Source organism: Pseudomonas alkylphenolica (assembly GCF_000746525.1).
GTDB lineage: Bacteria > Pseudomonadota > Gammaproteobacteria > Pseudomonadales > Pseudomonadaceae > Aquipseudomonas > Aquipseudomonas alkylphenolica.
Genome location: NZ_CP009048.1, coordinates 2,036,490 through 2,267,175, shown reverse-complemented (window position 1 = coordinate 2,267,175; position 230,686 = coordinate 2,036,490). Strand labels below are relative to the sequence as shown.

The window sequence follows — 230,686 nt, the reverse complement described above, 5'->3', positions numbered from 1 at the left end:
CGCGGGCACAATAATCCTCCAGCGCCCTGCCCCGATTGCCGTCCAGGCGCTCGATCACCTGGCCCGGCACCCAGCCGTCCTGCTGACCGGGGGTACTGCACAAATACCAGTTATCCCAGCCCTCCTCGCCAGCATAACATTCGCCAACGACCAACTCGGCGCCCTTGGCAAAGGTAATGGGCTCTGGGTACTCGCTTCTATGCTGAGCAACAACCACGAATTTCATGGGTTCACCTCCATTTGAACACTGGTCCGCTGCCACGAACTTCCGTAGCATCCTAGCCTTTTTCGCCGGCAGCCTTCCCCTCCATGAGAACAACTTCTATCCGCGCCGACATTCTGGCCGGACTCACCACCTCCTTTGCCCTGGTGCCCGAGTGCATCGCCTTCGCGCTGGTGGCGCATCTGAATCCATTGATGGGGCTTTACGGCGCCTTCATCATCTGCACCCTCACCGCCCTGCTCGGTGGCCGCCCCGGGATGATTTCCGGCGCGGCCGGGTCAATGGCCGTGGTCATCGTCGCCCTGGTGGTGCAGCACGGTGTGCAGTACCTGCTGGCCACGGTACTGCTCGGCGGGCTGATCATGATTGCCTTCGGTTTGCTGCGCCTGGGCAAGCTGGTGCGCATGGTGCCGTATTCGGTGATGCTCGGTTTCGTCAACGGTCTGGCAATCATCATCGCCCTGGCCCAGCTTGAGCATTTCAAGCATGACGGTGCCTGGCTCAGCGGCTCGCCGCTGTACCTGATGGCCGGCCTGGTGGCGCTGACCATGGCCATCGTCTACGTGCTACCGCGCCTGACCCGCAGCGTACCTCCAGCGCTGATCGCAATCCTCGGCGTCGGCGCCGGGGTCTACCTGCTCGATTTGCCGACCCGCACATTGGGCGATCTGGCCCACATCGCCGGCGGCCTGCCGGTGCCGAGCTGGCCCGACATTCCATGGAACCTTGAGACGCTGAAGATCATCGCGCCCTACGCGATCCTGATGGCGCTGGTGGGTTTGCTGGAAACCCTGCTGACCCTCAACCTCACCGACGAGATCACCGAAAGCCGCGGCTACCCCAACCGCGAATGCGTGGCCCTGGGTGTGGCCAACATGACCTCCGGTGTGTTCGGTGGCATGGGTGGTTGCGCGATGATCGGCCAGACTGCGATCAACCTCAGCTCCGGCGGTCGCGGACGCTTGTCCGGGGTGGTCGCCGGGGTGATGATCCTGATGTTCGTGCTGTTCCTCTCGCCGCTGATCGAGCGTATTCCGCTGGCGGCGCTGGTCGGGGTGATGTTCGTGGTGGCGCAGCAGACCTTCTCCTGGGCTTCGCTGCGGGTCCTGCACAAAGTGCCGGCAAACGACATGCTGGCGATCATCGCCGTGACCGTGGTCACCGTGGTCACCGACCTCGCCACCGCGGTGCTGTTCGGCATCGTTATCGCCGCGCTCAACTTCGCCTGGCAGCAAGCGCGCGAGCTGTACGCCGACAGCCACCTGGAAAGTGACGGCAGCAAACTCTACCGGGTGCACGGCACCTTGTTCTTCGCCTCGACCACGCCGTTTCTCAACCAGTTCGACCCGGCCAACGACCCGGCGCAGGTGACCCTCGATTGCCAGCACCTGAACTTTGTCGACTACTCGGCGATTGCCGCGCTCAAGACCCTGCGCGAGCGCTACAGCAACAACGGCAAGCACCTGCGCGTGGTGCATCTGTCCGAGCGCTGCAAGCAACTGCTCAAGCGCACGGACCTGCACTACAGCTGAAGAGCGCGCTTATGGCGCGCCGAACATCGCCGTCCAGTAGATCCCGGCATCGCTCTTCGGATCGACCGCATAGGCGGCGCCCAGCTCGCTGAACTGCGGGTTCATCAGGTTGGCGCAATGGCCGGGGCTGGCCAGCCAGCCATCGACCACCTTGCGCGGAGTGTCCTGGCCAGCGGCGATGATCTCGCCGTTCACCTGACCGGCATAGCCGGCCAGTTCCGCCCGGTCACCCGGGGTACGGCCATCGCGATCGACATGATCGAGAAAGTTCTGGTTGGCCATGGCCCGTGTATGACTTTCAGCCACCCCGGCCAGGACTGCGTTCCAGGCCAGCGGCGTGGTGGCTGCAAAGGTCTGGCCGCCGCACTGGCGCTGTTGGCTGCGGGCACTGTTGATCATCGTCAGCAGCTTCTGGCCTTCGGCCTGCCAGTCGCCCAGCTTCCCGGCCAGCAGCGGCCGCGCCAGGACGATACGCCAATCGCGGCCCTGCTGGCTGACGCCGATATCGATGAACTGCGGGGCCAGCACGACCTGGCAGAAGCTTTCCTGTACCGCTTTCATCGCGGCCTGGGCATCCTGGGGACCATTGAGGGTAATGGCCTGGACACTGACCATCGGGTAGTTGGCCTGTGCCAGCGCCGAGCGCAAATCCACGCTGCCGGTAGCCGGCAGCACCAGACGGGGATCGCTGGCCAGTGGCGGCAGCTCAAGGGATACCTGTTTATCGCACTTCTGCGGCTGACTGCGGTAGCTGTTGATCGAATCAATCAGCTGCGCCGACTCATCGGCCTGGGCTACGGTAGCGAGCGCCAGGGCCAGCGGCAGGCTGGCCAGGCGCAGAACGGATGACAGGACGCGCATGCAATTCTCCCTTGGAACGGACTGCGCCCATGATGCGCGAAGTTACCCGTCGTCGAACAGCTGGAATGTTTTGAGCACCGTGCGGTCGACCCTGTAACGGGAAGTTTTGCTTCCCTCACCTGCCAAAGGTCCCCTATGCGCCTGCCAACGATTGTAGTCTGCCTGCTGCTGGCCTTCTCAGCCCCGCTGACCCTGGCCGCAGAACCCAAAGCCCAGGTGGCCGAAGAAAAGGCCCAGGTACTGGAACACAAAGCTGCCGTGCAACCCGATGCGCCGCCAGCGCCCAAGAGCAAAGCCATTACCCAGAGCGAAGTCCAGGCGGTCGACCCGGCTGGCGCAGCAGCCCTGGACGACGCCATCACCTGCATGGCGCGCAGCATCTACTGGGAATCGAAAGGTGGCAAGCCGGCGGACATGGAAGCGGTGGCCAGCGTGGTGATGAACCGCCTCGGTCACAACGGCTTTCCCGATACGGTCTGTGGTGTGGTCAAGCAGGGCTCGGAGACCGGTAACTGCCAGTTTTCCTGGTGGTGTGACGGGCGCTCGGACTCGGTGCAGGAAGAAAACCGCTATGCCATCGCCAAGGAAATCGCGCGCAAAGCCTTGAACCGGCAACTGGATGACCGCACCCGCGGTGCGCTGTACTTTCATGACCGGCATGTGTCGCCAGACTGGGCGCGGACCTATGTGAAGACCACCGAGACCGGGAATTTTCTCTTCTACAAACCGCGCAACGGCACGGCGCGGTAGAGACAATTGCCAGTGGGAGCGGGCTTGCCCCGCGATGCGATTTGCCTGAAAAGCCTCAATCGCGGGGCAAGCCCGCTCCCACCGGTCCTGGCCTGGCTCAATCAAGACAGTTGCTCCCACCGGGGGTTACTCGGAAACATCCACCAGCGGGATATCCCCGGCCGCCTTGCCTGCACGGCGATCATTCATCCAGTCGACCACCTGGGCTGAAAATTCCGGCGGCGCCTTGCGCCCCACGCGCCGGGCGATGTCGAGGATGGTCTGCTGGGCCAGCGCTTCTTCCATACGCTTTTGTGCAGTGAGCATCACCGCATGAATGGAACAGGTGCCCTCCTGCGCCCAGCTCGGCGGCGAACCGTCAAACAGCGCACAGCGATCGCGCACATCCCGGCACTCGAAGATCATCTTGCGCCCGTCGATGGCCATGACGATATCCAGCACGCTGATCTCGTCTGCCGGCCGGGCCAGCCTGAAGCCGCCGCGCACGCCTTCGGTGGCGACCACCAGCTTGGCCTTGGCCAGCTTGGTAAAGACCTTGGCCAGGTACTCCTGGGGCACACCTTGCAGGTCGGCCAGATCCCGCACGCTGGCTTCACGGCTATCACCCAGCTCATCGACCAGGAAGGCCAGGCAATGGATGCCGTACTCCACCCCGGCGCTATACAGTGACATGACAATCTCCGACTAACTTTGTCGCAATATTAACAGCCTTTACAGGCTTTCCACGCTCCAGCCGTCCCCAGACGCTACCGCACGTCGGTTTTCAGCCACCCGCCACACGCCCATATTCTATGAAGAAAGGCTGAATTAGAGCAGTGAAAGCACAAGGTTACCCGGATCGCTGCACGGATCGACAGGAAAAAATACTTGCGCCGAACAACTACGACCAATACAGTCGTAGCTGTTCGGCGCAGCCAAGGCTGCCTTCAACGCCCCCGTTCACACAACAATCTCTTTCTGTGGAGCAACAAATGAAACAGCACATTCTGATTGTCGGCGCAGGTTTTGGTGGTGTCTGGAGCGCGCTCAGCGCAGCCCGCCTGCTGGACCAGCACGGCCGTAGCGATGTCGCCATCAGCGTCCTCGCGCCACAAGCCGAATTGCGCATTCGTCCGCGCTTCTACGAGCCGGACGTGCATCAGATGAAAGCGCCGCTGGGCGACCTGTTCAATGCCGTGGGTGTGAACTTCATCCAGGGTGCTGCCGAGCAGATCGACGTGGCCGGCAAGCGTGTCAGCTACACCGACGCCCAGGGCCAGCGCAGCGACATCAGCTACGACCGCCTGGTGATGGCTGCCGGCAGCGGCGTATGGCGCCCCGACATCGACGGGCTCAACGAGCACGCCTTCGATGTCGACCAGATCGAATCGGCAGCGCGCCTTGAGCAGCACCTCAAGTCGCTGGCCACGCTGCCGGAATCGGCTGCACGCAACACCGTGGTGGTGGCCGGTGGCGGCTTCACCGGGATCGAAACCGCGACCGAAATGCCAGAACGCCTGCGCGCCATTCTCGGTGCCGACGCCAAGGTGCGGGTAATCATCGTCGACCGTGGTGCCAGGATCGGTGCGGCCCTGGGTGAAGGCATCAGCCCGACCATCATCGAAGCGTCCGAAGCCCTGGGCGTCGAGTGGCGGGTCAACGCCTCGGTAGCGGCTGTGGATGCCGACGGCGTGACCCTCGCCGATGGCGAGCGGATCAAGGCGAACACCGTGATCTGGACTGTCGGTGTGCGCGCCAGCGCGCTGACCGCACAAGTGCCAGGCGAACGAGATGCGCAAGGCCGCCTGCACGTCGACCGCCACCTCAAGGTCAAAGGCCAGGAGCACGTCTACGCCACCGGCGACGTGGCCTACGCCGCCACCGACGAACTGGGCAATTTCGCCGTGATGTCCTGCCAGCACGCCATCGTCCTCGGCCGTCACAGCGGCAACAACGTCGCCGCCGACCTGCTCGGCGTCGAACCTACGCCCTACAGCCAGCCCAAGTACGTTACCTGCCTGGACCTGGGTGCCTGGGGTGCGGTGTACACCGAGGGTTGGGATCGCCAGGTCAAATTGCTGCGCAAAGAGGCCAAAGACCTCAAGACCCAGATCAACACCACCTGGATCTACCCGCCAGCAGCTGACCGCGCCACCGCATTGGCCGCCGCCGACCCGCTGATCCCGATTGCCTGATGCACCACCCGAGGGGCCGCCGCTGCGGCCCCTTTGCCGTTGTGTGAAGCGAACAATTGCACTGTCAGACAAGAGACAGGTAGCATTGAGAACGATTTTCACTAACGTCTGGACAGCCACCGGTGCAAAACCCGTCGACCCGCAAACTGGGCTTCTTTTTCAGCGACCATCACCGCTGGCTGCTGCAGCATATCCACAAGCGCCTGCGCAACCGCGCCGACGCCGAAGACACCGCCGCCGAAACCTTCTGCCAGATGCTCGCGGCCCGGGTCGATCCGGAAAGCATCCAGCAACCGCGCGCCTACCTCTCGACCATCGCCCGTCGCCTGATCTTCGATCGCCACCGTCGCCGCCAACTGGAGCAGGCCTACCTTGAGCGCCTGTCGGCGCTGCCCGAACCGCTGGCGCCCTCCCCGGAAGAACAACTGCTGCTGATCGAAGCGCTGGTGACCATCGACCAGGTGCTCGACGGCTTGCCGATGGTCGTCAAGGCCACCTTCCTCTACAGCCAGCTGGACGGGCTGAGCTATGTGGACATCGCGCGCAAGCTCGAGCTGTCCGAGCGCACAGTAAGTCGCTACATGAAACAGGCCTTGCAGCAGTGCTACCTGAGCGAGCTGGCACCATGAAGCAGCCGCGCCTGGACCCTGCCGCCGAAGGCGCCATCGACTGGATGGTGCGCTTGAGCGCCGGTAATACCGACGCCGTGCTGCAGGCGCAGTTCGACCTCTGGCTGGCCAGTGACCCCGCTCACGCGCAGGCCTGGAAGCGCTTGCAAGAGCGCCTCAGCGGCGCCTGCCAGACGGTGCGCAGCCTCGACCGCCGGGCGCCGGGCCAGGCCGGGGAAGCGCGCCGGGTGTTGCTGCAACCGACCACTTCGCGCCGCGATCTGCTGCGCAGCATTGCCGCCCTCGGTGTGCTTGGCGGCGGCCTGTGGCTGGGCTCGCGCAGCCAAATGGGCGAAGCGCTGCTGGCCGATATGCGCACCGGTCGCGGCGAGCGGCGCAGCTTCACTCTGGCCGACGGTAGCCGTCTGAGCCTCAATGCCGACAGCGCGGTCGACCTGCAGTTCGACGCGCAGCAACGCCTGCTGATCCTGCGTCAGGGCAGCTTGCTGATTCAGGTCGCCGCCGATCCCGCGCGCCCACTGCACGTGCGCAGTGCCCAGGGCGACGTGCGCGCGTTGGGCACACGTTTTCTGGTCAGCCAGGAAGCGCACGCCACCCGTGTGGTGGTGCTTGAGCATTCGGTCCGGGCACGACTGCCCGATGGCGCCGAGCTGGATATCCACGAAGGCCGTGCCGCCCTGCTCCACTCGCAGCGCATCGAAGCCCTGAGCGACGACCAGCGCCACCGCGCCGACTGGCTCAACGGGCGCCTGAATGTGCTGGATGATTCTCTGCAAGCCGTGGTCGAGGCGCTGCGCCCCTACTACCGCGGTTTTGTCCGGATCGAACCTGAGGTCCGCGGACTACGGGTGCAGGGGGTATTCCCCCTCGACGAACCGCAACGCGCCTTCGCCGCCCTGGCCGAAACCCTGCCGGTACGGGTCGAACACTACAGCCCGTGGCTGACCCTGATCCGCGCGAAAAATCCGTCTTGAAAAATTATTTATGAAAATCAATCGTATTTGTGTCCGGTTTTCATTTCTCGTCGCACCTATCTCCTGACAACACCTTTTCATCAGGAGTATTCCGTGCTCAACCCTTGGTCCCACGCCCTTCCTGTGGCCGTTGCCATGGCCAGCCTTGCCACTGGCGCAGCGGCCCAGGAACAGCTGCTGTCGTTCAACCTGCCCGCCGCCAGCCTGGCCAGCAGCCTCAATGCCATCGCCAGCCAGAGCGGGCGCATCGTCTCCCTCGACCCTGCGCTGGTGCAGGGCAAGCAGGCACCGGCAATCGCCGGTCGCATGAGCGCCGTGCAGGCCATGCAAACGGCCTTGGCCGGCAGTGGCCTGCAGTTGCTGGTGACTGATCAGGGCAATTTCAGCGTACTCCCGACCATCGATGCCGGCGATGCCCTGGAGCTGGGCGCCACCAGCATCAATGACAGCGGCCTGGGCGCCACCACCGAGGGTTCGGGCTCCTACGCCGCACGGGCAATCACCATCGGCAAGGGCACTCACACGCTCAAGGAAATCCCCCAGTCGGTGTCGATCATGACCCGCAAGCAGATGGACGATCAGGACATCGTCGATCTCAAGGATGCCGTCAACAGGACCACCGGCCTGGTCGGCCTGCAGGGCGTGGGCCCGGGCTTGATCATCTATTCGCGCGGTTTTCAGATCGATGACTGGCAGTACGACGGCGTGCCGATCCCGCGCAACACCTACTCGCTGGGCAACTGGGCAACCCAGGACCTGATTTTCTTCGACCGTATGGAAGTCCTGCGCGGCGCCTCGGGCCTGCTGCAAGGCACCGGCAGCCCGGGTGGCGCGGTCAACCTGGTACGCAAACGCGGCCAGAGCGCGCCGACCGTGACCGTTACCGGCAAGGCCGGCAGCTGGGATCACTACGGCCTGCAACTGGATGCCGGCGGCCCGCTGAACGACGCCGGGACCGTGCGCGGACGCTTTGTCGCCGATGAAGACCAGAGCGATTCGTTCATCGACTACAAATGGAGCAAGACCCACTCGCTGTACGGCGCCCTCGACTTCGACCTGCGCGAGGACACCACCCTGGGCCTGGCGGTCAGCCGTTCCGATGCCGAGTCGCGGCCCATGTTGCGCGGCCTGCCGCGTTACGCCGACGGCAGCCCCCTGGACGTCCCCCGCTCGACCTTCACCGGCTCGCGCTGGAACCACTCGGAAATCGACGTCACCACCCTGTACGCCGACCTCGAACACCGCTTCAACGACGACTGGAAGTTTCGCGTCGCCGCCGTGCGCATGAGCGAAACCAACACTTCTGCCCACCAGCGCGTGCAATCCACCGGCGACGGCCTGGAGCCCGATGGCAGCGGTCTGACCTATGCCGACTGGGTGACGGATTTCGACTCCACCAAAGTGGGTGTAGACATGAACGTAGTCGGTCGCTTCGAGGGGTTCGGCCTGGAACAAGAGGTCACACTGGGCGGCAACTACTCCAGGCTGACCACCGATGACCTCTTCGCCCGCACGTTCAATGCAAGCGGCGACAGCGTGTTCGATATCGACCACCACCGCCCTGACATCGACTACGACAGCCTGCTGGCCAAACCCAATGGCCGTGGTACCGGGAGCGAATATGATGTACGCCAGAAAGGCCTGTACGGCAGCTGGCGGGTCAAGCTCGCCGAGCCGTTGACCCTGGTGCTCGGTTCGCGGGTCAGCTGGTTCGACCAAACCTACGATTCGACTGACTATGCCGCGATCACCCACGCCGCCACCGTCAATGCCACCAGCACCATGACCGAATCCGGTGAAGTCACGCCGTACGCCGGTATCATCTACGACCTGAGCCGCGAGTGGGCCGTGTACGCCAGCTACGCCGACGTCTTTGTCCCGCAGTCTGAGCGCGACGTCAGTGGCTCGGTGCTCAAACCGATCATCGGCAGCAACTACGAAATGGGTATCAAGGGCGAGCTGTTCGACGGCCGCGTCAATACCTCCCTGGCGGTGTTCCGTTTCGACCAGGAAAACCGCGCGACCCAGGACCTGGCCTCAGGCTTTGCCTGCGACGACTGGTACTGCTCCACCGCTTCCGGCAAGGTGCGCAGCCAGGGCATCGAGGCCGAGATCAGCGGCGAGGTACTCAGCGGCCTGCAACTGTTTGCCGGCTACACCTACAACACCACCAAATACCTGGACGACCCGGAGAACGAAGGCAAGACCTTCAGCACCTGGACGCCCAAACACATGCTGCGGGTATGGAGCGACTACCAGTTGCCGGGGGACTGGAGCAAGGTCAGCGCTGGACTGGGCTTTACCGCGCAAAGCCATACCCTGGGTTACGAGTCTACCTACGACGTAGCGGGTTATGCCGTGTGGGATGCGCGCCTGGCCTATCAGCTGACGCCTGAGGTGAGCCTGGCGGTGAACGGCAAAAACCTGTTCGACAAACGCTACTACGTGGCGGCTTACAACCAGCTCAGTGGCAACAACAACTTTGGCGAGCCGCGCAACTTCATGTTTTCCGTGAAGTACACGCCGCAGTTCTAGACCGCATCGCGGGGCAAGCCCGCTCCTACCCGGTGGGAGCGGGCTTGCCCCGCGATCATGCGCAACCCGCTAATCCCTGTGCAACGGCCAATGCGCCAGCGGCCAGTACCGCCCTCTGCGCGATTCAAACAAGGTAAAGTGACGTGCTCGCAGGCTGAACTGCGCCGCCTCCAACGCTTCCGGTACCGGGCCGTGAAAGTCGCGAAACAGGGTCAGGTGCGGACGATACTCTCTCGGCGCCTCGGCAAAACCCAGGGGTAACAGGGCCTGCTGCAAGGCATAGACCAACTGCCGCAAGGCCACCGGCGTCTGGCTCGGAGCCAGCACCAGGGCCTTGGCCCGGCGCCAGACCTCCAGACGGTCAAGCTCCACGGTCAGTGGCTCGCCGGGCACCTTCACCCCCGCAGCCGCCGCGAGGATGGCCGGCAATTGTGCCGTGCCCGCTGTGCCTAGAAACATCAGGGTCAAGTGGAAATTCGCCGATGGCACCGGTCGGCCATTGTCCATACCGAGTTCGCTACGCCACTGGGCAATGGCCCGGCGCTGCGTCGGTGTGCAGTCCACGGCGAAAAACAGCCGCTTGAAGGGCTCGCCGGTTTCGCGATCGCCTTGGCTCATGCCCTTGCCTCCCTTTTCTTTCGTCGTCCCACCCAGTCTAACGCTCCGCGCCAGCAGCCGTCAGTCGCCTCGCTGATATTTTTATTTTCACGCATTTGATTTCTGAAATAAAACATGTCATTTCTATCTACACCTGAGCCCCACCACCGGAGTCAACAATATGAACAAGACCGGACTTCTAGGCGCCTTGGCACTCTGTGCCTGCAGCGCATTGACCCAGGCCGACGAAGACAGCCTGCGCATTGGCATCGAAGCCGCCTACCCGCCCTTCTCCTACCGCACCCCGCAAGGCGAGCTTGCCGGCTTCGACTACGACATCGGCAATGCCTTGTGCGCGCAGATGCAGGTCAAGTGTCAGTGGGTGATCCAGGAGTTCGACGGGATGATTCCGTCATTGAAGGTGCGCAAGATCGACGCCGTGCTGTCGTCGATGTCGATCACTGAGGACCGGCTGAAATCGGTCGATTTCACCGCCAGGTACTACCACACGCCCGGCAAGTTCGCGATGAAGGCCGGCAGCCAGATCAACGATCCGCTGGTCGATCTCAAGGGCAGGAAAGTCGGGGTACAACGCGCCTCCACCTATGACCGTTTCGCCACCGAGCAGCTGGAAGTCGCCGGTGTCGAAGTGGTGCGCTATGCCTCGCAGAACGAAGCCTTCCTCGACCTGGCCTCCGGGCGCCTGGACGCCACCCTCGCCGACATCGTCAATACCGAAGAGAGCTTTATCAAGACGCCCGCCGGTCAAGGCTTTGCCCTGGTCGGCCCGGACATCAGCGACCCGAAGTACTTTGGCCGCGGCGCCGGGATTGCCGTGCGCAAGGGTGACAACGCCAACCTTACCCGCCTCAACGCCGCCATCGCCGCGATCCGCGCCAACGGCACCTACCAACAGGTGCAGAGCAAATACTTCCCGTTCGATATCTACGGCCAGTAAGCCCGGCTGGGAGGACTTTCATCATGCTTTACGGCTATGGATCGAGCATTCTCGATGGCGCCTGGCTGACCATTAACCTGGCGCTGCTGGCGATGGCCCTGGCCATCAGCCTGGGCCTGATCGGCGCAGCCTGCCGGTTATCGCCGCTGAAATGGCTGGCGACACTGGGCGAGGTCTACACCACGGTGGTGCGCGGCATTCCTGACCTGGTACTGATTCTGCTGATTTTTTATGGCGGTCAGGACCTGGTCAATCGCCTGGCACTGGCGCTGGGTTACGAGCAGTACATCGACATCAACCCCTTTATCGCCGGGGTCTGCACCATGGGTTTCATCTTTGGTGCGTACCTGTCGGAAACGTTCCGCGGAGCCTTCCTGGCCATTCCCAAAGGCCAGGCCGAAGCCGGCGCGGCTTATGGCATGAGCGCTGTGCAGGTGTTCTGGCGGATCAGCGTGCCGCAGATGGTGCGCCTGGCGATTCCGGGGTTCACCAACAACTGGCTGGTGCTGACCAAATCCACCGCGCTGATCTCGGTGATCGGCCTGCAGGACATGATGTTCAAGGCCAAGAACGCCGCCGACGCCACCCATCAGCCATTCACTTTCTTCCTCGCCGTGGCGGCGCTGTACCTGCTGCTGAGCAGCCTGTCGCTGCTGCTGTTGCGCGGTGTGGAAAAACGTTACTCGGTCGGCTTCAAAGCCGCCGAGCTGTGAGGGGATCAATTCGATGATGCTCGACTATCACCTGATCTGGCAGAACCTGCCGCTGTACCTGAACGGCATTCTGCTGACGCTCAAAGTGCTGCTGATATCCCTGGGCTGCGGCCTGGCATTGGCGGTCCCGCTGGCGCTGATGCGGGTCTCGCGTGCGTGCCTGCTGCGCTACCCGGCCTGGCTCTACACCTATGTGATCCGTGGCACGCCGATGCTGGTGCAGCTGTTCTTGATTTACTACGGCCTGGCCCAGTTCGAAGCCGTGCGTCACAGCCCGCTGTGGCCGTACCTGTCCAGCGCGACCTTCTGCACCTGCCTGGCATTCGCCATCAACACCAGTGCCTACAGCGCCGAGTTGCTGGCCGGCAGCCTGCGCGCCACCCCACGGGGCGAGATCGAAGCCGCGCGCGCCATGGGCATGTCACGCCTGACCCTGTACCGCCGCATCCTCTTGCCGTCAGCCCTGCGCCGGGCGCTGCCGCAGTACAGCAACGAGGTGCTGATGATGCTGCAGACCACCAGCCTCGCCTCGATCGTCACCCTGGTCGACATCACTGGCGCGGCGAAAACCTTCAATGCGCGCTACTACCTGCCGTTCGAGGCGTTCATTACCGCCGGGCTGATCTACCTGGTCCTGACTTTCATGCTGGTGCGCCTGTTCAAACTGGCCGAGCGTCGCTGGCTGGCCTACCTGGCCCCGCGCAAGCACTAAGGAGCTTCCATGCAGCACATTGAACATATTCTGCCGTGGAGTGCCTGCGGCACCCGGCGCACCCTGAGCCTGTTCCGCTTCGGCAGCGGCCCGCGCAAGGCCTACATCCAGGCATCGCTGCACGCCGATGAACTGCCGGGCATGCGCGTGGCCGTCGAGCTCAAGGCACGCCTGCGCGAGCTGGAAGCCCAGGGCCGGCTGACCGGAGTGATCGAGCTGGTGCCGCTGGCCAACCCGATCGGTATCGGCCAGATGTTCCAGGCCACCCATCAGGGCCGTTTCGAATTCAACAGTGGCAAGAACTTCAACCGCGATTTTCCGGCACTGACCGAGGCGCTGGTCGAGCGCCTGGAAGGTCAGTTGGGTAGCGATGGCGAAGCCAACGTAGCAACGATCCGCCGCGCCATGCTCGCCATCCTTGCCGCGCTGCCACCTGCGCAATCGGAACTCGACGGTCTGCGTCGCCTGCTCCTGCAACAGGCGTGCGACGCGGACCTGGTGCTCGACCTGCATTGCGATTTCGAATCGGTGATGCTGCTTTACGCCCTGCCGCAGAACTGGCCACGCCTGCGCTCGCTGGCGGCGCGCCTGGGTGCCGAGGCGGCGCTGCTGGCCGAAGACGCTGGCGGCAATGCCTTCGATGAAGCCTGCGCGGTGCCCTGGGTGAAACTGCCCGACTGCTTCCCCGAAGCCGAGATCCCGCTGGCCTGCGTCGCCACCACCATTGAACTGCGCGGCATGGCCGACACCGAACGCGAACCGTGCCAGGCCAGCGCCGAGCAGATCCTTGCTTACCTCGCCGACCAGGGTTTGATCAGCGGCGCATGGCCGGATGCGCCAGGCCACTGCTGCCAGGCCACGCCGTTTGCCGGTGCGCAGTACGCCTATGCCGAACACCCCGGGGTGGTCAGCTATCTGCAGCCACTGGGCGCCCAGGTTAGGGTCGGTGATCCGCTGTTCGAGGTCATCGATCCGCTCAGCGATCGCCACAGCATCGTCAGGGCTACCACCGACGGCATCCTCTACGCCCGCGAACGCCTGCGTTTTGCCCAGCCCGGCCTGTGGCTGGCCAAGGTCGCCGGCAGCACGCCCATTCGCCAGGGTCGCTTGCTCAGCGACTGACACCACCGAGTACCGACTGATGAACAAACTGGAAATTCACGACCTGCACAAAAGCTACGGCACCCACCAGGTGCTCAAGGGTGTCTCGCTGCATGCCAAAGCCGGCGATGTGATCAGCATCATCGGCTCGAGCGGCTCGGGCAAGAGTACCTTCCTGCGCTGCATCAACCTGCTCGAGCAGCCCAACGCCGGGCAGATCCTGGTCAACGGCGAACAGCTGAAACTGCGCAGCTGCCCGCGTGGCGGGTTGCGCGCCGCCGACCCGCGCCAACTGCAACGCCTACGCGCACGGCTGAGCATGGTTTTTCAGCATTTCAACCTGTGGTCGCACATGAGCGCCCTGGACAACGTCATGGAAGCGCCGGTGCATGTCCTCGGCATGAGCCGCAAGGAAGCCCGCGACAAGGCCGAGCATTACCTCGACAAGGTCGGCGTCAGCCATCGCCGTGACGCTTACCCGGCGCACATGTCCGGTGGCGAACAGCAACGGGTGGCGATCGCCCGTGCCCTGGCCATGGAGCCGGAGGTGATGCTGTTCGATGAGCCGACCTCGGCGCTCGACCCGGAGCTGGTCGGCGAGGTGCTCAAGGTCATGCAGGACCTGGCCCAGGAGGGGCGGACCATGGTGGTGGTGACCCACGAGATGGGCTTTGCCCGCGAGGTGTCCAACCAGTTACTGTTCCTCCATCAAGGGATTGCCGAAGAGCGCGGCGACCCGCGTGAAGTGCTGGCACGGCCGCAGTCCGAGCGCTTGCAGCAGTTTCTCGCCGGCAGCCTCAAGTAACTGCCCGCAGCACGCCCCGGCCGCGCGCCGGGGAGTGCCTTGGGATACACTAGCGCCAATCTTTCAGGGAGCTGTGCGCCGGATGCCGAGCACTACGAAGAACACTACCGTCTACGCCTCGCCGGTCATGCGCAAACTGTCGGAGAGCCTGAGCGAACTGCAACCCTCGTTGCGCAAAGTGGCCGACTACATCCTGCGCCACCCGCTCAAGGCTGCGACCCTGACCATCGAAGAAATGGCCCAGGCCACCGCGACCTCGCCGGCGGCGGTCAATCGTCTGGCCAAGGCGCTGGACCTGGGTGGCTACAGCGGCATGAAAACCGAGCTGGTGGCGACCCTGCAGCAGATGGTCTCGCCGGTAGACAAGCTGCGCAACGAGCTGGCCCAGCGCCCCGGTGGTGATTTCGGCCTGCATGAACAGATCCAGAGCGCCAGCAGCAACCTGGCCACCACCAGCAGCAACAACCAGGCCGAGACCTTCGAAGCCTTCGTCAGCAGCCTGATCAACGCGCGCAAGGTCTATGTGCTGGGCTTCGGCAACAGCGTCTATCTGGCCGGGCTGGCGGCCTCGACCCTGGTGCCGTTCTGCGCCGACGCTTGCGCGATCAGCATGGAAGGCGGCAACGAGAATGCTGCCTACCGGCTGGCCGCGATCACCGACCAGGACGTGCTGCTGGCCATCGCCCTGCCGCGCTATTCTCAAGACACCCTGCAACTGTCGCGCTTTGCCCAGGAGCGCGGTGCCACAGTGCTGGCGATCACCGACTCGCCCGCCTCGCCGCTTGCCCCGATCGCCCGCCACGTGTTGTTCGCCCCCGCCGATCATCCGGTACTGACCAGCTCCAATATTGCCGTGCTGGCGCTGATCGAAGGCCTGGTGGCCGGGGTCATGGCGCGCAACAAGGAAGCGGTGAAACTGGCGACCGAGTTGACGGAAAGTGTGATGTCTTACCTGCATGTGCCGGGGGGCAAGGTGGCGCGGAAATAGTACCGGCCTTATCGCGGGGCAAGCCCGCTCCCACAGCAATTGCCTCCCCCTGTGGGAGCGGGCTTGCCCCGCGAAAAAGCTCACATAATCCCCAAGCAAACCTTTGCGCCTATGACTAATGTCGGGCACCGACCCGGTAACATTTAGTACAAACCCCGGTTGTGATTGTTTATGCTGGCTGGCTCATGCCATGGCGCATCGCCACATCGACAAGTATCCGCCCATGAAAATCTTCCTTGTTCTGCTGTTTGCTTTTTCAATTACCTACGTCCATTTTCGCGGACGCGTCAGGCACAAAATCAGCCGCCAGCTGGGTGACCACTCAAGCTTCCTCGCTCCGGTGAACGTGTTCCTCTACCTGTTCTCCAAGCTCCCGGCCAAGCCCTACCTGCCGGTCGAATCCTTCCCCGAACTCAAGCCGCTGCAGGACAACTGGCAGGAAATCCGCGCCGAAGCCCAGCAACTGCTGCATGTCGGTGAAATCAAAAGCTCGCAAAACTACGACGACGTCGGTTTCAACTCCTTCTTCAAGAGCGGCTGGAAGCGTTTCTACCTGAAGTGGTACGGCGAAAGTCACCCCTCGGCGATGAAACTCTGCCCGCGCACCACCGAATTGCTGCAAGGCATCGGCAGCGTCAAAGCGGCGATGTTCGCCACCCTGCCACCGGGCTCGAAACTGGTCCGCCATCGCGACCCGTATGCCGGCTCCTACCGCTACCACCTGGGCCTGGACACGCCGAACGACGACGCCTGCTACATCTGCGTAGACGGCGAAAACTACGCCTGGCGCGACGGCGAAGGGGTGATTTTCGACGAGACCTACATCCACTACGCCTCCAACCAGACCGACCACAACCGCATCATCCTGTTCTGCGACGTCGAGCGCCCGCTCAAATACCGCTGGGCCAGCGCCTTCAACCGCTGGTTCAGCCGCAGCGTCATGGCCGCAGCCGCCGCGCCCAACGATGCCGGTGACAAGACTGGCGGCATCAACCGCCTGTTCACCCGTATCTACAAAATCCGCGCACGCGGCAAGGCGCTGAAGAAGCGTAACCGCACCCGTTACTACCTGGAGAAGTGGGCAGTGGTGGCGGCGTTGGTATTGCTGTTCATCTATATCTGAAGCGCACCCGGTGGGAACGGCGGTGTGGCGCCGGGGCCATGACCAACCACCTGGACGCCAAGACCCGCGAGCTGATCTCGCTGGGCAAGGCCGGCAGCTAGGCTGCAGACGTGCCGGCATGCACAAACAGTTGCATGCCGGCACCAACGCTTTCAGACTCGCGGTTCACCTTGCCAGGAACCGCCATGATCAACATCCGCCCCATGACCGTCGCCGACTTCGACCGCTTCTGGCCGACCTTCCAGGCCATTGTCGCTGCCCGCGAAACCTATGCCTTCGACCCGGCCCTGAGCCAGGAGCAGGCGCGTCAGCTGTGGCTGGAAGCACCGCTGCACACCCTGGTGGCCGAAGAGGATGGCGAGCTGCTCGGTTCCTACTTCCTCAAGGCCAATGCCGCCGGCCCGGGCAATCATGTGAGCAATTGCGGCTACATGGTTTGCGACGCCGCACGTGGGCGTGGTGTCGCCCGGTTGATGTGCGAGCACTCGCAACGCCTGGCCCGCGAACAGGGTTTTCTGGCCATGCAGTTCAACTTGGTGGTGTCGAGCAATGAGGTGGCGGTGGCCTTGTGGCAGAAGCTCGGTTTCGAGGTGGTCGGACGCTTGCCGCGGGCTTATCGGCATGCGCGCCTGGGGCTGGTCGATTGCCTGGTGATGTACAAATGGCTGGAGCAACCACAGCAACAGCAACCCATGCTGATCGGGCGCAAGAACATCGAGGCGGTAGTTTCGCGTAAGCGCGGGCGTTGATTATCGCGGGGCAAGCCCGCTCCCACCGAGGCTGCAAGAGTCCAGGTGGGAGCGGGCTTGCCCCGCGAAGCTTTTACAACGCATTGACGGCAAAGACTTTCAATGTTCAGATGCGCGCCAGTTTCAGGTGTCCTGCGCCGCCGTGCGCAGGGTGAAACGGGAAGCCGGTGCGTCACTCAAGGTGACTAGTCCGGCGCTGCCCCCGCAACGGTAAGCGAGCGAAGCCTTCGAAACACCACTGTGCCCTGGCATGGGAAGGTGAAGGCCTTCATGACCCTCGCAAGCCCGGAGACCGGCCTGAAGCTTCGTTTGGCAACCCCGCGGTGGGCGGGCGCAGGCCGGTTTGCGGGCGCCTGCGCGCGCAATTCCTCCATGCGTTGTTCCCTCCGGGATTCATTCTTCCAGCAGATTGTGGAACGACATGTCCCGTTACTCCAAGCTTCAAACCCTGGCGGCCAATGCCCTGGCGCCTTGCCTGGCATTCTCCTTGCCAACCTACGCCGCTGAAACCGGCACCCTGGCCCTGCCCTCAACGGCCATCACCAGCAGCAGCGACAACGACCCCATCAGCCTGGCCACGCCATTGCCGGCCGGTTCGCGCTTGAACCTCAGCGCCATGGACACCCCGGCGAGCACCAGCAGCATCAGTGCCGAGGTAATCGAAGGGCGCAACAACCGCACGGTTCAAGATGCCGTCAGCCGTTCACCGGGCATCACCTCGGTGGCCACCCCGGGCAACGGCAACACCGCCCTCTCGGCCCGTGGCTTTGAAGGCCACGGCTCGGTGATGACTCTGTTCGACGGCTCGCGGATGTACACCGGTGCCGGCACCCAGACCTTTCCGGTCGACCCGTGGATGGTCGAGCGCATCGACATCATCCGCGGCCCGGCTTCGGTGCTCTATGGCGAAGGCGCGACCGGCGCGGTGATCAACGTGATCCCGAAGAAGCCCTTCGCCGGTGAGATTCACAACCAGCTGCGCCTGGGCTACGGCTCTTATGACCGTCAGCAACTGGGCCTGGACAGCGGCGGTTCGCTGAGCGAGCGCCTGAGCTACCGGGTGACCCTCAACCGCCAGCAAAGCAACGGCTGGGTGGATCGCGGCGACTCGAAAAACCTGGCCATGAGCGCCGCCCTGCGTTTTGACGCCAGCGACGAGCTGAGCTTCACCCTGGCCCACGAACGTGGCGACGCCGAGCCGATGAACTACTTCGGCACACCGCTGATTGACGGCCACTACCGCGACAGTCTGCGCAAGAAGAACTACAACGTGCGTGATGACGTGCAGCGCTACCACGACGAGTGGACCCGCCTGAACACCGACTGGACCCTCAGCGACTCGATCAGCGCCAGCAACCAGCTGTACTACATCAAGAGCCGCCGGCACTGGCGCAATGCCGAAGACTACACCTGGGACAGCGCGCAGGGGCAGCTGCAGCGCGGCAGCTACCTGGAGATCAAACACGACCAGGAGCAGGTCGGCGATCGCCAGAGCTTTACCTTCGATCACACGCTGTTCGGCCTGGCCAGCAAGACCGTGGTCGGCGCCGAGTACAACCGCATCCGCTTCGGCATCAACAGCAACTCACCGTACAACGATATCGGCGGCGACTTCATCGATCCGTGGAACCCGGCGCCAGGCTACTTTCACAGCAACAGCCCGACCCGCCCGCAATCCCAGAGCACCACTCGCACCTTTGCCCTGTTCGCCGAAAACCGCACCCAGCTGTCTGAACGCTGGTCGCTGGTGACCGGCGTTCGCCGCGACCAGAACCACATCGACCGTGACAACCTGGTCGACAACAGCCGCACCGACCGCAGCCTCAACGGTGGCAACTGGCGTGCCGGGCTGGTGTTTGCGGTGACCGATGAACTGTCGCTGTATGGCCAGTACTCCACCAGTGAAGATGGTGTCAGCGACCTGGTCACCCTCAGCCCCAGCCAGCAGAACTTCGACCTGAGCGAAGCGAGGCAGACCGAGTTCGGCCTCAAGCAACTGTTCTGGGACGGCCGTGGCGAATGGACCCTGGCGGCCTATCACATCGTCAAGAAGAAGCTGCTGGTCGACGACCCGGTCACCCACCAGAAACAGCAGGCCGGGCAGCAGACTTCCGACGGCCTGGAAGCGACCCTGGAACTGGCCCTGGCCAACCAGTGGCAGGTCTCGGCCAACGCCTCGGTGGTGCGTGCCAAGTACGACGATTTCGAGCAGACCGTGGGCGGCCAGTCGCTGTCGCGCGCAGGCAACCGCCCGAGCAATGTGCCGCGGCGCACTGCCAACCTGTGGGTGAACAAAGGCCTGGGGTATGGCGTGGATGCCGGCATGGGCCTGCGCTATGTCGATGAGCGCTACGCCAACACCGCCAACACCCAGACGGTGCCCGGTTTTACCGTGGTCGATGCCAACCTTGGCTGGCAGGTACTGCCGGATATACGCCTGGGCCTGCAGTTGAACAACCTGCTGGACCGCCGCTACGCCGCCACCGCCCACAGTGGCGAACAGTGGTTGATGGGTGAGCCGCGCTCGTACTTCGCGACGCTGGATTACAGCTTCTGACATTGCCCGGTGGGAGCGGGCTTGTTGTGGGAGCGGGTTTGCCCCGCGATTGCGGTTGTTCAGTCACATTGCATCGCGGGGCAAGCCCGCTCCCACCGCAGCAAGCCAAGTGGATAACCGGGAAAACATGATTATGCTTCAAGAAGCCTTGCAGCAGTGCCAGACCGCCACCCCCAGGGCCAGGGCCAGGGTGCGGTAGCGCGCGTGGGTACTCCGGCCTACAAGAACGACACGGAGAACACCCATGGCGGCCATCGACACCACCTCCAGCGGCAGTACACCCAACCGCGGGATCACCAAGGAGGAGCGCAAGGTTATCTTCGCATCGTCCCTGGGTACCGTTTTCGAATGGTACGACTTCTACCTCTACGGCTCGCTCGCGGCGATCATCGCCAAGCACTTCTTCGCCGGTGTCAACGAAACCACCTCGTTCATCTTCGCCCTCCTCGCCTTTGCCGTACGCCCCTTCGGCGCCATTGTGTTCGGGCGTCTGGGCGACATGATCGGGCGCAAGTACACCTTCCTGATCACCATTGTGATCATGGGCGTGTCCACCGCGATCGTCGGTTTGCTACCCAGTTACAGCACCATCGGTGTGGCCGCGCCGATCATCCTGATCAGCCTGCGCCTGTTGCAAGGCCTGGCGCTTGGAGGTGAGTACGGCGGCGCTGCCACCTACGTGGCCGAACACGCGCCGAAAGGCAAACGTGGCTACTTCACCTCGTGGATCCAGACCACCGCGACCCTGGGCCTGTTCCTGTCGTTGCTGGTGATCCTCGCCTGCCGCACGATCCTCGGTACCGAAGCCTTCGAAGCCTGGGGCTGGCGGATTCCGTTCCTGCTGTCGATCCTGCTGCTGATCATTTCGGTGTACATCCGTCTGCAGCTGAGTGAATCGCCGGTGTTCGTCAAGATGAAGGCCGAAGGCAAAGCCTCCAAAGCGCCACTGACCGAATCCTTCGCCCGCTGGGACAACCTCAAGGTGGTGATCATGGCCCTGCTGGGCGGCACCGCCGGCCAGGCGGTGGTCTGGTACACCGGCCAGTTCTATGCGCTGTTCTTCCTGTTGCAGACCCTCAAGATCGACCCGCAAACCGCCAACCTGCTGATAGCCGGCTCGCTGCTGATCGGCACGCCGTTCTTCATCCTGTTCGGCAGCCTGCCGGACCGCATCGGACGCAAAGGCATCATCATGGCCGGCTGCATCATCGCGGCGCTGACCTACTTCCCGATCTTCAAAGCGTTGACCGAGTACGGCAACCCCGACGTGTTCATCGCCCAGGAGAAAAACCCGGTGACGGTGATCGCCGATCCCAACCAGTGCTCATTCCAGTTCGACCCGGTGGGCAAAGCCAAATTCACCAGCTCCTGCGACCTGGCCAAAAGCGTGCTGGCCAAACGGGCCATTCCCTACGAGAACGAAAAGGCCGAGCCTGGCGTCGTTGCGCAGATCCGGATCGGTGACAAAGTGCTGCAGAGCTTCGAGGGCACCGGCATGCCGGCTGCCGACTTCAAGGTCCAGAACGATGCCTTCGTCGCGATGCTCACCACCGCGCTCAAGGATGCGGGATACCCTGAAAAAGCCGACCCGGCCAAGACCAACTACCCGATGGTATTGCTCCTGCTGACCATCCTGGTGATCTACGTGACCATGGTCTACGGCCCGATTGCCGCCTGGCTGGTGGAGTTGTTCCCGGCGCGCATCCGCTACACCTCGATGTCGCTGCCCTACCACATCGGCAACGGCTGGTTCGGCGGCTTCCTGCCCACGGTGGCATTCGCCATGGTGGCGGCGACCGGGGATATCTACTACGGGCTGTGGTACCCGATCGTGATCGCGGTGATGACCGCCATCCTCGGCATATGCTTCCTGCCGGAAACCAAGGACCGGGAAATTCATCACACCTGAAGCCGATGCTGTACGTAGCACTGCGGGTTGGGCGATGATCGCGCCCCACCCGCTGTCAATGGAATGAACATGCACGATGTTATGAGCGTCTTTGCTTTGTGTGTCGTCGTACTCTTTGTGAAGATGCTGGCGATTTCCTGCTACCAGGGTTTCTATCGCATCAGCCGTATGACCTTCAAGAATGCCGAAGACGCCAGCTTTGTCGGACGCCAGGCCAGCCCGGAGGAATTGCCCCAAGTCAGCCGCGCGGCGCAGGCCTGGGCCAATGACCTTGAGAACATTCCGTTGTTCTTTGTCCTCGGCGCCCTGTGCCTGGTGTTCAATCCTCCCGCTGCGCTGACCATTGGGCTGATGGTCGTGTTCACGGCCGCACGGGTGGCGCACACCCTGTGCTTCCTGGCACGCTGGCAGCCGTGGCGCACGATTGCCTACGCGGTGGCGATCGTCTGTCTGTTGGGGCTGGCCGCTATGGTGACGATGGGTGCCGTGCGCCACCTTTGAGCGTTCCGCGAAAAAAGGTTCTTCACGGAATCCCGGGGGCTATGATCCTTGGGCTGGGATTGCTGTGGTTGTGAGCTTATCCATTTTGTGTGGCGATGCTGCCGGCCCCTTCCGCCCTTACGGCGGCCCTACGCTGCGCTCCGGGTCCCCTCGCTACGGTGTCCTCCTGAAGTCGCAAAGTTACGGGCGGCGCCTGTGCTGACGTATCTTCGAAATCTGATTCTGGCGGAGCCAGGATGTCATCGCGGGGCAAGCCCGCTCCCACCGGGTTAATTGGTCTCCCGGTGGGAGCGGGCTTGCCCCGCGATATCGACCTGCCAGTTACCTCGCATCGCGGGAAAATCCCGCTTCAAAGCCTTGCTCTTGCTCTTCATGCACGCAAGTGCAGGCGCCGCGGACTGCGACTTCAGAAGGCTGAGTGGAGGTGCCTGTAGGGGCCAGTGCGTAGCACCTTCGGCGTAGCCGAAGAACGCGAGCCGTAGACTTGGCGAAGCAAGTCGTAGGCCGCGTGGCCCCGGAAGGTGCCGGAGCGAAGGGACCCGGAGCGCAGCGTAGGGCCGTATGCAGGAGCGAGCGGTTTTGCCTACTTTTTCCAAGAAAAAAGTAGGCCGCCGAAAAGGCGGAAGGGGCCGGCAGCATCGCCACACAAAATGGATAAGCTCACAACCACAGCCAACCCAACCCAACCCAACCCAACCCAACCCAAGGATCATAACCCCCGGAATTTCGTGAAGAGCCCAAAAAAAACGGGATTGGCACTGTGCCAATCCCGCTCGGTTGCAACCTGTGAGCTAAAGGTCAATCAGCTCCAGGGACGGTCACCGTTCTCGTCTTTGATACGAGTCGGCAGACCCATCACGTCCAGCGCCTTGAGGAACGGCTCAGCCGGCAGCTCCTCGACGTTGGCCATGCGCTGCACATCCCACTCGCCACGGGCGACCAGCAGGGCTGCCGCCACTGGCGGCACGCCTGCGGTGTAGGAAATACCCTGGCTGTCGGTCTCGGCGTAGGCCTCTTCATGGTCGGCCACGTTGTAGATGAAGATCTCACGTGGCTGGCCATCCTTGGTGCCCTTGACCAGGTCACCAATGCAGGTCTTGCCGGTGTAGCCCGGCGCCAGCGAGGACGGATCAGGCAGTACGGCCTTGACCACTTTCAGCGGCACCACTTCCAGGCCTTCAGCGGTCTTGACCGGCTGCTCGGAGAGCAGGCCAAGGTTCTTCAGCACGGTGAACACGTTGATGTAGTGCTCGCCAAAGCTCATCCAGAAGCGCACGTTCGGCACGTCGAGGTTCTTCGACAGCGAGTGCACTTCATCGTGGCCGGTCAGGTACAGGTTTTGCGAACCTACCACCGGCAGGTCGTCGGTACGCTTGACTTCGAACATGGTGTTGCTAGTCCACTGGCTGTTCTGCCAGCTCCACACCTGCCCGGTGAACTCGCGGAAGTTGATTTCCGGGTCGAAGTTGGTGGCGAAGTACTTGCCATGTGAGCCGGCATTGACGTCGAGAATGTCGATCGAATCAATGCGGTCGAAATACTGTTGTTGCGCCAGCGCCGCATAAGCGTTGACCACACCCGGGTCGAAGCCTACGCCGAGAATGGCGGTAATGTTCTTCTGCTGGCACTCTTCGAGGTGTTTCCACTCGTAGTTGCCATACCAGGGCGGGGTTTCGCAGATTTTGCCCGGTTCTTCGTGGATGGCGGTGTCCAGGTAGGCCACGCCGGTATCGATGCAGGCACGCAGCACCGACATGTTGAGGAAGGCGGAGCCGACGTTGATGACGATCTGCGATTCGGTTTCGCGGATCAGCGCTTTGGTCGCTTCGACATCCAGGGCATTGAGTGCAAATGCCTTGATTTCAGCAGGCTGTTTGAGGCTGCCCTTGGCCTTGACGCTGTCGATGATGGCCTGGCATTTGGAGATGTTGCGCGACGCGATAGCAATACGACCGAGTTCGTCGTTGTGCTGCGCGCACTTGTGGGCCACCACCTTGGCGACACCTCCTGCACCAATGATAAGAACGTTCTTCTTCAATTTCTCTTTCTCTCCTTTACTGCCAGCTTACGACAGGCTGGACAAGTAGTCTTCGAACCCGAATTCACGAACCACCTCGACTGTACCGTCGAGTTGTTTCACTACGATGGACGGCATTTTCAGGCCGTTGAACCAGTTTTTCTTGACCATGGTGTAACCCGCTGCGTCAACAAACGACAGCCGATCGCCGATGGCCAGCGGACGATCAAATTGGTACTCGCCGAAGATGTCGCCAGCCAGGCAGGACTTGCCGCACACCATGTAGGTGTGATCGCCGGTGCTTGGCGCCAGTTTGGCGTTGAGGCGGTAAATCAGCAGGTCGAGCATGTGCGCTTCGATCGAGCTGTCGACCACGGCCAGGTGCTTGCCGTTGTACAGGGTGTCGAGCACGGTCACTTCCAGCGAGGCGCTCTGGGTGATCGCCGCTTCGCCCGGTTCCAGGTAGACCTGTACGCCGTACTTCTCGGAGAAGGCCTTCAGGCGCGCGCAGAAAGCGTCCAGCGCATAGTCTTCACCGGTGAAGTGGATACCGCCGCCCAGGCTTACCCACTCGACCTTGTGCAGCAGGTGGCCGAAGCGTTCTTCGATGGTGCTGAGCATCTGGTCGAACAGGCCGAAGTCGTCGTTCTCGCAGTTGTTGTGGAACATGAAGCCGGAGATCTGCTCGATGACCGCTTCGACTTTCACCGGGTCCCATTCGCCCAGGCGGCTGAACGGACGCGCCGGGTCGGCCAGCAGGTAGTCGGAGCTGCTCACCTGTGGGTTGACGCGCAGGCCACGCACGGTGCCTTCAGTCTGTTCGGCAAAGCGTTGCAGCTGGCCGATGGAGTTGAAGATGATCTTGTCGCAGTTCTCGACCATCTCGCCGATCTCGTCGTCGGCCCAGGCCACGCTGTAGGCGTGCGCTTCGCCGGCGAACTTCTGACGGCCCAGTTTGAGCTCGTAGAGCGACGACGAAGTGGTGCCGTCCATGTATTGCTGCATCAGGTCGAACACCGACCAGGTGGCGAAGCACTTGAGTGCCAGCAGGGCCTTGGCGCCGGAGTTTTCACGCACGTAGGCGATCTTCTCCATGTTGCGCAGCAGCTTGGTTTTGTCGATGAGGTAATACGGCGTTTTGATCATTTCGAGGCCCCCGGCCAGGCCGGCCAAAAAAAGGACACGCATTGTGCCCTCCCTTGACGGAACTCGAAAGGGAGAAAAGCGATTTTCGCCAAGTCAGTGGTCGTGTGGGCCGTGTTTCGGGCCTATATACCTGATTACCTGCAAGGTGGCAGCGGGCTTCTGTGGGAGCGGGCTTGCCCCGCGATTGCGGTTGTTCAGTCACATTGCATCGCGGGGCAAGCCCGCTCCCACAGGATTGCCAACTCCGCGATTGCTTCAATCAGCTGAAAGCGTTGATGAACCAGGTAATCAACGGCAAGGCGACGATGTCGATCAATACCGCGCCACACAGCGGCACGATGATGAAGGCCTTGTAGGAGAACACTTTGTAGTGGTCACAGATGGCGCCCATGTTGGCCACCGCATTCGGTGTAGCGCCCAGACCATGGCCCATGTAACCGGCACACAGCACTGCGGCGTCATAGTTGCCGCCAAACAGGCGGAACAGCACGAAAACGCACAGCAACACCATGATCAGCACCTGCACCACCAGGATCACTAGCAACGGCAGGCCCAGCTGTTCCAGCTCCCAGAACTTCAGGCTCATCATCGCCATGGTCAGGAACATGCCCAGGCTGATGTCGCCCACCGTGCTGACCGCGTTGTCCGGCATCTCGATGACACGTGCGCGGTCGTTGAGGTTACGCAGGATGATGGCAACGAACATCGCACCGACATACACCGGCAGGACGATGCCCAGGTGCTCTTTCAAGGCATCGCCGATCCAGAAGCCGAGCACCATGATCACCAGCATGCAGGTCAGCAGACGCAGCAGCACGGCGGCATCCAGGGGCACGCTCGGGGCTTCGTTGGCTTTTTCCAGGGCTTGCAGGGTGTCAACCTGGTCGGCTTTGACCGCCAGCTTTTTACGGTCGATCAGGTAACGGGCCACCGGGCTGCCAAGCAAGCCACCGGCGACCATACCGAAGGTCGCCGAGGCCAGCGCTGCGGTAGTCGCACCACTGGTACCGAGGCTCTCGGCAATTGGTCCGAAAGCCGCCGCGGCACCAAAGCCGCCCTCCAGCGACACCGCACCGGCCATGATCCCCAGCAACGGATCGATGCCCAGCAGTTCGGCCATACCGACACCCACTACGTTCTGCAGCAAGGCCAGGCCCCAGCAGGCGCCGAGGTAGACGAAGAGGATTTTGCCGCCCTGGCGCAGCAGGCCAAGGCTGCCGCCCAGACCGACGGTGGTGAAGAACGCCACCATCAGCGGGGTTTGCATCGCGGTGTCGAGCTTGATGTCCAGCCATTGCTGGTTACGCAGCAGCCACACCACCAGGGCAAAGCCGAAGCCGCCGATCACCGGGGCCGGTACACAGAGTTGGCGCAGCCAGTAGCTGTGCTTTTTCAGTTGTGCCCCCAGCCCCAGCAGCACAAGGGCCAGGGCGACGGTGGTCAATGCATCAAGTTGCAGGGTCAGCATGGGTGAATACTCTTGTTTTTATACTTGGATTAATGGGGAGAAAGGCTTAGTCGACCAGGCTGGCCAGCAGCCGCGCGCCGATGCGGGCGGTGCGCTGGTCCTGGTCGAGGCCCGGATTGAGTTCGGCAACGTCGGCCATGCGCAGCTTGCCGCTGGCCTTGGCCCGGCGGACCAGGTGCTCGACCACCATCAGGTCGACGCCATGGGCCGACGGCGCACTCACGCCGGGCGCCTGACTGGCGGGCAGCACGTCCAGGCAGACGGTCATGTACAAGTGGTCGATACCGCTCAAGAACTCATCGACAAAGGCTTCGATGGCCGGGACATTCCACGGCTGCATCTGCCGGTCGAGGCGATAGCGCACGTTCAGGCGCCGGGCCTGATCGAACAGCGCCTGGGTGTTGTTCAGCTCACTCACGCCCAGGCAGCAGTAGTCGAAGTCCAGGCCGGCCTGCTGGCAGTACTCGGCGATCTGCCGGAACGGCGTGCCGGAGCTGCTTTGCGCGGCGTGGCGCAGGTCGAAGTGGGCGTCGAAGTTGAGGACGCCGATACGCGGGCGCGCCTCGCGCTGGCGCAGGTGTTCGGCCAGGCCCAGAAAGCTGGCGTAGGCGATCTCGTGGCCGCCGCCCAGCCCCAGAGGCAGATGGCCCTGGTCGAGCAGTTGGCTGACACGCTCGGCGTAGGCCTGCTGCGCGCCCTCAAGGTCAGAGCCGACACAGGCGATGTCGCCGCTGTCGTACAGTGCCCGCTGGCCACGCCAAGCCAGGTTGGCCAGGGCTTTGCGCAAGGCCTCTGGCCCCTGGCGGGCGCCGCTGCGGCCCTGGTTGCGGCTGACACCTTCGTCGCACGCCAGGCCCACCAGGGCGCTGCCGGGCGCTTGCGCGCTGCTGCAGGGCTGCACCCACTGGTGCCAGCGAAGTGCCGACGAGCCTTCGTCAGCGTCAATACGGCCTTGCCACACGGGCATGGCGAGATGTGCGGTCATGCGGGGTACTCCAGGTTGATTCAGTCCAGCCGCGCGCCCACGCGCAGGGCGACCTCGCGGGTCCAGCGGGTCAGGCGTTCGCTGTTTTGCTGGGCACGAATGGCCGGGGCCATCAGGCTGATTGCACCGTGCAAACGGTTGCGGCTGTCGAGCACCGGGGCGCTGACGCCCCAGATACCGTCGTCGATTTCGCCAAGGCTGACGGCATAGCCCTGGTCGCGAATAGCAATGAAGCTCTGCAGATAGACCGCGATGCCGTCAGCATCGACGCCCTGCTCATGGAGGATCGCCTCGCTGCGTTCCGGCGCCATATGCGCCAGCAGCACCCGCGCCGAAGCCCCCACCAGCAGCGGCTGGGCCAGGCCTTTCTGATAGCAGCAACGCAGCGGCTGCGGGCTGTCGATCAGCTCGATGCAAATCGCCTGGCCATTACTCGGTACCATCAGCGCAACGCTTTCCCGGCTCAACTCGGCCAGGCGTTTGAGCTCAGGCAATGCCTGCGACACCAGCAGCGCTTCACGGTCGAACTTGTTCGCCAGCTGCAGACAGGCCGGCCCCGGCAGGTAGCGGCCATGGCCGTTGTCTTCCGCCAGGCCCCAGCGCAGCAGGGTTTTCAGGTGCCGATAGGTGCTGCTCAGGGGCTGTGCCAGTTGCAGGCTCAGTTCCTTGGCCGACAGCGCCTCATCGGCCTGGCCAAGGGCAACGAGGATCTGCAGCAGGCGATCGGTGGGCGTGTTGTAGTTCATATGTGCTCCTTGCGAACATGGTGCACAGGCTTTTCCCAAAGGGTGAAACAGGATTCCCACTAAGTGGGAAATTTCGCAATTAAAAGCGATGAGGGGTGTGTAAACGGCAGGCAGGATCAGGCCGACAAGGACTTGCCGCAGCGCCCGTAGACCACTATCTCTCCCGCGGTGGCAATCACCAGGCTCAAGCCGGTGTAGGAAAACCCGAACGCCCTCACCTCCAGTTCGACCCCCAGCTTGTGGAACAGCGCTGGCCGGTTGTAGCGCGCGCCGTGCAGCCACGACCCCGGTTCAACCAGCAGCAGGTGCTGCTCGGGCCAGGCCAGAACGATGTCCTCGACCATCCAGCCATCGGCGGTGGCCAGCGGCAGACCGCCGCCATTGATACCGGCCATGCGGATCACCCGCTCGTGCAACGGGCCGATGCCGCGGGTTTCCAGGTGGCGGTCGCTGCCGAGGTTGTCGGTGCGGTCGCGGGCGACTTTCTCGCCGGTCTGGCAATCGATCACACTGCGTCCGGAACTGGAGGCGACCAGCAGCAGTTCGCTGTCACGGTCAAAGCCGATTTCCAGCAGACCGGCAATGGTCAATCGCGTCTTCAACTGCCACGGTTCAGGCGCGGCTGCGACCTGAAGCTGTTCGATCACCCGGCGCAGCGGGTCAAGATGGGATGAGGGCATGTCGCGACTCTGCTTTGTGGGTCAGGCGTCGAGGTCAGGAGCTGTTAGATGAAGCCTCGCCGAAATGGTTCATGGATCCTACGATTGCAAGCCGATACAGACAGCACTCTCCCTATCCTGCATCCATTCATAACTATACGGTTACACCGATGAACAAATCCAAGTCCGCTGGTAAAGGTTCACCAACAATGCTCGCAATCTGTTGTACCTGCACAGCATTAAGTAGCCAGTCGCCATCAGGGCTGCTCTCTAAATCAGACCACCCAAGAATATCCAATACTCGTTGTTCAAACTCATGAGCTACATCTAGCTCGTACTTCAGCGAGTCGTCTTCGTTATCGCCTGGCAAAAAACCGCTAATCCATAAAAACATGATGATATTTCTCTTATTTCGGGGTTGTTCTTCCCGGTTTGGCAGGTTTGGTTTGTTCACCTGTTTCAGGGTCAAATTCGCCAAGGTGTGTGGTTCCTTGCGGACTATAAATTTCGATTTTTCCGTGCTGGCTGTCCCATTCGTAGATGCGCCCTTTGCTGTCTTTCCAGCGTCGCCGCTTACCGCCACCTCCTTGGATGGGGCTTTTATCTTTTGCCGGTTTAGCGTCTGGAAAAGCAGCAAGCTCTTTGGGGGCTTGTGGTACTTAATATCCCCGCCACCCCTGACGTTGATCGACAGGTAGATCGGCGCAACCTGAGGCAGGCTCGGGAACCAGATAATGGCGTCCTGGTAATCCGGCGGATACGCCGGATTAATCAGGATCTGCTCTGTCTTCGGGCCGGGTGGATACACCCAAACGGCAGGCTTCAGTGTGACGCCCTCGAGCGCCGGAATCCCCAGCACCGTATGGGGATCGGCGGCCGGCGTCCAAATGATTTCAATGCCTAAGCGTCACCCGTGCGCGAGTGTTGCCTTTGGTCAGGTCGGCATATTGCGCGGAGGAATAGAACGCGCTGTCCGGTGAAGTCGTGTTCGGCATCAGTGCTGCCACCGTGATCGCCAGCCCTCTAGGCAATACCGCCGCAAGCGTTCCACCCAGTCGGGCAGTCAAGGCCGACGCACTGACAGATCCACCTACCCACTCAAGCGCCGCAGCACCAGCGGCCATCCTTATGCCCGAACCCAGCACTGCATAGGTGCCGTACTGCTTTAACGACTCGACCGGCACAAAGCCCCTGTGATCCGTCACCCCATCCGGCAACGTGCAGGACTTGGCGAAAATGTATCCCTCCTGCTTTCTCTCCTCCCGTTTCTGAATCTTCTCCCAACGCTCGTCGGCTTCCCGATCATTGCGCTCGTTCGCCGCCTCTGCTCGGTCCCAAGCCGCCTGTGCTGCCCGTGTCGCCTCAGCATGCAGCTTGCTGTCATCTCGCCGAGTTGCCCCAAGCAAATTCAAACCAAGTTTTTTGGTTGGCATAACGCTCCCTGTCAAAATTGTCTCGATCCCGAGCAAGAGACGGCAAAGCCAAGCCCCCCTCGGCCAGCCTAATCACAACAACACCGAAGGGGTGCGTGCATCATGGCTAAGGAACATACTACAGAGTGGATTTCGCATCCCGCACGATGTCAGGCATGATCAACCGCGCATGCTTTACGAATCAATGCCCCGCGGAGCCGAAATTGCCCACCCCTCGCCACTTCAGCCAGAAATCCAGTACAACAAACATGCTGAACCTCAAGCACCCGCAGGGGCCCTCCTTGCCCGCCTACCGCGTCGGCTTCCTGCTGCTGGAGAATTTCTCCATGGCCAGTTTCACCGTGGCCATGGATGTGCTGGTCACCGCCAACCTGTTGCAAAACGAGCTGTTTGTCATCACACCGCTGTCACTGGGGGCCGAACGGGTGATCAGCGACCTGGGGCTGGAGATCTATGCCACAGGCCTTGAGCGTAACACCCTGGATAACCTGGACATGCTGGTGGTCTGTGGCGGCTTGCGCACACCGCTCAAATACCCGCAGCTGGACCGTCTGCTGAGCGAGGCGGCAAGCCATGGTCTGGCTTTGGGCGGGCTGTGGAACGGTGCCTACTTTCTCGGGCGTGCCGGGGTACTGACAGGCTACAACTGCACCATCCACCCCGAACAGCGAGCGAGCCTGGCCGAGCTCACGCAAAGCACGATTACCCCGGCCAGTTTTGTCCTCGACCGCGACCGCTTGACCGCCGCCAGCCCCAACGGCGCGCTGGAGATGATGCTGGCGCTGCTCAAGCTGCAACAGGGCGAAGCACTGGCGGCCGGGGTCGAGGAGATTCTGGCGTTCTCCGGGGCACGCTTTCGGCGGGTCGACAGCAGTTCGAAAAAATCCATGAGCGCACCGCTGCGGACCATCGTCGAACTGATGGAAAACAACCTGGAAGAAACCCTGAGCCTGGATCAGCTGGCCACCTACAGCGGTCGCTCGCGCCGCCAGATCGACCGGCTATTCCAGGCACAACTGGGCACCTCGCCCAGCCGCTACTACATGGAACTGCGCATCACCAAAAGTCGGCGCCTGCTGCAGTATTCCGACCTGCCGTTGATGGATGTGGCGATTGCCTGTGGCTTTGTCTCGGTGTCGCATTTCAGCAAGTGCTACAGCGCCTACTTCGGCTACCCGCCTTCGCGTGAACAGCGGCTGGGCGAGTAACCACGGCGGCTGCTGTTCAGGCTCAAGCCGCCCTCCACCACCAGCACCAGCACCGCCAGCCAGATGGCGATGTAAGTGGGCCATTGCGCCGCGGCGATGCTTTCCCCCAGGAGGATCGCGGCCAGCACCAACAGGATCGGCTCGACGTAGATCAGCAGGCCGAACAGGGTCAGGTTCAAGCGTGGCCCTGACAGCGCTTGCAAGGCCAGCGCAGATGCACTGATCGCCCCCAGCCCGGCGACCAGCCACGGCAAGCTTGAGCCACTGGCGGCAACGCTCAGCACTACGCCGCCCTTGAGCACGAAAAACAGGCTGACCGGCAGGCTCAGGCTCATGTCGAACCACAGGCCGCCCATGTTGTTGCTGTCGCTGACCCGGCGCAGCCAGAAGTACAGCGGATACCCCAACCCCACCGCCAGCACCGGCCAGGTGATGGCCTTGGCAATGGCGATCTGGTTGATGATGCCCAGCGCCGCCAGCGCACAGGCCAGCAGTTGCAGGCGACTGATGTTGTCGTTGAAGGCCAGACGGCCGACGATCACCATGGTCAGTGGCATGAGGAAATAGCCAAGCGAAACATCCAGGCCGTAGCCATTGATCGGTGCCCACATGAACAACCACAACTGCACCCCGAGCAACGCCGCCGACACCAGGCGCACCGCCCAGAACCAGCGCTCTTCAAACACCCGCCGAACAAGCCGGCGCACTTCGTGCCAGTGGCCGCTGGCGAGCACCATCAGGGTCAGGCAGGGCACAGTCAGGAGAATTCGCCAGCCGTAGATTTCGTCGCCGGCCAAGGGTTCGAGCAAATGGGTATAGGCGTACATCACGGCAAACAGCACCGACGCCAGTACGTTGAGCAGCACGCCCAGGGCGGCATTGGGGGTAGCGGGCGAGTGCATGGCGGTGTCCTTCACGTAGCGGTTCGGTTGGTGATAATTTATTGCGTAGCGCCCGATAAGTGCCCTCGTTTTTCACCCTGAAGATGAGAAATTATTGCACATGAAACCTGCACTGGATGATTTCGACCTTGCCCTGCTCAACGTCCTGCAGCAGGACAACAGCCTGCCGCTGCGAGAACTGGCCGAGCGGGTACACCTGTCGTCAGCCTCCGTGCAGCGGCGCATCCAGCGGCTGAAGACAGCCGGCTTTATCCAGGCCAACGCGGCAGTGATCGATCCGGAAAAAGTCGGTCAGGTAATTACCTTGATGGTCGAGGTACATGCCGACCGCACCCAGTCGGCAGACCTTGAGCTGATGAAACAGGCCTTCTCCGGGCCCGAGATCCAGCAGTGCTACTACGTCACCGGCGATGCCGACTTCATGCTGGTGCTGACGGTGGCGAGCATGAGCGAGTTTCAGGCGCTCGCTCAACGGCTGTTTCATGACAACCCGAACGTGAAGTGGTTTCGCACCATTGTCGTGCTGGAGCGGGTGAAATCGACCTTGCATGTGCCGATTGTGGGTAATCGCGGGGCAAGCCCGCTCCCACCGGATAAGTGATCAACCTGTGGGAGCGGCGGTGCGACGACTCGACTTGCCCCGCGATGAAGTCAGTTCTGCTCTAGCGCCTGGCGCAACTCTTCGGCCGTGGCGAACTCCCGCTGACTGACCACCTGCCCCTTGTCCAACTGCAACCACAGCACCTTGTCTTCGGCACCGGCATAGCGTGTAGCCACACTGCCCTCACGGTCCAGCAGCACCCGGTAGCTGTAGTCGCGCATTGCCGGGATGGCGAAGAGCTTGGAAATCAGCGCCGGCATGCGCTGGATGTCCGCGACGAACACGATCTGGCGGGCTTCCAGGTAGCCCTTGGGACGGTCGGCCAGGGCCGCCTTGACCAGCTTGGCGCCATCCATGTTGCGCGCCACCAGCAAGGTGCGGGTCTGGTCGTTGAGGCTGTAGGCCTGGTCGTACTGGTCAAGCAGGGTCCAGGGCGCCAGGCGCTCGCCGACTTCGACCGCCTGGGCCAGCAGCGGGGACAGGCTCAACAGTAGTGCTATGGCGTATTTCACAAGTGACCTCAATGGCTGGTAAGAGAATGCAGCGTGCATGGTAGGCCGTTGCCGCCGAGCCAGTCCATGCATGAGAAAAACCTGAAACAAATAAAACAAAAGGATATAAAAATAACAAAACAATCTAACTAAACAGAATAAACAAATTGAAGCACTTAACCGGGCTGCTTATATTTTTGGACACCAACCGTCCTTGAGTCTCTGGAGTCCGCCCATGCCGCAACAGCCCCATTCTCCCCTGCGCCGCTTGCTCACTGGCGGCTTGATTGCCGCCTTCGCCGCATTGCTGCTACCCGGCCAAAGCGCCGTGGCCGAGCCCAGCAAAACCCTGCGCATCGGCTACCAGAAATTCAACAGCATCAACATCCTCAAAGGCAGCGGCGCCCTGGAAAAAGCCCTGGCGCCACAAGGCGTGAGCGTCAGCTGGTACGAGTTTTCCGCCGGCCCGCAACTGCTGGAAGCATTGAGCACCGGCGCTATCGACCTGGGCCACGCTGCCGATGCGCCGTCGGTGTTCGCCCAGGCGGCGGGCAAGCCGGTGGTGTATCTGGCCGCCGAGCAACCTTACCCGCGCGGCATCGGCCTGGTGGTCCGTGAGCAGGACAAGATTGCCAACGTCCAGGCCCTCAAGGGTCAGCGCGTGGCCACCGGCCGCGGCTGGAACGCCCAGTACCTGCTGGCCGTGGCCCTGCAGGATGCCGGCCTGAGCTACAAGGACATCACTCCGGCCTACGTCAACAACGCCGCCGACGCGGTGGCGGCGCTGCAGTCGGGCAGTGTCCAGGCCGTGACCCTGTGGGACCCGTTCCTGGCCGCCGCAGAAAAACAACCGGGGCTGAAAAACCTGCGTGACGGCAGCGGACTGTCCAACAACCGCACCTTCTACCTGTCGTCCGCGGCCTTTGCCGACAACAACCGTGCCCTGCTCAAGACCTTCTTCAGCGAACTGGCCAAGGTCAGCGCCTGGGCCAACCACAAACCCGATGAAGTGGCCGCCCTGCTCGCCCCGCAACTGGGCATCGGCGCCGATGTACTGCAGGTGGCCAGTGAACGGCGCAATTACAATGCCGTGCCGATCGACAGCAAAATCACCGCCGAACAACAGAAACTGGCCGACACTTTCCAGGGCCTGGGCCTGATTCCCAAAGCCCTGCGGGTGGCCGATGCGGTGTACCCGGTCTCGGTGTTGCCCTGAGCTGACTGACCGGTAATGCCGACTCGCGGATCAGCCCGGTCGGCATTCACTAATCAAATACCGGGTATTTCAACATTTAATTTGTGGATAGCACGAGCTTGTCTATATCGTGTCAATGCATCCCCACGCAGCGCCGGCCGGCGCTGCCAGGCACGGGGACACAACAACAAGTCGAGACTGTCCATGTCGAAATCTTCTTACTACGCCCCTCACGGTGGGCACCCGGCTCAAACCGAGCTGCTGACAGACCGTGCCATGTTTACCGAAGCCTATGCCGTGATCCCCAAGGGCGTGATGCGTGACATCGTCACCAGCCACCTGCCGTTCTGGGACAAGATGCGCATGTGGGTCATCGCCCGTCCGCTGACCGGTTTCTCGGAAACCTTCTCGCAATACATCGTGGAGCTGGCGCCAGAAGGCGGCAGCGAGCGCCCTGAGCTGGACAAGAACGCCGAAGCGGTGCTGTTCGTCGTCGAAGGCGAAGTCGACATCACCCTGCAGGGCAAGCCTTACACCCTGAAAGAAGGCGGCTACGCCTTCATTCCGCCGGCGGCCGACTGGAGCCTGCGCAACACCAGCGGCAAGAACGTCACCTTCCACTGGATCCGCAAGCACTACCAGGTGGTAGAAGGTCTGGCGCTGCCGGAAGCCTTCGTCACCAACGAAAAGGACATCGAGCCGATCCCGATGCCGGGCACCGACGGCGCCTGGGTCACCACGCGCTTCGTCGACATGGCCGACATGCGCCACGACATGCACGTCAACATCGTGACCTTCCAGCCGGGCGGCGTGATTCCGTTCGCTGAAACCCACGTCATGGAACACGGCCTGTACGTGCTGGAAGGTAAAGCGGTGTACCGCCTGAACCAGGACTGGGTCGAGGTCGAGGCCGGTGACTTCATGTGGCTGCGCGCCTTCTGCCCGCAAGCCTGCTACTCCGGCGGCCCAGGTCCGTTCCGCTACCTGCTGTACAAAGATGTAAACCGTCATATGAACCTGGTGCTGAACCCTCAGCGCTAAGATGTACAAAGAGCCCGCCGTCACTGGCGGGCTTTTTTTTGCTGTGGGAGCGGGCTTGCCCCGCGATTGCTATCTGTCAGCCACATCGCATCGCGGGGCAAGCCCGCTCCCACCGCAAGCCCACCCCCCTCCTGCATGGCCTATGCTCTTTTTTGACCTGACGTCGGCCATGGAGCCCGTCTTATGAAGCCCGGATACCTCTGCGGCGCGCTGCTGCTCATGTTGCTAAGCAACATCGCACACGCCGATGCCTGGCAGCTGGCCAAGGACGAAGACGGCATTCAGGTGTATCTGGATGATGTGGCCGGTTCGAAGTACCAGCGCTTTCGCGGCGTGACCCTGATCAAGGCCGATGTGCGCACCCTGAGTGACCTGCAAGAGAATCTGCGGGTGGCGTGCAAATGGTTATACGGCTGCGCCAGCATGCGCCTGCTGGACGTCGAAGGCGACAGTACCTGGGTGTACCTGACCACCGAACTGCCCTGGCCGGCCAGCCCGCGCGACATCGTGATCAAGGTGCAGACTGAGCGCAGCGACGATGGCGGGCTGATCCGCCACCTCAGCGCCGTTGCCGGCAAGGTTGAACGGCAACCGGGACTGATCCGCGTCCGCCAGCTCAAGGGCCTCTGGACCCTGATCCCCAAAGGTGAGCAGCTCACCGAAGTGACCTATCAACTGGAGGCCGAGCCGGCCGGGGACATTCCCTCGTGGCTGGCCAACGAGTTCGTCATCGATGCGCCCATGGTTTCACTGCGCACCTTGCGGGCGGTGGCGGAGCGTCAAGGCCTGCGCCCCGAGCAGGAAACACCCGAAGAATGACTACACCTCATGGGCTTGCAGCAGACTCGCCAACACCCCCGCCAACTCCTTGACCATCGGATCGGCGGTCGGTCGATGAACGATGACGATTTCGTAGCTGTCGATCACCGGCAGGCCGTTCTGCTCACCCAGCACCGCATGTTCGCGGGTTGCCGCGCGCGGCGGCAGCAGGCTGATGCCCATGCCATCGGCCACCGCGGCCTGGATACCACTGAGGCTCGAGCTGGTGAAGCTGATGCGCCAGCGCCGGCCCATGCTTTCGATGGCGTTGATCATGTCGTCGCGGTACAGCCCCCGCGGCGGAAAGGTCACCAGTGGAATCGGGTCGAGGTCGATCGAGGGCGTGCTGGCGCTGTCGATCCATTGCAACTCTTCCGGCCAGCAGGCCACCCCTTCGCGGCTGTTGCGCCGCTGCTTGAGCAGTACCAGGTCGAGTTCACCGTTGTCGTAGCTCTGGCTCAAGTCACGGCACAGGCCGCTGGTGACCTCCAGTTTGACCTGCTGGTACTTGCGATTGAACGCCGACAAGGCATTGGTGGTGCGCCCACCGACAAAATCCTCCGGTACCCCCAGGCGCACGGTCACGCCTACGGTGGCGCCGGCCAGGGCTTCGAGCATCTGGTCATTGAGGGCCAGCATGTGGCGGGCGTAGCCGAGTAATGTCTGGCCAGCATCCGTGGGCAATACATCGCGATTGCCACGCACCAGCAGGCGGTGGCCGACCATGTCTTCCAGGCGCCGTACTTTCTGGCTGACGGTCGACTGGGTGGAATGCAGACGTGCGGCAGCGGTGGTAAAGCTGCCGCAGTCGGCCACCACGACAATGGCCCGAAGCAGGTCCAGATCGAACAACGACCTATTCGGTTTTACACTGATGTCCATGTAAATATTTAACTTCTAAATGGTGAGCACGATTTCTATCATGCCCCCATTCACGGGACAACCCACGGAGACCAGCGGATGCGCCTGGAACACCTCAACGTTTTTTTCGCATTCCTATTGGCCATGATGACCTCAATCACCGCCAGTGCCGAAGGCGGCGTGCTGGAAAGCCAGTTGCGTGACGCCGCCGACAATGGCGACGCCGCGCGCGTACGCAGCCTGCTTGAACAAGGCGCCAACCGCGAAGCCCGCGACAAGCTGGGGCGCACGCCGCTGTTGCTGGCGACCCATCGCAACCAGGTCGAAGCGGCACGGGTGCTGATCGAGGCCGGGGCCGATGTCAACGCCAAGGACAACATCGACGACAGCCCATACCTGTATGCCGGTGCGCGTGGCTTCAACCAGATCCTGCGCCTGACCCTGGAGCACGGCGCCGACCTCAAGAGCACCAACCGCTATGGCGGTACGGCGCTGATTCCGGCGGCCGAGCGTGGTCATGTCGACAACGTGCGCACCCTGATTGACGCCGGTGTCGACGTGAATCACCTCAATCGCCTGCACTGGACGGCCTTGATGGAAGCCATCGTGCTCAGCGACGGCGGACCGCGTCATGTGGAGATTGTCGAGATGCTGGTCAAGGCCGGGGCCGATGTGAACATTGCCGACAAGGATGGTGTGACACCGTTGGCGCATGCACGCAAGCGTGGCTATACGGCGATGGTGAAGATTCTGGAGGCAGCATCGCGGGGCAAGCCCGCTCCCACCGGTGGGAGCGGGCTTGCCCCGCGATGAACTTCATACCTTATCGATCTTGGCAGGAGGCGTTGGCTCTTCGTCCTGGTTCACCGAACGACGAAAGCCCTTGATCGACTCCCCCAGATCACTGCCCAGCGTCTTGAGCCGCTTGCTGCCGAACACCAGTACCACCACAACCAGCAGTACTCCCCAGTGTTTCCAGTCGAACACACCCATGCTCCACCCTCCTTCGCTTATTCGATGTCTTCGAACGGCAGGCCCACGTAGTTCTCGGCAATGTTGACCAGGCCGGCGTGCGAGTTGAAGAAGTACTCACGGTCAGCCTGCTGCATCTTCTGATCCCAGGCGTCCTTGTGCTCGCCGAAATCGTGCAGCAGGTTGGTCATGAACCAGCTGAAGCGCTCACCTTTCCAGACCCGGCGCAAGGCCAGTTCAGAGTAGCTATCAAGCAGGTCGGTACGGCCTTCGCGATAGACCTTGACCAGGATCCGATACAGATAGCAGACATCCGAAGCCGCCAGGTTCAAGCCCTTGGCGCCGGTAGGCGGAACGATGTGGGCGGCATCGCCGACCAGGAACAGCTTGCCGTACTGCATCGGTTCGACCACGTAGCTGCGCAGCGGCGCGATGCTTTTTTCCAGTGCGGGTCCGGTGACCAGGCGTTCACCAACTTCCTCGGGCAAGCGCGCCTTGAGCTCGTTCCAGAAGCGTTCGTCCGACCAGTCATCAACGTGATCGGTCAGCGGCACTTGCAGGTAATAACGACTGCGGGTCAACGAGCGCTGGCTGCACAGCACAAAGCCGCGGTCGTGATGGGCGTAGATCAGTTCATGGTTGACTGGCGGGGTGTCGGACAACAGTCCCAGCCAGCCGAAAGGATAGACGCGCTCATAGTGAGTCAGCACGGCTTCGGGAATGCTCTTGCGCGCCACCCCGTGGAAGCCGTCGCAACCGGCGATGTAATCGCAATCGATGCGATGGGTCTGGCCGTCTTTCTCGTAGGTGACGTAGGGTTGCTCGCCTTTCATCTCGTGCGGTTGCACATTGTCGGCCGCATAGATGATCGGCGCGCCGCTGAGCGTGCGCGCATGCATCAGGTCGCGGGTGACTTCGGTCTGGCCGTAGACCATCACCGTCTTGCCACCGGTCAGCTTCTTGAGGTCGACGCGAATGCGTTTGCCGCCCACCAACAGTTCGACGCCATCGTGCACCAGGCCTTCAGCGTCCATGCGCTCGGACACACCGGCTTCGCGCAGCAGGTCGACGGTGCCTTGCTCGAGCACGCCGGCACGAATGCGCCCGAGTACGTACTCCGGGGTCTGGCGTTCGACGATCACCGTGTCGATGCCAGCCTTGTGCAGCAGTTGGCCCAGCAGAAGGCCCGAAGGGCCGGCACCGATAATGGCTACCTGAGTTCTCATTATTCTTGTCTCGCTTTGGGGCTCCAGGCTTGGGGACGCGAGCGCCTGGAAGCTATTGTTGTTGTGTGCCCCTGCATTTTTGCTGACAAAAACCGGATAAAAAGGTGATATTCCTCCTGCGAATTGCACTTTTACAAATACAGTTCGATTATCGGACAGGCCCACAATGACAAGATCCAGCCTCCCCAGAATCCCCGTGTTCAAGCTGTATGGCGAAAGCCAGGCCTGGCCGACGCCCGACCTGCTGCACTGCGAATCGATCCCCAAACGCAGCAGCCTGCACCACTGGGAGATCAAAGCGCATCGCCATGCCGACCTGTTTCAGCTGTTGTATGTGCGCCGCGGCCAGGCCGTGATCGAGCTTGAAGGGCGGCGCAACACAGTGCGCGAAGCGGCGATACAGGTGATCCCGCCGATGACCGTCCACGGCTTTCAGTTTTCCGAAGACATCGATGGCTACGTGCTGACCCTCGGCGCACCACTGGTGGCGCAACTGGAAGCGCAGCTAGGTGCACCGCTCACGGTGCTGGCCTCGACGGGCTGTTATCGGCTGGGCGCAGACCGCCGCGCCTTGCACACCCTGATCAGGGTGTTGCACCAGGAATACGAAGGCAGCGCCCCGGCACGCGAGCTGCTGCTGCATTCGCTGGTTACTTCACTGATGGTCTGGATCAGCCGCCGCAGCCAGCAGAACACCCTGTCGAGCAACCGTGACGAGCGTAACCAGCAATTGCTTGCGCGCTTTATCAAGCTGGTCGAACAGCACTACCGCGAACACCTGTCGGTCGAGTTGTTCGCGCATCGCCTGGGTGTTTCCAGCGTGCACCTGAACAACCTCTGCCGCGAACTCGCCGGACAGACCGCACTGCAGATCATTCACCAGCGCTTGCTGCTCGAAGCCCGGCGCAACCTGATCTACACCAACATGAGCATCAGCCAGCTGTCGGACAGTCTGGGCTTCAGTGACCCGACCTACTTTTCGCGCTTTTTCCGTCGTCTCTGCGGGCAGACGCCGAATGCCTTTCGCCAGGCCGGGGTGTCGTGATTGCTGTGGGAGCGGGCTTGCCCCGCGATTGCGATCTGTCAGCCACATCGCTTCGCGGGGCAAGCCCGCTCCCACCGAGGAGGGGCCAAAGCGCTCCCAACTTTTCTACAACCTGCTGAAATTTCTTAACAAACACTAACAACACAGCACGTACACAGCCGGACAAAATCAGTAAGTAATTGATATATAAAGAATATAAATCTGGCACAAAACTTGAGAGGGCCCGTGCAGGCGCTGCACGGCGCCGCACCCATAACAATAAGGTTGACCCTCTCATGTTCAAACGCGCCCCGCTGCACCTCGCCGCCAGCCTGCTGCTGGCCACCTCCACCTGGCAGGCCCAGGCCACCGAAGGCGGCATCTCCTCCTGGCCCATGGGCATCGAGCTCTATGGCATGGGTATCCTGCCGCCACCGGGCACCTACGGCCAGTTGTTCGTCGGCAACTACCTGGCCGACAGCCTGCGCGACAATAGCGGTGACAAGGCCGCCGATATCGACCTGCGTGTTACCACGCTGGTACCGCGTTTCGTCTGGGTTACGGAACAGAAAGTGTTTGGCGGCGACCTGGGCTTTCACGCCCTGCTGCCGCTCAATGACATGCGCCTGAACGTCAAGGGCGGCCCGCACGACCACAAGCGCGGCATCGGTGACGCCCATCTGGGGCCGGTGATCGGCTTTCACCCCAGTGACAAGCTGCACATCGCCACCGGCGTCGACTTCGTCCTGCCCACGGCCAGCGAGTACGACAAGGATGATCTGATCAACCTCGGCAACAACTACTACACGGTGCAAGGCGTGCTGGCGATGACCTACCTCGACCCCGCCGGACTGAATGCCGATGTGCGCCTGATGTACGACTACAACTTCGAGAACAAGGCCACCGACTATCAGTCGGGCCGCGAGCTGCACGCCGATTACACCCTCGGCTGGGGCCTGGGCAACGGTTGGGTACTGGGGGTTGGCGGGCATGCCTACCAGCAGGTCAGCGACGACAAGTGCAGCGCCGGCGATTGCGCAGCCGCCGCCCTGGTCGAGGCCAGTGACGGCAACCGCGGGCGCTCGTTCTCGATCGGCCCCGCCGTGCAATACAGCAGCAAGCAAGGCTGGATGTTCAGCGCCAAATGGCAGGACGAATCCGGCGTACGCAACCGCGCCGAGGGCCAGACTTACTGGTTCAAGTTCACCACGCCGCTTTAACCCTCAGCCATCCGGGTCAGCTGCCCTTGAGCCGGTAGCTGACCTGGGCCCGGCTCATACCGAGCATCTGTGCCGCCGCTGTCACGTTGCCGCCCGAGCGGTCCAGCGCCAGACGCACCAGGCGTCGCTCGATTTCCTCCAGCGAGGTGCCCAGCACCCGCTCCTGGCCGGCGAAGAAGGCCTGCAGGCTGGCGAGTTCCGGGGCTTCAGTTGCGCTCTGGCCTTGCTCTGTTTCAGTGTCCCTGACGGTGGCCCGAGGTGCAGCGCTATCCAGGGCCAGGCGCCCCTCGGCGGTCAGGCCGATGGCCGAGTCAATCAACGGCGCGCCGGCCTCGGCCAGGTGCACCACATCAATTACCTCACCATCGCTGGCGGCAATCACCCCGCGCTCCACCAGGTTCTGCAGCTCGCGAATATTGCCGGGGAAACGATAGGTCAACAGCGCATTGACCAGACGCATGCTGAAGCCCGCCAACTGCCGGCCGTGGCGTTGGCTGAAGCGCCGCAGGAAATAGCTCATCAGCAACGGAATGTCTTCGCGCCGCTCGCGCAGCGGGGGCAAGTGAATGGGGAAGACGTTCAAGCGATAGAACAGGTCCTCACGAAAACGCCCCGCTTCAACCTCCTTGCGCAGGTCGAGATTGGTCGCGGCAATCACCCGCACATCGACCTGGATCGACGATGTGCCGCCAACCCGCTCGATCTCGCCCTCCTGCAAGGCGCGCAGAATCTTGCTCTGGGCATGCAGGCTCAAGGTGCCGATCTCGTCGAGGAACAGCGTGCCACCATTGGCTCGCTCGAAACGCCCGGGCCTCGAACGTTCGGCACCGGTGAAGGCGCCGCGTTCGACACCGAAGAGCTCGGCCTCGACCAGGTTTTCCGGCAGGGTTGCGCAATTCAGCGCCACCATCGGTGTGTGCTGACGTCGGCTGGCCTGGTGCAGGGTATGGGCGAACAGTTCCTTGCCCACCCCGGATTCACCGGTCAACAGCACCGTGGCCTGGGTCGGCGCCACGCGCTGCAACAACTGGCTGGCGGCGACGAAGCTGGCGGAGATACCCACCAGTTGCTTGCCGTCGGCTGGCACGTCGAGCTCGGCGACCCGGGTGTCGACTGCCGAGGTATAAGTGCTGCGGCTGAGAAAGTCGCCAGGGTCCAGATAAGCCAGGTCGACATCGATGTCTTCCCACTGCTCAGCCGGTTTGCCGACGATGCGGCACGCCGGATGGCCCATGGCCCGGCACTGCAGCTCGCGAAACACCACCAGGCGCCCGAGCAGTGACGAGGCGTAGCCGCTGGCATAGCCGATCTCCATCCAGCACGCCGGCTCTCCGCCCAGGCCGTAGGCGGCGATGTGCTCATCGACCTCCAGGGAGTTGTGCCAGAGAAACTCGGAATAGAAGTGGCCGATGCCCGAATCGATTTCAAAGCGCACGACTTCGACATTAACCATGCCTTCGAGCATGTGCAGGCGCGGGCCGGCACTGTAGAGGCTGGCGTGATCGCCTTCGGGCCACTGCTCGCTGACCTGGGCGGCATCGCGCGCCCCCGCCTGCCAGCCAATACGGGTGAGCAGGCCGCGGGCCTTGTCCAGGCCCAGGGCCTCGATCAGTTCACGGCGAATGGCGCCGAAGGCCGAGCCTTGCAGCAGCATCATGCGCTGGCCACACAGCCAGATACTGCCGTCCTGCGGCGCGAACGCCACAGACTGCGCCAGCTGTTCGGCCGAAGGCAGGCCACTGGCGCCGAACTGGTTGGTGCGGTCGACGATCAGGCTTTTGTGGCGGCCCAGTACCTGTCGGAAAAACGCTTCATCGACGGTACGGCCAGGCTTGCCAGGTGTTGTAGTAGTCATAGGCAATACCAAAGGCAGAAGGTAAGGCTTGCAGTATGCCCCCCACTTCGTCCCGGTCAATCAGCCAACAGGCCAAGGGTAACGTCCAGGCGCGCAAATGACCGATTACCGCCCGGATTTTTCCTTGGCGGCACGCGCGTCGAGCTTTCTGCATTCGGCGACTTCTCTGCATAAATTTTCGCACCTGCTGCTGCCAGCGCTTTCCAAGCCCTCACACACAAACATAATAACTATTTGTTTTATATGGATTTTTATCCATTAAAACGACATGGCACGATAGTAGCTATGGGCTGTTCATCGAAACCTTTTCGACACAATAAGAGAGAAACCGATGACCCCTACCCGCCCTGCCTACCAGAACCTTCACCTGCAGCCGCTGGCCGGACACTGGCGTGCTGGCAGCGCCGAGCGCGCGCTGACGGTAGTCGACCCGTTCAACCAGCAGACCCTGCTGCAGATTCCCATGGCCAACCGCGACGACCTCGATGCGGCGTACCGCAGCGCCCGCCAGGTCCAGCCTGACTGGGCCGCACAGTCCCCCGCCGCGCGCAGCCAGGTGATGCTCCAGGCCGTGCGCATCTTCGATGAGCGTCGTGAGGAAATCATCGACTGGATCATCCGCGAGTCCGGCAGCACCCGGATCAAGGCCCAGATCGAATGGGGCGCCGCCCGCGCCATTACCCTGGAGTCGGCAAGCCTGCCCAGCCGCGTCCACGGGCGCATTGTCAGCTCCAACATTCCCGGCAAGGAAAGCCGGGTGTACCGCAAACCACTGGGGGTGATCGGAGTGATCAGCCCGTGGAACTTCCCCCTGCACCTGACCGCCCGTTCCCTGGCACCGGCCTTGGCCCTGGGCAATACCGTGGTGGTCAAGCCGGCCAGCGACACCCCGGTCAGCGGCGGCCTGCTGCTGGCGCGCATCTTCGAAGAAGCCGGCTTGCCAGCCGGGGCGCTGAGCGTGGTGGTGGGTGCCGGTGCCGAGATCGGTGACGCCTTTGTCGAGCACCCGGTGCCCGCGTTCATCTCGTTTACCGGCTCGACCCAGGTCGGGCGCAACATCGGCCGTATCGCCAGCGGTGGCGAGCACCTCAAGCACCTGGCACTGGAACTGGGTGGCAACAGCCCGTTCGTGGTCCTCGCCGATGCCGACCTGGAACAGGCCGTCCACGCTGCGGTGGTGGGCAAGTTCCTGCACCAGGGCCAGATCTGCATGGCGGTCAACCGCATCATCGTCGAGCAGCCACTGCTCGAGGCGTTCACCCAACGCTTTGTCGAGCGGGTCAAGGCCCTGCCCTGCGGCGACCCGAACCTGCCCGGCACGGTGATCGGCCCGGTGATCAACGCCCGGCAGCTGGAAGGCCTGCAAGACAAGATTGCCACCGCCCAGGCCGAAGGTGCCCGGCTGCTGCTCGGTGGCCAGGCCCAGGGCAATGTGCTGCCGCCGCATGTGTTCGGCAACGTCAGTGCCGAGATGAACATCGCCCACGACGAGATCTTCGGCCCGCTGGTGGGTATCCAGGCTGCACGCGATGCCGAACATGCCCTGGAGCTGGCCAACCGCAGCGAATACGGGCTGTCCAGCGCGGTGTTCAGCGCCAGCCTGGAACGTGCGGTGCAGTTCGCCCAACGCCTGCACGCCGGCATGAGCCACATCAACGACATCCCGGTCAACGACGAGCCCAACGCCCCCTTCGGCGGCGAGAAAAACTCCGGGCTGGGGCGTTTCAACGGTGACTGGGCGATCGAAGAGTTCACCACCGACCACTGGATCACCGTGCAGCACCAGCCGCGCCAATACCCGTTCTGATTGCCTGACCTACCCCCATAACAATAAGGAGTCCGCAATGTCCCTACTGCCCAACCGCCAGGCTGTGCGACGGACCGTCACCACCTGCCTTGCCCTGCCCTTGATCCTGCTCGCCGGCACTGCCTCCGCCGATGGCGACGGGGTGTGGAAAGGCGGCGAGAATGTTTATGCGAAAGTCTGCGGCCACTGCCATGAAGGCCAGGTCGGCCCGCAGCTCAAAGGCCGGCAGCTGCCCGCAGCCTACATCAGCGCCATCGTGCGCAACGGGTTTCGTGCCATGCCTGCCTTCCCCGCTTCGTTCATCGACGACAACGCCCTGCAACAGGTCGGCGACTACCTCTCCAAATCCCCCGCGCCAGCGGCCAAGCCTTGAGGGTGCTGTGATGATGAATGTCGAACGTCGTTCGCTGCTCAAGGGCATGGCCATTGGCGGCCTGGCCGGTGTTGCCCTGAGCAGTTCCAGCCTGAGCCTGGCCAACAGCGTGCTGGGCCGTCCTGCTCACGCCCAGGCCGCGAGCCTGGCGCTGGTCAGTGCCGAGGTCGCCCGCTCGGCCTTTGTCCAGGGCCTGCAGGCAAGCCCGGCCGCCCCGCAGCTGCAGGTGATACCCGCAGGCCTGGAGCTGGCGCTCATGCTTGAGCTGCAGCAGCACCTTGCCAGCGGCCAAGCGCAGCGCCTGATCGGCCTGCTCGACGATGCCAGCGCCACGTTGATCGTCGACCTGGCGCGTAGCGCAGGCGCACGCGTGCAGTGGCTGGGCCAGCACAGCACCCATGCCGGGCAATCACGCCACCGCCTGCTCAGCGCCCAGGCCGCCCACGGTTGCGCCTTGCAGCTGGGCCAGCAACTGCACGCCTGCGGCCAGGGTTTCAGCCTGCACGAGCAGCGCCTGCACAGCCCGGCGCCGACCTTGCAACTGGCCAGCACCAAGCGCGGCGTGGCCGGCGACCAATGGGCGGCCACCCTCGGTTATGCCCTGGCCGTACTCGGCAGCACCGACACCGGCCAGGCGCCGCTGCTTGCCAGCCGCCCCTCGGCACTGACCGGCACCTATGTGTCGTTCTCGATCGCAGTCTGAAGGATTCCCACATGAGCCAAGCAACCGCCAATACCCTGCTGCCCCGCGGCGTCGATGCCGCCCGTTTCGAGCAAGCCCTGGCGCAGTTCCGCGCCCTGCTGGGCGACGACAACGTCCTGGTCAAGGACGATCAGCTGATCCCCTACAACAAGATCATGATGGCCGTGGACAACGCCGAACACGCGCCCGCCGCTGCCGTCACCGCCACCACGGTGGAACAGGTGCAGGGCGTGGTGAAGATCTGCAACCAGTTCAAGATTCCGGTCTGGACCATCTCCACCGGCCGTAACTTCGGTTATGGCTCGGCGGCTCCCGGCCAGCGCGGCCAGGTGATCCTCGACCTGAAGAAAATGAACAAGATCCTTCACGTCGACCCTGAGCTGTGTACCGCCCTGGTCGAACCCGGGGTGACCTACCAGCAGCTCTACGACTACATCCAGGAGCACAAGCTGCCGCTGATGCTGTCGTTTTCCGCGCCTTCGGCAATTGCCGGGCCGTTGGGCAACACCATGGACCGCGGCGTCGGCTACACCCCCTATGGCGAACACTTCCTGATGCAATGCGGCATGGAAGTGGTACTGGCCAATGGCGACGTCTATCGCACCGGCATGGGCGGGGTCAAAGGCGACAACGCCTGGCAGGTGTTCAAGTGGGGTTACGGCCCTACCCTCGATGGCATGTTCACCCAGGCCAACTACGGCATCTGCACCAAGATGGGTTTCTGGCTGATGCCCAAGCCACCAGTGTTCAAGCCGTTTGAAATCAAGTTCGAGAATGAATCGGACATCGCCGAGATCGTCGAATTCATCCGCCCGTTGCGCATCGCCCAGGTCATCCCCAACTCGGTAGTGATCGCTGGCGTGCTGTGGGAAGCCTCGACCTGCAACACCCGGCGCAGCGACTACACCACCGAGCCCGGCGCCACTTCCGACGCCATTCTCAAGCAGATCCAGAAAGACAAGAACCTCGGCGCCTGGAACGTCTACGCCGCCCTCTACGGCACCCAGGAACAGGTCGATGTGAACTGGAAGATCGTCACCGGCGCCCTCAAGCAACTGGGCAAGGGCCGTATCGTCACCGAGGACGAGGCCGGCGACACACAGCCGTTCAAGTACCGCGCGCAGCTGATGTCCGGGGTGCCCAACCTGCAGGAGTTCGGCCTGTACAACTGGCGTGGCGGTGGCGGCTCGATGTGGTTCGCGCCGGTCAGTCAGGCACGCGGCAGCGAGTGCGACAAACAGCAGGCACTGGCGAAAAAGATCCTCAACAAACACGGCCTGGACTATGTCGGTGAATTCATCGTCGGCTGGCGCGACATGCACCATGTCATCGACGTGCTGTACGACCGCACCAACCCCGAGGAAACCCAGCGCGCCAACGCCTGCTTCGCCGAACTGCTGGATGTCTTCGAACAGCACGGTTACGCCGTTTACCGGGTCAATACCGCGTTCCAGGAACGTGTTGCGCAAAGCTACGGGCCGGTCAAACGCAAACTCGAGCACGCGCTCAAACGCGCCCTCGACCCGAACAACATCCTCGCCCCGGGCAAGTCCGGCATCGACCTGAACAATCCGTTCTAAACCATCGAGCAAGCCCCCGCCAGGACGCACCTGGCGGGCCGCTTTGGTTTACCGGCAACTGCGACGCTGTTGGCAACATCTATAATCACGGCTCAATTTCCAGTGGAAAGCCTTGATGCCGCAACCCCGACGATTTCTGCCTTTGGCTTGCGCACACCCGCGACGCACGGTGATCCTGTGTTTTCTCGCCGCTTTCGCCATCAGCCTGGTACTCGCCGGTCGTCAGTATTACCAGCTGCTGCAACGCGAACTGCAAGAGCGCGAGCACAATCTGCACCTGCAGGCGCTGGCCATCGAGGCCGTGGTGAGCAACGGCAAGAGCCAGCTGCAGTTCATGCGCAATATCGCCGAACGGCTGCTGATCGAAGCCCACATTCAACCCGCCATGCGCCGTAACGAGGCCATTGCCGCAGCGATGCGCAACAGCCAGCAGCCGCTCTGGGAGCTGCCAGTGCCAAAGTCCGATGCACCGGTTCGGGCCATAGGCGATGCCCAGCTAGCGAACATTCCGGGCTTGAGCCGCGAGCCCCAGCAATTGATAGAAGACCTGCACCTGGCACACGCGATGAGCCAGGTGTTGCCCGCGCAGTTTCGAGGTGAGAGCAATCTGTCACGCATCCTGTTCCTGACCACCTCCGGCATCGTCATCGCCTACCCGGCAGTCAGGGACGAGCAGCTGGAGCCGATCCTGCGCAAATTCACCAGCTCGCTTTTGATGCACTTGAACCGCGCCAATGCCGAAGACCTCGACATCGCCTTCTATCCGCCGCCCGGCAGCAATCTGGGCAGCATGCCGCACGTACTGCTGAGCACCCCGGTGTACCTCAATGCGGTGATGCGCGGTGCGCTGATCTACGACGTGCCGCAGACCAAGCTGCAGAACTACCTCTACCAGACCACCGCAAGCGATGAGCAGCATGCGCTGATCGATGACGAGGGCAGCCTGGTCGCCTCCAGTGAGCAGATGTTCAAATCGCTGCCGGGCAACTGGCTGCGCAGCTTGCCGGCCTCGAGCATACGCCTGTCGATCCCGATGCTGTTCCAGCGTGACCACGGCACGCTGAAACTTGACGATGGTTACCTGCAATTCCGTGAGCTGCAAAGCATCGACCTGATGCTGACCAATTACATCAGCGCCGCCGACCTGCGGGCGGCGGTCCACGCGCAGATCGATATTCTGTTCCTTGGCGTCTGGGCATTGCTGGGCTTGTTGATGGCCCTGACCCTGTACATCGTCGATCGCCTGTTCAAAGGCCAGTTGCGCCTGAACCGGCAACTGCGCGAGATGGGCCTGGTCGACGGTCTGACCCAACTGGCCAACCGCCGACGCCTGCAATCGGACTTCGGCGGCTTGCTCCAGCGCCTGCGCGAGAATCAGCCGCTGGCCTTGTGGATGCTCGACATCGACCGCTTCAAACACATCAACGACAACTGGGGCCACAGCGCCGGTGATGAGGTGATCAAACACCTGGCCACCCTGTGCCGGGCGCTGGTGCGGCCGCAGGATCTGGTGGTGCGTTATGGCGGTGAAGAGTTCTGCGTGCTGCTGCCTGATACTTCACTGGCCCAGGCCACCCAGATGGCCGAACAGCTGCGCGCCGCCAGCGTGCAGTCGGTGTGCGTACCCGAAGCCGGCACCCTGCTGGCCGGCGCACCGTCGCTGGAAATTCGCCTGACCGTATCGATCGGCGTGGCGGAACTGCGCGTCGATGGCTGCCAGGGCCTGGAAGACCTGGTGGCCACTGCTGACCGGCGCTTGTATGCAGCGAAAAAGGCTGGCCGCAATCAGGTGGTCAGTAGCGATTGAACCGGTGGGAGCGGGCTTGCCCCGCGATTGCGGTGTGTCAGTCATATCGCATCGCGGGGCAAGCCCGCTCCCACAGACAGTAATGTCCTACAGACACCAATCCTGCTTGTCGGCAAAGAACGCCCGCGCATTGTCCTCAAGGCTTTCCAGGTGATAACCGCCTTCCTGGACAATCAGGCACGGCACACCCAGGCTGCGGATACGTTCACCCAAGGCAGCAAAACCTTCGCGAGTGACCGCCACCTTGCTCTGCGGGTCGAGTTCGTAGATGTCAAAGCCCAACGACAACACCAGCACCTCGGCAGCAAAGTCCTTCACCGCTGCCAGGGCGACCTCCAGCTGGCCGAGGAAGTCCGCCTCGCTGGCGCCATGGGCCATCGGCAGGTTGAGGTTGTAGCCCTGCCCCGCACCGCTGCCGCACTCGTCGGCAAAACCGGCGACCGCCGGGTAGAAGTTGGTCGGGTCACCGTGCACCGAGACGTACAACACATCGTCACGCTCGTAGAAGATCTCCTGGATGCCCTGGCCGTGGTGCATGTCGGTGTCGAGCACCGCCACGCGGCTGAAGCGCTCGCGCAACACCTGGGCGGCAATCGCGGCATTGTTCAAGTAGCAGAAGCCACCCGCCGCTTCGGCGCGGGCGTGGTGCCCCGGTGGACGGCACAAGGCGTAAGCCGCAGGCTCGCCGTCGAGTAACGCTCTGGCCCCGGCCACTGCGCTTTGCGCCGACCAGTAGGCCGAACGCCAGGTCAGCTCACCCACCGGGCAACTGCCGTCCGCCAGGTAACAGGCCGCCTGGGCGAGAATGCCGCGCATGGCATTGGACTCACGCACGAAGATGTTCGACATCACCTCATCGCCCCAGTCTTCGGGGATGTCCTGCCAGCGCGGGTGAGCTTCCTGGAGAAAGTTCACATAGCCCTCACCGTGAACCGCCAGCAACGGTTGCAAGCCGGCATCGTCCGGCTGTGCGATGTCGAAACCGAGATTCTGCGCCGCCTGCAACAGATTGCGGGCACGTTCGGGCACTTCCTGCGGCGTGCGCAGCTGCCCACGGGAGTAGTAACTGCGCGGATGGTGCAGAAGCTGTTCGGGGTGAAAGTAGCAACGCATGAGCTTCTCCTTATTCGGCCCAGCCAGCACGGGCCAGCACGGCATTGAGCAACACATCGGCGCCCCGGCGCACATCCTCGGGCAGTACGTCTTCCGCCTCGTTGTGGCTCAGGCCGCCGACACAGGGAATGAATACCATAGCGGTCGGACAATAGCGCGCCAGCAGGATCGCATCGTGACCGGCGCCGCTGACAATCGACTGCTGGGCATAGCCCAGACCGTCCACGGCAGCCTGCACGGCGGCCACGCAGTCAGCGTCAAACGGCGTTGCCGGGCTGACCCAGTGGCGGCTGATGCTGACTTTCAGGCCACGTTGCGCGGCGATGGCTTGCAGGCGTTTACCGACCTGTTGCTCCATGTCGTCAATCGCGCTGTCGAGGTGATGACGCAGGTCGACGGTGAACTGCACCAATCCCGGAATGGTGTTGCGCGAGGACTTGCTGATGCTCAGCTCGCCGACCGTGGTCAGGCCTTGCGGGGCGAAGTCGCAGGCCAGCTGTTCAATCGCCTGGATCATCGGCGCGGCGGCATAGAGGGCATCCTTGCGCAACGGCATCGGCGTGGTACCGGCGTGTGCGGCCATGCCTTCGACCCGCACGTCGAGCCAGCGAATGGCCTGACCGCCACTGACCACACCGATGCTCTTGGCGTTGTCCTCAAGGATCGGGCCCTGTTCGATATGCGCTTCGAAATAGGCATCCACCGCGCCGCCCAACGGGCGTTTACCGGCAAACCCGCTGCGCTGCAGCGCCTCGGCGACGCTAACACCCTCGGCATCGCGCACCGCCAGGGCATCCTCAAGCGGCATGCTGCCGGTGAACACCGCCGAGCCGAACATGGCTGGGGTAAAACGTGCGCCCTCTTCGTTGGTCCACACTGCCACTTCCAGCGGCTTGCGGGTCTGGATTTTCAGGTCATTGAGACAGCGCACCACCTCAAGCCCGGCCAGCACGCCATACACACCATCGAAACGCCCGCCTTCCGGCTGGGTATCGAGATGGCTGCCAATCATCACCGGGGCCGCCTCGGGGTCGGTGCCGGGACGACGGGCAAACAGGTTGCCGATCGGGTCAACGCTCAGGGCCATGCCCGCTTCGCGGCACCAGTGGGCGAACAGTTCGCGGCCGGCCTTGTCTTCTTCGCTCAGGGCCAGACGGCAACTGCCACCACGGGTTGTCGCACCGATTTCAGCCATGGCCATCAGGCTCGCCCACAGGCGTTCGCCGTTGCTTTTCAACATCGCAACCACTCCAGTATTCGTTAACAAATCAGGCCATTTCCAGACGATGGGCAGCGGCATGGCGGCGTGCCAGGGCCAGTACGCAGAGCAGCGAGATCGCCGCAATCACGCTGTAGAACAACGCCATCGGCCACCACTGACCCACAAATTCATGCGCAAGCCAGGTGCCCACCAGCGGCGTCAGGCCACCGGCGATTGCGCCGCACACCTGGTAGGCCATGGAAATCGCCGTGTAGCGCACGCGGGTGTCGAACATGCCGCTGACGTAACCGGCGATCACCGCGTAGAACGACGCCATGCACACCACTGCCAGGGCGATACCGACAATGATCAGCGGCGCCTGGCCGGAGCTGACCAGCACGAACATCGGGTACGGCGAGGCCATGGCCAACAGCGACACCAGGCAAAGGAAACGCGTGGCGCCGATCTTCTCGGCGACCCAGGCGGCGATGGGCTGGATGCAGAACTGGATGATCGCCACCACGAACAGGCATTCGAGGATCAGCGAGCGCGGCAGCGCCAGTTGCTGGGTGCTGTAGGCGATCATGAAGGTGTTGGTGAAATACACCCCGGCGATGCCCAGGGTATTGGCACCAATGCACAACAGCAGCGGGCGCCAGGCCGTGCGCAGCACCTCCATCACCGGCGCCTGCTCCTTGCGCTTGGCCTTGCTGGCCTGCTCGCGGCTGGCGAGAAATTCCGGCGACTCGTTGACCCCTAGGCGAATCGCCAGGCCGACCAGCAGCAACAGGGCACTGGCCAGGAACGGCAGGCGCCAGCCCCAGCTCATCAGGTCTTCTTCCGGCAAACGGGTGACGGCGCTGAAGGCCAGCAGCGACAGGATCAAACCGGCCGGGCTGCCCAGTTGGGCAAACGAGGCAAAGAAGTTGCGCCGCCCCTTGGGCGCATGCTCGCCAGCCATCAGTACCGCGCCACCCCACTCCCCGCCGACGGCAATGCCCTGGACGATGCGCAGCAGAATCAGCAACACCGGCGCCATGGCGCCGATCTGCGCATAGGTGGGCAACAAGCCGATGCACACCGTCACCACCCCCATCATCACCAGCGTGATCACCAGCGATTTCTTGCGCCCGATACGGTCGCCAATATGGCCAAAGACAATGCCGCCCAGCGGCCGGGCGAAAAAGCCCACGGCAAAGGTGCCGAAGGCGGCCATGGTGCTGAACAGCTTGTCGTCTGAGGGAAAGAACAAGGCCCCGAACACCAGTGCCGCAGCCGTGGCGTAGATGTAAAAGTCGTACCACTCGATCATCGTGCCGATAAAGGCGGCGGCCGCAGCCCGGCGTGGCTGGGGCGAAGCGGAAGGCTTCATGGATCAGGCTCCTTTGATTATTTTTCTGGCAGGAGGGAACGGTACGTTCGCGGCGCTCTGGTGTCGCCTGGGTGACAACGATTTTTCGCCCCGGGGCTATGATTAGTCAATTTTCTATTTATTATTCGGATTATTAGCCACTCTTATATTGTTACCAGAGGGCCCTGCCATGCCTGATCGCCTGCTCAACGACCGCCTGGACTGGAACCTGCTGCGCACCTTCCGGGTGATCGGCCAGGAGCTCAGCATCAGCCGCGCCGCCGCGCGCCTGCACCTGACCCAGCCAGCGGTGAGCCAGGCCCTCAAGCGTCTGGAAGAACAGCTCGGGCGCCAGCTCATCGCCCGCCGCGGCCCGCGCTTTGCCCTCACCGAGGTGGGCGAACAGATCTTCCACCTGGCCGGTGAAATCTACGGGCAGATGTCCCAGGTCAGCAGCGTGCTCGAGCAACCGGCCGACGAGGTGATTGGCAAGGTGCGCCTGCTGATGATCAGCCGCATCGTCTGCGAGCGCTTCGACAGCTTCCTCGCTGACTTTCATCGCCAGCACCCGCGGGTCGACCTGGAAATCGACGTGATGCGCAGTTCCGACATCGTCAGCGCCCTGCAGGAAAAGACCGCGACCCTGGGCCTGAGCCTCAACCGCCGGCCGCAGCCACGCCTGGAGCAGCGCCTGTTCCTGAGCCAGCGTTATGGGTTTTTCTGTGGCAAGCACCATGGGCTCTACGGCAAAAAAGACGTTGCCGAGGGCGACCTGCAACGTGAGAACTTCGTCAGCTTCGCCAGCGACCAGATCGGCGGCATGCTCTCGCCGTTGACCATCTTTCGCGATCAGCAAGGCTTCAGCGGGCGCATCGTCGCCTCGTCACCGAGCCTGGAGGAAGTACGGCGCTTGGTGATTGCCGGGTTTGGTGTCGGCTGTCTGCCGGCGCATGTGGTGGCTGCAGATGTTGAAGCGGGGTTGCTCTGGCCGTTACCGCCGCTTGAGGGGATCGCCGATGTCGATATTCATCTGCTGTGGAACCGGGAACAGCGCATGAGCCGGGCGGAGTCGGTGTTCCTTGAGGCGCTGCAAGCGACCCTGTTGGTAGGAGCGGGCTTGCCCCGCGATTGCGGTGTGTCAGCTAAGTAGCATCGCGGGGCAAGCCCGCTCCCACCGTCATCGATAAAAGTCGACAATCGTGTCTATTTTTATAGACACCCGATTTAATCGAAAAAACGCTACAGGCCTCGTAATAGAGCGATAAATCAGCAACGCTCGGTGAGAAGAAGACACATAACGGTAACAATTTGTCAGAATTTAATTGACACACCACTCCAACTCTTCTTATTTTCCCCCTGCCTCACCACACCCAAAAGAATAATTCCAAACAAATACGGGCAAGTGCCATCCATGATGCCAGTCTCTTCACGCGCACCTGAAAAGCAGAACAAAGGACCCGTTCTCACCGCTTCACCCCGCCGCCGCTCCTCACTGATTCAGGAGCGCACCGCGCATGCACAGTAACAGCCCCGCAGCCTCCAGCCCGCAATTCAAGAAGACCCTGAAACTCTGGCAGGTGGTCATCATCGGCCTGGCCTACATCGCGCCGATGACCGTCTTCGACACCTTCGGCATCGTCTCCGGCATTACCGACGGGCATGTGCCCAGCGCCTACGTGCTGGCATTGCTCGGCATCCTCTTCACCGCCGTCAGCTACGGCACGCTGGTACGGCGCTTCCCCGAGTCCGGCTCGGCCTACACTTACACGCGCCGGGCGATCAACCCGCATGTCGGCTTTCTGGTCGGCTGGTCGTCGCTGCTCGATTACCTGCTGCTGCCGATGGTCAACGCCCTGCTGGCCAAGCTTTATCTGTCGGTGATGTTCCCGGAAGTCCCGGCCTGGGCCTGGGTGGTCGGCTTTGTCACCATCATGAGCCTGATCAACATCCGCAGCATCAACCTGGTGGCCAACTTCAACACCCTGTTCGTGGCCATTCAGGCGGTCATCATCGGCGTGTTCATCTATCTGACCATCCGCGGCCTGCACAGCGGCGAAGGCCTGGGCACGACCTGGAGCCTGCTGCCGTTTGCCGGTGAGGACACCCACCTCAACGCCCTGGTCGCCGGCGCCACCATCCTGTGCTTCTCGTTCCTCGGCTTCGATGCGGTGACCACCCTGTCGGAGGAAACCGAGAACGCCGAAAAGGTCATCCCGCGGGCGATCTTCCTGATTGCACTGATCGGCGGCCTGGTGTTCATCGTCGTGTCGTTCTACATCCAGTCGTTCTTCCCGACCATGGACCGCTTCCAGGATCACGAAGCCGCCCTGCCGGAAATCGCCCTGTATGTCGGCGGCAAGCTGTTCCAGTCGATCTTCATCTGCTGCACCTTCATCAACACCCTGGCCTCGGGCCTGGCTTCGCAAGCCAGCGTGTCGCGCCTGCTGTACGTGATGGGCCGCGACAATGTGATCCCGAAACGCTACTTCGGCCGCCTGCATGACAAGTGGAAAACCCCGGCCATCAACATCGTCATCGTCGGTTTCATTTCGTTGTCGGCAATCTTCTTCGACCTGGTGACGGCCACCTCGGTAATCAACTTCGGCGCCCTGGTCGCCTTCAGCTTCGTCAACCTCTCGGTAATCGTGCACTGCTACCTGCGTGAAGGGCGCAGCAAGACCCTGGCCGACAAGCTCAAGTATCTGGTGGTGCCGACGATAGGCTTTTGTATCATCGCCATTTTGTGGCTGGACCTTGATGAGCACTCGCTGCTGTTCGGCGGTGTCTGGGCGGCGCTGGGTGTGCTGTACCTGGCGTACCTGACCAAGGCCTTCAAGGTTGCACCACCCAGTTTCATTGCCGAGTAAAGCGCTATAGAAAAAATCGCCCGTCGCTATCGACGGGCTTTTGCTGTTCACATCCCTGAACCTACAAGGACGTCACCATGCTGCTGCGCCGCCTGCTCATCCAATGGAAGATCACCCTGCTCGCCGGCCTCTGCCTGCTGGTCATCGTGGTGCTACTGATGACCGCGGCGCTGTTTCAATCGAGCCGCAGCGCGACACTGGTCAACACTGCCAACACCCAGATGCTCGACCAGAACGCCCGCCTGCGCCTGCAGACTTATGCCCAGTTGCAGGCGGTGCGCATTCAACGCTATTTCAAGGACGCCTACCTGTACGGCAATGGCGTCTCGCAGCTGATGATGGTGCTCCGCGCCCAGGGCGTCGACAACCTGCGCCAGACACTCACCCAACAAGCCAAGACGGCACTGGGCGACAACCCTGAGCTGCTTGGCCTGTACCTGGTGTTCCTGCCCGATGCCCTCGATGGCAAGGACGCCGCGTTCATCGATCAGGCCGAGGTGGGCAGCAATGAAAGCGGACGCTACTCGCTCTATTGGTCACAACCGCAGCCCGGCCAGCTGGAGTCCGAGGCGATGCCCGAATCGATGCTCGCCGACACCAGCCTCGGCGCCAACGGCTTTGCCTACAACCGCTGGTTGACCTGCCCGCTGGAAACCGGCGAAACCTGCGTGATCGATCCCTACTTCGACACTGTCGGCGACCGCACGCCACTGATGACCAGTATTGCCATCCCGCTCAAGCAGGACGGCAAGGTCATCGGCGTAATGGGCCTGGACATCAGCCTCGACAACCTGCAGCAACTGAGCCTCGACGGGCGTCAGGAACTGTTCGACGGCAACGGCCAGGTCAGCATCGTCAGCCCCTCCGGCCTGCTGGCCGGGCACAGCCGCGACGGCAGCCAGCTAAGCAAGAAAATCGAAGACGTGCTCGGCCAGCAGGCCAGTGCCCTGGCGGCACAGATGCGTGCAGGCAAGGCGGCCGACGTCACCACCAACGGCATACTCCAGGTCAGCCAGTCGTTCGCCCCGGTGCCCGGCGCGCAGCCGTGGAGCGTGTTGCTGGAGGTACCCGAGCAAGTCTTGCAGGCGCCGGCCATCGAGCTCAATGCCCGCCTGGACGCCCACAACAACAACGCCAACCTCACCAGCCTGCTGATGGCCCTTGGCGCCGTCGTGCTGGGCCTGCTGGTGATCTGGATGACCGCCCGCGGCGTGACCCGGCCGATCCTCAAGGTCGCGGCAATGCTCAAAGACATCGCCAGCGGCGAAGGCGACCTGACCCGCCGCCTGGACTATGCCCGCAAGGACGAACTGGGTGAACTGGTGGGCTGGTTCAACCGCTTTCTCGACAAGCTGCAACCGGTGATCGCCAACGTCAAAGCCTCGGTCCAGGATGCCCGCAGCACCGCCGATCAATCGGCGGCGATTGCCAGCCAGACCAGCGCCGGCATGCAGCAGCAATACCGCGAAGTCGACCAGGTCGCCACCGCCTCGCAGGAAATGAGCGCCACCGCCCAGGACGTTGCGCGTAACGCCGCGCAAGCCGCCGAAGCGGCACGCGGTGCCGACCTTGCCACCCGCGAGGGCCTGGAGCTGATCCGCACCACTACCCGCGCGATCGAACAACTGGCGTGCGAAATGACCGCCGGCATGGAGGAAGTGCAACAGCTCGCCAGCCGTAGCGAACAGATCGGCTCGGTGCTTGAGGTGATCCGCTCGATTGCCGAGCAGACCAACCTGCTGGCCCTGAACGCCGCCATCGAAGCGGCGCGTGCCGGGGAAGCCGGACGCGGTTTTGCCGTGGTCGCCGATGAAGTGCGCAACCTGGCCCGGCGTACCCAGGACTCGGTCGATGAGATCCGCGTGGTCATCGAAGGCCTGCAGCAAGGCACGCGCGAAGTGGTCGGTTCGATGCACAGTAGCCATCGTCAGGCTCAGGGCAGCGTCGCCCAGGCCGAACAGGCGGTGCCGGCCCTGCAACGGATCGGCGATGCGGTGGCGGTGATCACCGACATGAACCTGCAGATCGCCTCGGCGGCCGAAGAGCAGAGCGCCGTGGCTGAAGAAGTGAACCGCAACGTCGCCAGCATTCGTGACGTAACTGAGTCGCTGTCCGGGCAGGCTGAGGAGTCGGCACAGATCAGCCAGGCGCTGAACCGCCTGGCCAATCATCAGCAGGGGCTGATGGCGACGTTCAAGGTGTAGCCGGTACTCGCTCGCACAGGTTAGCCGCGGCGCTGCAGAATCTCGGCAATCTTGCCGGGCACTGTGGCGTCGCCAGTGCTTTGTGACCACTGCATCCAGCTTGAGATCAGCTGCAACTGGCGCACCACCGAGTCGAACTGGCGCGCCGAAATGCGCTGGCCTGCCAGCGCATCATCGTAGCTATCAATGAGTTCGCGTTCAGGACAGGCCACCTGTCCTAAGACCCTGCCGGTGACAATTATCAACCAGCGGGTCAGCTGCACATCGGCCTTCATCAGCGCATCAAACACACCGAAGTAGCGTTTGTAGCGGGCCTGCGCCTCAGCCAGGCAGCGTTCGAGGTCAGCAAACGACAGAGGCCCGGGGCGGCTCATCACCTCGAATTGAATCCGGTTCAGCATGGCGTATGGGTTCCAGTCGGGCGCTGTTGCGTCTTCCCCCTCGGCATAGGCCAATCTGGCATCCTCAAAAGACTTAGCGATGAGCTCATCCAGCTCCGTTGCCCTGGTCGCGGATGTGCGCGTGTCGCTGCGTTCCAGCAGCGCGATATGGACCTGATACTTGAGCGCCCGCCCACGCATTACCTGACGACGCGCAAGCAATCCATCCGGCTGATCCACACACAGATTTCTCAAGCCATCTGCCCGCGCGATGGCCATCTCAATCCATTCTTTGGCGCGCGTGAAATTGGCAGAGCCCGCACCAAAGCCCGGGGCTGCGGCCAGATAGGCCTGGCGAATCTCTACATCGATCAGCTTTTCCACCGCAGTCATCGGTACACAGCCCCGGCCATTGAAGCGGGCTACCGCCTTGAGCAATGCCTCTCGGGCACACTCCAACGCATCAGCTTCACGCCACTCGCTATACAGCAGCCCCAACCCATACTGGACTTCGGCCTGGTTGATCCAGCTCTCCGGCAACCCCTTCAGCCGCTTGTCCACCAGCTCCCGTAGTTGTTTAAAGCCCATCCCCGTCGCTGCGGGATTCGGGTTGGCCGCGATCAGCCTCTGCCCTTCAAGCCAGTCGAGCAGTTCTGGAGATCCACGCAGATCGGCGTTGCTACCATCACCAGAAGGTAACAGCCTGAGCTGGAACAGCGGGTCACCATATGCCTGGTAAGCACCCCAGGTATTGCAAGCGGGAAACTGCTCGAGGGTCTCCCGGCGCGCGCAGGTAATAGCTTCGGCAAAAGGATCACCGTGAATGGCCAGGCGATTGAAAAAACTCTCGGAGAAACAGCAGGCCGCGTTGTCATCGACCTCCCACCCCGCCGCCACTACGCAACGCACGCCCATGTTGATCAGCTCTTGCGCCAGGCTCGCCGCCAGCCGGTTACCGCCAGGCTCGAAGCCAGTCACTTTGCCGAGGTGGCAACAACTGAGGAACACCAGGTCCGGCACGGTCTCCATCCGGTCAATTTCGGCGGCAGTCAGGAGCAAGCCGTCGGATAACACCACCCCGCTGCGCAACTGCCCATTGCTGTCTTTGCTTTGAAACACACCATGGGCACAGATCACCAGGACCCGATACGGCCTGGCAAACAGTTGATCGAAGACCTCAACGGCACTGGCCCCCTCGAACAGACTCCAGGTAGCGTAGCCAGCCCCCTCCAGCACCCGACTGACCGCCTGGCTTTCACGCGTGGCCCCCGGCAGGACCGCCAGACAATCCGACAGCGGTTCCTGTCCCTTTTCCCCGAACTGCTTGAAGTAGCCCCGAGTATCCGGGTTGCCGACCACACAGGCATTCATGATGTCAGTGCGCACCACTTCCCGACGGTACTGCTGAGTGATGAACTGACGCACCAGGCGGGACCGTTTGATTAATGGAACGCCATCACTTTCAAGCATTTCCCAGGGCAGGTTGGCGCTGCTGTCATCCAGCACCAGGATCAGGTTGTCGGATTTGCGCACGGCACTTTTGAAGCTGAGCGGGAGCATCAGCTGGAACAGGCTGTTACCGAAGAACGCGGTGGGGTCGTAACGCGTGCTGTGCCCGCGCAAGGCACTGTCGACCATTTTTTCCAGCAGCCCGGGCTGACGTTGATCGACCAGCGCCTCTACCCTCGCGCGCTGCCCCATGTACAGGTAATTGAAGCGTTGCGCGGGTTTGCTGGCAGCGTCGTCAAGGCGAGTTTCAGGAGCACTGTAACGTTGTACGCCGTCGGCGTTGCTGACCTGCAAACGCGGCCAGTAATCACCTGGGGGGGTGACACTCAGGCGTGGCCTCGCGCCTTCACCGAACTGCACCGCCTGCGCCAGCTCCAGCCGACTGTTGAGGCGCTGAAGTTCGCCAGCCAGCTCCTGGTCGAGGGTGGCCACCGCATAGCCGGCACAGATCGCCGCATCGACAAACATCTCGACAATATCCAGGCGCGTCACCGCCGCCGCACGCCCCTTGGGCCCTGCGCACACGGCGTCATATTCACGGTTGGCCTGCAATACGCCCAGCGTAATGGCACGAATCGATTCATCCACCGTCAACTGAGCACTGGAGTTGGTCCCCAGCAGCAAGCTGGCGATATGCAGCGCCAGCGGCGAGTCAGGCTTGTCGGGGTCGTCCAGACGTTTTACCTGAGCGTACTGATCCACCGCGTTCAACAAGTAGCGCAACACGCCGCTGCGTACCGCCTGGGTCACCACTTCGGCCGTCAGTTCGCCCATGTCCCCAAGGCCTATCATCACCGCGCCACGACCTGTTTCACGGCTCACTTCCTCGGCCGTGCGTGGGACCAGCACCACCGTCGCGTTACCGAGTTCACCTGAGTACAAACCCAGGCGCTGGCGCTGGGACAACGCACCGTTGACCAGGGTCTGGTCTATAGCGGCTTCGGCACCGGAAATCGGGTCGCCCCGGTAGTGCCCGCAGATCAGCGGAACCTGGATGCAGCTCAGGTTCATCGCCAGCACATTGATCTGCAGGGTGATCAGTTCAGGTTTCGGCTCCAGACTGTTGCTGCAACCGAGCACCTGGCTGAGAAGCTGGGCATCGGCCGGATAGGCCGGTGGCCCGCCGCGGAAACTGACCAGAGCAGTCGCACGCTCAGCCGTGCGACTGCTGGGCAGACGCTCCAGGCGCTTGGGCGTGCGATTGAACAACAAGCATTCGATCTCGGAAAAATAGCGCTCGGTGGATGCCAGTTCACCGTGCACCACCGGCATGTACCAATAACGATCTTCAGGCAGTTTTGCCAGGTGCCCTGAGCGCCAGGTCACAGTGCCGTCGCCCTGCGCAGTGCCGCGCAACATCAGTTGCTCGCCACTGATATCCAGCCCGCAGGGCGTGTTCTTGCCTTGCCCGTAGACATAGCTGACCCGCTCGGGCTTCACGTCGAGCCATTTGTTGGCTTCAAGTTTCTGCCAGAACTGCTTCACCTGCTCCAGTGCTGCGGCATCGGGGCGTGCTCCCAGTTCGTCACCAAACCAGAAGTCATTGTTCTGCATGGCCAACTGACTCCAGCTGGCAGCCCCAAAGAAGTCCACCGGGCTACGCCCGCCGACATCCTCGAAGCCGGGTGCGGGCAATAAGTGCAAAGCACCAGGAAATTTGCCCACGATCTGCAGAATTTCCCGCAACGGATTGCGCATATCTACACGAGCCAGCATGCGCACGGTGTCGGACTGCCCGAGCAAGGTCTCGACCATGGAATAGGCGCCGTGGTTCGGTGTGCCCAACATTACCACCAGGCCATCGGCACTCTTTACCAGCTCTGGCCATAACAACTCTTTTTCCGCGAACGCCGCACGAACGACCAGGCCACCCATACTGTGAGCCAATATGCGGATGTTTTTCTTCGGCTGGCTATCAATTTGCTCCTGCAACGCCTGAGCGAGTTCGCTGCCAAGTTGTTGAAGTGGCTTGCGCCAGTCATAGTGATAGTCAATGACCTTATAGTGGGTGGCTTCGAGGTAGGTATGCAGTTTCCCGTAAGCCAACTCAATCAGGCCCTTGCTCGTTACGTTCGGCACCTCTATCGCAATAGACCCCAAACCTTTCAAGGCAAGCTCCAGCGGGTCAAGCCAGAGCGTATTGCTGTCGATGCCCAAGCTGCTGCCCATAATCCCGGGCACTATGAACACAACCGCATCAACCTCTTGCTGACGCTTGACCAGCAACGCTTCGCCCACATCGCGTGAGGTTTCAGCCTTGCTGTCCCTGGACACGATGACCCTGTCCAGCAGCCAGTCGCTCAGGCTGCTGGGTAAAGGCCGATTGCGGTACCTGACCGCATCGCGGAAATAATTGAAGTGGTTGACCTGCGGTCCTTCGACCGCCATGGCATGGGTTTCTTTGGCGTGGCCGTAGACTCCGCCGTACATGGACTCGGTGTTGACCACCAGGTCGTTGCGGGCACGGTCGAATAGCGCCCAGTCGACGAACATATAGCCAATACGCTGAAGAATCCCGCTGGCTGACTCTTCGGAATCGCCAGCAATAACGGCCATTTTCAGATTCGGTAGCGGTGCGGCCCGCGCCAGCAGCATGCCCATGGGGGCTTCCGGCAGCATCGCTTCGATGCCGGGAACCACCTGCGGCTGCAGACGCTTGTCGGCGATCTCCAGGACCACCCGCTCAAGCAGTTTCAGACTGCGGTCTGCAACGTTGGCAGTCGCACTTCCGGCGACCGGTGTAGCAACGGCACTCACCGCTGCGCCGATACCCCAGGTGGCAAACTTGCGCACCAGATTCAGCAAACAGGACAGGAACACATCGAGGTTATCGGACAGCAGCGCTGTACCGCGGGCCGGAGCGGCCACGCGCACATAGTGGGTAACTTTAATGTTTTCACTTTTGAGAAGGCCTACAAGCTTAACGAGTTTGCGCTGCTCTTCCTTGGCAAAATCCTCGCGCTGCTTGACCAACGCCGGATCATGTTTTTCCCGCTCGACTTCATCGGGCCTGGGATCACGGCGATAGTTCTCGATCCATGTCGACAAGTGCGGGCCATCGGGGTCTATACAGAGCAAATCGGCAACCAGCCCGCCGCGCGAATGGCTCACCAACTGCAATACGGTATCTCGGGGCAGCTGTGTGACAATCTCCAGCGCATTGTCGATCGGGCTTTGCGAGAAGGTGCGATGTTCAAAAGCGGCAATCTGCTTGCCGAATTTCAATTGCAAGTCTTTCCAGGCAGCGGTGCTGGGCAATTCACCGAAACTGCCAAGCGTGTGCGAACCCGTCCCATGGATGAACAACAACATGGGTTTATCGGCGTCCAGTATTGTGTTGCTTGAAATCATATCTTGAGGGCTTAACGCACCACCGTTCCAGCGATACAGCCCGGACGGGCCAGCCAGCTGATTCTCGATGGCCTTCATCAGTGCTGTGGCGCCCTTTTGCGCAGCCCAGTTGACAGCCACACCGGTGACTTTGTCGGTAATCAGTGCCTTGGCCGCCTCAGTGATGTCGTCATCTTCCACTACCAACTGCCTGACCTTGCGCCAGATCCAATCCGGCACCCCCCGGCTCTTGCCCTGGATGTCGGTGAAGCGGGCAAAATCGACCGCACCATCTCTATCCAGTACATCCGGGCGGGTGCGACGCAACTGCTCGACCAGCGCATCGGCGCGAATGAAAATGGTCGAACCATCGTTAGCTTCCAGCGCCAGCAGTGCATGGGGATCGTGCAGGGTTTCACTGTGGGGAGCATCGCTGGAACGTGCGGCCGCTGTCAGCTCCCAGGTTTTCAACACCCGTACGTTATCCAGGGTACTGACCGGCCCGCCGCCCGCACTGCGACTTGTCGATGCGGCGAATGTCTGAAGTGGCATGGCCGCAACATCGGCGGAATGCTCAAGGGGGAGTTTGATCAGCGGCGGGGCGTCAGTCGGCTTCATGGTTATTCCCTCGGCATCCACTCCCTCACTACAGTTCATGCTTAGTTACATTTCAAGATCGGCCTTATTTTAAACAAGTGCGGCACGCCTAGTGTTTCAAAAACATAACACCCCAGTACCAGTTAATCGCAAATTCTGCAGGTCTAATATTGTCCTTATCGCGATCTGAATGGTTTGAATAAACACCTGACTGGCGACTAGAGTGCCTGGCCGGTTCGACACCATAGCGATTGCTGGCTAATGTTTATTGGATGATGGTTGAAACCACATGGAGGCGTTGCGATGAGCACTGACAATCAGGAACAGAGCTCAGCCGAGAAGGAAGAAATCAACAAGGCTGGCGCAGTAATCGCGGGGGGCTTGGCTGCAATCAATTTCGCCGTATTGATCCAGCTGCTGCCAGAGCTAAAAAGTCTAAATTCATGGTCTTTGTTTTCGCTATGGCTTTCACTCTTGGGGCTTTCAGTAAGCGTACCCGTGCTTACTTTTGTATTTGGATGTTATTCGGTTATACCGCGCCCTGGTGACGCCAAGCATATCCCTCTAAAGCGCATTCTGTTTTGGTTTTGCATCATCTCAGGCATTTCCATTTCGCTCGCCATTGCTGCTTTTCATCCCTTTGCCGGCATTTCATTTTTTATTACCTGTTGTATTGCTGTGAAAGCAGAGAGCAAGCTTGAGCAGCAGGCAAGCGCTCAAAGTTCAGAAACAGTTCAAAAAGCGCAAGACCAGAGTCAGCAGGAAGAAAATTAACCCTGCGCCGTACGACGCCTCAGCGCTTTCGGGGCTGTAGCAGCGGGAACTTCAGGTTACCGGCCAAGTCTATAAAACGCCCGAACCAACCCCAGCCGAGCAGCGCTTCAGCCGAGTCCGCCCCTGATGCCCACCAAGAGTTTTCTGCCAGGCCTGGTCCTGGCGTTCTGCGCTGTCGCATCGCTTTGCTCGGTTGCTGCCGAGCGTAGAGCCTCCGCGCACAGCAACAACGCATCCACCACCCTGATCGAAACCGCCTCGCAGCAGTATGCAGAGGGCCAGCTGGACCAGGCTGCGGCCACGCTGGAGCGTGCGTTGCATATCCAGCCGAACAATCCCGCGACGCTGCACTACCTCGGTGTGTTGAGGCTTCAACAGGGGGAGTACCAGCAGGCTGAAACGCTGGCGGCGCGCTCCAACCTGCGGGTTGGTCGCAACGTGCAGTTACGTAACCGCAACCTGCAACTGATCCAGGCGGCGCAGCAGGCGCAAATTACCGGTACCCCACCCAATGCCGAACAGGATCGGGTTGCGGTACAGCAGGGGCTGAAGGAGCAAGCGCTGGCCGAGCGGGAATCGCAACCACAACCCGAGTTCGACGCAATGGACATTCCCCGCGGCCATTGGCCGCCTCCCGGCAAATGCCGCATCTGGTTTGCTGATCGCCCGCCTGGGCATCAGCCGGCTCCCGGTAGCTGCAAGAAGCTCAAGCATCAGGTGCCGTTTGGGGCCTATCTGGTGGGTGGTTGAGCGTCTGAGAACACCGGTGGGAGCGGGCTTGCCCCGCGATACGATGCAACTGACAGTCCACAATCGCGGGGCAAGCCCGCTCCCACACCAGACCACCTCGAATCAAGCCTTGGACAAAGCATGCCAATAACATTCATAATGAGACTTGTTTTCATTAGCATGCACGCACCAAGGAGTTTCGGTGCCCCTAGCCCTATCCTCTGTACGTCGCCAGGAACTGCACGACCTCTACACCGATCATCATGTCTGGCTGCTGACCTGGCTGCGCAAGCGTCTGCAGCATCGCGAAACCGCTGCCGACCTGATGCAAGACACCTTCCTCCAACTGATTGGCCGCCCTGCCGCCAGCGGTGAGCTGCAGCAACCCAGGGCCTGGTTGACCACGGTGGCCAAGGGTTTGATGGTCGATCGCCTGCGCCGGCAACGCCTCGAACAGGCGTATCTACAGGTACTTGCCAGCCAGCCCGAAGCGTTTGAAGCCTCACCCGAAGAGCGTCTGCTGCTGCTCGAAACCCTGATCCGTATCGATGCCCTGCTCGACGGTCTGCCAACCAACGTGCGCACTGCCTATCTGCTGTCACGCCTTGAGGGCATGCCCTACCGCGACATCGCCGCGCACCTTGGGGTGTGTCTGAGCTCGGTGGAAAAGTACATGGCAACCGCCATGCGTCACTGCTTTCAGGCTCAGTGGTCATGAGCGCCAGCAATGTCAACGCGGATGAACTGGAACAGGCCATCAGCTGGATGGTGCGTCTGCGCTCCGGTGAAGCACCCGAAGAGCTCTGGCAGGCCTGCAGCCACTGGCGCGCGGCGAATCCCCGTCACGAGACAGCCTGGCAAGCGCTACAGGTGAGCGAAGGGCTGTTCGCACTGCCCCCTTCACAGGCGCGCATTGTTCGCCAGGCCCTGGAGAGCTCCGGGCGTCCCGCGCTATCCCGGCGTCATGCCCTCAAACTGCTGGGCCTGCTCGGTGCAGGCTGGCTGGTGCTGGATTCGCCACCGACGAGAAAAACCGACTTCAGCACCGCCGTCGGCCAGCGCAGCCGTTTTGTCCTGGCTGAGCACACCCAACTGTGGCTGAACACCGACAGCGCGGTCGACCGGCCAAACACCACACAGGCACCGCGAATTGTGCTGCAACGTGGCCAGATCCAGGTGGCTCATCATGCCCCTGGTCTTGCTCCGCTGCAGGTGCAAAGTGCCAATCTGCTGCTACACACCCGCGAAGCCCGCTTCGACCTGCAGCGCCAAGGCCAGCAGCATCGTTTGGCCATGCTCGAAGGCAGTGCTGAGGTCCAAGTCGCCCAGCATCCCGTGGCCCGCGTTGCTGCCGGGCAGCAATGGCTGATCGGCGCCGACGGCCTGCAACCTGTGCCAGACACCGGCATGACCCCGGGCACTTGGGTCCAGGGGCAGTTGGTGGTCAGGCGTATTGCCCTGGCGCGGTTGATCGACGAACTGGCGCGCTATCGCAGCGGCTGGCTGCAGTGCTCCAGCGAGGTTGCCAGGCTGCCTGTCTCCGGGGTTTTCCAGCTCGACGATATCGAACGCACGCTGGATGTGCTCAGTGCCTCGCTGCCGGTGAAAACCCTGCGCGTGTCTCGGCTCTGGGCGCGTGTCGTGCCTGCCTGAAGATTTTTACCTCGGCTGTTACGGGTTTTCGCACGCCCTTCGACATAAGAGAAAACACGCATTTGTCGAAGGAGCTTCACGTCCATGCAACACCGTAAACACCGTCTCGCGCTCGTGCTCCACGCTGTCCTGGCCGGGGGCGCACTGGCCCTGCCAGCCACGAATGCGCTGGCCGAAGTACGCGATCACCGCTACAACCTGCCGGCCACCTCCCTGGAAGATGCCCTCAACCAATTTGCCCAACAGGCCGGCATCACCCTGCCCCTGGACCCGACGCTGCTGGCGGGTAAACAGGCGCCTGCGCTCAACGGTGAATACGAAGTCCAGCAGGCCCTGGATCGCCTGTTGCAAAACAGCGGGCTGAAGGCCCGTCAGGTCGATGCGCGGATCTGGGCCCTCGAGCCAAGTAACAGCAGCGCGCTCAACCTCGACAACATGGTGATTACCGCCAGCCAGACCGAACACAGCGAACTCACCGCCCCCGCCAGCGTCAGCGTGATCAATCGCGAGCAACTACAGCAGATGCAGGCGCTGGACCTTGCCGAAGCGGTTGCCAAAGTGCCCGGCGTCAGCATCGCCGCGTCTTCCACCTACGGCCGCCACAAGATCAAGATGCGTGGCCTGGACTCCGACTACACCCTGCTGCTGGTCAACGGCCGCCGGATCAACTCGCGCGACGCCCTGACCAGCAACTACGCCAACGACTTCGACCTGTCGGCCATCCCCTTGAGTGCGGTGGAACGCATCGAAGTGATCCGTGGGCCGATGTCGTCGTTGTATGGCGCCGACGCCATGGGCGGGGTGATCAACGTGATCCTGCGCCGCCCCGGCAACGAGGCCGAAGGCTCGCTGAGCTACAGCTACCAGCACACCCCCTCCGGCGAGGGCGGCGACGTTCACAACAGCTCGATCTATACCGCCGGGCCGCTGATCAAGGATCGCCTGCTCGGCAACCTGATACTCGACGGCAGTGACCAGGCTGCGTGGAAATCCAGCATGACCACCGACGACCGCGCCCATGCCCGCGAACAGCGGCAGAACTGGGCGTTGATGTCCAACCTGATCTGGCTGATTGACGACAGCCAGGACCTGGAGCTGGACTTCAGCGCCCGCAACGACCAGCGCGACGGCGTGTGGAACAACTCCAACGTCAACTTTCCGCGCAACCAGCAGGAAATGGACCGCTACACCTTCGGCCTGACCCACAACGCCCAGATGGAACGCGCCAACACCCGCCTGCGCTACTACCACGAACAGGTCAACCTCAACGACGACTCGCAATTGACCACCAGCCTGCGCGGCATGGTCGGGGATGTCCGCCAGCGTAACCAAACGATTGACGGACAGGTCAGCGGCGAGCTGGACAATCACTTGCTGACGGCCGGTGCCGAGTATCGCCACACCGTGCTCGAACACAACCAGAACCTCAATGGCGACACCACAGACTTCCAGCGCGCCCTCTACCTGCAGGACGAAATCGGCCTGGGCGACCTGCGCCTGACTTTGGGCGGACGTCTGGACGACCACAAGTCGTTCGGTTCTGAATTCAGCCCGCGGGCCTATGCGGTGTATTCACTGACCGATGAATGGGTGGTCAAGGGTGGCGTGGGCAAAGCGTTCAAGGCACCGAGCATCAGCCAGTCCGACCCCAGCTACGCGATTGCCGCCTGCCGCGGCCGCTGCGTGGTCGCCGGCAACCCGGACCTGAAACCGGAAACGGCGACGTCCTACGAGATCGGTACGCTGTACCAGGGAGAGAAGCTCGAACTGGGTGCCAACCTGTTCTACAACGACATCAAAGACATGATCCTCGCCGACGGCTGGCGTCGCGGTCACATGCCGTCGGTATTGACCTACTACAACGTCAGCAGCGCGCGTACTCGCGGCGTCGAACTGTTCTCCAGCGCCCAGCTGAGCGACAGCCTGAAACTGACCGCCAACTACACCCTGACCGAAGCCGAAGACCGTGACACCGGCGAAGAACTGCGCCAGGTGCCGAAACATACCGGCAACGCCGACCTGAACTGGCAAGTGAGCCAACGCTGGCAGGCGCAGCTGGGTTACCAGTACATCGGCAGCCAGGTACTGCGCAACACCATCAGCAACAAGGACGTCGACAGTGCCGCCTATCACCTGGTCAACCTCGGCAGCCAGTATCAACTGACCCCGCAGTTGAGCCTCAATGGCGGCGTGAAAAACCTTGGCGACAGCGACCGCGACGCGGCTGCGCGTGACAGTGACTACATCGAACTGAGCCGGACGTTCTACGCCGGATTCACCTTGGCGTTCTAAGACGAAAGCCTCCCCCGGTAGGAGCGGGCTTGCCCCGCGATGCGATTTGACTGACAGACCGCAATCGCGGGGCAAGCCCGCTCCCACAGTAGCTGCAATTCCAGCAGTAGACCTGCCGGATCAGAAGGCGAAACAGGAACAGCCCAACGCCCCCCAGAAACCCTGAAAGTCACTCACCGGCACCGTAGACTGGCGCGCACGCTCATGGCTGTGGGCGTGCACAGCGCAGGCGCCCAAACATTGATGTACCACTGGCGCGGCAGGCCGCCAGTGGCCGGGCACCTTGGCCACCAGTGACCATTCAGGCAGCACCGGCAACGCTGGCGGGCCAAGCTTGTCGAACTCGCTGGCGCCATACACCACCTTGCCTCCCACCACAGTCAGCACCGACTCGATCCACTTGATCGACTCCTCTTCGACACTGAAATAGTCCGCCGATAACGCCACCAGGTCAGCCAACTGCCCCACCTTGATCTGCCCTTTCTTGCCCTGCTCGCTGGAGAACCAGGCGCTACCATGGGTAAACAACTCCAGCGCGACATCACGCGACAAGCCTTGCGGAGACAGCGCCATGCCACCCACGGTCCGGCCACTCACCAGCCAGTACAGCGAAGTCCACGGGTTGTAACTGGACACCCGGGTAGCGTCGGTGCCTGCCCCCACCGGCACGCCCTCGCTGAGCATGCGCTGGATCGGCGGAGTTTTCTCCGCAGCCTGGGCGCCGTAGCGGTCGACAAAATACTCCCCTTGAAACGCCATCCGGTCCTGAATGGCGATACCACCGCCCAGCGCCCGCACCCGCTCGATGTTCTGCGGGGTGATGGTTTCGGCATGATCGAAGAACCACGGCAATCCGTTGAACGGAATATCGCGATCAACCTTCTCGAACACATCCAGCATGCGCGAGATGGATTCGTTGTAAGTGGCATGCAGACGGAACGGCCAACGCTGCTCGACCAGGTGGCGCACCACCGGCTCCAGCTCCTGTTCCATAGTCTGAGGCAGGTCCGGGCGCGGCTCGAGGAAGTCCTCGAAGTCGGCCGCAGAAAACACCAGCATCTCGCCCGCGCCGTTGTGGCGGAAGAAGTCGTCACCGTCGCCAGGTTTGACGATCTGGCTCCAGTTCTTGAAGTCGCTCAGTTCTTCCTTGGGCTTTTGGGTAAACAGGTTGTAGGCAATGCGAATACTCAACTGCCCCTGCTTGGCCAGCTCCTGGATCACCGCGTAATCGTCCGGGTAGTTCTGGTAGCCACCACCGGCATCGATGGCACTGGTCAGGCCCAGCCGATTGAGCTCGCGCATGAACTGCCGGGTGGAGTTGACCTGATACTCCAGCGGCAGCTTCGGCCCCTTGGCCAGGGTGGCGTAGAGAATGGTGGCGTTGGGGCGGGCAATCAGCATCCCGGTCGGTTCGCCCTTGCTGTCACGCTGGACTTCGCCGCCAGGCGGGTTGGGCGTGTCCTTGGTGTAGCCCACGGCCTTGAGCGCGGCGCGGTTGAGCAGCGCGCGGTCGTATAGATGAAGAACGAACACCGGCGTGTCCGGCGCCGCGCGGTTGATCTCCTCAAGGGTGGGCATGCGCTTTTCCGCAAACTGGAACTCGTTCCAGCCGCCGACCACCCGCACCCACTGCGGCGACGGCGTGTGCTCGGCCTGGTCCTTGAGCATGCGCAAGGCATCGGCCAGCGACGGCACGCCTTCCCAGCGCAGCTCCAGATTGTAATTGAGGCCGCCACGGATCAGGTGCAGGTGCGAGTCGTTGAGACCGGGAATCACCGTGCGCTGGTTCAGGTCGATGAGCTGGGTGGCACCACCGCGCTGGGCCATGGCCTCGGCATCGCTGCCGACCGCGGTGAAACGCCCGTCCTTGATCGCCACCGCCGTGGCGCTGCGCTTATCGCGGTCGACGGTGTGGATACGGCCGTTGAACAGGATCAGATCTGCAGACATGGAACCCCCTGAAAAAGTGGCGTGGAAACCTCGGTGTGTTCAATCAACGCGCATTCAGCCAGGCAGCGAACGCCCGGGTCGCCAGCGGCATGAAGCAATAGACCACCAGCAACACAATGCTCAAGGTGATCACCACGTTGCTCGGCACATAGCCGCCGAGCCATGGCCAGATACCGAACGCCGGTTGCCACAGCCATGGCACCAGCAGCGACAGCGGCAGGATCACCAGAAAGGTCACACAGACTTGCTTCCAGCGTGGCGGCGGCGCATCGGCCGTGGCCGGGTTGAACCAGAACTCGCGTTCGGGATTGATCTCCAGACGGTCGCCATCGGCGAGCAACGGGCTGACCTCCTCGACCAGCTGCTTGCGTTCGGCAGAATCCAGCCACGCCTGCAACTGGGCGCTGGAAGCAAAGCGCAAAATGCAGGTGAACAGATGCAAACCACCCTGCCGCTCGCGCACCACATCGATGCCGATATGCCCGGGATAGCCCTTGGCGATGCCAATGGTGCGGCGCAGCCAGGCCTCATACGGCGCCTGCTGCGCGTCGCGAACCTGATGGCGGATCAACAGGGTCACGACATCGTCTGAACGCTCGGTCGTCATCATGGGCTCCTCTGGGTTCAGCGCGAATGAACACAACCGCAGAAGAAACAGCATGGCCCAACCAGCGAAAAATGCTCACCGACCTCGTCGACGAATACACCCCACTGCCACTCGTCGCCTTTGACATGATGGCACCCATTTTTTGACACCCGCTGGCGTGCCAATTGCACAAGCCCGCCCCAGCGGCCCCGAAAAGACGTAATTCTGACGCGGCAGCGGCCAAAATTATCGTTTACGGGCGCCTAAGAGACGCCTGCTCAGTTATCGGAGATGTAACGTGTCAACGCTCAATGAAATCGCAATGAACCACGCGAGAATGGTCAAACGGCTGGCGGAGGAATCGATCGTACTGGAACAGCGACAGCCCATCGTCGTCGGCGGTTTCGAGGTTTCATCCCTAGACACGCCAGACCCCATGCCGCTGCCCTTCATCATTGATGCTCAAGACAGAAGCATCGAGCTGGTTGCCGTAGCGGTCTGATCACCAGTCGGCATTACTCGCGTTATGTCGTAAAATAGCCGGTTGCCGAAAGAACCGTCATGGCCATAGCCATGAAGGGCTTTCATTCTTTCCAAATAATTGTGGTGAAGATGAACAAGCCTTTCATTTCGCTGTGCCCGGAAATTACTCGGGCACACGCACTGACACTGATGGATTGGTTAGAAGATGAGCGCGTTACCTGCTACCTGAGCGATTCGCGTGATGTCTCCCGCTCCATCGAGCAAGTCATCGATCGGACTCAATTGCCGATCCTGACCCATCTATTCAACCGGGGTGGCCGATTCTTCATGGCCTATGACCGGCATGACGCCCCGGTGGGCTTTGTCCGTCTGATCAAGACCGGCCCGAATTGCGAGATAGTCCTGGTCATCGGAGACAGCGACAAATGGGGCCGAAACCTTGGCGCCCGGACGATCCGCGAAGGCATGAAACTGGCCTTCCTCGACATGCGGGCCGAGAAGCTCATCGCCAAGATCCACCCGGACAACGTGCGCTCGCTGAAAGCCTTTCTGCGCAGCGGCTTTCTGCTTGAGAGCGAAACGCCGACATTGAAGTCATTTGCCATGACGGCGGGGCGCTATCTCCAGTGCTTGCGCGAAGGTGCCATTGTCGACTCCACTGAGATCTACATCACTGAAATCGACAAGGCCAGGCTCGAGAGCCTGATCGCGCTCGAGCAAGGCCCGGTCGTTGTTGAACTCGAACATGAACTTGAGCGAGCCATTGTCGTCACGCCGCAGCAGGTGGCGCGCAATGTCGTCACGATGAACTCCAGAGCCTTGCTGCAGCTGGACGACGAAGAGATCGAAGTGGCTCTGGTCTACCCTGAAGACGCGGACAGCAGCGCCGGGAAGTATTCCGTGTGCTCCGACATCGGCGCCGCCATCCTCGGCTATCAGGAGGGGGACGCCATCGACTGGCGAGTTTCTGACCGGACCCGCCGGATCGGGATCAGGAAAGTGCTTTACCAGCCGGAGGCCGCGGGCGACTTCCACCTGTAATTGCGCCGTTAGCTAAGTGTTCGACCATCAGGCGCGAAAGTCCCCTGGGCTTTCCGTGCCTGATACGGACCCTCGTACTGACCGCAGGACTGCGCAGCGTGCTACTCGCGAGATCAACCTGCGCCCTGTCCGGCCCCCGACTCAACGACCATGGCATGGGCCACATCCTCAACCAGCGCCTTGGCCATCCCCACCAGATAATGCGCTGCCCACGCCGACGTACCATCCTGCTCAAGGCCGGCTTGCAGCGTCAGGTGGTGCGCACAGCCCATCATGACCGAAACCTGCTCCAGCACAAACGCCGCACCGTGCCCTGGTTCGACCCGAAACAACCGCTCAGCGCCTACCCCGCCCTCACCTTCAGCGAACGTGCCGACGCCTACCGTCTTGAGACCTGACCGCGAACCCTCATCCATCCCAACCTCCCTAGCCCCAATTACAACTACAAGGCCGACTCCAAAATCTGTGGGAACAGCCCAACCTGTGGGAGCGGGCTTGCCCCGCGATCAACCCCAAATAGCTGACTCATCCAGACCAGCCACCAAAGCCCAATCACAACCAAGCCCGCCATTACTGCCACCAGATCAATGCCGCAACTGAACCTTACTCAACGCCACTTCAACCAAAGCGCGGGCATGGTCGATTTCATGCATGGTCGCCAAGGTCAGCACCTGGCCTGGAGAGCTGGAATGAAGCAGGACAGTCTGCTGTGCCACGGTCATGGCGCAGACCAGGTATTCGGAGATTTGGACGAGGATGTCTTCGAGGGATTGGTTGGGGTTGAGCGGTGGGTCGGGGACGATTTTCAACATAGTGGAACTCCTTGCTGGTGGAGCCGCCACAGACCTGCTGTCAAACAGAAAGGTGGCAGCTATACGTGGGTTGACAGACCGAGAGCAAGGGAACCCGGCGCACACGAATGTGCCCCACGTACAGCCGCCATAAAGCGTGCCGAAAGGGTACTTGCTAATCGGTCTGTCAAAACCGGTCGTTGAATTGGCAACGACTGGGGGAGACTAGAGCTCGATCGGAAGCACCGCAATGGCTTGAAAGCCGCGGAAGTATGATTCGGAAATGGACTACAGGGAATCGGGGAATTCTGAAGATTTGTACGTCCAACGACCAAAATCGCCAAGATTAGGAGATGATTTCACGAAAGCTCGCGCGATAGCCCATCGGCTTCAAATGAAGCGTCTGAGTTCAGTGCAAGGTCTAAGGCTTACCAAAAATCTGCTGAATGGTGTTATTTATACTATCAATACCCTCAAGCACTTTCTGCTGAGAGTCCGACTTGTTCGTAGGAAGACTTGTAGGATTTGTTGAGGCTTGTTTCGCGCAGCTATTCGAGCATACTTCATGTCCAGACTGGCATATCTCAAGGCACTTTTGCAGCGTGTTTTTCTGTTGAACCTGACAGTTATGCTGGCAGTTCACCAACATGCTAGAACACCCGTTCTGGCAAGTTTCAAAAGCAGATCCTGCGGATGCTCGAGCACTCGCAAAAAACAAAAAAAAACATAATAACATTCTCATAACGAGCACCTTATCATCGCTCAGCACTCATTGCTTATTACGCGATCCATTGACCTTTGCAACGTAAACTATAACCCTGCATCACCCGCCGATACTAACTTGTAAAAACAAACATAGAAAAAAGCAAATCTCAATTGGAAATCATCTCGATTACAAAATGATATATTGATTCTTGAGCGCACTGCTTTAATTAACTTAGTTAAATTGGCCGTATTGTTCGGTGCGTGGATGCAGCTGGAGGTTTCTATGCTGACTTTCAGGGTATGCCTGCTGCTGTTAGCATTTTCTGCAACCTCTGCACTTGCAGCACCATGCACTTACTGTTTCGATCTTAGGAAAAAGTGTCACGAACAGCAGTGCGAAAAATTGGAAGGTTCGGCGAAGACAGATTGCTTTCATGAGTGTGCCAACTCATTTCGCGCTTGTAGGAACAGTTGCGAAAATAAAAATCAAGGTGCAGCATCGCCAGCCCAACCGTTGGGCAGTATCGACAAAGTTAACAATGCAATTCAAAAAATCTTTGGTGATCCTTGAGGCATAACCAAAGCGCGGGTATTGACGATCTCATGCATGGTGGACAAAGTCAGGTATTGCGGTACACGGGAGTCGGTATGAATTCCTGCGCCACAGGAAAACGAACAACTCGATGTAGGACTAGTCCTTCTGTTTTGTAGGATCTCGCGCTATCTTCGCTGGCGATATGCCACGCTTTTAAGGACGCGAGATGCAATTTTTCTGGGTAAACCTGGGCACGACTCACAAGGAAGCGAGAGACGGCAAATTTCTCTGGGCCCCGCTGAGCTCGCGATCAAAGACTGGCTGGAAGCAAACATGTCGCCACTGGGACAACGTTGGAAAGGTAAAAGCCGGGGACTTGGTTTTCTGCTACCACGACAACTACCTGCGCGCCATTGCCACTGCCGAACGAGATGCCTATCCAGCAGAGCGGCCCCCTACCCGCTCGTTTAACGAGTGGAGTAACGAAGGGTTCCGAGTCGATATTGCAATCACCGACCTCAAGCGCCACGTACGCAGCGGCGACATCGCACCCACATACCAAGCGCAATTCAACGTCCGTACAGAGCCGTCTTTGTTCAACATCAAAGGCCGCATTACTCAGATCTACATGGCGCACGTGCCTGCGGATGCAGCGCTGTACTTGTTAGAGCAAGCCGAAGTTATTGCTGACTACGAAGACCAGTTCATTGATGCTGGATCGCCAGGAAAAGCCCCGTCCGTTACTACGCGAGCAGCGCTTGTAAATGCTCGAATTGGCCAAGGTGCGGATTCCACGGTCATCTGGCCACCCATTCCATGAGCATCTGACCACCGATTCCACGCTGATCCGGCCACCCATTCCACGCGCATCCGGCCACTGATTCCACGGCCATCCGGCCACTCAACCGGGCAGGCAGCTACGCAGGATTTCTTCACTACCATCGACCTCTTTTTCGAAGCAGAGAGGTCGTCGTGGAGCGTTTATCCATGCGTAAGATTCGCGAAGTACTACGTCTCAAGTTCGAGGTCGGACTATCAGCTCGCCAGATTGCGGTCAGCGTGCAGGTCGGTCGTGTCACCGTCGGCGACTACCTCAATCGTTTTGCCGCCAGTGGTCTCAGTTGGCCCTGTTCGTTGTCCGATGCCGAGTTGGAGCAGCAACTGTTCCCGCCGGCCCCGGCGGTTGCCAGCGAGAAGCGGCCTTTACCCGATTGGGCATGGGTGCATGCCGAACTGCGCCGCCCCGGGGTGACCCTGGCGCTGCTCTGGCAGGAGTACCGCCTGAGCCAGCCGCAGGGCTTTCAGTACAGCTGGTTCTGTGAGCACTACCGGGCCTGGCAGGGCAAGCTGGACGTGGTGATGCGTCAGGAGCACCGCGTCGGCGAGAAGCTGTTCGTCGACTATGCCGGCCAGACGGTGCCGGTTATCGACCGCCACAGCGGCGAGATCCGCCAGGCGCAGGTGTTCGTCGCGGTGCTCGGCGCGTCCAGCTACACCTTCGCCGAAGCCACCTGGTCGCAGCAGCTGCCGGACTGGCTAGGCTCGCATACCCGTTGCTTCGCCTTCCTCGGCGGCGTGCCGGAGATCGTGGTGCCGGACAACCTGCGCAGCGCGGTGAGCAAGGCCCATCGTTACGAGCCGGACATCAACCCCAGCTACCGCGACCTTGCCGAGCACTACGGAGTGGCGGTGGTGCCGGCGCGGGCACGCAAACCGCGCGACAAGGCCAAGGCCGAAGTCGGCGTGCAGGTGGTCGAGCGTTGGATCCTCGCGGCCCTGCGCAACCGTCAGTTCTTCTCCTTGGACGAACTCAACAGCGCCATCTCCGTGTTGCTGGAGCGGCTCAACCAACGCCCGTTCAAGAAGCTGCCGGGCTCGCGCCAGACGGCCTTCGACAGCCTGGATCGTCCGGCGCTGCGCCCCCTGCCGGAGCAACCCTACGTCTACGCCGAGTGGAAGAAAGCGCGGGTGCACATCGACTACCACGTCGAGGTCGATGGGCATTACTACTCGGTGCCGTATCAACTGGTGAAGAAGCAGCTGGAGGTGCGCCTGACGGCGCGCACCGTCGAGTGTTTCCACGCCAACCAGCGAGTGGCCAGCCACCTGCGCTCAATGCACAAGGGCCGGCACAGCACGCAGGCCGAGCACATGCCCAAGAGCCATCGCGAGCATGCCGAGTGGACGCCACAACGGCTGATCCGCTGGGCCGAGCAGACCGGGCCGAACACCGCCGGCGTGATCCGGCACATCCTCGAACGGCGCATCCATCCGCAGCAGGGCTACCGGGCCTGCCTGGGCATCCTGCGCCTGGGCAAAACCCACGGCGAAGTGCGCCTGGAGTTGGCCTGCCGTCGCGCCATCAGCCTCGGCACGTGCAGCTACAAGAGCCTCGAATCGATCCTGCGCCAGGGGCTGGAGAACCTGCCGCTGGCCCAGCAGCACCTGCCCCTGCTGCCGGACGACCACGCCAACCTGCGCGGCCCCGGCTACTACCACTGAACACAAGGAATCCCACCATGCTGCCCCATCCGACCCTGGACAAGCTGCAAACCCTGCGCCTGCACGGCATGCTCAAGGCGCTGAACGAACAACTGAAAACCCCGGACATCGACAGCCTGAGCTTCGAGGAACGCCTCGGCCTGCTGGTCGACCGCGAGCTGACTGAACGCGACGACAAGCGCCTGAGCAGCCGCCTGCGCCAGGCCCGGCTCAAGCACAACGCCTGCCTCGAAGACATCGACTACCGCAGCCCGCGCGGGCTGGATAAGGCGCTGATCCTGCAACTGAGCGGCGGCCAGTGGCTACGCGACGGCCTCAACCTGATCATCGGCGGCCCCACCGGTGTCGGTAAAACCTGGCTGGCCTGCGCCCTGGCCCACCAGGCCTGCCGAGAAGGCTACAGCGTGCGTTACCTGCGCTTGCCGCGTTTGCTGGAAGAACTGGGTCTGGCCCATGGCGACGGGCGCTTCGCCAAGCTGATGAGCAGCTACGCCAAGACCGACCTGCTGATCCTCGATGACTGGGGCTTGGCCCCGTTCACCGCCGAACAGCGGCGCGACATGCTGGAGCTACTGGACGACCGCTACGGCCAGCGCTCGACCATCGTTACCAGCCAGATGCCGGTGGACAACTGGCACGAACTGATCGGCGATCCGACCCTGGCCGACGCTATCCTCGACCGCCTGGTGCACAACGCTTACCGGATCAATCTGAAGGGTGAATCAATGCGCAAACGGACGCAGAAATTGACGACGCCAGCCAACCCGGACTAACAATGCCACCCCTGCGTCGCTGCGCTCCGACTGCCCGGCCGGATGGCCGTGGAACAGGTGGCCAGATGGCCCTGGAATGCCTGGCCAGATGAGAGCGGACTGGGTGGCCGGATGGCGTGGAATCCGCACCAAGGCGCATTTCGAACAGGATTGCTCAAACGCTGGGAAAAAAAATGTGCGTTGACCGGGCTAAAAAATCCCAACCTGCTCGTCGCCTCGCACATCCAGGCTTGGGCCTTAGCCGACAACCACGCGCGTCTGGATACAGACAACGGATTGCTGCTGGCCACCCACATTGATCGACTCTTCGACTGTGGGTTGATTTCTTTTGGTGAGGATGGGCAACTGCTGATCAGCGACGACTTGGCTGCGGAAGAACACAAAATCCTAGGGCTGGACCAATACACATTGATTCCTACCTTGAGTGAAGGTAATCGACGCTACCTTGAAAAGCACCGGAAGCGATTTAGCTTTTCATAGGGGTCATTTTCCAGTTCGGGTAAACTCCAGCTCATAGCTTTCACCTTTCTGACTTGCGCGGCCCCATTGGCCCGAAATCGAAATCAACTAACAAGGCAAACGATATGGCACGGATGTGGATGGTTCGCGGCGAAGGGGGAAGCTTGTACGACTCTTTTCGCGAGAGAGAAGTTGCGGCCATCGGATGGGCCCAGTTAGCACCCCATGCCAAACTAGGCATCGGACGCAAACAATTAATGTCCTTGTATCAGTCGATTGAACCTCAAATGAAACAAGGCACCATTGTTTCAGGCGCCTCTCAGGTTTGGCGTTTCGTGAACGAAATCCAGAATGGTGATTGGGTCATAACCTACTCTCCGGCTAACCGCCTCTACCTGGTCGGCACAATCACCGGGATGGCAGAGCACCACCCAGAGTGGGCAGAACAAGGCATGGCGTTGGCTCGAAAAGTACAATGGCAACCGCTAGAACTATCACGCGAGAAACTGGGTATAACCACCAAAAACAGCTTGGGGTCTACCCTGACCGTTTTCGAAGTGCCAGCCCGAGCTGCAGAAGAAGTCTTGGCTGCATTAAAAGGTGGCCCAGTCCCAGAGCCAGATGATGTCACCGATGAAGCTATTGCCGACCCACTCGCTGATATCGAATCTCAAGCCGTCGAGCGCATCAAAGACCGGGTGAGCGAGATTGATTGGGACGAAATGCAGCATCTGGTCGCGGGGATTCTACGTGCGATGGGTTACAAAACTCAGGTTTCACCACCAGGTTCAGACCGTGGGAAAGACATCGTCGCCTCACCGGACGGATTTGGGTTTGAGAACCCTCGTATCGTTGTCGAGGTGAAACACCGCAAGGGACAGATGGGTAGCCAGGATATTCGTAGCTTCCTCGGCGGCCGTCATAAAGACGATCGTGGCTTGTACGTCAGTACGGGTGGCTTCAGTAAGGATGCACTTTACGAAGCGGACCGCGCCTCTATCCCGTTATCGCTGTGGACGCTGGATCATGTAGTTAGAGCGTTGATTGAGCATTACGATGCTACGGATGCTGAGACCAAGAGGATTGTACCTTTGAAGAGACTTTATTGGCCTGCATAAGCTCTGTGCGAAAAGAGTTGTTTTGTAGACACCGAAAATGTTGAACAAAGGCGAGACGGGGGTTCAAATTCCCCCGGCTCCACCAACTTTACATCTAAAGACGTCCACGGACGTCTTTTTTTATGCCTGAAACCCAGTAAATACGGGACCTTCAGCACCACCAGCGTCCACGGACGTCCAGGAACAGCCACCCTTTATGGCATTCCAAATGGCATTCCAAGCCCAATAGTGCTAATTTTTGGAATGCCAACTCCATCCTGGAATGCCAATGTGCGCACAAGCGGTTCGCCTCTCTGAACTCAAAATCAAATCTGCCAAGCCTGCTGAAAAGGACTACGTACTGTTCGATGGCGGCGGACTTCAAATGCGAGTGAGAAGTAATGGCTCAAAACTATGGAACTTCAACTATCGACACCCCGTGACGAAGAAGCGGATCAACATGGGCCTCGGTACCTTCCCTGAAGTCTCGCTAGCGCTGGCACGAAAAGGCTCCATTGCAGCTAGAGAAATACTTGCCCAAGGCCTCGATCCCAAAGAACAACGGGATGCAGTGCTGCAAGCAAAGCAAGCTGAAACCGAGCACACATTCCAGAATGTCGCGACGTCCTGGTATGAACTGAAGAAGGATGCGGTGACACCAGCTTATGCCGAGGACATCTGGCGTTCGTTGACGCTGCACGTTTTTCCAGACTTGGCCACCACACAGATTTCAGCAATCAGCGCACCACAAGTCATCAACCTTCTTCGACCACTCGAAACCAAAGGTAGCCTTGAAACCGTTAAACGGCTGTCACAGCGACTCAACGAGATCATGACTTACGGGGTCAACTCAGGACTGATACACGCAAACCCACTCAGCGGGATTCGCTCCGTCTTCAAGAAGCCGAAAAAGAAAAACATGGCGGCACTTGCTCCAGATGAGCTGAAAGAGCTCATGGTGGCAATTGCCAATGCCAGCATAAAAAGAACTACGCGCTGTCTGATCGAATGGCAGCTCAATACCATGACTCGCCCAGCGGAGGCTGCAACCACGCGCTGGGCCGACATCGACTTCGAGAAGAAGATCTGGACGATTCCTGCTGAGCGCATGAAGAAACGCCGCGTACATATCGTGCCGCTCACAGATCAAGCACTGGCACTGTTGGAGGCAATCAAACCCTACAGTGGCCACCGGGAGTATGTGTTTCCTGCAGACCGGAACCCTCGAACCCATTGCAACAGCCAGACTGCCAACATGGCACTTAAGCGCATGGGCTTCGAAGGTCGCCTGGTAAGTCATGGCATGCGCTCAATGGCAAGCACCATCCTCAACGAACACGGCTGGGACCCGGAGTTGATTGAGGTGGCGCTCGCCCACGTCGACAAGGACGAGGTTCGCAGCGCCTACAACCGGGCGGACTACATCGAGCGTAGACGCCCGATGATGGCCTGGTGGAGTGAGCACATCCAGGAAGCAGCGACGGGCAATCTGTCGGTATCAGCTATCAAGGAGAATCGGGACAGAAAAATCGTCTCGATACGCTGATCAACAAACACCGCCCCAAAGTAGCCGGTCGCAACAGGCTAAAAAGGCCAGGAGCGGACTATTGAACGGCCTTCCCCACAGCAGACATTGAGCGTCAAACCAGATCCCAGTGCTGCTACGCCAGATCTGAGGATTATTCGCCCCACGCCAGATTGCGCCCAGCAGCGAGCTATCTGTGGCAGGGCATTGAACATAGCACCGTTATTAGCATGGGGCCTGACCATTCAGGCTTTTCGCCACAGCTTCACTTCTCTGTCTTAAAGAACGACAGAACAATAGTAAATCTTTCCCCAGAATTAATAGTAGATACAGCATGGAACGATCTGGGTGATATCTCAAACGCAAAAGCAGTATTGTGTAACGGCAGGAAGGAACTCGATACATTTCCAGGTGTGCTGTCAGAAAAAATCATTAAAACACCCCCGTTCGCGTCTACCCAACCCCTGTTTAGCTGAATTAAAACTCTATGGGTTTCTTGCCTTGGGACAAAGTCGTTATGGATTTCAATTGATTGACTTTTTATTAACTTGTGCGCAGATATATCAACCTTGCCAGACAATTCAACTAAAAATAACTGCTCAATATCTTCCTTTATACCACTGATTGATTCCTTTGAAAAAATCCTAGCAATACTATCCGGCAATTCAAGACCTTTAAAATTGAACTCGTATTGCTGGTAGAATTCAGCTATTTTTAAATTCCACGGAGCATCACTTTCAAGCCAAGAAAGAAGAATTTCGCTGTCCGCATCTGAAAGTGCGTTTTCTTGTAGCGCGTGATGAAATGGGTCTTTTATTTTAGCGCCCAAGAAACTTAGAAGTGTCAAAATAAAATTCCTCCTGGTTAAAAATTGAGACGCCTATAATTCTTGGTGAATTTTATAAAAATGATAATCTTATTGGCGCCACATGCATCTTGAAAACTTCAGTGATGAAGTTTAATCATATAACAATACGCGCTGCCGGATGGTCAATTGCGTGAGAACTTCCTGTAGGTTTGAATACTGAATCATAGCGCCCTCTATACCAAACCATTACAAGCTGTGAATCATTTTGTGTTGTTACCTCGGTAAAGCCCGCATATTCAGCAGCCTTGCGTGACGCTGTATTGGATTTACGCATGTGGGCATAGACGACGTCGTACTGGCTGAGTGCACAGCCGCGTTCATACGCAATACGTCCTATCTGTCGCCCTTGGCTTGGTCGATTCAAAAAAATGTGAAACGATGGATGCAGGCCCCGGACAGTATCATCAACCATATTGATGTAGGCAGTCCCTGCCCTCTTGCCGTCGGCAATGATTATCCATGCCTCGCCACCAGCCCCCCCACCTTTATCTAGCGTACCCGACGTTCTAATCAATACGATCGCATCACTAGATACCGGACCCAGCTTTGATTTGGCCGTCACGGTAGGTGGCTTCGGCGTGGAGCGTCGAACTGGCCTTGCATTCGATTCACTTACCGGTCGAGCCATGGAGACTCTCCCAAGCCAGCTAAAAGCCGCTCACAACTATGCGCCCAAAACTCCGCAGGGAAGAATCCGGGGGAAAACGCAATGACGATATCGTCCAGGCGTTCTAACAAGCCTCGGCATCGCAAGGCATGAGTGAAGGTATCTATCTGATCCAGAATTTCCGCCAGCGACGGGTTCAGCGGCCCAGGGTACTCAATCGCATCACTGTCTCCGTCATAGCGATTGCAGAAGTAATCCATGTCAATGTGCAGCAAAATGCCGATTGTACTGTCAGATGAAACATCAATGCCTTCCAGCCAGTCATTCAGGTTAGAGGTAAATCGATAACGCCCGCGCCCTACTCCAAGCCCATCGGGAACAAGCGTGATAGAAGGCCTCAATGCATCGGGGTCCAGCAATGAATCCGGAATTAACTCTCGCTGGACGATGGCGTCGACCGTCTCGCTGCACTTTGGGCCCTGGCAAAGATGGCGAACATCCGCTGTGGGTACATAGTGAAGGAAGGGCGTTAGGAAGCTGCCCATACCCAGTGCACCACTCAGGATCGCACTGGTCACCGTCTGGGGGTCGCAAAGTTCCACTACCCGCCCCTCAATGGGATCGATCCAGTTTTCGAGGCGTTGAAAGATACGGGGAGCGCCAAGGTCTTTGTGATCATCCACGTGGAGCACAACGATATCAACATCATCGGAACGGCCTGTGAGCCACTGGCTCCAGCTTTCCAGAGTCCAGGTGTCATTCAATGAAAGGAGCACGCGCCCTCTGCGTTTACGTGCACCCGCCATATCCTGATATCGCAGATCGCGTCCCCACCAAGCCAGGCCCTCGTCCAGTCGAGGGTCAACGTATCGGAAAGCGTCATTCGACCATTCCAGCACAAGCTCCCATTCGCCCGCTACCTGAATGGCCACAGCATCCTTATCGCAGAAATAATCTCTCAGTTGCTCATGCCTGCGCTGGGCGTCAAGCGATAGCCGGGACAGCGGAACATTTATCGTCGAGGTCATTGGACTTTGTCCCCTCCATGGAAACACGCTTTAATACGTCAACAAGGCTCAAGCCAACATTTGTCAATGGACATGTCTCAAGTGTCGCGAAGGCCTGCTGGAGATGATAGTCAGTGTCTGCAAGCTGCTTGATTGCTCGCGACTGAAGGTCGGCCGGCCCGTGGTCGCGCACGTGAAGCCAGAAGCGTCTGAGCTCTACAAAAACAAAAACCGCATGTAGCAAGCCCGATGGCGGCCGCAGATCTTCACGCCATGGCGAAACAACCTGTGCGGAAGTTCGTTCTACGATAGGTGTACAACGCTCAAGCAGGTAAAGCTTCTGATGGCGGTGCTCATGGATAAGTGAGTCCGCGAGATCGTAGGGGTTAATCAACCCATCACCTTGGGAAATCGAGACGTACAGCACCCCTGGCACTGAGTTGTCGCTGAACGACACGATCTTCCGAGGATCAGCGGTGGGGTCGCGAACGAACTGAACGGCACGGTACGCAGCCATCATCTCTACCGCCAGAGCAGGACGCCAGGCCTTGACGATACTCATTGCCTGCTCGACCAGTATTTGGCCTGGGCCGATGAGGTCATCACCTTCAAACACAATGGCATCGCCAAACGGTGCGCGGAGCCAAAAGTCATTTCGACCAACATCAAGGGAGATCGCCCCATCGTCTCGTGCAGCGATCGAGATGAGAGATTCAAGATAATCTGAAGAGGCTGTTATTACCTGCCCATCAACGGAAAGCAATGCTCGCCCATGCTGTTGAGCCAAAACAGCGCCCCCCCAGAAAATAGCTCCGGGGTGCTGAGCCACTCGCTCGAAAGCACCTATACCTACCTCAGTGAGCTGTTGAGTCCGCGGGTCTTCAGAGAAGACGAGCAGCGCGCTCTTCAGCCTCTCGACCGCCTCGTCCTTTGCCCGAGCACACAGCCACTCCATGTCGGAGTGGGAGGTCTCCGCCAGCTCGAAACTGTCCAATGCGAAAGTCTCAGGAATAGGTAGGTGCACCTCTTCCAAAAGCCCAGTAGAAAGATGCTCATCAAGGCGATTGCGGATGTGGGCAACTAGGCGCTTCATCTCGTTGCAGTACACCGTAGGGTTAACAAATCCGTTCTCACCGAACCGGTGAGGCAGTGCTCCACCCCCACAGATTTCAACAATGTGACAGGACTGGCAAACCTCCGCCAACCCTTGCTTACGCAAGAACTTGCGGTGCTTCTCGATTGCTGGAGAACGAGCCACTTCATCAATCGATGTATCACACACATTGCCATTGAGCTTCGTCACGCCGTCCTGAGTGACCTTCAACACGTCCAGGTCGTGATAACTACCGTCCGTCTCGATTGAAAGCAGGCTCACGTCACCGAAGCCAAATGCGTCGGTGCTCGATGGCAGCCCGGCACAAACGTCGAGTAGAGCCTCGAACGTTCTCAAGGAAATGTGAGGATATCGGTCGAACCAAACATCGAATGCATTGACCAACCACTGCTCATATAACCCTGGATCTTGATTTCGGCCTGGAGGGGGACGAAGCCAATGGGCATCAGGAAGCAGGAAGTCCAATCGAGGAATGGTGAACTGATCAAAATACTCGAAAAGCTCATCCGCACAAACGGACGCGTCCACCACTGCGATGACGCCGGCAAAAATCTCTGGATAGCGCTGAAGGCGTTGCAGGGCCTGCTCTGTCTGCTCGAAGCTGGAGCGCCCTTTACGAGTCAGTCGATGTTTGTCATTGACCGCCTTAGGCCCGTCCAGACTCAACGAAACGCCGATATCAGCGTTAGAAAGAATCCCCAAAGCTTCGTCAGTCAGCAAGAGCCCATTGGTTTGAAGGCTCACATCGACAGGGATACTGCAGGTCTGGCGAACCAGTTCTGCAAACGCAGCCAGCGCCGAAGCGCCTAGTAGCAAAGGTTCTCCGCCATGCAGGATCACCGAACAGTGGGTCAGCCCACTTTGGATGGCATAGTTCGCAAGCTGACGAGCGAACGCTTCGCGGTGGGTGACGGACAGAAACTTGGGCATGGAGCGCCAACTCTGATCCGCGTGGTGGTAGACATAGCAATAATCGCAGTCAAGGTTGCACCGCGACGCTACTTTTACCAAAAACGACGAAAACTTAGCGGCGCCCATGCAAGTGAATCACGAGCGATTATGGCGATGGTGCATGCGGTCATAGCTTGTGATGACCTGGCTAGCATCCGATTCAGTCAATACGCGCATGCGCAGGCGCTGGATTGCTGGGTTAGTGCTTTGCCCTTTAACCAAGCATTGGCGGATAGTCGTCGGGGTCGATTTTTCAATCTTGAATGCAGCAGAAGACATCACTTACCTCCTTGATACGCTGAAATGCCATCATTATGCCGCATTTGTATTAAGTGTGTGAAGCTGATCGAGTCTCTGCCGCTGAAAAGCGACCATTCGATTCAAAAAAATCTCAGCCACACATAACCGCCTTGACTACACCACCAAGGAGGTTAGCCCCATGTCATTACAGTGTCCTCGCTGTCATTCCCCCAAAATCGCTTCTTTCCATCACGCCATGAAAGTCGGCGCGGCCATCGGCACCGTGGGTGGTGCTGCGCGTGGCGTCAGTGCTGCGCTGGCTGGGGGCCAAGCGGGCGCGCTTATTGGCGCTATCGCCGGCCCTGTCGGTATCACTCTCGGTTCGGTATCGGGTGCCATCCTCGGTGGGCTGGCCGGCGGTGTCGGTGGCTGTGCTCTCGGCGCCCAGTTGGGTGAGTCGCTCGATCGCCACGTCCTGGCCCACAACCTCTGCTTGCTATGTGGGCACCGCTTCAACCTCCCGACCTAATCGAGTCAACTTACCTCTATCTATTACATCCGGACGGTGCTGCGCTTTGCGTGGCGCTTTATGCCGGCTTGCACCTAAAGGAATTACAACCATGGCTCATCTCGTCGAAACTATGGCCTATGCTGGCGCAACTCCCTGGCATGGCCTGGGCAATCATCTCACTCAGAAGCAACCCATCGAAGTTTGGCAACGCGAAGCCGGCATGGACTGGGAGATACAGGAAAGCCCGGTTCACTTCAAATCAGAAACCGTCGGTCACCTGGGCGCGATCCATTCCTTCCCCGAGCAGAAGGTGCTCTTCCGCTCGGACACCAAAGCACCGCTGTCGGTGGTCTCTCAGCGCTACCACACCGTGCAACCGCGCGAGGTGCTGGAGTTCTACCGGGATCTAACCGAGGTCTCCGGCTACGAGCTGGAAACGGCCGGCGTACTGAAGGGTGGCCGCAAGTTCTGGGCGTTGGCGCGTACCGGGCAAGGTGCTGCGCTCAAGGGTAACGATCAGGTCAACAGCTACCTGCTGCTGGCCACATCCTGCGACGGCACCCTGGCCACCACGGCAACACCCACTACCGTGCGCGTGGTCTGCAACAACACCTTGACCATCGCCTTGGACGGCACCAGCCGCGCGATCAAAGTGCCACACAACACTCGCTTCGACCCGAAGGCAGTAAAGAAGCAGCTCGGCATCGCCGTCTCGCAATGGGACGACTTTATGTACCGCATGCGTGCGCTGGCCGAACGCAAAGTCCAGTGGCATGAGGCGCTGGGCTTCTTTATGAACGTGCTGTGCGAGACCAATCCGACGGGCGCACTGCCGGAGGTACTGCCCAACGAACGCGCCCTGCGAAAGGTTCAGGAGCTGTACGAAGGTCGCGGCCGAGGCAGTCAGCTGGACTCGGCTCGCGGTACCGCCTGGGGCCTGCTCAACGCCGTAACCGAGTACGTCGACCACGAACGTCGCGCCCGTAGCAACGAGTACCGCATGGACTCAGCCTGGTTCGGCCAAGGGGCACAGATCAAGCAACGTGCTCTGGACACCGCCCTCCAGCTTGTCGCCTAACCGATTACTTCCCCCCCAAAAAACGCCCGATCAGCAACGAGGCTGATCGGGCGTTTCTATTTCTGCAAGGTGAACGCTATGAACGCTACTCCGTTGCGCAGCACTAGCAAGGCTCGTCCAGCGCTTCGCCTGATCAGCACCAAGGAACTGCCTCGTGAAGATTGGCTGGCGGTGCGCAAGCAAGGCATCGGCAGCTCGGATGCCGGCGCTGCGGTGGGTCTAAATCCCTACAAATCGCAGTTGGAGCTGTGGCTGGAGAAAACCGGTCGAGATACCTCTCTGCCAAAAGCCGACCCACATGATGAAGAAAGTCCGATGTACTGGGGCAACGTGCTGGAACCAATCGTGGCCTGGCACTACAGCAAGCGTACTAAGAATAAGGTGCGACGTATCAACGCCGTACTGCAGCATCCGAATCCGGATATGTCTTGGATGCTAGCCAACATCGACCGTGAGGTGATCGGCGCGGACGACGTGCAGATCCTCGAATGTAAGACCGCCGGTATAAACGGGGCACGTCTCTGGCAGGAACGTGTACCCGAGTATGTAGAACTGCAAGTGATGCACCAACTCGCAGTCACCGGCAAGCAGGCGGCAGATGTAGCGGTGCTGCTCGGCGGTCAGCACCTGGAGATCCATCGCATTGAGCGAGATGAGCAGATGATCGCCCGCCTGATCGAACTGGAGCGTAAGTTCTGGAACTACGTGGAAACCGATACCCCGCCGCCAGCCGACGGCAGTGCATCGGCTGAGGCGTCTTTGCGCTGCTTGTACCCGGATGACAACGGTCAGACCGTCGACTTCAGCGGCCATGCAGGATGGGCTGCGGCCTACTTAGAGCTCAAGGCCGTGCGCCAGTCGATTGCCGAAAAGGAAAAGCGCGAGGCTGAGCTCAAGCAAATGCTGCAGCAGGCCATGGGCGATGCCAGTCGGGCGGAGTTCTCCAGCGGCTACGTCTCCTGGCGCAAGGCCAAGGACAGCATCGGTCTCGATGTCGCTCAACTGCTCCAGGACAAGCCCTACCTGCAGGCCAAGTACCCGCTGCTGAAACCCGGTGCACGGCGTTTCCTGGTCGGCTGATTTCCACCTCTTTCACCCTTCCCTCCCCTTGGCCAGTCCATGCAGTTCGCGCTGCGTGACTGGTCTTTTTTCATTTCCAGGAGAACCATCATGTTGAAAGGCTTAGCACTGACTCCGCCCGTCCTCGGACGCATCTCCATCGGCAAAGTCGTTGAAAGAAACGGTAAACGCCTGCCCGAGAAAGATGATCAGTTCACCATCACATCCCAAGTACAAAGTAGGGATGGCTGGCTGCTACATCCACTCAACGACGAACTGCGCCAGAGTAAGGAAGACAAACTGCGCAGTATTCCTATACGCCTATTGTTCAACGAACCGGAGCTGAATTTCCGGGCCGATTACACCCTGTTCGATCGGCAGTCTGGGCGACCGTTGTGCGTGGGCAATGGTGAAACCTGCAAGCGCGCTTCTCAGGACGGCATACAGTCTCTGCCCTGCCCTTCGCCCGATGCCTGCCCACTGGCCAAAGGCGGTGCCTGCAAGCCTTACGGGCGACTGAATGTGATTATCGGTGATGAGGATTCGTTGGGTAGCTTTGTGTTCCGCACCACCGGATTCAACAGCATCCGCACTCTGGCCGCTCGACTGCATTACTTCCAGGCCATCTCGAGTAATCGACTGGCTTGCCTGCCGCTGGAGCTGCGTTTACGCGGTAAATCCACCCGGCAAAGCCATGGCACGCCGATCTTCTATGTCGACCTCACGATACGCGCTGGCATGGATATGAGCGAAGCACTGCAGAAGGCGAGCGAGCTGGATACACAGCGGCAAACAGCAGGTTTCGATCAGAGGGCTCTAGATGACGCGGCTCGCCGAGGCTTAGGCAACGGCGCCTTCGAGGACAGCGAGGAGGACAGTCACGTCGTGATCGAGGAGTTCTTCGTAAACTCGGAGCCCGCCAGCACCTCTAGCCAGGGTGAATCGCAGCCAGTTCCTAACTCCCTCGCGGGGAAACTAGAAGCCCTCACCTCGCAGGCCCACTGAATCAAACCTACCGGTGCCGAGTACATCGGCCAGGCACAAGTATCTTGGAGACCCGCCATGTCGCTACTGCGATTTTTGCTCTGCTTGTTCATATTTGTCGGCGCGCTTGCAGCCGCCGGGGCGCTGGTGCTGAGTATTCTGCTCATGCTGCGCTTACCACCGCTGTTACTGGCCGTGGTGCTGGCCTGCTGGATCCTGAGTCGTTTGCTCAGACTAATTTCCCCCAGCCGGGGAAATCCCACCTGAAATATTCCAAATAACCGTCAGCGGCCATGCACACGGCCGCTTTTACCAGGAGAGTGAATCATGCTTCGATACTGCTTGATCTGCGACTCCAAGGCCGTCCTCACTAGGGAAGCAGCCAAAGGCATCGCCCTGTTACTCGGCCTGGCTGACAGCGCGCTGCGAGAAGCACAGAAATCTAATGAGAATACCCAAGCGCCAGGCAGCCATCTGCTCATCAATGGGTTGGCCGCTATCACCCCCGCGTATCCATCGGCGTTGCGCGTAGCCGAGGATGTCGCCAAATATCACTTCGCGGGGTTCAACTGTTTTTGCCTACGCTGTGGTGCTCTGTTCGACGAGCCTGAGGAAAAGAATCCTCTGAAACAAGAAAGCAACCGCCGTGACTGAGCCCATCAGTCGCGATCAAGCCTAGTGACAAGACGCTCCACCATATCCATGACGAAGTCGCGGTCATGCGCCTCCAGCCTAGACAGCAAGTCATAGAGCCTACGCGCCTGGTCCTCAGGGCGTGAACTCCCCTCGGTCAGCAGGTCAGCCGTCTCACAACGAAAAACCGCTGCCAGCTCCACCAAACGCTCGATGTTGGGCATAACGATCCCTCGCTCGATACGGGATACGGCCTCGCTTCCAATCCCAAGCTTTTCCGCAACCTGCTCCTGACTCAGCTTGCAACGAGCACGCTGGCGAGCAATTGCTTGGCCAACAAGCTCCGCCAGCTGCTTCGATTCGGTTTTTGACATGCCGCCCTCCAGTTCAACCTGGATGGTTGAGCATCAACCTGTTGACATGAAGGACTTATCAAACCGAGACTCACCCTAAAAGGTTGGTATTCGACCTTTTCTCAAAACCACTATCTTTTGCAGGGAGCCCAGAAAACCCATGATCGTCGTAACAGGTCTGAATGAAGCGCAGATTGAAGGTCTCGTGAAAAGTAAAGCGTCCTTCGAGATCCATGGTCTCAGGGGCAATTTCATGGCAGGTATCAAACTGGTTGAAACCAAGATTGAAAGCCAGGGGCTGAAGTGTCGAGTCAAAAGCGATGTGAAAAGTGCCGTGGTACAAGGCGGCGCACTCGGCGCCGTATTTACCGTCCTGACAACACCTGCAACATTGACCATAGCGACATTAACGGCTGCAGCAGGCGTAGGTCATACGCTCGTTACGTACAACCCCGACTACGAAATCATCAAGGACTACATCAACAAGCGGATCAATGTTGTTTACAAGAAATAGCAGCTTTGCTCAGCCCCCTCGTCAAACCCTTCATAGTAAGAAATAACCATGAAACGTATCCTCAGCATCCTTCTTCTCGCGTCCTGTGCTCACGCCAACGCTGAGATCTCCGCGTACCAAGGGACAGCGGCTTTCTTTCCAGACGAGAAATCGACTCACAATCTCCCGGAAGCGATTCCATGTGTCACTCGCCCTGCAGCAACTGGCCAACCCATGCTCTTCTGCACTTGGCTCACCAGCACGCGGTACGTGGATATCTGGGACGCTCAGCGCCAGCAAAATGTCCGCATCACCAACAAAGTCAACGGCATGTGTCAGCGTGGCAACTGTCGAATCCAAGGTGCGGATGTAGGTAACTGGAAGGAGGACACTCCGTTCCAACTCTCGATCTGGTATCGCATAGGCAGTAGCACTGACGGCAAGCCAGTCGCCTACCGTACCGACGCCACTCGTCAAGTGTCGTACGTCGAAGCAGGCAGTCTACTGATGAAGTTCTACCTGGATGCAGGTGTCCCGGACAATGAACTGGTCTCGACCTTCGACAAACGCTACATCGGGGGTTGGGCAGCGTGGAATCAGACGAAGGGCGAGGCAGCATCAGCAGCAAAATCCTCTTCTACTCCCCAATCCGAATGGCCAGAAGTCAAAACTGCCTGGTGCAATCCGCGCATGGATGACGACTGCTACATCGACAACAAGAAAGTGCCAGTAGCTGAACTGGGCAAATGGTTGCCGGACATCAGCGAATCGAATGCCGACCAGCTAGGCGGTCATTGTGAAATCATTCTTTGCTTCGACAAAGACGACCAGCCGATGGGCTATCTGTTGCAATAACTAGCCTGAGCACTGCGGGACAGTGTTAGAACAGTCACCTTGCAAATCCTACATAGGGGCGCACGCGCCCCCTATTGACTTCGCTTCAGTATTTATTTTTTGGCCAATTACATAGCCGTATTCGTAATGCTGCGCTTTTCGCCATCGTGAACTCAGTCGGGATTGCCCGTTCGCGGTGCGTATTTGCATGAACTTGACCACCTGCTTGCATTGCCACTGACAACTAGTCAATTGCATCCTTGCAGACCAACCGTTTGCGCTCGACTTGACCGGGCAAGCGCCGTGGTAATGACCGGCAGAGAACAGCCAGAAGCGGTCATCTTAAATCACAGCAGTCAAGGGGGAGGTCAATTGAGATATACTCAGGTCAAAATAGCCAGTTGTAAATCGGACGCGTGTGAACCAGATAATAAACAGCGCACCAGCACAACATGGCAGCGTCCAGTACAAAAATGGTTACCACGGCGAAACACTGCCACCATATTCTATCGTCAATTGCCTTAAGTTCTTCGGTGTATGCAGCCGGATTGCCTTCAAAACGTTTCTCGAAAATTTTTCGCTGCCGGCTCACCTCGGATTCAATAGTACGTAGTGTCGCACGTTGGTTAACAAGAAATCCCACGAGCAAAACACAGAAAACTAACACTCCGGCAAAGATTGCGGTGTTGGCTGCGAACTGTGCATTCAGGGAATGGGTGACTTTTAATTGGCTCAGTGCAATAAACGTAGCAATTGGTATACCGAGCACCTGAGCCTGAATGTCGGATATCGCTTTGTGTACCTTAGTGATAGCGTCGACTTTAAAGGCATGGACTTCTGCGATCGCTTTGTCGTAGGTGTAATCGGAAGCGAAGATACTGTAGCTTGCCTGCAGGCGCTGATACAGCTCGCCTATGTTTTTGACCAGATAAGAGAAGCGTTCCTTTTCTGGAGTCAACGCCAACATCTCAATCAGGTTCTCACCCAGCATTAGCACCTTTTGTTCATGATGGTAGCGATCCAGCACAAAATGCTCTAATCGCTCAAACGCAGAGAAATCCAGACAATTTACTTCTTCCTCGCCGTAAATGACCGGTACGAGAAAGCGCCCGTCCTTGTAGAAAATCAATTCTTCCTTTTGTGTATCGAGGTAATGTGCTGAATCCGCAAGCAGCCTGACGAAGCGTAAAACCTGACGGTAGCGATTGACGATCACCTGCGCGGGCTGATCGGTCGAGCAAAAGCGCTCCGCGAGCAGGTAGTAGTTGTCCCTTTCCTTGACGCGCGCTCCGGTAGTGGCCGTCAGGTACGTCGCGAAGTTGGGGGCCAGGATGCCGAGGCCGACGCGAGGCTGCGAAACGTCCAGGGAGAAGGTGTCACCCACGTTGACGCGGGTATAATCGCCCTGGAGAACAGTGATTCCCGATTCGTCGGCGTTGTGCTCGTCCACCGCTTGGACGAGCGAGCTCCGCAACAGTTCATTGGTTATGCTGATGGTGTGCTTGCCACCTGCGGCACTCTCAATCGCCCTGTAGATAGGGACCAGGTCAGAAAACTTAATCCTCTTCGCCATCTTGACTGACTTCCATTCGTAAGCGTGCAAGTAATTCGTTCGGCAATTTCTTTATGACGAGTGCTTCAGACCCCACGTCGAACTCGATCTCCCCATTGCTCAGGGCTGCACGGTCAAAGGTGATACGCCAGTTTTTTGAACCGCCGGCGAATTTAACAAGGCTTCGCAGCGAGCGCTTATCTGGGATGAATCCATCTGAAATATCGAGTCCGGAGCCTTCAAACAGGTCACTCAGGTCCTCGGGCGACTCCGGCCACAGCTCATTTGCAAACGCTTTGATTTCAAATGGCACGTCCTTGTCAGCGTAACGCTTGCATATCGAGTAGGCGTTTCTCAGGAACTCTTCGCGCTGCTCTTCGCTCATTTCTTTGGATTGGATGAATTGCTCCAAGGCCGTTCCGAGCTTTTGGGTTTCCAGGACAGCGGCCACGGAGTTGTTGCACCCCAGGAAGAGCTTGAAAAAGTCAGAAACTTTATCTTGTCCGCGTCCTTTGATGAAGCTCAGGTACTTGTCCCCACCTTCAGCCCAGCTGGTCAGATTCACTCGCCCAGCCAAGCGGAAGCCTTTGATATCAAGATGAAGGGCGTCCACCACTTCCTTGGACTTGTTGAGTGCAGCACCTAGCTCATCGTTCAAAATGGCAACAATGAAAAAGTTAGTTTTGTCAGAAACGCGTCTAAAATGGGCAAAAAACACGTGACCACCGGTAGACGCTGTACCCTGTACCGACTTTCTTAAGCTCTGCGCCATGTGCAGGGTCGTGGTAACAAAGTCGCTGTTACCGGTTTGAAAGTAGTTTTCTAAAAATTTCGATACTGGATAGTTGTCGGTATCTTCTTCAAAGCGACCGTGCGACTTGCCAGTTTTGGCCGCGTAGATTCTCGCCAGTTGATCGATCAGACGCTGGACAGTTTCGCCGACCTCCAACACTTCCTTCCGATCATCCACGACGAAGCCGCCATCGCCTTTACTCACGGTATGCACAATAACGTTAACAATCTCGTTATCGAGTAAAACGTCTGAGACCGTACGGGCCTCATCATGACCATCCGCCATTTTCAATCCTTATGCATTTGAACCCACGGTGCCGCGAACGGAGGGGCGATAACAGTCGACCAGCTAAACCGGTAGGATAGGCTGGCGTTTTGATGGCGGCAAGTACGTGGGCAGAGGCCCAGCAACTGCTCACCTAGGGCCGAGCCCCCGGGGCAGCCGTCGACGCCAGCATCATCAAAGCAGATGCCAAACCGCTGCAATCGGTGGTCAAGTCAATCCAACTCTGCACTCTTTTCCAAAGCCCCCAAATCGAATAAACGACATGGCGCGGACAGAGGGCTACAGAGCCCCTGCTTACCTTAATTTCGTTCAGTCTGCTTTTTTCCGCTTAAGTCCGCGCCGAACCGAGCAGATCAGCCCCCGCATCTTTCTTCAGCAACTCATACACCACCGTCAGGAACACATCCCGCGTGGACTCGTCGCTCAACAGCTTGGTCGCCATGCTGGTGTGGCTGCTCATGGCACTGGCAATGGCCTGGATGGCTTTGCTCGGCAGGTCAGCCTTCATCGCCTGATCCATGGTGTTGTTCTGCACTTGAGCCATGACAATGGTATCGCCACGCAGCTTTTCGGACACATGCACTGCGAAAGCCACTTGATCTGTATCGGTGATGTCTTTGCCGAAAGCGTTATTGAGCTTTTCGATCAGCTCGGTGAGGTATTTTTTCTCCCGGTCGCGGGCGTCGCGCAAGCCGTTATCGGTGATGCCATATAGCTCGGGTGCCTCACCCACGGCTGAAAGCCCTGCCAGCCCCTCTCCTTTTTTGATCTTGTAGTGGCTGAGTTTGAGATCATCCAGATCCACCTGTTCGGCGCTGACGCCCTTCAAGCGTTTACGCAGCAGCCGAGCGTAGCTGGCGAAAGCTTCCAGCGCAGGGTCGCCGAACTCCACCAGTTGAGCAATGTACTCATAGGTGCGGACGAACTTGGTCAGGCTCTCGCTGAAGATCATCAATTCATCACGACCCATGCAGTACTCCGCCCGTTGTACGTCGGAGTACTCCATCCCCTTTTCGTCACCGTTGTCGTGAGCGGCCTCCCAGGCCTTTTCCCACTGGTCGATGCCATCGTTGAGGGTCTTTAGCTTGCCGTTGAAACGGTCGGTGGCTGATTGAGTCAGCGAATAAAGCTTCTGGTGAGTGACATTGCGATTCACGATGGCTTCGCCAAACGCCTCGACCTCAGCGGCTTCATAGATGAACATGCCATCCAAGCGCTGCTTGATGTCGTAGACAATGTTCGGGTCCTGAATATCTGCCACTTGAGCATCACGGTAGAAGGTCTTGAACGCTGCCAGGATCTCTTCTGCCTCGTTAGCAAAGTCGATGACGTAGGTCTTGTCCTTGCCGGGGAAGGTTCGATTCAACCGCGACAGCGTCTGCACTGCCTCCACACCCGAGATTTTTTTGTCCAGGTACATTGCCACCAGCTTGGGTTGGTCGAAGCCGGTCTGGTACTTGTTGGCAACGATCATCACCCGGTAATCCGGGGTGTCGAACACCTTTCGCATATCGCGGCCATTGAGGCCGGGGTTCAAGTTGGTCTCGCTGAACTGGTGATCCGCAGGCAGGCCGGTTTCCTGCACATCGCTATTGGGCACCTCACCGGAGAACGCCACCATCGCCTGCACGTTGTCGTAGCCCTTGCGCTGGCAGTAGTCCAGCAGCGCCAAGTGGTACTTCACCGCAGCGGCACGCGAGCTGGTCACCACCATGGCCTTGGCCTGACCACCGAGCAAGTGTGCAACGTTCTTGCGGAAGTGTTCGACGATCAGCTCGACCTTCTGCCCCACGTTCACCGGATTCAGTGACAGCCACTTGGCCAGCTTGCGCCGGGCACTCTTCTCGTCCACACGTTTGTCGTCGACAAACTCGCTGCCGATTTTGAACGCCACGTTATAGCCGGTGTAGTTCTTCAGCACATCAAGGATAAAGCCTTCCTCGATGGCCTGCTGCATGGTGTAAAGGTGAAACGGTGCCGGAGGATTTTCCTGGTTCACCGGCTGCGCCGCATTTCGCGGGCGGCCAAACAAACTTAGGGTCGAATGCTTGGGCGTGGCGGTAAAGGCAAAGTAGCTGGCATTGCCCGGTCGGCTACGCGATGACTGCCATACCGATAAACGCTCCTCTTTGCTCAGTTTGTCCCACTCGTCCTCACTCTGCCCGGTCAGCACATAGCGCAGGTCATCGGCGGTACTGCCGCCAGTGGAGCTGTGCGCCTCGTCGATAATGATGGCGAAACGACGGTCACGCAGGCTGGTTTCACCTAGAATGGCCTTCTGTGCATAGGGAAAAGTCTGCAGGGTACAGACGATGATCGGCACGCCGTCTAGCATTGCCTTGGCCAACTGCTGGCTCTTGGGGAGGCTGGATTGCTGACGGTCGATGGCGCACACCACCCCTGCCTGGTGCTCGATCTGCTGGATAGCATCCTGCAACTGCTGATCCAGCACCTGGCGGTCAGTGACCACGATCACGCTATGGAAATACGGCTCGCCATCCGGGCGACGCACGCGGATCAACGAATGCGCCGTCCAGGCAATGGTATTGGTCTTGCCCGAGCCAGCGCTGTGTTGGATCAGATAAGGCTGCCCGGCACCCTCGATGCGCACCGCGTCGATCATCTTGGTTACGCCTTCCCACTGATGGAAGCGCGGGAAAATCAAACCTTCCTTGAAGTAGGTCTTGCCGTTCAAATCCTGGGCTTCCTTGCGCTCCTGAAGCACGTAGCGATGGAAGATGTGTAGCCAATTATCCTTCTGCAGCACCCGCTTCCAAAGGTAGCTCACCGGGTAGCTGTCATTGTCGCCGGGTGGATTACCCGCCGCGCCATCGTTTCCCCGGTTGAACGGCAGAAAGAAAGTCGAATCCCCGGCCAGTTTGGTGGTCATGCGGATATCGCTGTCGCTCATGGCGAAGTGCACCACTGCACCACGCTTGAAGGTCAGCAGCGGTTCAAACCCGCCACTCTTGCGCTCCGGCTTGCGGTCCATCCGGTACTGCTGCATGGCAGCCTGCACCGACTGGGTGAAGTCGGTCTTAAGCTCCACCGTAGCCACGGGAATACCATTGATAAAGAAGGCCAGGTCGATCTCGTCGGTCTTGTCCAACGAGTAACGCAGCTGCGGTACCACGCGCAGGCGGTTGGTCGCATAGCGCTGAATCACCGTCTCGTTGCGATCATCCTCCGGTAACCCCTGGCTCATGGCTAAGGTGCCGCCACCGGCCACGGCGAAGCCGTAACGCAGCACATTCACCGTTCCGCCATCGACCTTGTTTTCCAGTTGTTTAACCAGCCGATCCAGCACCACATCGAGAGTGCCAGTACCGTTCATGGCATGCAACTTGGCCATGGCCTGCGGCTGGCTTTCCTCCAGCCAACCGAGCACATCATCAGGGAACAGCGCCCGCGCCGCGTCATAGTCGGCGGACTTGCCGACCAACCAACCAGCAGCAGCCAGTTGCTCAACGATATGGCGTTCGAGTTCGCATTCGTGGTGGATGTGGCTCATGGGGCGATCCTTCGTCTGGCCCGCCCCTATCTGAGAGAGGCAGTTTGTCTAAAGTTGGTCTTGAATTCGTCTAATGCTCGGTGCCGACAAGCTGAGCCACCAGTCAAATACCCATCAAATACAAAAAACATCAGGCTAACGCCGCAAGCGTAATGATTTAGAGGCTTTAGCCTTGAAAATATGCCGCCCAACAGACGACGAATCAAATACCCGTCAAATACAACGCCACTCAAGCCCAGTAGGGCAGATAGCGTGAGTTTTTGTTGGACTGTCCCTCTTCATAGGGCTTGATAACCTGTACCTCTTTTGCGTCCCGAATAATCCGCGATGCCATCGCACTGTTTTTGGCATCGATTCCAAAGCGTTCACGCAGCGTCGTATTAGTCATCGGGTCACGCAGCACATAACGCAGGCAAGCATGCAGATAGCAGGCATATACCCGCTCCTGCTTGTCCATGTCCTTGAGTGCTCGGTGAGCGAACAGTACGACCCGTAGAGAGCCATCAGGGCGCTCCCAGCGCGGCGGTGGTAATTGATAGAGTTCCGTATCGGAAACCACCTTGTCCACGCCGCTACCCCGTTCTTCACAGATGCCGACGCGTCGCATAAAAGAGGCCAGCGCCTCATTGCGTGAGCGAGGCGGACTATCGAGAAAACGATCAACATCGACCAGAGGCTCACCGGGATTGGTGATCTCAAGGCGGTCATCAAAAATCTCCACCATAGGGCCTGCACCCGACACAGAGAAATCCTGATGGATCAGGGCATTGGCAATCAGCTCACGCACTGCCAAGTCCGGGTACATCGGCACATCCTTGCGCAGGGCCTTTCCAATTACCTCATTTCGAGGTAGCAGTGCACTGAGAAAATCAATCAACCCCTCGAAACCGCTGGCATAGCCCTTGTGCCCCTGCTGCTCACGTACGGTTTTCAGACGCCCCTTGCCTTCATAAACAATCAGCCGCACCGCCTTGCGCGCTAGCCCTTTGAATTTCTGCAACTCACGGGCAAACAGAATCGCGCCGAGGTTGGTGATCTCCCAGCGCTTGGCCGCATCACAACGCAGCATGCCATCTTCTTGCAGACGGCTGAGAATACCGCTCTGATCCGTAGGCAGTGGAAGCCCCAGCAATTGGAAATAAGCAGGGTAATCAAGTAAGGCCAAAGCCTCAGAAGCATCCAGATTGCTTGCCGCCGACAGCTCCTCGAAGGGGGTTCGGTCGAATACTCGCCAGAGCGCACGCTCTTGTTCAGGGAAGTCTTTCAACGGTTTCTTGTTCGAGCCAATCCGGATTAGCTCACGCCCCTCAAAGGTCGTCGGCTTACTGTGTGCGCTGGGGATTTCCAACAAAACCAAAGGTTTGCCGTCGACTTCGAAGGCATGAAAACGAAAATGCAGCCGAGGACTCAGCAGCCGCAGCAGCCAGCTTTCGAGCTCCTCGTTACCTTTCTTCGCGCTGTGCGGTTTGAAAGTAGTACCGACAATCTCATGGGTCTTGTCACTCACACCCCAGACCAGATAGGCATTGCTCTTGCCGTCCAGAGCTGCCGCATTGGATAAAGCAGCTAGGTACTCACCAATTTCCTGTGGATCGGCGTTGTTGTGTTTGAACTCCAGCCACGGGGTTTCGGCCGGGAGCTTACACAGCTCCCTGACCAAGCTGATCAGGTAATCGGCATTACGTTCCAAGGTCATGACGCCCTCCTAAAATTATGGGTGCCCGACAACTGACTCGCTGAGCTGCACAGAAAAGTGTCTGGCTTGCTCATTCTGCCTCCGGTTCGGGGGTAACGCTGTTTAACTGCTGATCCTGCCAGGCTGCGTAGGTTTGCCCCGTGCCCTCAACCACCCAGGAGGTGCGCCCATTGGCGGAACGGCCACACACCACGGCGGCGGCAGCGCTGGGGCTGCTGAAGGCATAGTCGTCGCTAAACACCAGGTTATTGCTGCCTTGCGCGACCATGACGCCTTCGCCGACCAGTTGCTTGAATAATCCCTGGTAGCCACGCTCGGTACCCACCCACTCGGCGCGGGCCTTAGAGCCCTTGAGCACAAAGAACTCGCCGTCGATTTCCTGCCCTTGCGCGCTGATGCTGTAACGCGGCACCTCCAGATTGAAGCGCGGCGAGTGGCTGACTGGAATGGCCGGGCTGGTACTGACGGCAGCGGAAGGCTTGGTCAGCTCACGCAGAAAGTCGAAGCCCAACACCGGCAGCACGGTACGGATCTGCTCTAGGAAGAAGGCCATATCAGCGCGGTCGGACTCCGGCAGACTGCCATAATCATGCGCAGTGCCATTAAGCAGCTCGCAGCGGCCGACTTGGTTAGCGATGCTGATCAGCAGGCTTTCCAGATACTTCACATGGGTCTTGGTCAAGTTCTGGTCCTTGCTGGTGACCAGGCAGACCTTTTCCCAAAAGTCCTTGCCTCCGGCCGTGCCTTCGGAGGCCTCGGGGCGGTTGTGCTGCTTGAGGCGCTTGGCCACGTCATCCGACTCGCCGATATACACCTTGGAACGCAGGTTGTTCTCCGGGTCGGGGCCGACCAGAAAATACACGCCGGTTCGCCCGCACTCGGGACGCTGCACCAGTTCGGCCAGCTTGCTGCGCGGGCCGGTCAGCACATGGCCGGTCCAGTTCATGATCTCGGCAGTAAGAAGGCCATTGGGAGTGCCGTCCACCAGAAACAGACGGAGACTGCGACCCAGGCTCATACGGTCTCCCGAAGGTCGATCTGGCCCGTAACAGCAGCAGTAATCAGGGCAGAACGGCGCTCCTTTAAAAGCTCAACACTACGCTCAGACTTAGCTATCAGCTCATCTATGCGCAGCGTTTCGCTTTCAACGTGCTGTGCTATCGCCTCTTGCTCATCCAACGGTGGACATACAACGAACATTTGACTGAGATGTATCGGCCCAAAGTGCTGGATCGTAGAGCCGGCTTTGAATAAGTCGATTTGGGTTGAAAACAGAGAGGAAACCACCAACGATCGAATATAGGACCTCAGCATCACACTCTTTTTTCCACGTAGGCGTATCAACCCTGTATAAGCAATCGACCCAGCAGCCTCGTCAGCCACTTCACACACCGTGCCCATGCTGGCACTGGCGCTAATCAAAAGATCACCCGGCACCAACCGAAAATGCTTCCACTGCCGCTCTACCTTATCTGGCTCTAAGTAATTGCAACCCGCCAAGGTTGCCCATCGGCCCTGAACGCCTGCAACGCGAAGGAGCGGAGTCCCCTCATCACGGAAGTCAACGGCCATGATGCCAGGTCCCTCTTGAAAGTCGATACAGACCTTGAATGGCTTGATCGACCAATGCTCCGGCACCTCACCTAGCCACTCCAAGCCGGAGTCTTTCATCTTCACGTTGGGGTCGAGGCCCTTGGTGACGGCATGAGTGATCAACGTCTGGCGCTTTTCACGTAGCAGCTCAACAAAGTGGGTTTTCTTTTCCACCAGCGCATCGATGCGGGCGGTTTCGCGGTCGATATGCCCCGCGATGGCTTCGCGCTCGATTTCGGGTGGGACGGGCAGGGGCAAATCGATGATGCGCTCCACTGCTAACCCCGGCTGAGCGGAAGATATCGAGTACTGGCCAAGATTCATTGCCCGTAACAACTCACCAAGCCACCGAACCGCAGTGGACTCATAAGGCGAAACGACTACGGCATGCTCGGACGCCCAGAATTTACCCGCGGCATAGTTGATATTCCCGCACAACGCCCCCTGCCGGCCCACAAGCGCATATGTCCCCTCATGCGTGAAGGAGGTGCAGTACCCTCGCAAACCATTCCCGCCATAAACAGGGTACGCACCTTCCTCCTCGATTGACTCGCTGGTGATGAAGTCTCCACTCTGCAACGATGCCAGCCACTTGAGTTTTTTAACCTGCCAATGCTCTGGCACCAGCCCCAACCACTCCACCCCGGAATCCTTGTACGCCGGATACGGTTTGTAATGACTCACGCCGTCACCTCACCCAGCAGCGCAGCAATCTGGGCCTCAACAGCCTTCAAGTCAGCATCAATTTCGACCAGCGCACGCGGCGGCTGATAGACGTAGAAGTAGCGGTTAAAGTTGATCTCGTAGCCGACGATACCGACCTGACCGTCCTTCGCGTCGGCTTTGCCGGTATCGATCCAGGCATCCGGCACATGGGGCAACACTTCGCGGACGAAGTACTCGTCGATGGACTGGCTAAGCGGCACGTTCTCGAACTCGCGCAGATCTGAGTCGGCCTGCAGATTGCCCTTGTCGTCTAGTACCGGCTGGGCGCTGGCGTCGCGCTCGCCGAAACAGGCCAGTGCGGCTTTCAGTGCACCCTTGCCGATTTTTTTGATACCGGCGGCCTTGAGGAAGGCCGGGAGGTTATCGAACTCGCCTTGCGCTCCGGTGAAAGCCTCTACCTGATCCGCCCCTTTGATGGTCTGGTATGCCGCGAGTTTGTCAGGCGTGACGGAGAAGCGTAAGCGCAGCGGGCGCTCGACGGTGATGCGCCGGTAGCCAAAGTCGGTGGTAGCAAACACTTTGCTGTTCACGCCATTCTCACCGGCATCATACAGCTTGGCAATGTCGGCGATCTGATCCTCAGCGAGAAACTTGCGCTTGCTGCCCAGGCTCTTGCGCATGGGCGCGTGCATGGCAGTTGCATCGATCAGTTGCACCTGACCTTTGCGTCCGGCGTCCTTGTGGTTGGAGAGCACCCAGATATAGGTGCCAATGCCGGTGTTATAGAACAGGTCGTTGGGCAGGGCGATGATTGCCTCCAGCCAATCATTCTCCAGAATCCATCGGCGAATCTCCGACTCACCTGAGCCTGCGCCACCGTTGAACAATGGCGAACCGGAAAGGACTATGCCGATGCGCGTACCACCTTGCTCCGCTGGTTTGCGCTTGGACAGCAGGTGCATAAGGAACAGCAGCGAACCGTCACCCACCCGTGGCAACCCCGCACCGAAGCGTCCGGCGAAACCTAGGCTGGTTTGTTCGTCCTGCACCTGCTTCTGCACCTTCTCCCACTTCACGCCGAACGGCGGGTTGGCCAGGCAGTAGTCGAACTGCTCATGGGGCAGCAGGTCATTGGACAGAGTGTTGCCAAGTTTGATGTTCTTGGTCTCGAAGCCCTGGATAAGTTTGTCCGCCACCGAGATGGCGTAGGTCTCCGGGTTCAGTTCCTGGGCGTAGGGCACCAGCCGCGCATTGGGGTTCCACTCCGCCACCTGCTCAATGGCTGAAGATAGGAAGCCGCCCGTACCAGCAGCGCAGTCATACACAGTGCGCACCACGCCCTCGCCATTCAGCGCCTGATGGTCGGGTGCAAAGATCAACGTAGTTGCAAGGCGCACAACGTCACGCGGGGTGAAGAACTCCCCGGCAGTGTCGTTGGCGGACTCAGCGAACTTTCGGATCAGGTGCTCGAACACCAGACCCATTTCGTGGTTGCTAATGACGTTGGGATGCAAATCGATGCTAGCGAACTTCTGCGTCACTAGGTACAGCAGGTTGGCGGTCTCCAGTCGGCTAAGCCAATCAGCAAAATTAAAGTGCTGAAATACCTGATGGGCATTGGACGAAAACTTGGCGATGTAATCTTCCAGGTTAACGCGGGTACTGGTGGAGCTGACGCTGTCCAGAGCGTACTGCGAGACGTTGTAGAAAGTAGCCCCGGCAGTGGTAGGCAGGATCAGATCCATGTCCACGCCACTGGCGTGCATTGCCAGAAACTGGCTGCGCACCTTTTCACGCGTCGGCTCTAGTACGCACTCTAGGCGGCGCAGCACGGTGAAGGGCAGAATGATGCGACCGAACTCGGACTGTCTGAAGTCGCCACGCAGTACGTCGGCCACACTCCAGATGAAATCGGCGAGATTTTGCTGTTGCTGGTTCACGCAGGAATCCTTTAAACGGGTGAACGCAGGGAAGCTTGTCGTGCGATGATCGCCCCGGTGCCTCCCTGCGTTGGTTGTGTTGCTGATGGCAGAACCTTAACCGGTCAGGGAGCTGAGAACCAGCACGCGGGCTGCGACCTGTAAAGATTTCAGGTAGATAGCTACCGTAGCAATCCTTTGCGTAGACATTTAGCCCTCAGCGGCTTCAACCGAAGCTGCTGAGCGTCCTTCACCAGGTAACGCATCGCCCTATGGACATTGGCGCGGATTGCTCGTTCGCTCCGCAGGATCATGCCGATACCACATTCGTCTCCGTACTTTTCCTTGTCGTGGTTGCAGCTATTGAAGTAGCCCTGCCCCCTAGTGATGCGCACCCAAAGCTCACCAATCTGCTGGGCCTTGTAGACGTCGCCACGTACCTGGTTGCCATTGAAGAAGTAGGCAGCATGGACGTGATAGCCCCGATCCTCACCCTGCTCAAGCGCACAAATGTAACCAGTGAGGTGGTCAAAGATCGGGTTGCGCTCATGCTCGGCGATCAGCCGATCCAGGTCATCGAGCACGTGCTCGACACGTAACCTGACCTGGGCCTCCTGCCGGTAGTAGAGATCGATCCTGATGATGTTGGTGCGCGAGTAGCGATCAACCACAGCGTCGGAGTAATCGCAGACATGGAACTCCTGTTGCTTAGCCCGATAGCTGAGGTCATTAGCATTAGGTCGATAATCCCTAGTACGCCTCAGATGCCGGATCCGCGCCACTAGGACGTTCATGCTGCGGTGATGGTCAAGGTAGGTCGTACCCTCTTCATTCAGGCAGACAGGACCGGTAGGACGATGCTCCAATCCGATATCCTGAATTGCCTGCCTGAACGCCTGTAGGTGCTCGCTGTAGCGGTATTCAACTCGGTCATCGAACAGATCCATCATCTGCCGGATGTGAGTGAAGTACCTGGAAAGCCTGGTCTCCTCAACTCGTTCATAACCTGCACGGGTTTGTTTGAACCGAAATGCTGGGCTGTCATGCTGCTCAATGGCCTGGACGAGTCGTTCAATCTGAATGGCGATGTCGGACTGGGAAAGGTAGGTGTAGGTGTTGCGTTTGGTCATGGTGACGTACCTGATTGGTTGTTTCGCATATCAGGTACGTGATGTGTACTTTTTAACCGATGATGTATCGCTAGCTTGAGCGGTAGGTGGTGTGTAGCTGATCTAGATGGCTATTTAAGCTTATTGATTGATAGTTAATAGCTATATAACTAGAAGCACCTCACGCCACGGTGGACGATCCCGATAAGGCTTAGTAATGGGGAGCAATATTGCCGAGCCTGCCGAGAGATTGACCCATTTGGATCCTGGGGAAGTTAGCTGAGAATGCAGGATCTCCCCAAGCAGCATAAACGCCATGACCAGCTACTAACTGGTCATGGCGGAAATGATCGTTTCTAGCTGGCCATACTCAGATGACCGGTGGACCGCGCAGTAGCTGCAGCGCCCTCAGCCAGGTCACGCTCTTCGATCCGTGCCAGGATCCAATCGTGCACCTCGCTGTCGACCCAGCCGACGCAGCGATCACCGAGAGATACCGGTTTTGGGAAGCTACCTTCCGCAATGTATTTGTAGATGGTCGACCGGGCAAGACCTGTCGAGTCGATGACTTCTTTTAAACGGATGATCCTCATGAACGGGGCTCCTCGTGTTCGTTCAGAGGATTGGCGGGGGCGATAAAAAATAACCGCCTAGACGGCTTTCGCTCGTGCTGGCGTGAGCAACCCCGCTTTTTCTCTAAGCTCCGCAGGGCAGAGGGCTTCCGTAGTAATCTTCGTCGTTCCAGCGTGCTCGCCGACTTCCCTCAGCATCCTGCCACTGCCAGCGCCCCCATCAAGCAACATCCCCAAACAGGAATAACCTAGTCGCAGATCACTGGGTAGAAGTCTGAAGTTCAGGCTTGACCAGGCAAGTCCATCAATCCGTGAAAAACGCACCTTGCACACCCGTGCAAACTGAATAGTCATCTCCCAAAGAAAATCTATGATCTCAGTCTCGTCGAGCGAGCTCGCATCTTCAACATCCCTCATTGGCTTACGAAAAAATGCGCTGATGTTACCTCGGACGCCAAGGAAAAAGTCTGATTTAGCTACATCTAGCTGCTCCCAGTGCCGCGCCAGAAGGTCTGTCACGCAACCGCTCAGAAAAAACTGGAGTTGCTCAATCGCGTGTTTGGGAGCACGCCTAAAAAGACGGAGAACCGAGGCCGGCGTGGAAAGTTCAGGCAATGAGTATTTATGCTTAGTAGCGGAATTTCGCCAGCGCTCAAGATCAAACCAAACGTCCCCTATATAACGCACATCATCAGCCCATTCGTCCGCACACTCATGCACAACGAAGCCTATCTTGTCCGTCCCCAAGGTGATTTGCCGATGGTTCAGGTTAAGGACATAACTGCTTTTGAGTTTTTCAGCATAAATGGGGCTGGCGACTCCGGGCACATGTCGCCGAATAAACCCCATTTCAACAAGCTTCTTAATCCGCTGCTTAAGACTTATCTGCTCAAGGCCGGTAAGTCGACATAACTCTACATTCCCGAGCGAATTTACTACGCCAAAACGGTCTGCATGAGCGGATAGCACTGCAAGCAGAAGTCGATTGGATCGACTGAGCAGTGAAGTGCGGTTCGGCACTGCTGCCCTCGTTTGCTCCGCCTTCACAGTAGGCATCGAATAGATTTCCACGTCGGGCCTGGTGGCGTGAATGTAAGGCCTCTTGATTAGGTGTTCGACGGCGCCAAAGTGCGGCGCAAGATCGATGGGGCGCGAAATCAACCTCGCAATCCCGAGCTTATTGACCACGTCGTCATGTATGCGAAATGATTTTTTCAGCCGACCGGCTCGTTGAGCCAGCGCCGCTGTAGCGATGAGGATTGATTCTTTCACGAGCAAGTTGAGCGTATTAGCACTCTCTCTCGTGGGCACTCCAAGGCAACCAGCCAGCTCATCAATAGTGATCGGCCCTGTGGCAGTGAACTCGTAACGCAGGTAAAACGAAGCCAGCGTGAACCGAGCCTTCGAATCAAGCCGCCCTAAATCCAGTGACAAAAGACTAATTAGCATATGAATTCCGAAAATAATCATAGCTAAATATACCCTATTTTTATCAAAAAAATCTAATATCGTTATTCATAACGTTATCAATGATGAATATACTAGCCCTAGCGAATGCTCCAGCAGGAATAGATGAGAATGGGACGCAAAAGAGTAATTGGACTGGATTGGCTTGATCCTGAAAATACGAATCAACGCCTTTGGGCCTTGAAGTATTTGCAAGCGAAAGGCTTAGAGAGAATTTTCCATAGCAGGGAGAGGAACCTTCCGAATGAGCTTCCTTCCCACAACGAAATGCTGGATGCAGGCATGTATATCGAGCAGGACGCTGGCGCGAGCAAACTATTTCGCGACATGAAGGATGCTTGGCGCCAGGAGAAAGACAGAAACAAGAAAAAGGAGAGCGGCCGCCAAGTGTGCGTATTCACGCTGAGTACAGCCACCAAGAGCCATCTGCAAGCCATGGCCAAAGAGCAAAAAAAGAGCCCAACAGTGCTGCTGGAGAGCATGATTACAAAGGCTTACACAGCCCACGTGCGCAGACAGCAAAGGCAACTGTCGAAACAAACTTTGCAGGGGAGTCGTCACCACACAATTCAAGACCTCCACGAGATGTTCGTCGGAGGCGCCATACAGCCCGATAACTCAGCCATCCCCAGCCATTCCTTAACTGAAGAATCAATGGGTGAACCTGAGCTGCTGAAGCAGAAGTCAGCCGAGTACTCTTCGGCTGCTTCAAATGAGCGCTCTAGTTCGCAGGCTGCCCCAGAAATCGTTGAATCTCTGCTTAAGCAGGAAGAGGCTATTACCCTCATTCCAGATTCACCCTGTAATAGTCAAATGCCGTCCGCGGCGGCAGGGGATGATCAGCCAGAACAATCAGCACCGGTCGACTTAAATTCAAGTCCGACCGATGATTTCCCTCACGCTCAAACCGACAACCCTTCACCCGTGGTGAAAATCAGTCCCCAAAAGAGAAAAACGTTCAGGTTATCCAGCGTTCGCTGACCAAAAGCCTGGGACAAGGAACAAAGTGATTAACTGTCCGATCTGAAGCGACATACAACGTTTGGCATTCCAAACGGCATTCCAGGCAAAAAACAAAACCGATTTTTTCATTAATAAACAACAAATTACATTCTCCGTTCAGATTACCCCGGCACATCGACTCACATTGGCTGCCAGGCGCTTGAGCCTTTCATCAAAGCTCGTCAGAGCGAAACTCTGGCAAGAGAAAAACCTACGCCCTGCTTTGCCTGGACATGCCTTCTTCAGGCTTCACGAACTGAATATAGGGGGCCCGTGCTGCCAATTCTGGGCGGGAGGTCAGGATGAAGAAAAAGGCGAAACCACCAAATAGTCACTAAAACCAGAAACAACAAAGCCACCCGAAGGTGGCTTAGTCGTTCTAAATAATGGTCGGGACGGAGTGATTCGAACACTCGACCCCTTGCACCCCATGCATGCCAAACCAGCTTAGCTGCATGATAGCACAGGCTTTTCTCCTTGGCGCTCGCTGCAACGATGCCCAACGAATCCGAACCGATACGGACAAAGTCACTTCGAAAGTCACTGGCCCTGGCCAGCCCGCCTCCGGCGTTCTGCCGACAGATTCCCTTCCTTTATATGCACCACCCTACTCCACCCTGCACCACCACGACTGCGCATAGTAGGCACCGTCCACTTCCTCGATCCCGGTCAGGTTCATTCCGACCTGGGCCATGCCGGTGATCTTCACGTCGAGCAGCCGCGGGATAACGTCAGCGCCAGGCCCTGAACTAAATATCCAGGCGCTGATTGTCGAGCGCCCAAGGCCCGCGTCATGGCATTCGCTGATTTGGATATCGCCAGCCACTACTGTATAAAAATACAGCACTCTATGGATTTGCCCGGAGCCTGGCAATTGCCGATCTGCGGCAGAATCGAGGCCTGATGAAGCCTGTCTGACGCCAACATAAAGATCCCCACCTTGAGAACTAGTAGCTGGGTGATTGCTCGCCAACCTAGGGAGGAATGCCGTCCAAGATCTAGAGCCTGTGGCGACAATAAGAATCGTCTGATTCCGAACGGATGGAGCAGAAGGTAATTTCAGATATTCCCTTCAGCCAGCATGAATCAGCAATGAACCATGAAGATCAAAAAAATGGAATTAACGCGAAGCAAGCAAGCAAGCAAGCAAGCAAGCAAGCAAGCAAGCAAGCAAGCAAGCAAGCAAGCAAGCAAGCAAGCAAGCAAGCAAGCAAGCAAGCAAGCAAGCAAGCAAGCAAGCAACGATAAGTTAAAGCCATCCTTCCTTGCAAGTTCTTTTGCTGCATTTTCTGGTTGCGTGGCACCCTCGCAACCGATTGACCTCGACGGCACCTGTACCACTCAGTATTACAGCGAACTCAAATCTGAAAACCTTAATTATCACTGGGGATTTATTGAGGGAACACATACCCAATGACCCTAAACAAACTTCTTCTGCTTACAACTTTAGCTTGCGCCTGGCAGGATGCCTCGGCAAATTGCAAGTATTATGTAGCCCACCAACAAAACCCTATAATTATTGATATACCTCCAACACTTTCAATCCCCAGGGACACCCCAAATAACACGACTATTTACGAATCAAACACCGTAACATTTTATGGAAACAGCTCTCTCGCTTGCACAAACATATTCCTCATTGGAGTCAAAAATAACTTAGGGACAGGTTCGCCCACTTCAGATATATTCCCTATCAGCAATAGCGGCCTAGCCTGGCAATGGGTGAAGGAGAAAGAAGTCATGAAAGGATTTGGTAGCGCCACACGTAATCCTGGAGGATACGGGTTCAATGGCACCACTCATAGCCTACGCCTACTTAAGATAGCCCCTCTCAAGGGGAATATAACCATCCCTGCGGGGGATATCGGATACTACCAGATGGGTACTATTCAGCCTCTTGCAATGCGGATTTCTAAAAGCGTATCCATTGTAGCTCAATCTTGCGAAACCCCAGATATAAAAGTTGAAATGGGACAGTATGATCTTGGTGTTTTTTCCGACATCGGCGACACTTCGAAAGCAACTGCATTCAACATTCTACTCAACAACTGCCCGAGTGGAATAAATAAGGTCATGTACAGTTTAGCTCCAAATCCGACCACCCCAGCCTGGGATGCAGGCCAGGGCATCATCGAGCTAAACAAGACCTCAACTGCAAAAGGCATTGCCCTACAAATACTAGACGGCAATCAAACCCCTCTGGAATTAAACAAAGATCACGTATTCAGCGACTACACCTCTACAGGCGGAAATTTCCGGATACCACTGAGCGCACGATATTATCGAACACTTCCAGCAAGCAGCGGAGGCAAGTTTGATTTAGGGGTAAGACCTGGAACGGCCAACAGCGAGGTGTCATTCGTTATGAGCTATCTATGAACCCTCGCTCACCAGACGTGCAGGACGCTCAATGCAGCGAGCGCGCAGGACCTCCAAGCGATCGTAGCTGGTACTCGGTGACAGCCTGATACAGCGACTCAGCCTCAACTCGCAGGCGCTCGACTTCCTTCGCCGGCTGGCCGGTGTCCTGGGCTGCGTGATAGCGCCGCTGAGCATTGATGGCCTGCTGAATCAGCGGCTCGCCGGCCTCGATTACTCCCGTCAGGGGCTTCTTCACGCTGCTGCTCCGGTTATTTGACCAGAGCAGTATAGGACGCTTCGCACGCCAAGCCGGCTATTCGGGCTCGGTCATACGCTTTCGCCAGCTCTCCCGCTCGAGCATCAGCCCGTGAGAGCAAGTCGGAGAGCATCATCGCGGCGCGAGCGGCTGCTGTGAATCTGGTGAAAACAGCTGTACAAGAAGCAGAATGCCATTTTTAAGGATACACAGCCGTCAGGGAGTTAAATAATGCTCGGAGTCGATGTTTTTGAAACCGCATACCATGAGCTGGCCAGCCGATACGAAAGCCTGACTAAGGATGTGTATCTGGTCCCAGCCGATCAGATGAGGGGATGCTCCGATCTGCTAGGCCTCTGCCAGGTTGAATACGACGAAAAGCTCTACTTCAACGACGAGTCGGCAGACGTGGAAAGTTACGGCAGGGGAGACGCCGGAGGCGTGACCATAAATTTCCTCTTGAGAGGGAAAGGCCGAAGCGCCGTGTTCATCAACGAAAATTGTCTTCCCGATGGCACTCGCGAAGATCTCGTCTGGCTGTGGCGGTACAACTCACTGCATCATGAGCTGATGCATGCGCTTGACTTCAACAAGCAAAAAAATTTCAACACTGCTCGCCGGACATTGGACCTTGTTGGCGCCGAGGCTTTTGCTGATCACAAGACCCTGATGCATCTCAAGTCTAAAAGCTCGTGCGGGTTCATGAAAATTGCATTGCAGCAATACGCTATCAATGCCCGGTCAATGGGCGAGAAAGGCGGAATCAGATCAGATATCTACGCCCGGCTTACCAGAAAGGTCGATAGCAAGAGCATTGATTACTGGGCAACAATGGAGATCTAAATAGCGTTTGCCCTTTAACGGCACGCTGCAGTCGCTGTCTCCAACAGCTTTTCATACCCTATCCGCTGCCTGCGCTCCGCCAGCAGCGCCCTCACCTTTACTTCCAGGCTGTCGCCCCTCTTCAATCCGGCTGCAGCCCACGGCGGCACCGCAATATCTGGAGCCCGGCACGGCACCTGCACCGGCACTTCGACGCGTACGGTGCGGACCTCTGGCTCAACCTTTCCAGCACATCCAGTGATCAGCAGGCCGATCAGCACAAGCCCGCTCCCACAGATAAAGCCACGAGATACGTGCCCTGCAGCACTCAAGCGGTCCGCCCCGCTCCCACGGGCGCGCAAGTTCACCACCGGCATCATAAGCCCAGCTCCTTATCGATGATCGAGGCCGCTGCCGCGCACTGGTCGCCACCGGTGCGCTCCTGCTGCAGGCGGTTCGCCGCGGCGAAATCATCCTGTGCCTGAGTAGTTGCTTCCTTCACCGCCTGCTCTACCCTGACCTGGCGCTCGTTTCCGGCCAGAACCAACTCACCGAGTTTCAGGCCTTGCTCAGTGGTCAGGGTCTCGAGGTTGCCTTGTGCGCCCTTGCAGCTGACCAGAAGGGAATTGGCGTCGTCGAGCTGCGGGCGGTAGTGCTCGGCCGCCTGCCATACGCCGAAGGTGGCGCCCAGACCGATCAGCAGCAGCGCCGCGAGCAGATACGCCAGCGCCCGGCCGCTACCGAGATCACGCGAGAATCTCCAGCGCTCGGTCGTACAGCGCTTTGCGCTCAGCGGCACCATGTGGCACACGCCCAGGTTTTCCGGTGTTGATCACACTGCCGACGTCCTGGAAGCGACCGGCGTCGGCTAGTTCATTCAGGCCGTGGGTGGACCACCACCAGGCGGCAGACATCGCGGCATACTCCGGCTGCTCGAGCATTTCGGGCTGATCCTCCAGCGGCAGGGACAGGCCGACTCCGGCGGCGGCATAGTTCGCCCGGCCAGTGAGTTGAATCAGGCCGCGCCCACGGTACCGCCAGCCGTCACCCGGCTGACTGACCTGATCGAAGTGAAGACCTTGCGCGAGAAGATCATCGACTACATGCAGCGGAGCGAGCAAAGCACACGCGGCTGGTTCTGCACCTGGTGGTTCAAGTTTCACGTAGTCGGCGTCAGTGGCACACCAGAGATTCGCCGCGAGCTGGAACGCATGCAGCGTGACGGGTTGGTCGAGTCCGATCGAGAGCAGACCAACAACACGAAGTGGCGGCTGATCAAGGCCACCCAGGAGGCGCAGCCATGATCCTCCTACCCATCGCCGCCCGCTCCACATGGCCTGGATGATCTGGAAGGGGCCGAGGCCATGATGATCGACGTTGGAGGTGGCGTGCTTAAACCGGGAGAGCTGACGAACAGCGCGAGGCAAGAGCAGCCGGAGCGGCGCCAGCGGTTCATCGTCGTGATCCACGGCTGGCACGTCCACAGCAAAGGCTTCAACGTGCACCAGCTATCGGCAACCAATTACGACGAAGCCCAGAAGGAAGCCTGCTGGCTCAACGACCAGCGGGACGCCCCTTTCGACCGCAGCGCTTATGTGGTGGTCGAAATCGATCAGCGCGAGCACCTTCCCCGCCGTCTTACCTGGCGCGAACGCCTCACCGGCAAGATTCAGTAACCCCTCCCCCTACAACAACTCAAGCCTGCCGGTAGGCGGGCGAGGACCAGTCATGACCGAAATCATGGATTACGACCCGAACCTCATCTGCAGCGGGAACATGGCCACCCAGATTGTTCGCCTCACGTTTGGAGTGTGGCAGTACCGCGCCCAGGTTGAGGTTTCAATCGGAGGTAATTGCACGGGGCTGGAAGTCATTTCGGCCGCCGTTGGGGCTGCCTACGAAAAGCTCGAACAACGCGGCATCTACAACAGCGACGAGACCTACGCCGTGATTCTAATGGCGCATCCGGATGATCCAAGCCAAACACTCGAATGCGGCGATGACGATCCGGACTGTGCTACGGGTGATGACTGGCTGGGCCACATGCTCATCGCCGCCGAAATCATTTCAATTTCGCCGAAGCCTTAACCCCTCCCCACCTCTGCCGCCATGCGCGGCGTGGAGACAAACACTCATGGCAAACGCAAATGCCGCCAGGGTTGCCGCCATCGCGCCGCGATTCATCCGGTTCGGCGACGCCCCTGGTTATCTCGGCATGTGCCGGGATGAATTCAACAAAACCGTTCGACCCAACGTGCAGGAATTCCCTATAGGAAAACAGGGAGTTGCCTTCGACCGGCTTGAGCTTGACGAGTGGGCAGACGCCTACGTCGCGGCGAAGTCGATTGAAAAAGCCACCATTCAGGACAACAATCGGCCCCGCAGCGAGCGCCGAGGAGATGATACATGGCGCGAAAAACGATCACCGGCCTCTACGAGAAAGGTGGTGTCTGGCAAATCGACAAAGTCTATAAAGGGGAGCGAATTCGAGAGAGTACTGGAACTGGTGACCGGGAAGAGGCAGAGCAATACCTGATCCACAAACTGGAGAAGCTGCGTCAGCAGAAGGTGTACGGGGTTCGACAAATCAGGACGTGGGAGGAAGCCGCGATGCGCTACCTCCTTGAATCCAAGGATCAGCCGTCTATTCACCTCACCGCCCTGTGCATGAAGCAGCTTCACCCGTACCTGGGCCACTTGCCACTGACTCACATCGATGACCAGGCGCTGGAGCCCTTCATCAGGGATCGGCAGACAGAGAAAGTGCTCGAGGATGGCACCGTACAGAGGGCGGTGAGCAACCGGACGATCAACATTGCGATCGAGCGCGCGGTGCGGGTACTGACCCTCTGCGCGAGGAAGTGGCGGGATGATGATCGTCGGCCGTGGCTGGATAGCGTGCCGATGCTTAAGAAGCTTGAGGAAAAGAAGTCGAGCCGCAAGCCCTACCCGATGTCATGGGAAGAGCAGTCGATTCTGTTCAACGAGCTTCCTGGGCATTTGCAGACGATGGCCTTGTTCAAGGTGAACACGGGCTGCCGCGACCAGGAGGTATGCAAACTGCGATGGGATTGGGAGATTTCGGTGCCGGAACTTGGGACCAGTGTATTCCTGATCCCCGCTGACTTCGGCGGGAGGCACGCCCGGTCGGGCGTAAAGAATGGCGACGAGCGCCTGGTGGTATTGAACAGCGTGGCCAAGTCGATCATTGAGAAGCAGCGCGGTATCAGCCGGGAGTGGGTTTTCCCCTACAACGGCACTGCAATGCATCGGATGAACGATTCAGCCTGGAAGAAGGCGCGGGTGAGAGCGGCGAAACTCTGGCAGGAGGAAAACCTTCGCCCCGCTCACCCTGGGTACGCTTCGATCAGGATTCACGACTTGAAGCACACCTTCGGCCGCCGACTGCGGGCCGCAGGAGTAACTGAAGAGGATCGGAAGTCACTGCTCGGACACAAGAACGGCAGCATCACCAGTCATTACTCCGGCGCTGAGCTGGGCAAGCTGATTGAGGCTGCGAACATGGTATCAACAACCGACTCGCGTGGTCCGGTGTTGACGATATTGAAGAGGAAAATCGGATGATGTCCCGAAAAAGTCCCCGTACGCAGAAATGAAAAAGCCACCCTAAGGTGGCTAGATCATTGAATTTAATGGTCGGGACGGAGTGATTCGAACACTCGACCCCTTGCACCCCATGCAAGTGCGCTACCGGGCTGCGCTACGCCCCGACTGGGCTTGAAGCTTGTTCCCCTAGTTACTGAGAACGTTGAAGAATGTACCCTAACCTTTTGAATTTTGGAAGCATTTTTTCCAAAATTCCCGGCCCGATACGGGCTACTTCTTCAGCACCACCAACACATCTTCCAACTCGACAATCATCTGCCGGATCAGCTGTTTGTACTGGGTGGTGTCGTCCTTGGCTTCATCGCCAGAGAGGCGCAAACGCGCCCCGCCGATGGTGAAGCCCTGGTCGTACAGCAGCGCGCGGATCTGGCGGATCATCAGCACGTCCTGGCGCTGATAGTACCGCCGGTTACCGCGGCGCTTCACCGGGTTGAGTTGCGGGAATTCCTGCTCCCAGTAGCGGAGCACGTGCGGTTTTACCGCACAAAGCTCGCTCACTTCACCAATGGTGAAGTAGCGTTTGCCTGGAATCGGCGGAAGCTCGTCGTTATGACTTGGTTCCAGCATAGGCCTCAACTCGGGCTTTCAACTTCTGCCCTGGACGAAAGGTGACGACTCGACGCGCCGTGATCGGGATCTCTTCCCCTGTCTTGGGGTTGCGGCCCGGCCGCTGGCGTTTGTCACGCAGGTCAAAATTGCCGAATCCGGACAATTTGACCTGCTCGTTGTCTTCCAGAGCGTGCCTGATTTCCTCAAAGAACAGTTCAACCAATTCCTTGGCTTCACGTTTGTTCAGGCCCAGCTCCTCGTACAGCCGTTCGGCCATCTCAGCTTTCGTCAGAGCACCCATACGCTATTTCCTTAACGTGGTGTTCAACCTTTGTTCGAGCGAGGTGAGGATGTTTTGTGTCGCGGTATTCACCTCTTCATCATTAAGAGTGCGCGACGGATGCTGCCAGGTCAAGCCTACGGCCAGGCTTTTTCTATCAGGATCAATGCCTTTACCCTGATAAACATCAAACAGCCTGAGGTCCGTGAGCCATTCGCCTGCATTGTCACGAATTACTTCAAGCACCGAGCTCGAAGCAACATCACGTCCTGCTACCAAAGCCAGGTCACGACGCACTTCCGGGAATTTCGACAGTTCGCTGAACTTCGGCAGGCGGCCATCGGCCACTTCACCCAGGACCAGCTCAAAGACGAACACCGGACGATCGAGGCCGAGGGTCTTGGCCAGTTCCGGGTGGATGGCACCCAGGTAGCCGACTTCGCGACCATTACGCTCGATGCGTGCGGTTTGGCCCGGGTGCAGCGCCGGGTGTTTGCCCGGTACGAAGCTGAACTCGGCGAGCGAACCGGAGAAGCCCAGCACCGCTTCTACGTCGGCTTTCACGTCGAAGAAGTCGATGGTGTCACGGCCGTTGGCCCAACCTTCCGGCAGGCGGCTGCCGCAGACGACACCGGCGAGCATTGGCTCTTGCTTGAGGTCGCCCAGCTGGCCGACGAAGCGCAGGCCGCTTTCGAACATGCGTACGCGGTCTTGCTGACGGTTGAGGTTGTGCTGCAGCGATTTGACCAGGCCCGGCCACAGGGAGGCACGCATGGCCGCCATGTCGCTGGAGATCGGGTTGGCCAGCAGCAGCGGCTCGACGCCTGGGCTGAACAGTTCGAACAGTTTCGGGTCGATGAAGCTGTAGGTGATCGCTTCCTGGTAGCCACGGGCAACCAGCAGACGGCGCAGGGCCGGCAGTTCGCCACGGGCTTCGGCCTTGGCCTGCGGGGCCAGGCGCGCTTGCGGGTAACGCACTGGCAAGCGGTTGTAGCCGTACAGGCGGGCCAGCTCTTCGATCAGGTCGACTTCCAGGCTGATGTCGAAGCGATGGCTTGGTACTTCAACCTGCCACTGACCTTCGCCAGCGGTGGTTTTCAGGCCCAGGCCGTTGAGCAGTTGCTCGACTTCGGCGCTGGCCATTTCCATGCCCAGCATCTGGGTCAGGCGCTCGGCACGCAGGGTGACCGGTGCAACCTTCGGTAGGTGCGCTTCGCTGGTGACGTCAATCACCGGGCCGGCTTCGCCGCCGACGATGTCCAGCAGCAGGCCAGTGGCACGCTCGATGGCTTCGCGGGCCAGCTCCGAGTCGACACCACGCTCGTAGCGGTGCGAGGCATCGGTGTGCAGGCCATAGGAACGCGCCTTGCCGGCAACCGAAATCGGCTCGAAGAAGGCGCTTTCGAGGAAGATGTCGCGAGTGGTGGCGGAAACACCGCTGTGCTCGCCACCCATGACGCCGGCGATGGCCAGGGCGCGGGAGTGGTCGGCGATAACCAGGGTGTCGCTACGCAGCGCCACTTCCTGACCGTCGAGCAGAACGAGCTTCTCGCCCTCCTCGGCCATGCGCACGCGGATGCCGCCGTTGATCTCGGCGAGATCGAAGGCGTGCATCGGCTGGCCCAGTTCGAGCATCACGTAGTTGGTGATGTCGACGGCTGCGTCGATGCTGCGTACGTCGGAACGACGCAGGCGCTCGACCATCCACAGCGGAGTCGGACGCGACAGGTCGACGTTACGGATAACGCGGCCCAGGTAGCGTGGGCAGGCTGCTGGAGCCAGTACTTCAACCGGACGCACTTCGTCGTGGGCGGCAGCAACGGCCGGCACGCTCAGGCGGGTGACCGGTACGTCGTACAAGGCACCGACGTCACGCGCCAGGCCTGCAACCGACAGGCAGTCGCCACGGTTCGGGGTCAGGCCGATCTCGATGCTGGCGTCGTCCAGGTCCAGGTACACGCGAATGTCTTCGCCAACCGGGGCGTCGGCCGCCAGTTCCAGCAGGCCGTCGTTCTCTTCGCTGATCTGCAGCTCGGCCGCCGAGCACAGCATGCCGTTGGACTCAACGCCACGCAGCTTGGCTTTCTTGATTTTGAAGTCGCCCGGCAGTTCGGCGCCGATCATGGCGAACGGGATCTTCAGGCCAGGGCGCACGTTTGGCGCGCCGCACACTACCTGGAAGGTCTCGCTGCCGCTGCTGACCTGGCACACGCGCAGTTTGTCGGCGTCGGGGTGCTGTTCGGTGCTCAGCACCTCACCGACGACGATGCCGCTGAACTGACCGGCAGCCGGGGTGACGCTGTCGACTTCAAGGCCGGCCATCGAAAGACGGGCAACCAGATCGTCTCGGGATACCTGCGGGTTGACCCAACCGCGCAGCCATTTTTCACTGAATTTCATCCTGCTCTCCTGAAAGATTCGTTACGGGTGCGCGACCTAGCGAAATTGCGCAAGGAACCGCAAGTCGTTGTCGAAGAACAGGCGCAAATCGTTGACGCCGTAACGCAGCATGGCCAGGCGCTCGGCGCCCATGCCGAAGGCAAAGCCCTGGAACTCTTCAGGATCGATGCCAGACATGCGCAGCACGTTCGGGTGAACCATGCCGCAACCCATGACTTCCAGCCAGCCGGTCTGCTTGCACACGCGGCAGCCTTTGCCGGAGCAGATCACGCACTGGATGTCGACTTCAGCCGATGGCTCGGTGAAGGGGAAGAAGGACGGACGGAAGCGAACCGCCAGTTCCTTTTCGAAGAACACCCGCAGGAATTCTTCGATGGTGCCTTTGAGGTCGGCAAAATTGATGTCGCGATCGATCAACAGGCCTTCGACCTGGTGGAACATCGGCGAGTGGGTCAGGTCCGAGTCGCAGCGGTATACGCGGCCCGGGCAGACAATGCGGATTGGCGGCTGACTGGACTCCATGGTCCGCACCTGCACCGGCGAGGTGTGGGTGCGCAGCAGCATGTTGGCATTGAAGTAGAAGGTGTCATGCATTGCTCGGGCCGGGTGGTGGCCGGGAATGTTGAGGGCTTCGAAGTTGTGGTAGTCGTCTTCGACCTCGGGGCCTTCGGCGATGCCGTAGCCGATGTGGGTGAAGAACTGCTCGATGCGCTCCAGGGTGCGGGTGATCGGATGCAGACCACCGGAGGTCTGGCCACGGCCCGGCAGGGTCACATCAATGCACTCGGCGGCCAGACGGGCGCTGAGTTCGGCTTCTTCGAAAGCCGCCTTGCGCGCGTTGAGCACCTCGGTGACGCGTTCCTTGGCGTCGTTGATCAGCGCGCCAACTTTTGGCCGCTCTTCGGCAGGCATATTGCCCAGGGTCTTCATCACCTGGGTCAGTTCGCCTTTCTTGCCAAGGAATTGAACCCGGATCTGTTCCAGGGCATTGATGTCTTCAGCGCGTTCCACGGCCTCCAGGGCTTGGGAGACCAGCGCGTCCAGGTTTTCCATGTACAGACTCCAGATACAAAATAGGGGAAGAGCGCAGGCTCTTCCCCTATTAAGACGTTAACACCTGGCGCCGGAAATGACGCCGGGTGATTGTCGGGGTACTTAAGCCAGCGAGGCTTTAGCTTTCTCGACAATCGCAGCAAACGCCGCTTTTTCGTTCACTGCCAGATCAGCCAGAACCTTACGGTCGATTTCGATCGACGCTTTTTTCAGGCCAGCGATCAGGCGGCTGTAGGACAGACCGTTGATACGCGCACCAGCGTTGATACGAGCGATCCACAGAGCGCGGAACTGACGTTTTTTCTGACGACGGTCGCGGTAGGCGTATTGGCCTGCCTTGATGACCGCTTGCTTGGCAACACGGAATACGCGCGAGCGTGCGCCGTAGTAACCTTTAGCCAGTTTCAGAATTTTCTTGTGACGCTTACGAGCGATGACGCCACGCTTTACACGAGCCATGAGTAACTTCCTCTATCTAGAACCAAAAATTAACGAAGGCGCAGCATGCGCTCGACTTTTGCAACGTCCGACGCGTGCAGCAGGCTGCTACCGCGAAGTTGACGCTTACGCTTGGTCGACATTTTGGTCAGGATGTGGCTCTTAAAAGCGTGCTTGTGCTTGATGCCGTTAGCCGTTTTCAAGAAACGCTTGGCTGCACCGCTTTTGGTTTTCATTTTTGGCATGTTCGGATACTCCGCATTCAGTTGATAAACATAACCGCAAGGCCTGCCGTGCCCTGGTGGTTATTTCTTTTTCTTGGGGGCGATGACCATCAAAAGCTGGCGTCCTTCCATCTTCGGATGCTGTTCGACGGTCCCGTATTCGGCGAGATCAGCTTCGATCCGCTTCAACAGTTCCATACCCAGCTCCTGGTGGGCCATCTCACGACCACGGAATCTCAGAGAGATCTTGGTCTTGTCCCCATCACTAAGGAAACGTACCAGGTTGCGTAGTTTTACCTGGTAATCCCCTTCCTCCGTCCCTGGACGAAACTTGATTTCTTTGATCTGGATGATCTTCTGGTTCTTCTTCGCCGCAGCCTGCTGCTTTTTCTTCTCGAACAGGCTCTTGCCGTAGTCGAGGACTTTGCAGACAGGGGGTACAGCGTCAGCAGAAATTTCTACCAGATCCAGTTTCGCTTCTTCAGCGATACGAAGCGCTTCTTCAATCGAGACGATGCCTAACTGCTCGCCGTCAGCGCCAATTAACCGAACCTCACGTGCCGAGATATTCTCGTTGATCGGGGCTTTCGGTACAGCTCGTTTGTCTTGTCTCATATCACGCTTAATAGTAATTACTCCGAATCTTGGCGACCACGCCGGGAAACCGCTTGCGCGAGCAGCTCCGTGAACTGGGCGACGGGCATCGAGCCCAGGTCTGCACCTTCACGGGTACGCACAGCGACAGTTTGCGTTTCGACTTCCCGATCCCCGATAACCAGGAGATAAGGAACCTTGAGCAAGGTATGCTCGCGGATCTTAAAGCCAATTTTCTCATTTCTCAAGTCGGACTTGGCACGGAAACCGCTTTCGGCCAGAGTTTTTTCCACTTGCTGAGCAAATTCAGCCTGTTTGTCGGTGATATTCATGATCACCGCCTGGGTTGGCGCAAGCCAAGCCGGGAACGCACCTTCGTAGTGCTCGATGAGAATTCCGACGAAGCGCTCGAACGATCCGAGGATCGCGCGGTGCAGCATCACAGGGTGCTTGCGGCCGTTGTCTTCGGAGACGAATTCGGCACCGAGACGGATCGGCAGGTTGAAGTCGAGCTGCAGGGTACCACATTGCCAGACACGACCCAGGCAATCCTTGAGCGAGAACTCGATCTTCGGACCGTAGAAGGCGCCCTCGCCCGGCTGCAGGTCGTACGGCAGGCCTGCGCTGTCGAGTGCGGCGGCCAGGGCTGCTTCGGCGCGATCCCACAGCTCATCGGAACCGACGCGCTTCTCAGGGCGGGTCGACAGCTTCATTTCGATGTCTTTAAAGCCGAAGTCGGCGTAGACATCCATGGTCAGCTTGATGAACGCAGCGGATTCGGACTGCATCTGCTCTTCGGTGCAGAAGATGTGTGCGTCGTCCTGGGTGAAGCCACGCACGCGCATGATCCCGTGCAGGGCACCGGACGGCTCGTTACGGTGGCAGGCACCGAACTCGGCCAGACGCAGCGGCAGCTCGCGGTAGCTCTTCAGGCCCTGGTTGAACACCTGCACGTGGCAAGGGCAGTTCATTGGCTTGATGGCGTAGTCGCGGTTTTCCGACTGGGTGGTGAACATGTTGTCGGCGTAGTTGGCCCAGTGGCCAGACTTTTCCCACAGCGAACGGTCAACAACCTGCGGAGTCTTGATCTCCAGGTAGCCGTTCTCGCGCTGAACCTTGCGCATGTACTGTTCCAGTACCTGGTACAGGGTCCAGCCGTTCGGGTGCCAGAACACCATGCCCGGCGCTTCTTCCTGGAGGTGGAACAGGCCCAGGCGCTTGCCGATTTTACGGTGATCGCGTTTTTCCGCTTCTTCGATGCGCTGAATGTAGGCAGCCAGCTGCTTCTTGTCGGCCCAGGCGGTGCCGTAGACGCGCTGCAGCTGCTCGTTCTTGGCATCGCCGCGCCAGTAGGCGCCGGACAGCTTGGTCAGCTTGAACGATTTCAGGAAACGGGTGTTCGGCACGTGCGGACCGCGGCACATGTCGACGTATTCTTCGTGGTAGTACAGGCCCATGGCCTGTTCATCCGGCATGTCCTCGACCAGGCGCAGCTTGTAGTCTTCGCCGCGGGCCTTGAACACTTCGATCACTTCGGCGCGCGGAGTGACTTTTTTGATGACGTCGTAATCGGTGTCGATCAGCTGCTGCATGCGCTGCTCGATGGCAGCCATGTCGTCAGGCGTGAAAGGACGCTCGTAGGCGATGTCGTAATAGAAGCCTTCGTCGATGACCGGACCGATGACCATTTTCGCGGTCGGGTACAGCTGCTTGACCGCGTGGCCGACCAGGTGGGCGCACGAGTGACGGATGATCTCCAGCCCCTCTTCGTCCTTGGGCGTGATGATTTGCAGTTTGGCGTCGTGTTCGATCAGGTCGCAAGCGTCGACCAGCTTGCCGTCGACTTTACCGGCAACGGTGGCTTTAGCCAGGCCGGCACCAATGGATGCGGCGACTTCGGCTACGGATACGGCCTTGTCGAAAGAACGTTGACTGCCATCGGGAAGAGTAATAATGGGCATGGCGCCTCCTCTCCTAGTGGTGACCCCTACCAAAGGTCACGTGGGTTGGGATGAGCCAGTACGCGATCCGCCCCTGTCTTTGCACAAGCAAAGCCTGCCTCACAGTGGCAGAAGCCCGAAAGCCTGCCAGGGAACGAACCAGAGTGACTGGAATAAAAAAGTTGGGAGCTGCGCTACAGCAGGTGCTGGCGCGTTTCCGAGCTGAGCATGCTAGCACAAAGCTTTGCGGCGATTGCGGGGAACTTGAACGGAAATTTTCCGCTCAGAGCTTGTGAAGCGTCCTACTCTTGAAAGACCCAACCCAAGGAGTGTTTGGTTATGCGAGTTCAGTCACTTCTGGCCCTGGCGGCCACCTCTGCCCTGCTGTTGCCGCTGAGCGCCACTGCCGGCAAGCTGCCCGCCGACTACCAGGCGACCTGCGTGGCTCAGGCGCAGAAGCAGCAAGGCGTGACCAAGGACAAAGCCGAAGCGCACTGCAGCTGCGCCGCCAAGGTGCTGGAAAAAAACCTCAGCGATGAGCAGATCAAGGACCTCGACACCCTGCAGGATGGCGTAAATGCGACGCTGATGGAGAACACGCGAAAACAGGTCGCAGCTGCCTGCGCCCCGAAAAAATAGGCCTTTGGCCAGGTAATCCATCGCTATTTTGCTCCAGATCAGCAATCTGCGAAGGTAAAAGGGGCTACAAGCCCATAATTAGACTATGATGGTCGGCGTGCACCCTGTTGGCCTCGGCAACACCGCACTACTGAAAATCATGTTTCTTGGAGATACACCCATGTCTAATCGCCAAACCGGCACCGTAAAATGGTTCAACGATGAGAAAGGCTTCGGCTTCATCACTCCACAAGGTGGCGGCGACGACCTGTTCGTTCACTTCAAGGCTATCGAAACCGACGGTTTCAAAAGCCTGAAGGAAGGCCAGACTGTCTCCTTCGTTGCCGAAAAAGGCCAGAAGGGCATGCAGGCTGCACAAGTTCGTCCAGAGTAAGCTCTGACCGAATAAAAAAACCCGTCCTTGTGGCGGGTTTTTTTGTGCCTGCTTTTTGCCCCACAGGAGCATCGAGCCAGGCCAGGAGCGGTGGGAGCGGGCTTGCCCCGCGATTGCATTTTTTCAGGCGAATCGTATCGCGGGGCAAGCCCGCTCCCACAGTAAGCCCTCTCCCACCGGGGTTTCAGCCGCAGTTGACGCTGGTGACCACGCCCTGGGCATCGGTGTGCAGGTTCAAGCGCTCGGAGCGGTAATCCATTGTCATGACATCACGCGGCCCAAGGGCATGCGCCATTTGCGAGCCGCTGGCTTTGCGCGCCTGCTCGACCAACGCCGGGGTGGCCTGCTTGCCGACGGCGAACTCAGCGCCACGCGCCTCGCAACGGCCATCGTTGTTCGCCGCAGCCTCTGGCGCCTTCGACGACGAACCGCCAGTGCTGCTGCAACCGGCCAGAACGGCAACCGCCAACAGGCTCATCAATGATGCACGGAACATGAATCCTCCTTTAAATACGGAAATACTGCTGCCTATCTGACAGTCTCGCTGGTTTTTTGTTTCAAAACCCGTCAAGTCTGCCTGAGCCAGCGCACTCAGGTACAAGCGCAATCGTCACGGGATTTTGCACAAACGCCGTCGCAACTCAGTACAAGTCGATGTAATCGCTCGTGGGTTTCGGCCAGTTGGCCTGTAACACGTTGAACACCTGCAACACCCAGCGCTCGTCCGCCGCGGCCTGTTCACCGACGCAGCCGGAGCCAGCCGCCCAGGTTTCCAGACGAAAGGCCAGGCCCTCCAGTTCGCGACCACCGACCACCTGTGACAGCCAGGCAACACCGCTACGGTTGACCCGCAGCTGGTTGTGCACCGCATTGCTGCCAGCGCCAAGCATGCTGCGCACGGCCTCAAGGGTGAACTGTTCGGGGTTGTTCAAATCGATCTGCACAGCGCTGTTCCGACTAGCTGGAAACCGTTAGTTTGCCACGACCCCCGCGCTTATGCCTAAGTCGCAGTGCCTTGGCAGGCATCGGCATGATTTACTGCAGCCTACGGCGGAGCGCAATCAAGCCTCCCCTTTCAAACGCCAGGGCCCGGCATTTGAACCCACAGTGCGCGCAGTTTTTCCGGAACCGCTTATGACAAGCCACATCATCGATGCCGACATCAAGGTCAAATGGCCCGAGGGCCAGAGCGCCTACAGCCCGGCCAGCGCCGAAGAATTGATGCTGATTGCTGTTGACCTGCTGGTCAAAGACCTGGGCAACGAGGCTGCGCGCAGCTTCGTCGATCAGGTCTTTGAGCGCTATGCGCACGCTACTTCAGACGCGCAAGCCGCGTACTGAGCAGGTCAAAAAAGCCCTGGGCATCACCACTGTCGACCCACATCACGTTGCTCGGCTGCTCCAGGGTGTTGTACCAATCGGCAATGGTCTGGCCGTAGGTCGGGCCTTCGCGGCTGTCTACCTGCATATAAATCTGCCGCCCCTTGAACAGCTCAGGCTTGAGCAGGTAGGCGATCACGCTGGCGTCATGCACCGGGCCTCCGGGCATGCCGTAATGGTCCATGTCGGTCTTGATGTAGGCATTGAGGATATCCACCACCAGCTTGCTGGCCTGGTTGTTCACTGCTGTCAGCTGGGTGAGGCGCGCGTCGCTGGTCAGCACTTTGTGAGTGACGTCCAGCGGCAGGTAAGTCAGTTTGACCCCGCTGCTGAGCACCACTTCGGCGGCCTCCGGGTCGGCGAACAGGTTGAACTCGGCCACCGGGGTGATGTTGCCACCGTTGAAGTGCGCGCCGCCCATCACCACCACTTCCTTGATGCCCTTGGTGATTTCCGGCGCCTGGATCAGCGCCAGAGCCAGGTTGGTCTGCGGGCCTAGCATGGCTACCGTGATGCTGTGCGGCTCGGCCTTGCCCAGGGTGTCGATCAGGTACTGAACGGCATTGCCTTTGGCCAGACCTGCCTTGGGCTCATGCACCGGAACACCGGGCAAGCCCTCCTCGCCATGAATGTTCGCCGCGTAGATCGGCGTGCGCAGCAACGGCTTGGGCGCACCGGCATACACCGGAATGTCCTCGCGCCCACCCCACTCCCTGGCCAGCCGGGCATTGCGCGAGGTCTTGTCCAGGCGCACGTTGCCGGCCACGGTGGTGATGGCGCGAATCTTCAGTTCATCGGGCGAAGCCATGGCCAGCAGCAAGGCCACCACGTCGTCGGCACCGGGGTCGGTGTCGATAATCAGATCGATCGGTGCGGCCTGGGCGGCACCTGCCGACAGCAGGGACATCAGCAGTACTCCTTGGAGCAAACGTTTGGCAGGTTGAATCCATTCAATCATCAAACAGGTCCTTGTGAGGCAAGCTTCTAGAAAGTAACGCCAGCGATCAAGACGATGTTGCTGTAGGGCTGGCATTCACCCGTGCGCACCACGGCGCGGGCGCCACGGCTGAGCTGTTTGAACTCGGCATGGCTGAGCAGGTTGCGGACACCGAGCTGGCCATGCGCATGGCACTGCTCGATGGCGGTCAGGCCGGGGGGATTGGCCTTGAAGATTTCCTCGGCGAGCACGTGGCTTTCTACCTGCATCTCGCTCAGCACAGTGCGCAGCACACTGGCGAAGTCAGGTATCCCGGGAGTCAGCGCCAGGTCGATCAGCTCGACGCCGGGCGGCACCGGCAAACCGGCGTCGCCGATGACCAGGATGTCCCCATGCCCCAGCGAGGCGATGACCCGTGACAGGGCAATGTTGAGCAAGGGCGTCTTTTTCATGGCTGCAACTCGGCCAGGTAAGGGATCGAAGGCTGCGCACCGGCGCGCGTGACCGACAGGGCCGCAGCGCGCTGCCCGAAAGCAATCGCCTCGCCCTCCTCCGCCCCGCGTGCCAGCGCAGCGGCAAAGCCACCGACAAAGGTGTCGCCCGCCGCGGTGGTGTCCAGCGGCTGCACCACGGGCGCCGGGAAGTGTTTGAAGCCCTGGGCATTGGCGAACAAAGCCCCCTGGGCGCCGAGGGTGACGATGACGCTTTTCACTCCGTGGCTGCGCAAGTGACTGGCGGCGGCTTCGGCGCTGGCAAGGTCAGTCACCGGCAACCCGGTCAGCGCCTGTGCTTCGCTTTCGTTGGGGATCAGGTAGTCGATTGCGCCGTACCAGTTCAACGGCAAAGGCCCCGTGCAGGGCGCCGGGTTGAGAATCACCGTTTTGCCCAAGGCACGGCCACGTTCCAGGGTGTAGGCCACGGTCTGCGCAGGTACTTCCAGCTGGCAGATGATCACTTCGGCGCCTTGCAGCAAGGCATCGAAGGCTTGCACCGACTCAGGCATCAGCTGGCCGTTGCCACCCGGGATGATGACGATGGAATTCTGGCTGCTGGCGTCGACCACGATCAGCGCCAGGCCGCTCGATACGCCTGCACACACCGCTACGCCCTGGCAGTCGATCTGCTCGTCGAGCAAGGCCTGGCGCAGCTGTTGACCGTAGGCATCGTCGCCGACGTTGCCGATCATCGCCACCGCCGCCCCCAGGCGCGCCGCGGCCACCGCCTGGTTGGCGCCCTTGCCGCCCGGCACGGTGGCAAACGACTCGCCTGCCAGGGTCTCGCCGGCACGCGGCAGCCGCTGGGCGCGGGCTACCAGGTCCATGTTGAGGCTACCTACCACTACTACCTTGGCGTGCATGACTGTTCTGTTCTCAGCGGTATTCATTGAAGAGGTCTGGACGCGGTGCGGTGGACTCACGCAGCACGATCTTCGGTGCGACGATGCGCTGCTCCGGCGCGCCGCGCAGCGGTTGGGCAATACGCGACAGCAACAGGGCGGCAGCGCTCTCGCCCAGTTCGCGAATCGACTGGCCGACTGTGGTCAGTGCCGGGAATACGTAGCGGCTGAGCTGGATGTCGTCGAAGCCGATCACCGACAGCTCGCCGGGTACGCAGATGTTGCGCTCGGCGGCGGCGCGCAGCACGCCGATGCCGATCATGTCGTTACCGGCGAAAATCGCCGTCGGCCGCTGGCCGTCGAGCAACTGCGCGGCGGCGGCATAACCACCCAGACTGGTGAAATCGCTGTTGACGATGTGCTCGTCGGCAACCGCAACCCCGGCTTCAGCCAAGGCACGCCGGAAGCCGGCCAGACGCAATTGCGCGGTGCTGGTGCTGGCCGGGCCACCGATGCAGGCGATTTCACGATGGCCCAATTCGAGCAAATGCCGGGTCGCCAGGTATGCACCCTGCTCGTGGTCGATGCTGACCAGATCGGCTTCAACCCCTTCCAGGGCGCGGTCAACGATCACCATCGGTGTACGCACATTGGCCAGGCTGCCTTGCAGGTCGCTGTCTTCACCCACCGAGGCGACGATCAAGCCGTCGATGCGTTTTTCCAGCAGCACGCGCAGGTAGCTGCGCTGCTTTTGCGGGTTGTCGTCGGAGTTGCACAGGATCACGCAGTAGCCGTTGCGTTCGCAGGCATCCTCGATGCCGCGGGCCAGCTCGGCGAAGTACGGGTTGACGCTGTTGGGCACCAGCAGGCCAATGGTGGCGGTGCTACGCGCCTTGAGTGAGCGGGCGACGGCGCTGGGCACGTAGTCGAGCTCAGCGATGGCCGCCTCGACTTTCAGGCGCACCGGCTCGCTGACCGGTCGGGTCTTGTTCAGTACATGGGACACGGTGGTGTAGGAAATCCCCGCCAGTGCCGCGACATCTTTGATAGTTGCCATGGGTCAGTTCCGCCGATTTGAACGTCGGCTACGGTAGGTGTCGAGGACCACGGCGATCACAATGACCGCCCCGGTGATAATGCGTTTGGTCGGCTCTGATGCGCCGATCTGGGCCAGGCCTGCGGCCAGCACGGAGATGATCAGTACACCGAAGAAGGTGCTGATCACCGAACCGCGCCCGCCCATCAGGCTGGTGCCGCCGATAACCACGGCAGCGATGACTTGCAGTTCAAGGCCGGAGCCGGCATTGGGGTCGGCGGCTTCCAGGCGGGAAATCTGGAACAGTGCGGCAAGGCCGGCCAGCAGCCCCATCAGCGAGAACACCAGAATCTTGTACGGACGCGGGTCGATACCGGCCAGGCGCACCGCTTCTTCATTGGTGCCGATGCCGATCAGATAGCGGCCGAACACCGTGCGGGTCAGCACCAGTTGGGCAAGGATGATCACCAGCAAGGCGATGATGAACGATGGCGATACGCCAAATGCCAGCGGATTGGAGAGCCAGGCAAAGGCGTCGCCGATGTAGGCAGTGCGCGAGTCGGTCAGTTGGTAAGCCAGGCCTCGGGCCATTTCCAGCACGCCGAGAGAGACGATGAACGATGGAATCCGCCAGGCCACGGTGATCGAACCGGTGATGCTCCCGGCCAGCGCCGCCACGCCCATGCCGAGCAATGCAGCTGGCAACACGCTCCAGCCCCAGCCGAGCATCGCCACACTGACCGCCGAGGCCGCCAGGGCCAGCACCGAACCGACCGAGAGGTCGATGCCGCCGATGATCAAGACGAAGGTCATGCCGACCGCCAGGACCATCAGGTCGGGGATCTGGTTGGCCAGGGTGCTGAAGGTGCCGTAAGAGAGGAAATGACTGCTGAGAAAGGAAAACAGCACGATCATTGCCAGCAAGGCGCCCGCCAGGCCCAGGTAGGTACCCAGGCCGTAATAGCTGCTGTTGCGCTTGGCGCCGGGGGCAGCGGTGTCCACTGGAGTGGTTTTCATGGGGTCATCCTGGGCGCCGCTTCATGCAGCAACGCGTCACGTTTCTGATAGCCGGCAAAGGCTGCGGCCAGTAGCTGATCCTGGGTCCAATGTTCGCGCTCGAAGGTGTCGATCAGGTGTCCGGCGCTGAGTACAGCGATGCGGTCACAAATCAACATCAGTTCGCGCAGGTCACTGGAGACCACCACCAGCGCCTTGCCCTGGCGCGCGAGTTCGGCGAGCAGGCCGTAGATGTCGAACTTGGCGCCGACGTCGATGCCACGGGTCGGTTCGTCGAACAGCAGCACCGTACAATCGCGCTCCAGCCAGCGGCCGATGACCACCTTCTGCTGATTGCCACCGGACAGCTCGCCAACCACCTGATCGGGACTGGAACTGCGAATGCGCATGGCGCTGATCTGGCGTTGGGCCAATTCACGTTCGGCATTACCGTCGAGCACGCCAGCACGGGAAATCGCCGGCAGGTTACCCAGGGCGATGTTGGCGCTGATTGATTGCGACAGCAGCAGGCCTTCGCCCTTGCGGTCTTCGGTGATCAGGGCGATGCCTTCGCGCACTGCGGCTACAGGGGAGTCGATCTGCACCGGGCGCAATGGCTGGCCCAGCTCGATAGTGCCGCTGTCGGCGCGATCGGCACCGTAGATCAAACGCAGCAGTTCGGTGCGACCGGCACCGATCAGCCCGGAGATGCCGAAAATTTCGCCGCTGCGCACTTCGAAAGAAACGTCACGCACCTTGTCGGCGCGGCTCAGGCCATTGACCTTGAGAATCGGCGCGCCGATCTGGCGCTGGCCCAGGTCAATGTGCTCGGCCAGTTCGCGGCCGACCATGAGGTTGACCAGCTCTGCGCTGCTGTAGCGCGCCATGGGCTCGACGCACACCAGCTTGCCATCGCGCAGCACGGCGATGCGCTGGGCGATGCGCTTGAGCTCTTCCAGGCGGTGAGAGATGTAGACGATGGCCACCCCACGCTGCTGCAGGCGTTCGATCTGGGTGAACAGCAACTCGACCTCGCGCGCGGTGAGCATGGCCGTGGGTTCATCGAAAATCAGCACATGGCAGTCGCCGATCAGGTTGCGGGCAATTTCCACCATCTGTTGATGGCCGATGCCCAGCTCGCCGACCGGGGTGTCCGGGTCGATAGCGTCGAGACCGACCTGAGCCATGGCGGCCCGGGCTTGCTCACGCAAGCGCTTGCGACTGATCCAGCCGCCACGGCTGGGCAGGTTGTCGAGAAACAGGTTCTCGGCCACCGTCAGGGTCGGCAGCAGGTTGAGCTCCTGCATGACCATGCGCACGCCAAGGCGCTCGGCGGCGGCACGGCTGCCGGGCTGGTAAGTCTGCCCCTGATAGTGCATCTGCCCGGTGGTCGGCAGCTCGAGGCCGCCGATGATTTTCGACAGGGTACTCTTGCCCGCACCGTTCTCGCCGGTGAGGGCCAATACTTCGCCGCGATACAGACTCAGCTCGATATCACCGAGCACCGGCTGGGCGTAGGTTTTGCCGATTGCACTGACTGAAAGCACGACATCCGCAGTCGCTGACATTGCTTGATCTCCTGGCGCCCGCCGTCGGGCAGGCGCACGCCATGCCGCTACTGGGTGACCAATTCGACCGGGGTCTGGATGACGTTGTCAGCGTCCACTTCAGGCTTTTCGCCTTTGAGCATCTTCAGCGCCGCCTCGATGCCGAACACCGCCTGTTTGGCGGCGTACTGGTCGGCGGTGGCAAGCACACGGCCGTCCTTTAGCATCGGTTTGATCGCGTTGATGTTGTCGTAGCCGACCACCTGGACCTGGCCAGCCTTGCCCGCCGCGCGCACCGCCGAAACGGCGCCCAGGGCCATGCTGTCGTTACCAGCCAGCAGTGCCTTGAGCTCGGGGTGGGCATTGAGCATGGAGGCGGCAACCGCATTGCCTTTGGCAATTTCCCAGTCGCCCGATTGCACCGAGACGATCTTGATTTGTGCGGCTTCCATCGCGTCTTTGAAACCGGCGGTGCGCTGCTGGGCGTTGGTGGTGGTCGAGACGCCTTCGATAATGCCGACCTCATCACCGGCCTTAAGTTTTTCCTTGGCCAGGTACTCACCCACCAGACGCGCGCCTTTGTGGTTATCCGGGCCTACGAACGGTACGCTGAGGTTTTTGCTTTTGAGCACTTCCGGGTCGAGGCGGTTGTCGATGTTGACCACGGTGATGCCGGCGTCCATGGCCTTTTTCACCACCGGCACCAGAGCTTTGGAGTCCGCCGGGGCAATCACCAGGGCGTTGACCCCGGAAACGATCATCTGCTCGACAATGCGAATCTGGTTGCCAGAATCGGTCTCATCCTTGATGCCGTTGGAAACCAGCTCGAATTCGCCCGCGTGTTCTTTCTGGTAAGCCTTGGCGCCGTCTTCCATGGTCAGGAAGAACTCGTTGGCGAGGGACTTCATCACCAGCGCCACTTTCGGCTTGGCGTCGTCGGCCAGGGCCTGGGACAGGGGCATCGCGAGGGAGAGCGAGGACAGTACGGCGACCGCCAAAAGGCGTCCTGCGAACGGCAGCTTCATGTATTTACTCCGAATCTTATGATTTTTATCGGGTCGCAAACGTTTGCGTTAACTCACTATGGGAACGCAACCAGACTTTGTCAAATTCGACGGCGCAAACTTGCTGGAAGTTGCCTGTGGGAATTATCGTCAAATTACTCGGAAAACCGAACCCCCCAGATAGGGTTATTCGGGTTTTCGAACGCCAAGTCCCTCATACGCCTTCGCCACGTCAAATGAAAACTCATATAAATCAATCGATTGAACATGAAATACGACGAACGGCAGAGCTGGCTCGATTTCTGCTCTTTCCTGCGGGTTACACAGCGAACTCCAGTCATAAGAGAGATCAACGATGAAAGCTGCGCTTAATTCCTTCGTTCCGGGCGCTTTGGCCCTGCTGCTGTTACTGCCCGCAGGCGTCAACGCCAAGGAAGTCGAGAACCAACAGAAACTGGCCAACGTGGTGATTCTCGCCACCGGTGGCACCATCGCAGGCGCCGGCGCCAGCGCCGCCAACAGCGCGACCTACCAGGCCGCCAAACTGGGAGTGGACAAGCTGATCGCCGGCGTTCCGGAACTGGCAAACCTTGCCAATGTACGCGGCGAACAGGTGATGCAGATCGCCTCCGAAAGCATCAGCAACGACAACCTGCTGCAACTGGGCAAGCGCGTGGCCGAGCTTGCCGACAGCAAGGACGTCGACGGCATCGTCATCACCCACGGCACCGACACCCTGGAAGAGACCGCCTACTTCCTCAACCTGGTCGAGAAGACCGACAAGCCGATCGTGGTCGTCGGCTCGATGCGTCCGGGCACCGCGATGTCCGCCGACGGCATGCTCAACCTGTACAACGCCGTGGCCGTTGCCAGCAACAAAGACTCGCGCGGCAAAGGCGTACTGGTAACCATGAACGACGAGATCCAGTCGGGTCGCGACGTCAGCAAAACCGTCAACATCAAGACCGAAGCCTTCAAGAGCGCCTGGGGCCCGCTGGGCATGGTGGTCGAAGGCAAATCCTACTGGTTCCGCCTGCCAGCCAAGCGCCACACCCTGGATTCGGAATTCGACATCAAGAAGATCAGCAGCCTGCCCCAGGTGGACATCGCCTACGGCTACGGCAACGTGACCGATACCGCCTACAAGGCGCTGGCTCAAGGTGGCGCCAAGGCGATCATCCACGCCGGCACCGGCAACGGTTCGGTGTCGTCGCGCGTGGTGCCTGCCCTGCAGGAACTGCGCAAGGAAGGCGTGCAGATCATTCGTTCCTCCCACGTCAACGCCGGCGGCTTCGTGCTGCGCAACGCCGAGCAGCCTGACGACAAGAACGACTGGGTCGTGGCCCACGACCTGAACCCGCAAAAAGCGCGGATCCTGGCCATGGTCGCCCTGACCAAGACCCAGGACAGCAAAGAGCTGCAGCGGATCTTCTGGGAATACTGAGTCCAGTACCCCGCCGACGCTTGCCCGCCCTGTAGGACGGGCAAGCGTACCTCCCCCACCCTCAGCAAACAAACTTTAAACAGACCGCAGCAAACTGCGCGGTTTGCGGTCACATGCGCTCTTTCACTGACGAGCTGTTGCGAAATTGCTTACAGTAAAATACTGTATGCACATACAGCTAAATAAGGAACGTTTCGTGGCCAACACTTCCGCCCCTGCCAGCAGTTACGAGCAACTGGGCATTCGCATCCAGAAAATCATCAATTCACCGACGGCGCAGAAGTCCCGCGCCGCCTTGATCTTCCGCCTGGAGCACGAGTCACCTGATGACTGGGCCACCCTGCTCGAGGAAATCGCCGAAAACGACAACGTCACCCTCGCTTACCGCGATGACGGCGGCGTGCAGATTTTCTGGGTTGTGCCAAAGGAAGACTGAACCGGCATGAGAGTTTCGTTTTTTGCAGTCGCTTGCCTGCTGTTCAGTGCCACCACCACCGCCTACGCCGATGCACCGCGCACCTTCAACGAAGCCAAGAAGGTCGCCTGGCGTTTGTATGCACCGCAGTCCACCGAGTTCTATTGTGGCTGCAAGTACAACGGCAACAAGGTCGACCTCGCTGCGTGCGGCTATGTCCCGCGCAAGAATGCCAACCGCGCTTCGCGCATCGAATGGGAGCATATCGTTCCGGCCTGGCAGATCGGCCATCAGCGCCAGTGCTGGCAAGACGGCGGGCGCAAGAACTGCACGCGCAACGACAAGGTTTACCAGCGCGCCGAAGCCGACCTGCACAACCTGGTGCCGAGCATTGGCGAGGTCAACGGTGACCGCAGCAACTTCAGTTTCGGCTGGTTGCCCGAGCAGCGCGGGCAGTACGGTTCATGCCTGACCCAGGTCGATTTCAAGGCCAAGAAAGTCATGCCGCGGCCGTCGATCCGCGGCATGATCGCGCGCACCTACTTCTATATGAGCAAGCAGTACAACCTCAAACTGTCGAAACAGGACCGCCAGCTCTATGAAGCCTGGAACAAGACCTACCCGCCGCAGCCCTGGGAGCGCCAGCGCAACCAGCGGGTGGCCTGTGTGATGGGGCACGGCAACGCGTTTGTCGGCCCGGTCAACCTCAGCGCCTGCGGCTAAGCCTCAGGCCAGCGCCTGCAGGTAGGCGCTGGCCTGCTGGTAACGGGCCAGGCGCGCCATGTCTTCAGGGCCGGGGATGGCGATGCGCGAGAGGTCGCTGTTGTCGGCAAGGTCAGCCAGTTTCACCACCCGCGCCAACGGATCGCCGCCCAGGCGAATGACGAACGCCTCATAGCTTTCCTGATCGCGACGACTCAGTGCCTGCACCGCCGCGAGGATTTTCAGGGCAAAGCCCTCGCGCGCCAGGTCCGACAAGGTCATGGGGGAATCCTCAAGCACATCGTGCAACACCGCAACGATGCGCTGTTCGACGGTCGAGACCCGCATCATCACCCGCAACGGGTGCAGGATATAGGCAGCGCCGCCCTTGTCCTGCTGCCCTTCGTGTGCCCTGGCTGCCACCGCAATGGCTCGCTCCAGCGTAGACATAAGGCCCTCCCGCTCAACGTTCGCGTCGTTGCAGACGCGCCATGCTGTAGACATCGGTCAACCTGCCGTCACGCATAGCATAGTCACGCAAATGTCCTTCGACTTCAAAGCCATGGCGTTTGTACAGGGCCTGGCGGGTTACCTGCGGATGACTGTACAGCGCGACCAGCCCTTCGATGTGCTGTTCAGTCGCGCGCTGCAGGGTAATGGCGGGGGATGCTTCCTTCATCGTCACGGCTCTCCTTGCGTTGAACCGTGAGTGTACGGGGCCGGGAAAGGTACTGGCTAGCGCGGCGCGTCGTGCTGGATGACGATCGAGTCAGTACCCAGGCGTGCCATTACATCTGCCTGCTTCGCCTCGGCTTCGGCTTTGCTCGGGAACGGACCAAGCAACACCACCGGTTTGCCGTCGCGGTACACCACTGACGAAGGGATCTGTTTTTCGATCAGACGTGCAGTCATGTCGCTCAGGGCGCCCATGTTCGGGCCTTGCACGATTTCGACATCCCAACCCTCAGGGGCGGGTTTATCGGCCATGGCTTCGGCGCTGCGTTGCAGCTCGGCACCGCCACAGGCTTCGCGAATGCGCAGGTTGCTGCCCTTGTCGGCGAGGACGATCTCGTAGCCGTCGGCCTGTTTGAAAGCCACATAGCTGCGGTAAGGCAAAAAGGTACCGGCGTCATCTTTACTGCGCACCTGACCGCAGATTGTGCCCTGCTTGTCGATGCGCACGTTGCCAAACTTGGCCGTCTTCGGATTGGGCAACTGCTCGGCAATCTGCTTGTGCACGCCTTCGACTGCATTTTCACAGCCGGCCAGAGCCAGTACTGCCATTACCATCGCCACTTTGCGCACGCGTCTATCTCCTGGATACAAGCGGCGGATTTTAGCATTTGTGCGCAGGGCAAAGGTTACAATCGGTAGCCTTATCGCGGGGCAAGCCCACTCCCACAGGTGAGCTCTGTGGGAGCGAGCTTGCCCCGCGATAAGGCCAACGCCACCAAAGGATCCCTATGCGCCAGGCACTGCTGATCATCGACGTACAACCCTCGTTCAACCCGCCGCAATGGTTGATCGACGGCATCAACAGCCTGCTTGGGCGCATGCCCTCGGTGGCCACGGTCGAGCGTCATGATGAAAGCCGCACGCCGTTCCAGCGCCAGCTCGGCTGGCAACCGGCCAAGGATGACGACAGCCTGATCGCCGCCGACCAGGTGTTCATCAAGTACGGCTACAGCCCGTCGCCAGAAACCATCGCCCACCTCAGGCAGCTCAACCCCGAGCGCGTGCTGGTGTGCGGCATCCAGACCGATACCTGCGTGCTGGCTGCAGGCTTTGCCCTGTTCGACGCCGGGCTGACCCCGACGCTGATCACCGACCTGACCGTCGGCTCATCCCTGGACCGCAGCGGGCAACTGGGCGCCCAGTTGTGGACCCACCACTTTTGCCACACCACAACCAGCGCCGAGCTGTAATCCAGGCGCAGCAGAATGCAAAAAGGGCGATCCTTTCGGATCGCCCTTTCTGTCGAGATTTGGTAGGCACAATTGGACTCGAACCAACGACCCCCACCATGTCAAGGTGGTGCTCTAACCAACTGAGCTATGTGCCTGCTGTGGGGCGCATAATACGCAGATAACCACTTGTCGTAAAGCTAAATTTTATAAAAAATCAGCAACTTTAGTCTTTCGTTGAAAAACACCCCTCGCCCTTCGTGCCCGCGCACTGTGCGGGCACGAAGTCAAACAAAAACACTAGATGACATTGGCACAGAACAGGTCGTGATTGCCGTCTGCAGCACTACCGCGCACCACCAGAGCATAGTTGCCCGAGCGTAGGCTATCGAGCGACAAGGGTGCGACCTTCACCAGCTCCATACCCGAGCCATGCAGATCTGAACGCACGGTTTGATTCATCGAGTAAGCTGGTTTGCCACTCAAGCCGCCGCACCCGCCCGTGTAGAGGTAGGTATAGAGACGAGCAGGCATTACGGTGAAATCCGGCACACCACTGACAGCGATCCGGATTTCCGTCTCGTTGCCCATCGCCACCAGGCTGGCATGGGCGATGTGCCCGGCGTTGTCCTGAGTTGCCTTCAGCGGGACGCTGACTAGCTGATGATCAGGCCCTGTTGCACAACCTGATATCCATCCGGCTGCCACCACCAGTGCCAGTGAAGATAGAGTCTTCATCGCAGGACTCCTTACAAGCAGTACGCATGAAAGTTATCCCCCTGTTAATTCTAGCGGTGCTGTCTATACAGGCTGTTCTTCGGATAGCCGGCCCCCGAGGAGACGGGATTGCAGAAACAAAAAAGGCGACCCTTTCGGATCGCCTTTTTGGTACCGCCAGCAGGGGCGGATTTGATTTGGTAGGCACAATTGGACTCGAACCAACGACCCCCACCATGTCAAGGTGGTGCTCTAACCAACTGAGCTATGTGCCTGCTGTGAGGCGGCATTCTACGGAATCGGCTGAGCGTGTCAACTCTTTTTTTCTAGCTAAGCCACTGAATAACAAAAGTATTTGTGAAAACCGGGGGTAAAGGATTTTCAACACACGACTAGCGGGTGTTTATTATTATTGATAGCATCGGTACAGTCGTAAAAAATATAAAACAGAGGTTTCGCAGCATGGCCAATACCCCCTACCCTCAGTCCTACTACGCCGCATCGGCCAATCCGGTTCCGCCGCGCCCGGCGCTGCAGGAAGAGGTTCAGACCGATGTCTGCGTGATCGGCGCCGGCTACACCGGTCTGTCCAGCGCCCTGTTCCTGCTGGAAGCGGGCTTCAGCGTGACCGTGCTGGAAGCCGCAAAAGTCGGTTTCGGCGCCTCGGGCCGCAACGGTGGCCAGATCGTCAACAGCTACAGCCGCGACATCGATGTCATCGAACGCACCGTCGGCCCCAAGCAGGCGCAACTGCTCGGCCAGATGGCCTTCGAAGGCGGACGCATCATCCGTGAGCGCGTGGCCAAGTACAACATCCAGTGCGATCTGAAAGACGGTGGCGTGTTCGCCGCCCTGACCGCCAAGCAGATGGGCCACCTGGAATCGCAAAAGCGCCTGTGGGAACGCTTCGGCCACACCCAGCTGGAGCTGATGGACCAGAAGCGCATTCGTGAAGTGGTCGATTGCGACCAGTACCTGGGCGGCATGCTCGACATGAGCGGCGGCCATATCCACCCCCTGAACCTGGCGCTGGGCGAAGCCGCAGCCGTCGAGTCGCTGGGCGGCAAGATCTACGAGCAATCCCCGGCAGTGCGCATCGAGCGTGGCGCCAACCCGGTGGTGCACACCCCACAAGGTAAAGTACGCGCCAAGTTCGTCATCGTTGCCGGTAACGCCTACCTCGGCGGCCTGGTGCCAGAGCTGGCGGCCAAGTCCATGCCGTGCGGCACCCAGGTGATCACCACCGAGCCGTTGGGCGAGGAACTGGCGCGCAGCCTGCTGCCGCAAGACTACTGCGTCGAAGACTGCAACTACTTGCTCGACTACTACCGCCTGACCGGCGACAAGCGCCTGATCTTTGGTGGCGGCGTGGTGTACGGTGCCCGTGACCCGGCGAACATCGAAGCGATCATCCGTCCGAAGATGCTCAAGGCCTTCCCGCAGCTCAAGGACGTGAAGATCGACTACGCCTGGACCGGCAACTTCCTGCTGACCCTGTCGCGTCTGCCACAGGTCGGCCGTCTGGGCGACAACATCTACTACTCCCAGGGTTGCAGTGGCCACGGCGTCACCTACACCCACCTGGCGGGCAAGGTACTGGCCGAGGCCCTGCGTGGTCAGGCCGAGCGCTTCGACGCATTCGCCGAACTGCCGCACTACCCGTTCCCGGGTGGCCAGATGCTGCGTGTGCCGTTCAGCGCCATCGGCGCCTGGTACTACAGCCTGCGCGACCGTCTGGGCTTCTAAGCCCGGGCCCGGCCGGCGCCGTCATTGCCCCAGGGCGCTGACGGCCTGGCGGGCCGCTTGTTCCTGGCCCGCCTGGGCCAGGTCATTGGCCGCCTTCAGCCAACGCTGACGGTCAACCTGAGCCGGCAACTGGCTCGGCGGCTGCACCAGCACTGCCCAACTCCCCTGCTTGCTCCACGCCGATGCGAAGTCGTCGAAGTCCATCAGCAGCCGTCGATTGTTCCCCGCCCGCAGCAGCACCCGTTGCTTGTAGCTGTCGTAACCGACCAGCAAGGCATAACGCGGCTCACCCCAGAACGCCGCACCCTGTTCGAAACGCAGCAGCACCGGATTGCCTGCAGCCACCTGGGTCAGCAGCGCGTTCAGCTTCGGCTCCAGCGGATAGACCACCATGCCGTACTGACGGGCGACGTTCTGCATCGAACCCTGCAATTTGTCGATGCCCTGGGGCAGGCCCAATGGCTGTTCGAGCAAACCGGGGGTGATACGCACGCCCTGTTGCGACAGGATCGCCGCCAGGGCCATCGGCGCGCTCTGGTTGGCATTGCCGCGGTAGAACGGCACCGAGCCGATTTCCACCCGTTGTGGCAAACCCTTGGTCGGCGCAGCAGGCTGACTGGCGCAACCGGCCAGGGCCAGGGCCATCGCACAGGCGGCCAGCAGGCGGCGCGGGGCGAAAGCGGAGAATGTGGTAGACAGTGGCAGCATGAACACTCGCTTGTGCTGATGCCCGGCAGACAGCGCCCGGCCCTGGGGAGCGATCATAGGCCGGCAGGCCGCGTGGGTATAGTGTGAAGGCGGCTTAGAACAAAGCGACCCAAGGGCTAGACCATCGGTCAATGGCTTGAAACAGGGCTTGGGCTAGACTCTAGGGGTGTCCGCGTGGCAAGCATCATGGGCTGGCCAGGGACCTGAGGAGGCAGACATGAGCCTGACAATGGCCATTTTCATGCTGGTGAGTGCCTGGTTGAGCGTCGCCGCCGCCATGCTCTGGGGCGTGCTGCGGATTGCCCGCCGCCATCACCCGCACCATACCTTGCCGAAGAAAACCAGTGAGGCGGCACCCACCCGGCGCAGTCGCCGGCATGCCAATGCACATTGATTCCTGAAAAGCATCGCGGGGCAAGCCCGCTCCCACAGTGATCTTCTGTGGGAGCGGGCTTGCCCCGCGACTTACATCAGCCTTCAGCCGCTTCGCGCTTGAGCCGTGCCCGGCGCGACAGAATGTTCAGCGCTTCGATCGCGGTAGAGAACGCCATCGCTGCATACACATAACCTTTCGGTACATGGGCGCCAAAGCCTTCAGCGATCAGGGTCATACCGATCATGATCAGGAAGCCCAGGGCCAACATCACCACGGTCGGGTTGTCGTTGATGAACTTGGCCAGCGGGTCGGCCGCCACCAGCATCACGATCACGGCACTGATCACGGCAATGATCATGATCGGCAAGTGCTCGGTCATGCCCACGGCGGTGATGATGCTGTCGATCGAGAAGACGATGTCCAGCAGCAGGATCTGACCAATAGCGGCCGCAAAGCCCAGGGTGATGGTCGAAGACGCTTTGCTTTCTTCCTTGGCCCGCGGGTCGACGCTCTCGTGGATTTCAGTGGTCGCCTTCCACAGCAGGAACAGACCGCCGGCAATCAGGATCATGTCCTTCCAGGAGAAGGCATGGCCGAACACATCGATGACCGGCTCGGTCAGTTGCACGATCCAGGCAATGGTGCTGAGCAGACCCAGGCGCATCACCAGCGCCATGCTGATACCGATTCGACGCGCCTTGGAGCGGAATTCCTCGGGCAACTTGTTGGTCAGGATGGAGATGAAGATCAGGTTATCGATGCCGAGCACGATCTCCATGGCCACCAGGGTGGCCAGGGCTACCCAGGCGGTCGGGCTTGCAGCGAGTTCCAACAAGTATTCCATGAATCATTCCTGCATCAAGGTAAGGGTGGGTCAGATTTCTTTAGCGCTGTCGTCGCGCTCGGGCTTGGCGGCCTTCTCGCCCTCGGAGCCAGTGGCTTCGCTGAGGGCCTGCTGGGCGGCTTCGTTGGTTTGGTCGATGGCTTCCTTGGCGGACTCTGCGGCCTGGTTGAGCATCTGCTGGGCAGATTTTTCCGCCTGCTCGCAACCGCTCACGGCAAACAGGGCCAGCAGTAACACCAGGGGGGTTCCGATGGATTTGAGTTGCAGCATCTGTGGTTCTCCGTGTCGATGATCAGTGCCCAGTCAGTGGCACCGTGATGGCTGGGGATTGTAAATATCTCGATACATCAGGAAAATTCGTATTTTCAGCACTTATACTTCGGTTTTTACGAATCGGGAACCTGCATGCTCAACTACCGTCAGCTGCATTACTTCTGGGTGGTGGCCCGTACCGGCAGCATCGTGCGCGCCGGCGAGCAGTTGAACCTGACGCCGCAGACCATCAGCGGGCAGATCAGCCTGCTCGAACAGACTTACGGCATCGAGCTGTTTCGCCGGGTCGGGCGGCAGCTGGAACTGACTGAAACCGGTCGCCAGGCGCTGACCTACGCCGAGCAGATGTTTCAGATCGGCGGGGAGCTGGAGGCCATGCTGCGTGCCCGTCCAGATGAACAGCAGATCCTGTTTCGGGTCGGGGTCGCCGATGTGGTGCCCAAGTCCATCGTCTACCGCCTGCTGGCACCGACCATGGACATGGAAGACGCCCTGCGCCTGAGCTGCCGCGAAGACAAACTCGAACGCCTGCTGGCCGACCTGGCAATCCAGCGCCTGGACCTGGTGATCTCCGACAGCCCCATGCCCAGCCATCTGGACATCAAGGGCTACAGCCAGCGTCTGGGTGAATGTGGCATCAGTTTCTTCGCCACCCCCGCCCTGGCCGCTGAGTTGAGCGAGGATTTCCCGGCCTGTCTGCAACATGCCCCGCTGCTGATTCCCGGCCAGGAAACCGTGGTGCGCAGCCGCTTGCTGCGCTGGTTCGCCGAGCAGCAGATCCAGCCACGGATTGTCGGTGAGTTCGACGACAGCGCGTTGATGCAGGCTTTCGGCCAGTCCGGCAGCGGCATCTTCATCGGTCCCAGCGTGATTGCCGATGAGGTCTGCCGCCAATACGGCGTCGAACTGATCGGCCAGACCGACGCGGTGATCGAGTCGTTCTACGCCATTTCAGTGGAACGCAAGGTCAAACACCCAGGCATCCTCGCCATCACCGAAGGAGCCCGCCGCCAATTGTTCAACTGGTAGCAGTGGCGCTGCGCATGCGCATCAAGCCCAAGGCCAGCAGCACCGCAGCGCCAATCAGTACGGCGGCGGCATAACCGAGCGCAGCCAGACCTACGCTGTCGACCACCCGGCCGCCGATGATGGCACCAAGACCGATCCCCAGATTGCCCCCGGCGACATTCAGCGAAGCGGCAAAAGCCGGTGCCTGCGGTGCAGCCTTGATCAGGCGGACGTGACTGACCAGAAACAGCGCCGCCTGGGCTGCCCCCCAGATCGCCAGCGCGGCAATCAGGCCGTAGGGGGAATGGATGTTCGGCATCAGGGCGATCAGACCGACCAGCATCAACGCACAAAAGCCCGCCGAGGCCAGCAACGGGTGACGATCCACTGCGCGACCACCCAGGCTGTTGCCGATCAGGCCCACCGCACCAAACCCCATCAGGTACCAGCCGACCCGCGCGCCATCGAATCCAGCCAGACGCTCAAGGATATCGGCCAGGTAGGTATAGATGGTGAACATACCGCTGAACACCAGCACTGAAAGCAGCACATGGCCCTGCAGCAAGCGACTGCGCAGGATGCCGAACTGCCCGCGCAACGAGGTCGCCTGGTTATGCCGCGGTGTACGCGGCAGGTAAAGGTGCAGCAGCAACGCCTTGGCCAGCGCCAGCACGGCCAGCAAGGCAAAGGCCGCACGCCAGCCCAGGGCATCGCCGACCAGGGTACCGACCGGAATACCGAACACCGTGGCACACACCACACCGAAGCTGATCTTGGAAATCGCCCGCCCGGCATACGCAGGCCCGACGATATCTACCGCCGTCTCACTGGCCAGCGACCAGAACACCGGCAGGCCCAGCGCCGGCAACAGCCGCGCCAGGCCCATGACATAAATGTTCGGCGCGATCGCAGCCAAGGCGTTGCAGGCGGCGAACAGCAAGAGGATGCCGACGAACAGGCGCTTGCGCTCAAAGCGTGCGCACCACGCAGTAAGGAAGGGGCCGAAGCAGGCCACGGTAAAGGCAAACAGGGTCACCAGCAGCCCGGCCTGGGGCACGCTGACCGTCAGATCGCGGGCGATCCCCGGCAACAGGCCGACAATCACGAACTCGGTAGTCAACACAGTGAAGCCGGCCGCAGCCAGCAACAGAATCGGCAGTAACATCTACACTCCAGAACGCTAAACATCCACGGCCGACAGCCGTTTCAAAGGGGCGCGCATACTACACGCCCGTCCTACCGCCTGACACAGGGCAATCACCCATTGTGCCTCGCTGTGCTAAAGTCGCGCCCCTTTCATGCCCCTGATCGCCTGGCGCCCTGTATTTTCCGGCGTCGCAACGGGCTGGCGACCCCTCTACAAGACTGAGAAACACCCGACATGACACCCGTTCTAAAACTATTGAACCGTACCAGTCTGGTCCTGCAGATCATGATCGGTCTGGTGGCCGGTATTGCCCTGGCCCTGATCGCCCCTGAGGTTGCCTTGAGCCTGGGCTTCATCGGCAAGGTGTTCGTCTCGGCCCTCAAGGCCGTGGCGCCGATCCTGGTGTTCATTCTGGTCATGGCCTCGATCGCCAACCATAAACACGGGACCGAAACCCACATCCGGCCGATCCTGGTGTTGTACCTGTTCGGCACTTTCGCTGCGGCAGTGGTCGCGGTCGTAGCGAGCATGGCCTTCCCGTCGAGCCTGGCCCTGAGCACCTCGGACGTTGCGCTGAGCGCTCCGGGCGGCATCACTGAAGTGCTGCAAAGCCTGCTGCTGAGCGTGGTCGACAACCCGGTGAGTGCGCTGATGAACGCCAACTTCATCGGCATCCTGGCCTGGGCCATCGGCCTGGGTGTGGCGATTCGTCACGCCGGGCAAACCACCCGTACCGTCGTCGAAGACCTGTCCAACGGCGTCACCCTGATCGTGCGGGTGGTGATTCGCTTCGCGCCGCTGGGTATTTTCGGCCTGGTGGCTTCGACCCTGGCGCAGTCGGGCCTGGACGCCCTGCTTGGCTACCTGCACCTGCTGGCGGTGCTGATCGGCTGCATGCTGTTCGTCGCCCTGGTGGTCAACCCGCTCATCGTGTTCTGGAAAATTCGCCGCAACCCGTTCCCGCTGGTGTTCCTGTGCCTGCGTGAGAGCGGCATCACCGCATTCTTCACCCGCAGCTCGGCGGCCAACATTCCGGTCAACCTGGCCTTGAGCGAACGCCTGGGCCTGCACGAAGACACCTATTCGGTATCGATCCCGCTGGGCGCAACCATAAACATGGCTGGCGCGGCGATCACCATCACCGTGCTGACCCTGGCCGCCGTACACACCCTGGGTATCGCCGTCGATATCCCGACCGCCATTCTCCTCAGCGTCGTCGCCGCCGTGTGCGCCTGTGGCGCTTCGGGGGTGGCCGGTGGTTCGCTGCTGCTGATTCCGCTGGCCTGCAGCCTGTTCGGCATTCCTAGCGAAATCGCCATGCAAGTGGTGGCCGTGGGCTTCATCATCGGCGTGCTGCAGGACTCGGCGGAAACCGCGCTGAACTCCTCCACCGACGTGCTGTTCACCGCCGCCGCGTGCATGGGCGAAGAGCGCCGTAGCGCCTGAGCCTGACCCGCAGCCGGTGCGTCCTGCACCGGCTGCTTGTGTTTTACCCTGTCGCGCACCTAGGCTAGAGGCCTTTCTTCGCATAGAGACAGGGTTATGTCCGACGATCATCAATCCCCTTCCGAAGCCCGCTTCAACAGCAGCGAAATCCGCGTTCTCGGTGCGCTGATCGAAAAACAGGCCACCAGCCCGGAAACCTACCCGCTGACCTTGAACGCCCTGGTCCTGGCCTGTAACCAGAAGACCAGCCGCGAGCCGGTGATGAACCTGAGCCAGGGCCAGGTTGGCCAGGCCCTGCGCGCCCTTGAGGGGCAAGGCCTGACCCGCTTGCAGATGGGCAGCCGCGCCGACCGTTGGGAGCAGCGCGTGGACAAGGCGCTGGAGCTGGTGCCGGCACAGGTTACCCTGCTGGGTCTGATGTTCCTGCGCGGCCCGCAGACGGTCAATGAACTGCTGACCCGCAGCAGCCGCATGCATGAATTCGAAGACGCCGAACAGGTGGTGCATCAGCTGGAACGCCTGATCGCCCGTGGCTTTGCCTTGCACCTGCCGCGCCAGGCCGGGCAGCGTGAAGACCGCTATACCCATGCGCTGGGTGATCCGGCGGAGATTGAAGCGATTCTTGCTGCGCGCCAGCAAGGGCCGGAGCGCAGCGCGAGTGGTGCGGTGTCGGCAGAGCGCATCGAGGCGCTGGAGGCGCGGATTGCCGCGCTGGAAGAGCGCTTGGCGGCGCTGGAGTAGGAACAGCAGGAGGGGCTCCTGTGGGAGCGGGCTTGCCCCGCGATGAGGACAGTGCGCTCCACACAGCATGTATTGTCTGAATTACCGATCGCGGGGCAAGCCCGCTCCCACCGCCACCGCCTGTGCCACCTGCTCGGCCGTCGGCCGCACGCCGGTATACAACACAAACTGCTCCAGCGCCTGCAGGGCAATCACCTCCAGCCCGGTAATCACCGCCTTGCCGTGCCGCTCGGCTTCGATGATCAGCGGCGTACGCGCCGGCATCGCCACCACATCGAACACCACCTGCGCCGCCGCAATCGCTTCGCGGCTGAACGCCAACTGCTCGGCCTCCACCCCGCCAGCCATGCCGATCGGCGTGACGTTGACCAGCATCGGCGGACACAGATCGTCCAGCTCAGCCTGCCAGCGATAGCCGCAACTGTCGGCCAGTTGCCGGCCCGCCTGTTCATTGCGGGCAACGATGATGCCCTGCTTGAACCCGGCATCGCGCAAGGCACTGGCCACCGCCTTGGCCATACCGCCACTGCCGCGCAGGGCAAAGGCCGTATCCGGATCCAGGCGATGCTGCTCCAGCAACTGACGCACAGCCAGATAATCGGTGTTGTAGGCCTTGAGCCGACCGCCGTCATTGACGATGGTGTTGATCGACTCGATGGCCGCCGCCGACGGGTCGATCTCGTCGACCAGCGCCATGCAGGCTTCCTTGTACGGCATCGACACACCGCAACCGCGAATGCCCAGGGCGCGAATGCCGCCCACGGCCGCCGGCAAATCCTGGGTGGTCATGGCCTTGTAGTAAAAATCCAGGCCCAACTGCTGGTACAAGTGGTTGTGAAAGCGCACGCCAAAGGTGCCAGGACGACCCGCCAGGGAGATGCACAGGACGGTGTCTTTACCGGGAACTTGGGCCATTTGACTCTCCTTTTACAATCGACTGGGCATTATGCACCTTCACCTCGCTTGCCGGCGATTGGCCGTTGGTAACCACTTCGCCGCCCCCTTAGCCTGTGCATTACAACGGCCCGCCGCCCTGTCAAGGCCGGGTCGATGACAGTGATGAGCACTATCGAAGCGGTTGATTTCAACCGACCTGTCGCGCCACGTAAGGTAGGGCCACGACCACGAATCACAGGAGAGTCGCCATGGCCTCTGTCAACATCATGTCGGTCATCGGCAGCGCCGTCCCCGCCTCACTCAGGGAGTCAGGCCTGCTGGTATCTGGTACGCGATGGCGAACCGGTGTCCGGGCCCTTGACCTCACTACTGGCAGCGCAAGCCTTGGCCAGTCACTTGCCCCGCCCTTTGCTGGAGAACGGGACTGACGAAATGAAATCACGCAAATGATGGGTCGGCTTCGTTATTTTGGTTTGCTCGCATAACCCACTTAGGGGAAAATGCCGCAGTAGCATTCGGCCATATTTTCATGTGCGTAAAATTCAAGCAAAGCTGAAAGGGGTATGTAGTGAGGTATTTTTTTCTGGGCTGGATCGCTCAGTATGAGCGGACGATGATTGCAAACCTGTCGTTGCGCCATAACACAGAAATCATTACCACCCCGAAAAAAATAAAACGACTGAATCGCTACGTTTCAGGCATAAACAAGCTGCTGCACACAAACTTCATCAGTGATGACTGGCTGGCGAGAAAATTATGGCAGCCACACAACGTGACTGACCGCGATATCGTCATCTGCAATGACTGGCAGTTCAAGAGAAGCTTTCAGCCCACCATCATCAAAAACTTCAGTGGCAAAAAAGTACTGCTTGTCAGAAACCTGGTCGACCCGCAGTTCATGCGGAGCATCGAAGGCGTTTTTGACAAGGTCTACAGTTTTGACAAGCAGCAGTGCGAAGCCTTTGGCATGGACTACCTGCACCAGTTTTTCCCATACGGGGTAGACGATGCAGCACGCCTGTACAGCCAGATTGCGGTCCCGGGCAATGCCGCGAAATGCTTTTTCCTCGGCCGCGACAAAGGTCGGACCGCCGCTATCGAATCGATCGCTCAAAAACTTCGCGACGTGAACTGCGTTGTTGACTTCCATATTGTCAAGGACAACGACACCCAGGGTATTTCCGAATACCATATCGACGAGGGTCTTTCCTATGACGAAAACATTGAAAAGTCGATCAACTCCAGCATTTTGGCCGATATAAACAAAGAGGGGCAAACCGGTATAACGTTGCGGGTGCTCGAGGCGATTTTCTTCAACAAGAAACTGATCACCTCAAACAGCGAAATAAAATCACAAGACTTTTACAGGCCAGAAAACATATTCGTTATCGGCCAGGACAACCTTGACGACCTCAAGAGTTTCATCAACACAGAGACTGTCGCCGTACCGCGCGAAATCCTGCATCAATACAGCCCCGACTACATGCTGGAAAAAATCACTGCCGATGTAAACGGCGCATCACCTGCACATACCTGAACGCAAACGCACTGAACACGCCCGAATAGCGCTGATGTTGCAGCCTGCCCTTGCAGCCCTGCCCGCCAGCGCAGTTACGCAGCACCATCTTCGCTGCCATCTGCAGCAGGTTCGCTGTTTTGCGCCTGCTCGGCGGGGCCCGAACCCATGTAATAGTTCTTCAGCACGACCTGGCTCGTTCCGTAGGCCAGGTACCCGCTGGTGGCAGATGCCGCGGCGATGGCCAACCCGAAAGCCAGCAAAAGTGTTCTGTTGCGCATCCGGCTCTCCTGCCAATCGAAAAAAAGCACGGACCCTACCTCAACACGCCGCTCGGCGGCAACTGCGGGGCGACAAAATTCACTCCAGGCAATCTCTTGCCTCCTGGCGCAGTTTATTGCCCGACAGAAAGCTTCCTTTGTAGAACGTCGCCCGACTGCCGTCCTGATATTCGACGACTTCCAGGACCTCGTCAGATGCCACTGCACTGGGCGCCGTAATCCGATAGCCGTTGACGATTGATTTCTGCGAAGCAAGCGGCGCCAGCGCTTGCCACTTCGGCAGCACGCAAGCAGCGTACTCCTCAGGGTTTTTTTTCGTTGTTTTACTGGCCGTAGGCTTTCCCGGGGATGCACAGCCAGCAATGTTCGCTACCAGCAACAAACAAACCAGAATACGAAAAGTAGGCATGGGGAGTTAACCGATCTGGGGTGAGCCGAGTGCCCCCTCATCAAAGGCAGCCTTTTCTTTATAGCAAACCGCGAACAGTCGGCATGGGTGAAGGTGAAACAACGGAGCCACAATGGGTACAGGATTAAATTTCGTTCATCTTTAGCCCAATGTTTACGGGCTAATCGACAGACTCTAGGCCATACTCCAGAGATGTTTTTTGCGTTTTGCCGTGTTGGCCAGAGTGGAGAAACCCAGTAAATACAAGGGTTTGCTCCCTCTAGCCCACACACCACACCACACCAAAACATGGCGATTGGTACAAAAATTGGTACGAGATCGCCCCCTCCTCCGGCGCCCTGCCGACCGCTCACACCTCAATTGCACGAAATCTTCCACAACTGATCCAGTCTGGTGGTGAAGCTTTGGCTCATCATCTCGCGGCGCATGCCCCAATCGGGATTCACCGGCACACTCGCAGCGCGCAGTGTCCCTCTACCCCATCGCTCATTGATCTGGTCCAGCACTGCCATCACCCTGGTTGCCTCAGCAGGTTGTGCCGCGGCGAATAGGTCGTCGGTGTACTCACCACGCTGGCAGAGATTCAGCAGAAGCACCTCAGCCTTGCTGTATTTGAAGCCAGGCCGGAAGACGCGGTCGAGCGCATCGACCGCCGTTTTCGTCAGCAGCCGCACGTCATCAGTGGGATATGGTAGATCGACGATCACGCCATTGGCGTACTTGGCTTCGTCCGGGTTGAACATGCCGGTGCGAATGCTGACGCGCAGCTTCTTGCACACCGAGCCCTGGGCCCGGAGCTTTTCCGAAGCGCGCATCATGTAGGTGGCCACCGCCTCCTTTATAGGTGGCAGCTCCTGGAGACGCTTGCCGAACATCCGGCTGCAGCAGATCTCCTGCTTCGGCGGGTTCGGCTCGTCCAGCTCCAGGCAAGGCGTGCCTGCCAACTCTCTGGCGGTCTTCTCAACCACCACACTGAACTTCTTGCGCAGCGCCCAAGGATCGGTCTTGGCCAGATCCATCGCGGTCTTGATACCCATGCCTTCGAAGTGTGCGCTCATCCGCCGACCTACGCCCCAGACCTCCGACACTGCGGTGTTCCGCAGTACCCAGTCACGCTTGAAGGGGTCGCAGATGTTGACCACGCCTCCGGTCTGCGCCTGCAGCCGCTTGGCTGTGTGGTTCGCCAGCTTGGCCAGGGTCTTGGTCCCGGCGATACCAACGCCGACCGGAATGCCGGTGCAGCGCAGTACCTGGCTACGAATCCGGCGCCCCAACTCATCCAGCCCGGCGATACCGGTCAGGTCAGCAAAGGCTTCGTCGATACTGTAGACCTCGACGCCTGGGACCAAGGACTCGATCAAGCTCATGACTCGCTCGCTCATGTCGCCATACAGCGCGTAGTTGGAGGAGAACGCGACGATGCCATGCTGCTTTAGCTTCTGCTTGATCTGGAAATACGGCTCACCCATTTTCACAAACGGCTTGGCGTCGTAGCTCCTGGCGATGACACAGCCATCGTTATATCTGAATGATCCTAACAGTTAGTTTGTTGTAAGATATTGATTTATAAGGGAATTAACCCACTAACATTTTTTGATTATTTTCCTTCGTTCCTGATGGCGATACTCCTCGACTAAGCCTATTTCAGACGTGGCTTCGCAAAGCAGGGCGGCGGATCGCAATCGACGATAGCTTCACTGTATACTTTTGGCTCCGCATACCCCTTGAGCTACAGGAACACCAGCATGACTGTACTCCAAACGCTCTACTGGCAGCCTACGCCGCCTTAGCGCTACGCCCCCTCGCAACACCTCGCCTCCGCCAGTTTCGCTCGCGGCTGCGTACTGCTGTACGCCCGGTTCTTACACCCAAAGCGCACAGCAAAATAATCCTCACAATTTGAATTCGTATCGACGCGCTCGCCATTTCCTGGCATGCGTGCGGTGCATTGCTTTGGATATTCTGATGCTACAAACACTCAAACAAACGTGGTTTTCCAACGTCCGTGGCGACGTGCTCGCGGGGATCGTCGTCGCACTTGCGCTGATCCCTGAAGCCATCGCTTTCTCTATCATTGCGGGCGTCGACCCCAAAGTTGGTCTCTACGCCTCATTCTGTATCGCCGTAGTGATCGCCTTTGTCGGTGGCCGCCCAGGCATGATTTCAGCCGCGACAGGGGCCATGGCACTGCTGATGGTGACCCTGGTCAAGAACCATGGTCTTGAATATCTGCTGGCCGCCACGCTGCTGTGTGGCGTGTTGCAAATTGGTGCTGGCTACCTGAAGCTCGGCTCGCTGATGCGCTTCGTTTCGCGCTCGGTGGTGACCGGCTTCGTCAATGCGCTGGCGATCCTGATCTTCATGGCTCAGCTGCCCGAGCTGACCAATGTCACCTGGCACGTCTACGCCATGACAGCCGCAGGCCTCGGCATCATTTATCTGTTCCCCTATGTCCCGAAGATCGGCAAGCTCATCCCATCGCCGCTGGTGTGCATCATCGTGCTGACCGCCGTTGCCATGTCGGTTGGGCTGGATATCCGCACGGTCGGTGATATGGGTCAACTGCCGGATACGCTGCCAATCTTTCTCTGGCCTGACGTGCCGCTGACGTTCGAGACGTTGGCCATCATCTTCCCTTACTCGGCAGCACTGGCCGTGGTCGGTCTGCTGGAGTCGATGATGACCGCGACCATTGTTGACGACCTGACCGACACCCCTAGTGACAAGAACCGCGAGTGCAAGGGCCAGGGCGTGGCCAACATTGCTTCGGGTCTGATCGGCGGTATGGCCGGCTGCGCGATGATTGGTCAGTCGATCATCAACGTGAAATCCGGCGGTCGCTCTCGCCTGTCGTCCCTGGCAGCAGGCGTATTCCTGCTGCTGATGGTGGTATTCCTCGGCGATTGGCTGAAGCAGATCCCAATGGCTGCTCTGGTAGCCGTAATGATCATGGTATCCATCGGCACCTTCAGTTGGGATTCGCTGCGCAACCTGAAGAAGCACCCGTTGTCGACCAACATTGTCATGGTCGTCACCGTGGTGGTCGTGGTCGCCACCCACAACCTGGCCTTCGGCGTGCTGGCCGGCGTGCTGCTGGCCGCGATGTTCTTCGCCAACAAGGTTGGCCATTACATGGCAATCAGCTCTTTGCTGGACGAAGCCGGCGAGCATCGTAGCTATAACGTCACCGGCCAGGTGTTCTTCAGCTCGGCAGACAAGTTCGTCGCGGCCTTCGACTTCAAGGAAGCCCTGAACAAGGTAACCATCGACCTGAATCGCGCCCACTTCTGGGATATCACCGCTGTTGCAGCCCTGGACAAGGTGGTTATCAAGTTCCGCCGCGAAGGCACCGAAGTTGAAGTGCTGGGTCTCAACGAAGCAAGCGCCACTATCGTGGATCGCTTTGGTGTTCACGATAAACCCGACGCCATTGATCAACTCATGGGCCACTGAGAAGGAGAACAACGATGACCCAAGTAATTGCCTGTATCGACGGTTCCACCTCGGCTCCAGCTGTGTGCGACTACGCAGCATGGGCCAGTCTGAGCCTGGAAGCCCCGCTGACCTTCTTGCATGTGTTGGATCAGCGCCAGTACCCAGTTGCGGCCGACTTGAGTGGCAATATCGGCCTTGGCAGCCGCGAGCATCTGCTTGATGAGCTTGCTTCCCTGGATGAACAGCGGGGAAAGTTGGCCCTTGAGCAAGGGCGGATCATGCTTGCGGCCGCGAAAGAGCGGGCCATTAAGGATGGCGTGGCCGCGCCGGAGTCCAAGCAACGTCATGGCGATCTGCTGGAAAGCCTGCAAGAGCTGCAAACCGAAACGCGCCTGCTGGTCATCGGTCGCCAGGGCGAGTCTAGTGGCAATCTGAGTCAGCAGGTCGGAAGCCAGCTGGAGAGCGTGATTCGTATCATGCACCGGCCAATCCTGGTTACCCCGGCCAGCTTCCAAAAGCCCAAGAGCGCGATGCTGGCATTCGATGGCGGCGCTACTACCCGCAAGGGTGTGGAGATGCTGGCAGCCAGCCCGCTGCTGAAGGGGTTGCCGATCCACCTGGTCATGGTTGGCCCCGTAAGCGATGAAGCATCTGCACAGCTGGACTGGGCGCAGAAAGTGCTGATCAACGCCGGCTTCACTGTTCGTGCCGAGACCCGGAGCGGTGAGATAGAGCCTACCCTGCACGCCTATCAGAAAGAGCATGGCATTGATCTGCTGGTGATGGGGGCCTATGGCCATTCCCGTATCCGGCAATTCCTGGTCGGTAGCACCACGACCAGCATGCTCCGCACCACAACCAGTCCGCTGTTACTGCTGCGCTAATGGCCTTGGAGGACGCCCTCGATCTTGCCCATTTCAAGACCCTGCTGGAACAGCGGGCTGCCGAGCTGGATCGATTGCTGGAAGACGCTGAGTCTCGCTCGCAATCGGTAGAGCTGGATCAAAGCAAGGTAGGGCGTTTGTCGAGGATGGATGCACTCCAGCAGCAAGCAATGAACGATGCCATCCGCAGTCGGGCGCAGCATGAACGCGTCCGCCTCCAACTGGCCCTCAAGCGTTGGCACGAGGGTGAGTATGGCTGGTGTAACCAATGCGGCGAGTTGATCGCCTCGGGCCGCCTGGAATTTGATCCGGCCACGCTGCTGTGCATCACCTGTGCGAGTCGCACTGAGTCGGGTTGAAATCGTCACGATTCGTGGCGTCAGCCCCAATTAACGAGATTTCTATGTATTTGTTGGCAAAAAACTGGCTGGGCCGAACACGGAAAACAAGCGCCTGGATGTGGGCACTGCTGTGCCTTGTATTGCTTACCGTATTCCAAGTCCGCACCCATCACCTTGATGATCGTTTGTACTTCTGGATCAAGACCAGCTGGCACACCGACGATTGGCAGGAGCGCTCTGTGTGGCTGCCTGGCTATCGGGTTGAACTGGATGCTAAGGCGGTTTCCGGTGTGGACAGCAATCTTTCGGGTCTGACCTTTGACCCTGACCTAAACCTGCTGTGGGCGGTCACCAACGGCCCAAACGAACTATTGGCCCTTAGTCGTGACGGTGATGTGGAAAGGCGTTACAACCTGGATGGCTTCCACGATGTGGAAGCTGTGTCCTATGCCGGCAATGGCCAGCTGGTAATCGCCGAGGAGCGCCGGCAGAGCCTGGTTATCGTGGATGTCCCCATCGCCGAAGACGGTAAACTTTCTCCTGGTCGACCATTGAGCCGAGACCAGTATCCAGCTCTCACCCTGGCGTTTGGCAAGGAAGACAACAAAGGCCTTGAAGGGCTCGCCTACGACCTGAAAGGCGACCGCCTGTTTGTGACCAAGGAGCGAGATCCTCGCCAATTGCTGGAAGTGAGCGGCCTTCGTGCCAGCCTGGCCGGAGGCTTTTCCTTGCACGTGCGTGACCTGTCCAGCCTGGTAAAAGACAAGGTGTTTGCGACTGACCTGTCTTCAGTCGTCTTCGATCAACAGAGCGGCCATCTGATATTGCTCAGCGACGAGTCGAAACTGCTGATTGAAATGACCGACGAGGGCAAGGTGGTGAGTTTCCGCTCCCTGGCGAGAGGTTTTGCTGGTTTGCTGAAAGGCATACCCCAGGCCGAAGGCGTAACCATCGACAATGAAGGGTATTTGTACGTGGTCAGCGAGCCGAACCTGTTCTATCGCTTCACCCGTGAACCAGATTGACCAGTCAACAAGCTACAGTCGGGCGTGATCGTGGCGCTTGAAGTGGTGGTCTACGATTTTTGCCGAATTCAGTGGGCTCCCCATCAGGGCCTAGTTGGGCCCTGGTTTCAGAGGGAGTGCGGTGACCTTACCGTTGGCAACCGCCTTCAGCTGAATCATCTCGAATATTAGTCGCTGGTTAACCGAAGCCAGCCGAGCTACCTCCGCTAAAAGCTGATCATTCTCTGCACGGAGCACCCTGTTCTTTTCTTTCTCGCTCATCAACGCTTGATGCTTAGAGTCTCGCTGGGCTCGCACCGACTTGCCAACGATGTTGCGAATCCTTTCCGCTATGCTTGGGTAAGTGTTATGGATGAGTCCCGGAGTCACACCTGCGGCACGGGCAACGGATGTGATGGAAAGCTTTTCGTCACCAGCAATTAGATCGTCGACGACCTTGTTGAGCGCGGCGAGTGTCTTCGACCTGGAGCGAATAGGAGAGTCAGGGCCCACCGCCTGTCTAGTCATTTGCCGCCTCCTCCATTTCCTCAACTGGAGAAAGGCCAAGGCTGGTAATTACATCTAGTGCAACCTGCAAGTCGCGTTCTGCGCGCTGCCTAACAGCGGGGCCTGCATCCTCAATTTTTATCAGCTCTCGCTGTTGAATGTAGATGTCCTGCCAAGTGCTGGCGAAGACTTCATCGATCACCGAATTTTTGCACCCTGGACACCGTGTGGCTTCGTATAGACCAGCACCTCCGCAGCCCCGCTCTGTGGCGATGCACCAGCCGTGTCCAGTCGCACGAATGTTGGCATGTGGGGCGGTCTGGGCAAGCAAAGCAGCTCTATCCTTGATTGGAATCGCCCGCAACTCCACAATCTTTTCGCCAGCGCCCCCTGCCAGTGGCTGATCATCGAGCCATGATTCGATCAGGTCAATTTTAAACTCTGTCATCTGCTGGAAGATCTCATCAAAGAGAGTCAGGTCTTGCTGCGGATTGGATGCATAGAGTTGGGTCATACTCATGCTGCTGTGTTTGAACTGCCATTTGAGGTAGATCAATGAAGTGCGGCCCATACGGGATTCTACAAAGCATCTTGCATATGTTCGCCTGCATTGATGCGTCCTCAACGGCCAATCGCTTCCAGCGGCTTTAGCTATACGGTCAAACGCAGCATTGGATGCTTGCCCGCTGAGAGCCTCAACGTGATGGCTTTCCTGAACTTTCCCTCCTTGTGTGTTTCGTCCCAAAAATAGTTTATTCGCGTCTTTTCGGGCTTTTTCGAGCCTAAGGAGATGTTCAGTTGAATACGAAAAATCCCGATTGCTTGCAAGCTGTCTAATCTCTTCATCCAGCTCTTTTCTGATGGGTACTGAATATTTTGCCAAAAGACTTAAAGCTTCAATCGTCAGTTCTGGTACAAGATATTCGACTTGGCCTTTACCTGTCTTGTGCTCGATTGTGGTCACCCAGCAAAAGGTAACCCCGTTTTTTAACTCTTTGCGCCAAGCGCCAACCTCAATTCCAATTGCCTCGTCATTGCGCATGCCGCTAGTGATTGAAACTATATACAGAACAGCATCTCTGCAACGAATTGCCATCCGTTCATCACTAGGATGATATCCAATACCATTGGCTGCCAATTCGGCCTTCATCTCCCGGACAATGCTTTCGCAATAGTTGAAAATCCTAGATTGTTCATCATGAGGAATAATATCTGTTCGCCCGACGTTTTTAGTGGCAGCACCCAACCCTTTTACATTCGCGACCCCACAAATCCGCCACAATGTCGAATTACCCCAAGGATAACTCTGAATGGGAAACATCGTGTCGGCAGAAAACACCCAAAGAAAATCAATAACCCGTAATCGCCCATACAGCGGGAGAGGCTTTAACTTCAATTCATATTTGCAATGATGAACGTAATTGCTGACATGGATCGGACGGACATCTGCAAAGCTTGAAACTCCTAGATCGTTTAACCAGCGAACAAAAGGCATCGCGCTGACGACGGCGAAAGTAGTAATGCCCCGTGCGATAGGAGGTTTGGATCTAGGCATTCCTCTTTTAAACCAAGCATAAGCAACAGCTTTGCAGTCATCAATAAGCGCCCGAGGCATGCCCATATCCCAGTTGATGAATTTATAAGAATGAGCAACATTGGCCTGATCAAAAAACGGGCGAAGATCCCACTGTGCATCGCCAAACCTGCTAAGAACGAAGGTTTCTCCATCTTCATTAACGATAGCGCTGATCACGATTGCATCCCGCTCTGCGGGACTTAGGCCATTCGCTGAAACTGGTTGTGCGATGAGGACATCATATGCCTTTAACACCGCACTCGTGGTTCTTATGCTCAAATTTCACCGTCCAATTTTTTCTTCATGAACTCGATTTTTTTAGCCCAGAACAAGTGCGGAGATGACTCAGCCTGAGCCCTTGCTTGCGAAACCAATGCAAGATCAAACTTCTGGGTGAAATCATCTATCAATCGAATATAGTCAAACTGACGCTTGCGCCATGCGCCCCACTCGTCCGTGAGAAAGTATTCGACTTCTGCATACAAGAATTGTTGGTAGCTGAACAGCCGGTATAAGTCCTCCAAGGTGCCTACAATTGCATAGCTAGGGCAACCGAGGCAGTGGATGAATTCAGAACAATGATTGACGCCATCCTTTGGTGCCAGACTACCGTAAAGGCTATCTTTGCAGCCGCCTGGCGGGGTTGGTATAACGTTTATGCCACGTAGTTTGTCCGGAAAAGCCTCCCCAACAAATGTCGCCCCGTCGATCTTGATCTCATCGTTGATTTTCAAATAGTGATTATCGGCGACACCAGGGGTATGACCCATAACGGAGGAAACTTCTATAATGTCGCCACCACTCAGTTTCCACAAACGGCTTTCCATAGTCTTTCGCAGCCGACTAAGCGTGACATTTAGCCGATTGCCTTGATCATCCTGAAGCGCATGACGCTCACAAATGCTTTTTGCCGTGACATATAAAGCACCGGGTGTAAGGGTAACGATGTCGTTCGAGCGGCCAGGCTGGCCCGAGCGATATAACCACACACATGAAGATATTTCATCAGGTGCCAGTGCTACGAGTGGCTTAGAAATCTCCAGCGCCTTATTGAGGACTGCCACCCCATCCAGGGGAATAGCACTGTACTCATCTAGCAGATTAGTCTGACGGATTGTTTTGCTCTGTGCGCCTTTACCTCGACGTTTGACGGTAGTAATCAACCTGAGATTAGGAATAAATGGGTGAGGCTGTAGGGCATCCCTCTTCATCTCCAAGAGCGGCGTAGTATTGATTCCAGACCTTGCCGCAGTAATTAGTAGCAATACAGCCATCGCCTCCGCGCCATTTCCAAGGAATGCACCCTTATGGATGGCAATAAGATCTGACTTCAAAGCGCCAATCAGCCTTTGCATTTCACCCAAGGTGAGCGGATCTGCATCTTTAGTGCTCTGCGCATTATTAGGAAATGGATTGAGGGGCAAAAGATCGTCAAGATTGACTTCAATAAATCCATATTCAGCCAAAACAACAACTAACGACTTGAAGCTAGTATAGTAATTCTTGGCTGTCGAGCCGTTAGGGTATTTTAGCCTCAGCCAAGAGACGTATCGCTCCAAGTGGCGTTTGGTAAGACTGTTTGGCGTTGCAGGTGGCGACTTGACCGAACCGCCACTCAAGAAATTTATAAAAAATCTTAGTCCGTTCGTAGAGTAACCAATCAAGGTCGTCACTGAGAAGTTTCCTCCTTGTAGCAAAGCTTTGATAACGTGAAGACTTTGAATTGCCCAAGCATCGAAGCCCAAGCCTAAATATTTCGTATGATCGAGTTGCCTGTGGTTTCTCGGATTTCTCGGCAGGTCAATCTTGATATCATCTTCGACAGCCTCGAATCCTTTTGTAACCGACCGCATAACCGCCTTGTAGCTTTTTTGCCGAGCCAATGGTGCTACCTCAGATACGCGAAACCGAATCAGTCATAAACATCATGTCAATTTCGTCCTCGTGAGCAAGGACGGATTGGGCTTCAAGCTGGTTTATGAGATGCAAATAGATCATAGTTGTTTGCACATCTGAATGCCCCAGCCTATCTCGGACATACAACAATGGCTCACCTTCAAACTCTTTACTTTTTCGAAGAGCAAGCAAGGTATAAGTCCCATAGGTGTGGCGTAGCATGTGGGCCCGAACATAGAAGCCGCACTTTCTTTCATAGGACTTCATAACGTCCACTACGGAATCTTTTGAATAATGCCTGCCTTCATTAGTCAGCAGCAGCGCGGTAACACGTCCATCACTATTGGACTTACGAACCTCTCGTTGGTGAAGGGAGTAAGACCACATGCTCTCCATCAACGACCATGGCACGTCGATAGTTCTAGGCCGGTCGTACTTGATATGCATGTCTGAAGGATCAAGAGCAACACTGATCATTTGCCCTGGGCGCAGTCCCTTCTTCAACCTGGGGTTGAACACATATTTGAGAGGAAAAGACCTCGCCTCACAGGAGCGAAGGCCGGTACGCACCATGAGGTGGAACAATATCTGGTGGCTTGGATCGGTATCCAGGGCAAGGCATACCTTGACTTGATCCTTGGTCAGGAATTTGGTCAAGCGCTTTCGGTCGCGAACCATCACCGAAACTTTCGTGCTCTCGGCTCCGGGCCGAGCGATATGACTGAGAAGACCGGAATGTTGGGCAGCTCTTACCCTTTTCTCACCGAAGGGCAGCACAGTTATCAGGTTGCGCTGCTTAGCCCATCGGTAGAACCTCACGATCAAGGCCAGACGATTGTTCACCGTGCCGGGATCAAGTGCTAATTCTCCGCTCGACCAATCCCTATACCTCGACAGAGCACTCAGACCGTGAGCCGGGCTTTCCTCGTCCCAGGCCAATCCATTGGCTTCCAGGAAGGCAAAGTAATCGTACAGACGCCGTCCATAGGCTTCCCAAGTCAAATCGCTTAGGGCCTCACCTGACTCGATAAGCGTGTGCCAAAGGAAGGATTGAGCTGGCTCGACTGGCCATCCCTCTGACCCAATCAGCAACGGAAAGCCTTCAAAGGATCGACCTGCTAATGCTAGGTCTTTTGTTGCGAATACCAGCCTCATGCCGCTGCCCTAAACCACTTCCAATGGATTGCCTTATGAAGCCTGGAAACTGCTGCTCCAGAGGGGTTCAGAAGGTGGCGCGGACTCTACAGGATTTACTAACGATTCCCACCCCTCAGATCGTTGTTCGAAAGGACCACGATCGGGACCTTGGCCAGGTCCGGCCGAAATACCCGCTCACAGGACGCATAGAACGAGTTGCAGTCGATCAAGGCAAAGACTGGTGGCTTAGACATGGCTGCGCACGCTACCGGTGATCACGCCCCAGATTGATAGCTCATCACCCTCAAGCACGTACCTGGGTGGATATTTCGGGTTCTCGGACAGCAGAATGACGTCTTTCCCCCGGATGCACAGCCTCTTGCACACCGGGTCGTTGTTCAATAGAGCCACGACGATATGACCGTGCGCGGGCTCGATCGAGCGATCGACTATCGCCAGATCGCCTTCGAAGATGCCGGCGCCCTGCATGCTCTCGCCGGTGATTGACACCAGGTACACATGCGGCGCCCGAATGTTCAGAACCTCATCCAGAGAGATATGGGCCTCGATGTGGTCCGCTGCTGGCGAAGGGAATCCAGCTGGCACATGGAACAAGCACAAGGGCACTTTCAGGCCGCCTTCTGCTGCGGGCCCTATGATGGAATAGCTCATGACGCACGACTTCCTATACTGTACGAATGTACAGTAAATATTCTGAAAGCCTTGCGGTCAATTTGTTGAAGAGAAATTTCTGACGGGAGGGTTAAATCGGGCCGCCAAAAACCCGCAACTGATACTCCTGAGCTTCCGTCATTAGCGAAACCGCCCAAAGCCCAAGGCGCTCCACCTCCTCCGGTGAAGCGTGACCTTTGGCCTCGTTGTATCGGCGCAGCGCGTCCAGCGCTTGCTTCATCAGCAGTTCCGCCGTCGCTGTCTCACTGGTCGAACCCTTCATTTCCCTGGCCTCTGATGGCGCTCTTCTCTTTCGCGGAGTTGCGAGGTTGTCAGTGGAGTGGATGCGCAGGCCTGCCAAGAGCACGGCGCTGGTACTCATGAACCGCTTCGAACAGTGACTCTGCCTCTAACCGCAGGCGCTCCACCTCCTCCGCCGGCTTATGAGAGTCCCGAGCCTCGTGGTAACGACGTAGCGCACCCATTGCCTGCTGCATCAGTGGCTCGCCGGCAGCGATCTTCCCTTCCAGGTCGTTCATACCCTGCTCCCTGCTATCTGGACTGGAGAGTATAGAGGGTTATGGGGGCAGCATTTTCCTGCCGCGCCTAGTGCTTGGTGGAATCTGACAGGCCAGCACCCTGAGTTGCGAAACAACAATCCGCCAGCCTAAGCTTGGCATGATATATTCTCATTAGGTATTACACGGACGGAATGAAGCATGAAGAATAAAAAACAATGCCCATTTTGCCATAAAAGCCCGCCGGACATACATTTCACCAAAGAACATGTATTAAGGGACAAGTTTAACACCTTATTCCCTTGGTCCCCAAATGAGATATTTTGGGAAAACAAGACCGTTAATCCGACCGGAGATTTTAAGTTAAATCAGAAAGCCATACCTCACGGCCCATTTGACAGCACTGTAAATTCGGTGTGCAACGAGTGCAACTCAGGATGGATGAACAAAGTTGAAATCAGGGCAGAAAATCTTCTTCTTGATCTCTTCTATGGTACAACAATGCAGCTAAATAGCGCGCAAAGGCTAGATCTTGCAATGTGGTCTGTGAAAACAGCCGCCGTTCACGCGCTGATGCATCGAGACGACTTGCCAGGATTCCCTGCCAAGCATAACCGGCTACTAAGAAGCAAACTAAAACCGCCACCATATACATTTGTTTGGCTTTGTAAAAGTTACTTCAACGCCAACACTTACCTCAGGTATGTTAGATCTGGAATAACGGACGAAATCGACAATACCTTCTACCTTTCAACCATAAATATCGGACAAGCCACATTCAGCATTCTCGGCTGCACTTCAGAAAGAGCCCAATCAGCGCTAAGTCAAGAAATCATATTTAGGGACGAATTTTTCGAGAGACTTTGGCCCCTGACGGCCAGCCGCCCAGGCCCGAAGCTACTAATCAACGATATAGATACACTCATGAGTGTAGGTACGTTTATTACCGTGAAACCTGAAAACGAGTAAAACATAGTACCCGCTATGGCGGGACTAGCGACTCATATTGAGACTGACAGGTCAAACCAGCTATTCGGGCCCGGTCATATGCTTTCGCCAGCTCTCCCGCTCGTTTATCAGCCCGTGCGAGCAAGTCGGAGAGCACCATGGCGGCGCGGGTGGCTGCCTGGCCTCGGGCAATAGCGGTGGTATCCGTGGCGGGACAACTGACGGTGGCGGCGAGCTTGGCTGCATCGTCCCGCATCCGCTGACCAGCAGCATCGGCGCCAGCAGCACCAGCATCCGCAACCTGGCGTTCCTTTTGTGCATGGGCTCTCACCTCCTCCTGCGCCTCGGCGCGTCGTTGTTCTTCCTGTCTTGCGTCACGCTCGCCCAGCACTTCAGCCAAGTGGTCGTCGCTGTCACGCTGCGAGGACTTCAATGCGGCGTCGGTGCGCTCTACTGATCGCCCGTGCTGGTAGGCGCCCCAGTATCCGCCCATACCTTGCCGGCATCCTGCCAGGTCTCGGCGGCACCACCAGAGGTGTTCTTCTGCCTGTGCGGCTTCGTCACCACGCAGCGGTGCTTCAGCGGGCCGGCCCTCATATATTCACCCAGCGATGCGGCTTCCACAGGGCGTTGGTGGCCATGGGGAGCTCGGCGGTGATCGTTCCGATAACGACAGTCTCGCGACTTGCATACCAGTGCCCGATCAACAGGAGGGCACCCTGGCGAATAGCCTTGGTGATATTCAAGGCATTACCAACCGGATCGGGTCGAGCGGTACGCCCGACAGGTCATGCCCAACCAGGTGGCCGGTCTTCTCCAGCCGCTGCTTAATCGAGTCATGGCAGTGCTTGCACAGCGACTGCAGGTTGCTGGCATCGAAGAACAACGACTCGACGCCCTTGTGAGCCTTGATGTGGTCGACGGTGTTGGCAGCTGTCACCAACCCAAGGGCAGCGCACAACCGACACAAGGGCTCAGCCTGCAGCTGATGCCAGCGCAATCGATACCAGCGCTTGGTCTTGTACAGGTGATGCCAGGACGAACCGGTAGCCATCAGCCCTCAACCTTCCGGCTCATGAACCGGTCGGAGTATTCGCGCAGCTTCTCCACCCCGATGAAGCCGACCATGCAGCCAGCGAACACCGCCAGATTAGTGGGCAGCGAGAAGTACTCCAGCACAGGCATCAGGCTCGTACCGATCAAGCCGCACAGGATTCCTTCAAGGAACATCTTGCGGCGACCACCACCACCGTAGATAACGCGACACATCGCAACAGCCGCGGCTGTGCCTCCGGTGTACAGCTGCGGTTGGTGAGCGATCGCCCAGGCAATCACTGCGGCCCACAGGCCAGGGTCCTTCTCGGGCATGTTAGGCATCTCAGTTCCTCCCTTTTCGGGGAGCGCAAATGAAAAAGCCCCGAAACTCGGGGCTCATGAAGAGTGAATTAAACTTTATTTGCCGTCTTGGGCGTCGAGATAATCGTGACCTTGCCAAGTCAGCTGAATGAGATTGCCAGCGGCAACAGACAGAAATCCTGCCTCCTCACACCGGTTGACCAGATAGACAAGCTGATCATAAGCGAGCGGCCCGCTCGAGGAATCGCTTGAGCCTTCCCACATATCGGTCAGATTTATCAAATAGATCCCTTGATAGTCCGCGTGGTCTTGAATCAAACGTAGCAAATGGTTAACCAGCTTCAGATCGCGACGCATAGCAACTCCTTTTCCTTGAAGCGCTACGATATCACCGAAGCGATAACAAAAAAGCCCGACACTTAGGCCGGGCTTTCGGGGTCACTCCTCAACACGCGCAGGAATGATAGGATGGGGACAATTTCGCTCAGTCGCTCACTGATGTCAACAGGCAATCATGCTGCCTCTTTCATCAGCAATCCTTCAGCCTCCAGAATCACCCGCACTTCAGCCAAGGCGTCGTCCACCATGCCGTCGAGCTTTTCGTTGATCTGAGCCCTCCAGCGGCGGCGCGTCGGCTCTGGCGTGGCGTCCAAGTCCCAGGTGTTCATGTCGTAAAAGCTGTCGGCCAAGATGATTACATCCTCTTCCATCGCCTCGATCCGGCGCTTCGGCGGCGAATTTCGGCATCAGAGAAAGCGACAGCCAACGTCATGCGGCCACCTTGGTCTGCGGTTGCAGCAGGTACGCGCGAATCGCCTCCAGCGCGTCGATGGCGCCGCGGCAGACAATCGCCAGATAGCCCTGATCGAGCAGCGCCTGCATGTAGGCGTCCTGGCTTGGCGACACGGCGGCATCAAACGGCGGCTTGGCCTTGAACTCGATGTACAGGCCAAAGTGCCCGCCACGCGCCATGGGCAATACCAGGTCGGGAACACCGGCTTTCACGCCCTGCTCTTTCAGCTTGATCGCCACCAGCTTGTGCCGATGACCACCATTCGGGACGTGGTAGATCAACTTGGCGGCAGCCGGATAGCGCAGCGCGACCTCTCGCATCAGCGAGGCCTGCTCCAGGCCTTCGCGGTCAATGGGCTTGGCCCGGGTCTTTTTTGGGCGGAACAGGGCTGGCTTGGTGGTTTTCATAGGGCCTTCCTTGCTTGGCGCTCGACTTCAGTCTTCCGATCCCGAAATTGGCGGTTGAACTCTTCGTAGGAACGGCGGCGACGCTGGTCGAGCACATGCGCTACCACGACCCCGATCAGCAGCAGGCCAAACACGATCAGCCAGATGCAGTTCTCCATGCTCATGCCGCAACTACCCCCTCACTGATCAGCTTGGCCTGGGTGCGCATAACCCCCTCGGCGTGGTGCTGGCGGGCTTCGGCGCGGCTGATCAACTGGCTGCGGCCGTCACATGCGTCGTGGCAGGCACTGCACGCCCAGGCGCCCTGAAGATCGTTCGGCTTCATGCCAACGCCGCAGGTGCCGGACATCCGGTAGTGAGCCAGCACTGTGGTCTCGGGGTTGCCGTTGCATACGCCTGGGATGCGCACCTGGCACTCCCGGCCACGCGCGGCCTTGCTCAACTTGGATTGCTTCATGGGCGGTCGTCCTTGTGGAGGTCAACAACAGTGAAGGTGGCGGGCCACATGCGCTTGCCGTGGATGCGTGCCGACGCCTCATCGCGGTACAGGCCAACGGGCGGATGTGGCTTATCAGTGAGATCGAGCAGATGCCCGCAGGCGTACAGGGCCCAGCGGTACTCGGTGAGGTCAGGCTTGATCAGCATCGGGTCAGTCATGCCTGGGCGCCTCGCGCGGCACGCAATGCGGCGAGCGCTTCACGGCCAACCTCAGGAGTGGAGCGCACCGGTGCGTGATGCGTGATCGCCAATGGCATGGGCTGAAGCGGCTGGCCGGCAAGAATGCGACGTACCGCAATGGCATAGTTGCGCTCGAAGAGCTTCAAGCTCAGTTCGGTCGCGAGGCGGTTCAGGTTTTCGAAGCCGCACTCTTTCGCTGCGTGCCAAACGGCATCATGCGACCAGTTACCCTGCCCGGCCATGCCAGGGTGGGCGTTGCGGCAGGCTTCGCGATGGGCCTTGATCAGCGGCGGGAGGCCCAGCATTTCGGGTGACGGCTTGCACCACTCAATGAACTGGCCAGGGCTCGGAATGAAGTCACCAGGCTGCTTGCGGGCCTGAGCCATGCCGAAGGCCACTTGACCCTGACTGCAAATGCCCTCTTCTAGAAATGCCTGGTACCACTGGCGCTTCGCTGCTTGGTAGGTCTCCTTGTCGGGCCAGGCCTGGCGCCAAGCTGAGCGAATAGAACGAAGCTCTTTGAACAGCTCGTTGATCGCTGCCACCAGTGTGTTGCGTTCTTCAGTGTCGCGGACCTTCTGCTCGCTGACACCGGCAGGGATAAGCTCGCCGGCCTTGGCATCCGACCACAAGCCCTGGGCAATCACGGCTACGTTTTTCATCACGATTGCACCCCCGGCGCCCAGTGGTCATCGTCGTCATCGAATTCCTGCGTAGGCGAGCCCTTCGGCCGGAACTGGGTGACATTGGAGGCGGCAGCCCGGTTTTTGTCGCTGACCACCCACTTGACCAGCATCTGCACCCACTCGGCCTGGGTGTTTACTTGCCCGCGGGATTCATAGTGGGCAGTGAACGCGCGGCGTACTTCTTCGGTGAACAGGGTCAGCGCTACGCCGCTGTGCACGGCATAAGTTTTCAGCAGTTTGTCATCCGGCACCCAGGCCAAGGTCATTTCGCTGGGCATGCGGGGGTCGACGGGTTCGTGCGTAGAGAGAGGTTCTTTATTCTTATCTACATCTTCTTTAGGTAACGCACCGCTAACGTTCGCAGCGTTACCTTTGGCGTTAGTTGCCTTATGGTTTGCGACCCGCTTGGCAGTGAGAAGCCTGTTTTTGGCGGTCTTGCCGTTGTGTCGCTCGAAATGAGGAAGGCTAATCACCCCGTCGGATTCGACCATCCAGCCAACCGACTTCATGTGCTCGCAGAAACCAATAACGCCGACCAAGCGATCCAGTAACTTTTTACTAACGCTTGGAGCGTTACCTTTCTCGGTCTGCTGATCGAACCAACCCCAGACGCGCATGAGTTTTCCAATCACGGCATCAAGATCGATGTCGGCCAGGTCAGCGATCTGACAGACCTCGGGCTTGTCCAAGGTGGTCAGTTCGAACTTGATCCAATCTCCAGCCATTACGCGACCTCCCGCAGAAGCTCTGCCAATCGGGCAATTCCCTTCGGTGTTACCAGCACATCAAACGCAGCGCGCTCTGCGCCGGTTTCTGCATCTGGCTTCAGGCCGGTCACCTTGTGCTTCATCAGGCCGGCCGTGATGCGTGGCTGATAAGCGATCCAGCGACGGGAACCCTTGCGGCGGAAGATCCAGCGGTGCTGCTCCAGCCAGTCGAACAGCTTGGAGGGTGAGACTTGGAGGTGCTTGGCAGCATCGGTGATGCAGATCGCGCCACCGGCAGCCGCCAAGCGCTTGATGGCCGCGACCTTTGGCGCTTGCAGCTCGACCACTTTTTGCAATTGCAAATTCTGCTCGGCCTGGTCGGCAGCAGCGCGCAGGGCCTCGGCGAAGGTGGTCGGGATTTGGAACTGGCCAACTACCCTGCCCTCCAGCTCCTGCCAGCGATCGATGATCTTGGCGCGCAGCTGCGCGTTGTAACCGGAGACCAGCACCAGAGTGTCACGTTGGCTGAGCAGGAACTCCGGGTAGGCTTGGCCGTTTTGCGGATGGGTGTAAGGGGTCTCCTCAGATTTGAGGACACCCTGTTTGACCAGGGCGCGGGCGTCCCGCAGCACGTTGTCGTGCGCCTTACCGATCAGCTCGGCAATCTCCCGGGACGACATGACCTGACGCGACAGGTTTGGCGAAATAGCAGAACCTGTCGCGGGAGGATGGGTGTTGCCTGTATCGAATGCGGTGTGCATAATTGCACCTCGTTGTGTTGTGAAGAAGCCGGTCTAGCCACCGGCTTTTTTGTGCCTGCGATTTGGGTACTGGATGGATCAGCAGGTGTTTTGGTCATCTACTGGCGCAATGCCAGGAGACGGATAATTCACCTCGTCAGGCCGCTTTGCCTTTCACTGGCTGACACAGCTCTTTCGCCGTTACTGCGCCGTCTGTCAGCTCTTCAGCAAGAAATGCCCGCTTGGCGCTCATGGTGTGAGCTCCAGTGAACCAATACGAAACGGCCGCCTGACTTACGCCGAGCGCTGCAGCCGTCTTTGCTTGCCCGCCAAAGAAATCGACGAGCTTTTCAATGGGGGTCATGGATTTAACTCCTGATAAGCGTGCTTATACTTTATGAATAAGGAGGCTTATTTGCAAGCCTATAAGTTGCCTTATAAATTCACTGGCATGGATACCCTCGCAGATCGAATCAAGGCAGCTCGCAAGCACGCGCAGCTGACCCAGCGCTCCCTGGCCGAAAAGGTCGGTGTAGAGCAACCCGTCATTTCGCAGCTGGAAACGGGCAAGAACCTCCGTAGCGTCCACCTAACCAAAATTGCTCAGGTATGCCAGGTGAGCCCTATCTGGCTTGCCGAAGGCGTAGGCCCTATGGTTCAGGAAGGTACGAAGCCCACCAACCAGGTCACCCATCACGAGATTGAGTTACTGGGTGAGCTTTCGGCATGGGACGAAGGCGACCCGCTTGATGAAGACGACGTCGAAGTCCCCTACTTCGCCGAAGTGGAGTTTTCTGGTGGCAATGGAATGACAGAAGTAATAGAGGTTGCTGGCCGTAAGCTGCGCTTCAGTTGCGCCACCCTACGCGCAGCCGGAGTCGACAAGAGGAGCGCAGCGGTCGCCAGGGTCAAGGGCCGAAGTATGGAACGGCTGATTCTGGACGGCGCAGCCATTGGCTTCGACATGAGCGACACGTCGATCATCGACGGAGAAATCTATGCCTTCAATCATGGCGGCATGCTGCGCACCAAATACCTGTATCGCCTACCGCAAGGCTCGATTCGCATCAGCAGCGAAAACGACGACGAATACCCAGATGAAGTGATGACCGCCGAGCAGTGGCATGACGAGGTCCGCATGCTGGGACGCGTATTCTGGTGGTCCACTGTTCGCAGGTCCCCTCGGCGAAAGTAATTCAACTCCCCCACCCCAAGCCCGCTCATGCGGGCTTTTTCATGCCTGCCCGAAAAATTATAAGCACGCTTATTGACACAATAGATAAGTGTACTTATATTTCACCTCAACGCTGGATCACCACCGGCCAGCAACAAAGGCAGCGATGGACAGGCCTCAACAGTCCAGAGGGTTGGCAACTGACCCAGGCGTGCAGCTTAAAGCGCCAAGACGAGTTATCCGGCGGACCAGGGTCGCGGCCGGAGAGAAAGAAACACCAGATTTCACTGGCTGGCCTTGACGACAGGGCCAGACGGGAAATCAACCAGGAGAAAGCTATGAAACGTGCTGAATACGAAGACCTTGAAGGTTATGCAATGGCGGTCCTCATCGGCTTGCTGAGCCAGGGAGGAACTGATCACAGCGTGGCGCCAGCCAAGGCTTTCGATATCGCCGAAGCATTCCAGCAAGAAAAGCTGAAGCGTATCGGCGAAAAGCCACCTTTTGACAGCTGAACAACCAGCGCCACGTCAGCCTGACGTTAACTGCCCGATCACCTGGTCCCCCATCACCAGGCTGCATCGGAGTGTGGTCTGACTGCGCAGGCTGATGCGCAAATCTAGTCTCGTTGGCGAGCTACTGAGACATCAGAGAGTTAGGCCGCCAAGCCGGCCGCCGCATCGAGGCCGTCACCAAGGCCATGCGTCAACAGATCATCAGCCCGCTGTGCATCGCCCTGGCCGGGTTGATGGCTATGCACGCCGTCATGGGCGATGCCGACCCAATGCGCCGCGACCGCCGCGTGCCTGAGCGACGTATTGCCCAGGTCCGAATCATCCGCAAGGCCGAATCGTTCGACCTGCACGCTTGATACCTACCCCGAGGACTTCAATATGCATACAGCTATCCAAGCTCGCCGGGACGGTCTGGCCGATCTGCGCGCCCGCGCCACTCTCGCAACGGCTGACTTCTACGCCAAGATCGGGCTCGCCGCCCCGGCATCGGCGCCGCGCTTCCAGGCCGTCAACAAAGGCAAGATGTGGCACATCATCGATAGGAAGACCGGCAAGACTTGCGGCTTCTGTGGCAGTTATCTGATGGCTCAACAGTTCGTCGACGCGATGGAGGCAGCTGCAACGCGCAAGCTGGTCGGGCGGCAATGAGCAAGCGCAAGCCGCACAGCATGCGTGCCCGCCTGGAGCGCTCCTGCAGAGCCTTGGTCGCATCCAATCACGCGGCAGTAGTGAACATCGACCCCAGCGGGCAGCAGGTGCTGGTCAACTGGAAGAACTGCAAGCAGATACGGCAGGAACAGGTCGTCAACGCCGTCTGCGACATCGCACACCGCTGGACCATCTATCTGAGCGTGATGTGCCAGAAAACAGATGGCGAGCAGTACTGCAAATCTATCGAGGTCGCCCCTCAGGGCAACTACTTGGCCTCGCACCTCACCGATGTGATCGAGGCCACCTACACGGATCTGCGCACCCAGTGCAACCCGCAGCACATCGTGGCCGCCGGATGGATCGCGATTCCGACGGACCTGACGCTTGAAGAGGCGCAGGCCGCCGCAGTATTCGAAGCCGTCGGCGCCTGGCGACAGGAAAAGGTCGCGGCATGAGGCGAATCAACAACCGCGCCCGGCATGGTCGGCGCCAGCAATGGATCAAACTGCCGCCAAGCGGATTGAAGGGGATACCGTATGGCGATGACGCCACAACAGCGCGGCGAACGCCGTCGCTTGAAGGAGGACAAGCTGCAGGAAGAAGACCTGCGCTTGAAGGTTCGACCAGGTACTAAGCAGGCCCTGCTGGAACTGATGGAATGGGCAGGTATTGATGAGCAGGGCGAGGCAATGACGCTGATGATTCATCACCTGCATGGGCTTGGCCCGAGCGGGGCGGCGCCCCTGCTCACCCCGCCGCGCCACAAATACGAGATCTCACATTCTTTGGCGCTGGAGTTCAGCCGCAAGAGCATGCTGATAATTCAGCAGGATCCTGGCGACGAAATCGCTATCCCACAAGCTGATCGATAAGTCGGCGCCCCTCAGCTACTGCTGCGGACTTAGCCTCTTCATAAGTGGGGTACAGCGTGTCATCAAAATGCCTCCAAGGCAGCGGACCGGCCTTCAGCCCAATCACTATCCCTTGCGGGCTCTGCATGAAGTCAGCGGTTAGCCGGTGTTCACGATAGTCAGTAGTGAATATCCCTAAGTCGGTCATTTCCGTCTCCATTCGGCCGCATATCTGTAATTCGTAATAGCCCATCCACCGCCGCATTGCCAGCCAGCCCCGATTAAGGGGCATATCGGGTCAATCGACCGGGGCCCTCATTCGGTCCGAGACTCGTCTCTCGATACAGATAAATGGCCACCAAATCAACAGCCAGAGCTATCACGACCATAGCGACATCGAGGTAGATTTCGAGATCAATCATTACCCAGCCCCCAACCATATTAGGTTTGGTGGTTAGAGCAATATCTATTCCAATTCTCAAATACCGCATCCGGCCGCGGTGTCTGCCTAAGGCGGAGAGATCGTCAGCACTGTAGATCCGGAGAAAGGACCAGGCTCTACGGTTCCTTTGCTGTACAGCGTAGATTTTATGGCTATAGGGGTAGCTAGTCCATCTTCTACTTTAATTGAAACGCCCGGTGCCGCAGCCTTATCTTCGATCGTGAGCTTGGAGTACAAGCTGCCGTCCGCCTTGAGCTTAACGCCAGAAGGGCTTTCTTTACTTGCTGAAGCGATCACGCTAGTTGCCCCTGAGCAAGTTAACTGAAGTGTGGTTCCTGCTTCATTACCATCAATAGCAGCGTCGCTTACATCCCTATGGTTAATAATAGCATTTCCTTTAATCTCGCACTGCAGCGCTGGCTTTATAACAGAAGCACAAGGACCAACCGGAACAATTATACCTCCAGACCCAGAATAACTGTAACCTTGAGCGAAGCTGATGCAAAAACTATCGCTTATTTTTTTCTCCTTTGGCACAAACAAACTACTTTCAAAGGGAATTGAAAAACCACTCATTTGGTTGCGCACCGTCGTCATGGAGGTACTAGGTTTAATCCTCCAATAGTTCGTGCCGAGCACCATAGACAGGTATTCACCAGGGCGTTGCGCCCCAACTAGGTACAGGCTACATGTAACTGCCTGCATATCATTACAAAAACTATCCCCACCCCCCTCCCAGCTCGTAACAGTAAAATAATATCGAACACCGCCCACCTCATATTGACTTCGAGTGGACTGAATTGTAACGGCATGCGCAGCACTACCCACTAAGCAGAGTAGAAACAAAAGCGCAGCCCAATAAGATCTATTACTGTTCAACACACGGCCCTACTCATAAAAATGAGCGAAAATGGTATGAGGCAATTTTTACTTTTGCTCTAGGAAGCTGCCGTAGTTTTTGTAGGAATTTTCCGAGAGCCGTCAGGTGCTCTCTTGGCATCAACCCTGTTACACCTCTCCGATTGAACTGAACCATCTCCCACTTCAACGAATCACGCCACCCCGGCGAGGCTGGTGGCTGCCTGGAGATACCCATGAGCACATTCGCAGTCTTCGGTATGACCGCCGACGTAGCGCTGGCTGAGGCCAGGAAGATTACCAAGACCACCAAGCCAAGCGGTAAAGCTGGCTGCCCCCCCCTAGAGCTGACCCTGGCTGAGTGGAACCTGGCCGTAGAGCAGCAGGCGGCCAAGATCATGGCCGGCGAAAAGGTGAAGCAGCTAAGCCAGATGTTCGATGCGCCGCAGTACGCTCAGCAGTTCATGGAACCGACACGCAAGCAGTGCAAGTGTCGGGATCTGCGGATCAGGGCCAAGTGTGTACTTACCGATGCCGGAGGCAGGCCGATCATCAACGAGAAGACCAAGGCGCCGAAGGTTGGGTGGGTGGATTACTTGCCAGAAATGGCGGTGCAGGTCGCTTAAATTATGATGAAACCCAGGATGCGGCTCTGCCCCTGGGGTCAACCTTAAATCAAGAACAGCGCGTATTTCAGCAGCATGATCAAGATCTTCAGGTCTAACCTGATTGTGATCTCTATTTGCATACAGAATCCCCCGTATCGAACTAAAGTACGAACGAGCAATGGTGTTAACCACGGCTACGTCCCCCCGCATCGGCTAACGCCGAGTGTGTTCACCATGCAGATACGCCCTGCATCGGCTACTGACTTTTGTTCGATAAAACGGTGGTTCAGGGTTGGCGTAACTCTATCCGGTCGAAGTGATCTCGTAAAGCCATCATCCCTACATCGCAAACCCGCGAGGTATCCCCATGCCCACAGAAAACCGATCCAGCAACACCGAACAGATGGTCAGCGTGCCGCGTGAACTGGCCCAGCGCATTCAGTCACGACTTGATCATGCAGCCACTGCTTTCAAGGCAGCCAAGTCTGAGAGGGATGAGTTGCGTAACCTCCTCGCCCAGCCAGCCGCCAAACGCCAAGGCAAACCGACGGCGTATCGATGGGAACAACTGGGCGGAAGAGGCTACTGCTATGGCGAAAATCTCCCCGCGATCATCATCGGTGCCTGGCAGGAACTCTATACCCACCCACCAACCGCAGACGGCGCCAGCCCCGAGCAGATGACAGCCCAAGGCGCCGACGGCTACCGGAACGGGATCAAGGCTGCAGCGGAGCTTGCCGCTGACTATCCGGAACTGGCCCAGGCCATTCGCGCTTTGCCGCTCCCGCAGTAGTTTTTGACCGAAGGAGTACATTTGTACCCTACCCCTCTCCCCTCTATTGAATAGCCGCTATATGGCGGCTTTGGAGAATCGATGCCGGAAATCCACAGACGAAAAAAATCCACCTCTCCCTTGGGGAGGAGCGGGAGAGGTGGACTAATCAACTTCGGTGTAACGCTTTGCCTCCAATGGGAGAAGACGCTTTCAAGTCTAGTTGGTCTTTTTGAGCTTGGATGCATTAGTACGATACGAGCGCACTCCGATAGCTATGCAGACTGAATGGATTGGACTGGGACCGGGTTCGACACGAATGACCTTGCTCGACCCACTCCCCAGGCCAAGGCTCGGCTCATCGATTGATGTGGGCGAGAGTAATAAGCCTCTTCCATGAGGAGCGTTCCGCCGAGCGCGTAAACGCCAATGAACAGCTGCGTGTCTCCGGTCCGTGACAGGCGGACCTGGACATCAATCGTGGTGCCGTCGTCGAGGATTTCATCATGACAACGGTGGTGAAGAGTAGGGTCTGCCCATGCCCAGAACTTCTCTCCTCTGTATCTCATAACCGCCTCCTGCTCGGATTTGTGGGTGAGATTCCAGCGTAATAAATAGAACGACAAAGACAATTTGTAGTTCATGACTTTGGGCATTATCGGACAACTGGCAGGGTTACTGACTACTGGGCCTTAAGCGCTCTGTTGCGGCCGCAGTGTCGATTCCAGCGATACAAACCCTCTTGCCTTGGCAACTCCCCAGGCCAAAGCCTCAGTAACAGTTTCTCCAGGCCGTGAGTCATAAGCGATTTCTATCACTGCGACCCCGTCTGATGAGTACACGCCAATGAATAGCTGAGTGTCGCCCGCGGATGAAAGTCGCGCTTGAACCTCAATGATGCTTCCGCTTTCAAGTGTCTCTTCATGCGTAATGCTTTCAAGCTGGGAGTCCTCCCAATCACGATACATGCTGCCTCTAATTCGCATTACCGGCCTCCACTGGATCTGCATTCAGTAAGGCACACACCTGAAGGAACGGCCACACCGCTCCTCCGGTTCTTTGAACCCATTCAAAACAAAATCCAAACCTTGAATAGCCGTTATATGGCGGCTTTGGAGAAGTCATGCCTGAAGAAATGAAGCTGATCCAACGTGTGACCGTCGAGCGCGATGAAGACGGCTGGTGGGGCCACCCCGACGAGCCGGACTTCGATGAAGACTTCGCCGCCTTCAAGGCCTGGCTCGTGCAGCAAGGGTTGGAGCTGACCCAGTGGCACATGGACGCCGATATCGATGGCCATCACCCCTACGAAGACGGTGAGTGCCACTGCCTCGGTTGGAACCCTGAGCCACCGGGGCCTGAGTGGTTCCTGCTCGGCATCTTCGATACTGAGGACGGCCCGTGTGTGAGCTGGGTCAAGCGCAAAGAGCCTGAACAATGCGGCGCCTGTGGTGGCTGCAACAACGGTTGCCAGCTCGACAAGGACAGTCCAGAGGCGCAGCCATGATCCTCCTACCCATCGCCGCCCCGCTCTACATGGCCTGGATGATCCGGAAGGGGCCGAGGCCATGAGTGACGAACTGAAACCGTGCCCTCAATGCAACGGCGACAACCTGGAGCTCGACAGCAGCTCAAACCTCAGCCTCAGCTGGGTGATCTGCAACGACTGCGACTTCACCCTCCAGAAGAAGGTGCCCGAGGAGAACATCTACCGGCACTGGAACAAGCTCAAGCCCGCGCCGAAGCCCTAACCCCTCCCCCTACAAGAACTCAAGCCTACCGAGAACTGAAGGGAGATCTCAGGCGGCTTTGCGACGCCGAACACGCCGAAGCACACCAAAAGCGATATTCGGCAGCATCATGATGGCGAACATGCCCCAAAACTCTACCTTGCCTTGTCCATGAAGGTAGCCACCCAGTGCGATGAAAGCCAACGTAAGCAAGAATTGAAGCGATACGAACTTCTCTAGACCTCTCACCCTAACTCCTCAGATTCATTAATAAATTTCCAACGATTCTACAGCCTGCAGCGCGGGCATGGAGAGCTATTGCCATGACGAAAGAAGAACTGGCCGGCCTGCCCGAGAAGGTCCGTCTCGCCATCGAGGTAGGCAAGGCTGCCGCAGCGGCCTGCAGCAACGACGGCGGTAGCGCCAACCTCGATCGCGTCGTAATCCCGGTACCGGGCCTGCGCGCCAGCTCCCTGCCAAGCCTCCCCGGGTACATGCAGAAAAAGAGCCGTTACCACCAGCAGGGCATCCATCTGGATACGCCGTGGCCCGGGACCGGCAATCGGCAAAGCGCCGGCGTCCAAGCCATGCGCCAATCGCTTAAGGCTCAGGGCGTCAACTGCTACGCCTACTACCAGGTCGATTAACCCCTCCCCACCTCTGCCGCCATGCGCGGCGTGGAGACAATCATGCAAGACGAAGAAAGGCAGCCGATTACCTATGCGTCCGACAAAGTTCCGGAAAAGCGAATGGCGGAACTGATCGGCACAACCCAAAGAGCCCTGGAGGGGAAGCGCAGCCGCGGCGTGATCCCGGAGGGGGTATGGAAAAAGATCGACGGCAGGATTTTTTACAGCATCAGGAGATACGAAACGTGGCTGGAAGGAGAATGGGGCTACCCACTGGAGTCGAGTTCATCGGCAAGTCAATCCGCATCCGTTTTACTGTCAACGGTGAACGTCGATCCGAGACTCTCGCGTATCCACAAACCGCCAAGGGGATCAAGGCGGCAGCCGACCTACGCACTCAAGTAATCAGCCTAGCCAACCATGGGGTTCTGGACGAGAAGCGGTACGCCGAGCTGTTCCCGGTTTCGAGCTATACCGCGCCGACGAGTGAACTCATGTTCGGCGAGTACGCGCAGAGCTGGCTAGACAGTCTGGAGGTGGTCCAAGACACAAGGTCCAACTACAAAGGCTTGATGAACAACTACTGGATGCCCCATTTGGCTGCGCTGCCTATCAGGGCAGTGACACCTATGGTGCTGAGGGAGGTGGTCGCGAAGACCAAATGGAAGAGTTCGACAGTCAAGCGTGCCGCTATCGCCCGGGTCAAGGCGATGTTTAGAGCGGCGGTCTATGACGAGGTGGTGGACAAGAACCCTGCGGCGTCGATCCAGTTGCCCCAGAAAAACCGAAAACAGGTAGACCCCTTCACCGTCGAAGAAGCCGATGCCCTGATTGAGTGGATGTATGCGAACTTCTCGCGGTGCAACCAGGTGTTCGCTGCGTTCTACGAGTTCGCCTTCTATACCGGAATGCGCACTGGCGAGATCATGGCGCTGCGCTGGGATGAGATCGATTTGGAGAAAAAGACCGCCCACATATGCCGGATCGTCGTCGAGAACCAGGTGGTGGAGCGTACCAAAACCAAATACACGCGCACGGTCATGCTGAACAGTAGGGCCATGGGCGCTCTCGAAAAGGCGCGGGAAATATCACATTATCGTTCCAGGCAAAAGCGCCGGGTATCCACTGACTCGCCGTTCGTCTTTCAGCCCGCGGGGCGGTCGCCTCACATGAAGGGCCCGAGCACCCCCGGAGGTCACTTCAATGAGGCGATTGCCGGCAAGGGGATTCGTCCGCGCCCACAGTACAATTGCCGACACACTTACGCGACGATGTGCCTCATGTCAGGGATGAATCCCGCATTCATTGCAGGTCAGCTTGGACATTCTGTCCAGGTACTGCTGTCGACCTATGCGAAGTGGCTGAGCTCGGCCAATGATTGGTCCGAACTGGAGAAGCTCGAAATGCAGCTAATTGGTACAGAATTGGTACAGGATTAAATTTCGTTCATCTTTAGCCCAATGTTTACGGGCTAATCGACAGACTCTAGGCCATACTCCAGAATGCGAGCGTTTTTGGGGGAAAACCCTTGCACAGCCAACGACATACCAACTTTTAGTGAGCCTCGACGTGAAAACCTCCCTTTCGATTCTAAGCCTGCTGCTGTTGCTCACCAGTACCGCGACTGTCCCCACCGCCACTGCTGCGCAACCCCCTGCCCAGGTACAACGCGATCCTGCCAAGTTGCACCTGGCTTCTGGCGCCGCTCTGCTGATCGATCTGCAGACCAATAAGGTGCTTTACGCCAACAATGCCGACCGGGTGGTGCCTATCGCCTCGGTGACCAAGCTGATGACCGGCATGGTGGTGCTCGACGCCAAGCAGAACATGGACGAGATGCTGACCATGACCATCGCCCAGAATAAGGAAATGAAAGGGGTGTATTCGCGGGTGCGCCTCGGTAGCCAGCTCAGCCGCCGGGAAACGCTGCTGATTACCCTGATGTCATCGGAAAACCGCGCCGCCTCGACCCTGGCGCATAACTACCCCGGTGGCTACAACGCGTTCATCAAGGCGATGAACGCCAAGGCCAGGGCCCTGGGCATGAGTAACACCCGCTATGTCGAACCCACCGGCCTGTCGACCAGCAACGTGTCCACCGCGCGCGACCTGGGCAAGCTGCTGCTGGCGGCACGCAACTACCCGCTGCTGAAGCAGTTGAGCGTCACTCCCGAGAAGACCGTGGCGTTTCGCAAACCCAACTACACCCTGGGCTTTCGTAACACCGACCATCTGGTCAAGAAGAGCAATTGGGATATCGACCTGACCAAGACCGGCTTCACCAACGATGCCGGGCACTGCCTGGTGCTGTTGACCAGGATGGACAACCGTCCGGTGGCCATGGTGATTCTCGATGCCTTCGGCAAGTACACCCACTTCGCCGACGCCAACCGCATGCGTCAGTGGCTGGAAACCGGCAGCACCAAACCGGCACCAGCGGTGGCCATGCGCTATAAATCCGAGCGCGGCCAGAACCGCCCTGCGGTCGACTGAGCTGACGGGCCTGCGCGCCATCGGCGCCAGGCCCGTTGCCCATCAAGCGCTGGTGCTGACCATGCTGCCGGAGCTGCTGCCACCGCTGTCCAGCAGGGCTTTGAGCAACTGCGCGGTGGCCGTCTGGATCGCGCCCATGGTGGTACTCACCGATGACTGCGCGGCGGCAACCGCCGAGGCCTTGGCGGTCTCTTCCATATTGCTGGCCATGATTGCCTGCAGTTGTTTCTGCTGTTCGGCCAACTGCTTTTGCAGCTCTTTGATCATTTCACGCAACTGGCGGATGTGCGCCGGCTCGCTACTTTCGCTGCTCTGGCTGGATTCGGCCTTGTTGCTTTCGGCGACGCCGGAAAGGTTGACCTTGAGCGTGCCTTCTTCAGTTTTCGCCGCCGGGTCCTGAGCGCCGAGATTGACGCTGACAACACCTGGGGTCCCGCTGCTCAGCGGGTTGCCATTGATCGATACGGCATTGATGCCAACCATGCTTCTATCATCCTGATGGTCTATGGGTTGACTCTGCTATCGGCTATCGGCCACAAAACTTGAGCCGTCTGTCCGCGCATACATTTGGTTCTTCACGGAACCTTGGGGACTATTGATCCTGGGTTGGGTTGTTGAGGCTGGGAGCTTATCCATTTGGTGTGGCGACGCTGCCGGCCCTACGCTGCGCTCCGGGTCCCTTCGCTACGGCACCTTCCGCTCAGCCTCCTGAAGTCGCAGTCCGCGGCGCCTGCACTTGCGTGCATGAAGATCAAGATCAACACGTTAAAGCGGGCTTGCCCCGCGATGACATCCTGGCGCCGCCAGAATCAGATTTCGAAGATACGTCAGCACAGGCGCCACCCGTAACTTTGCGACTTCAGGAGGCCGAGTGGAGGTGTCTGGAGGGGGCTGGTGCGCAGCACCCTTCGGCCAAAGCCGAAGTTCGCGAGCCGTAGACTTGGCGAAGCAAGTCGTAGGCCGCGATGCCCCTGGAAGGCACCGGAGCGAAGGGACCCGGAGCGCAGCGTAGGGCCGGATGCAGGAGCCAGCGGTTTTGCCTACTTTTTCCAAGAAAAAAGTAGGCCGCCGTAAAGGCGGAAGGGGCCGGCAGCATCGCCACACAAAATGGATAAGCCCGCAGCCTCAACATCCCAACCCCAGCCCAGCCCAGCCCAGCCCAGCCCCAAGACCATGCTCCCCGGGACTCTGTGAAGAACCATAAATTTACCCCTGCACCGTTCGTCCCTCCTGATACCCGAGCTTTGCCCCTGGCCCACCCGTGCGCCGGGCAAACCGTTCCGATCAGCCCAGCGTCGAGATGGCAATGACCAAGACCAAGCCCCGTTCCCGCAAAGCCCTGTATATCGGCCTGCCCCTTGCCCTGGCGGTCGCTGCAGGCGCCGCCGTTGCCGGTTACCTGTACTTCCAGAGTAACGTCGGCTACCCGCGCAAAATCGTCGAGCAGGCCAATGCCCTGCATGAGCACATGCTGTCGTTCGACAGTCACATCACCGTGCCACTGGCCTTCGGCGGTGAAGGCACCGAGTTCGATAAGAACGGTCGCTATCAGTTCGACCTGATCAAGGCTGGCCAGGGTCGTCTGTCCGGTGCGGCGCTGACCATCTTCGGCTGGCCGGAGCTGTGGAACGGCCCCAATGCCCCTCATCGTCCAACGCCAGGCTTTGTCGATGAGGCCCGACACCAGCAGGAAGTGCGCTACAAGATCATCAGCAACATGGTTCGCGACTTCCCCAACCAGGTCGGTATCGCCTACACCCCGGAAGACTTCCGGCGCCTGAATGGCGAAGGCAAGTTCGCCATTTTCATCAGCATGCTCAATGCCTACCCGCTGGGTCGTGACCTGTCTCAACTGGACCTGTGGGCCGCCCGCGGCATGCGCATGTTCGGCTTTAGCTATGTGGCCAACAACGACTGGGCCGACTCTTCGCGCCCTCTGCCATTCTTCAACGACACCCCTGATGCCCTCGGCGGCCTTTCGTCCTTGGGCGAGCAAGCGGTCAAGCGTTTGAACGACCTGGGGATCATCATCGATGTCTCGCAGATGTCGACCCTGGCCCTTGAAGACGTCGCGCGCCTGAGCCGCACACCACTGGTGGCGTCGCACTCGGCGCCCCGAGCGCTGGTGGATATTCCACGCAACCTCAGCGACAAGGAAATGCAACTGATCAAGGACAGCGGTGGCGTGCTCCAGGTAGTCGCCTTCGGCACCTACCTCAAGCCCCTGAGCAAGCCGAGCCTGGAAAAACTCGAAGCCCTGCGCGCGCGCTTTGACCTGCAACCCTTGCAAGGCCTGGCCAACACCCTGATGCCCGGCGACGCGGTGATCGCCATCTGGCCTGAGAAGCGCTTCGGCGAATATGCCGGCAGTCTCTACGACATCGTCGACCTGGAGCCCAAGGCCACGCTCAAGGACTACGGCGACGCCATCGACTATGCCGTGAAGAAGATGGGCATCGACCACGTCGGCATCAGTTCGGACTTCAACGACGGCGGTGGCCTCGATGGCTGGAAGGATGTCAGCGAGATTCGCAATGTCACCGCCGAGCTGCTCAGCCGTGGTTACTCGGAAGCCGATATTGCCAAGCTCTGGGGCGGTAACTTCCTGCGGGTCTGGGCGCAGGTGCAAAAAGCCGCCCAACCAGTCGCCAGCCTCTCCACTCCTTGAACCAGGCAACTCCGACATGACTGACCGTCGTACCTTCCTCAAACAGGCCGGCCTGCTCGCCGCCAGCCTGCCACTGCTCCCCCAGGCACTGGCGGCAACACCGCCTCTGGCATCACTGCCCGGCAAGGAAAAATGGCAGCAGCTACGCCAGCTGTTCCCCCTCGACCCTGACTACGCGCATTTCGCCAACTTCCTGGTCACCGCCCACCCGCGCCCGGTGCAGGAGGCCATTGACTACTACCGCGCGCAGATCGACCGCAACCCGGCGCACTGGGTCGACTGGGAAACCCAGATCGAATGGCAGCGCGAGGGCGAGGTGCGCGAGTGGGCCGCCCGCTACCTGGCGGTCAGGCCCCGGCAAATCGCCCTGACGGGCAGCACCACCGAAGGCCTGGGGATGATCTACGGTCGGCTCAAGGTTGCCCCTGGACAGGAAATCCTCACCACCGAGCACGAGCACTACGCGACCCGCAAGACCCTGGAATTCCGCCAGCGCCAGGACGGCACCCGGGTCCGTAAGCTGCGGCTGTTCCAGCACCCGCGGGAGGTGTCCAGCGATCAGGTGCTGAGCACTATCGACAAAGCCATCAACGCCAACACACGGGTGCTGGGCATGACCTGGGTGCATTCGGGCAGCGGGGTCAAACTGCCGATCGGGCAGATCGGCGAACTGGTGCGCGCGCACAACCGCAACCGCGACGAAGACCGGCGCATTCTCTATGTCGTCGACGGCGTCCACGGCTTTGGCGTGGAGAACGCCAACTTCGCCGATTTCAACTGCGACTACTTCATCTCCGGCACACACAAATGGATGTTCGGCCCGCGCGGCACCGGCATCATCTGCGCCGCCTCCGAATCGATGCAGAACCTGGTGCCGACCTTCGCCACCTTCTCCGAAGACAAGGACTTCGCCACCACCATGACCCCGGGCGGCTATCACGCCTTCGAGCACCGCTGGGCGCTGGGCAAGGCCTTCGAACTGCACCTGCAGCTGGGCAAGGCGGAGGTCCAGGCGCGCATTCACCAGCTCAACGACTACCTCAAGCAACGCCTGTTCGAGCACAAGGCCATCGAACTGGTGACACCGTTGAGCGCCGAATACTCGGCCGGTTTCACCTTCCTGCGGGTCAAAGACCAGAATTGCGATGCCCTGGCCAGCTACCTCAACCACAACCGTATCGTCGTCGATGCCGTGGACCGTGACGTTGGTCCGGTGCTGCGCATGGCGCCCGGCCTGCTCAACGACGAAGCGCAAATCGACCGCGCCGTCGCCCTGTTGCGCAAAAAACTTGGCTGAGCACAGCAGTAAATTCTGCCACGGACGGCTCGTTCTATCGGTGTACTTGCGCAGGACCAGGGGGCGCGGCACCAAGCCCCCTCCCGACCATCCAAGGAACCGCCCAGCATGAGCCAGTCCCACCCTTTCGAAAAAATCCACGACCTGATCGGCGTTGGTTTCGGCCCTTCCAACCTGGCCCTGGCCATTGCCCTGGAAGAACTGGCTGAAACCAACGGCCATGCCCTCGATGCCCTGTTCATCGACAAACAGAGCGACTACCGCTGGCATGGCAACACCCTGGCGACCCAGAGCGAGCTGCAGATCTCGTTCCTCAAGGACCTGGTGTCGCTGCGCAACCCCACCAGTCCCTACAGCTTCGTCAACTACCTGCACCAGAAGCAGCGCCTGGTCGATTTCATCAACCTGGGCACCTTCTATCCCTGCCGCCTGGAGTACAACGACTACCTCAAGTGGGCCGCCGACCACTTCGCCAGCCAGGCCGTTTATGGCGAGGAAGTGCTGCGCATTGAGCCGGTGATGGACAACGGCCAGGTCGATCACTTGCGCCTGATCAGCCGTGACGCCAACGGCCATGAGCACAGCCGCGGGGCCCGTTCGGTGGTGATCGGCAGCGGCGGTACGCCGAAAATCCCGGAGGTCTTCAAGGCACTGCGCGACGATGCGCGGGTGTTCCACCATTCGCGCTACCTGAGCAGCCTGGGGCAACTGCCTTGCGCCCAGGGCAAGCCCATGCGCATCGCCATCATCGGCTCCGGCCAGAGCGCGGCAGAAGCCTTCATCGACCTCAATGACAGCTACCCGTCGGTGAAGGTCGAGATGATCCTGCGTGGCTCGGCGCTCAAGCCTGCCGACGACAGCCCGTTCGTCAACGAAGTGTTCGCCCCCGACTACACGGACCTGGTGTTCAACCAGCCGACAAACGAGCGCGCCAAGTTGATCGAGGAGTACCACAACACCAACTACTCGGTAGTCGACATCGACCTGATCGAGCGTATCTACGGCATTCTTTATCGTCAGAAAGTCGCCCACCAGTTCCGCCATGCCGTGCTCTGCCGCCGCCAGGTGGAAGCGGTGGTCAGCAACGCTGAAGGCATCGAGCTGACCCTGCGTGATCTTGCCACCCAGCAAGCGCAAACCCATCGCTACGATGCCGTGATCCTGGCCACCGGTTATGAGCGCCGTTCGCACCAGACCCTGTTGGCGCCTTTGGCCGAACACCTGCAAGCGTTCGCGGTCAATCGCGATTACCAATGCCTGACCAACCACGGCTTCAAGGCTGCGGTGTACCTGCAGGGGTTCTGTGAAGCCAGCCACGGCTTGAGCGATACCCTGCTCTCGGTACTGCCGATCCGTGCCCGGGAAATCGGCGAATCGCTGTACCAGACCCTGGGTAAAACCGCCACGCGCCCCTTGAACAATGCCCATACCGTCAAGGCAATCGCATGAACCACAACGCTCGCGGCGCGACCCGTGAACTCTTGCACCTGCTCAAACCGTTCTGGCCCATCGTGCTGCTGTCGATTGCCCTGGGCATTGTCGGTGGCGCCAGCGTCACCACGCTGCTATCCAGCATCAACACGGCCCTGCATGCGCCCGAAGGTGTCGCCAGCGGCATGCTCTGGGCCTTTGCCGGGCTGTGTGTGCTGTCGCTGCTCAGTACCGGATTTTCGGACATGGCCAGCAACTTCGTCGGCCAGAAAATCATCCTCAAGCTGCGCAAGGAGCTGGGGGAAAAGGTGCTCTGCGCGCCTATCGACCAGATCGAGCGCTACAAGAGTCATCGTCTGATCCCGGTGCTCACCCACGACATCAACACCATCAGCGACTTCTCTTTCGCCTTCGCCCCGCTGACCATCTCCATGACCGTCACCCTGGGCTGCCTGGGCTACCTGGCGACGCTCTCGTGGCCGTTGTTCCTGTTGATGGTCGGCGGCCTGGCGATTGGCCTGGGCGCGCAGCTGGTCGCTCGCCGCCGGGGTATCCAGGGTTTCGACAAGGCCCGCGAAGCGCAGGACGAACTGCAAAAGCACTACCACGCCATCGCCGAAGGCGCCAAGGAACTGCGCATCCACCGCCCGCGGCGCAATCGCCTGTTCACCCAGCGCATTGTGCAAACTGCCGATGACATCTGCAGCACGCAGGTTCGCGCGGTGAACACCTTCATCGTCGCCAAAACCTTTGGCTCGACCCTGTTCTTCGTGGTCATTGGCCTGGCACTACTGATCCAGAGCCTGTGGCCGGGCATGGACAAAGCCGCCATGAGCGGGTTCGTGCTGGTACTGCTGTACATGAAGGGGCCGCTGGATTATCTGGTCAGCGTGCTACCGATTGTCAGCCGGGCGCAGATCGCGTTTCGCCGCATCGCCGAGCTTTCCAAACAGTTCTCTTCACCCGAGCCGCACCTGCTGCTCAACGACAAGGCCAGCACGACCGAGCCCTTCACCAGCCTTGAACTGCGCAACGCCGGCTACACCTTCCCTGCCGTTGCCGGCGCCGCCCCCTTCAGCCTGGGGCCGGTGAACCTCAAGGTGCAGCGTGGCGACATCGTGTTCATCGTCGGTGAAAACGGCGGTGGCAAGACCACCCTGATCAAGCTGCTGCTCGGCCTCTATGCCCCGCAACACGGCGAGCTGCAGCTCAACGGCAAGGTGGTGAGCCCCGAGACACGCGACGATTATCGCCAGTCGTTCACCACCATCTTCGCCGACTACTTCCTGTTCGATGACCTGGTGCAAGGCGACGAGAACATTCCCGAGGAAGCCAACCAGTACCTGCAACGCCTGCAGATCGCTCACAAGGTCAGTATCGACAACGGCCGTTTCACCACCACCGACCTCTCCACCGGCCAGCGCAAGCGCCTGGCGCTGGTCAGTGCGTGGCTTGAGCAACGCCCGGTGCTGGTGTTCGACGAATGGGCCGCCGACCAGGACCCGACGTTCCGGCACATTTTCTACAACGAGCTGCTGCCGGACCTCAAACGCCTGGGCAAGACCATCATTGTCATCTCCCACGACGACCGCTATTTCCACGTAGCCGACCAGTTGGTGCGAATGAAAGCCGGCTGCGTCGCCGCCGAGCCTGAACCCGCCTGAAAGGAATCCTTACGATGAATCATCCGCTGTTTGCCGCCGTGGCGCTGGGCCTGTTCAGCCTCAGTGCCCACGGCGCCGCCCCCACCACGCCGGGTACCGTGTTTCAGGACTGCAAGGACTGCCCGCAGATGGTCGTCGTGCCTGCCGGCCAGTTTGTCATGGGCGCCCCGGAAGATGAGCTGGGCCGCGAGGCCGATGAAGGCCCCCAGCATCCGGTGACCTTCGCCCGCCCGTTTGCAGTGGGCCGCTACGCCGTCACCGCCGGGCAATGGAGTGCCTACAGCAAAGCCACCGGCGCCACCCCGCCTGACGGCGACACCCGCCCCGGCCGTGCCTGCAAAGCCGGTAAACCGACCTACACCATGGGCCCGGAGCAACCCCAGGTGTGCATCAACTACCAGGACATGCAGGGCTACCTGAGCTGGCTGTCGAAAAAAACCGGCGCCACCTACCGCCTGCTCAGCGAAGCCGAATGGGAATATGCCGCCCGCGCAGGCTCCAGCGGCCCCTTCCCGTTCCCCTTCGACAAGGAAGGCGAATACCAGATCAGCAAACACGCCAACACCTACGGTCCCTCCGACGGTTTCAGCTACACCGCACCATCGGGCAGTTACCCGGCCAACGCCTTCGGCCTCTACGACATGCACGGCAACGTCTATGAGCGGGTGGAGGATTGCTGGCACGAGAACTACCAGGGCGCCCCCGGCGACGGCAGCTCCTGGACCGATCAGGGCTGCGAAACCCGGCAGATCCGCGGCAACGACTGGACCGAGGCGCCGATTTTCACCCGTTCCGGCAACCGCAACACCCGAGCGCCACAAGTGCTCGGCGACTGGTTGGGCTTTCGGGTAGCCCGCGACCTCTGACCCTACCCCGGCGCGAGGCAGGTACTTGTCTGCCGGCAAGGCTTGCCCCGCGCCGCCAGCCCGCCTAAATCGATCTCCCGGTGCTTCGTTCCATAAGCAGAACTTTTCCGCGAAGCCCGCTTGAGAATCGACCATGCACACCCTCGATCCCTGCCTCGAAGACGACCTGTTGGCCCTGCTGCTGGCCGAAGACGAATCACCCCTCGATTTCGCCCCTGACACCACCGCTGACCAAGCTGAGACGTTATCAGGGCCGCAGCCACTGACATTTGCCCAGCAGCGCCTGTGGTTCTTGCAGCAAGTGGATCCGGGGAGCAGCGCCTACAACCTGCCGCGCGTCCTGCGCCTGGACGGCCAACTCGATGCACAACGCCTGGAGCGTGCGCTGAACCGGGTGATCGAACGCCATGCCATCTTGCGCACGCGCTTTACCCAGGACGACAACGAGCCGCAACAAATCATCGAGCCCGATGCACGCCTCACACTGCAGCACGTGCCATTGAGTCATCTGCACGGCGACAGGCTGGAGCGCGAGCTGCAACGACACATTGCCGACCAGGCAAGCACGCCATTCGACCTGCAAGTGGCACCACTGATCCGTGCAACACTGCTGCAGACCGGAGTCCAACAGCATTTCCTGCTGCTGACCCTGCACCATATCGTCTCCGATGCCTGGTCCAATCCACTGCTGGTCGCCGACCTGTCCCAGGCCTATGCACTGCCGACCGAGCAAAGCCTGCCAGTGCCGGCGCAGCAGTACGCCGACTATGCCCGCTGGCAACGCCAGCACTACCCCGACAGCCCGCAGTTCGCTGCCAGTGCTCGCTACTGGCGTGACTACCTGGGCGACGAAATCCAGCCGTTGGCCCTGCCCCTGGACTACCCGCGCCAAGCGGCGCAGCGCCACGTCGCCGGCTATCACCTGGAGCAACTGGACACGCACACCTGCCAGCAATTGCAGGCCCTGTGCCGTGCCCACAAATTGCAACCGATGGTGGTACTGCTGGCGGCCTGGCAACTGCTGCTGGGGCGTTACAGCGGGCAGACCGATTTCACCGTGGGCATTCCCAGTGCCACCCGCACCCGTAGCGAAACCCATCAACTGGTGGGTCTGTTTGTCACCAGCCAGGTCTACCGCGCTCAGCTGCCAGCGCAGAGCACCGGCCTGCAGTTGCTCAACCGCCTCAAGGCCGACAGCCTGGCGGCGCTGGAGCATGCCGACTACCCCATCGAGTTGATTCTCGAATCCCTCGAACTGCACCGTAGCAGCCTGGCCAATCCGCTGTTCCAGACCCTGTTCAACTGGCGCGTAAGCACCCCGGGCACAACCGCCCTGAACCTTGGCGAGCTTGCGGTGACGTTCCTTGAAGGCGGCTCGCGGCAGGCCAAGTTCGACCTGTCACTGGAGGTGGACTATGCGCCCGACGCCATCGCCGTGAGCCTGGAATACTGCACTGACCTGTTCAGCCCGGCCACCGTCGCCGGCATGGCCCGGCACTGGCTTAACCTGCTGCAGGCGCTGTTGGCTGGCCCCGACAGGCGCCTGGATGAACTGCCGATGCTCAGCCCTGCCGAGCAACAGGCAATCCTGCGCGGCCTCAACCCGAGCGCGCAGCCCTACCCCGGCGAGTTCCGGGTCCAGCGCCTGATCGAGCAACAGGCACAGCGAAGCCCCGATGCCTGTGCGCTGGTCTTCGCCGACCAGAGCCTCACTTACCGCCAGCTCGACCAGCGCGCCAACCAGTTGGCCCACGCCCTGATCCAGCACGGCGTCGGCCCCGAAGTGTTGGTCGGGATTGCCGCCGAACGCTCGCTGGAAATGGTCATCGGTCTGCTCGCCATCCTCAAGGCCGGCGGCGCTTATGTGCCGCTGGACCCGGAATACCCGGGCGAGCGCCTGGCCTATATGTTCGACGACAGCGCCATCGGCCTGTTGCTGACCCAGCAGCAGGTGCAAGACAAGCTGCCTGCTTTCGCCGGCCAGACGCTGCTACTGGACGATGATTTCAGCCGCTGGCCCGATCAGGCCCCGGCGGTCGAGGTCGATGGCGAACACCTGGCCTACGTCATCTACACCTCCGGCTCCACCGGCAAGCCCAAGGGCGCCGGCAACCGTCACCTGGCCCTGCACAACCGCCTGGCCTGGATGCAGCAGGCCTACCAACTAAGCGCGGCCGACACCGTGCTGCAAAAGACCCCGTTCAGCTTTGATGTCTCGGTCTGGGAGTTTTTCTGGCCGCTGATCCAGGGGGCGCGCCTGGTCATCGCCGCGCCGGGCGAGCACCGCGAACCGGACAAACTGATCGCCACCATCGAACGCCACCAGGTCACCACCTTGCACTTCGTGCCATCGATGTTGCAGGTGTTTATTCACGAGCCGGGGGTCGAGCGCTGCACCTCGCTGACGCGCATCATCTGCTCCGGCGAAGCGCTACAGGCCGACGCCCAGTATCACGTCTTCGACAAGTTGCCCGCTACCGGCCTGTACAACCTCTATGGTCCCACCGAGGCGGCCATCGACGTCACCCACTGGACTTGCCGCGACGAAGGCCTGGACAGCGTGCCGATCGGCCACCCGATCGCCAACCTCTATACCCATGTCCTCGACCACAGTTTCGGGCCGGTGCCCATCGGCACCCAGGGCGAACTGTTGCTCGGCGGCTGCGGCCTGGCCCGTGGGTATCACCGCCGTCCGGCGCTGACCGCCGAACGTTTCATACCCGACCCGTTCAGCCCGACGCCGGGCGCGCGTCTGTACCGCACCGGCGACCTGGCCCGCTACCGTACCGATGGTGCTATCGACTACTGCGGACGCCTCGACCATCAAGTGAAAATCCGCGGCCTGCGCATCGAGCTCGGCGAGATCGAGGCGCGCCTGCTCGAACAGCCTGGCCTGCGCGAAGCGGCAGTACTGGCCCAACCCGGCCTGACCGGTTTGCAACTGGTGGCCTATGTGGTCGGCGCTGCCGACTCGCAGGTGAGCGAACTGCAAAGCGCCCTGCGCAGCCAGTTGCCGGACTACATGGTACCGGCGCATATCCTCCTGCTCGATGCACTGCCGCTGAGCCCCAACGGCAAACTGGATCGCCGCGCCCTGCCGCTGCCCGAGGCCATCCAGCGAGAACACCTGGCACCGCGTACCGCACGCGAACGACAGCTGGTGCAGCTCTGGCAGGACGTGCTGCGCCGCGAGTCGATCGGCATCAGCGACAATTTCTTCGAGCTCGGTGGCGACTCGATCATCTCTATCCAGGTGGTCAGCCGCGCGCGCCGCCTGGGCCTGCACTTAAGCCCCAAGGATGTATTCGAGCACCAGACCATCGAAAGCCTGGCCAAGGTCGTGGTCGAAGACGATCAACGCGCGCAGATCGACCAAGGCCCGCTACGGGGTGTCAGCCCACTGCTGCCGTTCCAGCATGCATTCTTCGAACTGGACATTGCGCAACGCAACCACTGCAATCAGTCGATGTTGCTCAAACCGTCCAGCACGCTCGATGCACAGCGCCTGAGCCAGGCGCTGCATCAGTTGCTTATCCATCACGACGCCCTGCGCCTGCGTTTTACCGACGCGAGCGCCTGCCATTGCGACGCACCGGTGCAGGACCTGCTCTGGCACCTGCAGGTCGAAGAGGTTGGCGCAACGCTCCAGCGCGCCCGGCACAGCCTCGACCTGGAGCAGGGTCAGCTGTTGCGGGCAGCGCTCATGGACCTGGCCGACGGCAGCCAGCGCCTGCTGTTGGTGATCCACTCACTGGTGATCGATAGCGTGTCCTGGCGAATTCTGCTGGAAGATTTGCAATCGGCGTACCTTGGCCAACCGCTGGCGGCCAAGACCCATGCCATGGGCCACTGGAGCGAACGCCTGGAGCAATTCGCCCGTAGCCCTGAGGGCAGCGCCGAGCGTGAGTTCTGGCAGCAGCAGTTGCAGGGCCCCCACCCCGACCTGCCCGGTGCCCCTGCGCAAACGCCTTGCACTGAACCGCAAACCGTCCTTGTTCACACCCGGCTGGACCGCAACCAGACCCAACGCTTGCTGCAACAGGCGCCGGCCGCCTACCGCACCCGAACCAACGACCTGCTGTTGACCGCGCTGGCCCGCACCCTGTGCCACTGGAGTGCTCAGCCGCAGGTACTGCTCCAGCTCCAGGAGCCGGGCCGCAATGCCCTGTTCGACGATGTCGACCTGACGCGCAGCCTGGGCGGGTTCACCCAGCGGTTCCCACTGTGCCTGAGCACCGCACCCTCGCTGGCAGACTCGATCAAAGGCATCAAGGAGCAGTTGCGCGGCGTCCCCAACAACGGCCTGGGCTTCGGTGCCCTGCGCTATCTGGGTGATCACGCCAGCCGCGAAGCCCTCGCGTCCCTGCCAACGCCGCGCGTCACTTTCAACTACCTGGGCCATTACCAAGCGCGCTTCAGCGACGCCGCCGACGCGTTATTCGCCCCTTGCGACGAAGCGGCCGGTGCCCGGCAAGACAGTTATGGGCCGCTGGGCGACGGTCTGGAAATTACCGCCGAAGTCCGCGCCGGCACGTTGAGTGTGGTGTGGTGTTTCAGCCAGACCGCCTTCGAAACAGCAACGATCCAGGCACTGGCCGACGCCCTGGGCGAGCAGTTGCACGCGTTGATCGAACACTGCTGCACACCCGACCAGGGCGCGATAACGCCCCACGACGTGCCACTGGCGCAGCTGTCCCAGGCCCAGCTTGACCGCCTGATCGACACGCCCCGCCAGCTCGAAGACCTCTATCCGTTGTCGCCAATGCAACAAGGCATGTTGTTCCATGCCCAGCTCAATGCCGACCATGGTGACTACCAGCAACAGTTGCAGCTAGAGGTTGACGGTCTCGACATCGAGCGTTTCCAGCGTGCCTGGCAAGCCACTCTGGACAGTCATGCGATTCTGCGCAGCAGCTTCCACTGGGGTGATGGCCTGGCGCAACCGCTGCAACGGGTGACCCGACAACTGAACGCCGATTTCACCTGCCATGCCCAGGGCAGCCTGAGTGCCGAGCAGTTGGCGCGCCAGGAACGCGAACGCGGCTTCGATCTCAGCCAGGCACCGTTGCTGCGCTGGGCCGCCCTGCAGCAAGACCGCCAGCGCTGGCACCTGGTGTTCACCAGCCACCACATCCTGCTCGACGGCTGGAGCACCTCGCAGCTGTTCGCGCAGCTGATGCAGCGTTATCACGGCATCCCGGTGCCCGCGCCCAAGGCGCACTTCAAGGACTACATTGCCTGGCTGCAAGGGCGCGACCACGATGCCGACCGGCTCTTCTGGCAGCAGTACCTGCGCGGCCAGGACGAACCGACCTTGCTCGCTCCGGCCACCGTCAACAGTCACCCGGCAGACCTCGGCCATGGTTGCTGCCAGCGTCTGCTTGAGGCTGGGCAAACCCGCGCACTGGAGCAACTCGCGCGCAACGCCAGGGTTACCGTCAATACCCTGGTCCAGGCCGCCTGGTCCTTGCTGCTGCAGCAATACAGCGCACAGGCCAGCGTCGTGTTCGGTATCACGGTCGCCGGCCGGCCAAGCTCGCTGGCCCATGCCGATCAGCAGATGGGCTTGTTCATCAACACCTTGCCGGTGGTCGTCGAGCCGCGCCCCGAGCAACCCCTGGCACAATGGTTGCGCAGCCTGCAGGCAGACAACCTGAGCCTGCGTGAACACGAACACAGCCCGCTGTTCGAAATCCAGCGTCTGTTCGGTGGCCCTCTGTTCGACACCCTGCTGGTGTTCGAAAACTATCCCGTGGACGAAGCCCTGCAACAGCAAGCCGACGATCAGTTGCACATCGGCAACATCAGCACCCATGGTCAAACGCATTACCCGATCAGCGTGGCGGTCACCCTGGGACAGCGCCTGGAGATCAAGCTGCACCATCGCCTCGATCACGTAAGCAGCGCACGTGCCGAACAGATCACCGGACATTTCGTTGCCTGGCTGCAGGCCTTGGGCCAGGCCAGCGCGCAACAGCCGGCAGGCGAACTCACCCTCACCCGGCCGCAGCCAACTCCGGTGCTGACGCCAGCAGCACCAGCCTGTGTCCATGACCTGTTCGAGCAACAGGCCCGGCGCACGCCCGATGCCATTGCCCTGGTCGATGCGCACGGCCACCTCAGCTATGGCGAACTGCTGCAGCAGGCTGACCACATTGCCCGCTACCTGATCAGTCTCGGCCTTACACCGCAAGGCCGCGTCGGCCTGGCCCTGAACCCGTCATTCACGCGGATTGCCGCGCTGTTGGGCATCCTCAAGGCCGGCGGCAGCTATGTGCCGCTGGACCCTGGCTACCCACGGGAACGCCTGCAGCACATCATCGAAGACAGTGGCCTGAGCCTGCTGCTGAGCGAGTCCGCCGTCCTCGACAAACTACCGCCCTTCCCTGGCCCGACCCTGAATATCGCCTCGATCGATGCACTGACCGCACAAGCCTTGCCAGCGGTCCAGCGCTGCAGCTGGCCGGAGCAACTGGCCTACATCATCTATACCTCCGGCTCCACCGGCCTGCCCAAGGGCGTTGCCGTACAACACCAGGCCGTGGCCCGGCACTGCCTCAGTGCCGCCGCGGCCTACGAGCTGAACGCCCGGGATCGTTGCCTGCAGTTCGCCTCGATCAGCTTCGATGCGGCCAGTGAGCAGATCCTCATGCCCCTGCTGTGCGGTGCCAGCCTGCTGATCGGTGACACCCACCGATGGACCAGCCAACAGCTGGCCGATGCCGTCGAGCGCCACGGCGTGACCTGCCTGAACCTGCCGCCCTCGTACTTCTTCGAGACCGCGCGGGTGCTGCAGAGCCAGGGTCGCAAGGTGCAGGTCAAGACCTGCATTCTTGGCGGTGAAGGCTGGAGCCGCGAGCATTTCGACAAGCAGCACGGTATCCGCTGCCAACGGCTGATCAATGCCTATGGACCGACCGAAGCGGTGATTACCCCGCTGGCCTGGACCGTACCGCTGGACGTCCACGGCGCACGCCTGGCCATCGGCAAGCCGCTGGGCGCACGCCAGGCGTACGTCCTGGACAGCATGCTCGGCCAGCTCCCCGAGCAGCTGAGCGGCGAGCTGTACCTGGGCGGTGAACTGTTGGCCCTGGGTTACTTCAATCAGCCCGGCCTGACCGCACAACGCTTCCTCCCCGATCCCTTTGGCGCCCCCGGCGCGCGCCTGTACCGCACCGGTGATCTGGCCGAACGCGGTAGCGATGCGGCCTTGTACTACCACGGCCGTAGCGATCAGCAACTGAAGATCCGCGGGCTGCGCATGGAAGCCGGCGAAATCGAAAGCCGTCTGTGCAGCTTGCCTGGCATCCATCAGGCCCTGGTCATGCGCCATCCACAGGCCGACAGCCTGCTGGCCTACGCGAGTTTCACCGACAGCAAATCGTTCAAGCACGCTGATCCTGCCGCGCTCAAACGCCGCTTGGCCGAGCAGTTGCCGGCCTATATGGTCCCCAGCGATATCGTCCCGCTTGAACACTGGCCCTTGACTCACAATGGCAAGATCGACCGGCGCCGCCTGCCGTTGCCCGAACGTGTCCAGGCCGCGACCAACAGCGCGCCGGCCACGGCCAGCGAGCAGCGCATGCAACGCCTCTGGGCCCAGGTACTGGAGCTTGAGCCTGAGCATGTCGCGGTGGATGCCAACTTCTTCGAGCTCGGCGGCCATTCGCTGAAAGTCCTGGTGGCCGTGTCGGCGATCAAGGCCGAGCTGGGCGTGGAGCTCACGCTGCACGCCTTTATCCAGCAACCGTCGTTGCGTGAGCTGTGTGCCTACCTCGAGGGCCAGGGCAGCCAGCGCAGCGCGATCATCGACCTCAACCGCTCAGCACAGCCTCGGACGCTGTACTGCCTGCACCCGGGCGGCGGTTCAGCGCTGTGCTATTTCCCGTTGGCGGCAGCACTGGCCGAACACATCCGGGTCAAGGGCCTGATGTTCCATGACTACGTCAATGAGCCGAACAGCCCGCGGCCGAGCTGGCAACAGATGGTCGACGACTACACCCGGCAGATCCTCGCTGACCAACCCGAAGGCGAGTTCCACCTGCTGGGCTGGTCCCTGGGCGCGCCGCTGGCGATGCAGATTGCCCAAAACCTGGAAGACCTGGGCCGGACCGTGGCGTTCGTCGGCCTGCTCGACCCGACCGTCGAGCACAAGGGCCCGGCCCCTATCGAGGCAGTCACCGAGACGGACAACAGCGACCAGCCGCTGCGGCTGCAAGCGCTGACCGGGTTTTTCTCGCTGTTGTTCGTCAACCATGCACAGACCGCCACGCACTATTGCCAGGCACAGGGCAATCCACTGCTCGACGATACCGTGGTCGAAGACTTCATCCAGTGGTCAACGGGCGTTGCCGACATCAGCGCCGAGCAGGCGCGAGCGGTATTCCTCAACGTCAGCACCGAACGCGAAGTGGCCCTGGGCAAATCGGTGTATGCCTACCTGGAAAAGCTCAGCGAAGACCTCCACTACCCGCCGTTGCAGGTCGCTGCGCATTGCTGGTGGTCGGCGCTCGACACCCCGGACTTTCAGGCGCGCACCGAGGCCCTGCGACGCTTGAATACGCGGCAGCGGGTGGCCTGCAGCCGCGGGTTCGAGGTCACTCACGCAACCCTGGCGTACTCGCCAGAAGTCATTGACGCAATCTGCCAGGCCTTGGCCTGACCCCTGGTGGGAGCGGGCTTGCCCCGCGATTGCGGGCTGTCAGCCACATCGCATCGCGGGACAAGCCCGCTCCCACCGGGGGTAGCACCTCCGGAAACGACAAGGCCGGCAGCCATTACTGGCTGCCGGCCTTGGGGGATGAAGCTTAGTAAGTACCGCGCAGGGTCAACACGAAGTTGCGCGGGTCGCCGTAGAAGTTGCCGTACATAGAGTTACCAATGGTCGAGTAGTACTTCTTGTCGGCCAGGTTGTTGCCGTTGAGGGCCACGCTCCAGTGTTCGTTCAGGCGGTAGTCGGCAAAGGCGTTGTACACCGCGTAACCCGGCTGGGAAAAGTCGATGTTGCCCTCCGATACGTAGCTCGCGCTCTGAGCCGTGACACCGCCACCGACGCGCAGGTTTTCCAGCGCACCCGGCATGCGGTAGGTCAGGAACGCCTTGCCCAGGTGCTTGGGCGTCAGGCTCAAGGCAGTAGCGGTGGTCGAGCCGCTTTCGGTGGCTACGTTGCGGTTGTGGTTGTAGGTGTAGCCGAAAGTACCTTCCAGACGCTCGGTAATCTGCCCGCTGGCTTCGAACTCAATACCCTTGCTGGTGACCTCGCCCTCATCCAGAAAGCAGCACGAAGCGCCCTGCCCGGAGACCACATAGTCTTCGTTGAGGTCTTGCACAGCCTCACCATCACGCTTGGTGTAGTACAGCGCGGTGGTGGTGTTCAAACGGCCTTCGAACAGTTCGCCTTTGACGCCCAGCTCGTAGGCACGCCCTTTGACCGGGTCCAGCGACGAAGTGCCGGGACTTGGCCCCTTGAGATAATTGGCCTGGGATTTGTAGATCTCGGCAACGCTGGTATAGGCGGTCCATTCATCGGTCAATTTGTATGTCAACGCGGCAAACGGGGTGAACACGTTGTCGTCGCTGTACACCGTCCTACTGTTGGAGGTCTGCGCACCGGCGGCGTTGAAACGAGTGGCTTCGAAGCTGTAGTAGTAATCGTTGTAGCGACCACCGAGGATCAAATGCAACGGGTCAGCCAGCTGCAGACGCAGCGAACCGTAGAAACCGTTCTGTTTGATATAGGTCGGCAACACCTGGCTCGGGTAACTATTGCCTTTGAGCGAAGGAAATTTGCTCGGATCGAAGGCAAAAATATCGCCCGCCGAAACGCGCCCTCCGGACGCATAGGCATCAATGTCCTGCTTGGAGTTCTGCCAGGTATACCCCAGCACCGCATCGTGACGGCCGCCAAACAGGTCGAAGCCACCCTTGAGGGAGAAATCTACAGCGCGATCACGATAGGTTTCGTCTTGAAAGGCCCAAACGCCTCTAGATCCCGTATGGGTCACCGGATCGATGGCGCCAATAAAGTTGTAGTAATCGCGGTCCTGCTGGTTCTTGGCATAGATAGCATCCAGCGTCGCCGTCCAGTCTTCGTTCAGATGCTGTTCAAGCCGTGCATAAAAGTTGTCGCCACGACGGTTCTTGTAGTCGTGCTTGCCGGCCAGAAAGGTGCTGCGCGACAGGTCCAGATCAGTGCCGTTGCTGTAGCGCGGCAGGCCATAGGCCTGGTCGGACGAGTTCAGGCGGTCGTGGGTGTAGCCAACGGTGAGCAAGGTGCTGTCAGTGAGATCAGCCTCCAGCACGCCATGAAACAACTGGCGATCAGAGTCGAACTCGTCGATGTAGGCGTTGCGGTCCTGGTAGACGATGACGCTGCGCCCGCGCAGCTTGCCTTCAAAGCCCAGTGGGCCGCTGACATCGAGTTCGGTACGGTAATTGTCCCAGCTGCCGATGGACTGGGTCACCGAGAACTGGTTGTAGGCAGTGGGACGCTTACGCACCAGGTTGACGCTGCCGCCTGGCTCGCCGTTGCCCGAATACAGGCCATCGGCGCCGCGTAGAATTTCGACATGGTCATAGATGGCCATGTCGAGGTCTTTCCAGGCGAAGGCACTGACCCCCACCGGTGCGCCACCGTCAAGACGGAAGTTGGTGATTTCAAAACCCCGCGCCAGGTAGCGGGAGTTGGTCATGCTGCCCTGATAGGCGGTCACCCCGGTGGTCTGGGTGAGCACATCGTTCATGGTGGTCAGATGCTGGTCTTCCATCCGTTGCCGGGTGATGACGCTGACGCTCTGCGGAGTGTCCTTGATCGACTGCGGCATCTTGCCGATCGATACAGAACCTGCGGTGTAGGAGCCGGTGCGCTCTGTGGCCGCCCCCAGGCCGGCGCCGGTGATGCTGGTGGCGCCCAGTTCCAGCGCAGCGTTGTCTGGGGTACCGAGCAGTAGCACGGTGCCGTTGTCGATCTGATAACGCAGGCCGCTGCCACGCAGCAATTGCCCCAGCGCGTCGTTGGACTCCATCTCCCCGCTGACCGCTGCGCCACGCTTGCCTTCCACCAGGCTTGGCTCGTACAGCACTTGCAGGCCTGACTGCTCGCCGAACTCGCGCAAAGCGCTGGCCAGGCTCTGGGCAGGAATGTTGACCGTTACCGGCGCCGCTTCGGCCAGCGAAGCCAAGCCCAATACCCCCAGCAGCACCCATGGTGCAGACCTGGAACGCTCTACCCCGGCAAAGGGTGAGATCAACGAACGCAGACGACGTGCGGCAAGACTCATGACAACCCCAAGTAAACGAGAATGATTCTGTTTATATATGTGTTTTGTATTAGACGCAGGAGTGGTTAAAAACCGGAAAACTTTTTTGCCGATTTATTTGTGCGTGTTTTCAGTGGGTAAAAAATTCTGCACGCAATCTCGGGGCGCGTGATCTTGGGGTTGGGATGCTGAGGCTGTGAGCTTATCCATTTGTGTGGCGATGCTGCTGGCCCCTACAGGCACCTCCACTCAGCCTCCTGAAGTCGCAGTCCGCGGCGCCTGCACTTGCGTGCATGAAGATCAAGATCAACACGTTAAAGCGGGATTTTCCCGCGAAGCGATGTAACTGGCGGGTCGATATCGCGGGGCAAGCCCGCTCCCACCGGGAGATCAATTAGCCCGGTGGGAGCGGGCTTGCCCCGCGATAACATCCTGGCGCCGCCAGAATCAGATTTTGAAGATACGTCAGCACAGGCGCCGCCCGTAACTTTGCGACTTCAGGAGGCTGAGCGTAGGTGTCTGGAGGGGGCTGGTGCGCAGCACCCTTCGGCCTTAGCCGAAGTTCGCGAGCCGTAGACTTGGCGAAGCAAGTCGTAGGCCGCGATGCCCCTGGAAGGCACCGTAGCGAAGGGACCCGGAGCGCAGCGTAGGGCCGTATGTAGGAGCCAGCGGTTTTGCCTACTTTTTCCAAGAAAAAAGTAGGCCGCCGTAAGGGCGGAAGGGGCCGGCAGCGTCGCCATCCCAAATGGATAAGCTCACAGCCTCAACAACCCAACCCAACCCAACCTCAAGCCGACTGGTTTTGCTTGAGCACCCGCGCCTTGGCCAAAAGGTCCGCCTTCTCCTGCTCACTCATGCCATCAAGACGCAAGCGCGCTTGGGCCAGACGTTCGAACTGCCCCGCTGCCGGCTCTACCGTCAGCAATGCCTGCGCCAACTGTGCAGCGCTTGCATGGTCAAAGACGATGGCTGGCGGTATCTCGCACTGCAGCAACTTGCGCACCGCCGCCACCAGTTTGATCACCAGCAGCGAGTGTCCACCGGCGGCAAAGAAATCCTCCTCTACCCCCAGCGACCGGGCGCCAAGCAACTGGCTCATGCGCTCAACCAACCAACGCTCCAGCGCTGTCTGCGCTTCTCGGGAGGCAGTGGCGGCCTGAGGCAGCAGATTGCCGACCAGTGCCTGACGATCGATCTTGCCGTTGACCAGACGCGGCCATTGCTGGAGCACCAGCACCCGGCTGGGCACCAGAGCAAGCGGCAAACGGGCGCGTAGCTGCTCCAGCAATGGCAAGGCGCTGTCCGCAGCACTGGAGGTCACAAAGGCCAGTAACTCGTCCTGATGCATCAGTACCAAGGCATCAGACACCTGCTCATCCTGACGCAGGCACGCCTCGATTTCCGCAGGCTCCACACGAATGCCGCGAACCTTGATCTGCTGGTCGATGCGCCCCAGCAAGGTGAGGCCCCCTTCAGCGCAGTAACGAGCCCGATCCCCCGTACGGTACAGGCGCTGGCCTGGATTGAAGGGGTCGTCGATGAAGGCCTGAGCGCTCTGCTCGGGGCTATTGAGGTAGCCCGCGCAAAGCTGGTCGCCGCCGATGTACAGCTCACCGTCAATGCCGCTTGGCAACAACTGACCGTGCTCATCCAGCACATACACACGATTGTTCGCCAGGACGCGGGTCAAAGGCACCTCGCCCCCGGCCTCAGTGATGCGGTGAATCATCACGCCCACAGTGGCTTCCGTCGGACCATAGTGATTGAACAGACGCAGGTCTGGACGCAACTGCAGCACACGTTCAAGCAATGCCGGGCTCGCAGTTTCGCCCCCCAGCACCAGGGTCTGCGGCAGGCGCGGCGCTTGCGCTTCGAGCAAGGCCGCCAGGTGTGAAGGCACTATTTTCAGGCAGTCGATGCCGTGCGCATCAATAAAGCGGGCAAAGCCATCGGCATCCTGCATTGTCGCGTCGTCGGCCACATACAGCGTCGCCCCCTGGTACAACGCACCAAACAGACTGGTGTGTCCCAAGTCAGCGGCCACACTGGAACCAAAAGCAAAATGCCGGCATTGCTCAAGCGACAGCGCCTCGCTGGCGGCCGCCACATAGTTGGCCAACTGCCGGTGTTCGATCACCACCCCTTTGGGGCTACCGGAAGAGCCGGAGGTGAACAGTACATAGGCCGTGTCGTGCCCTTCGACCGCTACCGGCTGCAAGGTACCGGCACACGCTAGCGCCTGCTCCAGCTCAAGCAGCGGTGCCGATGCCTGTGCCAACGCCCCGACTGCTTGCACATCGCCCAGCACGCAACGGACCGCAGCCTGGTCGATGATCTGCAATTGGCGCGGGATCGGCCATTGCCGGTCGAGCGCAACATAAGCGGCGCCACAACGCCATACGGCCAGCATAGCGATAACCCACGAGGCACTACGCGGCAAGGCCAGGGCGACCCGATCACCTCGACCGACCCCAGCCTCTTGCAAGCGGGCCGCGACGCGCTCGGCGTGCTCCATTAACTGGCCATACCGCCATTGCTGCCCGCCTTCGACCACGGCCAAGGCATCAGGGTGCACCCGGGCCTGATCGGCAATCGCCTGCGGCACCAGCAGCGCCGCCCGCGCCAACGGCGCACCACAGGCCTGCGCCAGCAGCCGTTGCTGCTCGGCGGGTGCCAGCAAGTGCATCGTCGCGAAAGTGCCCTGAGGCTGTGCGAGCAGTTGTTCCAGCAACGTCCGGTATTGCACCAGCAGCGCCTGCATGGCCGCTGCCCCGGCATAGGGTTGCGGATAGTGCAGGCGCAGTTCGGCGACCTGACCGGCATCGTCAAGCAGCGCCTGCAAGGTGAGGCCTCGCTGTTCACCTGCGGCCCCGAGCAATCGGGCTTGCCACTGCAGCCCATCGCCGCTGACTGCTGCCAGTTGCGATTGATAGCGGAAAGGCAACCATAGCGGCGCTGCCGGTGCCGGGCAGTACTCTTGCCAGGTGATCTGTTCGTCCAGATCATTACCCAGGCGCGCAAGCCAATTGCCGAAGGTTTCCCCGGCGTCGATGTGCAGGTTCAACGGCAATGTGTGGCTGAACACCCCGGCACAATCGGCAAAGTACGCGTAGTCCTCACGTCCATCGTGTTGCCAGGCGACAGTGAACGCCTGCTGCCCGCTGACCCGCGCCAGCAGCCAGTACCAGGCCGCCTGCAGCACACGCTGCGCAGGCTGCTGAAGACGCTCCGCCAGCTCGGCGATACCGGCGATCCCCGACTGCGTGACTGTCGCAGCCGGCCCCTGGACCAACGCCGGCCCGGCGCTCGCATGCGCCTGCCGGGCCTGCTGTTGCCACCAGCCTCGGGCACTGTCGGCGTCCTCGTCCTGAGCCACTTCGGCACGCCATTGCAGGTATTGACTGAAACTGGCCTCATCGTCGGCTCCAGGCGCCTGGCCACCGGCCTGATAGGCCGTCAGCAACTGATCATGGAGCAACGCCAGGCCCGCTTCGTCGCAAGCGCAGGCCGCTACGGCCAGGGCCAGGGTGCCGCCTTGGGGTGCCTGCCAGGCAGCCATGCGCAGCAACGCCGCCTGGCTATCAAAGGGCTGCTGCAGCCAGGCCTGCAGGCTCGACTCATCGACCGGTCCCTGCTGCCACTGCAACGGCGCAATGGCGGCAGGCGCGAAGAACTGGCGCAAGCCTCGGTAGCCGACAACTTCCTTGAGCTGCAGTGCCAGCGCCTGCTGGTTGCCCAACAGCTGTTCCAGCGCCTGCTGCAGGCGCGCCGGATCCAGCACACCGTCGAAGCTCATGACCAGGGTATGGGCGGCAGCCGCCCACGAGGCCGGCCGCGTCTGGAGGATGGCGGCCTGCTCCGGGCTCAGCGCCATACCCGTGTCTACGGGCTGCTGTAGCAATGTGCTCATGCGTCGATTGTCTCCTTGTCCGCCGATGGATCGATCACCCGCGGACGTGTTTCGGCCAGGGCGACCCGCTCCACCATGTCACCCATGGCAACCACGATTTTGCGCGGTCCCTCATAGGGATCGCGGGCGTGGGCCACGAGCATGTTGTCCAGCAGAATGATGTCGCCCTTCCTCCAGTCAAAGCGCACCGCACAGGCTTCGTACAGTTCACCGATCAACTGCAGGTCGGATTCGGCAATCGGGCTGCCATCTCCGTAGTAAACGTTTCGCGGCAGGCGATCATTACCAAACAGGGCCAACAAATCTTCGCGCACATCGGCGTCGAGCCAGAACGGGTGATGCAACTGCACCTGGTTGAAGAACGAGCGTTCGCCGGTATGCGGATGACTGATGATGGCCGGGCACCAGGTGCGAATCTGCAGGGCGTCATCGTCCAGCCACGACCACTCGATGCCGCTTTCTCGGCAGCGCGCCTCAACCTCGCTGCGCTCCTCGGTCTTGAAGAAGTGCTGCCACGGCACATCGAGGTTGCCGGTGAAGGTGCGCACGTAAAGCAGGCCCTTCTCTTCCAGGGTCTGGCGCAGCGGCACCGGCAATTGCCGGTACATGACCCGGCAATCGACCACCGGTGTCGCGCCGCCCACAGGTGAAGGCAGCTCGCAGTAGAACATCTGCTTGCGCGGCCAGCGGTCCTGGTGCGAACTCTCGTTGTGGAACAGGATCATTTTCTGCTCCGGGTACGGCGTGGAACGGTAGGTGTTCTTGCCGCCTTCCTTCTTCGGCAAGTCGCCGTACTGCCCGTACAACCCCGGCTGGACCGCCTCGGCAAAGGCTTCGAAGCCTTCAATGCCACTGACGTCAAAACCGCGGAAGAGAATGCCGGCATGTTCGACCAACTTGCGCTCGATCTCGTCACGATGCTCGTTGACCCATTGAACCAGGTCGACGCCCGGGTCCGTCGGCTCCATCACCAAGGGAAAGCTCTGCGCTGGTAGCAGTCGATACTCGCGCACGCTGGTGCTGGCAGAACGAGCCGGGCTGGCGGCCTTTTTCAGGAACTTGCCCAACTTGTCGACCTTGTCCTTTTTGCCCGGGTTGGCCGGTGGCACTGCGCTGCTGGCTAGAGCCATGTCGATATCTCCCACTGTGGCTGCCTGATCGGCAGTAATCTGTTCGAGGATGGCAATCCAGGCCTTCACGAAGGATTCGATGGTTTCTTGTTTGAACAGCGATGCGGCGTACTGCCAGACCCCACTCAGGCACTCACCCTGCTCGCTCATGAACAGCGCCATGTCGAACTTGCTGTGTACCTGGGTCAGCGGCAGTTCCTCGACCCGTATGCCACTCAGACTGCTGGCCCGGCTCGGCAGGTTGTTCATCACGAACAGCACCTGTACCAGCGGGTTCATACCCGGCAAGCGTGGAGCAGCGGCGGCCTCGACGATCTGGTCGAACGGCAGGTCCTGGTGTTCGAGCGCATCCAGGGTGATCGCTTGCAGGCGGGCCATGCGCTCGCGGTAGCTGCTGCTGGCAGGGAACTGCGAGCGCAGCGGCAGGACGTTGACGAAGAAGCCGATCAAACCTTCCAGCTCCGGCTGATGACGTCCGGCGATGTCGGCGCCGATGACCAGGTCATCACTGCCGCACACGCGGTGCAGGAACATGCTGAAGGCGGTCAGCAAGGCCACATAGGGCGTAACCCCGGCTTGGCGCGCCATGGCGGTGATGCGTCGACTCAAGGGCGCCGACAGTTCGAACGAGACCAGGCCACCTTCCTGACTGGCACGGACCGGCCGCGGGAAATCGCCGGGCAAGGCCAACTGACCGCTGCAGCCATCCAGGGTAGTGCGCCAGAAGTCGGCCTGCTGGCCCAGCACACCGCTGTCCTGCAACTGCACCTGCCAGCACGCATAGTCGGCATACTGGATCGGCAACGGTGCCAGCTGCGGCGCCTGGCCTTGTTGCAGCTGGGCATACAAGGTCACCAGTTCGTTGACCAGCACGCCCATCGACCAGCCATCGGAGATGATGTGGTGCATGGAGAACAGCAACACATGCTCGTCGGCGGACAGGCGCAGGATACGTGCGCGCCACAGCGGTGCCTGCTCCAGATCGATTGCCAGGCAGGCATTGGCCAGGGCATCTTCGGCCACCTGGTGCTCCTGCTGCGCCCGGCTCAGCATCGACAGGTCGACCAGCGGAACATTCAGCTCGATCTGCGGATGGATCAACGCCACCGGGTCGCCATCATCATTCTGCAGGTAGGCGGTGCGCAGCACATCGTGACGGGCAACGATCAGCGTCAGGCTGCGCATCAGATGCTCGGTCGACAGGTCACCGTGCAAGCGCAAGGCCAGCGGCATGCCATACGCGGCGCCTGCACCTGAGAGCTGCTCGACCACCCACAAACGACGCTGGGCCAAGGACAGCGGCGCCTCACCGACGAATGTCTGGCGCTGCAGCCGTGGATAGCGGCTGGCCAACGGTGCCCGTTGTGCATTCAAGTGGGCGGCCAGATCAGCCAGCTGCGGATGACTGAACAGATCACGCAATTGCACCTGAACAGGCAAGCAGTCACGGCAGCGCGCAACCACCTGGGTGGCCAGCAACGAATGACCGCCGAGCTCGAAGAAGTTGTCGTTGCCACCGACCTGCTCGACACCGAGCACCTCCTGCCAGATCGCGGCGATTTGCTTCTCGATCTCGCCCACCGGCGCCACGTAAGCCTGTTGCGATTGCGCCGCGTCCGGGCGCGGCAAGGCCTTGCGGTCGAGCTTGCCGTTGGCGGTCAGCGGCAACACGCTGAGGAACTGCCAGTGCGCGGGCACCATGTAATCCGGCAGGTCGGCCTTGAGCTGTGCCTGCAGGATTTCACGCAGACCGTCCTGCTCAGCGCTTGGCACCACGTAAGCCAGCAGACGGCCGTCTTCGGCCAGTACCACCGCTTCGCGCACTTGCTCCATCGCCTGCAAACGGGCTTCGATTTCGCCCAGTTCGATACGGAAGCCACGGATTTTCACCTGTTGATCCAGGCGCCCGATGTATTCCACCGCGCCATCGGCGCAGTAGCGGGCCAGATCACCGGTGCGGTATAGACGACCACCCTCTGCACCGAAGGGATCAGGGATAAAGCGTGCGCCACTGAGGTCGCCACGGTTCAGATAACCGCGCGCCAGACCGGCACGGCCGACATACAGTTCCCCCACGCAACCGGCCGGCACCGGGTTCAGCTCGGCATCCAGTACGTACCAGGACAGGTCGGGAATCGGCAGGCCGATCGGGCTGGCCGCACCGCTGTCAAGGTCTGCCCAGGACAACGGCCGGTAGGTCACATGCACCGTGGTTTCGGTGATGCCGTACATGTTGATCAGCCGCGTCGGCGCATCGCCGAAGCGTTCGAACCAGGGACGCAGGCCTTGCACATCCAAGGCTTCACCGCCAAACACCACTGCCCGCAGGCTGTGCTCGCGTGGATCGGCACAGGCCACATGCATCAACTGGCGGAACGCCGACGGTGTCTGGTTGAGCACCGTCACTTGCTCGTCGATCAGCAACTGATGGAAGTCTTCCGGCGAACGGCTGACCAGGTACGGCACGATCACCAACCGGCCACCATGCAGCAGCGCGCCGAAGATCTCCCAGACCGAGAAATCGAAGGCGTAGGAATGGAACAGGGTCCAAGTGTCGCTACTGTCGAAACTGAACCATTGCCCAGTGGCTGCGAACAGCCGCTGCACGTTGTGGTGGCTGAGCAAGGCACCTTTCGGCTGCCCGGTCGAGCCCGAGGTGTAGATGATATAGGCCAGGTTGTCCGGGCTCATGCTCACTTGTGGATCGGCGTCGCTGTAGTCCTGCAAGTCTTCGTCCAGATGCAGGCACGGACCGTCAAACACTGGCAAGTTCAGACCCGGCTGGCTCAACAGCAGGCTGATGCCGCTGTCCTGGATCATGTACTCCAGGCGCTGGGCCGGGTACATCGGGTCCAGCGGCACATACGCGCCGCCCGCCTTGAGAATCGCCAGCAAGCCGACCACCAGTTCCAGCGAACGCTCAGCCGCCAGACCGACCCGGCTCTCCGGGCCGACCCCGGCGGCGATCAGGCGGTGAGCCAAGCGGTTGGCCCTTGCATTGAGCTGGGCATAGCTCAGGCGTTGCCCCTCGTACACCAAAGCCACAGCCTGCGGCGTGCGCGCAGCCTGCGTGGCAATCTGCTCATGCAGGCAGGCGTGGGTACTGTGGCTGACCACGGCCGGGTTCATGGCCGCGATCAACTCCGTGCGTTGATCACCGAGCAGATCAAGCTGGCCGATCAGGGTCCGGGCATCAGCGCGGACCATGGACAACAGCAGGTTGCCCAGATGGCACACCAGATTGTCCATCACGCCCGGAGCAAAACAGCCGCGGTCGTAACGCATCTCGACCGACAGTTGATCGCTGAGTCCGACCACCAGGGTCAGTGGATAGTGACTCTGCTCACGATTGGCGACCTCGCCGAAGCGCAGACCGCTCGGCGTGCCCGCTGCCAGAGCCTGGGAAACCGGGTAGTTTTCGAACACCATCAAGGTGTCGAACAACGCCTCGCCGCCCTGCCCGGCCCAGCGCTGAATGTCGAACAGCGGCGAATGCTCATGTTCGCGCAAACTCAGGTTACGTGCCTGCAACTCACGCAGGCCTTGCTGCACCGGTGTGCTGCCAGTGTGCTCAAAACGCACCGGCAGCGTGTTGATGAACAGCCCGATCTGCTCCTCGACCCCTTGCAGTTCGGTCGGCCGCCCGGCCACCGTGGCACCGAAGACCACCTGATCACGGCCCAGATAGCGCTGCAAGAGAATGGCCCAGGCGCCCTGGACCAGGGTGTTGACCGTGATCTTCAGTGCACGGGCACACTCGGCCAGCTGTGCGGTCTGCTCGACACTCAGGCGCAGGTGGCGTTCGTCGTAGCCACTGTCGCCAGTGGCCCCGGCGCCGACAGCCGCAACCAGCAGTGCAGGCTCGGCCAGATCAGCCAGTTCAGCTTGCCAGAAGCGACGATCCTGCTCGACATCCGGAGCGGCCAGCCAGCCAATGTAGTCACGGTAGCGTCCTGGATGACGTGGCGGCGCGTCACCGGCATAACGTTGCAGCACTTCACCGAGCAGGCGCGCGTTGCTCCAGCCATCCATCAGAATGTGATGGTTGGTGTAGATCACATGCCAGCTGCCCTCGCCGTTGCGTACCAGCACCAGGCGCAACAAGGGTGCCGCCGCCAGGTCGAAGCCGGCGTTCAGTTCGTCCTGCGCAACACGGTCCAGATACTGTTCAAGAGCAGCTTCAGGGCGCCCATCGAGCAGTCGTAGCGGCACCTTTACCTGCTTGCGCACTACCTGCAATGGCTGCTCAAGGCCCTCCCAGACAAAGCCGGTGCGCAGGATGTCGTGACGGTCGAGCGCCGCCTGCCAGGCCTGTTCGAAGCGCTGCGGGTCGAGACCGTGAATGTCCAGGCGCACCTGGTTGATGTAGTCACCGCCCGCCTGGTCGTACAGTGAGTGGAACAACATGCCTTGCTGCATCGGCGACAACGGATACAGGTCATCGATCTGCCGCGCCGGCACTGGCAGTTTGTGCAACGTCGCCTGACTCAGCTGTGCCAGCGGGAAGTCCGAAGGCGACACGCCGCCCTGGGCCGGGTCGCAGCAGTGCGCAATCAGCGCGCGCAATTCGAGCGCAAAGGCATCGGCCAGCGCCTGCACCGTAGCCTCGGCGAACATTTCGCGGCTGAAGGTCCAGCTCAGGCTCAGTTCACCGCCATAGACCTGGCCATTGACTGACAGCCAGTTGCCCAGTGGTGCGTCTTCGCCCACCTCCAGCCCGTGGGCTTCAGCGGCAGGCAGGAAGGCGCCGGTCTGGCCCTGGAACGAGGCGTCGAACTGCCCCAGGTAGTTGAAGGTGATCCGCGGTTGCGGCATGCGGCTGAGCAGCGCCTGTTGCTCAGTGCTGCCCAGATGGCGCAAGACACCATAGCCCACGCCTTTGTTAGGCACGGCGCGCAGGCGTTCCTTGACCTGCAGGATCGAGCCAGGCAGATCCTCGGCAACACTCAAGCGCAGCGGGAACAGGCTGGTGAACCAGCCGACGGTGCGGGTCAGGTCGATATCTTCGAACAGGTCCTCGCGGCCGTGGCCTTCCAGTTGCACCATCACCTCGTCACGCCCGGTCCACCTGGCAATCACGCGGGCCAGCGCGGTCAGCAGCAGGTCATTGACCTGGGTCCGGTAGGCGGCGGGAGCGTCCTGCAACAACTGACCGGTAAGGCGCGCATCCAGGCGGCTGTGGACGCTGCCGGCATGACGAATCTGCAAGCCCGCGTCCGGCGCGTCGCAAGGCAGCGTGGTGTCGATATCCTGGACCTGAGACTGCCAGTAACCGAGTTCTTCTTGCAGCGCACCCTCGCGGGCATACTGCTGCAAGCGCTCAGCCCAGGCCTTCACCGAACTGGTGCGTGCCGGCAACAGCGGCTGTTGCCCTGCGCAGGCCTGTTCGTAGGCGCTGTGCAAATCTTCCAGCAGAATCCGCCACGACACCCCGTCCACCGCCAGGTGATGGATCACCAGCAGCAAGCGCTGGCTGCCGTCGGCCAGGTTCATCAGTACCGCGCGCAACAACGGCCCGGCACTCAGGTCCAGGCTGCGCTGGGCCAGTTCGCCCTCGGCCTCAAGGGCCTGGGCATCGGCCACCGTCACCTGCCACAGCAGGTCACTCGGCGCCGCCGCATCGCTGTAACGGCCACGCCAGCCGTCGTGCTCTTCGCTAAAGCGCAGGCGCAAGGCGTCGTGATGCGCCCAGAGTGCCGCCAAGGCTGTTTCCAGCGCAGGGACCTGCAAGGTTTCACGCGCTTGCAGCAACACCGACTGGTTGAAGTGATGACGGCTAGCAACCACGTCCTGGAAAAACTGCTGCTGGATCGGCAGCAACACCAGCTCACCCTCGGCCGCCGCCTGGACGATCTGTGCTGCCTCACCGGTCTGCGCCACCGAGGCCAGGCCTTGCACGGTCTGGTGCTGGAACAGGTCTTTGGGGGTGAAGCGAATTCCCGCCTGGCGGGCGCGGCTGACCACCTGGATGGAGACGATGGAGTCGCCGCCCAGTTCGAAGAAGTTGTCGTTGACCCCGACCTGCTCGACGCCGAGCACTTCCTGCCAGATCGCTGCGATTTGCTTCTCGATCTCGCCAACCGGCGCCACGTAAGCCTGTTGCGATTGCGCCGCGTCCGGGCGCGGCAAGGCCTTGCGGTCGAGCTTGCCGTTGGCGGTCAGCGGCAGGACGCTGAGGAACTGCCAGTGCGCGGGCACCATGTACTCCGGCAGGTCGGCTTTGAGTTGCGCCTGCAGGACTTCACGCAGGCCGTCCTGCTCAACCCTTGGCACCACGTAAGCCAGCAGGCGGCCGTCTTCGGCCAGTACCACCGCTTCGCGTACTTGCGGCATGGCTTGCAAACGGGCTTCGATTTCGCCCAGCTCGATACGGAAGCCACGGATCTTCACTTGTTGATCCAGACGACCGATGTATTCCACCGCGCCATCCGCGCAGTAACGGGCCAGGTCACCGGTGCGGTACAGGCGGCCACCCTCTGCACCGAAAGGATCCGGGATAAAGCGTGCGCCACTGAGGTCGCCACGGTTCAGGTAGCCGCGCGCCAGACCGGCACGACCGACATACAGCTCACCCACGCAACCGGCCGGCACCGGGTTCAGCTCGGCATCCAGCACGTACCAGGACAGGTCGGGAATCGGCAGACCGATGGGGCTTGCAGCACCGCTGTCGAGGTCCGCCCAGGACAGCGGCCGGTAGGTCACATGCACCGTGGTCTCGGTGATGCCGTACATGTTGATCAGCCGCGTCGGCGCATCGCCGAAGCGCTCGAACCAGGGGCGCAGACCCTGCACATCCAACGCCTCACCACCGAACACCACTGCGCGCAGAGAATGTTCACGCGCCTCGGCACAGGCCACATGCATCAACTGGCGGAACGCCGACGGTGTCTGGTTGAGCACCGTCACCTGCTCATCGATCAGCAACTGATGGAAGTCTTCTGGCGAGCGGCTGACCAGGTACGGCACGACCACCAACCGACCGCCATGCAGCAGCGCACCGAAGATTTCCCAGACCGAGAAGTCGAAGGCGTAGGAATGGAACAGGGTCCAGGTGTCGCGGCTGTCGAAACTGAACCATTGCCCAGTGGCGGCGAACAGCCGCTGCACGTTGTGGTGACTGAGCAAGGCGCCTTTCGGCTGCCCGGTCGAGCCCGAGGTGTAGATGATGTACGCCAGGTTATCCGGGCTCATGCTCACCTGCGGATTGGCGTCGCTGTAGCCTTGCAAGTCTTCGTCCAGATGCAGGCACGGACCGTCAAACACTGGCAAGTTCAGACCCGGCTGGCTCAACAGCAGGCTGATGCCGCTGTCCTGGATCATGTATTCCAGCCGCTGGGCCGGATACATCGGGTCCAGCGGCACATAGGCGCCGCCCGCCTTGAGAATCGCCAGCAAACCGACCACCAGTTCCAGCGAACGCTCGGCCGCCAGACCGACCCGGCTCTCCGGGCCGACCCCGGCGCCGATCAGGCGATGAGCCAGGCGGTTGGCCCGCGCGTTGAGCTGGGCATAGCTCAGGTGCTGCCCTTCAAAGACCAAGGCCACAGCCTGCGGCGTACGGGCAGCCTGCGCGGCAATCTGTTCATGCAGGCAGACGTGGCTAGCGTGGCTGACCACTGCCGGATTGAGCGCGCGCAGGCTGTCCTGGCGACGATCACCGAGCATGTCCAGCTCACCCAGCGGTGTGTCGACGCTGGCGTGAACCAGGCTGTCGAGCAACTGTTCAAGGTTAACCATCAGGGTGGCGATCTGCGTCTCGCTGAACAGGCCACGTTGATAACGCAGGTGCAGGCGCAGCGCGTCGTCGCAGGTGACGATCAGGGTCAACGGGAAGCTGCTTTGCTCATGGCTGCGCAGGCCAGAGAAGCTGACAGGGGTGCCTTCACTGGCGCTCAAGGCTTGCGACACCGGGTAGTTCTCGAACACCAGGTTGGTGTCGAACAGTGGCTGGCCGTTGAAGCCGGCCCAACGCTGCAGGTCTGCCAGCGGCGTGTGCTCATACTCACGCAAGGCCAGGTTGAGGTTCTGCAGACGTTCCAGCCAGGTGCCCAGGCGCAGTTCGGCCGAGGGGCTTTCGATGATCGGCAAAGTGTTGATGAACAGCCCGATCTGCCGCTCGATGCCATTGAGCTCGGTCGGACGCCCCGCCACCGTGGCGCCGAAGGCAACGGTCGATTTGCCACTGTAGCGCTGCAACAGCAACAGCCAGGCACCCTGCAGCACCGTGTTGAGGGTAACCCGCGTTTGCCGGGCAAAAAGCTGCAGGCGCTGGAACAGCGCATCACTGGCCTGGTGCACCTGATCGCCCTGGCCTTCGCCAAGGGTTTCAGGCAGCAGGGCCTCGGCCAGACGGACCGGCTCATCCAGGGTATTGAGCTGGCTCTGCCAGAAGCTGCGCGCGGCCTCGCCATCGCGCTGCTGCAACCAGGCCAGGTAATCCCGATAACGACCCGTGGTGCTCGACAGCCCGTGGCCGTGGTAGTGCTGCAGCACTTCACCGAGCAACTGCGCATTGCTCCAGCCGTCCATCAGGATGTGGTGATGGGTGTAGATCAGGTGGTGCGTATGCTCACCCGTGCGCACCAGCAACAGCCGTAACAAGGCATCGCGCCCCAGGTCGAAGCCGTGTTTGTGCGCCTGCGCCAGGCTGTCGAGTTCAGTTTCGCCCAGGCCTGGCGCTTCGATGAGCTCGAAGGCCACGCTGGCTTGCTTGCGCACCACTTGTAGCGGCTGCTCTAGCCCCTCCCAGACGAACCCGGTGCGCAGGATGTCATGGCGATCGACCGCCGCCTGCCAGGCCTGCTGGAACCGCTGCGGATCAAGGCCGTGGATATCCACACGCACCTGGTTGATGTAGTCGCCACCGGCCTGTTCGTACAACGAGTGGAACAGCATGCCTTGCTGCATCGGCGACAGCGGGTACAGATCGTCGATCTCCCGCGCCGGTACGGGCAGCGTGTCCAGGGTTGTCTGAGGCAAACGCGCCAGGGCGAAGTCAGAGGGCGATACACCGCCCTGGGCCGGGTCGCAGCAGTGCGCAATCAGCGCGCGCAATTCGAGCGCAAAGGCATCGGCCAACGCCTGCACCGTAGCCTCGGCAAACATTTCGCGGCTGAAGGTCCAGCTCAGGGTCAGCTCACCGCCATAGACCTGACCATTGATCGACAACCAGTTGGCCAATTGCGCCGCACTGCCGATTTCCGAACCGCGGGCCTCAGTGGCCGGACGCAACAGGGCATTGCTGTGAGCATCGAAACTGGAGTCGAACTGCCCCAGGTAGTTGAAGGTAATGCGTCCCTGCGCCATACCTTGCAAGGCCGCCTGCTGCTCGGCGTTGCCCAGGTGACGCAACACGCCATAGCCCAGGCCTTTGTTCGGCAGCGCGCGCAGCTGTTCCTTGACCTGCAGGATCGAGCTGCGCAGGTCGTCGCAGACGCTCAGGCGCAGCGGAAACAGGCTGGTGAACCAGCCAACGGTACGGGTCAGGTCGATGTCCTCGAACAGGTCTTCGCGACCGTGGCCTTCCAGTTGCAGCAAGGTATGCGGGTTGCCGGTCCATTGCCCGATGACCCGGGCCAGCGCGGTCAGCAGCAAGTCGTTGACCTGGGTGCGATAGGCCGCCGGGGCTTCTTTGAGCAGCTGCCGTGTTGCCTGTGCATCAAGGCGCGTGTCGACACTGGCGGCATGGCGCTTGTCCAGCGACCCCTGGCTGTTGCACTGCGGCCAGTCGTTCACCACGCCATGCAGTTGTTCGCGCCAATACACCAGCTCCTCGGCCAGCGCCCCTTCGCGAGCATACTGCTGCAAACGCTCAGCCCAGGCCTTCACCGAACTGGTGCGTGCCGGCAACAGCGGCTGTTGCCCGGCGCAGGCCTGTTCGTAGGCGCTGTGCAAATCTTCCAGCAAAATCCGCCACGACACCCCGTCCACCGCCAGGTGATGGATCACCAGCAGCAAGCGCTGGCTGCCGTCGGCAAGGTTCATCAGCACCGCGCGCAACAGCGGCCCGGCACTCAGGTCCAGGCTGCGCTGGGCCAGTTCGCCCTCGGCCTCAAGGGCCTGGGCATCGGCCACCGTCACCTGCCACAGCAGGTCACTCGGCGCCGCCGCATCGCTGTAACGGCCACGCCAGCCGTCGCGCTCTTCGCTAAAGCGCAGGCGCAAGGCGTCGTGATGCGCCCAGAGTGCCGCCAAGGCTGTTTCCAGCGCAGGGACCTGCAAGGTTTCACGCGCTTGCAGCAACACCGACTGGTTGAAGTGATGACGGCTAGCAACCACGTCCTGGAAAAACTGCTGCTGGATCGGCAGCAACATCAGTTCACCTTCGGCCGCCGCCTGGACGATCTGTGCTGCCTCACCGGTCTGCGCCACCGAGGCCAGGCCTTGCACGGTCTGGTGCTGGAACAGGTCTTTGGGGGTGAAGCGAATCCCGGCCTGGCGGGCGCGGCTGACCACCTGGATGGAGACGATGGAGTCGCCGCCCAGTTCGAAGAAGTTGTCGTTGACCCCGACCTGCTCGACGCCGAGCACTTCCTGCCAGATCGCGGCGATTTGCTTCTCGATCTCGCCCACCGGTGCCACGTAGGTCTGTTGCGATTGCGCTGCGTCCGGGCGCGGCAAGGCCTTGCGGTCGAGCTTGCCGTTGGCGGTCAGCGGCAACACGCTGAGGAACTGCCAGTGCGCGGGCACCATGTAATCCGGCAGGTCGGCCTTGAGCTGTGCCTGCAACATTTCGCGCAAGCCCGCTTCCTCTGCCGTTGGTACCACGTAAGCCAGCAGACGGCCGTCTTCGGCCAGCACCACCGCTTCGCGCACCTGCGGCATGGCTTGCAAACGGGCTTCGATTTCGCCCAGCTCGATACGGAAGCCACGGATCTTCACTTGTTGATCCAGACGACCGATGTATTCCACCGCGCCATCCGCGCAGTAACGGGCCAGATCACCGGTGCGGTACAGACGACCACCGTCCGCGCCGAAGGGATCAGGAATAAAGCGTGCGCCACTGAGGTCGCCACGGTTCAGGTAGCCGCGCGCCAGACCGGCACGGCCGACATACAGTTCACCTACACAACCGGCCGGCACCGGGTTCAGCTCGGCATCCAGCACGTACCAGGACAAATCGGGAATCGGCAGACCGATGGGGCTTGCAGCACCGCTGTCGAGGTCGGCCCAGGACAGCGGCCGGTAGGTCACATGCACCGTGGTTTCGGTGATGCCGTACATGTTGATCAGCCGCGTCGGTGCGTCGCCGAAGCGTTCGAACCAGGGACGCAGGCCCTGCACATCCAACGCCTCTCCACCGAATACCACTGCGCGCAGCGAATGCTCGCGCGAGTCGGCACAGGCCACATGCATCAACTGACGGAACGCCGACGGTGTCTGGTTGAGCACCGTCACCTGCTCATCGATCAGCAACTGATGGAAGTCTTCCGGTGAACGGCTGACCAGGTACGGCACGATCACCAACCGACCGCCATGCAGCAGCGCGCCGAAGATTTCCCAGACCGAGAAATCGAAGGCGTAGGAATGGAACAGGGTCCAGGTGTCGCGGCTGTCGAAACTGAACCATTGCCCGGTGGCCGCAAACAGCCGCTGCACGTTGTGGTGGCTGAGTAGCGCCCCCTTCGGCTGCCCGGTCGAGCCCGAGGTGTAGATGATATAGGCCAGGTTATCCGGGGTCATGCTCACCTGCGGATCGGCATCGCTGAAGCCCTGCAGGTCCTCGTCCAGGCTCAGGCACGGACCGTCAAACGCCGGCAGGCGCAGACCCGGTTGGCTCAACAGCAAGCTGATGCCGCTGTCCTGGATCATGTACTCCAGACGCTGGGCCGGGTACATCGGGTCCAGCGGCACGTAGGCGCTGCCCGCCTTGAGGATCGCCAGCAAACCGACCACCAGCTCCAGCGAACGCTCGGCCGCCAGACCGACCCGGCTCTCCGGGCCAACCCCGGCGGCGATCAGCCGGTGAGCCAGACGGTTGGCCCGCGCGTTGAGCTGGGCATAGCTCAGCTGCTGCCCTTCAAATACCAAGGCCACAGCCTGCGGCGTGCGCGCAGCCTGCGCGGCAATCTGCTCATGCAGGCAAACCTGGCTGGCGTGGCTGGCCACTGTCGGGTTCAGGCCCTGGACGATGACTTGCTGCTGCGCTGCGGACACCATCGGCAGCTCACCGATGCTGCGCTGAGGCCGATCGACGATCGCCCACAGCATCGTTTGCCAGTGCTGCATCATGCGCTCGATGGTGGCTGCTTCGAACACATCGGTGGCAAAGATAAAGCTGCTGGTGAGTGACTGCTCGGCCTCGACGATATCCAGGCTGAGGTCGAACTGCGCGGAGCGGTTCTGCCATTGCACGCCCTCGATGCCCAGCCCGGAGAAACGACGACCACTGGCGCCAGCCGCCTGGTCATGCTGATAGTTGAACATGACCTGGAACAACGGGTTGTGGCGAGTGCTGCGTTCGGGCTGCAAGGCTTCGACCAACAGGTCGAACGGCAGGTCCTGATAGCGCTGAGCCTCAATGGCGGTCTGGCCCATCTGCGCCAGTACATCGGTGAAACGCGCACGGCTATCGAAGCGTCCGCGCAGGATCTGGGTATTAACGAAAAAACCAACCAGCCCCTGCGTCTCCACACGGTTGCGATTGGCAAAGGGCACGCCGACGCAGATCTCCTGCTGCCCGCTGTAACGGTGCAGCAGGGTCTGGAACGCGGCCATCATCAACACGAACAGGCTCACCCCCTGACGTTGCGCCAATTGCCTGAGCGCGCTCAGCAGTTCAAGAGGCAGCTGCACCTGCCGGCTATCGCCCCGGCCGTCGCGACTTAGCGGACGCGCACGGTCCAACGGCAACTCCAGCACCGGCTGATCACCCTGCAACTGCTCGCACCAGTACGCCAGTTGCCGTTGTTGCTCGCCGGCTTCCATCCAGCTGCGCTGCCACAGTGCGTAATCGGCGTACTGAACAGGCAGCGCCGGCAACGTCGCGGACTGTCCCTGGCTACGGGCTTCGTAGCAGGCGCTCAACTCGCGGACCATCACCGGCATCGAGGCACCATCGGCAACGATGTGATGCACGGTCAGCACCAACAGGTGATCGTCAGCGCCGAGCGTGCGCAGGTGAACGCGCAACAGCGGGCCCGAGGCCAGGTCGAACAGACGCCGGGTTTGCCCTTCAATGAACGCCGCCAGTGCCTGCGGTTGATCCAGCGCATCGTCGAACCCGCCTTCACTGCGTTCGATCGCCACTTCGGCCTGCGCCTCGATCACCTGCAACGCATGCCCTTGCTGCTCGACAAAGCGAGTGCGCAAGGCCGCATGACGTGCCACCAGGTCGTTGAAGGCCGCCTGCAAGGCATCGAAGTTCAACGGCCCGCGCAGGCGCAACGCCACCGGAATGTGATAGGCCGGGCTTGCCGGCTCGTACTTCCAGAGAAACCACTGGCGCTGTTGTGCGTAAGACAGCGGCAAGCTCTGCACACCCTCGCTGACCGGCGCAATGGGCAACTGCGCCAGGCTCATGCCTTTGGCACCGAGCTTTTCCAGGAAGGCCTTGCGCTGCGCCAACGGCAAACGGACGAAGCGTTGGACCAGGGCCAGTTGTTCTTCATTACGCATGTTCAGATCGTCTCCAATTCCGAGAGGAAGTCTTGCAGTTCGTTGAGATCGCTCTCGGAACCCAGTCTCAGATAAGGGACGGTTGACGCTACGTAGTCTTTAAGCGATTCGGCCTTGAACAGCAGATCCAGCGGTACGGTGGTACCGAGCTCGGTTTCGACGCGCGCGGTGACCTGAGTGGCCAGCAGCGAGTGGCCGCCCAGTTCGAAGAAATGATCGTCGAGCCCCACCTGCTCCACCTGCAGGACCGATGCCCAGATCCCTGCAATCTGCTGCTCCAACACTGACTCCGGCGCCACGTAAGGACGCCCGCAACCCACCGTCTCCGGCAGTGGCAAGGCCTTGCGGTCGAGCTTGCCGTTCGGTGACAGCGGCAGGCTGGCCAGCCAGGTAAAGCTCGATGGCACCATATAGTCCGGAAGGTTCTTGGCCAGCGCCTGGCGTACGTGCTGGCGCACTTGGTGGCGAGATTGCTCGGTGTCGAGCACCGCGCCATCCTGTGCCACCAGGTAGGCATGCAATTGCTGACCCTGGGCACCGACGCTGGCAATCACGGCGGCTTCGGCCACTTCGGGGAGCTGACGCAGGCGCGCTTCGATCTCACCGGCTTCGACCCGGAAGCCACGTATCTTCACCTGGCTGTCCAGGCGCCCGAGGTATTCGAGGTTGCCACAAGGCAGCTCGCGAACCAGGTCACCGCTGCGATACAAGCGTGCGCCACACGGGTCGAACGGATCGCAGACGAAACGGTCGGCAGTCAGCCCCGGGCGCTGCAGATACCCCAGGGCGACCCCTTCACCGCCCAGGTACAACTCGCCCGGCATGCCCTTGGCCACCGGCTGCAGGCAAGCATCGAGCACATAGCCGCTACGCTGGCCGATGCGCTTGCCAATCGGCGCGTAGGCCGTTGGGCAAGGGTCCTGGCGTCCGGCTTTCCAGATCAGCGGTGTGACCACGGTTTCGGTCGGCCCGTAACCGTTGATCATGTACTCCGGGTCCAGCGCCCGACGCACCAGATCAAAGCTCGCCCGCGGCACCGCATCACCGCCAAAGCACAGCACCCGCAAGCGCTGTGGCCGGCCCTGCTGCAGCGCACTCTCGGCCAGCTGGTGCAGGTACAGCGGCGGGAATGCGGCCACGCTCACACCGTACTGTTTCATGGCTTCCAGGGTCTGGCTCGGGGTCCACAGACTGTCGTCGCGGATCAGCAGGCTGGCACCGCTGGTAAGGACCGTCAGCCAGCGCTCATGGGCACCGTCGAAGGCAAACGACAGGAAGTGCAGCTCGCAATCGTCTTCATGCATTTCATAGCGTTCGGCAATGGCCTGGCAATGCATGCTCAGCGGCCCGTGGCTGACGCATACGCCCTTGGGCTGGCCGGTGGAGCCTGAGGTATAGATCACATACGCCAGGTCCTGCTCTTCGATAGCCAGCGCCAGCGCCTGGTCCGACAGGGCCTCCACGTCTTGGCTCAACTCATCGAGCAAGAGTACCTGGACCTGCGCCGGGCAGCTCAGCTGCGCAGCCAGTTGGCGCTGGCTCAGCAGCAGTGTCATGCCGCTGTCTTCGATCATGTAGGCCAGGCGCTCGGCAGGATAACTGGCGTCCATCGGCACATAGGCGGCGCCGGTCTTGAGAATCGCCAGCAACGCGATCGGCACCTCGACGCCACGGGCCAGGGCCACCCCGACCTTGACCCCGCGCCCTACGCCCAGGCTCAGCAGATGCCTGGCCAGGCGGTTGGAGGCCTGTTCAAGTTGAGCGAAATCGACCCGGCGCTGGCCGTCGATCAGCGCCGGGGCAAACGGTCGCTTGCACGCGTGTTCGGCAATCATGCCGAGCAACGAACGGCTGGCCGGGAAGTGCCACGGGCAGTCGCTGCCGGCCAGCAGGCGTTCGGCCTGCTGCGCGTCGTCGAGCAAACGCAGCTCACCCAACGGCAGCTCCAGCGACGCTTCGGCGATTTGCTGCAACAAGCCGCCAAGGTACTGATTCAGGCACGCCACCTGCTGATCAGTGAACGCCTCGCGCTGGTAGCTGTAATGAATGCTCAGTTGCGCATCCAGGGCTACAGCCAGGGTCAGCGGGTAATGCGTCTGTTCGTGGTTGCTCGGCAACCCGAACTGTACGTCTTGCGCCGAGTGGCGCTGCAAGGCTTCGGCCAACGGGTAGTTCTCGAACACCAGGATGCTGTCGAACAACGCATCGCCTCCCTGCCCGGCCCACGACTGGATCTCGAACAACGGCGTATGTTCGTGTTCACGCATCGCCAGGTTGAGTGCCTGCAGTTCGCCAAGCCAGGCCCCCAGCGGCTGTTGCGGCTGCGGTTCGGCGATCAGTGGCAAGGTGTTGATGAACAGCCCGACCTGCTCCTCGATCCCCGGCAAGTCACTGGGCCGGCCGGCAACTGTGGCGCCGAACGCCACGGCGGGCTGGTCGGTACAGCGTTGCAGCAGCAACAGCCATGCTGCCTGAACCAGGGTGTTGACGGTGACCTTGGCGTGGCGTGCAGCCTGCACCAGACGCGCTGTCGCTTGCTGGTCCAGACTGCTGCGCAGGTCCCCATGACCATGGCGCAGCGCAACATCATCGAGCACCATCCCCTGCAGCGCTTGCGACAAGCGGGTTGGCGCCGGCAGGCGGGCCAATTGAGCCTGCCAGAATGCACGATCACGCTGCACATCACGGCCTTGCAGCCACTGGATGTAGTCACGGTAACTGCCCGGGCTCGCTGCAACCGCCTGGCCGTTGTAACGCGCCAGCACCTCGCCGATCAGCCGGGCGTTGCTCCAGCCGTCGAGGAGAATGTGGTGGTTGGTGTAGATCAGCCGGTAGCTGTCGTCAGCCAGGCGCACCAGGACCAGACGCAACAACGGCGCCCGGCTCAAGTCGAAGGGACGCTCGCGCTCCTCCTGTTCCAGCGCCAGCACTGCCTGCTGCGCAGCCGGATGCGCGCGCCAGTCATGCTGAGTCATGTGCAGCGCTACATCACGCTGCACCAGCTGCAGCGGCTGGTGCATTTCGCCCTGCCAGATGAAGCCGCTGCGCAGAATCGGGTGAGCGGCCAGGGTCTCGCGCCAGGCCTGCTCGAAGCGCCCGACATCGAGCCCGTGAATGTCGACGCAGGTCTGGTTGATGTAGTCGCCCTGGCCCTGCCCGTAGCGCGCATGGAACAGCAGTCCCTGCTGCAACGGCGACAGTGGATAGAGGTCCTCCAGCTGGCGTGCGGCCAGCGGCAGGCGGTCGAGTTCAGCCTGGGTCAACCCGGCCAACGGGAAGTCCGACGGTGTGACACCGCCGTCACGGCTGTGCACGCACTCGCCGATCAACGCTTCGAGTTCGCGGATATAGGCAGCGGCCAGTGCCTCGATCGATGCCGGATCGAACATCGCCGTACTGAACGTCCAGCCCAGGGTCAGTTGGCCGCCATACACCTGACCGTCAATGCTCAGCCAGTTGCCCAGCGGCGCCTCTGCGCTCATGGTACGACCGAAGGCATCGCTGCAGGGTACGAACAAGGCCCCTTCATCGGCCTGGAAACTGCCATCGAACTGCCCCAGGTAGTTGAAGGTGATGCGCGGCGGCGGCAACGCCGCCAGGGCCTGCTGCACGGTTTCTTCCCCCAGGTAGCGCAGCGCACCAAAACTCACGCCACGCTGAGGAATCGCACGCAGCTGTTCTTTGACCTGTTTGAGGGTACCGACACGGTCTTCGGCAACGCTCAGGCGCACCGGGAACAGGCTGGTGAACCAGCCCAGGGTACGGCTCGGGTCAAGGTCATCGAACAAGCTTTCGCGGCCATGGCCCTCCAGCTCCAGCAGGACTTCGGCGCGCCCCGTCCAGTCGGCGACCACCCTGGCCAGGGCGGTCAGCAACAGGTCATTGACCTGAGTGCGATAGGCGGCCGGTGCCTGTTGCAGCAACTGCCGGGTCAGCGCGCTGTCGAGCTGCACCTTGATGCTCTGCGCATCACCTTGCACACACAGCGCGTGCGGATTGTTGGCCGGCAGCGTCGCGTCGGCGCCGGCCAACGCCGCCTGCCAGTGTTGTGCGGCATCGGCCCAGGCCGGGCTGCGCGCCTGTTCGGCCAGGCGCGCAGCCCAGCGTTGAGTCGAGGTGGTTCTGGCCGGCAGTTGCAGCGCAAGACCTGCGTGCAGCTGTCCATAAACAGCCTGCAGATCCTCCAACAGCACCCGCCACGACACACCGTCAATCACCAGGTGATGCACGGTCAGCAACAAACGCTGGGAAGCATCTTCAGCCTCAATCAACAGGCCGCGCAGCAGCGGCCCCTCGCCCAGGTCGAGGCTGCGCTGGGCGTTCTCGCACAGCGCCAGCAGCGACTCACCGGCCTCCACACGGGCGCGCCACAGCAGCGTTTGCCGTGGCGCTTGCGGGTCTGCGATATGCGCCTGCCAGCCCTGTTCGCCCTGACGGAAGCGGCTGCGCAGGCTGTCATGGTGCGCCACCACCGCTTGCAGGGCGTGCTCGAGCAGCTCGGCCTGCAAGGGCGTGGTGGTGCTCAGCAGGACGGTCTGGTTCCAGTGATGACGCGCCGGGATGGCTTCGTCGAAGAAACGTTGCTGCGCCGGTTGCAACACCAGTTCGCCGCTGACCGGCCCCTGATCGACCGCCGGCGCGAGCGCACCACGCTGAGCGATGCGCGCTAACTCGCGCACCGTCTGGTACTTGAACAGGTCACGAGGCGAGAACAGGATGCCGGCCTGACGAGCCCGGCTGACGACCTGGATCGAGATGATCGAGTCACCGCCCAGCTCGAAGAAATTATCCGCTACCCCCACCTGTGGCAGGCGCAGCACCTGCGCCCAGAGCTCGGCGATCTCACGCTCCAGGGCATTGCCTGGAGCCACGGGCTGCGTCGCGGTGTCCTGTTCTTGCATAGGCGGCAGCGCATGGCGATCGAGCTTGCCATTGAGGGTCATCGGCAGTTGCGCCAGGCACATGATCCGCCGCGGCACCATGTGCTCGGGCAGACGTTCGCGCAACAGTGCCTGTAAAGCATCAGACTCCAGGGCCTGACCTGCCACGTAGGCAACCAGACGTGCGCCAGCAGGCCCGGGCCGAGCAATCACCGCCGCTTCGCGCACGCGATCCAAACTCAGCAGCGCGGCTTCGATCTCGCCCGGTTCGATCCGGAACCCGCGAATTTTCAGCTGCTCGTCGATACGGCCAGCAAACACCACCCGGCCATCGTCCAGATAGCGCCCGGCATCCCCCGTGCGGTACAGGCGTTCACCCACTGCGCCTAACGGATCGGGGACGAAGCGCTCGGCCGTCAACCCAGGCTGATGCAGGTAACCACGCGCCAACCCCAGGCCACCGATCAGCAGCTCGCCACGCACCGACTTCGGCACCAGGTTCAACTCAGCATCGAGCAGATAAGCCCGGCGCTGGCCGACCGGCCGACCAATACTCGGCTTGCCGCCCAGCCCGCTGCCCGGCCGGTAGTGGTCCAGCAACGGGCTGATCACCGCTTCAGTCGGGCCATAGGCGTTGAACAAGCGCTCGAAACTGAAATGACCGAGCCCCTGAATCAGCTGCTCGTCCCAAGCCTCACCCCCCAGTACACAGGTGCGCACGGCAACCTGGCGGCCCGAAGCGGCCAGGGCCTGGTCGAACTGAGCGAGATAGGCCGGCGGCAGATCGACCATATCGATGTGATGACGTTGCAGTTGATCGGCCAGTTCATCGCCACTCCACTGCGCCACGTCACCCAGCAACAGCCGGGCGCCACTGCCAAGCGCCATGAAGATCTGTTCGGCCGCTGCGTCAAAACTCGCTGAAGCGAACTGCAGCAAGCCATCACCCGCACCCACCGCGTACAACGCGGCAGCCGCCTGGCAATGCATGGCCAGAGCGCCATGGCTGACGGCCACGCCTTTGGGCAGACCAGTGGAGCCAGAGGTGTAGATGACATAGGCCAGGTTTTGTCCGAGTACCTGCAGCGGCGCGGGCACGACCGGCGCGACGCTGTCGTCCGGGCTGATACTGCAGCGGCGAACCGCCGCCAGCGCCTGCATCCACGGGGCCGGGGTGTCGCACAGCAGTACGCTCAGGCCGCTGTCATTGACCATGTGTTTCAGGCGTTCAACCGGATAGGCCGGGTCCAGCGGCACATAGGCGGCGCCCGCCCGGTGCACCGCCAGCAACGCGACAATCAGTTCAAAACCGCGGGGTGCACAGACGCCGACCAGGGTGTCGGGAGCAACGCCCATCGCCTGCAGACGTGCAGCCAGTTGCGCGACACGCTGCTGAAGCTGGCCATAGCTGAGGCTCTGCTCACCCAGAATCAGCGCTGTCGCAGAAGGTGCCGAAGCAGCATGCGCCTCGAACAACTCGATGACGCTGGCCGCTGCACTGGATGGCGGCACAGGGGCGCACAATGCCTGCTGCTCGTTGCTGCTGAGCAAGGCCAGTGCCGCTACCGGCGTGGCCGGAGTGCTGACCACAGCCTCAAGCAGATTCAGCCAGTGCCCGAGCATCTGCTCGATACGGCTGCGCTCAAACAGGTCGGCCGCGTACAGCAGGGAAACCTGGATGGCGTCACGGGTTTCCAGGGTCTCCAGGGTCAGGTCAAATTGCGCGGTGATGCCATCCAGCGGCAGCTCCTGGGCGCTGAGCCCATGCAGGCTGTTGCTGCCGACTTCGCCTTCGCGACTGGACAGGTGGTTGTACATGACCTGGAACAATGGATTGTGGTCAGCCAGGCGCTGTGGGTTGAGCGCCTCCACCAGCCGGTCAAACGGCAGATCCTGATGGGCCTGGGCGGCCAACACCGCTTCGCGCACCCGGCACAGGTGGTGCAGCGCCGAAGCCTGTGGTTCGATCTGCAAGCGCAGTACCAGGGTGTTGACGAAGAAGCCGATCAGGCCTTCGACCTCTTCACAATTACGGTTGCTGATCGGTACGCCGATGCGCAGGTCCGACTGGCCGCTGTAACGTTGCAACAGCAAACCGAACACCCCCAGGAACAACTGGAACTGGGTCATGTTGTGCTGCGCCAGGAAGCTGCGCAAACGCGCCTCCAGCGTTACCGGCAAACGCAGGTCGATGCGCCCTTCGCGCATCACCGCGCCTGGCACACGCGGATGATCCAGCGGCAACTCAAGCAACGGCTGCTCGCCGCCCAACTGCACAGTCCAGTAATCGAGCTGGCGCTGCATTTCACCCTCGGCCAGCCATTGCCGCTGCCACTGCGCATAATCGGCGTAATGCACCGCCAGTGCCGGGTGATCCGGCAACTGGCCAAGGCAACAGGCCTGGTAGTTGCTGACGAACTCGCGCGCCATCACATCCATTGACCAGCCATCGCAGACAATATGATGCAAGGTCAGCACCAGGACATGTTCGTCCTCGGCACACTGCAGCAGCTTGACCCGCAGCAAGGGCCCGTGGTCCAGGTCGAACAGACGCTGAGTCTCCTGGACCGCCCGCTGGCGCACCAAAGCGTCATCGGCCCAACCGTTTTCGTGGCGCAGCGACTCGTACTCAAGGGTGACCGGCTGCGCCGGCTGAATGACCTGCAGCAAGGTCTCGCCGTTCAGGCGGAAGGTGGTGCGCAGGGGCTCGTGGCGCGCCACCAGCGCATCGAAAGCCGTCTGCACGGCCGCCAGGTTCAACGCGCCACGCAGGCGCACCACAATCGGCGTGTTGTAGGCCGGATTGTCCGGGTTGAGGGTCCAGAACAGCCATTGCCGGTACTGGGCATGGGACGCAGGCAGGTCTGCGTCGCGCCCCAGGGCCTGGATCTGTGTGCGGCCACTGCCCGGCACCAGGTGTTCCAGTGCCGCACACCACTGGCCGAAGGTGGCATGTTCGAACAGACTGCGCAGCGGTACTTCCAGGGCCAGGCGGCTGCGCAAGCGGGCAATGACCCGGGTCGCCAGCAGCGAGTGGCCGCCCAGGGCGAAGAAATTATCCGCCAGGCCCACCCGCTCGACCTTCAACACCTCGCGCCAGACCTCGGCCAGACTAATCTGCAGCGCAGTGTGCGGCGCCTCGAAAGCGCCGCTGGCACTCGCCGCCGGCTGTGGCAAGGCCTGGACATCGAGCTTGCCATTGAGGGTCAACGGCAGCGCCGGGAGCGCCAGTAGCTGTGCCGGAATCATGTACTCCGGCAGGCTCGCGGCCAGTTGCTGGCGCACCTGCGCCAGGGCGACCCCGGCAACCGTGTCGGCCTCAAGCACCAACCAGGCCAGCAGTTGCGCCGATGGCCCGTCACCGACCAGCCGCACCACGGCTTCGCGCACCTGCGGCTGAGCCTGCAAACTGGCAGCGATTTCTCCCAATTCGACCCGAAAGCCGCGAATCTTCAGTTGATGGTCGCTACGGCCAACATAGTCGATGACACCCTCGGCATCGCGACGAACCAGGTCGGCACTGCGGTAAGTCCGGCTACCCGGCGTGCCGAACGGATCCGGCACGAAGCGCTCGGCGGTGAGTCCCGGACGCCCGTGATAACCCCGTGCCAAACCGGCACCGGCCACATACAGCTCACCGGCCACCGCGGCGGGTACCGGCATCAGTGCCGCATCGAGCACGCTCAAGCTGACGTTGGCCAACGGCCGCCCCAGGGGCAGACGCTGCCCCTCGGCACTGAGCTGGGCATCTTGGGTCAAGACACCCACCGTCGTCTCGGTCGGGCCATAGTGGTTGAGGATCCGACAAGCACCGGCCACTGAACGCAAACGTTGCAGCAGCGCTGGCGAGCAGGCCTCGCCACCCAGGACCAGGGTGTGCCGCGGCAGCGCCCGGGCATCGGCCACCTCGCCGAGCAAGGCATCCATGTGCGACGGCACGATCTTCAGCACATCGACAGCGTGCTGGCTCATGTAAGTGGCAAAACGCTCGGCGTCGAGCGCCGTGTCGCGCTCGATCACATGCAACGTGCGCCCGGCGCACAGGGCGGCAAACAGTGTGGTGTGGCCCAGGTCCGCCGACAGCGTGGAGACGATTGCCAGGCTGCGCACCTGATCCAGCGGCAGCACGTGAGCGATGCCCTGGACGTAGTTGGCCAGGGCGCCATGGCTGATCATCACGCCTTTGGGCCGCCCGGTGGAGCCGGAGGTGTAAATCACATAGGCAAGGTGTTCGGGCAATACGGCAACCTGAGGCTCATGGTCTGGCCACTCGGCATGGACCTGATCGAGCAACAGCACGTCCAGTTGATCAGCTCCCGGTAGACGTTCGAGCAGGTGTGACTGGGTCAGCAGGTGAGCGATGCCACTGTCCTCGATCATGTACTGCAGACGCTCATGGGGCAGGTCCGGATCCAGCGGCACATAGGCGGCGCCAGCCTTGAGCACGGCCAGCAGGCCGACGATCATCTGCGCACTGCGCTCGACTGCAATCCCTACCCGGGTTTCCGGCCCGCACCCTGCGGCCATCAGCCGATGCGCCAGACGGTTGGCCTGGGATTGCAGTTGCTCGTCGCTCAGCACCTGTTCGGCACACACCACTGCCGGATTCGGGGTGTCGGTGCGCCGACGCATCAGCGCCAGCACGCTTGCGCAGGCAAACACCTGCGGCGCTGGTCGGGCATCGCTCAGGCACGCCGTCTGCTCGGCCTGGTCGAGCATCGGCAACGCCTCAAGGCGAACTTCACCGCCCGCACACAGGCCCTGCAGCAGGTTCTGCCAGTGACGGCGCAAGCGTTCGACACTGCTCGCCTCGAACAACGCCGCACAGTAATTGAAGGCCGCCTGCACCTGACCTTCACGCTCGAAGGTGTCCAGACCGAGATCGAACGGCGAAGTGCGCGAACGCCAGGGCAATGGACTGATCTGCAAGCCACTGGCCATCCTCAGCGCGTTGAGCTGCCCGCCTTCGGTCTGGTGGTTGTAGAGCACCTGGAACAGCGGGTTGACCCCTGGCCGACGCTCCACCTTGAGGCCCTCGACCAGGCGCTCGAAAGGCAGTTCCTGATGCGCCTGAGCGCCGAGAGCAGCCTCGCGCACCTGTGCCAGCAACTCGGCCACAGTCATGTCCGGCTGGATCACGCTGCGCAGCACCTGGGTATTGACGAAGAAACCGATCAGACCCTCGGTTTCGACCCGGTTGCGATTGGCGATTGGCATACCGACGCGTATGTCGTGCTGCTGACTGTAGCGCTGTAGCAACAGCTGGAACCCGGCCAGCAACACCATCGACAAGGTCAGGCCATGCTGGCCGGCAAGGGCTGTGAGGTCGCGCACCAGTTGCGCGTCCAGCGTCCACTCCAGGCGCTTGCACTGCCGATCCTGCAACGCGCTGCGCGGGTGATCCAGCGGCAGTTCCAGCAGCGGATCCTCGTCACCCAACTGCGCCTGCCAGTAAGCCAGCTGACGCGCTTGCTCCCCGGCTTCAAGCCAACGGCGCTGCCACAGGCCGTAATCGGCATATTCGATCGGCAGCGCCGGCAATGCCAACGGACGCCCCTGGCAATGCGCTTCGTAACACTGGCTGAAGGTTTCGAGCATGACTCCCATCGACCAACCGTCGGCAACGATGTGGTGCAGGGTCAGCAGCAACACATGATGCTCGTCGGCCAATCGCAGCAGACGTACCCGCAGCAACGGGCCGGACTCCAGGTCAAAAGGCCGCGCGGACTCCGCCTGCACTTCCAGCGCCAGCGCCGCATCATCAAGCAGCTGTGCGCTCCAGTCCTCATGGCTGACCTGAGGCAACTGGCTCGCCGGCCTGCTCAGCACGCGCCCGTCCTCATCCTGGGCAAACACGCAACGCAAGGTGGCATGGCGCTCGACCAGGCTGGCAATGGCGGCGTCCACCGCAGCGGGCTGCAGCGGACCGAGCAGGCGCGCAGCGGTGGGGATGTTGTAACTGCTGGAGCGAGGGTCCAGGCGCCAGAGAAACCACATCCGCTGCTGGGCATACGACAACTCATCACGACCGGCGATGTCCACCGCCGATGAAATCGGGAATTGCGAAAAATCCAGCCCTTCAGCACTCAGGGTGCGAAGAAATACCTGACGCTTCTCCAATGGCAACTCGAGGAAACGACGGGCGAGCTTGAGGGATTTTTCGGCATTCATTGGTTTTCATCCGTGCACGTGGGCGTCGAGCAAAGGCTCAGCTATCCATGGGAAACGGACGAAACATTGGGAAAATTAGCGGCCTGCAGCCAGCGAAAGGGATCGCAAGTAATAATCAGAAACATTATCTAGAAAAAAACAGACGGGTTTTGCCCCACTCATCCGTCCTTTATAGAGACGAGTAGCCAACTGACGAGTGCGGCTGCCGACCGTTCACCTACAAAAGACAGGCTCATGTCGAAAAAGTCACGCTCAAAACTCTGGTTTCTGGTCCACAGTTGGCTCGCCCTGCCGATCTGGTTCTTCGTCCTGATCGTTTGCGTTACCGGCACCCTGGCCGTGGTCAGCCAGGAGATCGTCTGGCTGGCCAACCCGGATGTGCGCGCCAGCAAACCCAGCGATGATGCCGAGCGGCTCAGCTACCAGCAGGTGCTCGACGCCCTGAACAAGGCCGAGCCAGACATGGCCGTGCGTTTTCTCAGCCAGCCGGACGGCTCGCACTTCGCCCTGCACGCGGCCGTGACCTATGCCGACGGCAGCGCCCCGATGCTTTACGTCAACCCCTACACCGGGGCGATCCAGGGCAAGAGCCCGTCCTTCAGCTTTGAGGACTTTACCCGTGCCTTGCACGGCTGGTGGCTGGTGCCCTTCACCAACGGCTACAGCTGGGGCTGGTACCTGGTGTCGCTGCTCGGCCTGCCGATGCTGGCCTCGCTGGTCACAGGGCTGGTGGTCTACAAGCGGTTCTGGAAAGGGTTCTTCAAACCAACGCTGCGCTTCAACCATGGCGCGCGGATCTTCTGGGGCGACTTTCACCGCCTGAGCGGAATCTGGTCGATCTGGTTCATCGCGGTCATCTCCATCACCGGCACCTGGTTCCTGATCCAGGCGATCCTCGCCGACAACCACATCACCGTCTCCACCGAGCCTGTGGTGCCGGTAATCGCCCGCGAGGATGTGCCGCTGACTCAGTCCGGCGAGCCTGCGCCACGCATCAATCTGGATGAAGCCACGCGCATCGCCAAGGCGCAAATTCCCGGCCTCGACGTGAGTTTCGTATCGCTGCCCGGCAACGCCTACGCCCACGTCTACCTGGGCGGGCGCGGTTGGTATCCGTTGATGTTCCAGACCGCCAACGTCAACCCCTACAACAGCAAGATCGAGGCACAGTTCCTGGTCGGCGACCGTTCGCCTCTGGAGTTCGTCACCGAATCCATGCGCCCGCTGCACACCGGCGACTTCGGCGGCCTGGCCATCAAGCTGATCTGGGCCTTCTTCGGCCTGGTGCTGTCGATGATGGTCCTCAGCGGCCTGCTGATCTGGACCAAACGCACCGCCCAGGCCACCGCCGCGGCGCTGAAACGCACTGAACGCACTTCGCGCAAGAGCAACAGGACCTGCGCCGATACCGCTACGGAGGCCAGCCTATGAGCAAGGCAACAGTTGCGCCGCAAAGCCCGCTGAGCCGTTTCTGGCATAAATGGCGCTTTCATCTGAACATCCTGCTGGTGCTGATCCCGCTGGGCTTCATGCCCAAATACTTTGCCGAAACGGCGCTGTTCCGTGGTGACAACGGTCTGGGTGAGCGGGAGCTGGGCGAAATCCAGGTCGGCCCCTGGAGCCTGCAACTGGCCGAGCTGCGCGACCAGGCACCGCTGGCCGACGGCCCGGCTGGCCACTTCAAGACCTTCAACGCCAGCCTCTGCAGAACCTGCACCGAATCGATCAAGGCCGTTTATCTGCGTATCGGCAAACCGCGCAGCCTGCGTGCTGCCGGCACGATTTTCTTCGGCCCGCCATACCGCATGGCGACCAGCCTGCCGATCCCGGTCAAAACCCGTCCGGACGCTGAAATCTGGATCACCCTCGAAGGCTGGGACGGCAGCATGCACCAGGCATCTATACCGCTGGCCAAGGCATCGCCGGCCACCGTCGCCTGGCTGAACAAACAAGGAGGCAAATGATGAAGTCCACCGTCCGCAAGCTGCTCCTGCCCCTGCTGTTGCTCGGCGCCGCCAGCCCGGCCCTGGCCCATAACCCGATGTGCGAGTGCAAGCCGATCGACGGCGAGCAAATCGAATGCACCGGCGGCTTTTCCGATGGCAGCGGCGCGCCGGGGGTGACCCTCGACGTGATCGGCTACAACGAAGAAATCCTCGTGCCCGGCAAGCTCGGGGAAAACTCCAAGCTGACCTTCAAGCGCCCCGCAGGCGAGTTCTATGTGCTGTTCGACGCCGGCCCCGGCCACGTGGTGGAAATCGACTACGCAGATATCGAGCAATGAGCCGGGTCCAGGTGGTGCGCCCGGCCGGTGCCGGGCATGAAACCCTGTATGTGTTGCTGGTCAGCCTGCTGATCCTCGCCGTGGCCGCGGGCATTGTTGCCCTGCGCGGCGAGCGTCATGACGAAGTCAGCATCGAGGCCCATCAACTCGACGCCCGCCGCGACCTCAGCGCCGCCGAGCAAGGGGTGTATGCCGACCTGCGGGTGGCCTTCGAGGAAATCCAGCTGCGCCGCGAAGAAGATCCGGCCCTGGTCGAGGTTGC

204 protein-coding genes, 3 tRNA genes, 11 pseudogenes and 1 riboswitch (2 of these 219 only partly in view) are annotated in these 230,686 nt (G+C 60.1%); of the genes and pseudogenes, 106 read left to right on the top strand and 112 right to left on the bottom strand.

Going from position 1 to position 230,686, the window contains the following annotated elements:
- Positions 1-226: the 5' portion of an SH3 domain-containing protein gene (locus PSAKL28_RS10555; protein ID WP_038609858.1), read on the bottom strand. Its footprint begins 128 nt before the window's first position; only the first 226 of its 354 coding nucleotides appear in the window; its start codon is at positions 224-226; its stop codon lies off the left edge, out of view.
- An 83-nt stretch (positions 227-309) separates the two neighbouring features.
- On the opposite strand from PSAKL28_RS10555, the gene PSAKL28_RS10550 reads away from it, so the two are divergent.
- Positions 310-1,755, top strand: coding sequence for a SulP family inorganic anion transporter (locus tag PSAKL28_RS10550; RefSeq protein WP_038609855.1), 1,446 nt, complete (start codon positions 310-312; stop codon positions 1,753-1,755).
- Positions 1,756-1,764: 9 nt separating this feature from the next.
- Here the strand turns inward: PSAKL28_RS10550 and PSAKL28_RS10545 are convergent, their stop codons facing one another.
- Entirely contained in the window at positions 1,765-2,616 is an 852-nt protein-coding gene (locus PSAKL28_RS10545) for a CAP domain-containing protein (RefSeq protein WP_038609852.1), read from the bottom strand.
- Between the two features lie 135 nt (positions 2,617-2,751).
- On the opposite strand from PSAKL28_RS10545, the gene PSAKL28_RS10540 reads away from it, so the two are divergent.
- Positions 2,752-3,366 (top strand): cell wall hydrolase, encoded by a 615-nt coding sequence (locus tag PSAKL28_RS10540; RefSeq protein WP_038609849.1) that lies wholly within the window; start codon positions 2,752-2,754, stop codon positions 3,364-3,366.
- Positions 3,367-3,492: 126 nt separating this feature from the next.
- Here the strand turns inward: PSAKL28_RS10540 and PSAKL28_RS10535 are convergent, their stop codons facing one another.
- Positions 3,493-4,038, bottom strand: coding sequence for an RrF2 family transcriptional regulator (locus tag PSAKL28_RS10535; protein WP_038609846.1), 546 nt, complete (start codon positions 4,036-4,038; stop codon positions 3,493-3,495).
- A gap of 299 nt (positions 4,039-4,337) precedes the next feature.
- Between PSAKL28_RS10535 and PSAKL28_RS10530 the strand changes: the two genes are divergently transcribed.
- From PSAKL28_RS10530 to PSAKL28_RS10515, 4 genes are all read left to right on the top strand, one after another.
- Positions 4,338-5,540 carry an NAD(P)/FAD-dependent oxidoreductase gene (locus PSAKL28_RS10530; protein WP_038609844.1) on the top strand — a complete coding sequence of 401 codons (1,203 nt, stop codon included), beginning with the start codon at positions 4,338-4,340 and terminating at the stop codon, positions 5,538-5,540.
- A gap of 122 nt (positions 5,541-5,662) precedes the next feature.
- Positions 5,663-6,169, top strand: coding sequence for a sigma-70 family RNA polymerase sigma factor (locus PSAKL28_RS10525; protein WP_038609841.1), 507 nt, complete (start codon positions 5,663-5,665; stop codon positions 6,167-6,169).
- Positions 6,166-7,143 carry a FecR family protein gene (locus PSAKL28_RS10520; RefSeq protein ID WP_038609837.1) on the top strand — a complete coding sequence of 326 codons (978 nt, stop codon included), beginning with the start codon at positions 6,166-6,168 and terminating at the stop codon, positions 7,141-7,143. Before PSAKL28_RS10525 ends, PSAKL28_RS10520 begins: the two co-directional genes overlap by 4 nt.
- A 93-nt stretch (positions 7,144-7,236) precedes the next feature.
- Positions 7,237-9,678, top strand: a complete 2,442-nt coding sequence (locus PSAKL28_RS10515; RefSeq protein WP_038609834.1) for a TonB-dependent siderophore receptor — start codon at positions 7,237-7,239, stop codon at positions 9,676-9,678.
- Positions 9,679-9,747: 69 nt separating this feature from the next.
- Here the strand turns inward: PSAKL28_RS10515 and thpR are convergent, their stop codons facing one another.
- Positions 9,748-10,296, bottom strand: a complete 549-nt coding sequence (gene thpR / locus PSAKL28_RS10510; protein WP_038609831.1) for an RNA 2',3'-cyclic phosphodiesterase — start codon at positions 10,294-10,296, stop codon at positions 9,748-9,750.
- Between the two features lie 160 nt (positions 10,297-10,456).
- Between thpR and aotJ the strand changes: the two genes are divergently transcribed.
- The 11 genes from aotJ (at position 10,457) to PSAKL28_RS10450 (ending at position 22,391) form a co-directional block, all read left to right on the top strand.
- Positions 10,457-11,233, top strand: a complete 777-nt coding sequence (gene aotJ / locus PSAKL28_RS10505) for an L-arginine-binding protein AotJ (RefSeq protein WP_038609829.1) — start codon at positions 10,457-10,459, stop codon at positions 11,231-11,233.
- Between the two features lie 23 nt (positions 11,234-11,256).
- Complete coding sequence (locus PSAKL28_RS10500; protein WP_038609826.1) at positions 11,257-11,946, top strand: ABC transporter permease; 690 nt, start codon at positions 11,257-11,259, stop codon at positions 11,944-11,946.
- A gap of 13 nt (positions 11,947-11,959) precedes the next feature.
- Positions 11,960-12,658: an ABC transporter permease gene (locus PSAKL28_RS10495; protein WP_038609823.1), complete on the top strand. Its 699-nt coding sequence runs from the start codon at positions 11,960-11,962 to the stop codon at positions 12,656-12,658.
- Positions 12,659-12,667: 9 nt separating this feature from the next.
- Positions 12,668-13,780 (top strand): succinylglutamate desuccinylase/aspartoacylase family protein, encoded by a 1,113-nt coding sequence (locus PSAKL28_RS10490; RefSeq protein WP_038609820.1) that lies wholly within the window; start codon positions 12,668-12,670, stop codon positions 13,778-13,780.
- A 19-nt stretch (positions 13,781-13,799) separates the two neighbouring features.
- Entirely contained in the window at positions 13,800-14,564 is a 765-nt protein-coding gene (locus PSAKL28_RS10485) for an ABC transporter ATP-binding protein (protein ID WP_038609817.1), read from the top strand.
- Positions 14,565-14,646: 82 nt separating this feature from the next.
- Positions 14,647-15,552, top strand: a complete 906-nt coding sequence (locus PSAKL28_RS10480; RefSeq protein WP_038609815.1) for a MurR/RpiR family transcriptional regulator — start codon at positions 14,647-14,649, stop codon at positions 15,550-15,552.
- A gap of 223 nt (positions 15,553-15,775) precedes the next feature.
- Positions 15,776-16,675 (top strand): lipid A hydroxylase LpxO, encoded by a 900-nt coding sequence (gene lpxO / locus PSAKL28_RS10475; RefSeq protein WP_038616471.1) that lies wholly within the window; start codon positions 15,776-15,778, stop codon positions 16,673-16,675.
- A 185-nt stretch (positions 16,676-16,860) separates the two neighbouring features.
- On the top strand, positions 16,861-17,424 hold the full coding sequence (locus tag PSAKL28_RS10470) for a GNAT family N-acetyltransferase (RefSeq protein WP_038609812.1): 564 nt from the start codon (positions 16,861-16,863) through the stop codon (positions 17,422-17,424).
- Between the two features lie 108 nt (positions 17,425-17,532).
- Positions 17,533-17,739, top strand: a riboswitch (cobalamin riboswitch).
- A 106-nt stretch (positions 17,740-17,845) separates the two neighbouring features.
- Positions 17,846-19,981, top strand: a complete 2,136-nt coding sequence (locus PSAKL28_RS10460) for a TonB-dependent receptor (protein ID WP_038609806.1) — start codon at positions 17,846-17,848, stop codon at positions 19,979-19,981.
- Between the two features lie 244 nt (positions 19,982-20,225).
- The gene (locus tag PSAKL28_RS10455; RefSeq protein ID WP_038609803.1) at positions 20,226-21,890 is read left to right on the top strand and encodes an MFS transporter; all 1,665 of its coding nucleotides are present in this window, start codon (positions 20,226-20,228) and stop codon (positions 21,888-21,890) included.
- A 69-nt stretch (positions 21,891-21,959) separates the two neighbouring features.
- Positions 21,960-22,391 carry an MAPEG family protein gene (locus tag PSAKL28_RS10450; protein ID WP_038609800.1) on the top strand — a complete coding sequence of 144 codons (432 nt, stop codon included), beginning with the start codon at positions 21,960-21,962 and terminating at the stop codon, positions 22,389-22,391.
- A gap of 802 nt (positions 22,392-23,193) precedes the next feature.
- Here PSAKL28_RS10450 and PSAKL28_RS10445 read toward each other — a convergent pair.
- From PSAKL28_RS10445 to PSAKL28_RS28130, 9 genes and pseudogenes are all read right to left on the bottom strand, one after another.
- Positions 23,194-24,429, bottom strand: a complete 1,236-nt coding sequence (locus PSAKL28_RS10445) for a saccharopine dehydrogenase family protein (protein WP_038609797.1) — start codon at positions 24,427-24,429, stop codon at positions 23,194-23,196.
- 27 nt (positions 24,430-24,456) lie between these two features.
- Complete coding sequence (gene nspC, locus PSAKL28_RS10440; protein ID WP_038616468.1) at positions 24,457-25,554, bottom strand: carboxynorspermidine decarboxylase; 1,098 nt, start codon at positions 25,552-25,554, stop codon at positions 24,457-24,459.
- 259 nt (positions 25,555-25,813) lie between these two features.
- Positions 25,814-27,022: a sodium/glutamate symporter gene (gene gltS, locus PSAKL28_RS10435; protein ID WP_038609795.1), complete on the bottom strand. Its 1,209-nt coding sequence runs from the start codon at positions 27,020-27,022 to the stop codon at positions 25,814-25,816.
- A gap of 46 nt (positions 27,023-27,068) precedes the next feature.
- Entirely contained in the window at positions 27,069-28,007 is a 939-nt protein-coding gene (gene hutG / locus PSAKL28_RS10430) for a formimidoylglutamase (RefSeq protein WP_038609792.1), read from the bottom strand.
- Between the two features lie 20 nt (positions 28,008-28,027).
- Entirely contained in the window at positions 28,028-28,753 is a 726-nt protein-coding gene (locus tag PSAKL28_RS10425) for an IclR family transcriptional regulator (RefSeq protein ID WP_038609790.1), read from the bottom strand.
- Positions 28,754-28,869: 116 nt separating this feature from the next.
- A complete protein-coding gene (locus PSAKL28_RS10420) occupies positions 28,870-29,433 on the bottom strand; it encodes a hypothetical protein (protein WP_038609787.1) in 564 nt (187 codons plus the stop codon).
- Positions 29,434-29,566: 133 nt separating this feature from the next.
- Positions 29,567-29,806 carry a pyocin S6 family toxin immunity protein gene (locus tag PSAKL28_RS10415; RefSeq protein ID WP_038616465.1) on the bottom strand — a complete coding sequence of 80 codons (240 nt, stop codon included), beginning with the start codon at positions 29,804-29,806 and terminating at the stop codon, positions 29,567-29,569.
- 357 nt (positions 29,807-30,163) lie between these two features.
- Positions 30,164-30,271 (bottom strand): annotated as a pseudogene (locus tag PSAKL28_RS28135) (hypothetical protein); the annotation flags it as partial.
- Between the two features lie 34 nt (positions 30,272-30,305).
- Complete coding sequence (locus tag PSAKL28_RS28130) at positions 30,306-30,845, bottom strand: hypothetical protein (RefSeq protein ID WP_051939271.1); 540 nt, start codon at positions 30,843-30,845, stop codon at positions 30,306-30,308.
- Positions 30,846-31,048: 203 nt separating this feature from the next.
- On the opposite strand from PSAKL28_RS28130, the gene PSAKL28_RS10405 reads away from it, so the two are divergent.
- On the top strand, positions 31,049-32,053 hold the full coding sequence (locus PSAKL28_RS10405) for a GlxA family transcriptional regulator (RefSeq protein ID WP_038616462.1): 1,005 nt from the start codon (positions 31,049-31,051) through the stop codon (positions 32,051-32,053).
- Here the strand turns inward: PSAKL28_RS10405 and rarD are convergent.
- A complete protein-coding gene (gene rarD, locus PSAKL28_RS10400) occupies positions 32,017-32,955 on the bottom strand; it encodes an EamA family transporter RarD (RefSeq protein WP_038609784.1) in 939 nt (312 codons plus the stop codon). The genes PSAKL28_RS10405 and rarD overlap by 37 nt on opposite strands.
- Before the next feature lie 100 nt (positions 32,956-33,055).
- Between rarD and PSAKL28_RS10395 the strand changes: the two genes are divergently transcribed.
- Positions 33,056-33,556, top strand: coding sequence for an Lrp/AsnC family transcriptional regulator (locus tag PSAKL28_RS10395; RefSeq protein ID WP_051939269.1), 501 nt, complete (start codon positions 33,056-33,058; stop codon positions 33,554-33,556).
- Positions 33,557-33,606: 50 nt separating this feature from the next.
- Here the strand turns inward: PSAKL28_RS10395 and PSAKL28_RS10390 are convergent, their stop codons facing one another.
- Complete coding sequence (locus tag PSAKL28_RS10390) at positions 33,607-34,068, bottom strand: hypothetical protein (RefSeq protein ID WP_038609780.1); 462 nt, start codon at positions 34,066-34,068, stop codon at positions 33,607-33,609.
- Between the two features lie 214 nt (positions 34,069-34,282).
- Here PSAKL28_RS10390 and PSAKL28_RS10385 point away from each other — a divergent pair, with 214 nt between their 5' ends.
- From PSAKL28_RS10385 to PSAKL28_RS10375, 3 genes are all read left to right on the top strand, one after another.
- On the top strand, positions 34,283-35,263 hold the full coding sequence (locus PSAKL28_RS10385; RefSeq protein WP_038609778.1) for an aliphatic sulfonate ABC transporter substrate-binding protein: 981 nt from the start codon (positions 34,283-34,285) through the stop codon (positions 35,261-35,263).
- A gap of 183 nt (positions 35,264-35,446) precedes the next feature.
- A complete protein-coding gene (locus tag PSAKL28_RS10380) occupies positions 35,447-36,283 on the top strand; it encodes a bifunctional allantoicase/(S)-ureidoglycine aminohydrolase (RefSeq protein ID WP_028944847.1) in 837 nt (278 codons plus the stop codon).
- Between the two features lie 183 nt (positions 36,284-36,466).
- The gene (locus PSAKL28_RS10375; protein ID WP_038609774.1) at positions 36,467-37,102 is read left to right on the top strand and encodes an START domain-containing protein; all 636 of its coding nucleotides are present in this window, start codon (positions 36,467-36,469) and stop codon (positions 37,100-37,102) included.
- Here the strand turns inward: PSAKL28_RS10375 and PSAKL28_RS10370 are convergent, their stop codons facing one another.
- Positions 37,103-37,984 carry a LysR substrate-binding domain-containing protein gene (locus PSAKL28_RS10370; RefSeq protein ID WP_038609771.1) on the bottom strand — a complete coding sequence of 294 codons (882 nt, stop codon included), beginning with the start codon at positions 37,982-37,984 and terminating at the stop codon, positions 37,103-37,105.
- 78 nt (positions 37,985-38,062) lie between these two features.
- Between PSAKL28_RS10370 and PSAKL28_RS10365 the strand changes: the two genes are divergently transcribed.
- Positions 38,063-38,776 (top strand): ankyrin repeat domain-containing protein, encoded by a 714-nt coding sequence (locus PSAKL28_RS10365; RefSeq protein ID WP_051939268.1) that lies wholly within the window; start codon positions 38,063-38,065, stop codon positions 38,774-38,776.
- 3 nt (positions 38,777-38,779) lie between these two features.
- Here the strand turns inward: PSAKL28_RS10365 and tatA are convergent, their stop codons facing one another.
- Together tatA and pobA are read right to left on the bottom strand one after the other, a co-directional pair.
- Positions 38,780-38,956 carry a twin-arginine translocase TatA/TatE family subunit gene (tatA, locus tag PSAKL28_RS10360; protein WP_038609769.1) on the bottom strand — a complete coding sequence of 59 codons (177 nt, stop codon included), beginning with the start codon at positions 38,954-38,956 and terminating at the stop codon, positions 38,780-38,782.
- Between the two features lie 17 nt (positions 38,957-38,973).
- The gene (gene pobA, locus PSAKL28_RS10355; protein ID WP_038609766.1) at positions 38,974-40,161 is read right to left on the bottom strand and encodes a 4-hydroxybenzoate 3-monooxygenase; all 1,188 of its coding nucleotides are present in this window, start codon (positions 40,159-40,161) and stop codon (positions 38,974-38,976) included.
- Between the two features lie 166 nt (positions 40,162-40,327).
- Here pobA and PSAKL28_RS10350 point away from each other — a divergent pair, with 166 nt between their 5' ends.
- Both PSAKL28_RS10350 and PSAKL28_RS10345 read left to right on the top strand, forming a co-directional pair.
- The gene (locus PSAKL28_RS10350) at positions 40,328-41,206 is read left to right on the top strand and encodes a helix-turn-helix domain-containing protein (protein WP_038609764.1); all 879 of its coding nucleotides are present in this window, start codon (positions 40,328-40,330) and stop codon (positions 41,204-41,206) included.
- 275 nt (positions 41,207-41,481) lie between these two features.
- Positions 41,482-42,405, top strand: a complete 924-nt coding sequence (locus PSAKL28_RS10345; protein WP_051939265.1) for a SphA family protein — start codon at positions 41,482-41,484, stop codon at positions 42,403-42,405.
- Between the two features lie 16 nt (positions 42,406-42,421).
- On the opposite strand, the gene PSAKL28_RS10340 is transcribed toward PSAKL28_RS10345, so the two are convergent.
- Positions 42,422-44,260: a sigma-54-dependent Fis family transcriptional regulator gene (locus tag PSAKL28_RS10340; RefSeq protein WP_038609762.1), complete on the bottom strand. Its 1,839-nt coding sequence runs from the start codon at positions 44,258-44,260 to the stop codon at positions 42,422-42,424.
- Between the two features lie 331 nt (positions 44,261-44,591).
- Between PSAKL28_RS10340 and PSAKL28_RS10335 the strand changes: the two genes are divergently transcribed.
- From PSAKL28_RS10335 to PSAKL28_RS10315, 5 genes are all read left to right on the top strand, one after another.
- Entirely contained in the window at positions 44,592-46,067 is a 1,476-nt protein-coding gene (locus tag PSAKL28_RS10335) for an aldehyde dehydrogenase family protein (protein WP_038609760.1), read from the top strand.
- A gap of 37 nt (positions 46,068-46,104) precedes the next feature.
- A complete protein-coding gene (locus PSAKL28_RS10330; protein WP_038609757.1) occupies positions 46,105-46,440 on the top strand; it encodes a c-type cytochrome in 336 nt (111 codons plus the stop codon).
- A 13-nt stretch (positions 46,441-46,453) separates the two neighbouring features.
- On the top strand, positions 46,454-47,143 hold the full coding sequence (locus PSAKL28_RS10325) for a hypothetical protein (protein ID WP_038616450.1): 690 nt from the start codon (positions 46,454-46,456) through the stop codon (positions 47,141-47,143).
- 11 nt (positions 47,144-47,154) lie between these two features.
- On the top strand, positions 47,155-48,723 hold the full coding sequence (locus PSAKL28_RS10320; RefSeq protein WP_038609753.1) for an FAD-binding oxidoreductase: 1,569 nt from the start codon (positions 47,155-47,157) through the stop codon (positions 48,721-48,723).
- A 115-nt stretch (positions 48,724-48,838) separates the two neighbouring features.
- On the top strand, positions 48,839-50,530 hold the full coding sequence (locus PSAKL28_RS10315) for a diguanylate cyclase (RefSeq protein WP_038609750.1): 1,692 nt from the start codon (positions 48,839-48,841) through the stop codon (positions 50,528-50,530).
- Between the two features lie 87 nt (positions 50,531-50,617).
- On the opposite strand, the gene PSAKL28_RS10310 is transcribed toward PSAKL28_RS10315, so the two are convergent.
- From PSAKL28_RS10310 to PSAKL28_RS10300, 3 genes are read right to left on the bottom strand one after another with little or no spacing between them, the layout of a single operon-like run.
- Positions 50,618-51,643 carry a histone deacetylase family protein gene (locus PSAKL28_RS10310; protein WP_038609745.1) on the bottom strand — a complete coding sequence of 342 codons (1,026 nt, stop codon included), beginning with the start codon at positions 51,641-51,643 and terminating at the stop codon, positions 50,618-50,620.
- A gap of 10 nt (positions 51,644-51,653) precedes the next feature.
- The gene (locus PSAKL28_RS10305; RefSeq protein WP_038609742.1) at positions 51,654-52,883 is read right to left on the bottom strand and encodes a Zn-dependent hydrolase; all 1,230 of its coding nucleotides are present in this window, start codon (positions 52,881-52,883) and stop codon (positions 51,654-51,656) included.
- A 28-nt stretch (positions 52,884-52,911) separates the two neighbouring features.
- Complete coding sequence (locus PSAKL28_RS10300; protein ID WP_038609740.1) at positions 52,912-54,216, bottom strand: MFS transporter; 1,305 nt, start codon at positions 54,214-54,216, stop codon at positions 52,912-52,914.
- A 169-nt stretch (positions 54,217-54,385) separates the two neighbouring features.
- On the opposite strand from PSAKL28_RS10300, the gene PSAKL28_RS10295 reads away from it, so the two are divergent.
- The 4 genes and pseudogenes from PSAKL28_RS10295 (at position 54,386) to PSAKL28_RS28530 (ending at position 59,266) form a co-directional block, all read left to right on the top strand.
- Entirely contained in the window at positions 54,386-55,345 is a 960-nt protein-coding gene (locus PSAKL28_RS10295) for a LysR family transcriptional regulator (RefSeq protein WP_051939263.1), read from the top strand.
- A gap of 364 nt (positions 55,346-55,709) precedes the next feature.
- Positions 55,710-57,062, top strand: coding sequence for an APC family permease (locus tag PSAKL28_RS10290; RefSeq protein WP_038609737.1), 1,353 nt, complete (start codon positions 55,710-55,712; stop codon positions 57,060-57,062).
- A gap of 77 nt (positions 57,063-57,139) precedes the next feature.
- Positions 57,140-58,408, top strand: a pseudogene (locus PSAKL28_RS28535) (cache domain-containing protein); the annotation flags it as partial.
- A 102-nt stretch (positions 58,409-58,510) separates the two neighbouring features.
- The gene (locus PSAKL28_RS28530) at positions 58,511-59,266 is read left to right on the top strand and encodes a methyl-accepting chemotaxis protein (protein WP_371261999.1); all 756 of its coding nucleotides are present in this window, start codon (positions 58,511-58,513) and stop codon (positions 59,264-59,266) included.
- 20 nt (positions 59,267-59,286) lie between these two features.
- Here PSAKL28_RS28530 and PSAKL28_RS10280 read toward each other — a convergent pair whose 3' ends face one another.
- Positions 59,287-65,103: a DUF7379 domain-containing protein gene (locus PSAKL28_RS10280; RefSeq protein ID WP_051939261.1), complete on the bottom strand. Its 5,817-nt coding sequence runs from the start codon at positions 65,101-65,103 to the stop codon at positions 59,287-59,289.
- A gap of 282 nt (positions 65,104-65,385) precedes the next feature.
- Here PSAKL28_RS10280 and PSAKL28_RS10275 point away from each other — a divergent pair, with 282 nt between their 5' ends.
- The 5 genes from PSAKL28_RS10275 (at position 65,386) to PSAKL28_RS10255 (ending at position 70,530) form a co-directional block, all read left to right on the top strand.
- A complete protein-coding gene (locus PSAKL28_RS10275; RefSeq protein WP_038609731.1) occupies positions 65,386-65,856 on the top strand; it encodes a hypothetical protein in 471 nt (156 codons plus the stop codon).
- 126 nt (positions 65,857-65,982) lie between these two features.
- Complete coding sequence (locus PSAKL28_RS10270; protein ID WP_038609728.1) at positions 65,983-66,606, top strand: tetratricopeptide repeat protein; 624 nt, start codon at positions 65,983-65,985, stop codon at positions 66,604-66,606.
- A 181-nt stretch (positions 66,607-66,787) separates the two neighbouring features.
- Positions 66,788-67,303, top strand: coding sequence for a sigma-70 family RNA polymerase sigma factor (locus PSAKL28_RS10265; protein WP_038609725.1), 516 nt, complete (start codon positions 66,788-66,790; stop codon positions 67,301-67,303).
- Entirely contained in the window at positions 67,300-68,238 is a 939-nt protein-coding gene (locus PSAKL28_RS10260) for a DUF4880 domain-containing protein (RefSeq protein WP_038609722.1), read from the top strand. Before PSAKL28_RS10265 ends, PSAKL28_RS10260 begins: the two co-directional genes overlap by 4 nt.
- Before the next feature lie 84 nt (positions 68,239-68,322).
- On the top strand, positions 68,323-70,530 hold the full coding sequence (locus PSAKL28_RS10255; RefSeq protein WP_084589082.1) for a TonB-dependent receptor: 2,208 nt from the start codon (positions 68,323-68,325) through the stop codon (positions 70,528-70,530).
- Positions 70,531-70,650: 120 nt separating this feature from the next.
- On the opposite strand, the gene PSAKL28_RS10250 is transcribed toward PSAKL28_RS10255, so the two are convergent.
- Both PSAKL28_RS10250 and PSAKL28_RS10245 read right to left on the bottom strand, forming a co-directional pair.
- Positions 70,651-72,480, bottom strand: coding sequence for an amidohydrolase (locus PSAKL28_RS10250; protein WP_038609719.1), 1,830 nt, complete (start codon positions 72,478-72,480; stop codon positions 70,651-70,653).
- A gap of 43 nt (positions 72,481-72,523) precedes the next feature.
- Entirely contained in the window at positions 72,524-73,087 is a 564-nt protein-coding gene (locus tag PSAKL28_RS10245) for an antibiotic biosynthesis monooxygenase (protein ID WP_051939259.1), read from the bottom strand.
- Positions 73,088-73,364: 277 nt separating this feature from the next.
- Here PSAKL28_RS10245 and PSAKL28_RS10240 point away from each other — a divergent pair, with 277 nt between their 5' ends.
- Together PSAKL28_RS10240 and PSAKL28_RS10235 are read left to right on the top strand one after the other, a co-directional pair.
- Positions 73,365-73,568, top strand: coding sequence for a hypothetical protein (locus PSAKL28_RS10240; protein WP_038609716.1), 204 nt, complete (start codon positions 73,365-73,367; stop codon positions 73,566-73,568).
- Between the two features lie 59 nt (positions 73,569-73,627).
- Complete coding sequence (locus PSAKL28_RS10235) at positions 73,628-74,590, top strand: bifunctional GNAT family N-acetyltransferase/nucleoside diphosphate kinase regulator (protein WP_038609714.1); 963 nt, start codon at positions 73,628-73,630, stop codon at positions 74,588-74,590.
- A gap of 113 nt (positions 74,591-74,703) precedes the next feature.
- On the opposite strand, the gene PSAKL28_RS28525 is transcribed toward PSAKL28_RS10235, so the two are convergent.
- On the bottom strand, positions 74,704-75,006 hold the full coding sequence (locus tag PSAKL28_RS28525) for a DUF3077 domain-containing protein (RefSeq protein ID WP_038609712.1): 303 nt from the start codon (positions 75,004-75,006) through the stop codon (positions 74,704-74,706).
- 168 nt (positions 75,007-75,174) lie between these two features.
- Entirely contained in the window at positions 75,175-75,402 is a 228-nt protein-coding gene (locus PSAKL28_RS10225; protein ID WP_038609710.1) for a hypothetical protein, read from the bottom strand.
- Between the two features lie 1,445 nt (positions 75,403-76,847).
- On the opposite strand from PSAKL28_RS10225, the gene PSAKL28_RS27645 reads away from it, so the two are divergent.
- The 6 genes from PSAKL28_RS27645 to PSAKL28_RS10195 all read left to right on the top strand — a co-directional run bounded on the left by PSAKL28_RS27645 (position 76,848) and on the right by PSAKL28_RS10195 (position 82,998).
- Complete coding sequence (locus PSAKL28_RS27645) at positions 76,848-77,441, top strand: EVE domain-containing protein (RefSeq protein ID WP_051939257.1); 594 nt, start codon at positions 76,848-76,850, stop codon at positions 77,439-77,441.
- Between the two features lie 167 nt (positions 77,442-77,608).
- Positions 77,609-79,123 carry an IS21-like element IS1491 family transposase gene (istA, locus tag PSAKL28_RS10215; RefSeq protein WP_019364253.1) on the top strand — a complete coding sequence of 505 codons (1,515 nt, stop codon included), beginning with the start codon at positions 77,609-77,611 and terminating at the stop codon, positions 79,121-79,123.
- A gap of 17 nt (positions 79,124-79,140) precedes the next feature.
- A complete protein-coding gene (gene istB, locus PSAKL28_RS10210; RefSeq protein ID WP_003290589.1) occupies positions 79,141-79,896 on the top strand; it encodes an IS21-like element ISPpu7 family helper ATPase IstB in 756 nt (251 codons plus the stop codon).
- A 48-nt stretch (positions 79,897-79,944) separates the two neighbouring features.
- A complete protein-coding gene (locus tag PSAKL28_RS10205) occupies positions 79,945-80,376 on the top strand; it encodes an HNH endonuclease (protein WP_157687015.1) in 432 nt (143 codons plus the stop codon).
- A gap of 104 nt (positions 80,377-80,480) precedes the next feature.
- Complete coding sequence (locus PSAKL28_RS10200; protein ID WP_038609707.1) at positions 80,481-81,473, top strand: restriction endonuclease; 993 nt, start codon at positions 80,481-80,483, stop codon at positions 81,471-81,473.
- Between the two features lie 268 nt (positions 81,474-81,741).
- Complete coding sequence (locus PSAKL28_RS10195; RefSeq protein WP_038609704.1) at positions 81,742-82,998, top strand: integrase domain-containing protein; 1,257 nt, start codon at positions 81,742-81,744, stop codon at positions 82,996-82,998.
- 244 nt (positions 82,999-83,242) lie between these two features.
- On the opposite strand, the gene yhhC is transcribed toward PSAKL28_RS10195, so the two are convergent.
- The 5 genes from yhhC to yhhA form a co-directional block, all read right to left on the bottom strand.
- Positions 83,243-83,824, bottom strand: coding sequence for a cyclophane-containing peptide 2OG-Fe(II) oxygenase YhhC (gene yhhC, locus PSAKL28_RS26830; protein WP_075226481.1), 582 nt, complete (start codon positions 83,822-83,824; stop codon positions 83,243-83,245).
- Positions 83,825-83,939: 115 nt separating this feature from the next.
- Positions 83,940-84,473, bottom strand: coding sequence for a GNAT family N-acetyltransferase (locus PSAKL28_RS27640; RefSeq protein WP_128869432.1), 534 nt, complete (start codon positions 84,471-84,473; stop codon positions 83,940-83,942).
- Complete coding sequence (locus PSAKL28_RS10190; protein ID WP_038609701.1) at positions 84,458-85,480, bottom strand: hypothetical protein; 1,023 nt, start codon at positions 85,478-85,480, stop codon at positions 84,458-84,460. Before PSAKL28_RS10190 ends, PSAKL28_RS27640 begins: the two co-directional genes overlap by 16 nt.
- Positions 85,437-87,611: a cyclophane-forming radical SAM/SPASM peptide maturase YhhB gene (gene yhhB / locus PSAKL28_RS10185; RefSeq protein WP_051939253.1), complete on the bottom strand. Its 2,175-nt coding sequence runs from the start codon at positions 87,609-87,611 to the stop codon at positions 85,437-85,439. Before yhhB ends, PSAKL28_RS10190 begins: the two co-directional genes overlap by 44 nt.
- Positions 87,612-87,620: 9 nt before the next feature.
- Positions 87,621-87,803, bottom strand: a complete 183-nt coding sequence (gene yhhA, locus PSAKL28_RS27635; protein WP_128869429.1) for a YhhA family cyclophane-containing RiPP — start codon at positions 87,801-87,803, stop codon at positions 87,621-87,623.
- A gap of 160 nt (positions 87,804-87,963) precedes the next feature.
- On the opposite strand from yhhA, the gene PSAKL28_RS26825 reads away from it, so the two are divergent.
- From PSAKL28_RS26825 to PSAKL28_RS10155, 6 genes are all read left to right on the top strand, one after another.
- Entirely contained in the window at positions 87,964-88,293 is a 330-nt protein-coding gene (locus PSAKL28_RS26825; protein WP_075226479.1) for a hypothetical protein, read from the top strand.
- A gap of 91 nt (positions 88,294-88,384) precedes the next feature.
- Positions 88,385-89,353, top strand: coding sequence for a DUF932 domain-containing protein (locus PSAKL28_RS10175; RefSeq protein WP_038609696.1), 969 nt, complete (start codon positions 88,385-88,387; stop codon positions 89,351-89,353).
- A gap of 78 nt (positions 89,354-89,431) precedes the next feature.
- Entirely contained in the window at positions 89,432-90,433 is a 1,002-nt protein-coding gene (locus PSAKL28_RS10170; protein ID WP_038609695.1) for a YqaJ viral recombinase family nuclease, read from the top strand.
- Between the two features lie 90 nt (positions 90,434-90,523).
- Positions 90,524-91,417, top strand: coding sequence for a recombination directionality factor (locus PSAKL28_RS10165; RefSeq protein ID WP_038609692.1), 894 nt, complete (start codon positions 90,524-90,526; stop codon positions 91,415-91,417).
- 57 nt (positions 91,418-91,474) lie between these two features.
- Complete coding sequence (locus PSAKL28_RS10160) at positions 91,475-91,663, top strand: hypothetical protein (protein WP_038609689.1); 189 nt, start codon at positions 91,475-91,477, stop codon at positions 91,661-91,663.
- Positions 91,664-91,723: 60 nt separating this feature from the next.
- Positions 91,724-92,050, top strand: coding sequence for a hypothetical protein (locus PSAKL28_RS10155; RefSeq protein ID WP_038609687.1), 327 nt, complete (start codon positions 91,724-91,726; stop codon positions 92,048-92,050).
- Positions 92,051-92,055: 5 nt separating this feature from the next.
- Here PSAKL28_RS10155 and PSAKL28_RS10150 read toward each other — a convergent pair whose 3' ends face one another.
- Complete coding sequence (locus PSAKL28_RS10150; protein WP_038609684.1) at positions 92,056-92,403, bottom strand: helix-turn-helix domain-containing protein; 348 nt, start codon at positions 92,401-92,403, stop codon at positions 92,056-92,058.
- A 139-nt stretch (positions 92,404-92,542) separates the two neighbouring features.
- On the opposite strand from PSAKL28_RS10150, the gene PSAKL28_RS10145 reads away from it, so the two are divergent.
- Together PSAKL28_RS10145 and PSAKL28_RS10140 are read left to right on the top strand one after the other, a co-directional pair.
- Positions 92,543-92,896: a hypothetical protein gene (locus PSAKL28_RS10145; protein WP_038609681.1), complete on the top strand. Its 354-nt coding sequence runs from the start codon at positions 92,543-92,545 to the stop codon at positions 92,894-92,896.
- Between the two features lie 48 nt (positions 92,897-92,944).
- Positions 92,945-93,730, top strand: a complete 786-nt coding sequence (locus PSAKL28_RS10140) for a hypothetical protein (RefSeq protein ID WP_038609678.1) — start codon at positions 92,945-92,947, stop codon at positions 93,728-93,730.
- A gap of 367 nt (positions 93,731-94,097) precedes the next feature.
- Here PSAKL28_RS10140 and PSAKL28_RS10135 read toward each other — a convergent pair whose 3' ends face one another.
- From PSAKL28_RS10135 to PSAKL28_RS10090, 10 genes are all read right to left on the bottom strand, one after another.
- A complete protein-coding gene (locus PSAKL28_RS10135; protein WP_038609676.1) occupies positions 94,098-95,282 on the bottom strand; it encodes a hypothetical protein in 1,185 nt (394 codons plus the stop codon).
- Positions 95,266-96,339 carry a nucleoid-associated protein gene (locus PSAKL28_RS10130; RefSeq protein WP_038609673.1) on the bottom strand — a complete coding sequence of 358 codons (1,074 nt, stop codon included), beginning with the start codon at positions 96,337-96,339 and terminating at the stop codon, positions 95,266-95,268. Before PSAKL28_RS10130 ends, PSAKL28_RS10135 begins: the two co-directional genes overlap by 17 nt.
- 328 nt (positions 96,340-96,667) lie before the next feature.
- Positions 96,668-99,850 carry a type I restriction endonuclease subunit R gene (locus tag PSAKL28_RS10125; RefSeq protein ID WP_038609670.1) on the bottom strand — a complete coding sequence of 1,061 codons (3,183 nt, stop codon included), beginning with the start codon at positions 99,848-99,850 and terminating at the stop codon, positions 96,668-96,670.
- Between the two features lie 229 nt (positions 99,851-100,079).
- Positions 100,080-101,546, bottom strand: a complete 1,467-nt coding sequence (locus PSAKL28_RS10120) for an ATP-binding protein (RefSeq protein ID WP_010562359.1) — start codon at positions 101,544-101,546, stop codon at positions 100,080-100,082.
- Positions 101,547-101,616: 70 nt separating this feature from the next.
- Positions 101,617-102,564, bottom strand: coding sequence for a GIY-YIG nuclease family protein (locus PSAKL28_RS10115; protein WP_038609665.1), 948 nt, complete (start codon positions 102,562-102,564; stop codon positions 101,617-101,619).
- The gene (locus tag PSAKL28_RS26460) at positions 102,561-103,823 is read right to left on the bottom strand and encodes a restriction endonuclease subunit S (RefSeq protein WP_174446940.1); all 1,263 of its coding nucleotides are present in this window, start codon (positions 103,821-103,823) and stop codon (positions 102,561-102,563) included. The genes PSAKL28_RS10115 and PSAKL28_RS26460 overlap by 4 nt, the downstream gene beginning before the upstream one ends.
- Positions 103,820-105,745, bottom strand: a complete 1,926-nt coding sequence (locus PSAKL28_RS10105; protein WP_038609662.1) for a type I restriction-modification system subunit M — start codon at positions 105,743-105,745, stop codon at positions 103,820-103,822. The genes PSAKL28_RS26460 and PSAKL28_RS10105 overlap by 4 nt, the downstream gene beginning before the upstream one ends.
- A gap of 161 nt (positions 105,746-105,906) precedes the next feature.
- Positions 105,907-106,854: a YagK/YfjJ domain-containing protein gene (locus PSAKL28_RS10100; protein ID WP_038609659.1), complete on the bottom strand. Its 948-nt coding sequence runs from the start codon at positions 106,852-106,854 to the stop codon at positions 105,907-105,909.
- 335 nt (positions 106,855-107,189) lie between these two features.
- Entirely contained in the window at positions 107,190-107,426 is a 237-nt protein-coding gene (locus PSAKL28_RS10095; protein WP_038609656.1) for a helix-turn-helix transcriptional regulator, read from the bottom strand.
- A 57-nt stretch (positions 107,427-107,483) separates the two neighbouring features.
- Positions 107,484-108,875, bottom strand: a complete 1,392-nt coding sequence (locus PSAKL28_RS10090) for a hypothetical protein (RefSeq protein WP_051939249.1) — start codon at positions 108,873-108,875, stop codon at positions 107,484-107,486.
- Positions 108,876-108,983: 108 nt separating this feature from the next.
- Here PSAKL28_RS10090 and PSAKL28_RS10085 point away from each other — a divergent pair, with 108 nt between their 5' ends.
- The 3 genes from PSAKL28_RS10085 to PSAKL28_RS28115 all read left to right on the top strand — a co-directional run bounded on the left by PSAKL28_RS10085 (position 108,984) and on the right by PSAKL28_RS28115 (position 112,253).
- A complete protein-coding gene (locus tag PSAKL28_RS10085; RefSeq protein ID WP_038609653.1) occupies positions 108,984-109,853 on the top strand; it encodes a hypothetical protein in 870 nt (289 codons plus the stop codon).
- 1,120 nt (positions 109,854-110,973) lie between these two features.
- A complete protein-coding gene (locus PSAKL28_RS26820) occupies positions 110,974-111,291 on the top strand; it encodes a hypothetical protein (RefSeq protein ID WP_038609647.1) in 318 nt (105 codons plus the stop codon).
- Positions 111,288-112,253, top strand: a complete 966-nt coding sequence (locus PSAKL28_RS28115) for a fimbrial protein (protein ID WP_084589079.1) — start codon at positions 111,288-111,290, stop codon at positions 112,251-112,253. The genes PSAKL28_RS26820 and PSAKL28_RS28115 overlap by 4 nt, the downstream gene beginning before the upstream one ends.
- 28 nt (positions 112,254-112,281) lie before the next feature.
- Here PSAKL28_RS28115 and PSAKL28_RS10070 read toward each other — a convergent pair whose 3' ends face one another.
- The gene (locus tag PSAKL28_RS10070) at positions 112,282-112,491 is read right to left on the bottom strand and encodes a hypothetical protein (protein WP_038609644.1); all 210 of its coding nucleotides are present in this window, start codon (positions 112,489-112,491) and stop codon (positions 112,282-112,284) included.
- 13 nt (positions 112,492-112,504) lie between these two features.
- Positions 112,505-112,669 (bottom strand): annotated as a pseudogene (locus PSAKL28_RS26810) (DUF2514 family protein); the annotation flags it as partial.
- Positions 112,670-112,722: 53 nt separating this feature from the next.
- Between PSAKL28_RS26810 and PSAKL28_RS10065 the strand changes: the two are divergent.
- Complete coding sequence (locus PSAKL28_RS10065; RefSeq protein ID WP_038609641.1) at positions 112,723-113,334, top strand: hypothetical protein; 612 nt, start codon at positions 112,723-112,725, stop codon at positions 113,332-113,334.
- A gap of 355 nt (positions 113,335-113,689) precedes the next feature.
- Here PSAKL28_RS10065 and PSAKL28_RS10055 read toward each other — a convergent pair whose 3' ends face one another.
- Both PSAKL28_RS10055 and PSAKL28_RS26805 read right to left on the bottom strand, forming a co-directional pair.
- Positions 113,690-114,115, bottom strand: coding sequence for a hypothetical protein (locus PSAKL28_RS10055; RefSeq protein WP_257011877.1), 426 nt, complete (start codon positions 114,113-114,115; stop codon positions 113,690-113,692).
- Positions 114,060-114,362, bottom strand: a pseudogene (locus PSAKL28_RS26805) (glycoside hydrolase family 19 protein); the annotation flags it as partial. The pseudogene PSAKL28_RS26805 and the gene PSAKL28_RS10055, both read right to left, overlap by 56 nt.
- On the opposite strand from PSAKL28_RS26805, the gene PSAKL28_RS10045 reads away from it, so the two are divergent.
- The 5 genes from PSAKL28_RS10045 to PSAKL28_RS10030 are packed head-to-tail and all read left to right on the top strand — an operon-like array spanning position 114,324 to position 116,898.
- Positions 114,324-114,617 carry a hypothetical protein gene (locus PSAKL28_RS10045; protein WP_257011876.1) on the top strand — a complete coding sequence of 98 codons (294 nt, stop codon included), beginning with the start codon at positions 114,324-114,326 and terminating at the stop codon, positions 114,615-114,617. The pseudogene PSAKL28_RS26805 and the gene PSAKL28_RS10045 overlap by 39 nt on opposite strands.
- 60 nt (positions 114,618-114,677) lie before the next feature.
- A complete protein-coding gene (locus PSAKL28_RS10040; RefSeq protein WP_051939245.1) occupies positions 114,678-114,989 on the top strand; it encodes a hypothetical protein in 312 nt (103 codons plus the stop codon).
- A 52-nt stretch (positions 114,990-115,041) separates the two neighbouring features.
- Complete coding sequence (locus PSAKL28_RS10035; RefSeq protein ID WP_051939243.1) at positions 115,042-115,401, top strand: DUF5406 family protein; 360 nt, start codon at positions 115,042-115,044, stop codon at positions 115,399-115,401.
- A gap of 46 nt (positions 115,402-115,447) precedes the next feature.
- The gene (locus PSAKL28_RS28110; RefSeq protein ID WP_257011875.1) at positions 115,448-115,849 is read left to right on the top strand and encodes a hypothetical protein; all 402 of its coding nucleotides are present in this window, start codon (positions 115,448-115,450) and stop codon (positions 115,847-115,849) included.
- Positions 115,735-116,898 (top strand): tyrosine-type recombinase/integrase, encoded by a 1,164-nt coding sequence (locus PSAKL28_RS10030; protein ID WP_257011898.1) that lies wholly within the window; start codon positions 115,735-115,737, stop codon positions 116,896-116,898. Before PSAKL28_RS28110 ends, PSAKL28_RS10030 begins: the two co-directional genes overlap by 115 nt.
- Before the next feature lie 69 nt (positions 116,899-116,967).
- On the opposite strand, the gene PSAKL28_RS10025 is transcribed toward PSAKL28_RS10030, so the two are convergent.
- The 9 genes from PSAKL28_RS10025 to thrS all read right to left on the bottom strand — a co-directional run bounded on the left by PSAKL28_RS10025 (position 116,968) and on the right by thrS (position 124,439).
- A tRNA-Pro gene (locus tag PSAKL28_RS10025) sits at positions 116,968-117,044 on the bottom strand.
- Positions 117,045-117,150: 106 nt separating this feature from the next.
- A complete protein-coding gene (locus PSAKL28_RS10020; RefSeq protein WP_010222411.1) occupies positions 117,151-117,507 on the bottom strand; it encodes a MerR family transcriptional regulator in 357 nt (118 codons plus the stop codon).
- Entirely contained in the window at positions 117,488-117,790 is a 303-nt protein-coding gene (gene ihfA / locus PSAKL28_RS10015) for an integration host factor subunit alpha (protein ID WP_002553164.1), read from the bottom strand. The genes PSAKL28_RS10020 and ihfA overlap by 20 nt, the downstream gene beginning before the upstream one ends.
- 3 nt (positions 117,791-117,793) lie before the next feature.
- Positions 117,794-120,169 (bottom strand): phenylalanine--tRNA ligase subunit beta, encoded by a 2,376-nt coding sequence (gene pheT / locus PSAKL28_RS10010; RefSeq protein ID WP_038609635.1) that lies wholly within the window; start codon positions 120,167-120,169, stop codon positions 117,794-117,796.
- A gap of 36 nt (positions 120,170-120,205) precedes the next feature.
- On the bottom strand, positions 120,206-121,222 hold the full coding sequence (pheS, locus tag PSAKL28_RS10005; protein ID WP_038609632.1) for a phenylalanine--tRNA ligase subunit alpha: 1,017 nt from the start codon (positions 121,220-121,222) through the stop codon (positions 120,206-120,208).
- A 102-nt stretch (positions 121,223-121,324) separates the two neighbouring features.
- Positions 121,325-121,681, bottom strand: coding sequence for a 50S ribosomal protein L20 (gene rplT / locus PSAKL28_RS10000; RefSeq protein ID WP_010222414.1), 357 nt, complete (start codon positions 121,679-121,681; stop codon positions 121,325-121,327).
- A 29-nt stretch (positions 121,682-121,710) separates the two neighbouring features.
- Positions 121,711-121,905, bottom strand: a complete 195-nt coding sequence (rpmI, locus tag PSAKL28_RS09995; protein WP_027620572.1) for a 50S ribosomal protein L35 — start codon at positions 121,903-121,905, stop codon at positions 121,711-121,713.
- A 60-nt stretch (positions 121,906-121,965) separates the two neighbouring features.
- Positions 121,966-122,517, bottom strand: coding sequence for a translation initiation factor IF-3 (infC, locus tag PSAKL28_RS09990; RefSeq protein ID WP_174446961.1), 552 nt, complete (start codon positions 122,515-122,517; stop codon positions 121,966-121,968).
- Positions 122,517-124,439 carry a threonine--tRNA ligase gene (gene thrS / locus PSAKL28_RS09985; RefSeq protein WP_038609624.1) on the bottom strand — a complete coding sequence of 641 codons (1,923 nt, stop codon included), beginning with the start codon at positions 124,437-124,439 and terminating at the stop codon, positions 122,517-122,519. The genes infC and thrS overlap by 1 nt, the downstream gene beginning before the upstream one ends.
- A 318-nt stretch (positions 124,440-124,757) precedes the next feature.
- Here thrS and PSAKL28_RS09980 point away from each other — a divergent pair, with 318 nt between their 5' ends.
- Both PSAKL28_RS09980 and PSAKL28_RS09975 read left to right on the top strand, forming a co-directional pair.
- Positions 124,758-125,057, top strand: a complete 300-nt coding sequence (locus PSAKL28_RS09980; RefSeq protein ID WP_038609621.1) for a hypothetical protein — start codon at positions 124,758-124,760, stop codon at positions 125,055-125,057.
- Between the two features lie 160 nt (positions 125,058-125,217).
- A complete protein-coding gene (locus tag PSAKL28_RS09975; protein WP_007956027.1) occupies positions 125,218-125,430 on the top strand; it encodes a cold-shock protein in 213 nt (70 codons plus the stop codon).
- Between the two features lie 184 nt (positions 125,431-125,614).
- On the opposite strand, the gene PSAKL28_RS09970 is transcribed toward PSAKL28_RS09975, so the two are convergent.
- Together PSAKL28_RS09970 and PSAKL28_RS09965 are read right to left on the bottom strand one after the other, a co-directional pair.
- Positions 125,615-125,926, bottom strand: coding sequence for an I78 family peptidase inhibitor (locus PSAKL28_RS09970; RefSeq protein ID WP_038609616.1), 312 nt, complete (start codon positions 125,924-125,926; stop codon positions 125,615-125,617).
- A gap of 145 nt (positions 125,927-126,071) precedes the next feature.
- Positions 126,072-126,374 (bottom strand): hypothetical protein, encoded by a 303-nt coding sequence (locus tag PSAKL28_RS09965; protein ID WP_038609614.1) that lies wholly within the window; start codon positions 126,372-126,374, stop codon positions 126,072-126,074.
- Positions 126,375-126,564: 190 nt separating this feature from the next.
- Here PSAKL28_RS09965 and PSAKL28_RS09960 point away from each other — a divergent pair, with 190 nt between their 5' ends.
- Positions 126,565-126,771 carry a hypothetical protein gene (locus tag PSAKL28_RS09960; RefSeq protein ID WP_038609611.1) on the top strand — a complete coding sequence of 69 codons (207 nt, stop codon included), beginning with the start codon at positions 126,565-126,567 and terminating at the stop codon, positions 126,769-126,771.
- Here PSAKL28_RS09960 and PSAKL28_RS09955 read toward each other — a convergent pair.
- The 7 genes from PSAKL28_RS09955 to PSAKL28_RS09925 are packed head-to-tail and all read right to left on the bottom strand — an operon-like array spanning position 126,743 to position 133,687.
- Positions 126,743-127,768 carry a nucleoside hydrolase gene (locus PSAKL28_RS09955; RefSeq protein WP_038609608.1) on the bottom strand — a complete coding sequence of 342 codons (1,026 nt, stop codon included), beginning with the start codon at positions 127,766-127,768 and terminating at the stop codon, positions 126,743-126,745. The two genes, PSAKL28_RS09960 and PSAKL28_RS09955, sit on opposite strands and share 29 nt — an antisense overlap.
- 26 nt (positions 127,769-127,794) lie before the next feature.
- Entirely contained in the window at positions 127,795-128,199 is a 405-nt protein-coding gene (gene rbsD, locus PSAKL28_RS09950; RefSeq protein WP_038609605.1) for a D-ribose pyranase, read from the bottom strand.
- Positions 128,196-129,104 (bottom strand): ribokinase, encoded by a 909-nt coding sequence (gene rbsK, locus PSAKL28_RS09945; RefSeq protein WP_038609602.1) that lies wholly within the window; start codon positions 129,102-129,104, stop codon positions 128,196-128,198. The genes rbsD and rbsK overlap by 4 nt, the downstream gene beginning before the upstream one ends.
- A 13-nt stretch (positions 129,105-129,117) precedes the next feature.
- On the bottom strand, positions 129,118-130,140 hold the full coding sequence (locus PSAKL28_RS09940; protein ID WP_038609599.1) for a LacI family DNA-binding transcriptional regulator: 1,023 nt from the start codon (positions 130,138-130,140) through the stop codon (positions 129,118-129,120).
- Between the two features lie 3 nt (positions 130,141-130,143).
- A complete protein-coding gene (locus tag PSAKL28_RS09935) occupies positions 130,144-131,136 on the bottom strand; it encodes an ABC transporter permease (protein WP_038609596.1) in 993 nt (330 codons plus the stop codon).
- Positions 131,133-132,683 carry a sugar ABC transporter ATP-binding protein gene (locus PSAKL28_RS09930; RefSeq protein WP_038609593.1) on the bottom strand — a complete coding sequence of 517 codons (1,551 nt, stop codon included), beginning with the start codon at positions 132,681-132,683 and terminating at the stop codon, positions 131,133-131,135. The genes PSAKL28_RS09935 and PSAKL28_RS09930 overlap by 4 nt, the downstream gene beginning before the upstream one ends.
- Before the next feature lie 47 nt (positions 132,684-132,730).
- The gene (locus PSAKL28_RS09925) at positions 132,731-133,687 is read right to left on the bottom strand and encodes a sugar ABC transporter substrate-binding protein (protein WP_038609590.1); all 957 of its coding nucleotides are present in this window, start codon (positions 133,685-133,687) and stop codon (positions 132,731-132,733) included.
- A gap of 334 nt (positions 133,688-134,021) precedes the next feature.
- On the opposite strand from PSAKL28_RS09925, the gene PSAKL28_RS09920 reads away from it, so the two are divergent.
- From PSAKL28_RS09920 to PSAKL28_RS09910, 3 genes are all read left to right on the top strand, one after another.
- Positions 134,022-135,110, top strand: coding sequence for an asparaginase (locus PSAKL28_RS09920; protein WP_038609587.1), 1,089 nt, complete (start codon positions 134,022-134,024; stop codon positions 135,108-135,110).
- A 166-nt stretch (positions 135,111-135,276) separates the two neighbouring features.
- Positions 135,277-135,546 carry a DUF1654 domain-containing protein gene (locus PSAKL28_RS09915; protein ID WP_051939240.1) on the top strand — a complete coding sequence of 90 codons (270 nt, stop codon included), beginning with the start codon at positions 135,277-135,279 and terminating at the stop codon, positions 135,544-135,546.
- A 6-nt stretch (positions 135,547-135,552) separates the two neighbouring features.
- Positions 135,553-136,248: an endonuclease gene (locus PSAKL28_RS09910; RefSeq protein ID WP_038609581.1), complete on the top strand. Its 696-nt coding sequence runs from the start codon at positions 135,553-135,555 to the stop codon at positions 136,246-136,248.
- Positions 136,249-136,251: 3 nt separating this feature from the next.
- Here PSAKL28_RS09910 and PSAKL28_RS09905 read toward each other — a convergent pair whose 3' ends face one another.
- From PSAKL28_RS09905 to PSAKL28_RS09895, 3 genes and pseudogenes are all read right to left on the bottom strand, one after another.
- The gene (locus PSAKL28_RS09905; RefSeq protein ID WP_038609579.1) at positions 136,252-136,677 is read right to left on the bottom strand and encodes a bifunctional (p)ppGpp synthetase/guanosine-3',5'-bis(diphosphate) 3'-pyrophosphohydrolase; all 426 of its coding nucleotides are present in this window, start codon (positions 136,675-136,677) and stop codon (positions 136,252-136,254) included.
- A 13-nt stretch (positions 136,678-136,690) separates the two neighbouring features.
- A pseudogene (locus tag PSAKL28_RS28520) lies at positions 136,691-136,807 on the bottom strand (GNAT family N-acetyltransferase); the annotation flags it as partial.
- Positions 136,808-136,962: 155 nt separating this feature from the next.
- Positions 136,963-137,532, bottom strand: coding sequence for an SPOR domain-containing protein (locus PSAKL28_RS09895; RefSeq protein ID WP_038609573.1), 570 nt, complete (start codon positions 137,530-137,532; stop codon positions 136,963-136,965).
- Between the two features lie 158 nt (positions 137,533-137,690).
- Between PSAKL28_RS09895 and PSAKL28_RS09890 the strand changes: the two genes are divergently transcribed.
- Positions 137,691-138,152 (top strand): cysteine hydrolase family protein, encoded by a 462-nt coding sequence (locus PSAKL28_RS09890; RefSeq protein ID WP_038609571.1) that lies wholly within the window; start codon positions 137,691-137,693, stop codon positions 138,150-138,152.
- Positions 138,153-138,212: 60 nt separating this feature from the next.
- On the opposite strand, the gene PSAKL28_RS09885 is transcribed toward PSAKL28_RS09890, so the two are convergent.
- The 3 genes from PSAKL28_RS09885 to PSAKL28_RS09875 form a co-directional block, all read right to left on the bottom strand.
- Positions 138,213-138,289: transfer RNA gene (locus PSAKL28_RS09885), tRNA-Val, on the bottom strand.
- A gap of 142 nt (positions 138,290-138,431) precedes the next feature.
- Positions 138,432-138,869, bottom strand: coding sequence for a hypothetical protein (locus PSAKL28_RS09880; RefSeq protein ID WP_038609563.1), 438 nt, complete (start codon positions 138,867-138,869; stop codon positions 138,432-138,434).
- A gap of 177 nt (positions 138,870-139,046) precedes the next feature.
- Positions 139,047-139,123, bottom strand: a tRNA-Val gene (locus tag PSAKL28_RS09875).
- Positions 139,124-139,310: 187 nt separating this feature from the next.
- Here PSAKL28_RS09875 and PSAKL28_RS09870 point away from each other — a divergent pair.
- A complete protein-coding gene (locus PSAKL28_RS09870) occupies positions 139,311-140,594 on the top strand; it encodes an NAD(P)/FAD-dependent oxidoreductase (protein ID WP_038609560.1) in 1,284 nt (427 codons plus the stop codon).
- Between the two features lie 21 nt (positions 140,595-140,615).
- On the opposite strand, the gene PSAKL28_RS09865 is transcribed toward PSAKL28_RS09870, so the two are convergent.
- Complete coding sequence (locus tag PSAKL28_RS09865; RefSeq protein ID WP_038609557.1) at positions 140,616-141,359, bottom strand: peptidase C39 family protein; 744 nt, start codon at positions 141,357-141,359, stop codon at positions 140,616-140,618.
- A gap of 160 nt (positions 141,360-141,519) precedes the next feature.
- Between PSAKL28_RS09865 and PSAKL28_RS27850 the strand changes: the two genes are divergently transcribed.
- The gene (locus PSAKL28_RS27850; protein WP_167335119.1) at positions 141,520-141,696 is read left to right on the top strand and encodes a hypothetical protein; all 177 of its coding nucleotides are present in this window, start codon (positions 141,520-141,522) and stop codon (positions 141,694-141,696) included.
- A 76-nt stretch (positions 141,697-141,772) separates the two neighbouring features.
- Here PSAKL28_RS27850 and PSAKL28_RS09860 read toward each other — a convergent pair whose 3' ends face one another.
- Both PSAKL28_RS09860 and PSAKL28_RS09855 read right to left on the bottom strand, forming a co-directional pair.
- Positions 141,773-142,522, bottom strand: coding sequence for a TerC family protein (locus PSAKL28_RS09860; RefSeq protein WP_038609554.1), 750 nt, complete (start codon positions 142,520-142,522; stop codon positions 141,773-141,775).
- A 30-nt stretch (positions 142,523-142,552) separates the two neighbouring features.
- Positions 142,553-142,792, bottom strand: a complete 240-nt coding sequence (locus tag PSAKL28_RS09855) for a hypothetical protein (protein ID WP_038609551.1) — start codon at positions 142,790-142,792, stop codon at positions 142,553-142,555.
- 135 nt (positions 142,793-142,927) lie between these two features.
- Between PSAKL28_RS09855 and nhaR the strand changes: the two genes are divergently transcribed.
- Positions 142,928-143,824 (top strand): transcriptional activator NhaR, encoded by an 897-nt coding sequence (gene nhaR / locus PSAKL28_RS09850; RefSeq protein ID WP_038609548.1) that lies wholly within the window; start codon positions 142,928-142,930, stop codon positions 143,822-143,824.
- Here nhaR and PSAKL28_RS09845 read toward each other — a convergent pair.
- On the bottom strand, positions 143,814-144,968 hold the full coding sequence (locus PSAKL28_RS09845) for an MFS transporter (RefSeq protein WP_038609545.1): 1,155 nt from the start codon (positions 144,966-144,968) through the stop codon (positions 143,814-143,816). The genes nhaR and PSAKL28_RS09845 overlap by 11 nt on opposite strands.
- 216 nt (positions 144,969-145,184) lie before the next feature.
- On the opposite strand from PSAKL28_RS09845, the gene sstT reads away from it, so the two are divergent.
- Together sstT and PSAKL28_RS09835 are read left to right on the top strand one after the other, a co-directional pair.
- The gene (gene sstT, locus PSAKL28_RS09840; protein WP_038609542.1) at positions 145,185-146,396 is read left to right on the top strand and encodes a serine/threonine transporter SstT; all 1,212 of its coding nucleotides are present in this window, start codon (positions 145,185-145,187) and stop codon (positions 146,394-146,396) included.
- Positions 146,397-146,492: 96 nt separating this feature from the next.
- Positions 146,493-147,137 carry a YceH family protein gene (locus PSAKL28_RS09835; protein ID WP_038609539.1) on the top strand — a complete coding sequence of 215 codons (645 nt, stop codon included), beginning with the start codon at positions 146,493-146,495 and terminating at the stop codon, positions 147,135-147,137.
- Between the two features lie 81 nt (positions 147,138-147,218).
- On the opposite strand, the gene PSAKL28_RS09830 is transcribed toward PSAKL28_RS09835, so the two are convergent.
- The gene (locus tag PSAKL28_RS09830; protein ID WP_038609536.1) at positions 147,219-148,052 is read right to left on the bottom strand and encodes a shikimate 5-dehydrogenase; all 834 of its coding nucleotides are present in this window, start codon (positions 148,050-148,052) and stop codon (positions 147,219-147,221) included.
- A 230-nt stretch (positions 148,053-148,282) separates the two neighbouring features.
- Between PSAKL28_RS09830 and PSAKL28_RS26800 the strand changes: the two are divergent.
- Together PSAKL28_RS26800 and PSAKL28_RS27325 are read left to right on the top strand one after the other, a co-directional pair.
- Positions 148,283-148,484: pseudogene (locus tag PSAKL28_RS26800) on the top strand (hypothetical protein).
- 163 nt (positions 148,485-148,647) lie between these two features.
- Positions 148,648-149,571: a WaaS/CpsH family glycosyltransferase gene (locus PSAKL28_RS27325; RefSeq protein WP_051939239.1), complete on the top strand. Its 924-nt coding sequence runs from the start codon at positions 148,648-148,650 to the stop codon at positions 149,569-149,571.
- Positions 149,572-149,645: 74 nt separating this feature from the next.
- On the opposite strand, the gene PSAKL28_RS09820 is transcribed toward PSAKL28_RS27325, so the two are convergent.
- From PSAKL28_RS09820 to PSAKL28_RS09810, 3 genes and pseudogenes are all read right to left on the bottom strand, one after another.
- Positions 149,646-149,831, bottom strand: a complete 186-nt coding sequence (locus PSAKL28_RS09820) for a hypothetical protein (protein WP_038609533.1) — start codon at positions 149,829-149,831, stop codon at positions 149,646-149,648.
- Between the two features lie 79 nt (positions 149,832-149,910).
- Positions 149,911-150,240, bottom strand: a complete 330-nt coding sequence (locus PSAKL28_RS09815; protein ID WP_038609530.1) for a hypothetical protein — start codon at positions 150,238-150,240, stop codon at positions 149,911-149,913.
- Positions 150,241-150,596: 356 nt separating this feature from the next.
- Positions 150,597-151,760: pseudogene (locus PSAKL28_RS09810) on the bottom strand (Y-family DNA polymerase); the annotation flags it as partial.
- A gap of 445 nt (positions 151,761-152,205) precedes the next feature.
- On the opposite strand from PSAKL28_RS09810, the gene PSAKL28_RS09805 reads away from it, so the two are divergent.
- The 4 genes from PSAKL28_RS09805 to PSAKL28_RS09790 are packed head-to-tail and all read left to right on the top strand — an operon-like array spanning position 152,206 to position 155,925.
- Positions 152,206-153,693 (top strand): SulP family inorganic anion transporter, encoded by a 1,488-nt coding sequence (locus PSAKL28_RS09805; protein ID WP_004574009.1) that lies wholly within the window; start codon positions 152,206-152,208, stop codon positions 153,691-153,693.
- A 14-nt stretch (positions 153,694-153,707) separates the two neighbouring features.
- A complete protein-coding gene (locus PSAKL28_RS09800) occupies positions 153,708-154,559 on the top strand; it encodes a universal stress protein (protein ID WP_038609527.1) in 852 nt (283 codons plus the stop codon).
- Positions 154,559-154,918, top strand: a complete 360-nt coding sequence (locus PSAKL28_RS09795; protein WP_038609524.1) for a TraR/DksA family transcriptional regulator — start codon at positions 154,559-154,561, stop codon at positions 154,916-154,918. The genes PSAKL28_RS09800 and PSAKL28_RS09795 overlap by 1 nt, the downstream gene beginning before the upstream one ends.
- A gap of 44 nt (positions 154,919-154,962) precedes the next feature.
- Positions 154,963-155,925, top strand: coding sequence for an SdiA-regulated domain-containing protein (locus PSAKL28_RS09790; protein WP_014003922.1), 963 nt, complete (start codon positions 154,963-154,965; stop codon positions 155,923-155,925).
- A gap of 90 nt (positions 155,926-156,015) precedes the next feature.
- On the opposite strand, the gene PSAKL28_RS09785 is transcribed toward PSAKL28_RS09790, so the two are convergent.
- From PSAKL28_RS09785 to PSAKL28_RS09755, 8 genes and pseudogenes are all read right to left on the bottom strand, one after another.
- Positions 156,016-156,432 carry a hypothetical protein gene (locus PSAKL28_RS09785; RefSeq protein WP_004574005.1) on the bottom strand — a complete coding sequence of 139 codons (417 nt, stop codon included), beginning with the start codon at positions 156,430-156,432 and terminating at the stop codon, positions 156,016-156,018.
- Positions 156,425-158,164: a tyrosine-type recombinase/integrase gene (locus tag PSAKL28_RS27975; protein WP_223198351.1), complete on the bottom strand. Its 1,740-nt coding sequence runs from the start codon at positions 158,162-158,164 to the stop codon at positions 156,425-156,427. The genes PSAKL28_RS09785 and PSAKL28_RS27975 overlap by 8 nt, the downstream gene beginning before the upstream one ends.
- A 98-nt stretch (positions 158,165-158,262) precedes the next feature.
- Complete coding sequence (locus tag PSAKL28_RS09775) at positions 158,263-159,870, bottom strand: site-specific integrase (protein ID WP_014003918.1); 1,608 nt, start codon at positions 159,868-159,870, stop codon at positions 158,263-158,265.
- 10 nt (positions 159,871-159,880) lie between these two features.
- Entirely contained in the window at positions 159,881-161,038 is a 1,158-nt protein-coding gene (locus PSAKL28_RS09770) for a tyrosine-type recombinase/integrase (protein ID WP_004573994.1), read from the bottom strand.
- Between the two features lie 119 nt (positions 161,039-161,157).
- Positions 161,158-161,274, bottom strand: a pseudogene (locus PSAKL28_RS26790) (Y-family DNA polymerase); the annotation flags it as partial.
- On the bottom strand, positions 161,267-161,692 hold the full coding sequence (locus tag PSAKL28_RS09765) for a LexA family protein (RefSeq protein ID WP_038609514.1): 426 nt from the start codon (positions 161,690-161,692) through the stop codon (positions 161,267-161,269). The pseudogene PSAKL28_RS26790 and the gene PSAKL28_RS09765, both read right to left, overlap by 8 nt.
- Before the next feature lie 91 nt (positions 161,693-161,783).
- Entirely contained in the window at positions 161,784-161,975 is a 192-nt protein-coding gene (locus PSAKL28_RS09760; RefSeq protein WP_038609511.1) for a hypothetical protein, read from the bottom strand.
- Between the two features lie 49 nt (positions 161,976-162,024).
- Positions 162,025-162,231 carry a hypothetical protein gene (locus PSAKL28_RS09755; protein WP_038609508.1) on the bottom strand — a complete coding sequence of 69 codons (207 nt, stop codon included), beginning with the start codon at positions 162,229-162,231 and terminating at the stop codon, positions 162,025-162,027.
- Positions 162,232-162,411: 180 nt separating this feature from the next.
- On the opposite strand from PSAKL28_RS09755, the gene PSAKL28_RS09750 reads away from it, so the two are divergent.
- On the top strand, positions 162,412-163,179 hold the full coding sequence (locus PSAKL28_RS09750) for a hypothetical protein (RefSeq protein ID WP_157687014.1): 768 nt from the start codon (positions 162,412-162,414) through the stop codon (positions 163,177-163,179).
- Between the two features lie 13 nt (positions 163,180-163,192).
- Here the strand turns inward: PSAKL28_RS09750 and PSAKL28_RS09745 are convergent, their stop codons facing one another.
- From PSAKL28_RS09745 to PSAKL28_RS09690, 15 genes are all read right to left on the bottom strand, one after another.
- The gene (locus PSAKL28_RS09745; RefSeq protein WP_051939237.1) at positions 163,193-163,651 is read right to left on the bottom strand and encodes a DUF2514 domain-containing protein; all 459 of its coding nucleotides are present in this window, start codon (positions 163,649-163,651) and stop codon (positions 163,193-163,195) included.
- Positions 163,609-163,755 carry a phage head completion protein gene (locus PSAKL28_RS28710; RefSeq protein WP_442604623.1) on the bottom strand — a complete coding sequence of 49 codons (147 nt, stop codon included), beginning with the start codon at positions 163,753-163,755 and terminating at the stop codon, positions 163,609-163,611. Before PSAKL28_RS28710 ends, PSAKL28_RS09745 begins: the two co-directional genes overlap by 43 nt.
- Entirely contained in the window at positions 163,752-163,904 is a 153-nt protein-coding gene (locus PSAKL28_RS28000; RefSeq protein ID WP_218918492.1) for a head-tail connector protein, read from the bottom strand. Before PSAKL28_RS28000 ends, PSAKL28_RS28710 begins: the two co-directional genes overlap by 4 nt.
- On the bottom strand, positions 163,901-164,212 hold the full coding sequence (locus PSAKL28_RS09740) for an HNH endonuclease (RefSeq protein ID WP_051939235.1): 312 nt from the start codon (positions 164,210-164,212) through the stop codon (positions 163,901-163,903). The genes PSAKL28_RS28000 and PSAKL28_RS09740 overlap by 4 nt, the downstream gene beginning before the upstream one ends.
- The gene (locus PSAKL28_RS09735) at positions 164,212-164,535 is read right to left on the bottom strand and encodes a phage holin, lambda family (RefSeq protein WP_038609499.1); all 324 of its coding nucleotides are present in this window, start codon (positions 164,533-164,535) and stop codon (positions 164,212-164,214) included. Before PSAKL28_RS09735 ends, PSAKL28_RS09740 begins: the two co-directional genes overlap by 1 nt.
- Positions 164,536-164,610: 75 nt before the next feature.
- Positions 164,611-164,871, bottom strand: coding sequence for a hypothetical protein (locus PSAKL28_RS09730; protein WP_038609497.1), 261 nt, complete (start codon positions 164,869-164,871; stop codon positions 164,611-164,613).
- A gap of 155 nt (positions 164,872-165,026) precedes the next feature.
- The gene (locus PSAKL28_RS09725; protein ID WP_257011874.1) at positions 165,027-165,224 is read right to left on the bottom strand and encodes a hypothetical protein; all 198 of its coding nucleotides are present in this window, start codon (positions 165,222-165,224) and stop codon (positions 165,027-165,029) included.
- Between the two features lie 58 nt (positions 165,225-165,282).
- Positions 165,283-165,714 carry a VRR-NUC domain-containing protein gene (locus PSAKL28_RS09720; RefSeq protein ID WP_038609495.1) on the bottom strand — a complete coding sequence of 144 codons (432 nt, stop codon included), beginning with the start codon at positions 165,712-165,714 and terminating at the stop codon, positions 165,283-165,285.
- Positions 165,711-165,878, bottom strand: coding sequence for a hypothetical protein (locus tag PSAKL28_RS27625; RefSeq protein ID WP_157687013.1), 168 nt, complete (start codon positions 165,876-165,878; stop codon positions 165,711-165,713). Before PSAKL28_RS27625 ends, PSAKL28_RS09720 begins: the two co-directional genes overlap by 4 nt.
- Positions 165,875-166,171 carry a DUF1364 domain-containing protein gene (locus tag PSAKL28_RS09715; protein ID WP_038609492.1) on the bottom strand — a complete coding sequence of 99 codons (297 nt, stop codon included), beginning with the start codon at positions 166,169-166,171 and terminating at the stop codon, positions 165,875-165,877. Before PSAKL28_RS09715 ends, PSAKL28_RS27625 begins: the two co-directional genes overlap by 4 nt.
- Positions 166,168-166,371 (bottom strand): hypothetical protein, encoded by a 204-nt coding sequence (locus PSAKL28_RS09710; RefSeq protein ID WP_038609489.1) that lies wholly within the window; start codon positions 166,369-166,371, stop codon positions 166,168-166,170. The genes PSAKL28_RS09715 and PSAKL28_RS09710 overlap by 4 nt, the downstream gene beginning before the upstream one ends.
- Entirely contained in the window at positions 166,368-167,054 is a 687-nt protein-coding gene (locus PSAKL28_RS09705; protein WP_038609486.1) for a replication protein P, read from the bottom strand. Before PSAKL28_RS09705 ends, PSAKL28_RS09710 begins: the two co-directional genes overlap by 4 nt.
- On the bottom strand, positions 167,054-167,803 hold the full coding sequence (locus tag PSAKL28_RS09700; RefSeq protein WP_038609483.1) for a DnaT-like ssDNA-binding domain-containing protein: 750 nt from the start codon (positions 167,801-167,803) through the stop codon (positions 167,054-167,056). The genes PSAKL28_RS09705 and PSAKL28_RS09700 overlap by 1 nt, the downstream gene beginning before the upstream one ends.
- Positions 167,803-168,465: a phage antirepressor KilAC domain-containing protein gene (locus PSAKL28_RS09695; protein WP_038616395.1), complete on the bottom strand. Its 663-nt coding sequence runs from the start codon at positions 168,463-168,465 to the stop codon at positions 167,803-167,805. Before PSAKL28_RS09695 ends, PSAKL28_RS09700 begins: the two co-directional genes overlap by 1 nt.
- Positions 168,466-168,682: 217 nt before the next feature.
- Positions 168,683-168,889 carry a transcriptional regulator gene (locus PSAKL28_RS09690; RefSeq protein ID WP_038609480.1) on the bottom strand — a complete coding sequence of 69 codons (207 nt, stop codon included), beginning with the start codon at positions 168,887-168,889 and terminating at the stop codon, positions 168,683-168,685.
- A gap of 51 nt (positions 168,890-168,940) precedes the next feature.
- On the opposite strand from PSAKL28_RS09690, the gene PSAKL28_RS09685 reads away from it, so the two are divergent.
- The 6 genes and pseudogenes from PSAKL28_RS09685 to PSAKL28_RS09665 all read left to right on the top strand — a co-directional run bounded on the left by PSAKL28_RS09685 (position 168,941) and on the right by PSAKL28_RS09665 (position 171,737).
- A complete protein-coding gene (locus PSAKL28_RS09685) occupies positions 168,941-169,720 on the top strand; it encodes an XRE family transcriptional regulator (protein ID WP_257011873.1) in 780 nt (259 codons plus the stop codon).
- Positions 169,721-170,037: 317 nt separating this feature from the next.
- Complete coding sequence (locus PSAKL28_RS27845; RefSeq protein ID WP_167335118.1) at positions 170,038-170,214, top strand: hypothetical protein; 177 nt, start codon at positions 170,038-170,040, stop codon at positions 170,212-170,214.
- Between the two features lie 149 nt (positions 170,215-170,363).
- Positions 170,364-170,570: pseudogene (locus tag PSAKL28_RS09680) on the top strand (helix-turn-helix transcriptional regulator); the annotation flags it as partial.
- Between the two features lie 22 nt (positions 170,571-170,592).
- Positions 170,593-170,862, top strand: coding sequence for a hypothetical protein (locus PSAKL28_RS09675; RefSeq protein ID WP_038609477.1), 270 nt, complete (start codon positions 170,593-170,595; stop codon positions 170,860-170,862).
- Positions 170,859-171,320: a hypothetical protein gene (locus tag PSAKL28_RS09670; RefSeq protein WP_038609474.1), complete on the top strand. Its 462-nt coding sequence runs from the start codon at positions 170,859-170,861 to the stop codon at positions 171,318-171,320. Before PSAKL28_RS09675 ends, PSAKL28_RS09670 begins: the two co-directional genes overlap by 4 nt.
- Positions 171,321-171,401: 81 nt before the next feature.
- On the top strand, positions 171,402-171,737 hold the full coding sequence (locus PSAKL28_RS09665) for a hypothetical protein (protein ID WP_038609471.1): 336 nt from the start codon (positions 171,402-171,404) through the stop codon (positions 171,735-171,737).
- A 487-nt stretch (positions 171,738-172,224) separates the two neighbouring features.
- Here the strand turns inward: PSAKL28_RS09665 and PSAKL28_RS27620 are convergent, their stop codons facing one another.
- Entirely contained in the window at positions 172,225-172,734 is a 510-nt protein-coding gene (locus PSAKL28_RS27620; RefSeq protein ID WP_157687012.1) for an MrpH family fimbial adhesin, read from the bottom strand.
- Positions 172,735-173,252: 518 nt separating this feature from the next.
- Here PSAKL28_RS27620 and PSAKL28_RS09655 point away from each other — a divergent pair.
- Positions 173,253-173,642: a hypothetical protein gene (locus PSAKL28_RS09655; protein ID WP_038609465.1), complete on the top strand. Its 390-nt coding sequence runs from the start codon at positions 173,253-173,255 to the stop codon at positions 173,640-173,642.
- A gap of 349 nt (positions 173,643-173,991) precedes the next feature.
- Positions 173,992-174,417: a hypothetical protein gene (locus PSAKL28_RS09650; RefSeq protein WP_038609462.1), complete on the top strand. Its 426-nt coding sequence runs from the start codon at positions 173,992-173,994 to the stop codon at positions 174,415-174,417.
- 254 nt (positions 174,418-174,671) lie between these two features.
- On the opposite strand, the gene PSAKL28_RS28105 is transcribed toward PSAKL28_RS09650, so the two are convergent.
- Positions 174,672-174,965, bottom strand: a complete 294-nt coding sequence (locus tag PSAKL28_RS28105; RefSeq protein ID WP_038609459.1) for a hypothetical protein — start codon at positions 174,963-174,965, stop codon at positions 174,672-174,674.
- A 123-nt stretch (positions 174,966-175,088) separates the two neighbouring features.
- The gene (locus tag PSAKL28_RS28100; protein WP_038609456.1) at positions 175,089-175,382 is read right to left on the bottom strand and encodes a hypothetical protein; all 294 of its coding nucleotides are present in this window, start codon (positions 175,380-175,382) and stop codon (positions 175,089-175,091) included.
- 137 nt (positions 175,383-175,519) lie between these two features.
- Between PSAKL28_RS28100 and PSAKL28_RS09635 the strand changes: the two genes are divergently transcribed.
- The 5 genes from PSAKL28_RS09635 (at position 175,520) to pbpG (ending at position 179,248) form a co-directional block, all read left to right on the top strand.
- A complete protein-coding gene (locus PSAKL28_RS09635) occupies positions 175,520-175,903 on the top strand; it encodes a hypothetical protein (protein WP_075226473.1) in 384 nt (127 codons plus the stop codon).
- Between the two features lie 61 nt (positions 175,904-175,964).
- Positions 175,965-176,147, top strand: coding sequence for a Lar family restriction alleviation protein (locus PSAKL28_RS09630; protein WP_038609453.1), 183 nt, complete (start codon positions 175,965-175,967; stop codon positions 176,145-176,147).
- A gap of 302 nt (positions 176,148-176,449) precedes the next feature.
- Positions 176,450-176,773 carry a hypothetical protein gene (locus PSAKL28_RS09620; RefSeq protein ID WP_038609448.1) on the top strand — a complete coding sequence of 108 codons (324 nt, stop codon included), beginning with the start codon at positions 176,450-176,452 and terminating at the stop codon, positions 176,771-176,773.
- Between the two features lie 176 nt (positions 176,774-176,949).
- Entirely contained in the window at positions 176,950-178,194 is a 1,245-nt protein-coding gene (locus tag PSAKL28_RS09615; protein ID WP_257011872.1) for a tyrosine-type recombinase/integrase, read from the top strand.
- A 130-nt stretch (positions 178,195-178,324) separates the two neighbouring features.
- Complete coding sequence (gene pbpG, locus PSAKL28_RS09610) at positions 178,325-179,248, top strand: D-alanyl-D-alanine endopeptidase (protein WP_038609445.1); 924 nt, start codon at positions 178,325-178,327, stop codon at positions 179,246-179,248.
- A gap of 42 nt (positions 179,249-179,290) precedes the next feature.
- Here the strand turns inward: pbpG and PSAKL28_RS09605 are convergent, their stop codons facing one another.
- Positions 179,291-179,731 carry a hypothetical protein gene (locus tag PSAKL28_RS09605; RefSeq protein WP_038609442.1) on the bottom strand — a complete coding sequence of 147 codons (441 nt, stop codon included), beginning with the start codon at positions 179,729-179,731 and terminating at the stop codon, positions 179,291-179,293.
- 823 nt (positions 179,732-180,554) lie between these two features.
- On the opposite strand from PSAKL28_RS09605, the gene pvdM reads away from it, so the two are divergent.
- From pvdM to PSAKL28_RS09575, 6 genes are all read left to right on the top strand, one after another.
- Entirely contained in the window at positions 180,555-181,916 is a 1,362-nt protein-coding gene (pvdM, locus tag PSAKL28_RS09600; RefSeq protein WP_038609439.1) for a pyoverdine-tailoring dipeptidase-like protein PvdM, read from the top strand.
- Positions 181,917-181,932: 16 nt separating this feature from the next.
- A complete protein-coding gene (gene pvdN / locus PSAKL28_RS09595; RefSeq protein ID WP_038609437.1) occupies positions 181,933-183,213 on the top strand; it encodes a pyoverdine-tailoring periplasmic protein PvdN in 1,281 nt (426 codons plus the stop codon).
- 108 nt (positions 183,214-183,321) lie between these two features.
- Positions 183,322-184,662, top strand: coding sequence for a lysine N(6)-hydroxylase/L-ornithine N(5)-oxygenase family protein (locus tag PSAKL28_RS09590; protein WP_051939233.1), 1,341 nt, complete (start codon positions 183,322-183,324; stop codon positions 184,660-184,662).
- Complete coding sequence (locus PSAKL28_RS09585) at positions 184,659-186,308, top strand: cyclic peptide export ABC transporter (RefSeq protein WP_038609434.1); 1,650 nt, start codon at positions 184,659-184,661, stop codon at positions 186,306-186,308. The genes PSAKL28_RS09590 and PSAKL28_RS09585 overlap by 4 nt, the downstream gene beginning before the upstream one ends.
- A gap of 14 nt (positions 186,309-186,322) precedes the next feature.
- Entirely contained in the window at positions 186,323-187,174 is an 852-nt protein-coding gene (locus PSAKL28_RS09580; protein WP_038609431.1) for a formylglycine-generating enzyme family protein, read from the top strand.
- Between the two features lie 133 nt (positions 187,175-187,307).
- Complete coding sequence (locus PSAKL28_RS09575) at positions 187,308-195,836, top strand: non-ribosomal peptide synthetase (protein WP_051939231.1); 8,529 nt, start codon at positions 187,308-187,310, stop codon at positions 195,834-195,836.
- 145 nt (positions 195,837-195,981) lie between these two features.
- Here PSAKL28_RS09575 and PSAKL28_RS09570 read toward each other — a convergent pair whose 3' ends face one another.
- The 6 genes and pseudogenes from PSAKL28_RS09570 to PSAKL28_RS28700 form a co-directional block, all read right to left on the bottom strand.
- Positions 195,982-198,453 (bottom strand): TonB-dependent siderophore receptor, encoded by a 2,472-nt coding sequence (locus tag PSAKL28_RS09570; protein WP_038609428.1) that lies wholly within the window; start codon positions 198,451-198,453, stop codon positions 195,982-195,984.
- A gap of 766 nt (positions 198,454-199,219) precedes the next feature.
- On the bottom strand, positions 199,220-202,342 hold the full coding sequence (locus PSAKL28_RS09565; RefSeq protein WP_038609425.1) for a non-ribosomal peptide synthetase: 3,123 nt from the start codon (positions 202,340-202,342) through the stop codon (positions 199,220-199,222).
- Entirely contained in the window at positions 202,339-217,089 is a 14,751-nt protein-coding gene (locus PSAKL28_RS09560) for a non-ribosomal peptide synthase/polyketide synthase (protein WP_051939227.1), read from the bottom strand. The genes PSAKL28_RS09565 and PSAKL28_RS09560 overlap by 4 nt, the downstream gene beginning before the upstream one ends.
- A gap of 2 nt (positions 217,090-217,091) precedes the next feature.
- Positions 217,092-225,218 carry a non-ribosomal peptide synthetase gene (locus tag PSAKL28_RS09555; protein WP_442604622.1) on the bottom strand — a complete coding sequence of 2,709 codons (8,127 nt, stop codon included), beginning with the start codon at positions 225,216-225,218 and terminating at the stop codon, positions 217,092-217,094.
- Positions 225,204-226,520: pseudogene (locus PSAKL28_RS28705) on the bottom strand (amino acid adenylation domain-containing protein); the annotation flags it as partial. The pseudogene PSAKL28_RS28705 and the gene PSAKL28_RS09555, both read right to left, overlap by 15 nt.
- 156 nt (positions 226,521-226,676) lie before the next feature.
- Positions 226,677-228,140, bottom strand: a pseudogene (locus PSAKL28_RS28700) (condensation domain-containing protein); the annotation flags it as partial.
- A 234-nt stretch (positions 228,141-228,374) separates the two neighbouring features.
- Here PSAKL28_RS28700 and PSAKL28_RS09550 point away from each other — a divergent pair.
- The 4 genes in view from PSAKL28_RS09550 to PSAKL28_RS09535 are tightly spaced (each overlapping or abutting the next) and all read left to right on the top strand, a layout consistent with a single transcriptional unit that may run on beyond the window.
- Positions 228,375-229,571: a PepSY-associated TM helix domain-containing protein gene (locus PSAKL28_RS09550; protein WP_038609420.1), complete on the top strand. Its 1,197-nt coding sequence runs from the start codon at positions 228,375-228,377 to the stop codon at positions 229,569-229,571.
- Positions 229,568-230,104: a PA2404 family protein gene (locus PSAKL28_RS09545; RefSeq protein WP_038609417.1), complete on the top strand. Its 537-nt coding sequence runs from the start codon at positions 229,568-229,570 to the stop codon at positions 230,102-230,104. Before PSAKL28_RS09550 ends, PSAKL28_RS09545 begins: the two co-directional genes overlap by 4 nt.
- A complete protein-coding gene (locus PSAKL28_RS09540; RefSeq protein WP_038609414.1) occupies positions 230,104-230,424 on the top strand; it encodes a hypothetical protein in 321 nt (106 codons plus the stop codon). Before PSAKL28_RS09545 ends, PSAKL28_RS09540 begins: the two co-directional genes overlap by 1 nt.
- Positions 230,421-230,686, top strand: partial view of a DUF6162 family protein gene (locus PSAKL28_RS09535; protein ID WP_038609412.1) — the beginning only. It continues 304 nt past the right edge of the window; 266 of the gene's 570 nt are visible here — the first part of the coding sequence; its start codon is at positions 230,421-230,423; the stop codon falls past the right edge of the window. Before PSAKL28_RS09540 ends, PSAKL28_RS09535 begins: the two co-directional genes overlap by 4 nt.

Coding starts and splice junctions, on each gene's coding strand:
- PSAKL28_RS10550 (WP_038609855.1), top strand. CDS start 310: ATGAGAACAACTTCTATCCGCGCCGACATTCTGGCCGGACTCACCACC.
- PSAKL28_RS10545 (WP_038609852.1), bottom strand. CDS start 2,616: ATGCGCGTCCTGTCATCCGTTCTGCGCCTGGCCAGCCTGCCGCTGGCC.
- PSAKL28_RS10540 (WP_038609849.1), top strand. CDS start 2,752: ATGCGCCTGCCAACGATTGTAGTCTGCCTGCTGCTGGCCTTCTCAGCC.
- PSAKL28_RS10535 (WP_038609846.1), bottom strand. CDS start 4,038: ATGTCACTGTATAGCGCCGGGGTGGAGTACGGCATCCATTGCCTGGCC.
- PSAKL28_RS10530 (WP_038609844.1), top strand. CDS start 4,338: ATGAAACAGCACATTCTGATTGTCGGCGCAGGTTTTGGTGGTGTCTGG.
- PSAKL28_RS10520 (WP_038609837.1), top strand. CDS start 6,166: ATGAAGCAGCCGCGCCTGGACCCTGCCGCCGAAGGCGCCATCGACTGG.
- thpR (WP_038609831.1), bottom strand. CDS start 10,296: ATGAGCCAAGGCGATCGCGAAACCGGCGAGCCCTTCAAGCGGCTGTTT.
- aotJ (WP_038609829.1), top strand. CDS start 10,457: ATGAACAAGACCGGACTTCTAGGCGCCTTGGCACTCTGTGCCTGCAGC.
- PSAKL28_RS10500 (WP_038609826.1), top strand. CDS start 11,257: ATGCTTTACGGCTATGGATCGAGCATTCTCGATGGCGCCTGGCTGACC.
- PSAKL28_RS10495 (WP_038609823.1), top strand. CDS start 11,960: ATGATGCTCGACTATCACCTGATCTGGCAGAACCTGCCGCTGTACCTG.
- PSAKL28_RS10490 (WP_038609820.1), top strand. CDS start 12,668: ATGCAGCACATTGAACATATTCTGCCGTGGAGTGCCTGCGGCACCCGG.
- PSAKL28_RS10485 (WP_038609817.1), top strand. CDS start 13,800: ATGAACAAACTGGAAATTCACGACCTGCACAAAAGCTACGGCACCCAC.
- PSAKL28_RS10480 (WP_038609815.1), top strand. CDS start 14,647: ATGCCGAGCACTACGAAGAACACTACCGTCTACGCCTCGCCGGTCATG.
- lpxO (WP_038616471.1), top strand. CDS start 15,776: ATGAAAATCTTCCTTGTTCTGCTGTTTGCTTTTTCAATTACCTACGTC.
- PSAKL28_RS10470 (WP_038609812.1), top strand. CDS start 16,861: ATGATCAACATCCGCCCCATGACCGTCGCCGACTTCGACCGCTTCTGG.
- PSAKL28_RS10460 (WP_038609806.1), top strand. CDS start 17,846: ATGTCCCGTTACTCCAAGCTTCAAACCCTGGCGGCCAATGCCCTGGCG.
- PSAKL28_RS10455 (WP_038609803.1), top strand. CDS start 20,226: ATGGCGGCCATCGACACCACCTCCAGCGGCAGTACACCCAACCGCGGG.
- PSAKL28_RS10450 (WP_038609800.1), top strand. CDS start 21,960: ATGCACGATGTTATGAGCGTCTTTGCTTTGTGTGTCGTCGTACTCTTT.
- nspC (WP_038616468.1), bottom strand. CDS start 25,554: ATGATCAAAACGCCGTATTACCTCATCGACAAAACCAAGCTGCTGCGC.
- gltS (WP_038609795.1), bottom strand. CDS start 27,022: ATGCTGACCCTGCAACTTGATGCATTGACCACCGTCGCCCTGGCCCTT.
- hutG (WP_038609792.1), bottom strand. CDS start 28,007: ATGACCGCACATCTCGCCATGCCCGTGTGGCAAGGCCGTATTGACGCT.
- PSAKL28_RS10425 (WP_038609790.1), bottom strand. CDS start 28,753: ATGAACTACAACACGCCCACCGATCGCCTGCTGCAGATCCTCGTTGCC.
- PSAKL28_RS10420 (WP_038609787.1), bottom strand. CDS start 29,433: ATGCCCTCATCCCATCTTGACCCGCTGCGCCGGGTGATCGAACAGCTT.
- PSAKL28_RS10415 (WP_038616465.1), bottom strand. CDS start 29,806: ATGTTTTTATGGATTAGCGGTTTTTTGCCAGGCGATAACGAAGACGAC.
- PSAKL28_RS28130 (WP_051939271.1), bottom strand. CDS start 30,845: ATGCCAACCAAAAAACTTGGTTTGAATTTGCTTGGGGCAACTCGGCGA.
- rarD (WP_038609784.1), bottom strand. CDS start 32,955: ATGCACTCGCCCGCTACCCCCAATGCCGCCCTGGGCGTGCTGCTCAAC.
- PSAKL28_RS10395 (WP_051939269.1), top strand. CDS start 33,056: ATGAAACCTGCACTGGATGATTTCGACCTTGCCCTGCTCAACGTCCTG.
- PSAKL28_RS10385 (WP_038609778.1), top strand. CDS start 34,283: ATGCCGCAACAGCCCCATTCTCCCCTGCGCCGCTTGCTCACTGGCGGC.
- PSAKL28_RS10380 (WP_028944847.1), top strand. CDS start 35,447: ATGTCGAAATCTTCTTACTACGCCCCTCACGGTGGGCACCCGGCTCAA.
- PSAKL28_RS10375 (WP_038609774.1), top strand. CDS start 36,467: ATGAAGCCCGGATACCTCTGCGGCGCGCTGCTGCTCATGTTGCTAAGC.
- PSAKL28_RS10370 (WP_038609771.1), bottom strand. CDS start 37,984: ATGGACATCAGTGTAAAACCGAATAGGTCGTTGTTCGATCTGGACCTG.
- PSAKL28_RS10365 (WP_051939268.1), top strand. CDS start 38,063: ATGCGCCTGGAACACCTCAACGTTTTTTTCGCATTCCTATTGGCCATG.
- tatA (WP_038609769.1), bottom strand. CDS start 38,956: ATGGGTGTGTTCGACTGGAAACACTGGGGAGTACTGCTGGTTGTGGTG.
- pobA (WP_038609766.1), bottom strand. CDS start 40,161: ATGAGAACTCAGGTAGCCATTATCGGTGCCGGCCCTTCGGGCCTTCTG.
- PSAKL28_RS10350 (WP_038609764.1), top strand. CDS start 40,328: ATGACAAGATCCAGCCTCCCCAGAATCCCCGTGTTCAAGCTGTATGGC.
- PSAKL28_RS10345 (WP_051939265.1), top strand. CDS start 41,482: ATGTTCAAACGCGCCCCGCTGCACCTCGCCGCCAGCCTGCTGCTGGCC.
- PSAKL28_RS10340 (WP_038609762.1), bottom strand. CDS start 44,260: ATGACTACTACAACACCTGGCAAGCCTGGCCGTACCGTCGATGAAGCG.
- PSAKL28_RS10335 (WP_038609760.1), top strand. CDS start 44,592: ATGACCCCTACCCGCCCTGCCTACCAGAACCTTCACCTGCAGCCGCTG.
- PSAKL28_RS10330 (WP_038609757.1), top strand. CDS start 46,105: ATGTCCCTACTGCCCAACCGCCAGGCTGTGCGACGGACCGTCACCACC.
- PSAKL28_RS10325 (WP_038616450.1), top strand. CDS start 46,454: ATGAATGTCGAACGTCGTTCGCTGCTCAAGGGCATGGCCATTGGCGGC.
- PSAKL28_RS10320 (WP_038609753.1), top strand. CDS start 47,155: ATGAGCCAAGCAACCGCCAATACCCTGCTGCCCCGCGGCGTCGATGCC.
- PSAKL28_RS10315 (WP_038609750.1), top strand. CDS start 48,839: ATGCCGCAACCCCGACGATTTCTGCCTTTGGCTTGCGCACACCCGCGA.
- PSAKL28_RS10310 (WP_038609745.1), bottom strand. CDS start 51,643: ATGCGTTGCTACTTTCACCCCGAACAGCTTCTGCACCATCCGCGCAGT.
- PSAKL28_RS10305 (WP_038609742.1), bottom strand. CDS start 52,883: ATGTTGAAAAGCAACGGCGAACGCCTGTGGGCGAGCCTGATGGCCATG.
- PSAKL28_RS10300 (WP_038609740.1), bottom strand. CDS start 54,216: ATGAAGCCTTCCGCTTCGCCCCAGCCACGCCGGGCTGCGGCCGCCGCC.
- PSAKL28_RS10295 (WP_051939263.1), top strand. CDS start 54,386: ATGCCTGATCGCCTGCTCAACGACCGCCTGGACTGGAACCTGCTGCGC.
- PSAKL28_RS10290 (WP_038609737.1), top strand. CDS start 55,710: ATGCACAGTAACAGCCCCGCAGCCTCCAGCCCGCAATTCAAGAAGACC.
- PSAKL28_RS28530 (WP_371261999.1), top strand. CDS start 58,511: ATGCAGCAGCAATACCGCGAAGTCGACCAGGTCGCCACCGCCTCGCAG.
- PSAKL28_RS10280 (WP_051939261.1), bottom strand. CDS start 65,103: ATGAAGCCGACTGACGCCCCGCCGCTGATCAAACTCCCCCTTGAGCAT.
- PSAKL28_RS10275 (WP_038609731.1), top strand. CDS start 65,386: ATGAGCACTGACAATCAGGAACAGAGCTCAGCCGAGAAGGAAGAAATC.
- PSAKL28_RS10270 (WP_038609728.1), top strand. CDS start 65,983: ATGCCCACCAAGAGTTTTCTGCCAGGCCTGGTCCTGGCGTTCTGCGCT.
- PSAKL28_RS10260 (WP_038609722.1), top strand. CDS start 67,300: ATGAGCGCCAGCAATGTCAACGCGGATGAACTGGAACAGGCCATCAGC.
- PSAKL28_RS10255 (WP_084589082.1), top strand. CDS start 68,323: ATGCAACACCGTAAACACCGTCTCGCGCTCGTGCTCCACGCTGTCCTG.
- PSAKL28_RS10250 (WP_038609719.1), bottom strand. CDS start 72,480: ATGTCTGCAGATCTGATCCTGTTCAACGGCCGTATCCACACCGTCGAC.
- PSAKL28_RS10245 (WP_051939259.1), bottom strand. CDS start 73,087: ATGACGACCGAGCGTTCAGACGATGTCGTGACCCTGTTGATCCGCCAT.
- PSAKL28_RS10235 (WP_038609714.1), top strand. CDS start 73,628: ATGGCCATAGCCATGAAGGGCTTTCATTCTTTCCAAATAATTGTGGTG.
- PSAKL28_RS28525 (WP_038609712.1), bottom strand. CDS start 75,006: ATGGATGAGGGTTCGCGGTCAGGTCTCAAGACGGTAGGCGTCGGCACG.
- PSAKL28_RS10225 (WP_038609710.1), bottom strand. CDS start 75,402: ATGTTGAAAATCGTCCCCGACCCACCGCTCAACCCCAACCAATCCCTC.
- PSAKL28_RS27645 (WP_051939257.1), top strand. CDS start 76,848: ATGCAATTTTTCTGGGTAAACCTGGGCACGACTCACAAGGAAGCGAGA.
- istA (WP_019364253.1), top strand. CDS start 77,609: ATGCGTAAGATTCGCGAAGTACTACGTCTCAAGTTCGAGGTCGGACTA.
- istB (WP_003290589.1), top strand. CDS start 79,141: ATGCTGCCCCATCCGACCCTGGACAAGCTGCAAACCCTGCGCCTGCAC.
- PSAKL28_RS10200 (WP_038609707.1), top strand. CDS start 80,481: ATGGCACGGATGTGGATGGTTCGCGGCGAAGGGGGAAGCTTGTACGAC.
- PSAKL28_RS10195 (WP_038609704.1), top strand. CDS start 81,742: ATGTGCGCACAAGCGGTTCGCCTCTCTGAACTCAAAATCAAATCTGCC.
- PSAKL28_RS27640 (WP_128869432.1), bottom strand. CDS start 84,473: ATGGCTCGACCGGTAAGTGAATCGAATGCAAGGCCAGTTCGACGCTCC.
- PSAKL28_RS10190 (WP_038609701.1), bottom strand. CDS start 85,480: ATGACCTCGACGATAAATGTTCCGCTGTCCCGGCTATCGCTTGACGCC.
- yhhB (WP_051939253.1), bottom strand. CDS start 87,611: ATGGGCGCCGCTAAGTTTTCGTCGTTTTTGGTAAAAGTAGCGTCGCGG.
- yhhA (WP_128869429.1), bottom strand. CDS start 87,803: ATGTCTTCTGCTGCATTCAAGATTGAAAAATCGACCCCGACGACTATC.
- PSAKL28_RS26825 (WP_075226479.1), top strand. CDS start 87,964: ATGTCATTACAGTGTCCTCGCTGTCATTCCCCCAAAATCGCTTCTTTC.
- PSAKL28_RS10175 (WP_038609696.1), top strand. CDS start 88,385: ATGGCTCATCTCGTCGAAACTATGGCCTATGCTGGCGCAACTCCCTGG.
- PSAKL28_RS10170 (WP_038609695.1), top strand. CDS start 89,432: ATGAACGCTACTCCGTTGCGCAGCACTAGCAAGGCTCGTCCAGCGCTT.
- PSAKL28_RS10165 (WP_038609692.1), top strand. CDS start 90,524: ATGTTGAAAGGCTTAGCACTGACTCCGCCCGTCCTCGGACGCATCTCC.
- PSAKL28_RS10160 (WP_038609689.1), top strand. CDS start 91,475: ATGTCGCTACTGCGATTTTTGCTCTGCTTGTTCATATTTGTCGGCGCG.
- PSAKL28_RS10155 (WP_038609687.1), top strand. CDS start 91,724: ATGCTTCGATACTGCTTGATCTGCGACTCCAAGGCCGTCCTCACTAGG.
- PSAKL28_RS10150 (WP_038609684.1), bottom strand. CDS start 92,403: ATGTCAAAAACCGAATCGAAGCAGCTGGCGGAGCTTGTTGGCCAAGCA.
- PSAKL28_RS10145 (WP_038609681.1), top strand. CDS start 92,543: ATGATCGTCGTAACAGGTCTGAATGAAGCGCAGATTGAAGGTCTCGTG.
- PSAKL28_RS10140 (WP_038609678.1), top strand. CDS start 92,945: ATGAAACGTATCCTCAGCATCCTTCTTCTCGCGTCCTGTGCTCACGCC.
- PSAKL28_RS10135 (WP_038609676.1), bottom strand. CDS start 95,282: ATGGCGAAGAGGATTAAGTTTTCTGACCTGGTCCCTATCTACAGGGCG.
- PSAKL28_RS10130 (WP_038609673.1), bottom strand. CDS start 96,339: ATGGCGGATGGTCATGATGAGGCCCGTACGGTCTCAGACGTTTTACTC.
- PSAKL28_RS10125 (WP_038609670.1), bottom strand. CDS start 99,850: ATGAGCCACATCCACCACGAATGCGAACTCGAACGCCATATCGTTGAG.
- PSAKL28_RS10120 (WP_010562359.1), bottom strand. CDS start 101,546: ATGACCTTGGAACGTAATGCCGATTACCTGATCAGCTTGGTCAGGGAG.
- PSAKL28_RS10115 (WP_038609665.1), bottom strand. CDS start 102,564: ATGAGCCTGGGTCGCAGTCTCCGTCTGTTTCTGGTGGACGGCACTCCC.
- PSAKL28_RS10100 (WP_038609659.1), bottom strand. CDS start 106,854: ATGACCAAACGCAACACCTACACCTACCTTTCCCAGTCCGACATCGCC.
- PSAKL28_RS10095 (WP_038609656.1), bottom strand. CDS start 107,426: ATGAGGATCATCCGTTTAAAAGAAGTCATCGACTCGACAGGTCTTGCC.
- PSAKL28_RS10090 (WP_051939249.1), bottom strand. CDS start 108,875: ATGATTATTTTCGGAATTCATATGCTAATTAGTCTTTTGTCACTGGAT.
- PSAKL28_RS10085 (WP_038609653.1), top strand. CDS start 108,984: ATGGGACGCAAAAGAGTAATTGGACTGGATTGGCTTGATCCTGAAAAT.
- PSAKL28_RS26820 (WP_038609647.1), top strand. CDS start 110,974: ATGAAGATCAAAAAAATGGAATTAACGCGAAGCAAGCAAGCAAGCAAG.
- PSAKL28_RS28115 (WP_084589079.1), top strand. CDS start 111,288: ATGACCCTAAACAAACTTCTTCTGCTTACAACTTTAGCTTGCGCCTGG.
- PSAKL28_RS10065 (WP_038609641.1), top strand. CDS start 112,723: ATGCTCGGAGTCGATGTTTTTGAAACCGCATACCATGAGCTGGCCAGC.
- PSAKL28_RS10055 (WP_257011877.1), bottom strand. CDS start 114,115: ATGGTGCCGCTGAGCGCAAAGCGCTGTACGACCGAGCGCTGGAGATTC.
- PSAKL28_RS10040 (WP_051939245.1), top strand. CDS start 114,678: ATGATGATCGACGTTGGAGGTGGCGTGCTTAAACCGGGAGAGCTGACG.
- PSAKL28_RS10035 (WP_051939243.1), top strand. CDS start 115,042: ATGACCGAAATCATGGATTACGACCCGAACCTCATCTGCAGCGGGAAC.
- PSAKL28_RS28110 (WP_257011875.1), top strand. CDS start 115,448: ATGGCAAACGCAAATGCCGCCAGGGTTGCCGCCATCGCGCCGCGATTC.
- PSAKL28_RS10020 (WP_010222411.1), bottom strand. CDS start 117,507: ATGCTGGAACCAAGTCATAACGACGAGCTTCCGCCGATTCCAGGCAAA.
- ihfA (WP_002553164.1), bottom strand. CDS start 117,790: ATGGGTGCTCTGACGAAAGCTGAGATGGCCGAACGGCTGTACGAGGAG.
- pheT (WP_038609635.1), bottom strand. CDS start 120,169: ATGAAATTCAGTGAAAAATGGCTGCGCGGTTGGGTCAACCCGCAGGTA.
- pheS (WP_038609632.1), bottom strand. CDS start 121,222: ATGGAAAACCTGGACGCGCTGGTCTCCCAAGCCCTGGAGGCCGTGGAA.
- rplT (WP_010222414.1), bottom strand. CDS start 121,681: ATGGCTCGTGTAAAGCGTGGCGTCATCGCTCGTAAGCGTCACAAGAAA.
- rpmI (WP_027620572.1), bottom strand. CDS start 121,905: ATGCCAAAAATGAAAACCAAAAGCGGTGCAGCCAAGCGTTTCTTGAAA.
- thrS (WP_038609624.1), bottom strand. CDS start 124,439: ATGCCCATTATTACTCTTCCCGATGGCAGTCAACGTTCTTTCGACAAG.
- PSAKL28_RS09980 (WP_038609621.1), top strand. CDS start 124,758: ATGCGAGTTCAGTCACTTCTGGCCCTGGCGGCCACCTCTGCCCTGCTG.
- PSAKL28_RS09975 (WP_007956027.1), top strand. CDS start 125,218: ATGTCTAATCGCCAAACCGGCACCGTAAAATGGTTCAACGATGAGAAA.
- PSAKL28_RS09970 (WP_038609616.1), bottom strand. CDS start 125,926: ATGTTCCGTGCATCATTGATGAGCCTGTTGGCGGTTGCCGTTCTGGCC.
- PSAKL28_RS09960 (WP_038609611.1), top strand. CDS start 126,565: ATGACAAGCCACATCATCGATGCCGACATCAAGGTCAAATGGCCCGAG.
- PSAKL28_RS09955 (WP_038609608.1), bottom strand. CDS start 127,768: ATGATTGAATGGATTCAACCTGCCAAACGTTTGCTCCAAGGAGTACTG.
- rbsD (WP_038609605.1), bottom strand. CDS start 128,199: ATGAAAAAGACGCCCTTGCTCAACATTGCCCTGTCACGGGTCATCGCC.
- rbsK (WP_038609602.1), bottom strand. CDS start 129,104: ATGCACGCCAAGGTAGTAGTGGTAGGTAGCCTCAACATGGACCTGGTA.
- PSAKL28_RS09940 (WP_038609599.1), bottom strand. CDS start 130,140: ATGGCAACTATCAAAGATGTCGCGGCACTGGCGGGGATTTCCTACACC.
- PSAKL28_RS09935 (WP_038609596.1), bottom strand. CDS start 131,136: ATGAAAACCACTCCAGTGGACACCGCTGCCCCCGGCGCCAAGCGCAAC.
- PSAKL28_RS09930 (WP_038609593.1), bottom strand. CDS start 132,683: ATGTCAGCGACTGCGGATGTCGTGCTTTCAGTCAGTGCAATCGGCAAA.
- PSAKL28_RS09925 (WP_038609590.1), bottom strand. CDS start 133,687: ATGAAGCTGCCGTTCGCAGGACGCCTTTTGGCGGTCGCCGTACTGTCC.
- PSAKL28_RS09920 (WP_038609587.1), top strand. CDS start 134,022: ATGAAAGCTGCGCTTAATTCCTTCGTTCCGGGCGCTTTGGCCCTGCTG.
- PSAKL28_RS09915 (WP_051939240.1), top strand. CDS start 135,277: ATGCACATACAGCTAAATAAGGAACGTTTCGTGGCCAACACTTCCGCC.
- PSAKL28_RS09910 (WP_038609581.1), top strand. CDS start 135,553: ATGAGAGTTTCGTTTTTTGCAGTCGCTTGCCTGCTGTTCAGTGCCACC.
- PSAKL28_RS09905 (WP_038609579.1), bottom strand. CDS start 136,677: ATGTCTACGCTGGAGCGAGCCATTGCGGTGGCAGCCAGGGCACACGAA.
- PSAKL28_RS09890 (WP_038609571.1), top strand. CDS start 137,691: ATGCGCCAGGCACTGCTGATCATCGACGTACAACCCTCGTTCAACCCG.
- PSAKL28_RS09880 (WP_038609563.1), bottom strand. CDS start 138,869: ATGAAGACTCTATCTTCACTGGCACTGGTGGTGGCAGCCGGATGGATA.
- PSAKL28_RS09870 (WP_038609560.1), top strand. CDS start 139,311: ATGGCCAATACCCCCTACCCTCAGTCCTACTACGCCGCATCGGCCAAT.
- PSAKL28_RS09865 (WP_038609557.1), bottom strand. CDS start 141,359: ATGATCGCTCCCCAGGGCCGGGCGCTGTCTGCCGGGCATCAGCACAAG.
- PSAKL28_RS27850 (WP_167335119.1), top strand. CDS start 141,520: ATGAGCCTGACAATGGCCATTTTCATGCTGGTGAGTGCCTGGTTGAGC.
- PSAKL28_RS09860 (WP_038609554.1), bottom strand. CDS start 142,522: ATGGAATACTTGTTGGAACTCGCTGCAAGCCCGACCGCCTGGGTAGCC.
- PSAKL28_RS09855 (WP_038609551.1), bottom strand. CDS start 142,792: ATGCTGCAACTCAAATCCATCGGAACCCCCCTGGTGTTACTGCTGGCC.
- nhaR (WP_038609548.1), top strand. CDS start 142,928: ATGCTCAACTACCGTCAGCTGCATTACTTCTGGGTGGTGGCCCGTACC.
- PSAKL28_RS09845 (WP_038609545.1), bottom strand. CDS start 144,968: ATGTTACTGCCGATTCTGTTGCTGGCTGCGGCCGGCTTCACTGTGTTG.
- sstT (WP_038609542.1), top strand. CDS start 145,185: ATGACACCCGTTCTAAAACTATTGAACCGTACCAGTCTGGTCCTGCAG.
- PSAKL28_RS09835 (WP_038609539.1), top strand. CDS start 146,493: ATGTCCGACGATCATCAATCCCCTTCCGAAGCCCGCTTCAACAGCAGC.
- PSAKL28_RS09830 (WP_038609536.1), bottom strand. CDS start 148,052: ATGGCCCAAGTTCCCGGTAAAGACACCGTCCTGTGCATCTCCCTGGCG.
- PSAKL28_RS27325 (WP_051939239.1), top strand. CDS start 148,648: ATGATTGCAAACCTGTCGTTGCGCCATAACACAGAAATCATTACCACC.
- PSAKL28_RS09820 (WP_038609533.1), bottom strand. CDS start 149,831: ATGCGCAACAGAACACTTTTGCTGGCTTTCGGGTTGGCCATCGCCGCG.
- PSAKL28_RS09815 (WP_038609530.1), bottom strand. CDS start 150,240: ATGCCTACTTTTCGTATTCTGGTTTGTTTGTTGCTGGTAGCGAACATT.
- PSAKL28_RS09805 (WP_004574009.1), top strand. CDS start 152,206: ATGCTACAAACACTCAAACAAACGTGGTTTTCCAACGTCCGTGGCGAC.
- PSAKL28_RS09800 (WP_038609527.1), top strand. CDS start 153,708: ATGACCCAAGTAATTGCCTGTATCGACGGTTCCACCTCGGCTCCAGCT.
- PSAKL28_RS09795 (WP_038609524.1), top strand. CDS start 154,559: ATGGCCTTGGAGGACGCCCTCGATCTTGCCCATTTCAAGACCCTGCTG.
- PSAKL28_RS09790 (WP_014003922.1), top strand. CDS start 154,963: ATGTATTTGTTGGCAAAAAACTGGCTGGGCCGAACACGGAAAACAAGC.
- PSAKL28_RS09785 (WP_004574005.1), bottom strand. CDS start 156,432: ATGACTAGACAGGCGGTGGGCCCTGACTCTCCTATTCGCTCCAGGTCG.
- PSAKL28_RS09770 (WP_004573994.1), bottom strand. CDS start 161,038: ATGAGGCTGGTATTCGCAACAAAAGACCTAGCATTAGCAGGTCGATCC.
- PSAKL28_RS09765 (WP_038609514.1), bottom strand. CDS start 161,692: ATGAGCTATTCCATCATAGGGCCCGCAGCAGAAGGCGGCCTGAAAGTG.
- PSAKL28_RS09760 (WP_038609511.1), bottom strand. CDS start 161,975: ATGAAGGGTTCGACCAGTGAGACAGCGACGGCGGAACTGCTGATGAAG.
- PSAKL28_RS09755 (WP_038609508.1), bottom strand. CDS start 162,231: ATGAACGACCTGGAAGGGAAGATCGCTGCCGGCGAGCCACTGATGCAG.
- PSAKL28_RS09750 (WP_157687014.1), top strand. CDS start 162,412: ATGAAGAATAAAAAACAATGCCCATTTTGCCATAAAAGCCCGCCGGAC.
- PSAKL28_RS09745 (WP_051939237.1), bottom strand. CDS start 163,651: ATGGGCGGATACTGGGGCGCCTACCAGCACGGGCGATCAGTAGAGCGC.
- PSAKL28_RS28710 (WP_442604623.1), bottom strand. CDS start 163,755: ATGAGGGCCGGCCCGCTGAAGCACCGCTGCGTGGTGACGAAGCCGCAC.
- PSAKL28_RS09740 (WP_051939235.1), bottom strand. CDS start 164,212: ATGGCTACCGGTTCGTCCTGGCATCACCTGTACAAGACCAAGCGCTGG.
- PSAKL28_RS09735 (WP_038609499.1), bottom strand. CDS start 164,535: ATGCCTAACATGCCCGAGAAGGACCCTGGCCTGTGGGCCGCAGTGATT.
- PSAKL28_RS09730 (WP_038609497.1), bottom strand. CDS start 164,871: ATGCGTCGCGATCTGAAGCTGGTTAACCATTTGCTACGTTTGATTCAA.
- PSAKL28_RS09725 (WP_257011874.1), bottom strand. CDS start 165,224: ATGGAAGAGGATGTAATCATCTTGGCCGACAGCTTTTACGACATGAAC.
- PSAKL28_RS09720 (WP_038609495.1), bottom strand. CDS start 165,714: ATGAAAACCACCAAGCCAGCCCTGTTCCGCCCAAAAAAGACCCGGGCC.
- PSAKL28_RS27625 (WP_157687013.1), bottom strand. CDS start 165,878: ATGAGCATGGAGAACTGCATCTGGCTGATCGTGTTTGGCCTGCTGCTG.
- PSAKL28_RS09715 (WP_038609492.1), bottom strand. CDS start 166,171: ATGAAGCAATCCAAGTTGAGCAAGGCCGCGCGTGGCCGGGAGTGCCAG.
- PSAKL28_RS09710 (WP_038609489.1), bottom strand. CDS start 166,371: ATGACTGACCCGATGCTGATCAAGCCTGACCTCACCGAGTACCGCTGG.
- PSAKL28_RS09705 (WP_038609486.1), bottom strand. CDS start 167,054: ATGAAAAACGTAGCCGTGATTGCCCAGGGCTTGTGGTCGGATGCCAAG.
- PSAKL28_RS09700 (WP_038609483.1), bottom strand. CDS start 167,803: ATGGCTGGAGATTGGATCAAGTTCGAACTGACCACCTTGGACAAGCCC.
- PSAKL28_RS09695 (WP_038616395.1), bottom strand. CDS start 168,465: ATGTCGTCCCGGGAGATTGCCGAGCTGATCGGTAAGGCGCACGACAAC.
- PSAKL28_RS09690 (WP_038609480.1), bottom strand. CDS start 168,889: ATGACCCCCATTGAAAAGCTCGTCGATTTCTTTGGCGGGCAAGCAAAG.
- PSAKL28_RS27845 (WP_167335118.1), top strand. CDS start 170,038: ATGAAACGTGCTGAATACGAAGACCTTGAAGGTTATGCAATGGCGGTC.
- PSAKL28_RS09675 (WP_038609477.1), top strand. CDS start 170,593: ATGCATACAGCTATCCAAGCTCGCCGGGACGGTCTGGCCGATCTGCGC.
- PSAKL28_RS09670 (WP_038609474.1), top strand. CDS start 170,859: ATGAGCAAGCGCAAGCCGCACAGCATGCGTGCCCGCCTGGAGCGCTCC.
- PSAKL28_RS09665 (WP_038609471.1), top strand. CDS start 171,402: ATGGCGATGACGCCACAACAGCGCGGCGAACGCCGTCGCTTGAAGGAG.
- PSAKL28_RS27620 (WP_157687012.1), bottom strand. CDS start 172,734: ATGAGTGGTTTTTCAATTCCCTTTGAAAGTAGTTTGTTTGTGCCAAAG.
- PSAKL28_RS09655 (WP_038609465.1), top strand. CDS start 173,253: ATGAGCACATTCGCAGTCTTCGGTATGACCGCCGACGTAGCGCTGGCT.
- PSAKL28_RS09650 (WP_038609462.1), top strand. CDS start 173,992: ATGCCCACAGAAAACCGATCCAGCAACACCGAACAGATGGTCAGCGTG.
- PSAKL28_RS28105 (WP_038609459.1), bottom strand. CDS start 174,965: ATGAGATACAGAGGAGAGAAGTTCTGGGCATGGGCAGACCCTACTCTT.
- PSAKL28_RS28100 (WP_038609456.1), bottom strand. CDS start 175,382: ATGCGAATTAGAGGCAGCATGTATCGTGATTGGGAGGACTCCCAGCTT.
- PSAKL28_RS09635 (WP_075226473.1), top strand. CDS start 175,520: ATGCCTGAAGAAATGAAGCTGATCCAACGTGTGACCGTCGAGCGCGAT.
- PSAKL28_RS09630 (WP_038609453.1), top strand. CDS start 175,965: ATGAGTGACGAACTGAAACCGTGCCCTCAATGCAACGGCGACAACCTG.
- PSAKL28_RS09620 (WP_038609448.1), top strand. CDS start 176,450: ATGACGAAAGAAGAACTGGCCGGCCTGCCCGAGAAGGTCCGTCTCGCC.
- PSAKL28_RS09615 (WP_257011872.1), top strand. CDS start 176,950: ATGGAAAAAGATCGACGGCAGGATTTTTTACAGCATCAGGAGATACGA.
- PSAKL28_RS09605 (WP_038609442.1), bottom strand. CDS start 179,731: ATGGTTGGCATCAATGCCGTATCGATCAATGGCAACCCGCTGAGCAGC.
- pvdM (WP_038609439.1), top strand. CDS start 180,555: ATGACCAAGACCAAGCCCCGTTCCCGCAAAGCCCTGTATATCGGCCTG.
- pvdN (WP_038609437.1), top strand. CDS start 181,933: ATGACTGACCGTCGTACCTTCCTCAAACAGGCCGGCCTGCTCGCCGCC.
- PSAKL28_RS09590 (WP_051939233.1), top strand. CDS start 183,322: ATGAGCCAGTCCCACCCTTTCGAAAAAATCCACGACCTGATCGGCGTT.
- PSAKL28_RS09585 (WP_038609434.1), top strand. CDS start 184,659: ATGAACCACAACGCTCGCGGCGCGACCCGTGAACTCTTGCACCTGCTC.
- PSAKL28_RS09580 (WP_038609431.1), top strand. CDS start 186,323: ATGAATCATCCGCTGTTTGCCGCCGTGGCGCTGGGCCTGTTCAGCCTC.
- PSAKL28_RS09575 (WP_051939231.1), top strand. CDS start 187,308: ATGCACACCCTCGATCCCTGCCTCGAAGACGACCTGTTGGCCCTGCTG.
- PSAKL28_RS09570 (WP_038609428.1), bottom strand. CDS start 198,453: ATGAGTCTTGCCGCACGTCGTCTGCGTTCGTTGATCTCACCCTTTGCC.
- PSAKL28_RS09565 (WP_038609425.1), bottom strand. CDS start 202,342: ATGAGCACATTGCTACAGCAGCCCGTAGACACGGGTATGGCGCTGAGC.
- PSAKL28_RS09560 (WP_051939227.1), bottom strand. CDS start 217,089: ATGCGTAATGAAGAACAACTGGCCCTGGTCCAACGCTTCGTCCGTTTG.
- PSAKL28_RS09555 (WP_442604622.1), bottom strand. CDS start 225,218: ATGATTCCGGCACAGCTACTGGCGCTCCCGGCGCTGCCGTTGACCCTC.
- PSAKL28_RS09550 (WP_038609420.1), top strand. CDS start 228,375: ATGTCGAAAAAGTCACGCTCAAAACTCTGGTTTCTGGTCCACAGTTGG.
- PSAKL28_RS09545 (WP_038609417.1), top strand. CDS start 229,568: ATGAGCAAGGCAACAGTTGCGCCGCAAAGCCCGCTGAGCCGTTTCTGG.
- PSAKL28_RS09540 (WP_038609414.1), top strand. CDS start 230,104: ATGAAGTCCACCGTCCGCAAGCTGCTCCTGCCCCTGCTGTTGCTCGGC.